Annotated in this window: 208 protein-coding genes, 4 tRNA genes, 3 rRNA genes, 5 pseudogenes and 1 riboswitch (2 of these 221 only partly in view); of the genes and pseudogenes, 150 read left to right on the top strand and 70 right to left on the bottom strand. The window is 71.1% G+C overall.

The window, feature by feature from the left end:
* Positions 1-126, top strand: the 3' end of a protein-coding gene (gene cobA, locus O7597_RS04625) for a uroporphyrinogen-III C-methyltransferase (RefSeq protein ID WP_281582102.1). Its footprint begins 1,131 nt before the window's first position; 126 of the gene's 1,257 nt are visible here — the last part of the coding sequence; its start codon lies off the left edge, out of view; its stop codon occupies positions 124-126.
* Positions 127-434: 308 nt separating this feature from the next.
* On the opposite strand, the gene O7597_RS04620 is transcribed toward cobA, so the two are convergent.
* The 3 genes from O7597_RS04620 to O7597_RS04610 form a co-directional block, all read right to left on the bottom strand.
* Positions 435-1,022 (bottom strand): hypothetical protein, encoded by a 588-nt coding sequence (locus O7597_RS04620; protein ID WP_281582101.1) that lies wholly within the window; start codon positions 1,020-1,022, stop codon positions 435-437.
* 752 nt (positions 1,023-1,774) lie between these two features.
* On the bottom strand, positions 1,775-4,336 hold the full coding sequence (gene otsB / locus O7597_RS04615) for a trehalose-phosphatase (RefSeq protein ID WP_269738696.1): 2,562 nt from the start codon (positions 4,334-4,336) through the stop codon (positions 1,775-1,777).
* A gap of 41 nt (positions 4,337-4,377) precedes the next feature.
* Entirely contained in the window at positions 4,378-5,778 is a 1,401-nt protein-coding gene (locus O7597_RS04610) for a trehalose-6-phosphate synthase (RefSeq protein WP_119579773.1), read from the bottom strand.
* Positions 5,779-6,120: 342 nt separating this feature from the next.
* On the opposite strand from O7597_RS04610, the gene ettA reads away from it, so the two are divergent.
* The 4 genes from ettA to O7597_RS04590 all read left to right on the top strand — a co-directional run bounded on the left by ettA (position 6,121) and on the right by O7597_RS04590 (position 9,647).
* A complete protein-coding gene (ettA, locus tag O7597_RS04605; RefSeq protein ID WP_269737875.1) occupies positions 6,121-7,797 on the top strand; it encodes an energy-dependent translational throttle protein EttA in 1,677 nt (558 codons plus the stop codon).
* Between the two features lie 14 nt (positions 7,798-7,811).
* Positions 7,812-8,255 (top strand): thioesterase family protein, encoded by a 444-nt coding sequence (locus O7597_RS04600; protein WP_269737874.1) that lies wholly within the window; start codon positions 7,812-7,814, stop codon positions 8,253-8,255.
* A complete protein-coding gene (locus tag O7597_RS04595; RefSeq protein ID WP_269737873.1) occupies positions 8,252-8,932 on the top strand; it encodes a hypothetical protein in 681 nt (226 codons plus the stop codon). Before O7597_RS04600 ends, O7597_RS04595 begins: the two co-directional genes overlap by 4 nt.
* Positions 8,933-9,062: 130 nt before the next feature.
* Positions 9,063-9,647 carry a YbjN domain-containing protein gene (locus tag O7597_RS04590; protein WP_164447459.1) on the top strand — a complete coding sequence of 195 codons (585 nt, stop codon included), beginning with the start codon at positions 9,063-9,065 and terminating at the stop codon, positions 9,645-9,647.
* Positions 9,648-9,689: 42 nt separating this feature from the next.
* Here O7597_RS04590 and O7597_RS04585 read toward each other — a convergent pair whose 3' ends face one another.
* The 3 genes from O7597_RS04585 to O7597_RS04575 form a co-directional block, all read right to left on the bottom strand.
* Positions 9,690-10,118: a globin gene (locus O7597_RS04585; protein WP_269737872.1), complete on the bottom strand. Its 429-nt coding sequence runs from the start codon at positions 10,116-10,118 to the stop codon at positions 9,690-9,692.
* A 63-nt stretch (positions 10,119-10,181) separates the two neighbouring features.
* Positions 10,182-11,561, bottom strand: coding sequence for an MFS transporter (locus tag O7597_RS04580; RefSeq protein ID WP_269737871.1), 1,380 nt, complete (start codon positions 11,559-11,561; stop codon positions 10,182-10,184).
* A gap of 223 nt (positions 11,562-11,784) precedes the next feature.
* Complete coding sequence (locus tag O7597_RS04575) at positions 11,785-12,837, bottom strand: mechanosensitive ion channel family protein (RefSeq protein WP_269737870.1); 1,053 nt, start codon at positions 12,835-12,837, stop codon at positions 11,785-11,787.
* A 250-nt stretch (positions 12,838-13,087) separates the two neighbouring features.
* On the opposite strand from O7597_RS04575, the gene O7597_RS04570 reads away from it, so the two are divergent.
* Positions 13,088-13,621 (top strand): HNH endonuclease, encoded by a 534-nt coding sequence (locus O7597_RS04570; protein WP_164447455.1) that lies wholly within the window; start codon positions 13,088-13,090, stop codon positions 13,619-13,621.
* Between the two features lie 190 nt (positions 13,622-13,811).
* On the opposite strand, the gene O7597_RS04565 is transcribed toward O7597_RS04570, so the two are convergent.
* From O7597_RS04565 to O7597_RS04555, 3 genes are all read right to left on the bottom strand, one after another.
* A complete protein-coding gene (locus O7597_RS04565; protein ID WP_269737869.1) occupies positions 13,812-14,645 on the bottom strand; it encodes a class F sortase in 834 nt (277 codons plus the stop codon).
* Positions 14,646-14,657: 12 nt separating this feature from the next.
* Positions 14,658-15,203, bottom strand: coding sequence for a hypothetical protein (locus O7597_RS04560; RefSeq protein ID WP_269737868.1), 546 nt, complete (start codon positions 15,201-15,203; stop codon positions 14,658-14,660).
* 73 nt (positions 15,204-15,276) lie between these two features.
* Positions 15,277-15,756: an Lrp/AsnC family transcriptional regulator gene (locus O7597_RS04555; protein ID WP_269737867.1), complete on the bottom strand. Its 480-nt coding sequence runs from the start codon at positions 15,754-15,756 to the stop codon at positions 15,277-15,279.
* 148 nt (positions 15,757-15,904) lie between these two features.
* On the opposite strand from O7597_RS04555, the gene O7597_RS04550 reads away from it, so the two are divergent.
* From O7597_RS04550 to O7597_RS04475, 16 genes are all read left to right on the top strand, one after another.
* Positions 15,905-16,798 (top strand): tryptophan 2,3-dioxygenase family protein, encoded by an 894-nt coding sequence (locus O7597_RS04550; protein ID WP_269737866.1) that lies wholly within the window; start codon positions 15,905-15,907, stop codon positions 16,796-16,798.
* 16 nt (positions 16,799-16,814) lie between these two features.
* Positions 16,815-18,098, top strand: coding sequence for a kynureninase (gene kynU, locus O7597_RS04545; protein WP_269737865.1), 1,284 nt, complete (start codon positions 16,815-16,817; stop codon positions 18,096-18,098).
* Positions 18,095-19,426, top strand: a complete 1,332-nt coding sequence (locus O7597_RS04540) for an NAD(P)/FAD-dependent oxidoreductase (protein ID WP_269737864.1) — start codon at positions 18,095-18,097, stop codon at positions 19,424-19,426. Before kynU ends, O7597_RS04540 begins: the two co-directional genes overlap by 4 nt.
* Before the next feature lie 20 nt (positions 19,427-19,446).
* A complete protein-coding gene (locus O7597_RS04535; protein ID WP_281583185.1) occupies positions 19,447-20,928 on the top strand; it encodes a 2-hydroxymuconic semialdehyde dehydrogenase in 1,482 nt (493 codons plus the stop codon).
* A complete protein-coding gene (locus tag O7597_RS04530; protein ID WP_269737863.1) occupies positions 20,925-21,719 on the top strand; it encodes a fumarylacetoacetate hydrolase family protein in 795 nt (264 codons plus the stop codon). Before O7597_RS04535 ends, O7597_RS04530 begins: the two co-directional genes overlap by 4 nt.
* Complete coding sequence (locus tag O7597_RS04525) at positions 21,716-22,642, top strand: acetaldehyde dehydrogenase (acetylating) (RefSeq protein ID WP_281582100.1); 927 nt, start codon at positions 21,716-21,718, stop codon at positions 22,640-22,642. Before O7597_RS04530 ends, O7597_RS04525 begins: the two co-directional genes overlap by 4 nt.
* Before the next feature lie 55 nt (positions 22,643-22,697).
* On the top strand, positions 22,698-23,753 hold the full coding sequence (gene dmpG, locus O7597_RS04520) for a 4-hydroxy-2-oxovalerate aldolase (RefSeq protein WP_269737861.1): 1,056 nt from the start codon (positions 22,698-22,700) through the stop codon (positions 23,751-23,753).
* Positions 23,750-24,523, top strand: a complete 774-nt coding sequence (locus O7597_RS04515; RefSeq protein WP_281582099.1) for a fumarylacetoacetate hydrolase family protein — start codon at positions 23,750-23,752, stop codon at positions 24,521-24,523. Before dmpG ends, O7597_RS04515 begins: the two co-directional genes overlap by 4 nt.
* 282 nt (positions 24,524-24,805) lie before the next feature.
* A complete protein-coding gene (locus tag O7597_RS04510; RefSeq protein WP_281582098.1) occupies positions 24,806-25,234 on the top strand; it encodes a RidA family protein in 429 nt (142 codons plus the stop codon).
* Complete coding sequence (locus tag O7597_RS04505; protein ID WP_269737858.1) at positions 25,231-25,755, top strand: 3-hydroxyanthranilate 3,4-dioxygenase; 525 nt, start codon at positions 25,231-25,233, stop codon at positions 25,753-25,755. The genes O7597_RS04510 and O7597_RS04505 overlap by 4 nt, the downstream gene beginning before the upstream one ends.
* Positions 25,755-26,783 carry an amidohydrolase family protein gene (locus O7597_RS04500; protein ID WP_281582097.1) on the top strand — a complete coding sequence of 343 codons (1,029 nt, stop codon included), beginning with the start codon at positions 25,755-25,757 and terminating at the stop codon, positions 26,781-26,783. Before O7597_RS04505 ends, O7597_RS04500 begins: the two co-directional genes overlap by 1 nt.
* Positions 26,784-26,811: 28 nt before the next feature.
* Positions 26,812-27,030: a type II toxin-antitoxin system VapB family antitoxin gene (locus tag O7597_RS04495; protein ID WP_269737856.1), complete on the top strand. Its 219-nt coding sequence runs from the start codon at positions 26,812-26,814 to the stop codon at positions 27,028-27,030.
* Positions 27,027-27,455, top strand: a complete 429-nt coding sequence (locus O7597_RS04490; protein ID WP_269737855.1) for a PIN domain-containing protein — start codon at positions 27,027-27,029, stop codon at positions 27,453-27,455. The genes O7597_RS04495 and O7597_RS04490 overlap by 4 nt, the downstream gene beginning before the upstream one ends.
* Before the next feature lie 57 nt (positions 27,456-27,512).
* A complete protein-coding gene (locus O7597_RS04485; RefSeq protein WP_269737854.1) occupies positions 27,513-28,976 on the top strand; it encodes an amidase in 1,464 nt (487 codons plus the stop codon).
* Between the two features lie 70 nt (positions 28,977-29,046).
* A complete protein-coding gene (locus tag O7597_RS04480; protein ID WP_281583184.1) occupies positions 29,047-29,331 on the top strand; it encodes a hypothetical protein in 285 nt (94 codons plus the stop codon).
* Complete coding sequence (locus O7597_RS04475; protein ID WP_281582096.1) at positions 29,318-29,731, top strand: DUF5130 family protein; 414 nt, start codon at positions 29,318-29,320, stop codon at positions 29,729-29,731. The genes O7597_RS04480 and O7597_RS04475 overlap by 14 nt, the downstream gene beginning before the upstream one ends.
* A gap of 59 nt (positions 29,732-29,790) precedes the next feature.
* Here the strand turns inward: O7597_RS04475 and O7597_RS04470 are convergent, their stop codons facing one another.
* Both O7597_RS04470 and pepN (O7597_RS04465) read right to left on the bottom strand, forming a co-directional pair.
* On the bottom strand, positions 29,791-30,354 hold the full coding sequence (locus O7597_RS04470) for a Uma2 family endonuclease (RefSeq protein ID WP_281582095.1): 564 nt from the start codon (positions 30,352-30,354) through the stop codon (positions 29,791-29,793).
* A 78-nt stretch (positions 30,355-30,432) separates the two neighbouring features.
* On the bottom strand, positions 30,433-32,982 hold the full coding sequence (gene pepN, locus O7597_RS04465) for an aminopeptidase N (protein WP_281582094.1): 2,550 nt from the start codon (positions 32,980-32,982) through the stop codon (positions 30,433-30,435).
* A 216-nt stretch (positions 32,983-33,198) separates the two neighbouring features.
* On the opposite strand from pepN (O7597_RS04465), the gene O7597_RS04460 reads away from it, so the two are divergent.
* The 4 genes from O7597_RS04460 (at position 33,199) to O7597_RS04445 (ending at position 36,176) form a co-directional block, all read left to right on the top strand.
* On the top strand, positions 33,199-33,822 hold the full coding sequence (locus tag O7597_RS04460; protein ID WP_281582093.1) for a disulfide bond formation protein DsbA: 624 nt from the start codon (positions 33,199-33,201) through the stop codon (positions 33,820-33,822).
* Between the two features lie 169 nt (positions 33,823-33,991).
* Positions 33,992-34,330 (top strand): hypothetical protein, encoded by a 339-nt coding sequence (locus O7597_RS04455; protein ID WP_281582092.1) that lies wholly within the window; start codon positions 33,992-33,994, stop codon positions 34,328-34,330.
* Positions 34,331-34,442: 112 nt separating this feature from the next.
* Positions 34,443-35,639 carry a DUF1015 family protein gene (locus tag O7597_RS04450; RefSeq protein ID WP_269737850.1) on the top strand — a complete coding sequence of 399 codons (1,197 nt, stop codon included), beginning with the start codon at positions 34,443-34,445 and terminating at the stop codon, positions 35,637-35,639.
* 69 nt (positions 35,640-35,708) lie between these two features.
* Entirely contained in the window at positions 35,709-36,176 is a 468-nt protein-coding gene (locus tag O7597_RS04445) for a ribose-5-phosphate isomerase (protein WP_269737849.1), read from the top strand.
* Positions 36,177-36,242: 66 nt separating this feature from the next.
* On the opposite strand, the gene O7597_RS04440 is transcribed toward O7597_RS04445, so the two are convergent.
* Both O7597_RS04440 and O7597_RS04435 read right to left on the bottom strand, forming a co-directional pair.
* Positions 36,243-36,569 carry a hypothetical protein gene (locus O7597_RS04440; protein WP_348650789.1) on the bottom strand — a complete coding sequence of 109 codons (327 nt, stop codon included), beginning with the start codon at positions 36,567-36,569 and terminating at the stop codon, positions 36,243-36,245.
* A gap of 28 nt (positions 36,570-36,597) precedes the next feature.
* The gene (locus O7597_RS04435; protein WP_281582091.1) at positions 36,598-37,827 is read right to left on the bottom strand and encodes a GNAT family N-acetyltransferase; all 1,230 of its coding nucleotides are present in this window, start codon (positions 37,825-37,827) and stop codon (positions 36,598-36,600) included.
* A gap of 110 nt (positions 37,828-37,937) precedes the next feature.
* Between O7597_RS04435 and O7597_RS04430 the strand changes: the two genes are divergently transcribed.
* The 3 genes from O7597_RS04430 to O7597_RS04420 all read left to right on the top strand — a co-directional run bounded on the left by O7597_RS04430 (position 37,938) and on the right by O7597_RS04420 (position 40,171).
* Positions 37,938-38,477, top strand: a complete 540-nt coding sequence (locus O7597_RS04430; RefSeq protein ID WP_281582090.1) for a hypothetical protein — start codon at positions 37,938-37,940, stop codon at positions 38,475-38,477.
* A gap of 309 nt (positions 38,478-38,786) precedes the next feature.
* A complete protein-coding gene (locus O7597_RS04425; RefSeq protein WP_281583183.1) occupies positions 38,787-39,116 on the top strand; it encodes a PadR family transcriptional regulator in 330 nt (109 codons plus the stop codon).
* A complete protein-coding gene (locus O7597_RS04420) occupies positions 39,113-40,171 on the top strand; it encodes a hypothetical protein (RefSeq protein ID WP_281582089.1) in 1,059 nt (352 codons plus the stop codon). Before O7597_RS04425 ends, O7597_RS04420 begins: the two co-directional genes overlap by 4 nt.
* A 25-nt stretch (positions 40,172-40,196) precedes the next feature.
* Here O7597_RS04420 and O7597_RS04415 read toward each other — a convergent pair whose 3' ends face one another.
* Both O7597_RS04415 and O7597_RS04410 read right to left on the bottom strand, forming a co-directional pair.
* Positions 40,197-40,832 carry a response regulator transcription factor gene (locus O7597_RS04415; protein ID WP_269737845.1) on the bottom strand — a complete coding sequence of 212 codons (636 nt, stop codon included), beginning with the start codon at positions 40,830-40,832 and terminating at the stop codon, positions 40,197-40,199.
* Positions 40,784-42,064, bottom strand: a complete 1,281-nt coding sequence (locus O7597_RS04410) for a sensor histidine kinase (protein ID WP_281582088.1) — start codon at positions 42,062-42,064, stop codon at positions 40,784-40,786. The genes O7597_RS04415 and O7597_RS04410 overlap by 49 nt, the downstream gene beginning before the upstream one ends.
* Before the next feature lie 137 nt (positions 42,065-42,201).
* Here O7597_RS04410 and O7597_RS04405 point away from each other — a divergent pair, with 137 nt between their 5' ends.
* A complete protein-coding gene (locus O7597_RS04405; protein ID WP_281582087.1) occupies positions 42,202-43,236 on the top strand; it encodes an acyl-CoA desaturase in 1,035 nt (344 codons plus the stop codon).
* 172 nt (positions 43,237-43,408) lie between these two features.
* On the opposite strand, the gene O7597_RS04400 is transcribed toward O7597_RS04405, so the two are convergent.
* Entirely contained in the window at positions 43,409-43,690 is a 282-nt protein-coding gene (locus tag O7597_RS04400) for a hypothetical protein (RefSeq protein ID WP_269737841.1), read from the bottom strand.
* A gap of 31 nt (positions 43,691-43,721) precedes the next feature.
* Positions 43,722-44,294, bottom strand: coding sequence for a hypothetical protein (locus O7597_RS04395; protein ID WP_281582086.1), 573 nt, complete (start codon positions 44,292-44,294; stop codon positions 43,722-43,724).
* A 303-nt stretch (positions 44,295-44,597) separates the two neighbouring features.
* On the opposite strand from O7597_RS04395, the gene O7597_RS04390 reads away from it, so the two are divergent.
* The 3 genes from O7597_RS04390 to O7597_RS04380 all read left to right on the top strand — a co-directional run bounded on the left by O7597_RS04390 (position 44,598) and on the right by O7597_RS04380 (position 46,404).
* The gene (locus tag O7597_RS04390) at positions 44,598-44,957 is read left to right on the top strand and encodes a hypothetical protein (RefSeq protein ID WP_281582085.1); all 360 of its coding nucleotides are present in this window, start codon (positions 44,598-44,600) and stop codon (positions 44,955-44,957) included.
* A gap of 300 nt (positions 44,958-45,257) precedes the next feature.
* Entirely contained in the window at positions 45,258-45,638 is a 381-nt protein-coding gene (locus O7597_RS04385; protein ID WP_281582084.1) for a VOC family protein, read from the top strand.
* Between the two features lie 196 nt (positions 45,639-45,834).
* The gene (locus O7597_RS04380) at positions 45,835-46,404 is read left to right on the top strand and encodes a hypothetical protein (protein ID WP_281582083.1); all 570 of its coding nucleotides are present in this window, start codon (positions 45,835-45,837) and stop codon (positions 46,402-46,404) included.
* Between the two features lie 271 nt (positions 46,405-46,675).
* Here the strand turns inward: O7597_RS04380 and O7597_RS04375 are convergent.
* Positions 46,676-46,749, bottom strand: a tRNA-Gly gene (locus tag O7597_RS04375).
* A 289-nt stretch (positions 46,750-47,038) separates the two neighbouring features.
* On the opposite strand from O7597_RS04375, the gene O7597_RS04370 reads away from it, so the two are divergent.
* From O7597_RS04370 to O7597_RS04345, 6 genes are all read left to right on the top strand, one after another.
* Positions 47,039-47,112: transfer RNA gene (locus tag O7597_RS04370), tRNA-Pro, on the top strand.
* A gap of 157 nt (positions 47,113-47,269) precedes the next feature.
* Positions 47,270-48,616: a trigger factor gene (gene tig / locus O7597_RS04365; RefSeq protein ID WP_269737836.1), complete on the top strand. Its 1,347-nt coding sequence runs from the start codon at positions 47,270-47,272 to the stop codon at positions 48,614-48,616.
* Positions 48,617-48,786: 170 nt separating this feature from the next.
* A complete protein-coding gene (locus tag O7597_RS04360; RefSeq protein WP_099850373.1) occupies positions 48,787-49,428 on the top strand; it encodes an ATP-dependent Clp protease proteolytic subunit in 642 nt (213 codons plus the stop codon).
* Positions 49,429-49,442: 14 nt separating this feature from the next.
* Positions 49,443-50,105: an ATP-dependent Clp protease proteolytic subunit gene (locus O7597_RS04355; RefSeq protein ID WP_093411492.1), complete on the top strand. Its 663-nt coding sequence runs from the start codon at positions 49,443-49,445 to the stop codon at positions 50,103-50,105.
* A 207-nt stretch (positions 50,106-50,312) separates the two neighbouring features.
* The gene (clpX, locus tag O7597_RS04350; RefSeq protein WP_269737835.1) at positions 50,313-51,608 is read left to right on the top strand and encodes an ATP-dependent Clp protease ATP-binding subunit ClpX; all 1,296 of its coding nucleotides are present in this window, start codon (positions 50,313-50,315) and stop codon (positions 51,606-51,608) included.
* A 63-nt stretch (positions 51,609-51,671) separates the two neighbouring features.
* Positions 51,672-52,469 carry a carbon-nitrogen hydrolase family protein gene (locus O7597_RS04345; RefSeq protein ID WP_281582082.1) on the top strand — a complete coding sequence of 266 codons (798 nt, stop codon included), beginning with the start codon at positions 51,672-51,674 and terminating at the stop codon, positions 52,467-52,469.
* A gap of 4 nt (positions 52,470-52,473) precedes the next feature.
* Here O7597_RS04345 and O7597_RS04340 read toward each other — a convergent pair whose 3' ends face one another.
* Positions 52,474-52,701 (bottom strand): hypothetical protein, encoded by a 228-nt coding sequence (locus O7597_RS04340; protein ID WP_093411487.1) that lies wholly within the window; start codon positions 52,699-52,701, stop codon positions 52,474-52,476.
* Between the two features lie 712 nt (positions 52,702-53,413).
* Between O7597_RS04340 and O7597_RS04335 the strand changes: the two genes are divergently transcribed.
* From O7597_RS04335 to rrf, 3 genes are all read left to right on the top strand, one after another.
* Positions 53,414-54,928, top strand: a 16S ribosomal RNA gene (locus O7597_RS04335).
* A 377-nt stretch (positions 54,929-55,305) separates the two neighbouring features.
* Positions 55,306-58,415, top strand: a 23S ribosomal RNA gene (locus tag O7597_RS04330).
* 99 nt (positions 58,416-58,514) lie between these two features.
* A 5S ribosomal RNA gene (gene rrf / locus O7597_RS04325) occupies positions 58,515-58,631 on the top strand.
* The 16S, 23S and 5S rRNA genes sit together here, the layout of an rRNA operon.
* Before the next feature lie 135 nt (positions 58,632-58,766).
* Here rrf and O7597_RS04320 read toward each other — a convergent pair.
* Positions 58,767-59,453, bottom strand: a complete 687-nt coding sequence (locus O7597_RS04320; protein WP_281582081.1) for a hypothetical protein — start codon at positions 59,451-59,453, stop codon at positions 58,767-58,769.
* Between the two features lie 69 nt (positions 59,454-59,522).
* On the opposite strand from O7597_RS04320, the gene O7597_RS04315 reads away from it, so the two are divergent.
* The 3 genes from O7597_RS04315 (at position 59,523) to O7597_RS04305 (ending at position 63,957) form a co-directional block, all read left to right on the top strand.
* Complete coding sequence (locus O7597_RS04315; RefSeq protein ID WP_281582080.1) at positions 59,523-62,141, top strand: valine--tRNA ligase; 2,619 nt, start codon at positions 59,523-59,525, stop codon at positions 62,139-62,141.
* A 182-nt stretch (positions 62,142-62,323) separates the two neighbouring features.
* Positions 62,324-63,595: a folylpolyglutamate synthase/dihydrofolate synthase family protein gene (locus tag O7597_RS04310; protein ID WP_281583182.1), complete on the top strand. Its 1,272-nt coding sequence runs from the start codon at positions 62,324-62,326 to the stop codon at positions 63,593-63,595.
* Complete coding sequence (locus O7597_RS04305; protein WP_281582079.1) at positions 63,592-63,957, top strand: DUF4233 domain-containing protein; 366 nt, start codon at positions 63,592-63,594, stop codon at positions 63,955-63,957. The genes O7597_RS04310 and O7597_RS04305 overlap by 4 nt, the downstream gene beginning before the upstream one ends.
* Positions 63,958-64,005: 48 nt before the next feature.
* Here O7597_RS04305 and O7597_RS04300 read toward each other — a convergent pair whose 3' ends face one another.
* A complete protein-coding gene (locus tag O7597_RS04300; RefSeq protein ID WP_269737829.1) occupies positions 64,006-65,490 on the bottom strand; it encodes a VOC family protein in 1,485 nt (494 codons plus the stop codon).
* A gap of 141 nt (positions 65,491-65,631) precedes the next feature.
* On the opposite strand from O7597_RS04300, the gene ndk reads away from it, so the two are divergent.
* Complete coding sequence (ndk, locus tag O7597_RS04295) at positions 65,632-66,057, top strand: nucleoside-diphosphate kinase (protein WP_269737828.1); 426 nt, start codon at positions 65,632-65,634, stop codon at positions 66,055-66,057.
* A 14-nt stretch (positions 66,058-66,071) separates the two neighbouring features.
* Here the strand turns inward: ndk and sigJ are convergent, their stop codons facing one another.
* Entirely contained in the window at positions 66,072-66,950 is an 879-nt protein-coding gene (gene sigJ / locus O7597_RS04290; protein ID WP_281582078.1) for an RNA polymerase sigma factor SigJ, read from the bottom strand.
* Positions 66,947-67,387, bottom strand: a complete 441-nt coding sequence (locus O7597_RS04285) for a carboxymuconolactone decarboxylase family protein (RefSeq protein WP_281582077.1) — start codon at positions 67,385-67,387, stop codon at positions 66,947-66,949. The genes sigJ and O7597_RS04285 overlap by 4 nt, the downstream gene beginning before the upstream one ends.
* Before the next feature lie 484 nt (positions 67,388-67,871).
* Here O7597_RS04285 and ileS point away from each other — a divergent pair, with 484 nt between their 5' ends.
* Both ileS and O7597_RS04275 read left to right on the top strand, forming a co-directional pair.
* Positions 67,872-71,027: an isoleucine--tRNA ligase gene (gene ileS / locus O7597_RS04280; protein ID WP_281582076.1), complete on the top strand. Its 3,156-nt coding sequence runs from the start codon at positions 67,872-67,874 to the stop codon at positions 71,025-71,027.
* A 140-nt stretch (positions 71,028-71,167) separates the two neighbouring features.
* The gene (locus tag O7597_RS04275) at positions 71,168-71,866 is read left to right on the top strand and encodes a lysophospholipid acyltransferase family protein (RefSeq protein WP_269737824.1); all 699 of its coding nucleotides are present in this window, start codon (positions 71,168-71,170) and stop codon (positions 71,864-71,866) included.
* 51 nt (positions 71,867-71,917) lie between these two features.
* Here O7597_RS04275 and O7597_RS04270 read toward each other — a convergent pair whose 3' ends face one another.
* Complete coding sequence (locus O7597_RS04270; RefSeq protein ID WP_281582075.1) at positions 71,918-73,297, bottom strand: hypothetical protein; 1,380 nt, start codon at positions 73,295-73,297, stop codon at positions 71,918-71,920.
* Between the two features lie 148 nt (positions 73,298-73,445).
* Between O7597_RS04270 and O7597_RS04265 the strand changes: the two genes are divergently transcribed.
* From O7597_RS04265 to O7597_RS04225, 9 genes are all read left to right on the top strand, one after another.
* Positions 73,446-74,117 carry a TMEM175 family protein gene (locus tag O7597_RS04265; protein ID WP_281582074.1) on the top strand — a complete coding sequence of 224 codons (672 nt, stop codon included), beginning with the start codon at positions 73,446-73,448 and terminating at the stop codon, positions 74,115-74,117.
* A gap of 60 nt (positions 74,118-74,177) precedes the next feature.
* Entirely contained in the window at positions 74,178-76,163 is a 1,986-nt protein-coding gene (locus O7597_RS04260; RefSeq protein WP_281582073.1) for a TIGR03960 family B12-binding radical SAM protein, read from the top strand.
* A gap of 97 nt (positions 76,164-76,260) precedes the next feature.
* The gene (locus tag O7597_RS04255; RefSeq protein ID WP_269738691.1) at positions 76,261-76,980 is read left to right on the top strand and encodes a TIGR03936 family radical SAM-associated protein; all 720 of its coding nucleotides are present in this window, start codon (positions 76,261-76,263) and stop codon (positions 76,978-76,980) included.
* 130 nt (positions 76,981-77,110) lie between these two features.
* On the top strand, positions 77,111-80,167 hold the full coding sequence (locus tag O7597_RS04250; RefSeq protein ID WP_281582072.1) for an Rne/Rng family ribonuclease: 3,057 nt from the start codon (positions 77,111-77,113) through the stop codon (positions 80,165-80,167).
* A 197-nt stretch (positions 80,168-80,364) separates the two neighbouring features.
* Positions 80,365-80,880: a hypothetical protein gene (locus O7597_RS04245; RefSeq protein ID WP_281582071.1), complete on the top strand. Its 516-nt coding sequence runs from the start codon at positions 80,365-80,367 to the stop codon at positions 80,878-80,880.
* Positions 80,881-81,047: 167 nt separating this feature from the next.
* The gene (rplU, locus tag O7597_RS04240; protein WP_093407572.1) at positions 81,048-81,362 is read left to right on the top strand and encodes a 50S ribosomal protein L21; all 315 of its coding nucleotides are present in this window, start codon (positions 81,048-81,050) and stop codon (positions 81,360-81,362) included.
* 11 nt (positions 81,363-81,373) lie between these two features.
* Positions 81,374-81,628, top strand: a complete 255-nt coding sequence (gene rpmA / locus O7597_RS04235; RefSeq protein WP_091197044.1) for a 50S ribosomal protein L27 — start codon at positions 81,374-81,376, stop codon at positions 81,626-81,628.
* 90 nt (positions 81,629-81,718) lie between these two features.
* Positions 81,719-83,170: a GTPase ObgE gene (gene obgE / locus O7597_RS04230; RefSeq protein ID WP_281582070.1), complete on the top strand. Its 1,452-nt coding sequence runs from the start codon at positions 81,719-81,721 to the stop codon at positions 83,168-83,170.
* Between the two features lie 70 nt (positions 83,171-83,240).
* Complete coding sequence (locus tag O7597_RS04225) at positions 83,241-83,678, top strand: GNAT family N-acetyltransferase (protein ID WP_281582069.1); 438 nt, start codon at positions 83,241-83,243, stop codon at positions 83,676-83,678.
* A gap of 53 nt (positions 83,679-83,731) precedes the next feature.
* On the opposite strand, the gene O7597_RS04220 is transcribed toward O7597_RS04225, so the two are convergent.
* Complete coding sequence (locus O7597_RS04220) at positions 83,732-84,211, bottom strand: DUF4383 domain-containing protein (protein WP_269737813.1); 480 nt, start codon at positions 84,209-84,211, stop codon at positions 83,732-83,734.
* 240 nt (positions 84,212-84,451) lie between these two features.
* Here O7597_RS04220 and O7597_RS04215 point away from each other — a divergent pair, with 240 nt between their 5' ends.
* The 5 genes from O7597_RS04215 (at position 84,452) to O7597_RS04195 (ending at position 88,345) form a co-directional block, all read left to right on the top strand.
* Positions 84,452-85,210, top strand: a complete 759-nt coding sequence (locus tag O7597_RS04215) for a hypothetical protein (RefSeq protein ID WP_281582068.1) — start codon at positions 84,452-84,454, stop codon at positions 85,208-85,210.
* Between the two features lie 31 nt (positions 85,211-85,241).
* Complete coding sequence (locus O7597_RS04210) at positions 85,242-85,697, top strand: phage holin family protein (protein ID WP_281582067.1); 456 nt, start codon at positions 85,242-85,244, stop codon at positions 85,695-85,697.
* Positions 85,694-86,344: a DUF3618 domain-containing protein gene (locus O7597_RS04205; protein ID WP_281582066.1), complete on the top strand. Its 651-nt coding sequence runs from the start codon at positions 85,694-85,696 to the stop codon at positions 86,342-86,344. Before O7597_RS04210 ends, O7597_RS04205 begins: the two co-directional genes overlap by 4 nt.
* Positions 86,345-86,540: 196 nt before the next feature.
* Entirely contained in the window at positions 86,541-87,176 is a 636-nt protein-coding gene (locus O7597_RS04200; protein ID WP_281582065.1) for a cyclase, read from the top strand.
* Complete coding sequence (locus O7597_RS04195; protein ID WP_281582064.1) at positions 87,173-88,345, top strand: zinc-dependent alcohol dehydrogenase; 1,173 nt, start codon at positions 87,173-87,175, stop codon at positions 88,343-88,345. Before O7597_RS04200 ends, O7597_RS04195 begins: the two co-directional genes overlap by 4 nt.
* Positions 88,346-88,407: 62 nt before the next feature.
* Here O7597_RS04195 and O7597_RS04190 read toward each other — a convergent pair whose 3' ends face one another.
* Positions 88,408-89,652 (bottom strand): cytochrome P450, encoded by a 1,245-nt coding sequence (locus O7597_RS04190; RefSeq protein WP_281582063.1) that lies wholly within the window; start codon positions 89,650-89,652, stop codon positions 88,408-88,410.
* Between the two features lie 264 nt (positions 89,653-89,916).
* Between O7597_RS04190 and O7597_RS04185 the strand changes: the two genes are divergently transcribed.
* The gene (locus O7597_RS04185; RefSeq protein WP_269737806.1) at positions 89,917-90,297 is read left to right on the top strand and encodes a hypothetical protein; all 381 of its coding nucleotides are present in this window, start codon (positions 89,917-89,919) and stop codon (positions 90,295-90,297) included.
* A 54-nt stretch (positions 90,298-90,351) separates the two neighbouring features.
* Here the strand turns inward: O7597_RS04185 and O7597_RS04180 are convergent, their stop codons facing one another.
* Complete coding sequence (locus O7597_RS04180; protein WP_093407559.1) at positions 90,352-90,570, bottom strand: DUF397 domain-containing protein; 219 nt, start codon at positions 90,568-90,570, stop codon at positions 90,352-90,354.
* 68 nt (positions 90,571-90,638) lie between these two features.
* Between O7597_RS04180 and pepN (O7597_RS04175) the strand changes: the two genes are divergently transcribed.
* The 10 genes from pepN (O7597_RS04175) (at position 90,639) to O7597_RS04130 (ending at position 102,290) form a co-directional block, all read left to right on the top strand.
* Entirely contained in the window at positions 90,639-93,152 is a 2,514-nt protein-coding gene (gene pepN, locus O7597_RS04175) for an aminopeptidase N (RefSeq protein ID WP_281582062.1), read from the top strand.
* Positions 93,153-93,224: 72 nt separating this feature from the next.
* Complete coding sequence (gene nadD / locus O7597_RS04170; RefSeq protein ID WP_269737804.1) at positions 93,225-93,821, top strand: nicotinate-nucleotide adenylyltransferase; 597 nt, start codon at positions 93,225-93,227, stop codon at positions 93,819-93,821.
* Between the two features lie 99 nt (positions 93,822-93,920).
* Complete coding sequence (gene rsfS / locus O7597_RS04165; protein WP_269737803.1) at positions 93,921-94,325, top strand: ribosome silencing factor; 405 nt, start codon at positions 93,921-93,923, stop codon at positions 94,323-94,325.
* Positions 94,322-94,987: a histidine phosphatase family protein gene (locus O7597_RS04160; RefSeq protein WP_281582061.1), complete on the top strand. Its 666-nt coding sequence runs from the start codon at positions 94,322-94,324 to the stop codon at positions 94,985-94,987. The genes rsfS and O7597_RS04160 overlap by 4 nt, the downstream gene beginning before the upstream one ends.
* Positions 94,988-95,035: 48 nt before the next feature.
* Positions 95,036-95,923, top strand: coding sequence for a DegV family protein (locus O7597_RS04155; protein WP_281582060.1), 888 nt, complete (start codon positions 95,036-95,038; stop codon positions 95,921-95,923).
* A gap of 115 nt (positions 95,924-96,038) precedes the next feature.
* Positions 96,039-96,812, top strand: coding sequence for an SDR family oxidoreductase (locus tag O7597_RS04150; protein ID WP_281582059.1), 774 nt, complete (start codon positions 96,039-96,041; stop codon positions 96,810-96,812).
* Between the two features lie 256 nt (positions 96,813-97,068).
* Positions 97,069-98,190, top strand: a complete 1,122-nt coding sequence (locus O7597_RS31715; protein ID WP_348650788.1) for a helix-hairpin-helix domain-containing protein — start codon at positions 97,069-97,071, stop codon at positions 98,188-98,190.
* Between the two features lie 47 nt (positions 98,191-98,237).
* Positions 98,238-100,610, top strand: a complete 2,373-nt coding sequence (locus O7597_RS04140; protein WP_281582058.1) for a ComEC/Rec2 family competence protein — start codon at positions 98,238-98,240, stop codon at positions 100,608-100,610.
* Positions 100,611-100,731: 121 nt separating this feature from the next.
* Complete coding sequence (holA, locus tag O7597_RS04135) at positions 100,732-101,712, top strand: DNA polymerase III subunit delta (protein ID WP_269737800.1); 981 nt, start codon at positions 100,732-100,734, stop codon at positions 101,710-101,712.
* A complete protein-coding gene (locus O7597_RS04130) occupies positions 101,709-102,290 on the top strand; it encodes a hypothetical protein (protein WP_281582057.1) in 582 nt (193 codons plus the stop codon). Before holA ends, O7597_RS04130 begins: the two co-directional genes overlap by 4 nt.
* A gap of 100 nt (positions 102,291-102,390) precedes the next feature.
* Here O7597_RS04130 and rpsT read toward each other — a convergent pair whose 3' ends face one another.
* Together rpsT and O7597_RS04120 are read right to left on the bottom strand one after the other, a co-directional pair.
* A complete protein-coding gene (rpsT, locus tag O7597_RS04125) occupies positions 102,391-102,657 on the bottom strand; it encodes a 30S ribosomal protein S20 (protein ID WP_164449404.1) in 267 nt (88 codons plus the stop codon).
* A 128-nt stretch (positions 102,658-102,785) separates the two neighbouring features.
* On the bottom strand, positions 102,786-103,772 hold the full coding sequence (locus O7597_RS04120; protein WP_269737798.1) for a phosphotransferase: 987 nt from the start codon (positions 103,770-103,772) through the stop codon (positions 102,786-102,788).
* 87 nt (positions 103,773-103,859) lie between these two features.
* Between O7597_RS04120 and O7597_RS04115 the strand changes: the two genes are divergently transcribed.
* The 4 genes from O7597_RS04115 to O7597_RS04100 all read left to right on the top strand — a co-directional run bounded on the left by O7597_RS04115 (position 103,860) and on the right by O7597_RS04100 (position 107,646).
* A complete protein-coding gene (locus O7597_RS04115) occupies positions 103,860-104,393 on the top strand; it encodes a DUF4240 domain-containing protein (protein ID WP_281582056.1) in 534 nt (177 codons plus the stop codon).
* A 94-nt stretch (positions 104,394-104,487) separates the two neighbouring features.
* The gene (lepA, locus tag O7597_RS04110; RefSeq protein WP_281582055.1) at positions 104,488-106,362 is read left to right on the top strand and encodes a translation elongation factor 4; all 1,875 of its coding nucleotides are present in this window, start codon (positions 104,488-104,490) and stop codon (positions 106,360-106,362) included.
* A 214-nt stretch (positions 106,363-106,576) separates the two neighbouring features.
* Positions 106,577-106,864 carry a GlsB/YeaQ/YmgE family stress response membrane protein gene (locus O7597_RS04105; RefSeq protein WP_093407532.1) on the top strand — a complete coding sequence of 96 codons (288 nt, stop codon included), beginning with the start codon at positions 106,577-106,579 and terminating at the stop codon, positions 106,862-106,864.
* A 137-nt stretch (positions 106,865-107,001) separates the two neighbouring features.
* Positions 107,002-107,646, top strand: a complete 645-nt coding sequence (locus O7597_RS04100; RefSeq protein WP_281582054.1) for an MOSC domain-containing protein — start codon at positions 107,002-107,004, stop codon at positions 107,644-107,646.
* A gap of 87 nt (positions 107,647-107,733) precedes the next feature.
* Here O7597_RS04100 and O7597_RS04095 read toward each other — a convergent pair whose 3' ends face one another.
* The 3 genes from O7597_RS04095 to O7597_RS04085 form a co-directional block, all read right to left on the bottom strand.
* A complete protein-coding gene (locus tag O7597_RS04095; RefSeq protein WP_281582053.1) occupies positions 107,734-108,639 on the bottom strand; it encodes a phytanoyl-CoA dioxygenase family protein in 906 nt (301 codons plus the stop codon).
* Between the two features lie 218 nt (positions 108,640-108,857).
* Positions 108,858-109,817: a hypothetical protein gene (locus tag O7597_RS04090; protein WP_269738690.1), complete on the bottom strand. Its 960-nt coding sequence runs from the start codon at positions 109,815-109,817 to the stop codon at positions 108,858-108,860.
* A gap of 118 nt (positions 109,818-109,935) precedes the next feature.
* The gene (locus tag O7597_RS04085; protein ID WP_281582052.1) at positions 109,936-110,724 is read right to left on the bottom strand and encodes an enoyl-CoA hydratase-related protein; all 789 of its coding nucleotides are present in this window, start codon (positions 110,722-110,724) and stop codon (positions 109,936-109,938) included.
* A gap of 20 nt (positions 110,725-110,744) precedes the next feature.
* On the opposite strand from O7597_RS04085, the gene hemW reads away from it, so the two are divergent.
* Positions 110,745-111,968 (top strand): radical SAM family heme chaperone HemW, encoded by a 1,224-nt coding sequence (gene hemW / locus O7597_RS04080; RefSeq protein ID WP_281582051.1) that lies wholly within the window; start codon positions 110,745-110,747, stop codon positions 111,966-111,968.
* A 27-nt stretch (positions 111,969-111,995) separates the two neighbouring features.
* On the opposite strand, the gene O7597_RS04075 is transcribed toward hemW, so the two are convergent.
* Complete coding sequence (locus O7597_RS04075; RefSeq protein WP_281582050.1) at positions 111,996-112,571, bottom strand: DUF4870 domain-containing protein; 576 nt, start codon at positions 112,569-112,571, stop codon at positions 111,996-111,998.
* Positions 112,572-112,781: 210 nt separating this feature from the next.
* On the opposite strand from O7597_RS04075, the gene hrcA reads away from it, so the two are divergent.
* The 13 genes and pseudogenes from hrcA to O7597_RS04010 all read left to right on the top strand — a co-directional run bounded on the left by hrcA (position 112,782) and on the right by O7597_RS04010 (position 124,306).
* On the top strand, positions 112,782-113,804 hold the full coding sequence (gene hrcA, locus O7597_RS04070; RefSeq protein ID WP_269737790.1) for a heat-inducible transcriptional repressor HrcA: 1,023 nt from the start codon (positions 112,782-112,784) through the stop codon (positions 113,802-113,804).
* Positions 113,805-113,877: 73 nt separating this feature from the next.
* Complete coding sequence (dnaJ, locus tag O7597_RS04065; protein WP_269737789.1) at positions 113,878-115,023, top strand: molecular chaperone DnaJ; 1,146 nt, start codon at positions 113,878-113,880, stop codon at positions 115,021-115,023.
* A 1-nt stretch (position 115,024) separates the two neighbouring features.
* Entirely contained in the window at positions 115,025-115,759 is a 735-nt protein-coding gene (locus O7597_RS04060; RefSeq protein WP_281582049.1) for a 16S rRNA (uracil(1498)-N(3))-methyltransferase, read from the top strand.
* A 45-nt stretch (positions 115,760-115,804) separates the two neighbouring features.
* Entirely contained in the window at positions 115,805-116,164 is a 360-nt protein-coding gene (locus tag O7597_RS04055) for a histidine triad nucleotide-binding protein (protein ID WP_281582048.1), read from the top strand.
* A complete protein-coding gene (locus O7597_RS04050; RefSeq protein ID WP_269737787.1) occupies positions 116,161-117,549 on the top strand; it encodes a serine hydrolase domain-containing protein in 1,389 nt (462 codons plus the stop codon). Before O7597_RS04055 ends, O7597_RS04050 begins: the two co-directional genes overlap by 4 nt.
* Positions 117,550-117,732: 183 nt before the next feature.
* Positions 117,733-118,428 (top strand): annotated as a pseudogene (locus O7597_RS04045) (PhoH family protein); the annotation flags it as partial.
* Positions 118,417-119,232 (top strand): annotated as a pseudogene (locus O7597_RS04040) (LAGLIDADG family homing endonuclease); the annotation flags it as partial. The pseudogenes O7597_RS04045 and O7597_RS04040, both read left to right, overlap by 12 nt.
* Before the next feature lie 267 nt (positions 119,233-119,499).
* Positions 119,500-119,856: pseudogene (locus O7597_RS04035) on the top strand (PhoH family protein); the annotation flags it as partial.
* A gap of 15 nt (positions 119,857-119,871) precedes the next feature.
* Entirely contained in the window at positions 119,872-120,345 is a 474-nt protein-coding gene (gene ybeY, locus O7597_RS04030) for an rRNA maturation RNase YbeY (protein ID WP_203996152.1), read from the top strand.
* Entirely contained in the window at positions 120,321-121,727 is a 1,407-nt protein-coding gene (locus tag O7597_RS04025) for a hemolysin family protein (protein ID WP_269738689.1), read from the top strand. Before ybeY ends, O7597_RS04025 begins: the two co-directional genes overlap by 25 nt.
* Positions 121,720-122,097 carry a cytidine deaminase gene (locus tag O7597_RS04020; protein ID WP_269737786.1) on the top strand — a complete coding sequence of 126 codons (378 nt, stop codon included), beginning with the start codon at positions 121,720-121,722 and terminating at the stop codon, positions 122,095-122,097. The genes O7597_RS04025 and O7597_RS04020 overlap by 8 nt, the downstream gene beginning before the upstream one ends.
* Before the next feature lie 22 nt (positions 122,098-122,119).
* Positions 122,120-123,007, top strand: a complete 888-nt coding sequence (gene era, locus O7597_RS04015; RefSeq protein ID WP_281582047.1) for a GTPase Era — start codon at positions 122,120-122,122, stop codon at positions 123,005-123,007.
* 171 nt (positions 123,008-123,178) lie between these two features.
* Positions 123,179-124,306 (top strand): acyltransferase, encoded by a 1,128-nt coding sequence (locus O7597_RS04010; RefSeq protein WP_281582046.1) that lies wholly within the window; start codon positions 123,179-123,181, stop codon positions 124,304-124,306.
* On the opposite strand, the gene O7597_RS04005 is transcribed toward O7597_RS04010, so the two are convergent.
* The gene (locus tag O7597_RS04005; RefSeq protein ID WP_281582045.1) at positions 124,293-125,156 is read right to left on the bottom strand and encodes a DUF4097 family beta strand repeat-containing protein; all 864 of its coding nucleotides are present in this window, start codon (positions 125,154-125,156) and stop codon (positions 124,293-124,295) included. The genes O7597_RS04010 and O7597_RS04005 overlap by 14 nt on opposite strands.
* Before the next feature lie 127 nt (positions 125,157-125,283).
* Here O7597_RS04005 and recO point away from each other — a divergent pair, with 127 nt between their 5' ends.
* From recO to O7597_RS03990, 3 genes are all read left to right on the top strand, one after another.
* Positions 125,284-126,168 (top strand): DNA repair protein RecO, encoded by an 885-nt coding sequence (recO, locus tag O7597_RS04000; RefSeq protein ID WP_281582044.1) that lies wholly within the window; start codon positions 125,284-125,286, stop codon positions 126,166-126,168.
* A 32-nt stretch (positions 126,169-126,200) separates the two neighbouring features.
* Positions 126,201-126,977, top strand: coding sequence for an isoprenyl transferase (locus O7597_RS03995; protein ID WP_281583181.1), 777 nt, complete (start codon positions 126,201-126,203; stop codon positions 126,975-126,977).
* A 113-nt stretch (positions 126,978-127,090) separates the two neighbouring features.
* A complete protein-coding gene (locus O7597_RS03990) occupies positions 127,091-127,276 on the top strand; it encodes a hypothetical protein (protein ID WP_269737781.1) in 186 nt (61 codons plus the stop codon).
* 100 nt (positions 127,277-127,376) lie between these two features.
* On the opposite strand, the gene gndA is transcribed toward O7597_RS03990, so the two are convergent.
* Positions 127,377-128,822 carry an NADP-dependent phosphogluconate dehydrogenase gene (gene gndA / locus O7597_RS03985; RefSeq protein WP_281582043.1) on the bottom strand — a complete coding sequence of 482 codons (1,446 nt, stop codon included), beginning with the start codon at positions 128,820-128,822 and terminating at the stop codon, positions 127,377-127,379.
* Between the two features lie 401 nt (positions 128,823-129,223).
* Between gndA and O7597_RS03980 the strand changes: the two genes are divergently transcribed.
* Complete coding sequence (locus O7597_RS03980) at positions 129,224-129,451, top strand: hypothetical protein (RefSeq protein ID WP_269737779.1); 228 nt, start codon at positions 129,224-129,226, stop codon at positions 129,449-129,451.
* A 150-nt stretch (positions 129,452-129,601) separates the two neighbouring features.
* On the opposite strand, the gene O7597_RS03975 is transcribed toward O7597_RS03980, so the two are convergent.
* From O7597_RS03975 to O7597_RS03965, 3 genes are all read right to left on the bottom strand, one after another.
* Positions 129,602-130,402: an energy-coupling factor transporter transmembrane component T gene (locus O7597_RS03975; protein WP_281582042.1), complete on the bottom strand. Its 801-nt coding sequence runs from the start codon at positions 130,400-130,402 to the stop codon at positions 129,602-129,604.
* The gene (locus O7597_RS03970) at positions 130,399-131,838 is read right to left on the bottom strand and encodes an ABC transporter ATP-binding protein (RefSeq protein WP_269737777.1); all 1,440 of its coding nucleotides are present in this window, start codon (positions 131,836-131,838) and stop codon (positions 130,399-130,401) included. The genes O7597_RS03975 and O7597_RS03970 overlap by 4 nt, the downstream gene beginning before the upstream one ends.
* 102 nt (positions 131,839-131,940) lie before the next feature.
* Entirely contained in the window at positions 131,941-132,531 is a 591-nt protein-coding gene (locus O7597_RS03965) for an ECF transporter S component (RefSeq protein ID WP_269737776.1), read from the bottom strand.
* A gap of 72 nt (positions 132,532-132,603) precedes the next feature.
* A riboswitch (TPP riboswitch) is annotated at positions 132,604-132,709 on the bottom strand.
* 332 nt (positions 132,710-133,041) lie between these two features.
* On the opposite strand from O7597_RS03965, the gene O7597_RS03960 reads away from it, so the two are divergent.
* The 5 genes from O7597_RS03960 (at position 133,042) to O7597_RS03940 (ending at position 138,473) form a co-directional block, all read left to right on the top strand.
* The gene (locus tag O7597_RS03960) at positions 133,042-133,983 is read left to right on the top strand and encodes a permease (protein WP_269738687.1); all 942 of its coding nucleotides are present in this window, start codon (positions 133,042-133,044) and stop codon (positions 133,981-133,983) included.
* The gene (locus tag O7597_RS03955; RefSeq protein WP_281582041.1) at positions 133,980-134,831 is read left to right on the top strand and encodes a TIGR03943 family protein; all 852 of its coding nucleotides are present in this window, start codon (positions 133,980-133,982) and stop codon (positions 134,829-134,831) included. The genes O7597_RS03960 and O7597_RS03955 overlap by 4 nt, the downstream gene beginning before the upstream one ends.
* A gap of 77 nt (positions 134,832-134,908) precedes the next feature.
* Positions 134,909-135,739: an alpha/beta fold hydrolase gene (locus O7597_RS03950; RefSeq protein ID WP_281582040.1), complete on the top strand. Its 831-nt coding sequence runs from the start codon at positions 134,909-134,911 to the stop codon at positions 135,737-135,739.
* Positions 135,740-135,847: 108 nt separating this feature from the next.
* Positions 135,848-136,348: a DUF6328 family protein gene (locus O7597_RS03945; RefSeq protein WP_269737773.1), complete on the top strand. Its 501-nt coding sequence runs from the start codon at positions 135,848-135,850 to the stop codon at positions 136,346-136,348.
* A gap of 214 nt (positions 136,349-136,562) precedes the next feature.
* A complete protein-coding gene (locus O7597_RS03940) occupies positions 136,563-138,473 on the top strand; it encodes an acyl-CoA dehydrogenase family protein (protein ID WP_269738686.1) in 1,911 nt (636 codons plus the stop codon).
* 164 nt (positions 138,474-138,637) lie between these two features.
* Here O7597_RS03940 and O7597_RS03935 read toward each other — a convergent pair whose 3' ends face one another.
* The 7 genes from O7597_RS03935 to O7597_RS03905 form a co-directional block, all read right to left on the bottom strand.
* Entirely contained in the window at positions 138,638-139,249 is a 612-nt protein-coding gene (locus tag O7597_RS03935; protein WP_281582039.1) for a hypothetical protein, read from the bottom strand.
* A gap of 116 nt (positions 139,250-139,365) precedes the next feature.
* Complete coding sequence (locus tag O7597_RS03930; RefSeq protein WP_269737771.1) at positions 139,366-139,764, bottom strand: transcriptional repressor; 399 nt, start codon at positions 139,762-139,764, stop codon at positions 139,366-139,368.
* A 67-nt stretch (positions 139,765-139,831) separates the two neighbouring features.
* A complete protein-coding gene (locus tag O7597_RS03925; RefSeq protein ID WP_093407467.1) occupies positions 139,832-140,131 on the bottom strand; it encodes a metalloregulator ArsR/SmtB family transcription factor in 300 nt (99 codons plus the stop codon).
* Between the two features lie 37 nt (positions 140,132-140,168).
* Positions 140,169-141,038: a metal ABC transporter permease gene (locus O7597_RS03920; RefSeq protein ID WP_269737770.1), complete on the bottom strand. Its 870-nt coding sequence runs from the start codon at positions 141,036-141,038 to the stop codon at positions 140,169-140,171.
* Positions 141,035-141,799 carry an ABC transporter ATP-binding protein gene (locus O7597_RS03915; protein WP_269737769.1) on the bottom strand — a complete coding sequence of 255 codons (765 nt, stop codon included), beginning with the start codon at positions 141,797-141,799 and terminating at the stop codon, positions 141,035-141,037. Before O7597_RS03915 ends, O7597_RS03920 begins: the two co-directional genes overlap by 4 nt.
* Positions 141,796-142,773, bottom strand: coding sequence for a metal ABC transporter substrate-binding protein (locus O7597_RS03910; RefSeq protein WP_281582038.1), 978 nt, complete (start codon positions 142,771-142,773; stop codon positions 141,796-141,798). The genes O7597_RS03915 and O7597_RS03910 overlap by 4 nt, the downstream gene beginning before the upstream one ends.
* Before the next feature lie 54 nt (positions 142,774-142,827).
* Entirely contained in the window at positions 142,828-143,085 is a 258-nt protein-coding gene (locus O7597_RS03905) for a hypothetical protein (protein WP_269737767.1), read from the bottom strand.
* 29 nt (positions 143,086-143,114) lie between these two features.
* Here O7597_RS03905 and O7597_RS03900 point away from each other — a divergent pair, with 29 nt between their 5' ends.
* From O7597_RS03900 to dusB, 5 genes are all read left to right on the top strand, one after another.
* Positions 143,115-143,456, top strand: a complete 342-nt coding sequence (locus tag O7597_RS03900) for an antibiotic biosynthesis monooxygenase (protein ID WP_269737766.1) — start codon at positions 143,115-143,117, stop codon at positions 143,454-143,456.
* A gap of 238 nt (positions 143,457-143,694) precedes the next feature.
* Positions 143,695-144,192, top strand: a complete 498-nt coding sequence (locus O7597_RS03895) for a hypothetical protein (RefSeq protein WP_269738685.1) — start codon at positions 143,695-143,697, stop codon at positions 144,190-144,192.
* 112 nt (positions 144,193-144,304) lie between these two features.
* Entirely contained in the window at positions 144,305-145,684 is a 1,380-nt protein-coding gene (locus O7597_RS03890; protein WP_269737765.1) for a glycine--tRNA ligase, read from the top strand.
* Positions 145,685-145,807: 123 nt separating this feature from the next.
* Positions 145,808-146,659, top strand: a complete 852-nt coding sequence (locus tag O7597_RS03885; RefSeq protein WP_269737764.1) for a hypothetical protein — start codon at positions 145,808-145,810, stop codon at positions 146,657-146,659.
* Between the two features lie 54 nt (positions 146,660-146,713).
* A complete protein-coding gene (gene dusB / locus O7597_RS03880) occupies positions 146,714-147,862 on the top strand; it encodes a tRNA dihydrouridine synthase DusB (protein WP_269738684.1) in 1,149 nt (382 codons plus the stop codon).
* Between the two features lie 18 nt (positions 147,863-147,880).
* Here the strand turns inward: dusB and O7597_RS03875 are convergent, their stop codons facing one another.
* From O7597_RS03875 to O7597_RS03835, 9 genes are all read right to left on the bottom strand, one after another.
* Positions 147,881-148,648, bottom strand: coding sequence for a GntR family transcriptional regulator (locus O7597_RS03875; protein WP_269737763.1), 768 nt, complete (start codon positions 148,646-148,648; stop codon positions 147,881-147,883).
* Positions 148,649-148,726: 78 nt separating this feature from the next.
* Positions 148,727-149,431, bottom strand: a complete 705-nt coding sequence (gene deoC, locus O7597_RS03870; RefSeq protein WP_269737762.1) for a deoxyribose-phosphate aldolase — start codon at positions 149,429-149,431, stop codon at positions 148,727-148,729.
* Between the two features lie 40 nt (positions 149,432-149,471).
* Entirely contained in the window at positions 149,472-149,927 is a 456-nt protein-coding gene (gene rbsD, locus O7597_RS03865) for a D-ribose pyranase (protein ID WP_269737761.1), read from the bottom strand.
* Positions 149,924-151,468, bottom strand: a complete 1,545-nt coding sequence (locus O7597_RS03860; RefSeq protein ID WP_269737760.1) for a sugar ABC transporter ATP-binding protein — start codon at positions 151,466-151,468, stop codon at positions 149,924-149,926. Before O7597_RS03860 ends, rbsD begins: the two co-directional genes overlap by 4 nt.
* 3 nt (positions 151,469-151,471) lie before the next feature.
* Positions 151,472-152,491, bottom strand: a complete 1,020-nt coding sequence (locus O7597_RS03855) for a substrate-binding domain-containing protein (protein ID WP_281582037.1) — start codon at positions 152,489-152,491, stop codon at positions 151,472-151,474.
* A gap of 67 nt (positions 152,492-152,558) precedes the next feature.
* Complete coding sequence (locus O7597_RS03850) at positions 152,559-153,584, bottom strand: ABC transporter permease (protein ID WP_269737758.1); 1,026 nt, start codon at positions 153,582-153,584, stop codon at positions 152,559-152,561.
* A 5-nt stretch (positions 153,585-153,589) separates the two neighbouring features.
* A complete protein-coding gene (locus tag O7597_RS03845; protein WP_269737757.1) occupies positions 153,590-154,501 on the bottom strand; it encodes a ribokinase in 912 nt (303 codons plus the stop codon).
* A 608-nt stretch (positions 154,502-155,109) separates the two neighbouring features.
* Positions 155,110-155,766, bottom strand: a complete 657-nt coding sequence (locus O7597_RS03840) for a C39 family peptidase (protein WP_281582036.1) — start codon at positions 155,764-155,766, stop codon at positions 155,110-155,112.
* 528 nt (positions 155,767-156,294) lie between these two features.
* Positions 156,295-156,960 (bottom strand): DUF998 domain-containing protein, encoded by a 666-nt coding sequence (locus O7597_RS03835; RefSeq protein WP_269737755.1) that lies wholly within the window; start codon positions 156,958-156,960, stop codon positions 156,295-156,297.
* A gap of 116 nt (positions 156,961-157,076) precedes the next feature.
* On the opposite strand from O7597_RS03835, the gene O7597_RS03830 reads away from it, so the two are divergent.
* Positions 157,077-157,781 carry a TetR/AcrR family transcriptional regulator gene (locus O7597_RS03830; protein WP_269737754.1) on the top strand — a complete coding sequence of 235 codons (705 nt, stop codon included), beginning with the start codon at positions 157,077-157,079 and terminating at the stop codon, positions 157,779-157,781.
* On the opposite strand, the gene O7597_RS03825 is transcribed toward O7597_RS03830, so the two are convergent.
* Entirely contained in the window at positions 157,726-159,522 is a 1,797-nt protein-coding gene (locus O7597_RS03825) for a beta-N-acetylhexosaminidase (RefSeq protein WP_281583180.1), read from the bottom strand. The genes O7597_RS03830 and O7597_RS03825 overlap by 56 nt on opposite strands.
* Positions 159,523-159,994: 472 nt before the next feature.
* Here O7597_RS03825 and ppdK point away from each other — a divergent pair, with 472 nt between their 5' ends.
* Positions 159,995-162,757: a pyruvate, phosphate dikinase gene (gene ppdK, locus O7597_RS03820; protein ID WP_281582035.1), complete on the top strand. Its 2,763-nt coding sequence runs from the start codon at positions 159,995-159,997 to the stop codon at positions 162,755-162,757.
* Positions 162,758-162,968: 211 nt separating this feature from the next.
* Here the strand turns inward: ppdK and O7597_RS03815 are convergent, their stop codons facing one another.
* The gene (locus tag O7597_RS03815; RefSeq protein ID WP_269737752.1) at positions 162,969-163,469 is read right to left on the bottom strand and encodes a roadblock/LC7 domain-containing protein; all 501 of its coding nucleotides are present in this window, start codon (positions 163,467-163,469) and stop codon (positions 162,969-162,971) included.
* 290 nt (positions 163,470-163,759) lie between these two features.
* On the opposite strand from O7597_RS03815, the gene O7597_RS03810 reads away from it, so the two are divergent.
* From O7597_RS03810 to O7597_RS03765, 10 genes are all read left to right on the top strand, one after another.
* Positions 163,760-164,113 (top strand): VOC family protein, encoded by a 354-nt coding sequence (locus O7597_RS03810; RefSeq protein ID WP_164449447.1) that lies wholly within the window; start codon positions 163,760-163,762, stop codon positions 164,111-164,113.
* Positions 164,110-165,351 carry a deoxyguanosinetriphosphate triphosphohydrolase gene (locus tag O7597_RS03805; RefSeq protein WP_269737751.1) on the top strand — a complete coding sequence of 414 codons (1,242 nt, stop codon included), beginning with the start codon at positions 164,110-164,112 and terminating at the stop codon, positions 165,349-165,351. The genes O7597_RS03810 and O7597_RS03805 overlap by 4 nt, the downstream gene beginning before the upstream one ends.
* A gap of 53 nt (positions 165,352-165,404) precedes the next feature.
* Positions 165,405-166,250 (top strand): siderophore-interacting protein, encoded by an 846-nt coding sequence (locus O7597_RS03800; protein WP_269737750.1) that lies wholly within the window; start codon positions 165,405-165,407, stop codon positions 166,248-166,250.
* Positions 166,251-166,382: 132 nt separating this feature from the next.
* On the top strand, positions 166,383-168,032 hold the full coding sequence (locus tag O7597_RS03795; protein WP_269737749.1) for a BCCT family transporter: 1,650 nt from the start codon (positions 166,383-166,385) through the stop codon (positions 168,030-168,032).
* A 178-nt stretch (positions 168,033-168,210) separates the two neighbouring features.
* Positions 168,211-170,076 carry a DNA primase gene (dnaG, locus tag O7597_RS03790; protein ID WP_269737748.1) on the top strand — a complete coding sequence of 622 codons (1,866 nt, stop codon included), beginning with the start codon at positions 168,211-168,213 and terminating at the stop codon, positions 170,074-170,076.
* Between the two features lie 2 nt (positions 170,077-170,078).
* Positions 170,079-170,615: a hypothetical protein gene (locus tag O7597_RS03785; RefSeq protein ID WP_269737747.1), complete on the top strand. Its 537-nt coding sequence runs from the start codon at positions 170,079-170,081 to the stop codon at positions 170,613-170,615.
* A 47-nt stretch (positions 170,616-170,662) separates the two neighbouring features.
* Positions 170,663-171,595: an ABC transporter ATP-binding protein gene (locus tag O7597_RS03780; protein ID WP_269737746.1), complete on the top strand. Its 933-nt coding sequence runs from the start codon at positions 170,663-170,665 to the stop codon at positions 171,593-171,595.
* A 1-nt stretch (position 171,596) separates the two neighbouring features.
* Entirely contained in the window at positions 171,597-172,412 is an 816-nt protein-coding gene (locus tag O7597_RS03775) for an ABC transporter permease (protein WP_269737745.1), read from the top strand.
* A gap of 9 nt (positions 172,413-172,421) precedes the next feature.
* The gene (locus tag O7597_RS03770) at positions 172,422-173,231 is read left to right on the top strand and encodes an ABC transporter permease (RefSeq protein ID WP_281582034.1); all 810 of its coding nucleotides are present in this window, start codon (positions 172,422-172,424) and stop codon (positions 173,229-173,231) included.
* A gap of 413 nt (positions 173,232-173,644) precedes the next feature.
* Entirely contained in the window at positions 173,645-174,604 is a 960-nt protein-coding gene (locus tag O7597_RS03765; protein WP_281582033.1) for a hypothetical protein, read from the top strand.
* 116 nt (positions 174,605-174,720) lie between these two features.
* Here O7597_RS03765 and O7597_RS03760 read toward each other — a convergent pair whose 3' ends face one another.
* From O7597_RS03760 to O7597_RS03740, 5 genes are all read right to left on the bottom strand, one after another.
* Entirely contained in the window at positions 174,721-175,689 is a 969-nt protein-coding gene (locus O7597_RS03760) for a TAXI family TRAP transporter solute-binding subunit (protein WP_281582032.1), read from the bottom strand.
* Complete coding sequence (locus tag O7597_RS03755; RefSeq protein ID WP_269737738.1) at positions 175,686-176,108, bottom strand: roadblock/LC7 domain-containing protein; 423 nt, start codon at positions 176,106-176,108, stop codon at positions 175,686-175,688. Before O7597_RS03755 ends, O7597_RS03760 begins: the two co-directional genes overlap by 4 nt.
* Complete coding sequence (locus O7597_RS03750) at positions 176,109-178,526, bottom strand: nitrate- and nitrite sensing domain-containing protein (RefSeq protein ID WP_269737737.1); 2,418 nt, start codon at positions 178,524-178,526, stop codon at positions 176,109-176,111.
* A gap of 62 nt (positions 178,527-178,588) precedes the next feature.
* Positions 178,589-179,608: a TAXI family TRAP transporter solute-binding subunit gene (locus O7597_RS03745; RefSeq protein ID WP_269737736.1), complete on the bottom strand. Its 1,020-nt coding sequence runs from the start codon at positions 179,606-179,608 to the stop codon at positions 178,589-178,591.
* 17 nt (positions 179,609-179,625) lie between these two features.
* Entirely contained in the window at positions 179,626-181,644 is a 2,019-nt protein-coding gene (locus O7597_RS03740; RefSeq protein ID WP_281583179.1) for a TRAP transporter fused permease subunit, read from the bottom strand.
* Positions 181,645-182,432: 788 nt separating this feature from the next.
* Between O7597_RS03740 and O7597_RS03735 the strand changes: the two genes are divergently transcribed.
* The 17 genes and pseudogenes from O7597_RS03735 (at position 182,433) to O7597_RS03655 (ending at position 204,943) form a co-directional block, all read left to right on the top strand.
* A complete protein-coding gene (locus tag O7597_RS03735; protein WP_281582031.1) occupies positions 182,433-183,554 on the top strand; it encodes a YihY/virulence factor BrkB family protein in 1,122 nt (373 codons plus the stop codon).
* A gap of 183 nt (positions 183,555-183,737) precedes the next feature.
* Entirely contained in the window at positions 183,738-184,916 is a 1,179-nt protein-coding gene (locus tag O7597_RS03730) for an ROK family transcriptional regulator (protein ID WP_269737733.1), read from the top strand.
* Positions 184,913-186,487, top strand: coding sequence for a sugar ABC transporter ATP-binding protein (locus tag O7597_RS03725; RefSeq protein WP_281582030.1), 1,575 nt, complete (start codon positions 184,913-184,915; stop codon positions 186,485-186,487). The genes O7597_RS03730 and O7597_RS03725 overlap by 4 nt, the downstream gene beginning before the upstream one ends.
* Positions 186,484-187,602, top strand: coding sequence for an ABC transporter permease (locus O7597_RS03720; protein ID WP_281582029.1), 1,119 nt, complete (start codon positions 186,484-186,486; stop codon positions 187,600-187,602). Before O7597_RS03725 ends, O7597_RS03720 begins: the two co-directional genes overlap by 4 nt.
* Before the next feature lie 90 nt (positions 187,603-187,692).
* The gene (locus tag O7597_RS03715) at positions 187,693-188,745 is read left to right on the top strand and encodes a substrate-binding domain-containing protein (RefSeq protein WP_281582028.1); all 1,053 of its coding nucleotides are present in this window, start codon (positions 187,693-187,695) and stop codon (positions 188,743-188,745) included.
* 21 nt (positions 188,746-188,766) lie between these two features.
* Positions 188,767-189,975 carry a Gfo/Idh/MocA family oxidoreductase gene (locus tag O7597_RS03710; protein ID WP_281582027.1) on the top strand — a complete coding sequence of 403 codons (1,209 nt, stop codon included), beginning with the start codon at positions 188,767-188,769 and terminating at the stop codon, positions 189,973-189,975.
* A gap of 501 nt (positions 189,976-190,476) precedes the next feature.
* Positions 190,477-191,637, top strand: a complete 1,161-nt coding sequence (locus O7597_RS03705) for an inositol-3-phosphate synthase (protein WP_281582026.1) — start codon at positions 190,477-190,479, stop codon at positions 191,635-191,637.
* Positions 191,621-192,598 (top strand): SCO3242 family prenyltransferase, encoded by a 978-nt coding sequence (locus tag O7597_RS03700; RefSeq protein WP_281582025.1) that lies wholly within the window; start codon positions 191,621-191,623, stop codon positions 192,596-192,598. Before O7597_RS03705 ends, O7597_RS03700 begins: the two co-directional genes overlap by 17 nt.
* Positions 192,595-193,530: a sugar phosphate isomerase/epimerase family protein gene (locus tag O7597_RS03695; RefSeq protein ID WP_281582024.1), complete on the top strand. Its 936-nt coding sequence runs from the start codon at positions 192,595-192,597 to the stop codon at positions 193,528-193,530. The genes O7597_RS03700 and O7597_RS03695 overlap by 4 nt, the downstream gene beginning before the upstream one ends.
* Positions 193,531-193,600: 70 nt before the next feature.
* Positions 193,601-194,218, top strand: a complete 618-nt coding sequence (locus O7597_RS03690) for an EboA domain-containing protein (RefSeq protein WP_281582023.1) — start codon at positions 193,601-193,603, stop codon at positions 194,216-194,218.
* Complete coding sequence (locus tag O7597_RS03685) at positions 194,218-195,066, top strand: TatD family hydrolase (protein WP_281582022.1); 849 nt, start codon at positions 194,218-194,220, stop codon at positions 195,064-195,066. Before O7597_RS03690 ends, O7597_RS03685 begins: the two co-directional genes overlap by 1 nt.
* Positions 195,066-196,340, top strand: coding sequence for a metabolite traffic protein EboE (gene eboE / locus O7597_RS03680; RefSeq protein ID WP_281582021.1), 1,275 nt, complete (start codon positions 195,066-195,068; stop codon positions 196,338-196,340). Before O7597_RS03685 ends, eboE begins: the two co-directional genes overlap by 1 nt.
* Positions 196,337-197,725, top strand: coding sequence for a nucleotide pyrophosphatase/phosphodiesterase family protein (locus O7597_RS03675; protein WP_281582020.1), 1,389 nt, complete (start codon positions 196,337-196,339; stop codon positions 197,723-197,725). The genes eboE and O7597_RS03675 overlap by 4 nt, the downstream gene beginning before the upstream one ends.
* Positions 197,722-198,789 (top strand): polyprenyl synthetase family protein, encoded by a 1,068-nt coding sequence (locus O7597_RS03670; RefSeq protein WP_281582019.1) that lies wholly within the window; start codon positions 197,722-197,724, stop codon positions 198,787-198,789. Before O7597_RS03675 ends, O7597_RS03670 begins: the two co-directional genes overlap by 4 nt.
* A 252-nt stretch (positions 198,790-199,041) precedes the next feature.
* Positions 199,042-201,883 (top strand): annotated as a pseudogene (locus O7597_RS03665) (PQQ-dependent sugar dehydrogenase).
* An 80-nt stretch (positions 201,884-201,963) separates the two neighbouring features.
* Entirely contained in the window at positions 201,964-203,685 is a 1,722-nt protein-coding gene (locus tag O7597_RS03660) for a ThuA domain-containing protein (RefSeq protein WP_281582018.1), read from the top strand.
* Positions 203,686-203,935: 250 nt separating this feature from the next.
* Positions 203,936-204,943 carry a sugar phosphate isomerase/epimerase family protein gene (locus O7597_RS03655; RefSeq protein ID WP_269737718.1) on the top strand — a complete coding sequence of 336 codons (1,008 nt, stop codon included), beginning with the start codon at positions 203,936-203,938 and terminating at the stop codon, positions 204,941-204,943.
* Between the two features lie 37 nt (positions 204,944-204,980).
* On the opposite strand, the gene O7597_RS03650 is transcribed toward O7597_RS03655, so the two are convergent.
* Positions 204,981-206,159: an ROK family transcriptional regulator gene (locus O7597_RS03650; RefSeq protein WP_281582017.1), complete on the bottom strand. Its 1,179-nt coding sequence runs from the start codon at positions 206,157-206,159 to the stop codon at positions 204,981-204,983.
* Positions 206,160-206,332: 173 nt separating this feature from the next.
* A complete protein-coding gene (locus tag O7597_RS03645; RefSeq protein WP_269737716.1) occupies positions 206,333-206,716 on the bottom strand; it encodes a hypothetical protein in 384 nt (127 codons plus the stop codon).
* Between the two features lie 276 nt (positions 206,717-206,992).
* Between O7597_RS03645 and O7597_RS03640 the strand changes: the two genes are divergently transcribed.
* The 6 genes from O7597_RS03640 to O7597_RS03615 all read left to right on the top strand — a co-directional run bounded on the left by O7597_RS03640 (position 206,993) and on the right by O7597_RS03615 (position 211,841).
* Positions 206,993-207,065, top strand: a tRNA-Asn gene (locus O7597_RS03640).
* Positions 207,066-207,200: 135 nt separating this feature from the next.
* Positions 207,201-208,436, top strand: coding sequence for an NAD(P)/FAD-dependent oxidoreductase (locus O7597_RS03635; RefSeq protein ID WP_281582016.1), 1,236 nt, complete (start codon positions 207,201-207,203; stop codon positions 208,434-208,436).
* Positions 208,437-208,482: 46 nt separating this feature from the next.
* Entirely contained in the window at positions 208,483-209,433 is a 951-nt protein-coding gene (locus O7597_RS03630; RefSeq protein ID WP_269737714.1) for a hypothetical protein, read from the top strand.
* Positions 209,430-211,127 (top strand): insulinase family protein, encoded by a 1,698-nt coding sequence (locus O7597_RS03625; RefSeq protein ID WP_269737713.1) that lies wholly within the window; start codon positions 209,430-209,432, stop codon positions 211,125-211,127. The genes O7597_RS03630 and O7597_RS03625 overlap by 4 nt, the downstream gene beginning before the upstream one ends.
* Before the next feature lie 120 nt (positions 211,128-211,247).
* A tRNA-Ile gene (locus O7597_RS03620) sits at positions 211,248-211,321 on the top strand.
* Positions 211,322-211,358: 37 nt separating this feature from the next.
* The gene (locus O7597_RS03615) at positions 211,359-211,841 is read left to right on the top strand and encodes a hypothetical protein (protein WP_281582015.1); all 483 of its coding nucleotides are present in this window, start codon (positions 211,359-211,361) and stop codon (positions 211,839-211,841) included.
* A gap of 9 nt (positions 211,842-211,850) precedes the next feature.
* On the opposite strand, the pseudogene O7597_RS03610 reads toward O7597_RS03615, so the two are convergent.
* The 6 genes and pseudogenes from O7597_RS03610 to O7597_RS03585 all read right to left on the bottom strand — a co-directional run.
* Positions 211,851-212,927, bottom strand: a pseudogene (locus O7597_RS03610) (recombinase family protein); the annotation flags it as partial.
* A gap of 966 nt (positions 212,928-213,893) precedes the next feature.
* The gene (locus O7597_RS03605) at positions 213,894-214,838 is read right to left on the bottom strand and encodes a replication-relaxation family protein (protein ID WP_281582014.1); all 945 of its coding nucleotides are present in this window, start codon (positions 214,836-214,838) and stop codon (positions 213,894-213,896) included.
* 436 nt (positions 214,839-215,274) lie between these two features.
* Complete coding sequence (locus O7597_RS03600) at positions 215,275-216,072, bottom strand: DUF2637 domain-containing protein (protein WP_281583178.1); 798 nt, start codon at positions 216,070-216,072, stop codon at positions 215,275-215,277.
* 910 nt (positions 216,073-216,982) lie between these two features.
* Positions 216,983-217,996, bottom strand: a complete 1,014-nt coding sequence (locus O7597_RS03595) for a hypothetical protein (protein WP_281582013.1) — start codon at positions 217,994-217,996, stop codon at positions 216,983-216,985.
* 212 nt (positions 217,997-218,208) lie between these two features.
* Positions 218,209-218,688, bottom strand: a complete 480-nt coding sequence (locus tag O7597_RS03590; RefSeq protein ID WP_281582012.1) for a GNAT family N-acetyltransferase — start codon at positions 218,686-218,688, stop codon at positions 218,209-218,211.
* A complete protein-coding gene (locus O7597_RS03585) occupies positions 218,685-220,448 on the bottom strand; it encodes an orotidine 5'-phosphate decarboxylase / HUMPS family protein (protein ID WP_281582011.1) in 1,764 nt (587 codons plus the stop codon). The genes O7597_RS03590 and O7597_RS03585 overlap by 4 nt, the downstream gene beginning before the upstream one ends.
* A 74-nt stretch (positions 220,449-220,522) precedes the next feature.
* On the opposite strand from O7597_RS03585, the gene O7597_RS03580 reads away from it, so the two are divergent.
* A complete protein-coding gene (locus O7597_RS03580; protein WP_281580406.1) occupies positions 220,523-221,641 on the top strand; it encodes an IS630 family transposase in 1,119 nt (372 codons plus the stop codon).
* 23 nt (positions 221,642-221,664) lie between these two features.
* On the opposite strand, the gene O7597_RS03575 is transcribed toward O7597_RS03580, so the two are convergent.
* Entirely contained in the window at positions 221,665-222,867 is a 1,203-nt protein-coding gene (locus tag O7597_RS03575; RefSeq protein WP_281582010.1) for a hypothetical protein, read from the bottom strand.
* 242 nt (positions 222,868-223,109) lie between these two features.
* Between O7597_RS03575 and O7597_RS03570 the strand changes: the two genes are divergently transcribed.
* From O7597_RS03570 to O7597_RS03530, 9 genes are all read left to right on the top strand, one after another.
* Positions 223,110-224,390, top strand: coding sequence for an IS701 family transposase (locus O7597_RS03570; RefSeq protein WP_281581661.1), 1,281 nt, complete (start codon positions 223,110-223,112; stop codon positions 224,388-224,390).
* 154 nt (positions 224,391-224,544) lie between these two features.
* Entirely contained in the window at positions 224,545-224,952 is a 408-nt protein-coding gene (locus O7597_RS03565) for a hypothetical protein (RefSeq protein WP_281582009.1), read from the top strand.
* 197 nt (positions 224,953-225,149) lie between these two features.
* Entirely contained in the window at positions 225,150-226,175 is a 1,026-nt protein-coding gene (locus tag O7597_RS03560) for an acetamidase/formamidase family protein (RefSeq protein ID WP_281582008.1), read from the top strand.
* The gene (locus O7597_RS03555; protein WP_281582007.1) at positions 226,165-227,025 is read left to right on the top strand and encodes an SAM-dependent methyltransferase; all 861 of its coding nucleotides are present in this window, start codon (positions 226,165-226,167) and stop codon (positions 227,023-227,025) included. The genes O7597_RS03560 and O7597_RS03555 overlap by 11 nt, the downstream gene beginning before the upstream one ends.
* Positions 227,022-227,705, top strand: a complete 684-nt coding sequence (locus O7597_RS03550) for a GPP34 family phosphoprotein (RefSeq protein WP_281582006.1) — start codon at positions 227,022-227,024, stop codon at positions 227,703-227,705. Before O7597_RS03555 ends, O7597_RS03550 begins: the two co-directional genes overlap by 4 nt.
* Positions 227,706-227,721: 16 nt before the next feature.
* On the top strand, positions 227,722-228,660 hold the full coding sequence (locus tag O7597_RS03545; RefSeq protein WP_281582005.1) for a class I SAM-dependent methyltransferase: 939 nt from the start codon (positions 227,722-227,724) through the stop codon (positions 228,658-228,660).
* Positions 228,657-229,598: a hypothetical protein gene (locus tag O7597_RS03540; RefSeq protein ID WP_281582004.1), complete on the top strand. Its 942-nt coding sequence runs from the start codon at positions 228,657-228,659 to the stop codon at positions 229,596-229,598. Before O7597_RS03545 ends, O7597_RS03540 begins: the two co-directional genes overlap by 4 nt.
* Positions 229,595-230,167 carry a hypothetical protein gene (locus O7597_RS03535; RefSeq protein ID WP_281582003.1) on the top strand — a complete coding sequence of 191 codons (573 nt, stop codon included), beginning with the start codon at positions 229,595-229,597 and terminating at the stop codon, positions 230,165-230,167. Before O7597_RS03540 ends, O7597_RS03535 begins: the two co-directional genes overlap by 4 nt.
* Positions 230,164-230,686, top strand: partial view of an NUDIX domain-containing protein gene (locus O7597_RS03530; RefSeq protein WP_281582002.1) — the 5' portion only. The gene runs 698 nt beyond the window's last position; 523 of the gene's 1,221 nt are visible here — the first part of the coding sequence; its start codon is at positions 230,164-230,166; its stop codon lies off the right edge, out of view. The genes O7597_RS03535 and O7597_RS03530 overlap by 4 nt, the downstream gene beginning before the upstream one ends.

Here is a 230,686-nt window from a genome sequence, read left to right as displayed (position 1 = left end):
CAGCGGATCGTCCGCTGCACGCTCGGCGAGGTGGCCGAGGCGGTGACCGCTGCGGGGTTGCGTCCGCCGGCGGTGGTCGTGGTCGGTGACGTGGTCGAGGCACTGGGGGCGGCCGGGCTGGACTGAGCGTTTGCTCTGGGTTTCCGACTTGTTGGGTGGTTGCGGTGGGGCTGGGGGCGACCGTGCCCGGCTTCGGGCGGTCAGGCTTGATCCCTGCGCCGGGCACGGTCGCCCCCAGCCTGACCTGGTTGGCCTCCGCCCGGGTGTGGGCCCTTGAGTCGGCCCGGGCGGGTTCGCTGTTTGCTGTTGCTGATCTGGCTGCGGTGAGTTCGATCGTTGGCGTGCAGACGCCGCTGGCCGGCACCCGGGTTCGGGTGCCGGCCAGCGGCTTTCTGCTCCCCCTGTGGAGGAATGTCTTCGGTTGTCAGCTGGGGTCAGCTGGTCCAGTGCTGGGCGACGAGGTCGGCGGCCTGCTGTTCCCACTGGGCGTAGTGGTCGGGGTAGGCCGAGACCTGCACGGTCTGCGCGGCCTGGGTCAGCGGCATGTCCTGCCAGCCGTCGACCTGCTTCAAACCCTTGAGGAACGCCAGGGTGGAGTACTCGGGGTCGGTGATCTGCTCCACCGTGCCCCACCCGCTGGACGGGCGCTGCTGGAACAGGCCCTGCGAGTCGTGGTCGTTGCGGTCACCCAGGTGACCCAGGTTCTCCAGCTTCGACTCCTGCAACGCGGTCGCGATCGACACCACGGCGGCACGCTCGTCCATGCCGGCCTTCTTCGTCGCCGCGATGATCGCCTTGACGTTGTCGATCTGCTCGTCGTTCAGGTCGACGTGCGACTGGCCGGTGGGGGTGCCGTGCGGCAGCAGCTTGCTGGTGTCGGGCTTGTCGGCCTGCACCGCCGCGACCGGGGCGGTGGTGACCGGGGTGATGTCGGCGTGGGCGGCCACCGGGCCGGCGAACAGACCACCGGTGAAGGCCAGACCCGCGATACCCAACACGCTCTTACGCAGCATCGTGTTCATCACAAAGCTCCATTCGGGGGTCGACGCACACCCACACCAAGGGGGATCGGTCAGGCGCACGCAAGCACCAGAAAGGCGCTCAAAGAAAGGGGGAAAGTCCTCCGGCACGCGGGGCGTATCCGCCGCTTCGCATCGCCGGGACCATGTCCAACGACCACCGGCCCGCCATCATTCCCCGGGGACCCACACCCATCGGGGCGGGCGGTGTCCTCCACGGTCGTTCGGGGATGTCCAACGACCACCGGCCCGCCACCATTCCCCGGCGGCCCGCACCCACCGGGGCGGGCGGTGTCTTCCTCGGCCGTTCACCCGTACACAACGCCCCCGGGGCCCGCACCCATTCCACCCCGAGCCACGCCCGGAACCCGACACCCACCCCAAACCCGACAACCGCCACCCACAACCCGCAATCTTGGTCCGACAACGCCCCCCAAGGGGCACAATCGCACCAAGATCCACACCAAACGCTGGCCCCTCCCGCACGACAAGGAAGGATGCGGGCTCGCATCCGCCGCGCCCGCCGCACCGGCCCTGGGGTCAAGCCCGACCGCCCAAAACCGGCGTAGCACCCAAACCCCCCGGGCGGCGCCCCACACCCCAAAGGCACCCACAGCGTTGACCATGAGGTTAGCGGCAGTTTTGGAGATCATAAACGCCGCCAACCTCATGATCAACAGGGAAACCGGGGGGTGAGGTGTGCGTGGAGGCGGCCGGAGACGAGGGTCTCCGGCCGCTTGGGTGTGGGCGATTTGTTACTGCTTGAGCATGTTGTCGAGGAGCAGGGCGCAGCGGACCACGCCGAGGTGGCTGTACGCCTGCGGGTGGTTGCCCAGGCCGCGCTCGGCCAGCGGGTCGTACTGCTCGGGCAGCAGGCCGGTCGGACCCGCCGTGTCGATCATCTGCAGGAACAGTTCCTCGGCGTCGGTCCGCCGGCCGGTGCGCAGGTACGCCTCGATCAGCCAGGCCGTGCAGATGTGGAAGCCGCCCTCGCGACCGGGCAGCCCGTCGTCCCAGTGGTAGCGGTAGACGACCGGGCCGCTGCGCAGATCCGCCTCGATCTTCAACACGGTGGAGAGGAAGCGGGGATCGTCACCGGCCAGCAGTCCGGAGATCCCGATCCACAGCGACGAGGCGTCCATGTCCTCGTCGCCGTACGCGACGCTGTACGCCTCGGCGTGCTCGTGCCAGCCGTACTCCAGCACGTTGGCGCCGATCCGGTCGCGCAGTTCCACCCACTCCGGGCGGTCCTCGCCGCCGTGCTGACGCATCACGTGCAGCGCCCGGTCGACGGTCATCCAGCACATGACCTTCGAGAAGACGTGGTGCCGGGGTGGTAGTCGGGCCTCCCAGATGCCGTGATCCGGCTCGTGCCAGCGCCGGCGGACCGCCTCGACCATGTTCTCCAGCACCCGCCACTCCTCGGCGCGTACCGAGCCGCGCACGTCGGCGGTGGCGGCGATCAGGTCGGCGATCGGGCCGAAGACGTCGAGCTGGAGCTGGTGGTTGGCGAGGTTGCCGACGCGTACCGGGCGGGATCCGGCGTAGCCGGGCAGGGTGTCGATGACCGCCTCGGCACCCAGCTCGAAGCCGTCGACCGTGTAGAGCGGGTGCAGCCGTTCGGGGTGCCCACCGGTGCGCTCCACACAGCCGTCCACCCAGCGCAGGTACGCCTCGGCCTCGGTGATCGAGCCCAGGTCGACCAGGGCCCGGGCGGTCATCGCCGCGTCCCGCAGCCAGCAGTAGCGGTAGTCCCAGTTGCGTACTCCGCCCAGTTCCTCGGGCAGCGAGGTGGTCGCCGCCGCCAGGATCGAGCCGGTGGCCTCGTGACAGAGGGCGCGCAGGGTCAGGGCGCTGCGGGCGACCAGGTCCCGGGCGGTGGTCGGCAGCCGCAGCGAGGCCACCCAGTCCTTCCAGGGACGCTCGGCGGCGGCCTGCCGCTCGTGGATCGGTAGCCGGTGGTGTTCCAGGCTGTGCGTACCGAAACGCAGCTCCAGCACCACCTGGCCGCCGAGCGCGGCGAGGTCGACCACCGCCTTGGCGGTCTCGTACCCGCCGTCGTTGCCGACCTCCCACTGCACGCCGGGGGAGTAGAGCGCCACCGGCTCGTTGGAGCCGAGCACCAGCAGGCCGTCGCCGAGCGGCTGAAGCTGCACCGCCACCTGGCCGAACTCCGGCCGGGGTGCGAACTCGATCCGGACCCGGCCGGTGCCGGTCAGCACCCGGATCAGGGTCGAATCGCCAGAGATGATCGCCGGGCCGTCCGGCGTCGCCTTGGGATCCGGCTTGTCCAGCCAGTCGGTGACGGTGAGCCCGGACCAGCGGGTCTCCACGGTCATCGTGCCCGACCGGTAGCGCTGGCCCAGCGGAATGCCGCCCCGCTCCGGTGCGACGCTGAAGTGCCCGGCCGGACTGCCACCGACCAGATCCGCGAAGATCGCCGCCGAGTCGGGCTTGGGGTTGCACAGCCAGCTCACCTTGGCGTCCGGCGTGAGCAGTGCGACCGTCCGACCGTTGGCCAGCATCGAGTGCCGCTCGATCGGCACCGCCCGCTCACCGAACAACCAGTGCCGTCGGGTCTCCAGCAACAACCCCAGCGCCCGGGCGGCCTCGATCGGCTCGGCCACCCGGTAACCGGCCTTCGTCTCACCCGGGCCGATCTTGATGCCGACGTCCGGGCCGTGCAGGTTGCCGAAGGCGTTCTCGTCGGTCACGTCGTCGCCGATGAAGAGCACCGCACTGGCCGAGAGCTGGGTGCGCAGCTGGTCGACGGCGGTGCCCTTGTGGGTGGCCACGACGGAGAGCTCGATGACCTCCTTGCCCTGGGTGACGGTGACGTCTGGCCAGGTCGCGGGGCCGTTGCGGACCGCGTCGATGGCGGCGGCGGCGACCTGGGGAGCCACCCCCCGGGTGTGTACGGCGACACTTGCCGGCTTGCGTTCCAGCCGGACACCGGGGTGGGCCGCGGCGATGTCCCGCAGGGCGTCGCGCAGCCGGGCCCGGACGGCGATCAGTTCGGGGGAGAGCCGTTCGACGAAGCCGATGTCGAATTCGGAGCCGTGACTGCCGACCAGATGGACCTCGCTCGGCAGCCGGGAGAGGGCGGCCAGGTCGCGCAGCGCGCGGCCGGAGACGACCGCCACGGTGGTCTGCGGCAGCGCCGCCAAGGCCCGCACCGCCGCCACCGACTCCGGCAACGGTACGGCCTTGCTGGGGTCTTCCACGATCGGCGCGAGCGTGCCGTCGTAGTCGCAGGCGACCAGGAGCTGGGGTACCCGGGCGATGCGCCCGATGGCGGAGCGCAGTTCCGGATCCATCGGGCCCGCGACGGGCGTGCTGTTCTCGTTGGACGCCGCGTTCACGCTGCCTCCATGTCGGGCACACCGAGTTCGGTGAGGAAGGACTTCGCCCAGTGCCCCACGTCGTGGGTGCGCAGATGGCGTTGCATTGTCCGCATACGGCGACGAGCCTCCGGCTTCTCCACATGCACGGCCCGTAGCAGAGCGTCCTTGACCGCGTCTGGGTCGTGCGGGTTGCACAGGAACGCCTGACGCAGCTCGGTGGCGGCGCCGGCGAACTCACTGAGTACGAGTGCGCCCCCGTGGTCCGCCCTTGATGCGACGTACTCCTTGGCCACCAGGTTCATTCCGTCTCGCAGCGGAGTGACCATCATCACGTCGGCGGCGGCGTACATCGCAGCCAGTTCGGTCCGACTGTACGACTGATGCAGATAATGCACCGCCGGCACACCAACCCGGCCGAATTCGCCATTAATCCGACCAACCTCGCGCTCAACCTTGACGCGAAGTGCCTGGTAGTGCTCCACCCGCTCGCGGCTCGGTGTGGCAACCTGCACCATAACCGCGTCGGGGACTGTCAACTTTCCGTCAGCCAGCAACTCGCGGAACGCCTTGAGGCGCAGCTCGATGCCCTTGGTGTAGTCGAGCCGGTCGACGCCGAGAATGATCGTCCTGGGATTGCCCAGCTCCTCGCGGATCTCCTTGGCCCGCGCCTGGATCGCCGGGTCGGCGGCTAACCGTTCCATCTCCTTGGTGTCGATGGAGATGGGGAACGCGCCGGCCTTGACCTGGCGGCCGTCCACCTGGATCATCTGGCCCTCGTACCGCAGCCCCAACAGGTGCCGGGCGAGTCGGACGAAGTTCTGCGCGGCGAGCCGCTGCTGGAACCCGACCAGGTCGGCGCCGAGCAGGCCGCGCAGGATCTCGGTGCGGAACGGCATCTGCATGAACAGCTCGATCGGCGGGAACGGGATGTGCAGGAAGAAGCCGATCCGCAGGTCGGGGCGCAGCTCCCGGAGCATCGCCGGCACCAGTTGGAGCTGGTAGTCCTGGACCCAGACCGTGGCCCCCTCGGCGGCGACCTCCGCCGCGGCCTCCGCGAACCGGGCGTTGACCAGGCGGTACGCCTCGCGCCAGCGGCGCTTGTAGGCGGGTGTCTCGACGGCGTCGTGGTAGAGCGGCCAGATCGTGGCGTTGGACTGCCCCTCGTAGTAGCGCTCCAGCTCCTCGGCGCTCAGTGGCACCGGGTGCAGCCGGATGCCCTCCAGGTCGAACGGCTCGGGGGCCGCGCCGGTGCCGCCTGCCCAGCCGACCCAGGTGCCCTGGTGCTCGGCGAGAACGGGATGCAGCGCGGTGACCAGCCCGCCGGGGCTGCGTCGCCACTGCCGTCCCTCGGGTGTGCTCACCTCGTCGACCGGCAGTCGGTTCGCCACTACGACAAAGGAGCTACGGACGGTCACGATCGGCCACCTCCGGGTGCTGACGGGTCCACCGCGATGAGCGTACTGAGCGTAGCTGCGGTGTCTGTTCCCCTGTGCCGGACTCACCTACCCGTGCCGAACTCGGCGAACCCTGGACGTGATCATGTTTACAGGTGCGCTCCCGCCGCCGGTGGTCGGGGCGCTGGCCGGACCCGCTGGACACCGTCTGGCGGGGCGATGTGGGCGCGGTCCGGCGTACCTGTCAGGATTGACGACGGCGTGCGTGCGGCCGGCTGCCGGCCGACGGCGGCGGACAGCGGCCCTGGCCCGCGCCCGTGGCACGCGAAATCGGCGATCGACAGCGACGGAGGAGCCCGCACCGTGGCCCAGTTCATCTACGTCCTGGACAAGGCGCGCAAGGCGCACGGCGACAAGGTCGTGCTCGACAACGTGACGCTGAACTTCCTGCCGGGCGCCAAGATCGGGGTGGTCGGTCCGAACGGCGCCGGTAAGTCCAGCCTGCTCAAGATCATGGCGGGCTGGGACCAGCCGAGCAACGGCGAGGCCCGGCTGATGCCCGGCTTCACCGTGGGAATGCTCGCGCAGGAGCCGCCGCTCAACGACGCCAAGACCGTCCTCGGCAACGTCGAGGAGGCGGTGGCGGAGACGAAGGTCAAGCTGGAGCGGTTCAACAAGATCGCCGAGCAGATGGCCACCGACTACTCCGACGAGCTGATGGAGGAGATGGGCCGGCTCCAGGAAGAGCTGGACCACGCCGACGCCTGGGACATCGACTCCAAGCTCGAACTCGCCATGGACGCGCTGCGGTGCCCGCCGCCGGACGCCGACGTGACCCAGCTCTCCGGCGGTGAGCGCCGTCGGGTCGCGCTGTGCAAGCTGCTGCTGGAGGCGCCCGACCTGCTGCTGCTCGACGAGCCCACCAACCACCTGGACGCCGAGAGCGTGCAGTGGCTGGAGCAGCACCTGGCCAAGTACGCCGGCACGGTCGTCGCCATCACCCACGACCGCTACTTCCTGGACAACGTGGCCAACTGGATCCTGGAGCTGGACCGCGGCCGGGCCTACCCGTACGAGGGCAACTACTCCACCTACCTCGAAAAGAAGGCCGCCCGGCTGGCGGTCGAGGGTCGCCGCGACGCCAAGATGAAGAAGCGCCTGGCCGACGAACTGGACTGGGTGCGCTCGAACGCCAAGGCTCGGCAGACCAAGTCCAAGGCCCGACTCGACCGGTACGACGAGATGGCCGCCGAGGCGGAGAAGACCCGCAAGCTGGACTTCGAGGAGATCCAGATCCCGCCGGGCCCCCGCCTGGGCAACACGGTCATCGAGGCGAACGGCCTGACCAAGGGCTTCGGCGACCGGCTGCTGATCGACAACCTCTCCTTCTCGCTGCCCCGCAACGGCATCGTCGGCATCATCGGGCCGAACGGCGTCGGCAAGACCACCCTGTTCAAGACCATCGTCGGGCTGGAGGAGCCGACCGGCGGCCGGGTCCGGGTCGGCGAGACGGTGTCGCTGTCCTACGTCGACCAGAACCGTCAGGGCCTCGACGGGGACAAGACCGTCTGGGAGGTCGTCTCCGACGGGCTGGACCACCTCATGGTGGGCAAGGTCGAAATGCCCTCGCGGGCGTACATCGCGGCGTTCGGCTTCAAGGGCCCCGACCAGCAGAAGCCGACGAAGGTGCTCTCCGGCGGCGAGCGCAACCGGCTCAACCTGGCGCTGACGCTGAAGATCGGCGGCAACGTCATCCTGCTGGACGAGCCGACCAACGACCTGGATGTGGAGACCCTGTCCAGCCTGGAGAACGCGTTGCTGGAGTTTCCCGGCTGCGCCGTGGTGATCTCCCACGACCGGATGTTCCTGGACCGGGTCGCCACGCACATCCTGGCCTGGGAGGGCGACGACGAGGACCCGGCGAAGTGGTTCTGGTTCGAGGGCAACTTCGAGGCGTACGAGAAGAACAAGGTCGACCGGCTCGGCGCCGAGGCGGCCCGTCCGCACCGGGTGACGTACCGCAAGCTGACCCGGGACTGACCGGGCGATCCGTCGTGGCTGACCGGTTCGTCTACCGCTGCACCCTGCGCTGGTCCGACCTGGACGCGTACGGCCACGTCAACAACGCCCGCTTTCTCACCCTGTACGAGGAGGCCCGGGTGGCGTTGATGTTCGTCGGTGCCCGGGCGTACGGGGTGGACTCGTTCGCCGAGGGCGTGGTCATCCGCCGGCACGAGGTCGACTACCTGCGGCCGGTGGACTACGCCCTCGACCGGGCCACCGTCGAGACCGCGCCCACCGTCCGGATCGAGCTGTGGGTGGAGCAGTTGCGGGCCGCTTCCTTCACCGTCGGCTACGAGATGTACGACGGCGAGCTGCTCATCAGTCGGGCCCGCTCGGTGCTGGTGCCGTTCGACCTGGCCCGGCAGGTACCCCGGCGGCTGAGCGAGCCGGAGCGGACGTTCCTGCTCGGCTACGCGGCGCAGGTGGTGCCATGAGCACCGGACACGGCATCGTCGACAGCGCCGACGCCGGGGCGTTCCTGGCCCGGCTGGTCCGGTTGGAGCGCGCCGCCCTGGTCCGGCTGAGGCCGGCCGCTGCCGGCGCGCGTACCGCCCTCTGGGCGCGGCTGCCGTGGGAGGTACTGGCCGTGCGCACGGTGGCTGGGGCGTGCCCGGCTGACGTGACCGTCGCCGCCGGGCAGTTGCTCGCCGAACTCGCGGCCGGCGGCGCGGACCTGCCGGCCCGGCACGACGCGCAGTGGCGGTGGGCCCTGCCGCCGGCCGTCAGTCGTCGGGTCGAGACGCTGCCGGGCGGGGAACTGCGCCGGCTGGCCGAGGCGGCGGCGGGCACCCTGCGCGCGGCGGCCGAGCACGGCGTCGGTGGCCGGGCGGTGGGGCAGCGGGTGCTGCGCGACGCCCTGCTGGACCACGTGGCGGTGGTGGTCACCCCCGACGACCAGCCTGACCGTCCGGTGGAGGTGACTCAGCGGATGGTCCAGGGTCTGGTTCGCATGGGTTTCCTCGCCGCCTCGGAGGACTCGTCAGACGCTGACGGCGTGCAGGTGCGGGCGGCTGGCCGATGGGTCGGACTGGTGGGACCGTACGGAGCCATCTGGTCGCAGAAGGCCACGGATCTTGTCGTACGGCCATCCGTGACTCATCCGAACGGCTGACCGCTACCCATCCTTCCGGTTTGGTGCTGGCGTTGGGGGGGTGCTTCGTTCCGGCTGTCCGGGTACCGTCCATCCTCGGATCCACCCACTGTAGGCGACCGGATCCGCTGGGGAGTGAGGTGCGCGAGCGATGCCGTGGTGGTCATGGCGTCCAGGTCCCGCCAGTGGCGGTGACCCGGAAACTCGAAGCAGGATCATGGTGGAAGGTACCGTCCGGGTCGGCCCGCCGGCGCCCCGCCAACCGGGCGACGACTGCCCGGCTGCGGAGCGTCCGTTGATCGCCGACATGCCAGCCACCGTCGAACAGGTCACCCTGCGCCGGATCTGCGACGCGCTGGACCTGCTCGACGTGCGTTACCTGGCCGACGGCGACGGCAACCTGCTGGCCATGTGGGAGCGGCACGCGGTGCTGGTCACCCTCGAGGGGCCGGAGGACGAGATCCTCGTGCTGCGGGCCCGGCCACACGCGACCGTGCCGCCGGACTGGGCGGACCGGGCCTACCGGGTGGTCAACGAGTGGAACCACACCAGACGCTTCTGCAAGGCGTACGTGGGTGATCCCACCGAACGTGGGCAGCTGCCGATCTACGCCGAGTTGCAGGTGCCGCTCGCGGCCGGTGCCCACGACGCGCTGCTGGTCGAGTTGCTCGACTGCGGTGCCGCGGTGGCCACCAGCTTCGTCGACTGGCTGCACGACGAGGGCGCCCTGCTCTGACCGGGGCGACGTCGTCAGACCGGTCGGGTGGTACGACGGCGGTCAGCCGTGTGCCGCCGGGTCCGACATGTCGTTGACCATGAAGTACGCCGACCGCTCCAGGTAGTTCCACAGTTCCGCGGCGAGCGCCGGAGGCAGGTCGAGGTGGTCGACCGCCCGGCGCATGTGACCCAGCCAGGCGTCGCGTTCGGCGGCACTGATCCGGAACGGGGCGTGGCGCATCCGCAGCCGGGGGTGGCCCCGCTGCGTCGAGTAGGTGTTCGGGCCACCCCAGTACTGCATGAGAAACAGCCGCATCCGGTCGGCGGCCGGGCCCAGATCCTCCTCCGGATACATCGGGCGCAGCAGCGGATCGGCGGCGATGCCGGCGTAGAACTCCTCGACCAGCCTGCGGAACGTGGGCTCACCGCCGACGGCGTCGAAGAAGGTGACCGCCTCGCCGTGGCCTTCGGACTCACCTGCGGGATTCACCGTTCCATCCTGCCAGGCCCGCCCCGGCGCCCGCCCGGCCGGCACCGGGTGAACGAGAGTGGCTCAGGTCACCGCGTGCCGTGGCCGGCCCGGCCCCACGTGCCCCGGACCGGGATCGTCGGAGGAGCCGTCCTGCGGCCCGCGGGCGGGGCCCATGGTCCCGTCGGTCGCGGTGGAGGCGGCCCGGGCGGTCTCGACGGAGGCGGCCACGGTCTGCTGGTCGGGCCAGCGCAGGGCGACGAGCGACATCAACATCACCCCGGCCAGGCTCCACAACCCCACCACCAGCGGGATCGGAAACCGCTCGGCGAGCAGCCCGGTCACCAGTACGGCCGCGCCCTGGATGACCTGCACGCCCGTCGCCATGACACCGAACGCCCGAGCCCGGAAGCCGTCCGGCAGGGCCTGGACGAAGAGCCCGTTGGCCGTCGGGAGCAGCCCGGCGACCGCGAAGCCGCAGAGGGCGGCGAGCAGCGCCACCACGATCGGCGGCGGATCCAGCAACGAGGGCACCAGCGCCAGCGGGGCAATCACGGCCAACGGCCGGAGCAGCAGCAGTCGCCGGGCCGGTGCGACGGCACGACCGATGATCAGACCACCGAGGATGAAGCCGGCGGGGGTGGCCGCCATGATCACCGCCTGCGCCAGTCCCGGGTCCATGTTCTCCCCGGCGTGTTCGTTGGCCCAGGCCGCCGCCAGCCCCTCGGGCACGATGGAGAAGAGCATGGCACTGAAGACCAGGACGGCGATCGCCCGCAGCACCGGTGTCTGGAAGACCATCCGGAACCCCGCGGCGGTCTCCCGGAGCAGGTGACTACGGTGAGCGCTGCTCATCGCCGGTGGCCGGTCCCGCACCCCGAGCCGGACGAGCAGGGCCGACAGCGCGAACGCACCCGCGTTCATCAGCAGCGCGGCGGTGGGGCTCACCGTCGCGACGGCAGCGCCGAGCAGGTAGCCGACCACCTGGGCGGCCTGTCCCACGCTGCCGTTGACGGACAGTCCGACGACGAGCCGGTCTCCGGGCAGGATCAACGGCAGCAGTGCCGAGCGTGCGGCCTGGCTCGGCGGATTCGCCAGCGTGGTCGCGAACAGTAGCGCCAGGATCACTGGCACCGGCATCCCCGGGACGGCGACGAGCAGCATCAGCGCCATCCGGACGAGGTCGCAGACCACCATCACCTGACGGAACCGGTGCCGCTCGGCGATCGTGGCCAACAACGGACCGCCGACCAGCCAGGGCAGGTAGCTCACCGCGAAGGCGGCCGCCGACAGCGCCACGGACTCGGTTTCCCGATAGACCAGGAGGGTGACGGCCGCGCGGGCGACGTAGTCACCGAGCCAGGTCAGCGTGCTGGCCGCGAAGACGGCCCGATACTCACGCTGGGCGAAAACCTCCCGGAAGGTGGCCGGCCCTTCCGGAGAAGGTCGCTCGTCGGACACCATCGCCTCCATCGTCCCGGTGTCTGGCCACTCGTGATGGCGGCCCGGGACCATCGTCAGGTCTGCAGATCAGCGAGGACGTGACACCGCTCGGTAAGCGTGTGCACCGGATTCTGCCCGATCGTCTGACAACTGGCTAGGGCGAACGGTTGGTTGGTCGCATCTCCGACTGAACGAACGGACGATACCCGAGGGGGTCGGTCGGACGCGACCCCCGCCGGTCGGCTCAGGTTGCGCCGCCCTGACCGGTCTCGGGGTCCGTTCGAGTAGGTAGACCGGGGTAGAGGCGGCCCGCCGCGATCCTCGCCGTGATACCCGAGTTCTCCAGCGCCTCGGCGAGTCGGCGACGCAGCTCGCGGGCCACACTGAACTGACCGTCGGCGGTGGTCTTCACCACCGTACGGATCACCGTGCCCTCCACCGTGACCTGCTCGACGCCCAGCACCTCCGGCGGCTCGACGATCGACGGGGCCAGCTCCGGGTCCACCGCGATCGAGGCGGCGGCGGTACGCAGCACGGCCGTCGCCTCCTCGGTGCCGGCGAAACCGATTGGCAGGTCGACCACCACCAACGCCCACCCCTGGCTCTTGTTACCCACCCGGACGATCTCGCCGTTGCGGATGTACCAGAGCACTCCTCGGGCGTCCCGGACGGTGGTGACCCGTAGTCCGACCGCCTCGACCACGCCGGAGGCCTCGCCGAGATCGACGTTGTCGCCCACCCCGTACTGATCCTCGATCAGCATGAACAACCCGGCGATCAGGTCCTTGACCAGGCTCTGCGCGCCGAAACCGAGCGCGACGCCGGCAATGCCCGCGCTGGCGAGCAGCGGTGCCAGGTCGAAGCTGAACTCCTTGAGCACCATCAGCAGGGCGATGCCGAAGATGAACGCGGTGGTCAGGCTCCGCAGCACCGAGCCGATCGCCTCGGCGCGCTGCCGGCGACGCTCCGGGACGAACTCGCCCGGCTCGGTGGCGGCGGTCGGGATGCGCTCGCGCAGCGGGCGGAGCATGGTCGGCACCCCGGCGTCGCTGGTGGTGCGCACCAGGCGGCGGATCGTGCGGTGCACCAGCCACCGGGCGGCCAACGCCAGCAGCAGGATCATGATGATCCGTAGTGGCTTCACGAGGATCCAGAAGCTGCCCTCGGCGAACCACACCGAGTCGGTCCAGTTAAAGACGATCTTGCACAGGGCCTCGTCCAGGCATTCCGGACTGGGCGTCTCGACCGGCTCCGGGCGGGACGGGGCGGGGGTGGGGCTGAGGCTGCTGACGGTCACCCTGTTTTCGTACCGCAACCGACGGGCGGCCCCGCCGTCGACCCACCGGTCGGTGCCGCCCGGCCGGTCGGGCGGGCGGAGGGAAAGCACCGGCCGTACCCAGGATTAGTACGTGCATTCCCGGGTCCGATCAGGGACGATTGGCGCAGCGGACGTCGGTGATCCGGCCGGCGTCGACGTGGTGTGGGGCTGTGCCCGACGCCGGTCGGCGGTGGCGAGTGGTAAGCCGCTTGACCGGAAGGGTGACGCGATGCCTGACATACGACCCACGGTGGGCTCCGGCGCGCTGGTCCTCAACGCCACCTACGAGCCGCTGTGTGTCGTGTCGGTACGTCGGGCCGCGATTCTCGTGCTCTCGGCCAAGGCGGTCTGTGTCGCCGACGGTGAGGGCATCCTGCACAGTGCCCGCAGTGCGCTGCCGGTGCCCTCGGTCGTCCGGCTCACCCGGTTCGTCCGGGTGCCCTACCGCACCCACGTGGGCCTGTCCCGGCGGGCGATCTTCGCCCGGGACGGCTGGCGGTGCGCCTACTGCCGTGGGCCGGCGGAGACCATCGACCACGTCTTCCCCCGTAGCCGCGGCGGCCGGCACGCCTGGGAGAACGTGGTCGCCGCCTGCGCCAGGTGCAACCACACAAAAGGCGACAAGACCCCTGCCGAGCTGGGCTGGCGACTGCACTCGTTGCCGACCGCCCCGAAGGGGATCGCCTGGCGCGTGCTCGGCCACCGCGCCCCCGACCCGCGCTGGGCCGACTGGCTGGACCTCCGCGAACCCGAAGCCGCCTGACCCAACGAACACGCGCCGCCTGCGACCGGCCTGCCCACTCAGATCTCCCACCAGCCTGCGCGGACGACACTCTGCGCTGCCAGGCGGCGAGTACGCCGAACAGGTTTTCGGGGGAGCCCGACCCGCGCAGGGATCAAGCCTGACCGCCCGGAGCGGGTCGGGCTCCCCCGAAAACCCCCAACAGCAACACCTAACGAGCCTCGACCAGCGAAGCGAACACCACGACGTTGTCCGCGTACCCCGTCTCCCCGCCGACCCACCGCCCCCCACACGTGATCAACCGCAGCTGCGGACGGCTGAAGTCACCGAACACGTCGTCCGTGGGTAGTCGTTCCTTGCCGAACCGATCGACCCGGTCCACCTCGAAGATCGCCACCGAGCCGTCCGAGCGGGCGACCTCGACGCGGTCGCCGGCGCGCAACTGGGGCAGCTGGTGGAAGACGGCCGGTCCGGTGGTGGTGTCGACGTGCCCCACGATGACGGCCGGGCCGTACTGGCCGGGGGTGGGCCCCTGGTCGTACCAGCCGGCCTCCTGGGCCCGCTCGGCCGGCGGCGCGGCGATGCTGCCGTCGGGCGCGATGCCCACGTTGTGCACCGGAGCGGCCAGGTCGATCTTGTTGATCTCGATGCCGACCGGCTCGCTCGCGGCCAGCAGCGGAAACTTCCTGGGCGGCGGCGCCAGCCCGGCGATGAACCGGTCCGGTAGCACGCTCAGCCCGGTCATCCGCTCGACGCCGAGCATCGCGATGATCAGCAGCATCAGCGAGCCGATCACCAGCACCGGTAGTCCCGGACCGGAGTGACCGGAACGTCCGGTCCCCACCGCCCGGGTGGGGCGTCGCCTGGGCGGTAGCGGTGCCGCCGCGGGATCGGGCGTGGCGACGCTCGCCGAACCGACCTGCGCGGCGACCCGGACCAGCCGGCCGGCCGCGGCGACCGTTCGCCGCCAGGCACGTCGGCCCCGACGGCCGGTACGGCGTGGACCGGGGCCCGGTTCCGGCGCGGGTACGCGGAAGCCCGCCATGGTGACGGTGGGTCAGGAACCGGCCCGGCGCCGGCTGCTGAACAGGCCGAAGACCACCGCCGCGGTCACCGTGGCGACGCCACCGAGCAGCAGCATCGACCCGGTGCCCCGGTCGGCCGTACCGCCACCGCCGGTGGCCGGTCCCTTGGTGGGCTGGTCCATGTTCAGCACGGTCAGGGTGGTGCTGGCGGTCCGGCCGTTGTCGCAGCGCAGGTGCACCGGATAGTCGCCGGCCGCCTTGTTGCCGGGCACGGTGACCGAGGCGGTGAGGAAGCCGTTGTCCGGCCGGAGGTACACCCGGTCGAACGCGTCCGAGGTCACCTCGGCCTGACGGTCGTTGGCGTTGTCGCAACTGGCCCGGATGCTCACCCGGGAACCGGCCTGGACGCTGTTCGGCGTCACCTCGACGAAGGTGTTCTCCCCCGCTCTGGCGGGTGCGGTGCCGGGCAGCAGCAGCCCGGCCAGGGCGAACGCCGCGATCAGGACGAACGCCCCGAACAGTCGGGCGATGGTCGACGGGGCGTGCTGGACGCCTCCGTACTGTCGCAGACCTCGCATGATCCTCCCTCCCGGCACCGGCGTACCGGTTCCTGCTGGGGCGACCCGCGTGGCTTTCCCTCTGCTCCGGTGGCTAACCCGGCTCCCGGCGACGGGGACGGCCGTCAGGAGGGGTCCCCTCCGTCGCGGTGACCGGCTGCCAGGCGAGCGGGGTGGAGAGCACCATCGTGCTCGACGGCTGGCCGTAGGGGGCGAGGCGGTCGATGACCGCCTCGAAGTCTCCGATCGAGCCGGCCGCGACCTTCAACACACTGCACGCGTCCCCGGTGATCCGGTGGATCTCCAGGATCTCCGGCCATCGCGCGACCTCGGGATCGTGCAGGATGCACCGGGCGCCGTAACAGGACATCCGGATCAGCGCGACCACGGTGCGACCGGCCCGGGCCAGGTCGACGTGGGCGTGGTACCCGCTGATCACGCCGGTCTCCTCCAACCGACGGACCCGCTCGGCGACCGCCGGTGGGGACAGGTGCACCCGCCGGGACAGCTCGCTGAAGGACAACCGCGCGTCGGCCTGCAACTCGCGGAGCAGGGCCCAGTCCATCTCGTCCATGCCGGCGACCTTACGTCCGGCAGGTCATTGCCGGCGAGCGGCTTCCGTTCCTTAGGTCGACCACCGAAAGCGCCGTTGAACAGGCATTCCATCTGGCCAACCGCACGGGAGATCATGACTGGACGAGCGAGCCGGGAGGAGCGGACGCATGGAGCAGACGGAGCTGCGGCCCCGGACGGAGGTGCGTCCGGTCACCGCACGGCAGCGGGTGGCGCGCGCCGCCCGCAACGGCGGCGAACCGACCCTGGAGTTCGCCGAGCGGGTGCCGTACGACGCGTACGTGCAGGCCAGCACGCTGCATCGGCTGCAACAGCCGCTCAGCACCGACCCGGGCGAGATGTCGTTCCTGATGGTCAGCCAGATCATGGAGTTGTACTTCGGCCTGACCTGTCACGAACTACGGGAGACGTCCCGGCTGCTGCGCGCCGACCGGGTGTGGGAGGCGTTGGCGCCGCTGCGCCGCGCCGCGCTGCACCTGGAAGGGCTCAACGCGGCCTGGCGGGGACTGCGCTGGATGACCCCGGCCGACTTCAACCGCTTCCGCAACCTGCTCGGCGAGGGGTCGGGCTTCCAGTCGGCGATGTACCGCCACCTGGAGTTCCTGCTCGGGCTGCGCGACCCGGCACTCATCCGCCCGTTCCGGCGGCAGACCGAGGTGCACGCCGAGCTCACCGACGCCCTGGCCACCCCGAGCGTCTGGGACGAGGTGGTCGCCCTGCTCGCCCGGCACGGTCACGACCTGCCGGCGGACCTGCTGGAGCGGGACGTGGCCACCGAACACGAGACGCACCCCGCCGTCGAGGCGGCCTGGGTGCGGATCTACGCCGATGCCGGGCCCGACAACCACCTGCGGATGCTCGGCGAGGCGCTGACCGAGGTGGCCGAGCAGTTCGGCGACTGGCGGCACCACCACATCAAGGCGGTGCAGCGGACGATGGGCGCCAAGGTGGGCAGCGGCGGCTCCGCCGGTCTGGCGTGGCTGCAACGCAGCATGGCCCGGGTGGTCTTCCCCGAACTGTGGTCGGCCCGGACGGCGATGTGAGGCGGTTGTGACGACGATGAGCAACGACACCGAGGCCGAAGCGCTCCGCCTCGACGCGGCCGAACCGGGGCACCGGCACCTGTTCCACGTGCCGCCGGCCGACGGTGGGCGTTATCCGGAGGCCGCCTACCTGGCAGGCAACTCGCTCGGCCTGCAACCGAGGGCCACCCGCGACGAACTCCTGGCCGACCTGGACGCCTGGCGCCGGCTCGGCGTGGAGGGGCATCTGGCCGCCGAACGGCCCTGGCTGCCGTACCACGAGCTGCTGACGGCGCCGGCCGCCCGACTGGTTGGCGCCCTGCCCACGGAGACCGTGGTGATGAACTCGCTGACGGTCAACCTGCACCTGCTGATGGTCAGCTTCTACCGGCCGGCAGGCGAGCGGACCCGGATCGTCATCGAGGACAGCGCCTTCCCGTCGGACAGCTACGCGGTGCGCAGCCAGGCACGCTTCCACGGCCTCGACCCCGACACCACGGTCGTCCGGCTCACGCCGCGCCCCGGTGAGGACACCCTGCGCACCGAGGACGTCACCGGGTACCTGGCGGCCGAGGGCCACACCGTGGCGCTGGTCCTGCTCGGTGGCGTCAACTACCTCACCGGCGAGCTGATGGACATCCCGGCGATCACCGCGGCGGCCCGGGCCGCCGGCGCGGTCGTCGGGTGGGACCTGGCCCACGCGGCGGGCAACGTACCGCTGTCGCTGCACGACTGGGACGTCGACTTCGCCGCCTGGTGCTCGTACAAGTACCTCAACTCGGGGCCTGGCGCGCTGGCCGGGGTCTTCGTCCACGAGCGGCACCACGGCGACGCGACGCTGCCCCGTTTCGAGGGCTGGTGGAGCACGGCGGCGGCGACCCGGTTCCAGATGGCTCCGGTCAGTCGACCGCCGGCCACCGTGGAGGCGTGGCAGATCTCCAACCCGCCGATCTTCGCGATGGGGCCGGTCCGCACCTCGCTGGAACTGTTCGACTCGGTCGGCATGCCGGCGCTGCGGGCGCGCAGCCTGCGGCTCACCGGCTACCTCGAGCGGCTGCTGGACGAGGTCACCGCCGACCGGCCCCTGCGGGTGATCACCCCACGTGAGCCGCGCCGGCGCGGATGCCAGCTTTCGGTACGCATCGGCACGGGCAGCGCCAACGAGCTGACCGAACGGCTGCGCCACGAGCACGGGGTGATCGCCGACGCCCGGGAGCCGGACGTGGTCAGGTTCGCCCCGGTGCCGCTGTACTCGACGTATCACGACTGCTGGCGGGTTGCCGAGGCGTTGCGCGCGACGGTTTCGGGGGTGGCCCGGTGACCGGAGAGGGCGACGAGATCGCGGTGGTGGGCGCCGGGCTGGCCGGTTGCCTGCTGGCCTGCTTCCTGGCCCGCCGGGGCCATCCGGTGGCGCTCTACGAGCGACGCCCGGACCCGCGCGGCGGCACCCCCGAGCGGGGCCGGTCGATCAACCTGGCGCTCTCCGAACGAGGGCTCGACGCGCTGCGCCGCATCGGACTGGCCGAACAGGTGATGACGGACGCCCTGCCGATGCGCGGCCGGATGATCCATCCGGTCGGCGGGCCGACCGGATTCCAGTCGTACAGCGTCTCCGGCGACCGGGCGATCAACTCGATCAGCCGGGGTGCGTTGAACAACGCCCTGCTGGCGGCCGCCGCCAAGCTGCCGGGGGTGCGGATCGCCTTCGAGCACCGGCTGGTCGGGCTCGACCCGGCGACCGGCACCATGACCTTCCAGACGCCGCAGGGTCCGGTGACCGAGGGCGCGCGGGTGGTGCTCGGCACCGACGGTGCCGGCTCGGCGGTACGCGGGCAGCTGCTCGCCCACGGCCTGGTCACCGAGAGCGTCGACTTCCTCGACTACGGCTACAAGGAACTGACGATCCCGCCGCTGGACGGCGACTTCGCCCTCGACCCGGGTGCGCTGCACATCTGGCCGCGCGGCACCTCGATGATGATCGCGCTGCCCAACCCGGACCGCTCGTTCACCTGCACCCTGTTCTGGCCCACCCATGGCACCGCGAGCTTCGCCTCGCTGGGCAGCCCGGCGGCGATCGAGCGGCACTTCGCGCAGCACTATCCGGACCTGCCGCCGATCGCCCCGAACCTGGTCGACGACTACCAGCACAACCCGGTCGGCGTGCTCGGCACGGTGCGGTGCGACCCGTGGCAGGTCGACGGCCGGGTCGCCCTGCTCGGCGACGCGGCGCACGCCATCGTGCCGTTCTACGGCCAGGGCGCGAACTGCGCCTTCGAGGACGTGGTGGAGCTGGACCGCTGCCTCGACGAGTGTGCCGGGGACTGGGCTGCGGCGCTGCCGCTGTTTCAGCACCGCCGGCAGGACAACGCCGAGGCGATCGCCCGGATGGCGCTGGCCAACTTCGTGGAGATGCGCGACAAGGTCGCCTCCCCGGTCTTCCGGGCCCGCAAGCAGGTCGAGCACGCCCTGGAGCGGGCGCTGCCCGGCCGGTACGTCTCCCAGTACGAGCTGGTGTCCTTCTCCACCGTCCCGTACGCGCAGGTGCGCCGTCGGGTCCGCCGGCAGTACCAGGTGGTCGGCCTGGCGGCGGCCGGTCTGGCGGCGGTGGTCGGCGCGGCGGTGGCGCTCGGGTTCAGGAGGCGCGGATGACGCTCTGGGATCCCCGGCTGATGGCCGGGCGGGCACCGGACGGCCCCGGACTGCTGAGGAACTTCGTCGGCGGCGAGTTCGTCGACGCCGGAAACCGGTTCACCAAACGCAGCCCGGTGACCGGCGAACCGGTCTTCGAGGTGGTCGAGGCGGACCGGTCCACGGTGGACGACGCGGTGTCGGCGGCCCGGGCGGCGTTGCGGGGCCCGTGGGGCCGGGCGGGGGAGCGGGAACGCGCCGAGGTGCTGCGCCGGATCGCCGCCGAACTGGAGCGTCGTTTCGACGACCTGGTGGCCGCCGAGGTCGCCGACACCGGCAAGTCCATCTCGCAGGCCCGCAACCTGGACATCCCGCGCGGCGCGGCGAACTTCCGGGCCTTCGCGGAGATCGTGGCGACCGCGCCGACCGAGTCGTTCACCACGGTCAGCCCGACCGGTGGTCGGGCGCTCAACTACGCGGTGCGCAAGCCGGTCGGCGTGGTCGCGGTCATCGTGCCGTGGAACCTGCCGCTGCTGCTGCTCACCTGGAAGGTCGCCCCCGCTCTGGCCTGCGGCAACGCGGTGGTGGTCAAGCCGAGCGAGGAGACGCCGGCGTCGGCCACGCTGCTCGCCGAGGTGATGGCGGCGGCCGGGGTGCCCGATGGCGTGTTCAACCTGGTGCACGGCTTCGGGCCCGGTTCGGCCGGCGAGTTCCTCACCCGCCATCGGGACGTCGACGCGATCACCTTCACCGGCGAGTCGGCCACCGGCGGCGCCATCATGCGGGCCGCCGCCGACGGGGTGAAGGCGGTCAGTTTCGAGTTGGGTGGCAAGAACGCCGGACTGGTCTTCGCCGACGCGGATCTGGACGCGGCGGTGGCCGGTTCGGTCCGGTCGAGCTTCACCAACGGCGGTCAGGTGTGCCTCTGCACCGAACGGATCTACGTGCAGCGGCCGGTGTTCGAGGAGTTCACCGCGCGGCTGGCCGAGCGCGCCGGCGAGCTGGCGTACGGGTGGCCGGGCGACGAGGCGACGGTGAACATGCCGCTGATCTCGCACGGCCACCGGGACAAGGTGCTCGGGCACTACGACCTGGCGCGGGCCGAGGGCGCCCGGGTGCTCGCCGGCGGCGGGGTGCCCCGGTTCGGCGACGCCCGCGACGGTGGCGCGTACGTGCAGCCGACGGTGCTGACCGGCCTCGGCCCGGACGCGCGGACGAACCGCGAGGAGATCTTCGGGCCGGTGGTGCACGTGGCCCCGTTCGACGACGAGGATGAGGCGTACGCCCTGGCCAACGGCACGGAGTACGGTCTGGCGGCGACGGTCTGGACCCGCGACGTGGGCCGGGCGCACCGGGCCGGTGCCCGGTTGGACGCCGGCATCGTCTGGGTCAACACGTGGTTCCTGCGTGACCTGCGGACCCCGTTCGGCGGGGTGAAGGCCTCGGGCATCGGTCGGGAGGGCGGCGTGCACTCGCTGAATTTCTACTCGGAGCTGACGAACGTCTGCGTGGAGCTGTCATGAACGACGTCGAGTTGGCGGCGCGGGAACTGGCTGAGGCCCGAGCCGGCGGCAAGCCGTGTCCGCCGTTGCGTGGGCGGCTGCTGCCGGAGGGGGACGTCCAGGCCGCGTACCGGGTGCAGCAGCGCCAGGTGGGCGAGTGGTTGGCGTCCGGGCAGCGCCGGGTGGGCGCGAAGATCGGGTTGACCTCCCGGGCGGTCCAGGAGAGCTTCGGGGTGTACGAGCCGGACTTCGGGGTGCTCACCGACGCGATGGCGGTGCCCGACGGTGCCGAGGTGGCGATCGGTCGCCTCCGGCAACCCCGGGTGGAGGCGGAGGTCGCCTTCGTGCTCGGTGCCGACCTGCCCGACGACCGGGTCACCACCGCCGACCTGCTGCGCGCCGTCGACCACCTGCTGCCGGCCATCGAGATCGTCGACTCGCGGGTCGCCGGTTGGGACATCTCCATCGTGGACACGGTGGCCGACAACGCCTCCAGTGGTCTGTTCGTGCTCGGCACCACGCCCCGTCGGCCGGCCGAGGTCGACCTGCGGCTGTGCGGGATGGTCCTGGAACACGCCGGAGAGCCGGTGTCGGTGGGGGCCGGGGCGGCCTGCCTGGGCAATCCGTGGCACGCGCTGGCCTGGCTGGCGGGCACCACGGCCCGCGCCGGTGATCCACTCCGCGCCGGTGACGTGGTGCTCTCCGGCGCGCTCGGCCCGATGGTGGCGGTGACCCCGGGTGCGGCGTACGAGGCCCGCATTTCCGGTCTCGGCTCGGTGCGGACCTGTTTCACCAAGGAGGTGCACGGATGACGGGTGTGGCGGTGATCGGGTCGGGCAACATCGGCACCGATCTGATGATCAAAGTGATGCGGCTGTCGGACTCGCTGCGGATGGTGGCGGTGGCCGGTATCGACCCGGCCTCCGACGGGCTGGCCCGGGCCCGGCGGCTCGGCGTGGCGACCACCGCGCAGGGTGTCGAGGGACTTGTCGCGATGCCCGAGTTCGCCGACGTGGCACTGGTCTTCGACGCCACCTCGGCGGGCGCGCACCGGCACCACGACGCCGTGCTGCGCGCGCACGGGCGGACGGTGATCGACCTGACCCCGGCGGCGATCGGCCCGTACGTCGTGCCACCGGTCAACCTCGAGGAGCACCTGGGCGAGACCAACCTGAACATGGTCACCTGCGGCGGGCAGGCGACCGTGCCGATCGTCGCCGCGGTACGGCGGGTGACCCCGGTCGCGTACGGGGAGATCGTCGCGTCGATCGCCTCGCGGTCGGCCGGCCCGGGCACCCGGGCCAACATCGACGAGTTCACCGAGACCACGGCCCGGGCGATCGAGGTGGTCGGCGGCGCCGAGCGGGGCAAGGCGATCATCGTGCTGAACCCGGCCGACCCGCCGCTGCTGATGCGCGACACCGTCTACTGCCTCTGCCCGGATGCCGACGCCGACCGCGCCGCCATCGCCGCCTCCGTCGGCGACATGGTGGCCAGCGTGCAGGAGTACGTGCCCGGCTACCGGCTCAAGCAGGACGTGCAGTTCGACCGCGTCGACACCTTCGTGCCGTCGTTGGGACGGCAGCTCACCGGGTTGCAGGTCTCGGTCTTCCTGGAGGTTTCCGGCGCCGGGCACTATCTGCCCGCGTACGCCGGGAACCTGGACATCATGACCTCGGCCGCGCTGCGCACCGCGCAGCGGCTGGTCGCCCTGCGGAAGGAGGTTGTCGGGTGAGCGCGAGGAGTGCAGCGCAGCGGAGCCCCGCAGTCGCGAACGAAGGCAGGCTCGGATGACCGAGTTGTACATCCAGGACGTGACGTTGCGCGACGGCATGCACGCCATCGCCCACCGTTACACCGTCGACCAGGTCCGCACCATCGCCGCCGCACTGGACGCTGCCGGGGTCGCCGCGATCGAGGTGGCCCACGGTGACGGTCTCGCCGGGTCCAGCGTCAACTACGGCCACGGCGCGGCCAGCGACGCCGACTGGATCGCGGCGGCGGCCGAGGTGATGACGAGGGCGAAGCTGACGACCCTGCTGCTGCCCGGCATCGGCACCATCGCCGATCTGAAGGCCGCCCGGTCGCTCGGCGTGACGAGCGTGCGGATCGCCACCCACTGCACGGAGGCGGACATCTCCGCCCAGCACATCTCCTGGGCTCGGGAGAACGGCATGGACGTGGCCGGTTTCCTGATGATGTCGCACATGAACGACCCGGCCGGGCTGGCCGCCCAGGCGAAGCTGATGGAGTCGTACGGGGCGCACTGCGTCTACGTCACCGACTCGGGCGGCCGGCTGCTGATGTCCGACGTGGCGCAGCGCGTCGACGCGTACCGGCAGGTCCTCGAACCGAGCACGCAGATTGGTATCCACGCCCACCACAACCTCTCCCTCGGGGTGGCCAACAGCGTGATCGCCGTCGAACACGGCCGGGTCGCCGGCGACGGCCCGCCCGGGTCGCCGGCCGGCCGGACGGTGCGGGTGGACGCCTCCCTCGCCGGCATGGGTGCCGGCGCCGGCAACGCGCCGCTGGAGGTCTTCGTCGCGGTCGCGGAACTGCACGGTTGGCGGCACGGCTGCGACGTCTTCGCGCTGATGGACGCCGCCGACGACATCGTCCGCCCGTTGCAGGACCGGCCCGTCCAGGTCGACCGGGAGACCCTCTCCCTGGGGTACGCGGGGGTCTACTCCAGCTTCCTGCGCCACGCCGAACGGGCCTCGGCGCGCTACGGCGTGGATGTCCGGTCGATCCTGGTGGAACTGGGCCGACGCCGGATGGTCGGCGGCCAGGAAGACATGATCGTCGACGTGGCGCTGGACCTGGCCGGCAAGGAGAACTCATGATCGGGCCGGATATCGCGGGGATCGCCGAGACGCTCGGTACGGCCGCCGACACGGCCACCGCGACCGCGCAGCTCGCCGCCGAGACCGGGCTGGACGTCGACGCCGCGTACGCGGTGCAGACCGCGCTGGTGCAGCGCCGGCTGGATCGGGGGGAGCGGCTGGTCGGGTTGAAGATGGGGCTGACCAGCAAGGCGAAGATGGCCCAGGTCGGGGTGGACGAGGTGATCTGGGGTCGGCTCACCGACACCATGCGGATCCCCGACGGCGGCACGGTCGACGTGGCCGCGTTCATCCATCCTCGGGTCGAGCCGGAGGTGGCGTTTCTGCTGGACCGGCTGCCCGAGCCCGGCGAGCCGGTCGGTGACTTCACCGACGCGGTGCGGGCGGTCGCTCCGGCGATCGAGTTGATCGACTCCCGGTACGCGAACTTCACCTTCTCCCTGCCGGACGTCATCGCCGACAACACGTCGGCCGGCGCGTTCGTGATCGGGCCGTGGTCGCCGGTGCCGGACGGGCTGGACAACCTGGGCGTGCTGTTGGAGATCGACGGACGGTTGGCCCAGGTCGGCTCGACGGCGGCCATCCTCGGCGACCCGCGACGGGCGCTGGACGAGGGCATCCGGCTGGCGGGGCGGCACGGGGTGCGGTTGCGTTCGGGCTGGGTCTTCCTGGCCGGCGCGGCGACGGCTGCTGTTCCGTTGCGTGCTGGGGCTCATGTGCGGGCGGTTGTCGAGAAGCTCGGTACGGCTTCGTTGCGGAGTGCGTCGTGATTGGTCCGGGTGTTGGGGTTCCGGGCAGCCCGACCGGCTCCGGGCGGTCAGGCTTGATCCCTGCGCCGGTCGGGCTGCCCGGAACCCCGACGTGGCCGGGCTTCGCGCGCCGGTGCCAGGTGGGGTGAATCTGGTGTGGGCGGTGCCGGTGTCGGGTGGAATCGGTCTGGTGTGGGCGGTGCCGGCGTCGGGTGAACTCGGTCTGGAGTGGGTGGTGTCGGTGCCGGTTGGGATGGGGGTCTGAGGTGGTTGCTGCTCGCGTGGTGGTGCGAAGTGGTTGCCATGACTGACGGGGCTCGGGTGGTGGCCGGGAAGGCGGTGCCTCGGGGGGCTTTTCCGCATGTGAAGGTGGCCGGCGGGTTCGTCTTCGTGTCGGGGACGTCGTCGCGGCGGGCCGACAACACGTTCGCGGGCGTGTCGGTGGACGAGTTCGGCACGACCGACCTGGACATCCGGGCGCAGACGCGGGCGGTGATCGGGAACATCGCGGATCTGCTCCGGTCGGTCGGCGCGGAGCTGACCGACCTGGTCCAGGTCACCAGCTATCTGGTCAACATGAACGACTTCGGTGGATACAACGAGGTGTGGGCGGAGTTCTTCGACGCGACCGGACCGACCCGGACGACGGTCGCCGTGCACCAGTTGCCGCATCCGCACCTGCTGATCGAGATGCAGGCCGTCGCCCTGCTCCCAGAAGGAGGCCAGTCATGAGTGAGATCGCCGAGCCGTTCAGCTTCCCCGGCTGGATTGCCGAGCACCAGCACCTGCTGAAGCCGCCGGTGGGCAACAAGGAGATGCTGCCCGGCTCCGAGGACTTCATCGTGATGGTGGTCGGTGGACCGAACCAGCGCACCGACTTCCACGTCGACCCGTACGAGGAGTTCTTCTACCAGGTCAAGGGCAACATGCACATCAACCTGATGCTGCCGGAAGGCCCGCGTACGGTGCATGTGCGCGAGGGCCAGATGTGGATGCTGCCCCGGAACACGCCGCACTCGCCGCAGCGACCGGAGGCCGGCTCGATCGGGATGGTGATCGAGCGGGTACGCGAGGAGGGAACGCTGGAGAAGTTCCAGTGGTACTGCCCCGAGTGCTCCCACCGGGTGCACGAGGTCGAGTTGCAGGTCCGGGACATCGCTGCCGACCTGCCGCCGGTCTTCGCCGCGTTCTACGCCGACGAGTCGGCGCGTACCTGCGACAACTGCGGCACCCTGCACCCGGGCAAGGGCTGATGGCGGCTCCGGTGCCGTCGGTGTCTCCGGTGGTGGACGTGCACACGCACGTCGTACCGAAGGGTTGGCCGGACCTGGCCGTGGCGTGCGGCGGGTCCGGCTGGCCATGGCTGCGGATCGACTCGGAGCGCGCCGCCATGATCATGGTCGGCGAGACGCCGTTCCGCCCGGTCGGCGCCGAGTGCTGGGACGCCGACACCCGGCTGGCCGACATGACGGCCGACGGGGTCGACGTGCAGGTGGTCTCGCCCACCCCGGTCTTCTTCTGCTACGACCGCCCGGCCGACCAGGCGGTGAAGGTGGCCCGGATCTTCAACGACCTGACCCTGGAGGTCACCGCCGCGGGCGGGGGCCGGCTGCTGCCGTTCTGCCAGGTGCCCTTGCAGGACCCGGACGCGGCCTGCGCCGAGGTGGACCGCTGCCTCGCGGCCGGCCACATAGGTGTGGAGATCGGCAACCACGTCGGCGAGCGGGACCTGGACGACGCCGGCATCGTGACCTTCCTGACCCACTGCGCCGAGGTCGGTGCGCCGGTCTTCGTCCACCCGTGGGACATGGCCGGCGGTCCCCGACTGGACCGTTGGATGGCCCGGTGGCTCACCGGCATGCCCGCCGAGACCCACCTGTCGGTGCTGGCGATGATCCTCGGCGGGGTGTTCGACCGGGTGCCGGAGACGTTGCGGATCTGCTTCGCCCACGGCGGCGGCAGCTTCCCGTTCTGGCTGGGGCGCGCCGACAACGCCTGGCACCGCCGTGGCGACCTGGTACGCGGTGCCTCCGCCGCCCCGCCCAGCTCCTACATCGACCGGTTCCTCGTCGACTCGGTGGTCTTCTCGACTCCGGCGCTGCGGCTCCTCGTGGACACCATGGGCGCCGATCGGGTGTTGGTGGGCAGCGACTATCCGTACCCCCTGGGTGAGCGCCCGGCCGGTGCGGTGGTCCGCCAGGCCGACTTCCTCACCGACGCCCAGCGCAGCGACCTGCTCTCCACCAACGCCCTCCGTTTCCTCGGTCGTGACGGTATATAAAGACGGGTTAATCGTATACACTTGGCTGGTGAAGACGGTTATTGATCTCGATGATGACCTGCTCGAACGAGCCCGCCGCGAACTGGGCACCAAGAGCAAGAAGGACACCATTCACGCCGCACTCCGGATGGTTGCCGAGCGCAGCGAGCGGATGGAGGCGATCCGGGAGTTGCTCTCCATCGATCGGGACTGGACCGGTTTGCTGGAGGATGACAAGACGCCCGGCGACAAGTGGGACGCGGCATGACCCCTCCGCCCGGCCTGTACCTGATCGACACCTCGGCCTGGGGCCGCCTTCGTCAGCCGATGGTCGGAAAGCGGATCCTGGCGCTGCTCGAGGAGCGACTGGCCGCGACCTGCCTTCCGTTGGACCTGGAGGACGGGCGTAGCGCCCGCGACTTCAGGAACGCGATGACGGTACGCGCCCGGCGCGCGGAGCTGATGATCGACCTTCCGATCACCACGGCCGTGGCGACGAGAGCGCGAGACCTGCAACTCGCGTTGACCGCCCAGGGACACCACCGGGCAGCGAGTCCGGTGGATCTCATGGTAGCGGCCTCTGCCGCTGAGTACGGGGCCACCGTTCTCCACTATGACCGGGACTTCGACCTGTTGGCGGAAGTGGGCGGTCCCCGTTCGGAGTGGGTGTCCCCACCGGGCACCCTGTCCTGAGGCCGTGACGCTCGTGTCGAGGCGGCGACGAGTGGCCTGAGCGGGCAGGATGGCGGCATGGCCGAGCCGCACGACCTGACCGCGCTGGAACAGGCCGCCGCGCTCGCCCGTGGCGAGCTGTCCAGCGTGGAGCTCGTCGAGCACCACCTGCGGCGGGTCGACGCGCTCGGTGACACGGTCGGTGCCTTCGTCACCGTCACCGCGGAGTTGGCGCGCGAAGCCGCCCGCGCCGCCGACGCGACTCCGGTCGATCGGCGCGGGCCACTGCACGGGGTACCGACCGCGATCAAGGATCTGACCCTGACCGCGGGCGTCCGCACCACGTTCGGCTCCGCCGCCTTCGCGGACTTCGTACCGCCTGTCGACGCCGACGTGGTGCGCTTCATGCGGGCTGCCGGGCTGGTCAGTCTCGGCAAGACCACCACCTCCGAGCTGGGCTGCTCGCTGTACTCCGAGACTTCGGTGGCACCACCGGCCCGCAACCCGTGGCAGCTGGCGTACACCGCCGGCGGTTCCAGCGGCGGCGCGGCCGCGGCCGTGGCGGCGGGCCTGGTGCCGGTGGCGCAGGGTTCGGACGGCGGCGGTTCGGTGCGGATCCCCGCGTCGCTGTGCGGCCTGATCGGCTACAAGCCCAGTCGCGGCCTGGTCTCCGGCGGCCCACTCGGTTTCGGCGCCTTCGGCCTGCCGACCAACGGTCCGCTCGGTCGGACCGTCACCGATGTGGCCGCGTTGCTGGACGTGCTGGCCGAGCCGGTGCCCGGCGAGCCGTATCTACCGCCGCCACCGCCGGCGGGCGGCTATCTCGCCGCCGCTCGGACCGCCGAGCCCGGCCCGCTACGGATCGGCCGGTTCACCACCCCGATGCTCGCCGACGAGCCGGTCCACCCGGACTGCGTCGCCGCGGTGGACCGGGCCGCCGCGCTGCTCGCCGCCGCCGGGCACGAGGTCGTCGAGGTGCCGGCGCCGCTCGGTCCGCAGGTCTGGCCGCTGTTCGAGATCGTCTGGTACGTCCTCGCGCTCGCCCCGGTGCCGCCGCAACGGGAGTCCGAGCTGCTGCCGCTGACCCGCTTCCTGCGGGCCCGGGCCGCCGGGATCTCCGCCGGTACGCTCACCGCGACCCTCGGCGAGATCCAGGCCCAGGTACGCCTCGGTGCCCGCCGTACCGCCGGTTGCGACCTGCTGCTCTGTCCCACCCTGGCGGCCCCGCAGGCACCGCTCGGCTGGTTCAACCAGGGGCGCACCCCGGCGGAGGATTTCGACCGGCAACGTCGCTTCTCGCCGTACTGTGCGGTCTTCAACGTCACCGGCCAACCGTCGGTTTCGCTGCCGGTCGGCGTGACCGCCGAGGGACTGCCGGTCGGCGTGCTGCTCACCGGCCGCTACGGCGACGACGCGAGGCTGATCGCCACCGCTGCGCAACTGGAGGCCTCCAGTGGCGGATGGGATCGGCACCCCGCAGTCTGGCGGAGCGTCGGCTCCGCTAACGTGAATGACAGCGGAGTCGGGAGGTCACCCCGGTGATCTGCCACCCGACCCGATCGAAGATCTCTCTTTCCGCCTGGGGGCGTTGGGATTGTCTGTAACCGACACGTTGCTGGTCTTCGTCGGCATCCCGGCAGCCATCGTGCTGGTGATCGCCGGCCTCGTCTACGCGGGCAGCCAGGGCGGTGGTGGCGGTGCCAAGCGTTACCGGCCGGGCCGGCCGTTCACCTTCACGCCGGTGTGGTTCCTCGGTCGCCCCGAGGAACTGGCCGACTCCGCGGGCACCGCGCTGTCGGCGGGGGCACAGGCGCCCGCGCTGACCAGCCGCACGCAGGAACAGGCCGGCGTCGAGGCGCCGGCCGCTGGAACCGGAGGCGCAAGTGACCGTTGGTGAGAAGCAGCACGCGGCCGGGACGGAGAACCCGCCCGACGTGCTCGACGGGCCGTTCTCGACCCGCCAGCTGCTGCGCATCGACGAGGCGCTGCGGGTGGCCGACCGGACGACCGGTCTGGTCTTCTCCGTCTTCGTCGGCGGCCTCGACGAGCCGGTCCGGGAACACGCCGAGCGGCTGCACCGGCAGCTCGCCGAGCCCGACCGGTCGGTGCTTATCGCGATCTCACCGAACCAGCGTCAGCTGGAGATCGTCACCGGCCGGTACGCCCGCAAGCGCGTACCGGACACGTACGCCAAGATCGCCGCCCTGTCGATGGTGGCCGCGTTCGGCGGCGGTGATCTCGCCGGCGGCATCATCCAGGGCCTCGACCAGCTCTCCCGCTACGCGGGCAAGGCCTGACCACTGCCGTACGCGCGAGCCCGGTCCCCGCGGGGGACCGGGCTCGCGTCGTGAACGTCTCAGCGGGGCCAGGCGGCAGGGTCCAGCCGCATCGGCCACGGTTCGGTCACCTCGACCGGATCGTCCGGCCCGACCGTGCCGAGAAGGTTGTAGTGGACACCCTTGACCAACTCGTAGCGGTACACCACAGGGCCGAAATCACCGCGTTCGACCCGCCAGTAGAACGGGATGCCCGCCTCGGCGTAGAGCGCGGGTTTGGTGAACCGGTCGTGGCGCCGGCTGCTGGGCGACTCGATCTCCACGACGAGTGCGACGTGTGCCGGATCCGCCCACATGCCGTCAGGCGGCGCGCCCGGCTTGAGGACCGTGATATCCGGAATCAGGTTGCCGCCCGGGGCGCGGACTCCGGCCTCGCGAATGATCATCCACTCCGTTGGTGCCGACGCACGGATAGCCGACCGGATCTCGTCCGCCAGCCAGTGGTGTCCATAGCCGGCTGGTGGGGTCACGTGCAGGCTCCCGTCGATGATCTCGTAGCGATTTCCGTCGTCCGGCAGATCGGCGAGATCCTGCTCCCGCCAGCCGCGTTCCGGTGGGCGCCACTCGTACGTCGGTTGTGCCATCACGTCCACCTCCCTAGGCCACGATAACGGCCCGGGAGCATCGTGTGCTCACGACGCTCCCGGGCCGGTGGAACGCGGTCAGGCCGTCCGGGCGTCCCGGGCCTGGGCGGCGAGCGCGCGGACCACGCCGTCGCGGCCCTCGGCGACCAGCCGCCGCAACGGCCCGGGGTGACCCTCCTGTGCCAGCCAGGCGTCGGTGGCCTCGACGGTGTCGTCCTGCACCAGGTACGCCGGGTACATGAGCATGGCGAACTCCTGCGCCGGCTCGCTGTCCCGGGTCGCCCAGACCTGCCCGACCGTGGCGAAGAACCGGTCCCGGTACGGCGTGATCAGCTCCACCTGGGTGGGGTGGCTGAAGCCCTGCAACAGCGCCCGGTGCCGCCAGTTCGGCAGCGCCTCGGGGCCGGTCAGCTGCGCCCAGACGGCGGCCTTGTTCGCCTCGGTCGGCACCAGTGCGTGCGCGTACGCGGCCTCCCGCTCACCGCTGGAGGTCTTGTCCCGGGACAGCTCCGTCTCGATCTCCGACGCTCCGGCCACGCCGTTGGCCACCAGCGCCTGCAACACGCTCCACCGCAGCTCGGTGTCGATGGTCAGCCCCGTGGTCACCTGGGTGCCCTCCAACCAGCCGCGCAGCACGGCCAGGTCCTCGCCGGAGCGGGCCGCGGAGACGTACGCCCGGGCCCAGGCCAGCTGGAAACCGCTGCCCGGCTCGGCCGCCGCGAGTGCGGTCTTCGCGGTACGGGCCAGGTCCGCCCAGCCGGTCGGGGCCCAGGCCGGGTCGGCGTAGAAGGTGAGCGCGCTGCTGACCTGGCGCAGCGTCGCGGTGACCAGGTTGATGTCCGTCTCCGCCGGCAGCCCGGCCAGCACCAGGGCGACGTAGTCGCGGGTGGCCAGTTCGGCGTCGCGGGTCATGTCCCAGGCGGCGGTCCAGCACAGCGCCCGCGCCAGCGACGAGTCGAGACCGGCGATGTGCTGGACCACCGTCGCCATGGACCGCTCGTCCAGCCGCAGCTTGGTGTAGCTCAGGTCGTCGTCGTTGAGCAGCAGCACGTCGGCCGCGGGCACACCGGTGAGGTCGGTGAGTTCGGTCAGCTCGCCGTCGACGTCGACCTCGTACCGCTCGCGGCGCACCAACCGACCGTCGGTGAGGTCGTAGAGCCCCACCCCGATCCGGTGGGTACGCAGGGTCGGGTAGCCCTCCGGCGCCTCCTGACGGACCGCCACCCGCTGGTACGTGCCGTCCGCGTCGATGGTCAGCTCCGGGCGTAGCGTGTTGACCTGGGCGGTCTCCAGCCACTGGGAGGCGAAGGCGGTCAACTTGCGACCGGAGGCGGTCTCCAGCTCGGACAGCAGGTCGTCGAAGGTGGCGTTGCCCCAGGCGTGCCGGTCGAAGTAGGCGCGCAGACCGGCCAGGAAGGACTCCTCGCCCACGTAGGCGACCAGCTGCTTGAGCACGCTGGCGCCCTTGGCGTACGTGATGCCGTCGAAGTTGACCTCGACGGCCTCCAGGTCGGGCATCTCGCAGTAGACCGGGTGGGTGGAGGAGAGCTGGTCCTGCCGGTAGCCCCAGTTCTTCCGGATGGACAGGAAGGTCGTCCACGCCTCGGTGAACCGGGTGGCGTGCGTGTTGCACCAGTGGCTGGCCCACTCGGCGAACGACTCGTTCAGCCACAGGTCGTTCCACCAGCGCATGGTGACCAGGTTGCCGAACCACATGTGCGCCAGCTCGTGCAGGACGGTGTTGGCCCGCTGCTCGTACTCGAAGTCGGTCACCTGCGAGCGGAACAGGTAGTGCGACTCGGCGTGGGTCACGCAGCCGAAGTTCTCCATCGCCCCGGCGTTGAAGTCCGGCACCCAGAGCTGGTCGTACTTGGGCAGCGGGTAGCGCACCCCGAACTGCTCGTGGAAGAAGTCGAAGCCCTGCGTGGTGACCAGGTTCAGGTCGTCGGAGTCCAGGTACTGCGCCATGCTCGCCCGACAGAAGTAGCCCAGGTCGATGCCGTCGTGGGTGTACCTGACCTCGTGGTACGGCCCGGCGCACAGCGCGGTGATGTAGGTGCTCATCCGGGCGGAGGTGGCGAAGTGCACCGTCTTGTGGCCCTCGCCGGCCGCCTCCTCCCGCTCCACCGGCATGTTGGAGACCACCTTCCAGTGCTCCGGAACGGTGGCGTGCCAGGTGTAGACGCTCTTCAGGTCGGGCTGGTCGAAGCAGGCGAAGACCCGCTGCGCGTCGGCCGTCTCGAACTGGCTGTAGAGGTAGGTCTCACCGTCGACCGGGTCGACGGTCCGATGCAGCCCCTGCCCGGAGTTGGAGAACGCGAAGTCCGCGTCGACGACGAGCGTGTTCTCGCTGGCCAGCCCGGTCAGCGTGAGGCCCTTTTCGGCGGTGAAGTCGGCCAGGTCGACCGGAGTGCCGTTGAGCGTCGCCGAGCGTACCGAGTCGGCCGCCACCTCGATGAACGTGCCGGCTCCCGGCTCGGCGCAGCGGAACCGCACCTCGGTGGTCGACCGGAAGGTACGACCGTCGGCGGCGTGAACAGCGCTGGACAGATCCAGACTGATGTCGTACCCGGTCACGTCGAGCAGGCGGGCCCGCTCGGTCGCCTCGACCTGTGTCAGGTTGCGCACTCCCGGCACTGTTCGTCTCCATCCCACTCTCGCCGTCCGTCACGGCCGCACGGTCCGTCGACCGCTCGTGACGGCCGGTCCGGGCCTGAGTCTTCCATGTACGGGTATGCGGTGGTGGTTGAGGTCACGGGTCGATCCTCGCGGGATCGCGGATGGTCGAGGAAAGATCGGAGGTACGCCGGTGAGTCGGCGTCACCATCGCGAAGGGATCTCGTCGTGAACGAGCGCGCCAGCGTAGACATGTGGTTCGACCCGATCTGTCCGTGGGCGTGGCTCACGTCCAGATGGCTGCTGGAGGTGGAGCGGGTCCGCCCCGTCGACGTCCGCTTCCACGTGATGAGCCTGTCGGTGCTCAACGAGGGTCGGGAACTGCCCGACGACTACCAGGAGCTGATGCGCAACGGGTGGGGACCGGTGCGGGTCTGCGTCGCCGTGCAACAGCGCCACGGCGCCGACGCCGTACGGGCGCTCTACACGGCCCTGGGTACGCGGATCCACCTCGGCAAGGAGCCGCTCGGACCGGACCTCTACGTCGCCGCCCTGACCGACGCCGGACTCGACCCGGCGCTGGCCGAGGCGGCCGGCGACAGCGACCTCGACCCGCCGCTTCGGGCCAGCCACGAGGCCGGTATGCGGCCGGTCGGCACCGACGTCGGCACCCCGGTCATCCACGCCCCCGGCCCCGACGGTCGGCAGGTCGCCTTCTTCGGGCCGGTGGTCACCCCGGCGCCCAAGGGCGAGGCCGCGGGTCGGCTCTGGGACGGTGTCCTGCTGGTCGCCGGTACCCCCGGCTTCTTCGAACTCAAGCGCAGCCGCGACCTCGACCCCATCTTCGACTGAACCGCACCCGAGCCGCACGTCGTCGACGCACCGGTTCCGGCAGGGCGGTAGTCCTGACGCCGCCGGTCCGAGGCCCGGCAGCCGCACCGCTGCCGGGCCCGGCGTCACCGGTGCGGTCGCGGACTCGTTTGTCCGGATGTCCGCAGCCCACCGCTCGTGGAGGTGCCTGGTGGCCAAGCATCGTGCTCCGATCGGCGACCGCTGGAGTCGGGAGGAGGGCGGCGGTGGGGGTGTGCTCGGGCCGGCGGCGGGCCGGACCGCGCCGACCTCGGGGAACGGCCGGGCCGGCGGGTGGTCCGCTCCCCGGCAGGATCGCAGCCCGAACGCGGCCGGCGGGTTCGGGCGCGACGGTGCGGTGGGCGTCGCCTCGGTTCCCGCCACCTCGCGGTTGACCCCTCCCGGTCGCGACATCCGCAATCAGGGACCACGACCGGCCCCGACGCGTCGTCCCGCGTTGGTGCCGGCGCCGACCGGCCGGCACCGACGCTCGGCGGAGGCGGAGTGCTGACGACGGACCCCGCCACACCTGAAGCGTCAGGCCGGTGACCCTGCTTTCATCTGGTGGGCTCGGGGCGGGTCCGGCGGCGGCACCCGACGCGCCGCCGGTAGCGTCAACGGTCATGACGGTCGTGCACCCGATCTCCCGCGCCTGGATCACCACCGGTGGTACCGGCGCCCAGAACTACGACGAGTTCGCCGACGACGCGGAGATCACCGCGATCATCGAGGCGAATCCGCACAGCGCCCTCGGCATCGAGATGCCCCACAAGGCCCCGGAGAGCCTCGGCAGGTCCTTCGCCGACGCCCTGCCGGACGCGGTGAGCCGGCTCGCGGAGGCGAAGGCCGACGGCAGCTACACCCCGGCCGAACAGGTGGTGGTGCTGTACCGGATCAGCGCGCCGGGTGAGGAGTCGGCCTACGGGCTGTTCGCCATGGTCGACACCGACCAGATCTCCACCCGGGCCGACGAACCCGGCCTGGTCATCCGCAACGAGGACGTCTTCATCGCGAAGGTGCGGGAACGGGTCGCGCTGGCCGAGGCGTTGGGGCACCTGCTCTCACCCGTACTGCTGCTGCAGACCGGGCGCGGCGACGAGCTGCACGCCGCCCTCGCGGCGGCCACCGACACCGCCGGGGCGCCCGCCGCCACCGACACCGACCAGGCCGGACGCACCCACGCCATCTGGTTGGTCGGTCCGGGCCCGCAGCAGGACGAGCTGACCGCCCTGGCCGGTGGTGGCGAGTTGGTCGTCGCCGACGGCAACCACCGCAGCCTGGCCGCGCAGACCGGCGGGATGCCCCGGTTCCTGGCGGTCGTCACCACCCCGGCGTCGGTTGCCATCCAGCCGTACAACCGCCTGGTCAGCGAGCTGACCACCACGCACGAGGAGCTGCTGGAGCGGTTGACCGCGGCCGGGGCGCGGATCACCCCGGTCGACGGCCCGGCCGAGGTCCCCACCACCGGCGGCACCGTCGTGCTCCAGCTTCCCGATCAGGCGTACGCGGTGACGCTGCCACACACCGGCGACGGTCGTCTGGAGAACCTCGACCACGCTCTGGTCGAGCGGCTGCTGTTGCGCGACGCCCTCGGCCTGGATCCGGGCGACAAGCGGATCACCTACGTCGGCGGTGACTACCCGGCGAGCTGGCTCACCGGTGAGGTGCGCTCCGGTCGGGCCGAACTGGCCATCCTCATCGCGCCGGTGACCGTCGACGACTTCGTCGCGGTGAACCTGGCCCGGGAGAAGATGCCCCGCAAGAGCACCTGGTTCACCCCGAAGGCGCGCGGCGGCCTGGTGGTCGCCGAACTGGCCTGATCCGGTGCCCGTCCCACGGGGCACCGCCCCGGCGCCGCCTCGTGGGACGGGCCTGACAGACTGCCCGGTATGCGCGTCTACCTGGGATCCGATCACGCCGGTTTCGAGTTGAAGGTGCACCTGGCCAACCACCTCGCCAAGCAGGGGTACGAGGTGGTCGACATCGGCCCGCACGCCTACGACCCGGAGGACGACTACCCGGCCTTCTGCCTGCACGCCGGCACCCGCGTGGTGGCCGACCCGGGCAGCCTGGGTGTGGTCATCGGTGGCTCGGGCAACGGCGAGCAGATCGCCTCGAACAAGGTGGCGGGGGTGCGGGCGGCGCTGGCGTGGAACGTCGAGACCGCCCAGCTCGGTCGGCAGCACAACGACGCCAACGTGGTCGCCGTCGGTGCCCGCCAGCACACCCTCGACGAGGCCACCGCCATCGTCGAGGCGTTCCTGACCACGTCCTTCTCGGGCAGTGACCGGCATGCTCGGCGCATCGCCCAGGTCGCCGAGTACGAGCGCAGCCGGCAGCTGCCCGACCTGCCCTGATCCGCGACCCTTCGGACCGTCTCTCCTGGTCCGGGGTCGGGACACCCGAACCCGGACCAGGACGGGTCAGCGGCGGGGCAGTTCCTCGCGCGGGGTCCAGTTACGGCGGACGATGACGACCCGGTCCGCCGCCGCGGCGAGATCCTCGTCGGTGGGCCGGGCGGCGTCCCGCGCCCGCATCGCCGCGGTCACGCTGACCTGTGACGAACCAGAGCCGACGAGCCCGCGCAGCCCTCGCTCGCCTTCTTCGGAAGCGCCGTTGCGTCGCCCACGCGACGTCTCGCCGCCGTCGTGCACCCCCGCCGTGCTGGCCGCCGCAGCACCGTCGACTCCACCGCCGGTGCCGCCGTGCTGCCGGTGCCGCCGTCGCCGCCGTTCCCCGCCATCTGCCACCCCCCGACCGTACCCCCATCGCCGGCGGTCAGAAGATCTCCATGGCGGAGGGGGCTCGGTGCCAGGTGAAGGCGGGACCGGCGGCGGTGAGCGCGCCGGGGCGCAGCTCGCGGAGCCGACCGGCGTCGGCCAGCGCGGTCGGGTTCACGCCGCCGAGGTACAGCTCGCCGAGGCAGCGTACGTCGCAGGCCAGGTCGGCCGGTCCGGTCGCCGGTGTGCAGGTCGCCTCGGCCGGCCCGCCACGCAGCCGCCACCGGCCGGTGTTCTCCGGCAGCAGGTCGTCGGTCACCTCGATGACCACGTCGACGTCGGTGGCGTAGCGCCGGGCGGCGAGCGCGGCCGGCACGTCCACCACCCGTACCCACAGCGCGTCGACCAGCCGGCAGTTGAGCCGGCGCGGTTCGTTCAGCAGTCGCAGCAGCGGCTCGTCCACCGCCGCCCGCATCCACGCCAGCCGTCGGGTCAGGTCGAGCGAGAGCAACATCCGCCAGATCGCCAGGTACCCCGCCGGGCTGCTCGCCACCACCTCGTCGACCGTGGTGAGACTGTTGGGGCCGCCGTCGTCCCACTCCGCCTTGGTGCGGAACAGCCCGTAGCCGTCGACACCGTCCGGTCCCTCGTGCAGCACCACCCGCCGCTCGGTGCCGCCACCACGGTGCGCCTGCGGGTCGACGAGCACGTATCGCCACCACCGGTCGTCGCGCGCCGACCAGCCGGGGCGATCGGCGCGTACCCGCTCGTACACCCGGGCCAGGTCGGCCTGGCGGTCGGTCGGCCGGTCCAGGCGCAGCCGGCCCTCGCCCGGCGTCGGTGCCGGTAGCCGCAGTTCGGCGGTCTCGCCGGAGACGTGGTACCGCTGGGAGGCCAGACCGTAGCCGAAGCGCGGATAGATCCGACCCTCGCTGGCCCAGAGCACCGCGACCGGCTCCCGGCGACTGTCGTAGATCTGACGCAGTTGGCGGTGCATCATCGCGGTGAGCAGGCCCCGTCGACGGTGGGTGGGCGCGACCCCGACCATGCTGACGTGTGCGGCGGCCAGGTCACCACCGGGCACGCCGAGCGTCCGGGTGAACGCGATGGCGGTGGCGACCAGGTCGGACCCGTCGCGGATCTGCAGGGCGCGTTCCGGTTCGAAGATCGGACGTTCGACCTCCTGGGCCTCGCTGTCGACCGGGTGGTGGAACAGGGAACCGAGGAACCCGTTCATCTCGTCGAAGTCGGCGTTGGTGGTCTCGATCGGCAGAGTGGAGGTGGTCACCGCTCGTGTCTAGCCGATCGGTGTGGGTACGGCGACCGATTTGCGGGCTGGCTACCCTCGAAGTCTCCAGCGGCGTCCGGGGGCGCCGTCGGTGAAGGGGAGGGAACGACATGGCCGAGCAGACGCAACCGTGGGCGGAGCGGACCGTCGAGGTGCCACCGCAGCCCGGTGGCGGGGTGCCGCCGCAGCGCGACCCGTACCGCCGGGGCGTGGCCCAGGTCGGCGCCCGCGCGCCGCGTACCGAGCCGTTCCCGACGGTGGAGCACGCGCCGACCGGCACCGGCTGGCCGGGCGAACCGGTGCCGCGCCAGCCGTTGAGCTGGCACGTGGCCCGACTCAAGCGTGGCGGCGAGTGGAGCTTCGCCGGGGCCCTGTTCGCGTTCGTCTGCTGGGGGATCTGGGCGATCTCCGGCGGCGGCGACCTCGTCGGACCGATCGTGATCTTCGTGTTGAGCCTGCTGGTGGCGGCCGGGTTGTTCACCCTGGCCCGGCTGCTCGGCCGGGTGGTGCTGGAACGGCAGTTGGGTCGGGTACGACGCACCGCCCGGGGCGCGCACCTGGTCACGGCGGTCTTCCTGACCGGCCTCGGTGTCGCGTTCCTGCAGCAGACTCAGTGGATCATGGACACCTGGAACTGGCTGACCAACTAGGGCGTCGCCCGGCCGGGGCGTGAACTCGCCCCCGGTCGCCGGGCGGACCGGACCAGCGGCCGGCCCGCCCGGGAGTGGCCGCGTGGCACCGCGACCGAGGTCGTCACTCCACCAGGACGGCGGCCTGCTTACCCCACCCGGCGCGATTCATCCCCGCCGGTGCGGTCCTCCGTGACCGCCCTCCGGCGTCGGAGCAGCCTGGTGCCCATCCCGGCCACCCGGGCGGTCGCCCCGCCCACTGTCGTGTCGCTAGCGTGCTGGCCAAGATATAGTGCCGGACACTATATTGGCCCGATGAGTTCCGGGCGGATGACCGAGCCGACGTTCTTCGTTCTCACCGCGCTGCTCGACGGCCCACGGCACGGTTACGGCATCGTCGCCGAGGCGACGGAGCTGTCGCAGGGCCGGGTGCGGCTGAAGATCGGGTCACTGTACGGCGCGCTGGACCGGCTCGTCGGTGGCGGCCTGATCGAGCTGGACCGCGAGGAGGCCTGGCAGGGCCGGCTGCGCCGGTACTACCGGCTGACCGAACGGGGACGCCACGCCCTCGACGCGGAGGCCCGCCGGCTGGCCGCCGACGCCCGGCTCGCCTCGACCCGGCTACGCCGACAGAACCCGATCGAAGGGACGTCCACATGAGCCGGCTGGAGGAACGCTACCGCCGGGTGCTGCGGCTGCTGCCCCCCGGATACCGGCGGCAGTGGGAGGACGACATGGTCGCCGCCTTCCTGGAAACCATGCAGACCGGCGACCCCGAGACCGATGAGTACCTCGCGGACCACGGCCGCCCGAGCCTGGCGGAGATGACCAGCATCCTGTCGCTCGCCGTCCGGTTACGGATCGGCGGGCCCGACGCGCCGCCGCGGCCGTACGCGTGGGGGCAGGCGGTTCGCCTGGCGGTGCTGGCCGGAGTGCTGACCCAGGCGACCATGGCCACCGTCGGTCTCGCCGTCACGCTGTGGCTCACCGGCGCGCTGAGCTGGTTGCCCGTCCCCACGTCCGAATGGGCTCCCGTGTCACCCATCAGCGGTTGGCAGGCCACCTTGCACGTCGCCGGGTACGCCTGGCTGCCGGCCTTCCTCGCCCTGGTCCTCGGGCACCCGCGAGTGGCCCAGGCCGTCGCCGCGATCGCCATCGTGCCGCAGGCCGTCACCGTCGCCGTCGAGCAGGCCAGCGGCCCCGCCCCGCTGACCGTGTCGGCGTGGTTGATGCTGCTCATCGAGCTTCTCCTGCTGGTCGCGATGTCGGCCGTGCACCGCGACGGTGCACCGGTGGCACGACGACGCTGGCTGCTCGCTCTACCGGTGGGCATCCTGGCGGTTCCCGTACCGCTGTTCGTCGCGCAGGCCAGCATGCCGGCGCTGCGGCTGCTGGACTGGCCGGGCCTGTGCTGTGTGCTGGTCGTCGTCGCGATCGCGGTCCACCTGGGCGTACGGGCGTTCCGCCCACCGTCTCGCACCCTGCCCTGGTCGCTGGCACTCGTCATACTCGCCGCGACCGCACTCGTCCAGCGCACCGCGACCCTGCCCGACCTCGTCGGCCAGACGCAGCGCACGGCACTGCTGACCATCGCCTCCGCGCAGGTCCTCGCCGTCCTGGCAGTCGGTGTGCCGCTCGCCGTCCTGGCCTTCCGGGTGCTGCGCCAACTGCCCCCGGTGTCGGCTGCCACGCACCCACAGCACACCGCTGACTGATCGAAGCCGGTACGCGCGCCGCGTCTCAGGCGTTGAGGTACGCCAGCACGGCCAGCACCCGGCGGTTGTGGTCGTCGGAGGGCGGCATGTCCAGCTTGGTGAGGATGTTGTTGATGTGCTTGCTCACCGCCTTCTCGGTGATGCGGAGCTTGGCGGCGATCGCCGCGTTGGAGCGACCCTCGGCCATCTCGCCGAGCACCTCCCGTTCGCGGACCGTGAGAACCGCCAACGGCTCGCGGCGGGCGAGCAGCTGCGAGATCACCTCAGGGTCCATCGCGCTGCCGCCCGCGGCGACGCGGCGGACGGCGTCGACGAACTCGCCGACGTTGGAGACCCGGTCCTTGAGCAGGTAGCCGACGCCGCCCTGGGGAGTGCTGAGCAGTTCCCGGGCGTACAGGGGCTCGACGTGCTGGGAGAGCACGAGGATCGGCAGCCCCGGGATCCGGGTGCGGGCGGCGATCGCGGCCTGCAGGCCCTCGTCGGTGAACGTCGGTGGGAGACGGACGTCGACCACCGCCACCTCGGGCTTGTGGGTCACCAGGGCGGGTAGCAGGGCCGGGCCGTTGTCGACGGACGCGACGACGTCGAAGTCGAAGGCCTGCAGGATCCGGGTCAGTCCGTCGCGAAGGAGTGCGTGGTCCTCGGCGATGACAGCGCGCACGGCAGCTCCATGGTGACGACGGTGGGCCCGCCGGGCGGGCTCGACAGCGCCATCGTGCCATCGAAGGCGGCGAGGCGACGCTCGATACCGCGCAGGCCGGTGCCGGCGGCGGAGTCGGCGCCGCCGGCACCGTCGTCGGTCACCACCATCGTCAGCCGTCCCCCGGCGTGGCGCAGCGACACCCACGCGTGCTGCGCGCGACTGTGCCGGACCACGTTCGTCAGCGTCTCGGCCAGGGCGAAGTACGCCGCCGACTCGACCGGAGTGTCGAGCCGGCCGCGAAGCTCGGCGTCGACCGCGATCGGCACGGGCAGGCTGAGCGCCAGCGCCCGCACCGCGCCCTCCAGACCACGCTCCGCCAGTACGGGTGGGTGGATGCCGCGTACCAGGTGCCGCAGCTCGACAAGCGCCGTGCCGCTCGACTCGCGCGCCTCGGCGAGCAGCTCGTGCGCCGCGGCCGGATCCCGGTCGATCAGTTCGTCGGCGAGGCCGATCATCATGCCCAGCGAGACCAGTCGGGCCTGGACGCCGTCGTGCAGGTCGCGTTCGATGCGGCGCAGCTCGGCGGCCTGAGCGTCCACCGCGTCGGCGCGGGTCACGGTCAGCTGGGTGACCCGCAGCCGGAGTTCGGCGGCCCTGGTCGGCGCGAGGAGGAGCCGGTCGAAGAAGGCGTCGACGCGCCGCAACCACGGCGCCGACCACAGGCCGACGGCCAGGATCGCCGCACCCTGCGGAACGCAGAGCAGCGCCTCGCCCACGCTGTCGACCGACCAGACGGTGCCGTAGCCGTACCAGTCGGTGCCGAGCCAGATCCACACCGGCGTGAGCGTCAGCCCCGCCAGCCCGTACAACGGTACGGCCAGTGTGATCGCGCCGAGGACGATCCCGACGAGGGCGCCCGGCACCAGCCAGGCCAGATCCCGCCAGGTGGCCGGGTCGGTGACGACCCACCGGAAACGACGCCACCCGCCGGGCACGCTCCGCTCCGGAGGCGGCTGGTACGGGCGCGCCACCGGCACGCCGGCCCGGGCGGCCAGCCGCCGCTCAAGATCGGCACGTCTCCTGACCAGCCTCGTCGTCCAGGGCACCAGCGCCATGCCGAGGAAGGGCACCGGCACCAGCACCAACGCGACAACCGACAGGACGAGCAGCGGGACGTTCGTGAGCGACAGACCGATCGCGGCCAACCCGGCGCCCATCGACCGCAGCCCCCGGCGGACCCACGGGGCCATCCGTTCACCAGCTCCGGCCACGTCCACAGGTCACATTCTGCCCACGGCGGCCGCCGTTCGTCGGTGGTGCCAGCACCCCCACGACAGCGGGAGACAGCGCTCCTGACGGCGCGGATCGGGGACGGTTCGCTGGAGTCATGACGACCACGACGACCGGCAGCGACTTCGCCGCGCTCGCCCGCCGGATCACCGCAGCGGGACTGATGCGGCGCCGGCCCGCCTACTACCTCGTCCGCCTGGGGACCGTCGCGCTCATGTACGTCGGCGGTTGGACGGCGTTCCTCGTCATCGGCTCCTCCTGGTGGCAGATGCTCACGGCGGTCTTCCTCGCCGTCACGTTCGCCCAGGTGGCCCTCGTGGCACACGACCTGGCCCACCGTCAGGTCTTCCGCACCAGACGACCCAGCGAACTCGCCGGGCTGCTCGCCGGGAACCTCGGCGTCGGCATGAGCTACGGCTGGTGGATGGACAAGCACACCCGCCACCACACCAACCCCAACCACGACGACCTCGACCCGGACGTGGCCCCCGAGGTGCTCGTCTGGGCCGCCGAGACGGCGGCCGGCCGGCGGGGCCTGAAAGGCTTCATCACCCGACACCAGGCCGCGCTGTTCTTCCCGCTGCTGACGCTGCTGGCGGTCAGCCTCAAGGTGTCCAGCGTCAAGGCCCTGCGCGACGGCACGGTGCGGCGCCGAGGCGGGGAGAGCGCCCTGCTGGTGCTGCACGCCGTCGGCTACCTCGCGACGCTGCTGGTGGTTCTCACGCCGCTCCAGGCCGTCGCCTTCCTGCTGCTGCACCAGGCCCTGTTCGGTGTCTACCTGGGCCTGACGTTCGCCCCCAACCACAAGGGCATGCCGCACCCGACCGGCACCGAGGACTTCCTGCGCAAGCAGGTGCTCACCTCCCGCAACGTGCGCGGCAACTGGCTCACCGACGTGGCGCTCGGCGGCCTGAACCACCAGATCGAACACCACCTGTTCCCCGGCATGCCCACCCCCAACCTGCGCCGGGCCCAGCCCATCGTGCAGGCATACTGCGCCGAGATCGGCGTCGCCTACGAACAGACCGGTCTCCTCGACTCCTACCGTCAGGCGCTACGACACCTGCACGAGGTCGGCGCCCCCGCCCGCGCGGAACATGCCGCACGTCGTGCCTCGGCGCGGCGTGGATAGTCCGAGCGATGTTGTTCGAGCCGGTGTCGACGGAACTGTCCTTCCGGCACGACGGCGACGAGTTGGTCGGTGACCTGGTTCGGTTGCAGCGCCGGCTCTGCTTCCGGTGACGGTGCCGGCTCCGCCGTTGGTGTCGTTGCGGCTCTGTCGTTGTCGTCGTTGCCGGAGGCTGTCACTCCGCCAGGTAGCCGGTGGCGGGGTCGATCTCGGCGAGGAACTCGCGGATCGCCGTCTCCATCTCGGCCAGGCTCATCACCGAACCGTCGGACCGGGACAGCCCGAAACCGTACTCGTGCGGCCCGCTGAGCCAGTCGAAGTCGTACGTGCCTGGTGCGTCCGCCCGGGCCCACACCCGGAAGTCCTGCCCGTCGACCGTCACCAGGATCGGATCACCCTGCTCCTGACCGGGCCGTAGCCACTCGGGCTGCGAACCCGGCTCCGGTGCACCGGACAAGACCACTCCAGACGCTCGTGGACGGTCGGGATCAGCGACCGCGCGCCAACTGTTCGACCTGGGCGAAGCTGACGACGCGGTCACACTCATCATCGGTCAGCTTGTTGATCAGGGCCTTCCCGGCCTGCGCCTGCCGGGTGGTGGGCAGCGCACCGGCAACCAGGTCCGGCAGCGTCAGCTCATAGCCCACCCGGGCCCTGGCCGAATAACGATGACGGGTACGCGTCACCGCGCTCGCCACCCGCAAGGCATGCTCGTTGCCTGGCGGCACGTGCCGACGGTCCACCTCCCGGGCACCGAAGCGCATCCGGTGATGGAACTCGCACGTCTCGCACGCGGCCGGCCCCTGGGCCAGTCGTGATCCGCACGTCGGACAGCTCAACCGGTCGAGCGCACCGTCGACGGTCCGCCAGTCGTAGGCCGCCGGATCTTCGGCCACCAGCCAGGCCAACTCGACCGCCTCGGCGGAATCGGGCTCGACCTCGAAAGCGAGCAGAAGATGTTCCCACGCCCGACGGATCTCCGCCTCTATCTCCGCGACCACGCGAGCCAGCAGCGCGCTACGCCAGGCGCGGGAGTCACCGGTCGGCCCGTCGGCAGTCACGGAGGCAATCGTGACAGCACCACGCGTACGGGGGCGCCCGTATTTCTCTGATCGCGGGACAGCGACAGTACGCCGCGTCTGCCACGCTGACGGCTGACTGGCCCTTGCTGTTCCGGCTTGGGGCGGACAGGCGCAACAGGGGGACAGGACATGTCGGAGCACCCGGCCCCACCACGGTCGGTGCCGGCCGAGCCTCGCCTGGCGAATCCACACCGCCTCGCGGTGGGGCAGATGGTCGTGGTGGGTGCGGCAGCTGCCCTGTTTCTGAGAGGTATTACCGATGGCGGGTGGCTCCTGCTCGTAATGTTCGTTGGGCTGCACGCCGTGCTGCTGGTCGGTGCGGTGGCGCTGCTGTCGATCACCTACCTGCTCGGCACGCTGACCCGCCACGGTTCGCGGCTGACCGAAAGTCCCGGTGGCCGGTGCGGCTGGATCCTGCTCATCTGGGCCGGCGGAGCCGCACTGGTCCGCTACGGCCGGGGGAACCTTGGTCAACTGGGCTTCGACCCACACCGGCATTCCGAGGTCGGCCACTGGCTCCTGGGCCTGGGAGTGGCGCTCGTGGTGGGCGTCTTCAGCCGATCACGACCCATCCGAGCCGGCTCGGTCGCGCTGATCGCGCTGTTCGTGGTGGTCACCGCCGCACTGCGAGCCGCCGACTGAACGAGCGGGACCGCGACCGCCTCGGCGACGGACCGCTGTCGGACCCTCCGCTGCCATCCGGTCGCCCCGGTGTCGGGCGGGCATGCCGCGGCAGATCGTTCGTCGCCGGGCAGTGGCCGGCCTGCTGTGGAATTGGTCGGGTCGGCGTGTTCCTCGGTCCCAGACCACGCGAGCGCCTGAACCCGGAGCCCACTCGCCCCGCCCCCGGTACGATCGCGAGCTTGCACGCACTGCGGGAAGCCCACGAGATCCACGTGCCGCCGCCCCGACAGTGCCCATGCTTGAGAGTAGGTTTCGTCAATGGCATGCCGAATCGGTGAGCTCGTGCTCAAGTGCCGCGACCCCGAGGTGCTGGCGCGGTTCTGGTGCGAGGTCCTTGACTTCGTGGAACTCGATCGTGAGGAGGAGGTCTACATCGAGATAGGGCCGCGCGAAGGTTTCGGCGGCCCGCAGCCGACGATCTTCCTCATCCGCGACGACGAGCCGCGGAACGGACATGCCCGACTGCACATAGACGTCAACCCCACGGACCGCGATCAGGACATCGAGCTCGAACGCCTCCTGGCCGCCGGAGCCGTACTCGCCGACATCGGTCAGCCCGCGGGTGCGTCCTGGCACGTCCTCGCCGATCCGGAAGGCAACGAGTTCTGCCTGCTCAGGCGCCGCCTCGACCCACTCTGACGGCTGTCGTGCTCATGCGGTCGTGAGGCCCGAAACGCCTGCGGGCGGAGGTCGGCCCGGAGGCGCTCGTACCCGTCACGCGCCACCATCTTGGCCGACGTCGGCGGATGGCCTCGGCTGTACAGGTGGCTGCACGGCCGGGCGACGCGCCGGTGCGGAGTGACCCTAAGCTCACGCCCATGTCGGAGAGCATGCCGTGATCGACTTGGACGAGCAGAATCACCGGCAGGCGGAGTCAGGCACCATCTCCGGCCGGCACATCGCCAGGCGGAAAATGGTCCTGCGCCTCGTCGCTGCGTTCGTGGTCGGCGTTGTGCTTGGCGGCTTCGGTGTCAGCGAGCTGCGCGACTCGCGTGATCAGCGAGAGCGCAGCGCTGCGGTCGCACTCGTGGCCTTACCTCGATCGGCCGACTTCGGAGGCTCGTCCGCCCAGGGATCGATCCAACTGTCTGGGCAGTTGACGTTGATCAACGCCGGCCCCGCGCCGATCACGGTTCGGGGAGTTCAGGCAGAGAGGCCCGGCGCCGCGGTACGCGGCACGGGACAACCCCGGCTGTTACCCCCCGGCGGCACCGGTCAGCTCCTGGTCGAGCTGCGTTTCGAGTGCTCGATCGCCTTCCAGCCAGAGCCCTTGTCGCTACGGCTTTCGGTTGAGACGGAAGACGGGCAGGTCAGAGAGGTCACCCACCCCGTCGCTCTCGTAGGGAGCGACTGGGAGCGCGATGCCAAAAGCATGTGCGACCCGCACACCACCACGACGAGCTAACGCATACCAGCACACCGCACCGCAGCCTCTGGCGAACACTCGCGAGCTGACGCAGCGGATGGGGGCACGTGAGCATACGGGCGGCGTTGATCTATCAGCACGCGACCAGCGGCGGGACCGGGAGATCGCCTCGGCCATGGACCGGCGGATCGCCCGGCAGACCCGAGGCAAAGACGGCCAGAGCAGCTGTTGGCCCGCAAGATTGAAGCGGGGGAGTGGCCGTTCGACCCAGGATCGAGGGATACGGCCTCCGACCTGGGCCAGACGCAGTTGGAGCGGGCGACGGGAATCGAACCCGCACCGTCAGTTTGGAAGACTGAAGCTCTGCCATTGAGCTACGCCCGCGTACACCCGTCAGGACCGGGTGCGCCCGACAGCCTACCCAATACCCGCGGCGGCCGCGCGGCCGTATCCCGGTGTCGCGTCGCATAGATCCACGCAACTTCCTGTGTGTTGTCCCCTCGGGCTGCCCGGGAGACCACAACATCCGCGAAACTGCACCAGCCTGCCGCCTGCCGCCTGCCGCCTGCCGCCTGCCGCCCGCCGCGCGGTGTCCGGTTCGTCCTCGTTCGGCGCGTTGGGTGACGCCCCGGCAACCGGTTGTCGGAGGGACGGCATAGACTGCTCGTCGCCACGGGGTGTGGCGCAGCTTGGTAGCGCACTCGCTTTGGGAGCGAGGGGCCGTGGGTTCAAATCCCGCCACCCCGACTGCCGTAAGCACCAGACGGCGGCACCCGGACGACCGGCGGGCGGGGCAGGCCCGCCGCCGGCCCCGGGCGCTGCTGGTCCGGCGTGCCGGCTCGCCTACACTCGATGGGCCGAAAGTGCGCCCAGAATCAACCGAGATCCGTCAAGGAGTACGCCTGTGAAGAGCACCGTCGAGACTCTGAGCCCGACGCGCGTGCGGCTCGCCATCGAGGTGCCGTTCGTCGAGCTCGAGCCGAGCCTCAAGAAGGCGTACCGGGAGATCGGCCAGCAGATCCAGATCCCCGGCTTCCGCAAGGGGAAGGTGCCGCCGGCGATCATCGACCAGCGGGTCGGCCGGGGCGCCGTGCTCAACGAGGCGGTGCAGGAGGCGATCCCGCAGAACATCCTCGCCGCGGTCCGTGAGCACGACCTGAAGACTCTTGGCCGTCCCGAGGTCGACATCACCGAGTTCAACGACGGCGACTCGCTCAACTTCACCGCCGAGGTGGATGTCCGGCCGGAGATCACCGTGCCCGACCTGGCCTCGATCGAGGTCACCGTCGACGAGTTGCAGATCGACGACAGCGAGATCGATGAGCAGGTCAACGGCCTGCGTGAGCGATTCGCCACCCTGAAGACCGTCGAGCGTGCCGCGGCCGAGGGCGACTACGTCCAGATCGACCTGCGGGCCACCGTCGACGGTGAGGAGGTGCCCGGCGGCTCGGCCAGCAACATCTCGCACGAGGTGGGCAGCAAGCAGCTCCTGCCGGGCCTGGACGAGGCGGTCGTCGGCCTCTCCGCCGGGGAGGACACCACCTTCACCACCCAGCTCGTGGGCGGCGACTTCGCCGGTCGTGACGCCGAGGTGCTGGTGACCGTGCGGACGGTCAAGGAGAAGGAGCTGCCGGAGCTGAACGACGAGTTCGCTCAGCTCGCCAGCGAGTTCGACACCATCGAGGAGCTGCGGGCGGATCTGCGTGAGCGGGTTACCCGGGGCAAGCGGGTCGAGCAGATCTACGCCGCCCGCGACAAGGCCCTGGAGCAGCTCGTCGAGGCCGCCGCGGTGCCGGCTCCCGAAGGCGTGATCCGCGACGAGGTGGAGAGCCGCAAGGAGGCGATGGCCGACCAGCTGGAGCGCATCGGCGCCTCGATGGAGGACTACCTCGCCGCCGAGGAGAAGACCGAGGAGCAGATCGACGCCGAGCTGACCGACGCCGCCACCCAGGGCGTCAAGGTCCAGCTGCTGCTGGACACCCTCGCCGACGCCGAGGACGTGCAGGTCTCCGACGACGAGTTCGGTCACGAGATCGTCCACCGGGCCCAGCGTGCCGGCATGGCCCCCCAGCAGTACTACGACCAGCTCGTCCGCTCCGGCACCGCTGGCGCGGTCTACGGCGACGTCCGGCGGGGCAAGGCGCTGGCCGCGGTGATGGAGCGCATCACGATCAAGGACTCGGCCGGCAACGTGGTGACCATGGACGCGCTGCGTGAGGCGAGCGAGCAGGAGCACTCGCACGAGCACTGATCGCCGGGTCGGGCCACCGTCCGCCGGTCGCGGTGGGTGGTGGCCCAATCCCTTTTCCGGGTACGCCTCCGGCCTGCTGCGCTGAGAGCGAACAGTGCCCGGACCGGGAGTCCGGCGCCCGGCCGAGCGGTTAGTGTCGGACACGACGGTACGGAGAGCGAAGGGCTGCCATGACCGACATGCACATCCCAGCGAAGCCGCTACGGGCGATCGAAGCCCGCGGCGGTGACACCATTGGCAACCTCGACGACTCGGTCTACAACCGGTTGCTCAAGGAGCGGATCGTCTTCCTGGGCAGCGAGGTGACCGACCAGGTCGCCAACCGCATCTGCGCGCAGCTGCTGCTGCTCGCCGCGGAGGACCCGGACCGCGACATCAACCTCTGGATCAACTCGCCCGGTGGCTCGGTCTACTCCGGCATGGCCATCTACGACACGATGCAGTTCATCGACAACGATGTGTCGACCGTGGCGATGGGCATGGCCGCGTCCATGGGCCAGCTGCTGCTCTGCGCGGGCACGAAGGGCAAGCGTTACGCCCTCCCGCACGCCCGGATCATGATGCACCAGCCCTCCGGCGGGATGGGCGGCACCGCCGCCGACATCGCGATCCAGGCCGAGCAGATGCTGTACACCAAGCGGATGTTCCAGGAGCGCGTCGCCTTCCACACCGGTCAGCAGCCGGCGCAGATCGAGGCGGATTCGGACCGGGACCGCTGGTTCACCGCCCAGGAGGCCGTCGACTACGGCTTCATCGACAAGGTGATCACGGGAGCCGCCCAGGTTCCCGAGGGCGCCGGGACCCTGAGCTGATCGAGGAGCAGACGATGACCGACCTGAGCCTGCCGCCCCAGTTCGCGGCCGTGCACAACCGCTATGTTCTGCCGTCGTTCGTCGAGCGCACGTCGTACGGGGTCAAGGAGTCCAACCCGTACAACAAGCTCTTCGAGGACCGCATCATCTTCCTCGGCGTGCAGGTGGACGACGCGTCGGCCAACGACGTGATGGCCCAGCTGCTCACCCTGGAGGGGACGGACCCCGACCGGGACATCATCATGTACATCAACTCGCCGGGTGGCTCGTTCACCGCGATGACGGCGATCTACGACACCATGCAGTACGTCCGGCCGGACATCTCGACGGTCTGCCTCGGCCAGGCCGCCTCGGCCGCCGCGGTGCTGCTCTCGGCGGGCACGCCGGGCAAGCGGATGGCCCTGCCGAACTCGCGCATCATCATCCACCAGCCGGCCACCGAGGGCGGCTACGGGCAGGGGTCGGACATCGAGATCCAGGCCAAGGAGATCCTGCGGATGCGTACGCAGCTGGAGGAGATGCTCTCCCGCCACTGCAACCGTCCGGTCGACCTGGTCCGCAAGGACATCGACCGCGACAAGATCATGACGGCTGAGGAGGCCCGCGAGTACGGGCTGGTCGACACGATCCTCACCAGTCGTAAGAAGGGTCTGCTGGCCGCGAACGCGGCCAGCTGACCCTTATCGGGTCAGAGGTCGGTCGGGCTCGTTGCCGACCGACCTCTGACACACCCGTTTTGGGGGTCGGAGAAACCTCCGGCAGCGGGTAACGTCGGTTCCGTACCGCTTCGCCGGGCGACCGGCGGGTGGGAGTAAGACGGGCGGAGCGTCAGCGTCCGCAGGTCGTGGCCGGAGCTCCGGCCGATGAGTGCAGGGAGAACGTAGGTGGCACGGATCGGTGACGGCGGCGACCTACTGAAATGCTCCTTCTGCGGGAAGTCGCAGAAGCAGGTCAAGAAGCTCATCGCGGGCCCAGGGGTCTACATCTGCGACGAGTGCATCGATCTCTGCAACGAGATCATCGAAGAGGAGCTGGCCGAGTCCGGCGAGGTGAAGTGGGAAGAGCTTCCCAAGCCGATGGAGATCTGCCAGTTCCTCGACAACTACGTCGTGGGGCAGGAGGGGGCCAAGAAGGCGCTCGCCGTCGCGGTCTACAACCACTACAAGCGGATCCAGGCCGAGGCGGCCGGCGCTCCGGGCTCCGGTACCGACGGAGTGGAGCTGGCCAAGTCGAACATCCTGCTGCTGGGTCCGACCGGGTGTGGCAAGACCCACCTGGCACAGACCCTGGCCCGGATGTTGAACGTGCCTTTCGCGATCGCCGACGCCACCGCCCTCACCGAGGCCGGCTACGTCGGCGAGGACGTGGAGAACATCCTCCTCAAGCTGATCCAGGCGGCGGACTACGACATCAAGCGGGCCGAGACCGGCATCATCTACATCGACGAGGTCGACAAGATCGCCCGTAAGTCGGAGAACCCGTCGATCACCCGTGACGTCTCCGGTGAGGGTGTCCAGCAGGCGCTGTTGAAGATGCTCGAGGGCACCGTCGCGAACGTGCCCCCGCAGGGCGGTCGTAAGCACCCCCACCAGGAGTTCATTCAGATCGACACCACGAACGTGCTGTTCATCTGCGGTGGGGCTTTCGCCGGCCTGGATCAGATCATCGAGGCCCGGACGGGGCACGGCGGCACCGGCTTCGGCGCCCGGCTCCGCGCCGTCTCGGACCGCTCCACCGACGACATCTTCAGCCAGGTGATGCCGGAGGACATGCTCAAGTTCGGGTTGATCCCCGAGTTCATCGGCCGGCTGCCGGTGATCACGAGTGTCCGGAGCCTGGACCGCACCGCGCTGGTGCGGATCCTCACCGAGCCGCGCAACGCCCTGGTCCGGCAGTACCAGCGCCTGTTCGAGCTGGACGGCGTCGAGCTTGAGTTCGAGCGACCGGCCCTCGAAGCAATCGCCGACCAGGCGATGCTGCGGGGCACCGGCGCCCGCGGGCTGCGCGCCATCATGGAGGAGGTCCTGCTCTCCGTGATGTACGAGGTGCCCAGCAACCCCGACGCCGCCCGGGTGCTCATCACCCGTGAGGCGGTGCTGGAGAACGTCAACCCGACGATCGTTCCGCGCGAGTTCACGGGTCGCCGCGCCCGCCGCGAGCGCGAGGAGAAGTCCGCCTGATCCCGGCTGGGCCCGGGACCGCAGACTGTGTCCGGCCGCCCGCTCACCCGTACGCTGGCAGCCATGCGTGTCGCCGTCTGCCAGCTCAACTCCCGGCATGACCGAGAGGCGAATCTCGCCGCCGCGGAGAGCCTGATCGACCGTGCGGCCGAGGCCGGCGCGGACCTGGTGCTGCTGCCGGAGTACGTCGACTATCTCGGCCCAGGTGCCGGAATGCCGGCGCCGGAGTCCGTGGACGGCCGGGTGGGTAGCTTCTTCGCCGCCGCCGCGCGTCGGCGCGGGGTCTGGCTGATCGCCGGCTCCTTCCACGAGGTCGGCCCCGATCCGGACCGTACCTGGAACACCACCCTGGTCTTCGACCGTTCCGGCACGCTCGCCGCCGCCTACCGCAAGATCCACCTGTACGACGTGGAGATTCCTGGTCGCGTCTCCTATCGGGAGTCCGCGACGGTCGCCCCCGGGGACCAGCCGGTCGTGGTTGATGTCGAGGGGCTTCGGGTGGGTCTGACCATCTGCTATGACCTGCGCTTCCCGGAGCTCTACCGACAGCTGGCCACCGTCGGCGGCGCCCAGCTGCTGGTGGTGCCGGCGGCCTTCATGATGCACACCGGCAGGGACCACTGGGAGGTGCTGCTGCGGGCCCGCGCGATCGAGAACCAGTGCTTCGTCGCGGCGGCCGGACAGACCGGCGACCACGAACCCGGCCGCACCTGCTACGGGCGGAGCATGGTGGTCGATCCGTGGGGGACGGTGTTGTCCCAGGTGCCCGACGGCCCCGGGCTCGCGGTGACCGACATCGACCTGGGTTGCCTGGAGCGGATCCGCGCCGAGTTGCCGAGTCTGGCGAACCGTCGGCTCTGACGCCCTAGCCCTGAAGCAACACACCCACGAGTGCGAAGCCGGCGATGGCGGCGGCGGTGATCAGGAGGGCGGTACTCATCCGGGACGGGCCACGTCGGGCCAGGCGGCCGATCGAGACGAGGACCGCGAAGAGTACGAACGCTCCGATGAGCAGCTGCCATATCGGTAAGAGGAGGCCGAGCAGCGCGTCCTCGGCGAGGACCGGGCTTACGGGCCGGGACACGTCATCCATGCCAGACACTCTGGCACGCCGGAACCCATGGTGGTCGTCGGCGCGAAGACTCTGAGCGAGAACCGTGTCCGTACTCGGCTCGGCCTCGGTCTCCCGCGCCGCACGTCAGGCCGACCGCAGGGCACGTCCGTCCGCGCAACACGCGTCGGACGCGAGCAGCGCATCGATGGAAGCTGATTTGCCTTCTCTCGGGCGTCCGCGTAACTTTCTCTCTGCACGCGGGAGGCCGGGGCAAACCGGCCGAGAACAGGCGCCAGCTACGCGAACGAGCAGATCGACGCGACGCTGAGGCCGGGTGGTGCGGAGCGACTCTGCGAGATGGAGTTGCGATCGCGAAGCCGACCGGGTAGTGTTCTGGAGCCGGCAGGAGCCGGGCGGGTCATCTTCAGTGGTGATCGGCCGGTCTGCGGTCCTCCACGACAGTCCGTACCGCCGAGAGGCGGGCGGTGGCGTGGGCCTGAGCTAAGTTCCAGAAGCCCGATCTTCGGGTTGACTTGGACGCGCGGCTCGGATAGTTTGGAGCGGTTGCCCCAAACGCGGTTTCACCGGGTGAAGCCGAGTTTGGTGTGTGGTTGTTCTTTGAGAACTCAACAGGGTGCTTGATAAGCCAGTGCCAAGTTTTGTTTGATTCCCGGGCTGGCCAGTTTTTCTGGTTGGTTTGGATTCCTTTGGCAACAATTTGGTTTGTTGCTGGGATGGATTTTCCAGGTTTTTGTTGGAGAGTTTGATCCTGGCTCAGGACGAACGCTGGCGGCGTGCTTAACACATGCAAGTCGAGCGGAAAGGCCCTTCGGGGTACTCGAGCGGCGAACGGGTGAGTAACACGTGAGCAACCTGCCCTAGGCTTTGGGATAACCCCGGGAAACCGGGGCTAATACCGAATATTCACTTGCGGACGCATGTTTGTGGGTGGAAAGTTTTTCGGCTTGGGATGGGCTCGCGGCCTATCAGCTTGTTGGTGGGGTGATGGCCTACCAAGGCGACGACGGGTAGCCGGCCTGAGAGGGCGACCGGCCACACTGGGACTGAGACACGGCCCAGACTCCTACGGGAGGCAGCAGTGGGGAATATTGCACAATGGGCGGAAGCCTGATGCAGCGACGCCGCGTGAGGGATGACGGCCTTCGGGTTGTAAACCTCTTTCAGCAGGGACGAAGCGCAAGTGACGGTACCTGCAGAAGAAGCGCCGGCCAACTACGTGCCAGCAGCCGCGGTAAGACGTAGGGCGCGAGCGTTGTCCGGATTTATTGGGCGTAAAGAGCTCGTAGGCGGCTTGTCGCGTCGACTGTGAAAACCCGTGGCTCAACTGCGGGCCTGCAGTCGATACGGGCAGGCTAGAGTTCGGTAGGGGAGACTGGAATTCCTGGTGTAGCGGTGAAATGCGCAGATATCAGGAGGAACACCGGTGGCGAAGGCGGGTCTCTGGGCCGATACTGACGCTGAGGAGCGAAAGCGTGGGGAGCGAACAGGATTAGATACCCTGGTAGTCCACGCTGTAAACGTTGGGCGCTAGGTGTGGGGGGCCTCTCCGGTTCTCTGTGCCGCAGCTAACGCATTAAGCGCCCCGCCTGGGGAGTACGGCCGCAAGGCTAAAACTCAAAGGAATTGACGGGGGCCCGCACAAGCGGCGGAGCATGCGGATTAATTCGATGCAACGCGAAGAACCTTACCTGGGTTTGACATCGCCGGAAATCTCACAGAGATGTGGGGTCCTTCGGGGCCGGTGACAGGTGGTGCATGGCTGTCGTCAGCTCGTGTCGTGAGATGTTGGGTTAAGTCCCGCAACGAGCGCAACCCTCGTCCCATGTTGCCAGCAATTCGGTTGGGGACTCATGGGAGACTGCCGGGGTCAACTCGGAGGAAGGTGGGGATGACGTCAAGTCATCATGCCCCTTATGTCCAGGGCTTCACGCATGCTACAATGGCCGGTACAATGGGCTGCGATACCGTGAGGTGGAGCGAATCCCAAAAAGCCGGTCTCAGTTCGGATCGGGGTCTGCAACTCGACCCCGTGAAGTCGGAGTCGCTAGTAATCGCAGATCAGCAACGCTGCGGTGAATACGTTCCCGGGCCTTGTACACACCGCCCGTCACGTCACGAAAGTCGGCAACACCCGAAGCCGGTGGCCCAACCCTTGTGGAGGGAGCCGTCGAAGGTGGGGCTGGCGATTGGGACGAAGTCGTAACAAGGTAGCCGTACCGGAAGGTGCGGCTGGATCACCTCCTTTCTAAGGAGCACCATCCCGCGAAGGTGGGTATGGAGCCCGCGCTGTCCGAGTGTGATGGTGGGGTGCTCATTGGCGGAGACACTGGTGAGTCGGTGCCGGCAACGGCCGAAATTTTCTCTTAGTACAGCCACTGTTGGTGGTGGGAACGGGTTTTCGGTGCGGCTGGTGGTTGGCGTAGAGCACCCTGTTGGGTCCTGAAGGAACAACCCGTGTGGTTGGTCTTTCAGAGCCGTGGACGGATCCTTGGTGGGGTTTGTCAGGCGCCAGGCATGGCCTGGTCTCGCATACCGCCGGCGGTGGTCGGGTCTGGTGTGGGGCTTGTGGGTTGTGGGTTGGTTGTTTGTTGAGAATTGCACAGTGGACGCGAGCATCTTTGTGGTCAAGTTGTCAAGGGCGGACGGTGGATGCCTTGGCACCAGGAGCCGATGAAGGACGTGGGAGGCCGCGATAGGCCTGGGGGAGCTGTCAACCGAGCTGTGATCCCAGGGTGTCCGAATGGGGTAACCCGGCATCAGTCATGTGATGTCACCTGCACCTGAACTCATAGGGTGTGTGGAGGGAACGCGGGGAAGTGAAACATCTCAGTACCCGTAGGAAGAGAAAACAATAGTGATTCCGTGAGTAGTGGCGAGCGAAAGCGGATTGAGGCTAAACCGGTTGCGTGTGATACCTGTCAGGGGTTGCGTGGTCGGGGTTGTGGGACCCTGCTACACGAGCTGACACTCGTGTGAGGAGTGATAAAGCCAGTTGTTAGCTGAATGGTCTGGAAAGGCTGACCGTAGACGGTGATAGTCCGGTAGGTTAAAGCAGCTGGTCTTCTGTGGGTGTTCCCGAGTAGCGGCGGACTCCTGAAATCTGCCGTGAATCTGCCAGGACCACCTGGTAAGCCTAAATACTTCCTGGTGACCGATAGCGGACGAGTACCGTGAGGGAATGGTGAAAAGTACCCCGGGAGGGGAGTGAAATAGTACCTGAAACCGTTCGCCTACAATCCGTCGGAGCCTTGCGGGGTGACGGCGTGCCTTTTGAAGAATGAGCCTGCGAGTTAGTGGCATGTGGCGAGGTTAACCCGTGTGGGGGAGCCGTAGCGAAAGCGAGTCTGAAGAGGGCGTTTGAGTCGCATGTTCTAGACCCGAAGCGGAGTGATCTAGCCATGGGCAGGCTGAAGCGCGGGTAAGACCGTGTGGAGGGCCGAACCCACCAACGTTGAAAAGTTGGGGGATGACCTGTGGTTAGGGGTGAAAGGCCAATCAAACTCCGTGATAGCTGGTTCTCCCCGAAATGCATTTAGGTGCAGCGTCGTGTGTTTCTTGCCGGAGGTAGAGCACTGGATGGTCTAGGGGGCCTACAAGCTTACCGAAATCAGCCAAACTCCGAATGCCGGTAAGTGAGAGCGCGGCAGTGAGACTGCGGGGGATAAGCTTCGTAGTCGAGAGGGAAACAGCCCAGATCACCAGCTAAGGCCCCTAAGCGTGTGCTAAGTGGAAAAGGATGTGGGGTCGCATAGACAACCAGGAGGTTGGCTTAGAAGCAGCCACCCTTTAAAGAGTGCGTAATAGCTCACTGGTCAAGTGGTTCCGCGCCGACAATGTAGCGGGGCTCAAGCACACCGCCGAAGCTGTGGCACTCACACAATGACTTCGCATCACTCTTCGGGGTGGTGTGCAGGTGTGTGGGTGGGTAGGGGAGCGTCGTGCCGGGGGTGAAGCAGCCGAGTGATCGAGTTGTGGACGCGGCACGAGTGAGAATGCAGGCATGAGTAGCGAAAGAAGGGTGAGAAACCCTTCCGCCGGATGACCAAGGGTTCCAGGGCCAGGTTAATCCGCCCTGGGTGAGTCGGGACCTAAGGCGAGGCCGAGAGGCGTAGTCGATGGACAACGGGTTGATATTCCCGTACCCGCGAAGGAGCGTCCCTGACGAACCTCGTTGTGCTAACCACCCGAACCAGCCGAGACCTTCGGGTCGAGGTTGGGGAGCGTGGGAACCTGGCGGGTAGTAGTCAAGCGATGGGGTGACGCAGGAAGGTAGCTGAGCCCGGCCGGTGGTTGTGCCGGGGTAAGCGTGTAGACCGCATCATAGGCAAATCCGTGGTGCATGAAGGTTGAGACGTGATGCCGAGCCGATTCAGGTGAAGTCAGTGATCCTATGCTGCCGAGAAAAGCCTCTAGCGAGTTTCGAGCGGCCCGTACCCCAAACCGACACAGGTGGTCAGGTAGAGAATACCGAGGCGATCGGGCGAACTGTGGTTAAGGAACTCGGCAAATTGCCCCCGTAACTTAGGGAGAAGGGGGGCCGGAGACGTGAAGCCCCGCGCGGGTGGAGCGTTGTATGGCCGCAGAGAGCAGGGGGAAGCGACTGTTTACTAAAAACACAGGTCCATGCGAAGAAGTAATTCGATGTATATGGACTGACGCCTGCCCGGTGCTGGAACGTTAAGGGGACCTGTTAGCTCTTCGGGGCGAAGCGGAGAACTTAAGCGCCAGTAAACGGCGGTGGTAACTATAACCATCCTAAGGTAGCGAAATTCCTTGTCGGGTAAGTTCCGACCTGCACGAATGGCGTAACGACTTCCCCACTGTCTCAACCACAGGCCCGGCGAAATTGCAGTACGAGTAAAGATGCTCGTTACGCGCGGCAGGACGGAAAGACCCCGGGACCTTTACTATAGCTTGACATTGGTATTTGAGTCGGCTTGTGTAGGATAGGTGGGAGCCGGTGAAGCTCATACGCCAGTATGGGTGGAGGCAATCTTGAAATACCACTCTGGTTGATTCGGGTATCTAACTTCGGACCGTTATCCGGTTCAGGGACAGTGTCTGGTGGGTAGTTTAACTGGGGCGGTTGCCTCCTAAAGGGTAACGGAGGCGCCCAAAGGTTCCCTCAGCCTGGTTGGCAATCAGGTGTTGAGTGCAAGTGCACAAGGGAGCTTGACTGTGAGACTGACGGGTCGAGCAGGGACGAAAGTCGGGACTAGTGATCCGGCACTTGCGTGTGGAAGCGGTGTCGCTCAACGGATAAAAGGTACCCCGGGGATAACAGGCTGATCTTCCCCAAGAGTCCATATCGACGGGATGGTTTGGCACCTCGATGTCGGCTCGTCGCATCCTGGGGCTGTAGCAGGTCCCAAGGGTTGGGCTGTTCGCCCATTAAAGCGGTACGCGAGCTGGGTTTAGAACGTCGTGAGACAGTTCGGTCCCTATCCGCCGTGCGCGTAGGATACTTGAGAAGGGCTGTCCCTAGTACGAGAGGACCGGGACGGACGAACCTCTGGTGTGCCAGTTGTCCCGCCAGGGGCACGGCTGGTTAGCTACGTTCGGAAGGGATAACCGCTGAAAGCATCTAAGCGGGAAGCCTGCTTCAAGATGAGGTATCCCACCACCTTCGGGTGGGTAAGGCCCCCAGCTAGACGACTGGGTTGATAGGCCGGAAATGTAAGCCCGGTAACGGGTTCAGTTGACCGGTACTAATAGGCCGAGGACTTGACTACAACGATCGCTCGCGTCCACTGTGTAACTCACAACAAACAAACACACACCCCTGACACGATAGTGTCAGCGAACGGTGTTGTTTGACATGTTGATAAGGTTACGGCGGTCATGGCGGAGGGGAAACGCCCGGTCACATTCCGAACCCGGAAGCTAAGCCCTCCAGCGCCGATGGTACTGCACCCGGGAGGGTGTGGGAGAGTAGGACACCGCCGGACACACTTCCGTTCAGGGCCACCCACCAAGGGTGGCCCTGAACGCGTTTCAGGAGCATCGCGGTGCGCGCCACGGTTCCGGGACGGATCAAGGTCCGGGTAGGCCGACCGGCAGCGCCGCAACTGGATCGGGCGCGGTCAGGCGCGGGTCTGCATGCCTTCCCGGAGCTGCCGAAGCAGGCCGGCGGATTCGTCGACCGAACGGCCGGGGAACATCGCCAGCACCACGCTGCCGTGGTCGGCCCAGCCGCAGACCGCGAAATCGCCGCCTTCGCCGCCGGTGCTGCCACACTTCATCACGCCGCCCAGCCGACCAGGCGACACGCCGCGGAGTCCGGTAACGGCTGCGGTCTCGTCGGCCATCAGCTCGAACAGACTCTCCAGATCCCGCTCCGGCTGCCACAGCAGGGTCGTCCCCCCGAAGATCAGTACGGATCTCCGGGCATCGGCCGGATCCTGGTAGACCGCACCGAAGCTGCTGTCCAGCTCGATGTCGGCGGCCAGCCCGCTGCGCAGGTAGTCGGCCGTGCTGGCGGCCCGGTCGCTGCTGTCCAGCCGAAGCCCGGCGACCTGCTCGGGCTGGGCGAGCCGGGCGTCCTTCTGCTGGACGATCCGCCATCCCCACGACCCCAGCGCGCCGACACCCACCAGTGCGACGATCGCGAGTACCACCACCACGGTCAGGCGCCGTCGCCGGGCGGGTACGTCGGGCCGGTCGGCGCCGGCTGCCGGCTCGCGGTCGCCCAGCTCGATCGGCTCGTCGGTCAGGTCGACCGGCGAACCGCCCTCGTCGAGGTGGCGGGCGCTGAGATGTGCGTCGGACATAGCCGACACCGTACGCGAACGACAGGTGGCGCACGTCGGGTCCGTCGAAGCGCTCCGTAGACTTTCAGGGTGACCGAGAGACTGGATGCCCGACGCCCCGACGCCCCGACCCTCGCCGGCCAGTACCAGCCGGGTGAGGTAGAGCAGCGGCGGTACGAGCAGTGGGTAGCCGACGGTCGATTCCGGGCCGCCGCGGACAGTGACCGGGAGCCCTTCACCATCGTCATCCCGCCGCCGAACGTCACCGGATCGCTGCACATGGGTCACGCGTTGGACCACACCGTGCAGGACGCCCTGGTGCGGCGCAAGCGGATGCAGGGTTACGAGGCGCTCTGGCTGCCGGGCATGGACCATGCCGGCATCGCCACCCAGAACGTGGTCGAGCGGCAGCTCGCCGCGCAGGGGCTGTCCCGTCACGACCTGGGCCGGGAGAAGTTCGTCGAGCGGGTGTGGGAGTGGAAGGCCTCCTCCGGCGGCGCGATCCTCGGCCAGATGCGCCGGCTCGGCGATTCGGTCGACTGGGACCGGGAACGCTTCACCATGGACGAGGGCCTGTCCCGCGCCGTCCAGACGATGTTCAAGAAGCTGTACGACGACGGCCTGATCTACCGGGCGAACCGGATCATCAACTGGTGTCCGCGCTGCCTGACCGCCCTGTCCGACATCGAGGTCGAGCACACCGACGACGACGGCGAACTGGTGTCGATCCGCTACAGCGACGAGGTGGTGGTGGCCACCACCCGGGCGGAGACGATGCTCGGTGACACGGCGGTCGCCGTGCATCCGGACGACGAGCGGTACCGCCACCTGATCGGCACCGAGGTCGACCTGCCGCTGACCGGGCGGCGCATCCCGATCGTGGGCGACGCGCACGTGGACCCGTCGTTCGGCACCGGCATGGTGAAGGTGACCCCGGCGCACGACCCGAACGACTTCGAGATCGGGCAGCGGCACGACCTGCCCACCCTGACGATCATGGACGAGCGGGGGGTGATCACCGCGCCCGGCCCGTTCGAAGGGCTGGACCGGTTCGAGGCCCGGCCGGCGATCGTGGCCGCGCTGCGCGCCGAGGGACGCGTCGTCGCCGAGAAGCGGCCGTACGTGCACGCCGTCGGCCACTGCTCCCGGTGCCGCACCACCGTCGAGCCTCGGCTGTCGTTGCAGTGGTTCGTCAACACCTCGCCGCTGGCCAAGGCGGCCGGCGACGCGGTACGCGACGGCCGGGTGCGCATCGAGCCGGCGGAGCTGGCCAAGCGCTACTTCGCCTGGGTCGACAACATGCACGACTGGTGCATCTCCCGGCAGCTCTGGTGGGGCCACCGGATCCCGGTCTGGTACGGCCCGGCCGGCGAGGTGGTCTGCGTCGGCCCCGATGAACAACCACCGACCGGTGCGGGCTGGCACCAGGACGAGGACGTGCTGGACACCTGGTTCTCCAGCGGGCTCTGGCCGTTCTCCACGCTGGGCTGGCCGGAGCAGACCCCGGAGCTGGCGAAGTTCTACCCGACAAGCGTGCTGGTCACCGGGTACGACATCCTGTTCTTCTGGGTCGCCCGGATGATGATGTTCGGCCTGTACGCGATGGACGGCCGGCAGCCGTTCGACGTGATCGCCCTGCACGGGATGGTCCGCGACGAGCACGGCAAGAAGATGTCCAAGTCGTTCGGCAACGTGGTCGACCCGCTGGACTGGATCGACCGGTACGGCGCCGACGCCACCCGGTTCACCCTGGCCCGGGGCGCCAACCCCGGCGGTGACGTGCCGGTCAGCGAGGAGTGGTGCCAGGGCTCGCGCAACTTCTGCAACAAGCTCTGGAACGCCACCCGGTTCGCGTTGATCAACGGTGCCCACACCAGCGGTCCGATGCCGGCCGCCGACACGTTGTCGACGATCGACAGGTGGATCCTGTCCCGGTTGGCCCACGTCACCGCCGAGGTCGACGAGCAGTTCGAGGCGTACGAGTTCGCCAAGGTCTGCGACCTGCTGTACCACTTCGCCTGGGACGACGTCTGCGACTGGTACGTGGAGCTGAGCAAGCCGGTGCTGGCCGGCGGTGGCGAACCGGCCGAGGTCAGCCGCCGGGTTCTCGGCCACGTGCTGGACCAGCTGCTGCGGCTGCTGCACCCGGTGATCCCGTTCGTCACGGAGGAGCTGTGGACGGCACTCACCGGCGGCGAGACGGTGCTGACGGCGGCTTGGCCCACGGCCGACCGGGCGCTGGTCGACGACGCGGCCGAGACGGAGGTGGCCACCCTTCAACGGGTGGTGACCGAGGTCCGTCGGTTCCGCTCCGACCAGGGTCTGCGCCCGACCCAGCGGGTCGCGGCCCGACTGGACGGGCTGTCCGGTGCCGGTGTGTCGGCGCACGAGCCGTTGATCCGGTCGCTGGCCCGCCTGGATCCGGCCGGCGACGATTTCCAGGCCAGTGCGACGCTGGCCATGCCGGGCGAGGTCAGTGTCGCGTTGGACACCCGGGGCTCGATCGACGTTGCCGCCGAGCGGGCCCGGTTGACCAAGGACCGCGCGGCGGCGGAGAAGGAGGCGGGACAGGCCCGGGCGAAGCTGGGCAACCCGGCGTTCGTCGGTAAGGCCCCCGAGCACGTCGTTTCCAAGATCCGCGAACGGTTGGCGGTGGCCGAGGCCGACCTGGCCCGCATCGACGCCGCACTGGAGGCGCTTTCCTCGTGACCGACCCTGTCGACCGCACCGCACCTGTCCGTGCCGAAAGCGCGGATGCCGCAGCCACCGAACTGACCGACCGCGCCCGTACCGGTGACCGGGCTGGTGCGGGCGGTGAGCGCGCCGGCCGGGCGGAGCGGGCCGCCTTCGCGCAGGTGGAGGCCGAGCTGGCCGGGCGCGGCTTCACCCGGATGGTCTTCGAGCTGGACCGCATCTCGTCCCTGCTGGATCTGCTGGGCAGCCCGCAGCGGGCCTACCCGTCGATCCACCTGACCGGGACCAACGGCAAGACCTCCACGGCCCGGATGATCGACTCGCTGTTGCGGGCCTTCGGGCTGCACACCGGGCGGTACACCAGCCCGCATCTGGAAACGGTGCGGGAGCGGATCAGCCTCGACGGCGAACCGGTGGACGAGGCCCGGTTCACCGCCGTGTACCAGGAGGTGAAGCCGCTCGCCGAACTGGTCGACGACCGTTCGGCCGAGCCGCTCACCTACTTCGACATGACCACGGCGCTGGCCTTCGCCACCTTCGCCGACGCGCCGGTGGACGTGGCCGTGGTCGAGGTGGGTCTCGGCGGTGCCGAGGACGCCACGAACGTCATCCAGGCGGGGGTGTGCGTCCTGACCCCGGTCGGGCTCGACCACACCGAGTGGCTCGGTGACACGCTCCAGGACATCGCGGTGGCCAAGGCCGGCATCATCCACCCCGGTGCCACGGTGATCTGCGCCGCCCAGGAGGAGGAGGCCGCCCGGCCGATCCTGCAACGCTGCGCGGAGGTGGGCGCGACCGTGGCCCGGGAGGGCTCGGAGTTCGGCGTACTGCGCCGAGCCGTGGCGGTCGGTGGCCAGGTGCTCACCCTGCAAGGCCTGGGCGGGGTGTACGAGGAGGTCTTCGTCCCGCTGCACGGTGCCCACCAGGCGCAGAACGCGGCGGTGGCGCTGGCGGCCGTCGAGGCGTTCCTCGGTGCGGGCGCCCGCCGGCAGCTCGACGTGGAGGCGGTGCGGGAAGGTTTCGCCGCCGCCAGCTCCCCGGGGCGGTTGGAGCGGGTGCGTTCCGCGCCGACGATCCTGCTCGACGGGGCACACAACCCGCAGGGCATGGCGGCGACGGTCACCGCGTTGCAGGAGGAGTTCGCGTTCAGCAAGCTGGTCGCCGTCGTGGGTACCCTCGCCGACAAGGACGCCGCCGCCATGTTGGAGCTGCTGGAGCCGGTGGTCGACCAACTCGTGGTGACGCGGAACAGCTCACCCCGGGCGCTGCCGGTGAAGGAGCTGGCGGCGCTGGCCGCGGAGGTGTTCGGCCCGGATCGGGTCGAGGTGGCCGAGGAGATGCCGGACGCCATCGAGGCGGCGGTGGCGCTGGCCGAGGAGGACGTGCCGGGCGAGCTGGCCGGCGTCGGGGTGCTCATCACCGGTTCCGTGGTGACCGTGGCCGATGCCCGTCGGCTGCTGAAGCGATGACCGGCGACGGCGACGGCCAGCCCCGCCGATCGGGCCTGCGCGATCCGCAGCGGGCGGTACGCGGGCTCGGTGCGGCCGCGCTCGCCCTGGAGGCGCTGGTGCTGCTGCTGGCGATCCAGCCGATCCGGGCGGTCGGTGCTGATCTCGGTGGCGCGGCGATCGCCGTGGTCGTGACGCTGGCCGTGGTCGCCGCCTTGCTCGCCGGCATGATGCGTCGGCCGTGGGCCTGGCATGCCGGCACCGTGTTGCAGGGACTGCTGCTGCTGTCCGGCCTGCTGCACTGGTCCCTGTTCGTGCTGGGCGTGATGTTCGCGCTGGTGTGGGCGTACGCGCTGCACGTGCGTCGGGTGATCCTGGGCTGAGGGCGACCGGGGCGGGCGCGTCAGACCACGGCGGCCCCGGGGACTCGGTCACGCCTCGGCGAGTTCCCGCCACTGGGTCAGCGCGATGCCGTGCCCGTCGGGGTCGCGGAACGCCGCCGCCCACACCTCCAGCTTGCTGCCACGGTTGACCACCCGGGGCGGGTAGGTGAACCGGACGCCGGACTCGCGCAGCCGCTGGTACGCCGACTGGATGTCGTCCACGTCCAGGTTGACGTGGACCAGCCGGCGACTGATCGGCTGGGCCCCGGTCACCTCGCGGAGCACCAGGCGGGTCGTCCCCGAGGAGAGCACCGCGTTGGCGGCACCCCGGTCGACCTCGGTGAACCCGAGCCGGTCCCGGTAGAACTCCAGGGAGCGGGACAACTCGGTGACCAGCAGGGTGATGCCCACCCCACTGATCGGGGCCGCCAGGTCGGCGGCGTCCGGGTCGAAGCCGAAGATCGCCTCGTCCAGTTCCCCCGCGTCGACCGCGCCCGTCCGGTCGGCAGCCGGCTGCGGGTGGCCGCTTGCCGGCGGGCGGTTCGCGGTGACCACCGGACCCGGTTCCGGGTCGTCGAGCGGCAGGTCGAGCGGGTCGAGCGGATCCATCGGGTCGGTCAGGCCGGCGGCCGGGCCGGTCGGCGGCTGCGTGGCTCGCCCCGAGGCCCCCGGATCGGCCACCTGGTCGGCAGGTTCGTCCCCGGCGGAGGTCGCCGCGGTGCTGAGGGGTTCCTCGGCCGGTCGTGGCTCGGTGAACCGTTCCTCGGCCGGTGTCCGTGGGGCGGGCGTGGCACGGCGGGGCAGCCGATGCTCGTCGGAGCGTTCCACCACGGTCCCCTCCAGCACGACCGGCCGGCCCGGCCGCTGGCGTACCCGCACCGTCTCGTGGTGCTCCACGTGCTCGACGGTCTCGACGACGGCGTCGTGCGGTCGGCTGTCCGACGGACCACCGAACGGGCCGTCGGGTGGCTCGCCCGAGGGGTCGTGGAAGTCGTCCTCCGGCGTCCGGCCGGCCCAGGGCGGCGCCTCCTGCCCGATCAGCACCTCGTCCGGCGGCGCCGTGGCGAACTCGGGGGGCAGGTCGGCGGTGCTGCCGGCCTCGGTGTGGGTGAGCACCTCGTCCCAGAGCACGCGGACGTGTCGCGGGTCGTCCAACGCCACCCGGATCGGCAGGGTCTGCCCCAGCGACGGCCACTTCGACACCGGAACCCGCGGCTCGATGATCTTCTTCGAGCGGGGTGGCAGCCCGGGAGCGTCGATCACCAGTTGGAGTTCGCAGCGACCGAACGCGTACTGGGTCGGTGGCTCGGAGGCGCTGTGCACGTGGCCGGCGCCGACGACCCAGGTGCGACCGCCACCGCGCACGGTGGCCAGCGCGATCGCCAGGGCGAGCAGGGCGACACCGAGCGCGACGATCGCCCAGCTGGTCATGCCCAGGCCGAAGAGGATGACGAAGGTGGCCACGGTGCCCAGCACCGCGGCGATCAACTTGCGTACCGGTGCGATGGGTCGGTTGCCGCCACCATTCGCCACAGTGGACCTCCCGGGGGTCAGGGCCAGGCTAGGCCGGATCGGGGGCCGGGGGAAGGCCGGCCACCGCGCCGGCGCCGGGACCGGGTCGCTAGGCTGACCGTACCCAGCCTGACCGGCTTCCGCTCTGAGGAGGAACCCAGCGTGTCCAGCAGCAGCCCGGACGACCGCACGCTCGTCCTGATCAAGCCCGACGCGGTGCGCCGAGGACTGGTGGGCGAGATCATCTCCCGGTTCGAGCGCAAGGGGCTGCGGATCGACGCCATGGTGTCCCGGACGATGGACGCCGCGCTGGCCGACGAGCACTACGCCGAGCACGTCGACAAGGCGTTCTACCCGCCGCTGAAGGCGTTCATGACCGGTGGCCCGCTGGTCGCTCTGGTGCTCTCCGGCGACCAGGTGATCGAGGTGGTACGGGGCCTGATCGGGGCCACCGACGGGCGAAAGGCCGCTGCCGGCACCATCCGTGGTGACCTGTCCCTGTCCAACCGGGAGAACCTGGTGCACGCCTCCGACTCGGCCGACAGCGCCAAGCGCGAGCTGGCGCTCTGGTTCCCCGAGCTGGGCTGAGCCAGCAGGTCGGCTCAGGCCGCCCAGGGCAGCTTGTCCGGGTTGGCCACCAGGAAGACGTCGGTGATCCGGCCGGCGGCCGTGCCGAGGGTGACCGCGTACGCGTCACCGGCCGCGGTGGTCACCACGGCGGCCGGCTGGCCGTTGAGTTCCGTGCGCCGCACCGCGAGCGGCCAGCCCTTCGCCCGGATGCCCAGCAGGAACCGGATCACCCGGTCGGCGCCGGTGATCGGGTTGCGGGCGGCCCGTACCCGACCGCCGCCGTCGCTCCACGCGGTCGCGTCCGCGGCGACCAGGTCGGTGAGCGCGGCCAGGTCACCCTCGGTCGCGGCGGCGACGAACGCCTCCAGCAGCCGCTCCTGCTCGGCCCGGTCGGCGGTGAACCGGCGCTTGTCGCGCCCGATCCGCACGCTCGCCCGGTGGTGCAACTGACGGCAGTCCTCGGCGGAGCGGTCCAGCAGCTCGGCGATCTCCGCGTAGGGCAGCTCGAAGGCGGTGTGCAGCACGTAGACGGCGCGCTCCGGCGGGGTGAGCCGTTCCAGCAGGTGCAGCAGCGCGGTGGAGAGCGAGTCGCGCAGCTCGGCACGCTCCAACGGCCCGAACGGCGACGGCGCGGTCGGCACCGGCTCCGGCAACCACGACCCGACGTACGTCTCGCGGGCGGCCTGCCGGGCCCGCAGCCGGTCCATCGACAGGTGGGTCACCACCCGGGACAGGTAGCGTCGCGGCTCGCTCACCTCGGCGCGGTCGACCCGCACCCAGCGCAGGTACGCCTCCTGGAGGACGTCCTCGGCGTCGTGGCGGCTACCCAGTAACCGGTAGGCCAGCCCGAGCAGCATCGGCCGGTGCGCGTCGAGCGCACCGGCCGCCTGCGCCGCGTCGACCGGACTCACACGTCCGTCGGCAGATCGTTGCGGAAGGTCACCGCGATCCGGTTCCACACGTTGATTGTGGCAATGGCCAGAACCAGGTCGGCGAGGGCCTTCTCCGACCAGACCTTCGACGCGGCGTCCCAGACGTCGTCGGGTACGCCGTGCTCGCCCAGCTTCGTGACCGCGTCGGTCAACGCGAGCGCGGCGCGTTCCCGCTCGTCGAAGAAGGGCGCCTCCCGCCAGGCGGCCACCGCGAACAGTCGCCGGCTCGACTCGCCGGCGCCGAGCGCCTCCCGGCTGTGCATGTCGACGCAGTACGCGCAGCCGTTCAGCATCGACGCGCGCAGTTTCACCAGTTCCAGCACGGTGTGCTCGACGTTGGCCCGGACGTACTTCTCCAGCCCCAGCACGGCGCCGAAGGCCTCCGGCGCCACCTCGGCCACGTTGATCCGCTGCATGACAACCTCCCCGACAGTTCGTCTGACACCCCCTCGACGGATCGCCGACCCTCCCGCGTGACCACCGGCCCGTGTGACCCCGCTCATGCGCCCGCCGCCCGCACCCGTCTCCGACCTGACCGCAGCGGCGATCATGAAGTTGTTGTCGCGACACGCCGCGGCTGGCCGACAACAACTTCATGATCGGCGCGAGCTGGGGTGGGGGTTATTGGGGAGGAGGGCACGGGGTGGGGTGGGTATCATGGGTGGATAGGGCGATGATCCGGCTATCACCGGGGAGCTTCCGGAAGAACGGCCGGGTGACCGGCTCAGTAGAACCGGACGGGGCGGCCCGTTATCGCCGGCCTAACGAGCGGGCGGTCGATCCTGACCGTCAAGCGGGGTGGTACCGCGGGCTTGGCCCGGCGCGCCGGTGACGGCGTACCGGCAGGGCTCGTCCTCGCAGACCCACGACAGTGAGCGTCAGCGAGGAGAGCGACCGGCGATGGCCTATCCGTTGCACGACCCGACCGCCGGCGGCGTACCGGCGAGCCCGGACCTGCCCGCGGTCGAGCGCCGGGTCCTGGAGCACTGGACGGCCGACAAGACCTTCGAGGCGTCCGTGGACGCCCGCCCGGCCGGCGACGACGGGAAGAACGAGTACGTCTTCTACGACGGCCCGCCGTTCGCCAACGGCCTGCCCCACTACGGCCACCTGTTCACCGGCTACGTCAAGGACGTGGTGCCGCGTTACCAGACGATGCGTGGCCGGCGGGTGGAGCGGCGCTTCGGCTGGGACTGCCACGGCCTGCCCGCCGAGGTGGTCGCCGAGAAGCAGCTCGGCATCACCAGCAAGGCGGAGATCCTCGACCTCGGCGTGGCCCGCTTCAACGACGCGTGCCGCAGCTCGGTGCTGGAGTTCACCCAGGACTGGGAGCGCTACGTCACCCGCCAGGCCCGCTGGGTCGACTTCACCAACGACTACAAGACCCTCGACCTGGACTACATGGAAAGCGTCATGTGGGCCTTCAAGACCCTGCACGACAAGGGCCTGGTCTACGAGGGTTTCCGGGTGCTGGCGTACTGCTGGCGGTGCGAGACGCCACTGTCGAACACCGAGACCCGGATGGACGACGTCTACCGCGACCGGCACGACCCGACGCTGTCGGTGTGGTTCGAGCTGACCCCCGACGACTCGGCGCCGGAACTGCTCCGGGGGCCGGTGCGGCTGGGTGTCTGGACAACCACGCCGTGGACCCTGCCGTCGAACCTGGCGCTCGCCGTCGGTCCGGACATCGAGTACGCGGTGCTGGAGCGCGACGGCGTCCACCACCTGGTGGGCGCGGCTCGGCTCGGCGCGTACGCCACGGAACTCGACGGGTACCAGCAGGTCGGCACGGTGCGCGGCGCGGACCTGGTCGGTCGCCGCTACACCCCGCTGTTCGACTTCCTGGTCGCCCACGCGGGTGACAACGCGTACCAGGTGCTCGGCGCGGACTTCGTGACCACCGAGGACGGCACCGGGATCGTGCACCTGGCCCCCGCCTTCGGTGAGGACGACCAGAACGTCTGCAACGCGGCCGGCATCCCGACCATCGTCACGGTGGACGATCACACCCGGTTCACCGCGCTGGTCCCGCCCTTCGAGGGCGAGCAGGTCTTCGACGTCAACAAGCCGGTGATCCGTCAGCTCAAGGAGCGGGGGGTGGTGCTCAAGCAGGACACCTACACCCACTCGTACCCGCACTGCTGGCGCTGCGACACGCCGCTGGTCTACAAGGCGGTGTCGTCCTGGTTCGTGGCGGTGACCACGTTCAAGGACCGGATGGTCGAGCTGAACCAGCAGATCAACTGGACGCCGGGGCACATCAAGGACGGCTCGTTCGGCAAGTGGCTGGCCAACGCCCGGGACTGGTCGATCAGCCGCAACCGGTTCTGGGGCTCGCCGATCCCGGTGTGGAAGTCCGACGACCCGAACCATCCCCGGGTCGACGTGTACGGGTCGCTGGCCGAGATCGAGCGCGACTTCGGCGTACGCCTGACGGACCTGCACCGGCCGGCGGTGGACGACCTGGTCCGGCCCAACCCGGACGATCCGACCGGGCGCTCGATGATGCGGCGGGTGCCGGAGGTGCTGGACTGCTGGTTCGAGTCCGGCTCGATGCCCTTCGCCCAGGTGCACTACCCGTTCGAGAACGCCGACTGGTTCGAGCACCACTACCCGGGCGACTTCATCGTGGAGTACATCGGGCAGACCCGCGGCTGGTTCTACACCATGCACGTGCTGGCCACCGCGCTGTTCGACCGGCCGGCGTTCCGCAACTGCATCAGCCACGGCATCCTGCTCGGCTCCGACGGGCGCAAGATGTCCAAGAGCCTGCGCAACTACCCGGACGTCTACCACGTCTTCGACGCGTACGGCTCGGACGCCATGCGCTGGATGCTGATGTCCTCGCCGGTGCTGCGGGGCGGGGACATGCCGGTCACCGAGTCGAGCGTGCGTGACGCCGTGCGGCAGGTGCTGCTGCCGTTGTGGAACGTCTGGTACTTCTTCTCGCTCTACGCCAACGCCGACTCGTACCGGGCGAGGCGGCGGACCGACTCGACGCACCTGCTCGACCGGTACGTGCTGGCGAAGACGAACGAGCTGGTGTCGACGGTCGGCGCGCAGATGGACGCGTACGACATCTCGGGGGCCTGCGCCACCGTCCGGTCCTACCTGGACGCGCTGACCAACTGGTACGTGCGTCGTTCCCGGGACCGGTTCTGGGCGGGCGACGCAGACGCCTTCGACACGCTGTGGACCGTGCTGGAGACACTCTGCCGGGTGGTGGCGCCGCTGGCGCCGCTCACCGCCGAGGAGATCTGGCGCGGGCTGACCGGCGAGCGGTCGGTGCACCTGACCGACTGGCCGGTGGCCGAGGAGTTCCCGGCCGACCACGAGCTGGTCGCCGCGATGGACGCGGTGCGGGCGGTGGCCTCCGCGACGCTGTCGCTGCGCAAGACGAAGGGGCTGCGGGTACGGCTGCCGCTGGCGAAGCTGACCGTGGCCAGTCCGGCGGCCGGGCAACTGCGGCCGTTCGCCGACCTGATCGCCGACGAGGTCAACGTGAAGGAGGTCGACGTCACCGACGAGGTGTCGGCGTACTGCCAGCAGGTGTTGACGGTGGTGCCGCGGGCGCTCGGGCCCCGGGTCGGCAAGCAGGTGCAGCAGGTGATCAAGGCGGTCAAGGCGGGGGAGTGGGAGCTGGTCGACGGTGCCCCGGTGGCCGCCGGCGTCACCCTGGACGAGGGCGAGTACGAGCTGCGCCTGGTCGCCGCCGACGCCGAGCACTCGGCACCGCTGCCCGGCGGCGAGGGGGTGGTGGTGCTGGACACCACGGTCACCGCCGAACTTGCCGCCGAGGGGCTGGCCCGGGACTTCGTCCGGATGGTGCAGCAGGCGCGCCGGGACGCCGACCTCGACGTGTCCGATCGGATCGTGGTGTCGGCGTCGGGTTCCGACGAGGTCCGGGCGGCGGTGGCCGGGTACCGCGACTTCGTGGTCCGGGAGGTGTTGGCCGACAGCGTCGACTTCGCCGACGGGATCGACGGGATCGACGGCTTCGCCGGTGAGGTCGGCGAGGGCGTGCCCGTGACCGTGGTGGTCCGTCGGGTCTGAGTTGCCCGAAAGGGGGCCCTTCCGGCCGGGAGGGGCCCCCGCACCCAGCCAGCGGACGGGCCCGACCTCACGCATGCCGTCGTGCGGCGGTCCGCTACGGTGACACCGCCTCTTACCTCACTCGATCCGCCGGAGGACCAGTGCCGCTGCTCTACACCATCGGCAAGCTCACCGTGGGGCCCGCGATGCGGCTGGCGTTCCGTCCGACGGTGGAGGGGCTGGAGCACATCCCGGAGCAGGGCGGCGCGATCTTCGCCGGCAACCACCTGTCGGTGGCCGACGAGCTGTTCCTCGGCACGGTGGTGCCCCGGCACCTGGCGTTCTGGGCCAAGTCCGAGTACTTCACCGGCACCGGCGTCAAGGGCCGCTTCTCCAAGTTCGTCCTCACCGGTCTCGGCGCGATCCCGGTGGAGCGGGCCGGCGGCCGTGCCGCGCTGGCCGCGTTCGACGCAGCCATCCCGGCACTCAAGGGCGGTGACCTGGTGGTGGTGTACCCGGAGGGCACCCGTTCGCCGGACGGGCGACTGTACCGGGGACGTACCGGGGCGGTCCGGCTCGCCATCGCGGCCGGCGTGCCGATCATCCCGGTGGGCATGATCGGCACCGAGAAGGTGCAGCCGATCGGTGCCCGGGTGCCGCGTCCCTTCACCGGAAAGATCACCATCAGGTTCGGCAAGCCGCTCGACTTCACCGGCCGCTCGGACGACCGGCTGTCGCTGCGACAGTTGACCGACGAGATGATGGGTGAGATCCAGAAGCTCACCGGCCAGGAGTACGTGCCGCGCTACGCGCCGCCGCGGGCCCATCCGCCGGTCAGCGGAGAGACCGACGCCGGCTGAGCCGCGTGCCGCCCGTTGACGCATGGCTGGGCGGGTGGCCGGCGGCCTCGGTCAACCGTCGGTGGTGACGATCTGGTCCCGTAGGGTGCCCAGCAGCCGGGAGCTGTCCTCCACGGAGAGCCCGGTGAAGACACCCGTGGTGATGCTGCCGTGGTCGGCCGAGGTGCACACCACCGCACCGACACCATCGGTGCGGCCCACGGCGCAACGCTCGTGGCGGCCCCGGACACCGGTCTCCATGATCTGCTTCTCGCCGAGTGCGTACTGGTCTTTGAGTCGCTCGATCTCGGCGTCGGCGTCCGCCGACGGGGTGAACCGGAAGCCGGTGCCGCCGAAGACGGTCACCCGCTTGCCGTTGCTGGTGTGGTAGATCCCGGCGAAGGTGTCCTCGGCGAGCCAGTGCGACTGGCGCATCTGGGTCTCCAACTGCCGCGCGTCGCGGGTGCTGCGTGGGTCCTCGCGCAGCCGCAGGTCGGCCACCTGCTGGGGCAACGCGGCCTTGGCCGGGTACTGGCTGGCCATCGGCACCCCGTAGTAGGCCGGACAGCCGCAGCAGCAGGCCAGGGTCAGCAGCAGCAACCAGGGCCAACGGCGACGCTTGCGGACCGGGACCGGGACGTACCCCGCGGGCGGCCGCCAGCCGGGCGGTGGCGCCACAGGTGCGGCCTTCCGCTTGCCCCGCCGACCACGCGGCGGTGGTGGCGCCGGTGGGCCGGCCGGAACGGGCGGGTATGGGCCGGGCGGCGTCGGCTGCTGCTGCGGCCCGACCCTGGGCGGGGGCTGGTGCTGCGGCGGGGGCTGGTGCTGTGGCGCTGGCAGGGGCGGCGGAACCGGCGAGACCGGTGCCGGGGGTCCGGAGTACGGCCGGGTCGGCGGTGGGCTCGGGTAGGACAGCGTCGGCGGCAGGGCGGGAAAATCGGTCGAGGGGAGATCCCAGCCGCTCGTGTCGACGCCGGCCCACGGATCGACCGGCGTCTGGTGCTCCGGCTGCGGCACCGGGGGCGCCGGCGGTGGGGTGGGTTCGGCCGACTCGCCCCAGCCCCGTCGGCGCGGTGTCGCCGGCGGTACCGGTGCCGAGCCGCTCCAGCGCGGGGTCGCCGTCTCCGGCGCGGACTCGGGCAGCACGCGGGTGCCCTGCGGACCGACCGGCGGTGCCGGCGGTACGAGGGGCTGCCCGTCGTCCTGGTCGGCGTCGGCGGGTGGGCCGACCCGGGTGGGTGCCGCCACGTCGGCGGGCGGGCCCGCCTCGGTGGGTGTCACGTCGGCGGGCTCGGTGTCGGCCGGCTTGGTCTCGGCCGAGCCGGCCGACTGGCCGTCGGCCGCTGCGGGGTCGTCGGGCAGTGCGTGGGTGACCGCCGGCTCCCCGTCCCGGTGTTGATCCGGACGGCTCCCGTCGACCGGCCGGTCGGCTCCCGGCTGCGGCTCCGGCATCGCGGCAATCTCCTCTCGCGCCGGTCCGAGGTTAGTACCGGTGTGCCACCGGGACCGACCCGGGATGACGGGACGGCTGATCCGAGCGGATTCGCCGACAGGCACCGTTCACCGATGGTGGTCGGATGGACACCCTTAGTCTCGGCCTATGTCCGAATCGGAGACGAAGCCCGGTACGTCACCGGTGAGCGGTATCGGCCGGATGACGGGCTTCAGTGACGGGGTCTTCGCCATCGTGATCACCCTGCTGGTGATCGAGCTGCAGGTGCCCGAACACCAGCCGGGCGAGCTGCTGCCCGCACTGCTCGAACAGGCTTCGGTCTACCTGGCCTTCCTGCTCTCGTTCGGGTACGTCGGCGTGATCTGGCTCAACCACCACAGCGTGCTGCGCCTGATCCGGGCGACCACGATCGGCCTCAACTGGATCAACCTGTGGCTGCTGCTCGGCATCGTGATCATTCCGTTTCCGACAATGGTGCTGGCCGACGCCTTCGCCCATGCGGGCACCGATGGTGACCGGCGGGTCGCCGTGCTGCTCTACGCGCTCGCGGCGGCCTCGATGTCCGCACCGTGGCTGGCCTTCTTCGGTTATCTGCGTCGTCATCCGTCGCTGCTCGGCCAGGGGGTCGACGAGGACTATGTGTCCGCCCAGCGGATCCGTCCGGTGGTCGGCATGGCGCTCTACCTCATCACCGGGGCGCTGGGCTGGTTCGTCAGCCCGGTTCTCGGGCTCCTCGGCATCGGCGTCATGATCGTCTTTCATTCGCTGACCAGCGGGGGCCTGCGATTCCGGCGGTCGCGGCGGCGAACGCCGGCCTGACCGGTCGCACCAGCCCTGTCGGCGCGGACGCCGGGGAGACACCGCGTACCCTTGGGCATCATGAGCGTCCCGTCCACCACTTCGCGTCCCGTGGCGGCCAACTCCGTGTGGCCCCGCCTGGAGCCGCTGCTGCCCCAGGTGACCAAGCCCATCCAGTACGTCGGCGGTGAGCTGGGCGCGGTGGTCAAGGAGTGGGACGCGGCGACCGTGCGGTGGGCGCTGATGTACCCGGACGCGTACGAGGTGGGGCTGCCCAACCAGGGTGTGCAGATCCTCTACGAGGTGCTCAACGAGCTGCCGGACACCCTCGCCGAGCGCACCTACGCGGTCTGGCCGGACCTGGAGAAGCTGATGCGCGCCCACGGCGTGCCGCAGTTCACCGTCGACGCCCACCGTCCGGTCCGCGACTTCGACCTGTTCGGCGTCTCGTTCGCCACCGAGCTGGGCTACACCAACCTGCTCGCCGCGATCGACCTGGCCGGCATCCCGTTGCTCGCCGCCGACCGCACCGACGCCGACCCGGTGATCGTGGCCGGTGGGCACGCCGCGTTCAACCCCGAGCCCATTGCCGACTTCGTCGACGCCGCCGTGCTCGGCGACGGCGAGGAGGCGGTCCTGGAGATCACCGGCATCGTCCGGGAGTGGAAGGCCGAGGGCTGCCCGGGCGGCCGGGACGAGCTGCTGCTGCGGCTGGCCCGTACCGAGAGCGTCTACGTGCCGCGCTTCTACGACGTGGACTACCTGCCGGACGGCCGGATCCAGCGGGTCGTGCCGAACCGGGCGGACGTGCCGTTCCGGGTGCACAAGCGCACCACGATGGACCTGGACGCCTGGCCGTACCCGAAGAAGCCGCTCGTGCCGCTGGCCGAGACGGTGCACGAGCGGTACGCGGTGGAGATCTTCCGGGGCTGCACCCGGGGTTGCCGGTTCTGCCAGGCCGGCATGATCACCCGTCCGGTGCGGGAGCGTTCGATCACCACGGTCGGGCAGATGGTGCAGCAGGGGCTGGAGTTCTCCGGCTTTCACGAGGTGGGGCTGTTGTCGCTGTCGTCGGCCGACCACTCCGAGATCGGCGACATGTGCTCCGGCCTGGCCGAGCAGTACCAGGGCACCAACGTCTCGCTCTCGTTGCCGTCGACCCGGGTGGACGCCTTCAACATCGAGCTGGCCCAGCAGTTGTCCCGCAACGGCCGGCGGACCGGCCTGACCTTCGCCCCGGAGGGCGGGTCGGAGCGGATCCGCAAGGTCATCAACAAGATGGTGTCCAAGGACGACCTGATCCGTACGGTGGTCACCGCGTACACCAACGGCTGGCGTCAGGTGAAGCTCTACTTCATGTGCGGTCTGCCCACCGAGACGGACGCCGACGTCCTGGAGATCGCCGACATGGCGCACGAGGTGATCCGGGCCGGGCGCGCCGCGACCGGCTCCAAGGACATCCGGTGCACCGTCTCCATCGGCGGGTTCGTGCCCAAGCCGCACACCCCGTTCCAGTGGGCGGCCATGCAGCGACCCGAGGTCATCGATCACCGGCTCCGGCTGCTCAAGCAGGCCATCAACGCCGACCGCTCGCTCGGGCGCGCCATCGGGTACCGCTACCACGACGGTGAGCCCTCGCTGATCGAGGGCCTGCTGTCCCGGGGTGACCGTCGGGTCGGCGCGGTGATCCGCCGGGTCTGGGAGAACGGCGGGCGGTTCGACGGCTGGAGCGAACACTTCTCGTACCAGCGCTGGGTGGACGCGGCGGCTGAGGTACTGCCCGGTTTCGGGGTGGACCTCGACTGGTACACCACCCGGGAGCGCGACGAGCTGGAGGTCCTGCCCTGGGACCACCTGGACTCGGGCCTGGACAAGGACTGGCTCTGGCAGGACTGGCAGGACGCGCTCGGCGAGTACGAGCAGGACGACTGCCGGTGGACGCCCTGCTTCGACTGCGGCGTCTGCCCGGCGATGGACACCGAGATCCAGATCGGCCCGACCGGCCGGAAGCTGCTCCCGTTGACCCCGGTCAACGGCTTGAAGCTGTCCGCCGGCGCCCAGCAGTAGTCCGGCGCACGGGTGGGGCCCGACACCGAGGAGCACGACGATCAGTAGGAAACCACAGCCCGAGGGCGGCCAGGCACCGGTCGTCCAGCGCGTCCGGATCCGGTACGCCAAGCGTGGCCCGCTGCGGTTCACCTCGCACCGGGACTTCGCCCGCGCCTTCGAGCGGGCGCTGCGCCGGGCCGGCGTACCGGTCGCCTTCTCCCAGGGTTTCACTCCGCACCCGAAGATCTCGTACGCCAGCGCGGCACCGACCGGGGTGGCCAGCGAGGCGGAGTACCTGGAGATCGGCCTGCGGGAGCCGGTCGATCCGGAGCAGCTGCGGATGGCGCTGGACGCGGCGCTCTCGCCCGGCCTCGACGTGCTCGACGCCGTGGTGGCCAGCGGTGCCAGCCTGCCCGACCGGATCGAGGCGTCCCGCTGGCGGATCGAGCTACCGCAGGTGGATCCCGACGTGCTGGCCAAGGCTGTGGCCGTCTTCACCGCCGCCGACGAGGTGCTGGTCGAGCGGATGACCAAGCAGGGACGGCGCACCTTCGACGCCCGGGCCGCAGTCGTCGACATCGATGTGATCGCCGCTTCGGCGACGCCTTCCGGGGACCCGGTCGTACCGTGTGCGATACTCGAACTGGTCGTGCGGCAGGTCACCCCGTCCGTGCGGCCCGATGACGTCCTTTCCGGCTTCCGCGTGGTGGCCGGCCTGGAGCCGCCGGTGGCCCCGAAGGTGATCCGGCTGGCTCAGGGCACGCTGACCGCGCAGGGCGCGATCGTGGACCCGCTGGACGCGGACCGCGACGGGGCAACCATCGGCGGGCGCTGACCGACGGTCGGCGTCCAGGCAGGCAGACTTCGCCGGCGCGCACCCCGTGCGCCCGGGGAAACACCTTTTGCGGCAACCCTGCGTGGCAGCGCTCACCCGCGCCCGGGGAAGCCAGAACTGGAGAACGTCCATGCTCGAGAACGAGCCCGAGGGCAGCGAACGGGCCGGCATCAACCCGGCCGACGAGACCGCCGAGAACAGCACGGCGGAGGTGACCGGCGCGATCCCGCCGCAGGACGCGGCCGAACCCGAACCGGTCGCCGACCCGCCGGAGGAGGTCCCCGGTGCCCTGAGCGGCACCGCCGACCTGGGTGGCGTCGCCGACCTGGCTGGCGCGCCGAACGCCGAGCCGGCCCCCCGCCGCCGGACGACCCGCCGCCGGGCCACCTCGGTCAGCCGGCCCGAGCAGACCGACGCACCGGTCGACGCGTCCGGTGCGGCGACCGTAGGCAGCGGCGAAGCACCCCAGGCCGAGGTCTTCGCCCCGGTCTCCGGTGACCTCGACCCGGCCGCGAAGACGCCGCGCCGCCGACGCAAGGCGACCACCGGGCAGAAGGCCGTGGAGGAGCCGTTGGCCGCGGCCGAGGCGGAGGCCGCCGACAGTGACGTGGTGCCGCCGGTCAAGGTGACCCGTACCCGGCGCCGGAAGTCCACGACCGCGCCCGCCGAGGCCGTGACCGAGCCGCCCGCCCAGGCCGAGCCGACACCGCCGCCCACCGACGCCGATCTCGCGCCGGCGGCCGGCACCGACTTCGGCTCCGCCGCGTTGCCCACCGAGGGTGCCGCCGAGCCGGCACAGCCGGCCGAGACCACCGAACCGGTGGCTGCTGTCGAACCTGACGCCGCTGCCCAGACGACGGCGCCGGCCGAGCCCGAGGGCCGGTCCCGCCGTCGCAAGGCTGCCCTCACCGCGCCGACGGTGCTGTTCATGGCACCGGAAGAGGTGATCGCCGCCCGCGCTGCCGCCGCCCAGACCGCCGAGGAGGAAGCCGCCGAGGAACCGGCCGAGCCGTCGCGGCGGCGTCGCCGGGGCCGGCGGGAGGCCGAGCCGACGGTGGTGACCGAGCCCGAGGAGGAACCCTCCGCCGCGGCCGAGGAGGTCGCCGAGGAGGAGGACGACGAGGAGACCGCGAGCGGCCGGCGTCGCCGCCGACGCGGTCGCCGGGGCCGGGGCCGGGGCAAGGGTGGCGCCGAGGACGGCGAGGACGCCGAGGAGGGCGCGGCCGAGGAGACCGTCCAGGCCGAGACGGACGAGTCCGAGTCCGAGTCCGAGTCCGAGGAGGGCGACGAGGTCGAGGGCGACGGGATGACCCGCCGACGTCGACGGCGGCGTCGGCGGGGGGCCGGCGACACCGACGGCACCGACGACGACGGTGTGCCCACCGTGGTCAAGATCAGGGAGCCGCGCCGAACGGTCGACGAGGTGCAGGGTGTCTCCGGCTCGACCCGGCTGGAGGCCAAGCGGCAGCGCCGCCGGGACGGCCGCGAGCAGCGCCGGACCCGCCCGCCGATCCTCAGCGAGTCGGAGTTCCTGGCCCGCCGTGAGGCGGTCGACCGGGTCATGGCGGTGCGCCAGCGCGGCGACCGGACCCAGATCGCCGTGCTCGAGGACGGCGTCCTGGTCGAGCACTACGTCACCCGCAGTTCCGCCGGGACCATGGCCGGCAACGTCTACCTCGGCAAGGTGCAGAACGTGCTGCCGAGCATGGAGGCGGCGTTCGTCGACATCGGCCGAGGACGCAACGCGGTCCTGTACGCCGGCGAGGTCAACTGGGACACCACCGGCCTGGAGGGCAGGGCCCGCTCGATCGAGCAGGCCCTCAGGTCCGGTGACTCGGTGCTGGTGCAGGTCACCAAGGATCCGATCGGGCACAAGGGGGCCCGGTTGACCAGCCACGTCGCGCTCTCCGGCCGGCACCTGGTCTACGTGCCCGGTGGCAACGCCTCCGGGATCAGCCGCAAGCTGCCGGACACCGAACGTAAGCGACTGCGTGATGTGCTGAAGAAGCTCGTGCCCGACGGCGCCGGAGTGATCGTCCGGACCGCGGCCGAGGGCGCCAGCGAGGACGAGCTGGCCCGGGACGTCAAGCGCCTCCAGGCGCAGTGGGAGGACATCCAGGCGAAGGCCGCCGAGGGCGGTGCGCCGGTGCTTCTCTACCAGGAGCCCGATCTCGTGATCCGGGTGGTCCGCGACCTGTTCAACGAGGACTTCCGCGAGCTGGTCATGGAGGGCGACGAGGCGTACGACATGGTCGAGTCGTACCTGTCGCACGTGTCGCCTGACCTGGTCGCGCGGTTGCGGCGGCACGTCGGCACCACGGACGTGTTCGCCGAGTACCGCATCGACGAGCAGATCCTCAAGGGCCTCGACCGCAAGGTCTTCCTGCCCTCCGGCGGCCATCTGGTGATCGACCGGACCGAGGCGATGACGGTGGTCGACGTGAACACCGGCAAGTACACCGGTGCCGGGGGCAACCTGGAGGAGACGGTCACCCGCAACAACCTGGAGGCGGCCGAGGAGATCGTCCGGCAGCTGCGGCTGCGGGACATCGGCGGAATCGTGGTGATCGACTTCATCGACATGGTGCTGGAGTCGAACCGGGAACTCGTGCTGCGTCGGCTGACCGAGTGCCTGGGCCGCGACCGTACCAAGCACCAGGTCACCGAGATCACGTCGCTCGGTCTGGTACAGATGACCCGCAAGCGGATCGGTGCCGGGCTGCTGGAGGCGTTCAGCGAGACCTGCGAATGCTGCAAGGGTCGGGGCCTGGTGATCCACACCGAACCGGTGCCGGAGAAGACGCGCTCCGGCGGTGGGGACAAGGTCAAGGCGGTCGCCTCGGCGGGTGCCCCGGCGGCCGAGCAGACGACTGGTTCGTCCCGGCGCCGAGCGCGTAAGGGTGCCGCCGCGGCGGAGCGGACCGTGGTGGAGGTCACCGAGACGGAGACCACGAGCACCGCTGACGCCGACTACCACGACACCATGGGATACGACCTGTCGCGGTACGAGACGGACACTCCGGCCGCGCCGGACGTCGCCGACAGCCAGCAGGGTGAGTCGGCCCGGCTCGCCGCCCCGGACGACCCGGACGCGCTCGGCGAGACCGACGAGGACGACGGTGGCGAGGGCGGTACCGGTCGGCGTCGTTCCCGTCGTGGCGGTGCGCGTCGCCGTACCCGGCCCTGACGGTGGCCGGTAGGGGCAGCTTCGCCCGGTGACGGGCGCCCGACGCTCGACGAGCCCCGCCCGGTGGTGATGTCCGCCGGGCGGGGCGTCCCGTATCGTCGATGAGCGGCCGCCCGGCCGGTCCGGGCCTGGCCGGCCCCGTCGGGTGCCCCGGCACTTGGCGGGTCGAGTCGACCCGGCCGCCGAAGGAGGAGTCGATGCGCCGACCGCTCGCCGTCACCGTGGCCGCCGCCGCGCTGCTCGTCGGCACCGCCTGCTCGGCCGAGCGCGGCGACCCGGCCGAACCGCCCGCCCCGACCTCGACGCGCGTCGAGGTCACCGCCGGCCCGGCGACGCCCACCCCGGAGCAGCCGGTGGCGACGCCCGCTCCGGGGGCGGCGGGCGGGAACGCCCCGCAGGTCTGCGCCGCCGCCCAAGAGGCGAGCGGTGCGGCGGGCAAGAAGTACGTGGAGAACCTCGCCGCGATGGTCACGGCGACCGGCGCGGGTGACACCGCTGACGCGCAGGCGGCCGGCCGGCGGGCCGAGGCGGCCCTGTCGGACTGGGAGAAGGCGCTCAGAGCGCAGGCGGCCCGGGCCGACGACCGGCAGCTCAAGAACCTGCTGACGGAGCTGTCGACCGAGGTCGGCCGGCTCGGCACGGACATCGAGGCGCTCGAGGGCGCTTCGCTCGACCGGTTGCAGCAGCGCCTCGACCAGCTCTGCGCCCGCTGACCGGCCCGGCCCGGTTTGGGTCCCGGCCAGAGGATGGCGTACGCTAGCCTGCGGCGCACTTTGGTGTGCCGAGTTCCCGCGTGCCCGCGCCGCCGTGCTTCTGCTGCCCGGCGAGCCGCCGTGGGGACGGCCAGTCAGCAGCCTCAACGACAGGGAGTCCGCCTCCGATGTACGCGATCGTCAAGACCGGCGGCAAGCAGTACAAGGTCGCCGAGGGCGACGTGATCGAGGTCGAGAAGCTCACCGGTGCCCCCGGTGACGCGGTGAAGCTCGCCGCGGTGCTCCTCGTCGACGGTGACGACCTGGTGACCGACGCGGCGAAGCTCGCTCAGGTCGAGGTGTCCGGCGAGATCGCCGCGCACACCAAGGGCCCGAAGATCCGGATCCACAAGTTCAAGAACAAGACCGGCTACCACAAGCGCCAGGGTCACCGCCAGCCGTTGACCCAGGTCAAGGTGACCGGCATCTCCAGCGGGAAGTAGGTCGTCCTCCAATGGCTCACAAAAAGGGTGCGTCCAGCTCGCGTAACGGTCGTGACTCCGCGGCTCAGCGACTCGGCGTGAAGCGCTTCGGTGGTCAGGTCGTCAGCGCGGGTGAGATCCTCATCCGTCAGCGTGGCACCAAGTTCCACCCCGGTGACCTGGTCGGCCGCGGCGGAGACGACACGCTCTTCGCGCTGGCCGCCGGTGCGGTCCAGTTCGGCACCCGGCGCGGTCGCAAGACCGTGAGCATCGTGCCGCAGCAGTAGCTGTCCGGCGTAAGCGGGCCGTGGACCTGATGTCCCGGCCCGCTTCGCCTTTTCTCGCGCGGGGCCGGGCCCCGCTGGAAGGATGACGTCGTGACGACGTTCGTTGACCGGGTCGTCCTGCATCTGCAGGCCGGCGACGGCGGGCACGGCTGTGTCTCGATCCACCGGGAGAAGTTCAAGCCGTTCGGCGGCCCGGACGGAGGCAACGGCGGGCACGGCGGCAGCGTCTCCCTGGTGGTCGACCCGCAGGTGCACACGCTGCTCGACTTCCATTTCCGACCGCACGTCAAGGCGGAGAACGGCCGGGGCGGCGCGGGCTCGAACCGGGACGGCGGTAACGGTGCCGACCTGGTGCTCAAGGTGCCCGACGGCACGGTCGTGCAGACCAGCGACGGCACCGTGCTGGCCGACATGGTCGGCGCCGGCACCACCTTCGAGGTGGCCCGGGGCGGTCGCGGTGGCCGGGGCAACGCCTCGCTGGCCAACGCGCGCCGTAAGGCGCCCGGCTTCGCCGAGTTGGGTGAGCCGGGCGAGCAACTTGACGTGGTGCTGGAGCTGAAGAGCGTCGCCGACGTCGGGCTGGTGGGTTTCCCGTCGGCCGGGAAGTCGTCGCTCATCTCGGTCATCTCCGCCGCCAAACCCAAGATCGCCGACTACCCGTTCACCACGCTGGTGCCGAACCTCGGCGTCGTCCGGCTCGACAACCACACGTTCACCGTCGCCGACGTGCCCGGGCTGATCCCGGGCGCGGCCACCGGCAAGGGGTTGGGGCTGGAGTTCCTCCGGCATGTCGAGCGCTGTGCGGTGCTGGTGCACGTCATCGACACCGCCACCCTGGAGCCGGGGCGGGACCCGCTGGCCGACATCGACACCATCGAGGCGGAGCTGGCCGAGTACGGCGGGTTGGCCGACCGGCCCCGGCTGGTCGCGCTGAACAAGGTCGACGTGCCGGACGGCCGCGACCTCGCCGAGATCGTCCGACCCGATCTGGAAGCGCGTGGTCTGCGGGTCTTCGAGGTCTCCGCGGCCACCCGCGAGGGGCTCAAGGAGCTCATGTACGCGATGGCGGAACTGGTCGAACAGTCGCGGGCGGCGGCACCGCCGGCCGAACCGACGCGGATCGTGATCCGGCCGAAGGCGGTCGACGACGCCGGCTTCACCATCGAGGCCGAGGACGACGGCTCGTACACCGTGCGCGGTGTCCGTCCGCAGCGCTGGGTGCGCCAGACGAACTTCGACAACGACGAGGCGGTCGGCTACCTCGCCGACCGGCTCGCCCGGCTCGGCGTCGAGGAGCAGTTGGCCAAGGCGGGTGCCCAACCCGGTGACCTGGTTCGGATCGGCGACCGGGAGTTCGACTGGCAACCCACCCTCTACGCCGGTGCCGAGTTCGTCCCGGGTGCCCGGGGCCGTGACGTCCGGCTGGAGGAGAAGCCCACCCGGGCCAGCGCGGCGGAGCGGCTGGCGGCCCGTAAGGCGCGCCGGCAGCGACCCGCCGACGAGGTCGAGCCGGCCCCAGCCGACGGGAACGACGCCGAATAGCTCGATGCGCTCCGAAATGGGGACGACTGCTGGAAACCCTCGCGAAATGTCGTCGCCCTAGCGTGGGGTGATGCTTATCGAGTCCCGCCCGCTGACGGATCCGGAGGTCGCCGCACTCGCCACGGCCCGGCAGCGCGAACTGAGTGAGGCCGCCGGGCGGGACGTCGGGACGCGCGGGGACACCTGCTGGTTGACGGTCGTGATCGCCGGCCGCGCGGTGGCGTGCGGCGGGATGCGGGTGTGCGACGAGGACACCGGCGAGCTGGAGCAGTTGTACGTGCGTCCGGCCTACCGACGCCGCGGCATCGCCCGCCAACTGGTCGCCGCGCTGGAGGAGTTGGCGTACCAGCGGGGATGTTCGATGGTGCGGGTGGAGGCCGGTCCGCACCGTCCGGCGGCGGCGCTCTTCCGGGCCTGCGGTTACGAGCCGATCTCCGCTGCCGGTGCGCCCGGTGACGGCGGGCCGTATCGGGAGTGCTTCGCCAAGCGGCTGCCGGTGCCGGCCTGAGACCGAGGCCCCCGGCCGGGTCCGAGGCTGCTGGTGGCCTCGGCGGTGCGGCGTCAGGGACGGTCGAACGGGCGGTCGAGACGGCCGCCGCTGCCGCCTGCCGGTGCCGACAGCAGCAGCCCGAGCAGCAGCATGCCGAGGCCGAGCCCCAGGTGCAGCCAGTTGTCCGCGTCGTTGAGCGGGATGACGTTCGCCGCGCTGTCCTCGCCGACCGCCAGCCCGTAGATCCACAACCCGAGATAGAGCGCGCCACCCGCGACAAGGTAGAGGCGGGCACCGGCCACACCGCGGGCCAGTAGCAGCCCGGCCACGGCGAAGCCGAGGTGCAACAGGTTGTGCAGGACCGATACCTGGAAGAGCCCGAGGAGCCGGGCACCGGAGTGGTGCCCGGCGAAGGTCATGTCGCCGTAGTCGGTGGTGATACCGGGTACGAACCCGAGCACCCCGAGCAGCAGGAACACTCCCGCCACGACCAGGGCGGCGAGCTGTACCCGGGTACGCGGGGCGCGGCCACCCGCTGACCGACGCGCCATCGATGTCACCTCCGTGGATCCGCGAGAGCCCCCGCAACGGTCTGGCAGCTCGACGCGACACTCCGTGAGGTGACGTTGGTCCCGCCGATCCTTCATCTTGTTGCCCGCGCCGGGCGATCCGCAGGGAAATGCCCGATCGGGCATGGGTGGCCGATCGCAGGGTAGGTCAATCAGCGGCAGCGGCGACATCGTCCGCCGCACCCCCAACACCCGCGACGATCCCGCAGCGGAAGGGACATCATGACCTACGATCTGTCATCGACCCCCAGGACCCACGAGCCCGATTCGCCGAACGGCGGCGGCGTCCGCGAACAGGCCCACCAGATGGGCTCGGAGGCGGCGCACGCGGGTTCGGCGGTCGCCGAGACCGCCCGCGAACAGGGTCGGGAGGTCGGCCGGGAGGCCGCCCGCCAGGCCCGGGACCTGTACGGCGAGGCCCGGACGCAACTCGCCGGCCAGGCTGGTGAGCAGCAGCGGCGCGCGGCCGGCGGGCTGCGCTCGCTGGCCGACGAGATGCGTTCGATGGCCGACAACGGTGGCCAGGCCGGCCCGGTGAGCGAGCTCGCCCGACAGGCCTCCGACCGGGTGCACGGTGTGGCCGGTTGGCTGGAGCAGCGCGAGCCCGGCGACCTGCTCACCGAGGTACGCGACTACGCGCGCCGCAACCCCGGCACCTTCCTGGTCGGTGCGGCCCTGCTCGGCGCGGTGGCCGGCCGGCTGACCCGCAACCTCTCCGCGAGTGGCGACGACCGCCCCGCCAGCCCCGCCACGGAAGACCTGTACGGCGATCCCGACCGGACGGTGGCCTTGCCGACGCAGGCCCCGCCGTCGGCCGGCTCGACGGGTGTGCCCGCTGGAGGAAACCGCGACCCCCGCACCCAGCCCACCGACCTCCAGCCGGTCGACGAGGGGTACTCCGGCACGGGCACACCGCTGCCCCCGGTGGAGCGGACCGATCCACTGCCGGGCGTGCCGTCGAGCGGGACCACCCGGCCGTGAGGACCCGAGTCATCCGAAGGGAGGCGGCGCGATGACGACGCCGACACAGAGTTCCGCAGCGGATGCCCGCGACCATCATCCGCCCTCGGCGGAGGAGATCCGGGGTAGCTCGATCGGGGAGCTGATGCGCCAGGTCACCAGCGACCTGTCGACGCTCATGCGGCAGGAGGTGGAGCTGGCAAAGGCCGAGATCCGTCAGGAGGGGAAGAAGGCGGGCAAGGCCGCCGGCCTGTTCGGCGGTGCCGGCTTCGGCGCGTACATGGTCGCCCTGTTCCTGTCCCTGGCCCTGTGGGGCGGCCTGTCCAATGTGATGGACGCCGGCTGGGCAGGGTTGATCGTGGCCGTCATCTGGGCGGCGATCGCGGCGCTTCTCTACACGATGGGCCGACGGAACGCGGAGCGCATCCGTGGGCTCAAGCAGACCAACGACAGCGTGCAGCGCATCCCCGACGCGCTCAAGCCACACCCGGAGGGAGTGACCCGATGAGCACCGACCCCGTGCAGATCCGCCGGGAGATCGAAGCCACCCGCGACAACCTGAGTTCCGATGTGGACGCCCTGGCGTACAAGGTCAGCCCGGGCCGCATCGTCGACGATCGTAAGCAGCGGGTCCGTACCACGCTGCGGAATGTGAGGGACAGGGTAATGGGAACCGCATCCGACCTGGGCCATCAGACCAGCCATGGCGCCCACGCGGCCGGCGATCGGGCCGCCGCGACGGCCTCCGCGGTGGGCGACGCGGCGCACTCGGCCGCCTCGGCCGTCGGCGACGCGGCACACCGCGCCCCGCAGGCCGTCAGGCGCAGGTCCGAGGGGAACCCGCTGGCCGCCGGCCTCATCGCCTTCGGCGTCGGCATGCTCGTCTCCTCGCTCATCCCGCCGACCCAGCGGGAGCAGCAACTGGCCGCCCAGGCCCGGAACAAGGCCGGCGAGCGCGGCTCGGCGGTGACCGACAAGCTCAGCCGGGTGGCGAGCGAGATGAAGGAGGAGCTGCGCGAGCCGGCGCAGCAGGCCGCCGAGTCGGTCAAGGCCACCGCACAGGACGCCGCGCAGGCGGTGACCGACGACACCCGGTCCGCGGCCCACGACCTGAAGGACCAGGCGCAGCACTCCCGGGACCAGGTGCGTTCCTGACCGGTCGACGAACCCAGCCGCCGTTGGCGGCGGTCCGTGCTGCGCGTGGGCCCTGAGACGGGCGATGGATGTGAGGGCTCCTCCTCGGGCGATCCGACCGGAGGAGCCCTTGCTTTTTGCCCCGTTTCACGGTCTCCGTGCCGGGTAGCGGCCACTATGGCGGCCGGGCGCCGGACGTCCGGGCGGAGGAGGCGTGATGAGAGGCAACGCGACGAGGCTGGCTCTGGTGGGTGCCGCGACCGTGACCGCAGTCGGCGTCGGCCGGGCGGTGACCCGCCGACGGCGTCGGCACCGGCCCCATCGGGAGGATGGCTGGTACGTGGTCCGGCGTGCGGTGACGGTCGACCGGCCGGTAGCGGCGGTGATCGGTTTCTGGACCGAGCGGCAGCGGCTCGACCGGGCCCTGGCGGAGTGGGCGGCCCTGGAGCAGATCGACGGGAACCGCTGGCGGTGCGTGTCGCGTGATCCCGACACCGGCGACACCGAGTGGCGCGCCGAGATCACCGTCACCGGTCCCGGCCGGCTGCGCTGGCAGGTCACCGGCGGGCCGGAGCAGCAGGGCACGGTCGAACTGGTGCCCGCACCACAGGGTCGGGGCACGGAGATCCGCGCGGAGCTGAGATACCGCTCCGGCCCACTGCGCCGCGCCCTGGGGCTGGCCGCCGGTGACGAGCCGGACCTACGACTGCGCGACACGCTGCGCCGGGTCAAGTCGCTGATCGAGTGCGGTCAGCTCATCGACACCCGGCGGGATCCGTCCGGACGCAGTAGGGCACAGCGACGAAGCACCGATGAGATTCGGCAGCGGCTGACGACGGGAGGACGGGCGTGAAGGCGCTGTGCTGGGAGGGGATCGGCAAGCTCAAGGTACGCGACGTGGCGGAGCCACGGGTGCGCGCCGACGGCGACATCATCGTCCGGGTTCGGGCCAGCAGCGTCTGCGGTTCGGACCTGCATCTGATCAACGGGTTCATCCCGGCGATGCGGGAGGGTGACATCCTGGGCCACGAGTTCACCGGCGAGGTGGTCGAGATCGGGCCCGGGGTACGGCGGTTGGCCGTCGGCGACCGGGTGGTGGTCGGCTCGGTGGTGGCCTGCGGTGGCTGCTGGTACTGCCGGACCGAGCAGTACTCGCTGTGCGACAACTCGAACCCGCAGCCGGTCTTCGCGGAGAAGTTGTGGGGTCACTCGCCGGCCGGCATCCTCGGGTACTCACACGCCGCCGGGGGCTACTCCGGCAGCCACGCGGAGTACGTACGGGTGCCGTTCGGCGACGTCGGGGCGTTCAAGGTGCCCGACGGGGTACCGGACGACGCGGTGGTCTTCGCCTCCGACGCCATGCCCACCGGTTGGATGGCGGCCGACTTCTGCGGCCTGACCGGCGGTGAGGTGGTCGCGGTGTGGGGTGCCGGTGGAGTGGGACAGATGGCCGCCCGGGCGGCGCAGCTGCTCGGCGCGGAACGGGTCATCATGGTCGACCGGCTGCCGGAGCGGCTGGCGGTGGCCGCCGACCGGCTGGGCGTGGAGACGGTCAACTACGCCGACACCGACGTGCTCGAGGCGCTGCGCGAGATGACCTCCGGTCGCGGACCGGACGCCTGTATCGACGCGGTCGGCATGGAGTCCCACGACGTCGGCCCGGTGTACGCGTACGACAAGGCGAAGCAGACCGCCCGCTTGCAGACCGACCGGCCGACGTCCGTCCGGCAGGCCATCATGGCGGCCCGCAAGGGTGGCACGGTCAGCATCGTCGGCGTCTACGCCGGCCTGGTGGACAAGTTTCCGCTGGGCGCGGCGATGAACAAGGCCCTGGTGCTGCGGATGGGGCAGATGCATGCCCAGCGCTACATCCCGATGCTGCTCGACCGACTCGCCGCCGGTGAGATCGACCCCGGTTACCTGGCCACCCATCCGCTCCCGCTGGCGCAGGGGGCACGCGGCTACGAGATGTTCGAGAAGAAGGAGGACGGCTGCCTGCGTACGGTGCTGCATCCAGCCTGATCCGGCCGGGCCGCCGGTTTCCCCGGTGGCCCGGTCCCTGCCGGTGGTCGCTGGGCGGGGGCTCAGCCGGTGTGCCGTACGGCGGTGATCACGAAGCCGCTGGCCGGCAGCGCCGGCATGCGGCTCAGGTCCACCGCGAGGTCCTGCGGCGGTACGTCGTAGCGGATGACCTCGGTCAGCAGCGTGACCGCCCGCTTCATCAGCTCGATCGTGATCCACTCTCCGGCACAGCGGTGCCCGGCGACATGGTCTCCGCCGCCCTGCGGTACCAGCGTGAACGGGTCACCCGGCCAACCGGCGAAGCGCTCCGGCCGGAACCGCTCCGGCTCCGGCCACACCTCGGGATGATGATCGGTGCCGTAGAGATCCAGCAGCACCCGTCGGCCGTGCGGGAAGTGGTACCCCCGCCAGTCGAAGTCCCGCCGGACCCGGGCCGCGGCCACCGGGAAGAACGGGTAGTAGCGGCGTACCTCCTGCACGAACTGCCCCGCCTCGGCGTCGTCGCGTACCCGTTGCCGCCAGGCGGGATGGTCGTGCAGCGCCAGCGCGGCGAAGACCACGAACCGGGCCACCGCGACGGTCGGGCGGAGCACGTTGAGCAACTCCACCGCGGCGATGCGGCGCGGCAACCGGTCTCCCTCGCCGTCGCGGTGCTCCGCGATCACCCGCAGGGCAGTGCCGTCGGGCGGCGACAGCTTCCCGTGGCGTACCTGTTCGACGAGGTCAGCGCCCCAGTACTCAGCGCGGTAGCGGCCCAGCCGACCACGCCAGTGCCGGGGACCGATCGCCGCGGCGCTGTCAATCATGGCCTGCAGGTCGGCGGTCCGCCGGTCCAGCTCGCCGCCGCTCAGCGGCACCCCCGCCCAGGCGCAGACCGCCCGGGTCAGCATCGACGCGACCTCGGTGTGCAGCGTCACCGTGCCGGACAGTTCCCAGGCGGGCAACCGGGCCTGCCACTCGTCGGCGAAGAGCTGCCCGAGTCGCCGGACCGCGGCCGGGCTCATGAGCGACATGAACATGGCCTTGCGGTCGTGGTGGGCGTCGCCGTCGAGCCCCTGGACGCCGCCCCGGCCGGTGAGCGTGCGCTGACCGCGAGCCGGCATGGCACCCTCGCGCACGAACCGGTCGGCGTCGTAGAAGAGCTCGGCGGCGGCCCGGCCGCGTAGGCAGATCGTCGGTTCCAGCAGCAGCCTGGTCTGGAATATGTCGGTGCCGTACCGGTCGCACCGCTGCCCGACGAACCGGTAGCCGGCCCGCAGGAAGGCCAGGGTGCTGTCCGGAGCGCGGTCCGTCGGAATGGTCGCCATCGGATTCCCTGTTGCCGGGGCGCGGCCGTCGCCGACCGGCCGTCCAATCGTCGCAGAGTGCGTACCTACCCAGGTCACGGGCGATGAACCGTGCAGCCGGGCGGCGGTGTCGTCGGGCCGGTCGCTGGCCCCTCCCAGGGCCGGGGAATCCTGGTTCGCTGAGTTCGGCGGCGTCGTCGACCTGGCCGGTGGTCAACCGGCCGCCGGGCCGAGGTGTCGATGCGTCGTCGGCCAGGCGGTTCGGCGTGCCACGGGGAGGATGGAATGCGGGACAACCGTGCGACGTACTGGCGTCGGTGGAAGGCCGGGAGGCCCGGCGGGGACCGGCCGCCGCTGGTGGCGCCGTCCCGACCCCCACGTCCCGACCGCCATTTCACCGTGCATCTCGGCTTCACCGCCGCCGATCTCGTCACCGCTCGCGAGGTGGCGGTCGGGTACGCCGAGGCGTTGAGTGTGCTCCGGCCCGAGCTGGCGATCGGTGCCTCCGCGCTGTCACCGGCCGATGCCTGGCAGCGTGCCGAGCGGCTGTTCTGCGGGGCCCTCGGGCCGGACTCCGAACGGTGTGTCGATGTCGCCGGCCACGCCGGTTTCCATCACGCGCCCGGCCCCGGTGGCCTCGGTTGGGGCGACGGTGACCGTGGTTAGCGCGGAGTCCAGGAACGCCCGGCCGGACGGACATTCCTGGACCCGCCGGCGCACTCAGTCCAGGTCGAACTCGCCGTCCTGGGCGCCCGCGACGAAGGCGTCCCACTCGGCCTGGGTGAACACCAGCACCGGGCCGTCCGGCTCGGCGGAGTTGCGCATGCCGATCAGATCGTCGACGAAGGCGACCTCCACCGCGGCCTCCGAGGTGTCGCCCTCGGCCCGCTGCCAGACCGCCCGGGAGAGGTCGAAGTCACCCTTGGGGTGCGCTGTCATGGTCCCGTCCTCCAGTACCAGGGGAAATGGGGAAGCCGGTTCGTTCCCTCATCGGGCAGGATAAGCGGATGCCGAGCCTGAGCCGTGCAGAGGCGACCGCGCGTGGCGCGTCGATCACCGTCGAGTCCTACCAGGTGGACCTCGACCTGACCGGGGGCGGTGAGCAGTTCCGGTCCCACGTCACGATCAGGTTCCGGGCCACCGGCACCGACACCTTCGTCGAGGTCAAGCCGGCGCACCTGCGCGCCGTACGCCTCAACGACACCGACCTCGATCCCGCGACGCTCGACGACAACCGGCTGGCGCTGACCGGCCTGGCGGCGCAAAACACGCTGGTCGTCGAGGCCGAGATGGCGTACACGAACACCGGCGAGGGGATGCACCGCTTCGTCGACCCCGCCGACGGCGAGACCTACCTCTACGTGATGTCGTTCCTGGACGACGTGCAGCGGGTCTTCGCCGCCTTCGACCAGCCGGACCTGAAGGCGCCGGTCACGTTGTCGGTGACCGCGCCGGAGCACTGGACGGTGGCGGCCAACGCGGAACTGGCGGCCAACCCCGAGCCGGGTCGGTGGGAGTTCGCCCCCACCCTGCCGATCGCCACGTACTTCTTCACCCTGATCGCCGGTCCCTGGCACGTCCGCCGGGACACCCACGACGGGATTCCGCTCGGGGTGTACTGCCGGCGCTCCCTCGCCGAGCATCTCGACGCCGACGCGGCGGAGATCCTCACCGTCACGAAGCAGTGTCTCGACCGGTTTCATGAGCTGTTCGACGAGCGCTATCCGTTCGGCAAGTACGACCAGGCGTTCGTGCCCGAGTTCAACGCGGGTGCCATGGAGAATCCCGGCCTGGTCACCCTCCGCGACGACTACGTGTTCCGCTCGGCGGTCACCGACAGCGAGCGCGAGCTGCGGGCCACCACGATCGCCCACGAGATGGCGCACATGTGGTTCGGCGACCTGGTCACCATGCGTTGGTGGGACGATCTGTGGTTGAACGAGTCGTTCGCGGAGTACCTCGGCACCCGGGTCACGGCCGAGGCGACCCGGTTCGACCGGGCGTGGACGACGTTCGCGCTGCGCCGCAAGGCGTGGGGATACGCCGCTGACCAGCGCCCCTCCACCCATCCGGTGGCACCCGAGCGGGTGATCGACGCCGCGGAGGGGCTGCTCAACTTCGACGGCATCTCGTACGCCAAGGGGGCCAGCGTGCTGCGGCAGCTGGTGGCGTGGCTCGGTGACGAGGCCTTCCTGGCCGGCCTCAACGACCACTTCGCCCGGCACCGCTTCGGCAACGCCACCCTCGCCGACCTGCTCGAGAGCCTGGCCGCCAGCAGTGGCCGGGAGCTGACCGACTGGGCGGAGTCCTGGCTGCGGACCGCGCAGGTGAACACGCTGCGGGCCGAGGTGACGGTGGACGCCGAGGGCCGGTACGACGAGGTCGTGATCACGCAGACCGCGCCGCCGACGCATCCGGTGCTGCGCCCGCACCGCATCGGCGTAGGCCGGTACGCCGTGGACGGCACCGCCGAGCGGTTCGAGGTCGACCTCGATCCCAAGGCCGACGACGGCCGTACCCGGCTCGACGGGTTGGCCGGGGAGCCGGCGGCAGCGGTTCTGCTACCCAACGACGGCGACCTCACCTTCGCCAAGATCCGCCTTGACGCCGGGTCGGCCGACGCGGTGCCACTGCTGCTGCCCCGCCTGACCGACCCGCTGACCCGCGCCCTGCTCTGGGGCGAGGCGCTGGACGCGGCGACCGACGGGGGACGGCCGGTCACCGGTCTGGTCGACCTCATCGTCGCGGCGTTGCCCACCGAGACGGAAGTGATCATCGTCGAGGACGTGCTGGCGATGAGTCGCTCGCTCGTCGATCGCTATCTCGACCCGCTGGCGCGACAGTCCGCCCTGGCCCGGATCGCCGAGTCCTGCCGGCGGTTGCTGGACGACGCCGCGCCGGGAGAGTCGTTGCAACTCGCTGCCGCCCGGGGGCTGATCGCCGCGAGCACCGACGCGGAGTTGCTCACCGGTTGGCTCGCCGGCCGGGCCGTCCCCGCCGGGCTGGCCGTCGACACCGAGCTGCGGTGGACGCTGCTGGGCCGGTTGGTGGTCCTCGGTGCCGCCGGTGCGGCCGAGATCGCGGCCGAGGCGGCGGCCGACCCGAGCGCCACCGGTGCCGAACGCGCCGCCCGGTGCCGGGCGGCCCTGCCCGAGCCCGCCGCCAAGCAGGCCGCGTGGGAGATCATCGTGTCGAACACGGAGCTGTCGAACCGGCTGGTCGAGGCGACGGCGGAGGGCTTCTGGCAGCCCGAGCAGGCCGACCTCACCAGCGCCTACGTGGCCAGCTACTTCGCCGACATGCCGGCCGCCGCGCGGCTGCGTACGCCCTGGGTCGCCGACGAGGTCGCCAAGCTGGCCTTCCCCCGCCACGCGGTGTCCCAACCCACCCGGGAGGCGGCCGCGGCGCTGCTGGCCCGCGACGACCTCACGCCGGGGCTGCGTCGGGTGGTCACCGACGCCGACGACGACCTGCGCCGCGCCCTGGTGGCGCGCACGGCGGTGGCCGCCACGACCGCGTGACCACCGGAGCCGGGCCGGGCGTGGAGCGTCGGCCCGGCCCGGCTCCGCCCGGGCACGCCCTAGGATCATGGAGTGGAGGAAGACATCCGGCGGATCGGCATCATGGGCGGGACGTTCGATCCGATCCATCACGGGCACCTCGTGGCCGCGAGCGAGGTGGCGGACCGGTTCGGTCTCGACGAAGTGATCTTCGTGCCCACCGGGCAGCCGTGGCAGAAGGCCGACGTGCCGGTCAGCTCGGCCGAGGACCGCTACCTGATGACCGTGATCGCCACCGCGTCCAACCCACGGTTCCAGGTCAGCCGGGTCGACATCGACCGGGGTGGGCCCACCTACACCGTCGACACCCTCCGTGACCTGCGCTCCCAGTACGGGACCAAGGCGCAGCTGTTCTTCATCACCGGCGCGGACGCCCTGGAGCGCATCCTGAGCTGGAAGGACCTCGACGAGATCTTCGAGCTGGCCCACTTCATCGGGGTCACCCGGCCGGGTTTCGCGCTGACCGCCGCGCACCTGCCCGCCGACACGGTCAGTCTGGTGCAGGTCCCGGCCATGGCCATCTCGTCCACCGATTGCCGGGCGCGGGTCGCCCGGGGCGAACCGGTCTGGTATCTGGTGCCCGATGGTGTGGTGCAGTACATCGCGAAACGGCGACTGTACCGGGAGTGATTTGACCGTTTCACCCCTCTTTCCGGCTGAAACTGGTGAGTCGGGAATCCGGGCCGTGTGAGAGGCTGGAGGCATCGCACGGTTGATCGAAGGAGAACGGTGACAGTTTCCGAACGCGCTCACCAGCTGGCGATCGTCGCCGCCCAGGCCGCGGCCGACAAGAAGGCTCAGGACATCGTCATCATCGACGTGGGTGACCAACTCGCCATCACCGACGCGTTCCTGCTCGCCGCGGCCCCGAACGAACGCCAGGTGCTGGCCATCGTCGATGCCATCGAGGAAGCCCTGCTCGACCTGCCGGAGAAGGCGAAGCCGGTGCGGCGGGAGGGCGAACGCGGCGGTCGCTGGGTGCTGCTCGACTACGTCGACGTCGTGGTGCACGTGCAGCACACCGAGGAACGCGAGTTCTACGCCCTGGACCGGCTCTGGAAGGACTGCCCGACGATCCCGTTCGTCGACCGGGATCTCGCCCCGGCCGAGGCCTCCGCCGGATCGGGCGAGTGACCAGGCTGATCATCTGGCGGCACGGCAACACCGACTGGAACGCCGCCAGCAGGGTGCAGGGGCAGACCGACGTACCGCTGAACGATCTCGGCCGGGAACAGGCACGCAGGGCAGCGCCGCTGCTGGCCGCGCTACGGCCGGACGCCCTGGTCGCCAGCGACCTGAGTCGCGCCGCGGACACCGCCGCAGCGCTGTCCGCGCTGACCGGTCTGCCGGTGCGCTCCGACGCCCGACTGCGGGAGCGGCACTTCGGCCGCTGGCAGGGACTGCTACTGACCGAGGTGGCGGAGCGTTTCCCGGCGGAGTACACCCGCTGGCGGGCCGGGGACCCAGACCCGGGAGCGGACGTCGAACCGCTGGACGAGCTGGGCAAACGCATCGGCACCGCGTTGCAGGAGGCAGCCGACCAACTGCCCGGGGGCACCGTGGTGATCGCCACCCACGGCGGCGCCGCCCGGCAGGGCTGCGGCCACCTGCTCGGCTGGGAGCACGCCGTGCTGCGCGCCGTCGGCTCGCTGCGCAACTGTCACTGGACGGAGCTGCGCCACGACGTGGAACGCGGCTGGCACCTGCGCGCCCACAACGTCGGCCCGATGGACGTGCCCGCCACCGGAACCGGAACCGGCGCGGCGGTCGTGCCGGTCTCCGCCGAACCGGTCTGAGCGGACGCGGTCCGGCCGTCGCCCAGCTTGATCCGCTACGGTGCCCGCATGCCAGTCGCGGTCGTCACCGACTCCACCGCCTACCTGCCACCCGAGCTGGTGCGGGAGCACCGGCTGACCGTGGTGCCGCTGACCGTGGTGTTGGCCGGCGTCGAAGGGCTGGAGGGGGTCGAGACCTTCCCCGCGGACGCCACCCGGGCGCTTCGCGCGCGGCGGGTGTCGGTGAGCACCTCCCGCGCGTCGCCCGAGCAGTTCTCCCGCACCTACCGGGAGCTGCTGGCGGCCGGAGCGGAGGGCGTCGTCTCGGTGCACCTGTCGGCCGGGCTCTCCGGCACGGTCGAGGCCGCCGAACTGGCCGCCGCCGACCTGGGCGACCGGGTCAGCGTGATCGACAGCCGCTCCTGCGGGATGGGTCTCGGCTTCCCGGCGATCGCGGCGGCCCGGGCCGCCGCGCGGGGCGCCGACCTGGCCGGCGTACGCGCCGCGGCGGCAGCGGCCGTCGGGCGAACCAGTATCCACTTCTACGTCGACACGCTGGAGTTCCTCCGGCGGGGCGGACGGATCAACGCGGCCGAGGCGTTGCTCGGCACCGCACTGTCGGTCAAGCCCATCCTGCACATGCCCGAGGGACGCATCGTGCTGCGGGACAAGGTCCGCACCGCCAGTCGGGGCATGGCGCGGCTGGTGGACCTCGCCGTCGAGGCGGCCGGCGACGGGCCGGTGGACCTGGCCGTACACCACCTCGACGCGCCGCAGCGGGCCGAGCAGCTCGTCGACACGCTCACCGCCCGGCTCGGTGACCGGCTGCGCGACACCTACGTCTCCGAGGCCGGTGCCGCCGTGGCGGTGCACGTCGGTCCCGGTCTCGCCTGCGTGGTGATCCATCGTGCGTCGGAGCATCCGGCGGCGGACCCTCCTGGACGTCAGGGGCACTGACTGGCCACCCAGCCGGCGCTCGACGCCGGCGGGCGAACCGGCGCGCCCCGCTTCGCCGCTTGTGGCTTCGGTGGGCGAGGATCGACCCAGGGGCCGGGCTGGGGAGGTGGGACGGATGTCCTGTGTGGTGACCGGTGGGGGACGCGGGGTCGGGCGGGGCATCGTGGAGAGCCTGCTCGCCCATGGCTGGACGGTGGTGGTGGTCGAGCGCGATCCGGGTGCACTGTCCTGGGTGACGGGGCACGCCCGGGCCGACCACCTCGCGGCGGTGGTCGGTGACGCCGGTGACGAGGGCGTCGCCGGGCGGGCCGCCGACCTGGCGGAGCGTTTCGACCCGCTCAGCGGATGGGTGAACAACGCGGCCGTGTTCCGCGACGCCTCGGTGCACGACGCGCCGGTCGGCGAGATCGTCGATCTGATCACCCGTAACCTGCGTCCCGCCGTGGTCGGTGCCGCCACCGCGGTCCGCCGCTTCCTCGCCGCCGGCACCGCAGGTGCCGTGGTCAACGTCTCGTCCCACCAGGCGAGCCGACCGGTGCCGGGCTGCCTGCCGTACGCCACAGCCAAGGCGGCGCTGGAGGGGCTGACCCGGGCGCTGGCCGTCGAGTACGGCCGGCACGGCATCCGAGCCAACGCGGTCGCGCTCGGCTCGGTGGCCACCGAACGACACGAGGCGTTCCTCGCCGAGTCCCAACCGGACCAGGCGCGGCGGATCGAGGCAAGGCTGGCCCGGCTGCACCCGGCGGGCCGGATCGGGCAGCCGCAGGACGTGGCGGAGGCGGTCGCGTACCTGCTCTCGCCGGCGGCGGGCTTCGTCAACGGGGTGACCCTGCCGGTCGACGGCGGGCGCGCCGTCCTCGGTCTGGACCCGCAGGCGCGCACGGACTGACCCGAGCGTGTCGGGACCGGCCACGCACCTGGCGGTCCGCCCTGGTGGCGGCCGCGAGGGTTTGGTTGTCGGCGACGTGGACCGAGGTTCGGTCACCTGCCGGGTCCGGGATCGTCGGGCGATCCCGCGTACCGCCAAGGCGGCGGTCGTAGCAGATCCGATGCATGATCAGGGCACTGTCCACAGAGCCTCGCGCTGTCCACAGGTCGACCGGCTCGGCGCGCCTGGCGGTGCCTCGCCGCCCTAGCCTCGCGCCGTGTCGAGGGACGAGGACGAGGAGATGGCGGTCCGGCGGCGACTGTGGCACCTGATGCCCGGCGCGCTGGACCGGCCGGCGGACGACGCGGTACCGCCGTGGCCGGGAGACGACCGGACGCCGGCCCTCGCCGGGTGGCCTCCGTCCATCGGGCGGCCACCGCCTACTGACCTGCCTCCGTCCGTGGGGCGGCCACCGGATGTCGACCTGCCTCCGTCCGTCGGGCGGCCACCGCTCGCCGGGGCTGCCGGCGGGCTGCCGCCGCCGGTGACGCGATGGCCTACCGTGCTGCTGCCGATCCAGACCGCCGACCGGGCCGGTGACACGGGTCCGGTCGGCGGCGGGCCGGTTTGGACCGGCGGGCCGACCCGGACCGGTGGCCCCGATCGGACCGGTGGTCCGGTTGGGGTCAGCGACGAGGCACCGGTCGACGTCGGACGAGGGCGGACGGTCGACGAGGCGCCGCCCAGCCCGCTTCCGGGGCCGAGTGCCTTCGATCCGGGGCGGCGGGGAGTGCGGGCGCTCGCGGCCGTCGCCGTGCTCGTGGTGCTCGCCGCGGGCGTCTGGACCTGGCGGTCCCGTCCTCAGGTGGAGCCGGTGGTCGCCGAGACCGGCACCGCCGGGACACCGGCTCCCTCCGTCGAGGCCGGCCACGAGCCGGGCGGGCCGACGGCGGGTTCGACCGGTGAGCTGGTGGTCGCCGTCGCCGGTAAGGTCCGCCGGCCCGGGTTGGTGCGGTTGGCAGCCGGCGCGCGGGTGGCCGACGCCCTCGACGCAGCCGGAGGCGCGTTGCCGGGGGTGGACGTGGCGATGCTGAACCCGGCCCGCAAGATCAGCGACGGCGAGCTGATCCTGGTCGGCGTCCCGGCGCCCTCGGGCGCGGTGGGTCCGGGAGCCGGCCCGCTCCCGGGTGCCGGACCCGGCGCGGGTGGGCGGGTCAACTTGAACACCGCGACCTCGGCGCAGCTCGAAACGCTGCCCGGGGTGGGTCCGGTGCTCGCCCAGCGGATCATCGAGTACCGCGATCAGCACGGCGGCTTCCGGTCCGTCGGCGACCTGCGTCAGGTGACCGGGATCGGTGACGCCCGGTACGAGCAACTCAAGGACCTGGTGACGGTGTGAGGGCGTCGCCCGCTCCGATCGGCATGTCGGCCGGAACCTCCGGAGTCGTGACCGGTGGGGGAGCACCCGATCTCCGCACGGCGGGGCTGGCGGTGGCGGCCTGGCTCACCGCGTTGGCGGGGCTGCATCTCGATGCCCGCCGGACGCTGCTGCTCGCCGCCGTCGCGGCAGGTCTCGCCGGTGCGGTGACCCTGCACCTGCTCGGTTTCGCCGGGCGACCCGGCCCGACCGTGCGTCGCCACGGCTGGGTGGTGGTGGCGATCCTGATCGGCGTGATCTGTGGCGGGGCGGCCACCTCGGCGCGGCTGACCGTACGGGACGCGGGCCCGCTGCGTGCCCTGGTCGACGAACGGGCCCGGGTCACCGCCGAGCTGGTCGTCCGGGACGACCCCCGGCCGGTGCGCGGCGGCATCGTGGGTCGTCCACCGACCCTGCTGGTGCCGGCCAGGCTGGTGGCCCTGACCGGGCCGCAGGGCCAGCGGATCGCCGTACCGGCGCGGGTACTGGTGCTCGCCGATGATCCGGCCTGGCGCGGGCTGTTGCCCGGGCAACGGCTCACCACCGACGGGCGGCTGGCCGAGCCGCGCGGCGGCGACCTCACCGGTGCGGTCCTGATGGCCGTGGGCGCACCGGTGCGACTGGGTGCTCCCTCGGCGTTGCAACGCGCGGCCGGTCGGCTCCGCGCCGGCCTCCAGCAGGCGTGCGCACCGCTGCAGGACGAGCCGGGCGGCCTGTTGCCCGGCCTCGTCGTCGGGGACACCAGCCGGCTGCCCGACGCGGTGGCGGAGGACTTCCGCGCCACCGGGATGACGCACCTGAACGCGGTGTCCGGATCGAATGTCGCGATCGTCGTGGGGGCGGTGCTGTTGCTGGCCCGCTGGGCCCGAGCCGGTCCGGCGCTGGCCGTCGGTCTCTGCGGGCTGGCTCTGGTGGGCTTCGTCATCCTGGTCCGGCCGTCGCCGAGCGTGGTACGCGCCGCCACCATGGGCGCGATCGGGCTCGCCGCGCTGGCGGCCGGTCGCCCCCGGGCGGCGGTGCCCGCGTTGGCTGCCGCCGTCGCGGTGCTGGTGGTGGTGGACCCGGATCTGGCCGGTGATCCCGGCTTCGCGCTGTCCGTACTGGCCACCGGCGGTCTGCTGCTGCTCGCGCCGAGTTGGCGGGACGGTCTGCGCCGGCGGGGCGTACCGCCGGGGGTGGCCGAGGCGCTCGCGGTGCCGGCCGCCGCACAACTCGCCTGTGCGCCGGTGGTCGCCGGCCTGACCGGCACGGTCAGCCTGGTCGCGGTGCCGGCGAACCTGCTCGCGGTGCCGGCGATCGCGCCCGCGACGGTGCTCGGCGTGGCGGCGGCGACGCTCTCGCCGATCTGGCCCGGCGGCGCCGAGTTGCTCGCCTGGCTGGCGCACTGGCCGGCGTGGTGGCTGGTGCTGGTCGCCCGGTACGGCGCGCGGCTGCCGGCGGGCAACCTGCCCTGGCCGGGCGGGGTGTCCGGGGCGCTGCTGCTGACGGTGCTGACCGTGGCGTTGCTGGTCGCCGCCCGGCGCCCGGTGGTGCGCCGTCTGGTGGCGGTCTGCGCCGTCGCGGTCGTGCTGGGCGCGCTGCCGGTGCGGGTGGTCGCGCCCGGCTGGCCGCCGGACGGTTGGGTCGTCACGGCCTGTGCGGTGGGTCAGGGCGACACGGTGCTGCTGCCGGTGGCGGCCGGGCGTGCGGTCGTGGTCGACGCCGGTCCGGATCCGGCGGCGGCGGACGCCTGCCTGCGTCGGCTCGGTGTGCGCCGGGTGTCGCTGCTGGTCGTCAGCCATTTCCACGTGGACCACACCGGCGGGGTGGCCGGGATCTTCCGGGACCGGCGGGTGGACACGGTGCTGGTTCCGCAGTGGCCGGAACCGGCGGCCGGCCGGGACCTGGTGCGCGGCACCGCCGCGACACACGGTACGCCGGTCGTCGCCGCAGAGCCGGGTTGGCGCTACCGGGCCGGCGCGGTCGACCTGGCCGTGCTCGGGCCGCCGTACCCGATGCGCGGAACCCGTTCGGATCCGAACAACAACTCCCTGGTGCTGCTCGCCACCGTCGACCGGGTGCGGATCCTGCTGACCGGCGACGCCGAGGTGGAGGAACAGCGGGCGCTGCGGGAACGGCTGCCGCCGGACGGGCTGCGGGCGGACGTGCTAAAGGTCGCCCACCACGGCAGCGCGTACCAGGATCCGGCCTTTCTGGACGCGGTGCGGCCGGCGGTGGCGGTGGTGCCGGTCGGTACGGGGAACAGCTACGGCCACCCGAACGGGGCGGTGCTGGCCCGGCTGGCCCGGGGCGGTGCCCGGGTGCTGCGTACCGACGTCGGCGGTGACGTGGCGGTGGTGCGGTCGCCCCGAGGGCTGGCGGTGGTGAGCGCCGGCGTCGACCGGATTCGTCCACCACGATGAATCGACAACTATTTACGGCATAAAGCAGGAGATAAGCTCTATGTCTGGATTTGCGCTGAGTGCGGGGTTCACCGGCCGAGTCTGGACGAGCAGAGTGGACCGACCGGCCGAGCGTGCGAATATGGGCGGCGTGACCGCCGCCAGTGCCGCTCCTATTGTGCTCGTCCTCGGCGACGAGGAGCTGCTCGCCACGCGCGCGGTGTCCGAAACCGTGGCCGCCGCCCGGGCCGCCGACTCCGGTGTCGACGTGCGCGAGTACCAGGCCGGCCAGCTCACCGTCGGCGAGATCGACGAGATGCTCAGCCCGTCGCTGTTCGGCGGGCGTCGGGTGCTGGTGCTGCGGTCCGGTCAGGACGCCCGTAAGGACCTGGTCGCCGCCCTGCTGGCGTACGCCAAGAACCCCGACCCCGAGGTGCAGCTCGTGGTGACGCATCTCGGTGCCGCGAAGGGCAAGGCGTTCGCCGACGGTCTGAAGTCGGCCGGTGCCCGGGTGGTGCCCGCCGTGAAGCTGAAGGGCCACCGCGATCGGGTGGCCTTCGTCCGCGACGAGTTCCGCCGGGCCGGCGGGCGGTGCACGGACGACGCCGCCGAGGCGCTGCTCGCCGCGGTCGGTAACGACCTGCGCGAACTCGCGGCGGCCTGCTCGCAGCTGATCGCCGACACCGACGGCCGGATCGGTGCCGACACGGTGGCGCGTTACTACCGGGGGCGGGTGGAGGTGAGCGGCTTCACGGTGGCGGACGCCACGATGGTCGGTGACCTGCCGGGCGCGCTTGAGGCGCTGCGCTGGGCGTTGCACGTGGGGGTGGATCCGGTGCCGATCGCCGACGCCCTCGCCGACGGCATCCGTACGGTCGCCCGGGTCGCCTCGGCCGGCCGGGGCAGCCCGTACCAACTCGCCAGCAGCCTGGGCATGCCGCCCTGGAAGGTGGAACGGGCCCAACGGCAGGCCCGTGGCTGGACCCCGGACGGTCTGGTCCTGGCCATGCGGGCGGCGGCGGAGTGCAACGCGGCGGTCAAGGGCGGTTCCGACGACCGGGCGTACGCGCTGGAGAAGGCGGTCTTCTCGGTGGCGGCCGCCCGGCGGGGCGGCACGAGGTGAGCGGAGCCCTCCGTGGCTCGTGGGCCACGATCCCGGCCGAGGAGGAGCGGTACCGTCCGTTCTACGCGCGGGCGCTCGGCCTGCGGTTCGTCAACCCGGGCGGGGTGCTCTGCTTCATCTTCTTCGAGGGGGCGATCGCGCTGGCGGCGCTGCTCGCGCTCGCGGAACTGGTGACCTGGTGGGCGGTGCTCGTGCTACCCGCCACGGTGGCCGTGATGGTCAAGCTCAACGATCTGGTGGCCGCCGCGGTGGTGCGCTCCGCCGCGGCCGTACCCGAGCAGGAACGCGACCGGTTCCGTCAACAGATGGAGCCGGTGGTGGGCCGTGCCCGGGTCGACTGGCTGCGGCACAGCGTGCCCGGCGTCGTGGTGCGGACCGAGCCGACGGAGGTGGAGCACCCCGGCGCGGCACGGCGGCGGCCGCCTGCCCTCGGCAGCCGGCCCGACCGGTCCACGGACGGCGCGGGTGGAACCGCGCACGACGCGCGCCGCGGTGCCGAGGAAGCGGGCCGGAGCCGGCCGGCGGCGGATCGGGATGGGACCGGGCCTCGACCGGGCACCACCGAGCCCGGATCCTGAACCGGGCGACCGGTCGGACTTCGACGCGAGCACGACCGGTGGGCGGACGTGCGGAAGCCCCGAGGCATCGCCTCGGGGCTCCGTCAGGACTGGCGCTAACTCAGGAGGCGAGCGACGCGACGCGCTTGGCGATCGCGGACTTGCGGTTCGCGGCCTGGTTGCCGTGGATGACGCCCTTGCTGGCCGCCTTGTCCAGCTTGCGCGAGGCATCCTGCATGAGGGCGGTGGCCTTCTCGACGTCACCGGCCTCAGCGGCCTCGTTGAACTTCCGGATGGCGGTCTTCAGCGACGACTTGACCGACTTGTTACGCAGCCGGCGCTTCTCGTTCTGCCGGTTGCGCTTGATCTGGGACTTGATGTTCGCCACGCGACAGCCTCGTCTTGATAGCTCGGGTTGGTCAGCTTGTGCGCGCGACGAGCATGCGTCATCGCTGCGCGAAGAGCCAGGTTACCAGGTCGGCTCGAACAGGCCAAAACAGCCTCCCGCGGGTGGGGTCAGGTCCAGGCGCGGCGGTGGGAGAGCCAGGCGAGGGCCTGTTCGCCGGTCCAGCGGTGGTGGGCGGGCAAGTGAAGCGACGCGGTGGGTGGTGCCGATGTCGTGGCGGTGAGGTGGTAGCCGGCCAGGGCGGCGAGCGCGACATCCAGGGCGTCGTCGGGTGCGTCGGCGGCGGCCGGGTGGGCGGCGAAGAGCGCGTCGACGTCCAGCCCGGTGGCGTATCCGGTGATCAGCAGGGTGACCAGGTCGAACCAGGCCGGCCCGTGACACAGCCACGACCAGTCGCAGAACCAGGCCGCACCGGCGGTGTCGACGAGCACGTTGTCGACCCGCAGGTCGCCGTGGGTCAGCCCGGTCGCGGCGGCGGCGTACCCGGGCAGGCGCGACTCCAGCGCCACCAGCTCGGCCAGCCGTCCCCGGGCCGGGGCCGGCAGCGGCGGTACCGGTTCCCGGCCGGCGTCGACCTCGTCCCACCAGAGGATGTCCTCGCGGGCCAGGTCGGCGAGGTGGGGCAGGCCGAGGGCGGTCAACTCGTCCGGAGGATCGGCGAGCGCCTCGGCGACGCCGGTGAACGCGGCGAGGGTGGCGGTCAGTTCGACCTGGTTCCAGGGCAGCCGGGGGGTGTGACCGTCGACGGCATCGAGGCACAGGACGAACCAGCCCGCCTCCCACAGCGTCCAGCGGAGGCGGGGCACCGGCAGCCCGGCCGGCAGCCGGCTCAGGATCGCGGCCTCCCGGGCGTACCAGTCGACCAGGTGCGGTTGCTCGGCGTGCGGCGCGGCCTTGACGAAGGCGCGGTGCCCGTCGGCGGCGCGCAGCAGCGCGGCGAAGCCGCGGGTGAAGCCGGCACCGGCGGTCCGGGCCTGGACCACCGGGGCGCCCAGCCGGGTGGCCACCGCGGCCCGCACCCGCGCCGGCAGGTCCGACCAGGCGGGTCGCTGGGCGGTGGCGTGGTACGGCACGGCGGGCGGGGACGGAACGCTCACTCGACCATGCTGCCCGGTGACCGGTCGGGCGGCGACCTCCCGCGCGGATCCGGGCACCCGGGGCGGCGTCTGCCAGACTGGCGGGCCATGAGGACCGACGACTTCTGGCAGTTGATCGACCGCGCCCGCACCGGCAGGGGAGAGCCGGACGCCGTCGCCGCCCGGGCCGTCGCGCTGCTCGCCGCCCGCGACCCCGAGGAGATCGTCGGGTACGCCCACCACCAGCAACGGGTCCTCGCCGCGTCCTACCGGGTCGATCTCTGGGGCGCCGCCTACCTGATCAACGGCGGTGCCTCCGACGACGGCTTCGAGTACTTCCGGGGTTGGCTGATGACCCAGGGACGGGAGGTGTTCGCCCGGGCGGTCGCCGACCCGGACTCGCTGGCCGAGCTGCCACAGATCCGGTCCGCCTCGCTCAGCGGCGAGGAGTTCGAGTGCGCGGACATGCTCGCGGTGCCGTGGGACGCGTACCGCAGAGCCACCGCGAGCGACCTGCCGGGGGAGCGCGAGGCGATCCGGCAACCCGACCTGAACGACTTCTGGGACTTCGACGACGAGGAGGAGGCCCGCCGCCGACTGCCCCGGCTCGCCACCCTCTTCGTCGAGCCGCCGCAGGAGTGACGGACGCCCGGCCGACGCCCGCCGGGGACGTGGGAGCATAGAGGGGGCCGGCGCGTGCCGGCCCGCTCACGTCAGCCGACCAGAACGGACCGCTGTGCCACCGACGCTCGATCCCGGCGCGAACGCTCCTGGTGCCACCGACCCGGCGCGGATCAGGAACTTCTGCATCATCGCCCACATCGACCACGGAAAGTCGACCCTGGCCGACCGGATGTTGCAGCTCACCGGCGTGGTCGACCCGCGGCAGATGCGCGCGCAGTACCTCGACCGGATGGACATCGAGCGCGAGCGCGGCATCACCATCAAGAGCCAGGCGGTCCGGATGCCGTGGACCATCGCCGAGGGCGAGCGGGCCGGCGAGCAGGCCGTGCTCAACATGATCGACACGCCTGGTCACGTCGACTTCACCTACGAGGTGTCCCGGTCGCTGGCGGCCTGTGAGGGCGCGATCCTGCTTGTCGACGCGGCCCAGGGCATCGAGGCGCAGACGCTGGCGAACCTCTACCTCGCGCTCGAGAACGACCTGCACATCATCCCGGTGCTCAACAAGATCGACCTGCCGGCCGCCCAGCCGGAGAAGTACGCCGAGGAACTGGCCCACCTGATCGGCGGCGACCCGGCGGACTGCATCAGGGTCTCCGGCAAGACCGGCGAGGGCGTGCCGTACCTGCTCGACGAGATCGTCCGGCAGTTCACCCCGCCGGTCGGTGACGCCGAGGCCCCGGCCCGCGCCATGATCTTCGACTCGGTCTACGACGTCTACCGGGGCGTGGTCACCTACGTGCGGGTGATCGACGGGCGGATCGGCGCCCGGGACCGGATCAAGATGATGTCCACCGGCGCCACCCACGAGCTGCTGGAGATCGGGGTCATCTCGCCGGAGATGGTCAAGGCGGACGCGCTCGGCGTCGGTGAGGTCGGCTACCTGATCACCGGGGTGAAGGACGTCCGGCAGTCCCGGGTCGGTGACACGGTCACCATCAACGGCCGGCCGGCCACCGAGGCGCTCGGCGGCTACAAGGATCCGAAGCCGATGGTCTACTCGGGCCTGTATCCGATCGACGGGTCGGACTACCCGGCGCTGCGGGACGCACTGGACAAGCTCAAGCTCAACGACGCCGCGTTGACCTACGAGCCGGAGACCTCCGGTGCGCTCGGCTTCGGGTTCCGCTGCGGCTTCCTCGGCCTGCTGCACCTGGAGATCATCCGGGAGCGGCTGGAGCGGGAGTTCAACCTCGACCTGATCTCGACCGCGCCGAACGTGGTCTACCGGGCCATCCAGGAGGACGGCGACGAGGTCGTGGTCACCAACCCCAGCGAGTACCCGACCGGCAAGATCGCCGAGGTGTACGAGCCGACGGTGCGGGCCACGGTGCTCACCCCCAACGACTACGTCGGCGCGGTGATGGAGCTGTGTCAGGGCCGGCGCGGCAGCCTGCTGGGCATGGACTACCTCTCCGCCGACCGGGTGGAACTGCGCTACACGCTGCCCCTCGCCGAGATCATCTTCGACTTCTTCGACCAGTTGAAGAGCCGTACCAAGGGCTACGCGTCGTTGGACTACGAGCCCTCCGGCGAGCAGGCGTCCGACCTGGTCAAGGTCGACATCCTGCTGCACGGCGAGCCGGTGGACGCGTTCAGCGCGATCGTGCACAAGGAGAAGGCGTACGCCTACGGCACCACCATCGCGGCGAAGCTGCGCAACCTCATCCCGCGCCAGCAGTTCGAGGTGCCGATCCAGGCGGCCATCGGCAGCCGGGTGATCGCCCGGGAGACGATCCGCGCCATCCGCAAGGACGTGCTCGCCAAGTGCTACGGCGGCGACATCAGCCGTAAGCGCAAGCTGCTGGAGAAGCAGAAGGAGGGCAAGAAGCGGATGAAGATGGTGGGCCGGGTGGAGGTGCCGCAGGAGGCGTTCATCGCCGCGCTCTCCTCCGACTCCGACGGCAAGGGCAGCGGAAAGAAGTGATCGTGCGGCTGCGTACCTAGGCGCAGCCGTCCCCACGGGCGCCCGGCCACCTCGGCCGGGCGCCCGTTCGCGCGTGGGCCGGTGACGCGATCTTTCGGGGTGGTCGCGACCTCTCGGCCAGAAAAGCCGGTTTGGGATCTTCGTGGGTCGGGCATTAGGCGGTCACGACAGGAACACCACAAACGTTGAACGTCTTTCGTGAAGGAGAGCGATCATGGAGCTCACCGTCTGGGGCATCATCACCGCCCTGATCGTTGGTCTGATCGTCGGTGCGCTTGGCCGACTGGTGGTACCGGGCCGTCAGAACATGCCGATCTGGCTGCACATGCTCATCGGTGTCGGTGCCGCGCTGCTCGGCACCGTGATCGCCCGCGCGTCCGGCTTCGCCGAGACCGCCGGCATCGACTGGCGGGAGCTGATGCTCCAGGTGCTGCTGGCCGCCGTCGCCGTCGCGCTGGTCGCCGGGGTGGGCCGCAACCGCCGGGGTGTCACCCACCGGTAACCGCTGAACCTGTCGAAAGGCGCCCGACCGCCGAGGTCGGGCGCCTTTCGCATGCGTCGTCCGGAGGCGGATCGACCTGAGGCGTCCGCCGGTGGGCGAGGGCGGCGCGCCGGGGCCGTTCCCCGTAGAATGTGATCATGACGGGCAGGGTGGCATCGGTGAACGTCGGGATCGTGACCCAGGCGGCGTGGGCCGGTGCGGCGAGCGGACGCAGCGGCATCGACAAGCGGCCGGCCGACGCGCCGGTGCTGTTCCGCGTCGACGGCGTGGCCGGCGACTTCATCGGCGAGCGGGCCCACCACGGTGGCCCGGACCAGGCCGTCTACGCGTACGCGGAGGAGGACGCGGCCTGGTGGGAGGCCGACCTCGGGCGGACCATCCGCCCCGGTGGCTTCGGCGAGAACCTCACCACGTACGCGGTCGACGTGACCGGTGCCGTGATCGGCGAGCAGTGGGCCGTCGGCGAGGCGCTGCTCCAGGTGACCATGCCGCGCACGCCGTGCCGGACCTTCGCCGGCTTCTGGGGCGTACCGGATCTGATCAAGCGGTTCACCGCGCGGGCGACCCCCGGTGCGTACCTGCGGGTGCTCCGCGAGGGCGCGGTGGGTGCCGGCGATCCGATCGAGATCGTGCACCGGCCGGCACACGGGGTGACCCTCGGCGAGGTGTTCCGCGCGCTCAGCCTGGAGCCGTCGTTGCTGCCCAGGCTGCTGGCGGCCGACGACCTGCCCGAGCCGATCCGGGAGAAGGCGCGTCGCCGGGTCGGCGAGCCGGCCGGCTGATCGACGGCCGGGTCCGTGCCGAGATGACACGACAGGCCCCGGGACCACGTCCAGGCGTGGCCACGGGGCCTGTCGTCACTCCTCCGGTCAGCGGAGCCAGGGGATGTTGCGGTTGAGCAGACCGCGCTGCTTGAGTTCCTTGCGCAGCGGGATCTCGTCGTCGATGTAGCCGTCCCAGTTGATGCCCCAGTAGTTGGCCGTGTGGGTGCCCTCACCGAGCAGCTGGCGCTGCACCGGCGTGCGGTTGCGGTACCACTCGCCGTCCTTGTCGGGGTGCAGCTCGTCCAGCGGGCGGATCCACCGGTAGGTGTAACCGACGAACAGCATCTTGCGGGTGATGTTCGACAGGTTCGTCGACCGGGAGTGCCACTGGCGGCGGTCGAAGATGAAGGCGTCGCCCGGGTTGGCGGTGATCTCGACGGTGCCCTCCGGGTCCGGGTTGTGCACGCTCAGGTCCGTCGGGCGGGGCAGCGAGTTCCACAGGTGGCTGCCGGGGATCACCTTCGTCGCGCCCCGGCCCTTCTCCGACAGGTCGGAGAGCACGTAGGCGACCTTCAGCGAGAACATCGGCCGCGGCAGGTTCGGGTCCATCGTCTCCGGGTCGGAGTTCTGCCGGTACCCGTCCTGGTGCCAACCCCAGTACGGCTTCTCGGGCTCCAACGCCGGCGGCGTCACGTCGAGGTGGTTGTGGTGGGTGTAGATGTTCCAGCCTGCCAGGCCCCACATGTAGGGAAACGCGATCGGGTGGGTGAGCAGCTCGCCGAAGAGCTCGTCCCGCTCAAGGAAACCCAGCAGGTGCAGGGTGCCGTCCTTGGTGGTGTTGCCCTTGGCCTTCTCCTCCTCGTACACCCGGTCGACCGCGGCCTCGAGAGCGGCTCGGTGATCCTCGGTCAGGACGTTTCGCAGCAGGAGAAAGCCCTGCTCGTGGAACTCCTTGCGGTCGACGTCACTGATCGGTTCGTAGCCGGTCCGGTCGCCGTAGTCGAACGCCACGTCGTACCCCTCCCCAAGAGGTGAAACCATTTCTGGCACAGGCCGCCGATCGTAACGCGCGTCCGGACGGCCCGTGGGGCACCCCGTGACCTTTCCACAGGCATGGCGACTGATGGCGGTTGTTCGACTACCGCACGTCACCCAACGTGGCAAGACCGGGCCTTATGTGGTTAATTGCCGGTTTTTGCGGTGACTGCGGGTAAGGAGATCGGGGTCGCTCAGACGTCGGCGTGGACCTCGGCGAGGACCTCCGCGTCGCCCCGGTCGCTGTCCGGCAACCGCTTCCAGTCACCGCGCTTGGCGGTCCACTCCCGGCCGTCGTAGGTCACCCGCTTCACCCCGTGCTCCTTCGCGTGGGAGACCAGCCAGTGCGTGTACCGCCAGCCGGCCCGCACGCCCTCGGCCGAGGTCGTCAGGCTGCCGGCGGGGCTCCGCTCGACGTCGTTGACGCTCACCTTCAGCAGGGTCGGGTTGCCGTAGCTGTCGACGGCGGAGCTGAAGTAGCCCCGGCCCGCCCGCCGGTCGTCGCCGGAGCGGAGGGCCACCAGACCCCAGTCGAGCGACAGTCCCTCGGTCAGCGCGGCGATGGCGGCGGCACCGCGCAGCACCGGATCACCGCCCACCGCGCAGCTGACCGCTGTGCTGGCGTGACCGAGCAGCGCCCGGGTGAGCACCTGCGACTCGTCGGCCCACTTCTCGTACGCCTCCGGAAACGCCGAACGCTGCACCTTCTGCGCCGCGTCGGTGACCCGCATGTCCTCCCAGCCGCGCACCTTCTTCAGCGCCGCGTAGAACTTGCCCGCCGCGTACCGGGGGTCGCGGATCTGGGTCGGTGTGCCCCACCCCTGGCTCGGTCGCTGCTGGAACAGCCCCACGGAGTCGCGGTCGCCACCGGTCAGGTTGCGCAGCCCGGACTCCTGGTACGCGGTGGCGAGCGCCACCACCACCGCCCGCTCGGGCATCTCACGCTGCACGCCGATCGCCGCGATGGTCGCCGCGTTCGCCATCTGCTGCGAGTCGAGCGTCACCTCGCCGTCGGCCTGCACCGTGCAGGCCCGGCCGGCCAGCGGCAGCCGTAGCCCGTCACCGGCCTGCCTCAGCACCACGATCATCCCGATCGCGGCGATCAGGACGAGGACCACGAAGCCCGTCGCGACAGCCCGAGATCGCACCCGCACCTCCTGTGTCAAGGTCCGCCAAGCGTACGTCCCGCATCGACCCGTACGTGTCGTCCGACCGGTTCCGCCCCCGCGCGGCACCCACGTGCAACCCGAGGTTCCCCGTCCCGGCCGTACCTCACCTACCGAGTTCCGCCACCCAGCGCGGTGCCCGCTTCTCCCGGAACGCGGTGACCCCCTCGACCCCGTCGGCCGACAGGAAGTACCCGGTGGACAACTCGGCCAGCTCGGCCAGCTCGGCGCGCAGGTCGACGGCGGGCGGACGGCGCAGCAGTCGCTTCGCCCCGGCCAGCGCCGCCGGGGCCCCACGGACCAGCGACTCGCAGTACCGCCGCACCGTGGCGTCCAGTTCCTCGGCCGGCACCGCGGCGGTGACCAGGCCGATCTCGGCGGCCCGCCGGCCGTCGAAGGTGTCGCCGGTCAGGTACAGCTCGGCTGCCGCCCGCGTCGTCAGGTGGGGCAGCACCGTCGCGGAGATCACCGCGGGGATCACCCCGATCCGCACCTCGGTGAAGGCGAACGTGGCCTCGGCCGCGCAGACCGCCAGGTCGGCCGCCGCGATCAGGCCCAGGCCGCCGGCCCGCGCCGGGCCGGCGACCCTGGCCAGCACCGGCTTCGGACACTCCCGGACCGCCGCGAGCACGTCACCCAGCATCCCGGCGGGCACCGTGCCGCTGGCGTACGCCGCCGCGGTCTCCTTCAGGTCGGCTCCGGAGCAGAAGACCGGCCCGGTGTGGTCGAGCACGATCACCCGGACCGCGTCGTCGGCGACCGCGGCGGCCAGCCCCGCCAGCAGTTCGGTCATCAACGGGGTGGAGAGCGCGTTGCGGTTGTGCGGACTGTCCAGGGTGAGCGTGGTCACCCCGTGGGCCGTGGCGACCCGCACGAGCGCGTCGGGAGAGGTCATGCCAGGGCACACTAGTGGCCATGCCCGGCGTCCTTCCAGCAGGCGAGCCCGTCCCGGCCGACGGGTCGCTGCCCGCGTCCGCCCGCGCGTCCGTGGGCGCCCGGGGTTTCGGGGTCTACGTGCACGTGCCCTTCTGCGCGAGCCGGTGCGGCTACTGCGACTTCAACACGTACACCGCCGACGAGCTGGGCGGCGGAGCGAGCCGGGAGGGCTACGCCGACACCGTGCTGGCGGAGCTGGCCCTCGCCGCCCGGGTACTCAAGGACGCTCCGCCGCCCCGGGTGGAGACGGTTTTCGTCGGCGGCGGCACCCCCACCCTGCTCCCCGCCGACGACCTGGCCCGCATCCTGGACGCGATCGACCGGACCTGGGGGCTGGCCGCCGACGCGGAGGTGACCACCGAGGCGAATCCGGAGTCGGTGACGCCGACCTCGCTGAAGGAGCTGCGCGCGGCCGGGTACACCCGGATCTCGCTGGGCATGCAGTCGGCCGCGCCCGGGGTGCTCGCCGTGCTGGACCGCCGGCACAGCGCCGGCCGGGCCCCCGCCGCCGCCCTGGAGGCCCGCGACGCGGGCTTCGACCACGTCAATCTCGACCTGATCTACGGCACGCCGGGGGAGCGGGCCGAGGACTTCGCCGCCTCACTGGACCAGGTGGTGGCCGCCGGCGTGGACCACGTCAGCGCGTACGCCCTGATCGTCGAGGACGGCACCCGACTTGCCGCCCGGATGCGCCGGGGCGAGCTGCCGTACCCGGACGAGGACGTGGCGGCGGACCGGTACCTGGCCGCCGAGGCCACCCTCGGCGCGGCCGGCTTCTCCTGGTACGAGGTCTCCAACTGGGCCCGCACGCCGCAGGCACGCTGCCGGCACAACCTGCTCTACTGGACCGGCGGGGACTGGTGGGGCCTCGGGCCGGGGGCGCACAGCCACGTCGGCGGGGTGCGCTGGTGGAACGTCAAACATCCCGGCGCGTACGCGCAACGCCTCGCCGCCGGGGCGTCTCCCGGGCAGGCCCGGGAGGTGCTCACCGGCGACGAGGCGCACATGGAGGACGTCATGCTCCGCTCGCGACTGGCCGGCGGCCTGCCGCTCGACGTGTTGACCGACGCCGGCCGGGCCGGCGCGGCGCGGGCGCTGGCCGCCGGGTTGCTCGCCGAGCCCGCCCACGCCGCCGGCCGCGCCGTGCTCACCCTGCGCGGCCGGCTGCTCGCCGACGCCGTGGTCCGCGACCTGCTGCCCTGACCCCCGTCATCAGACCGGTCGGCGCGGTCAGCGCTTCACGAAGGCGTACGTCATCGGGTACTGGTAGAGCACACCCTCGTTGGCCTTGACCCCGCCGATGATCCCGAAGATCAGCGGCACGATCGCGACGATGATCGGCACGAAGAACAGGATGCCGCAGGTGATGGTGGCGAGCACCCAGCTCAGCACCCCGGCGACCGCCCAGGTGAGCTGGAAGTTCAACGCGGCCACCGAGTGCGCCCGGGCGATCGGGGACTGCTGCCCGCGAACCATCATCGCGATCAGCGGCGCCACCCAGCCGAAGAGCCCGCCGCCGACGACCACGCCGAGCGGGCCGCCGAAGTGTGCGATCAGCACCCAGGTCTTGTCCTCGTTGTTGGCGTAGCCACCGCCGGGAGCGCCGTAGCCCCCGGTCGGGTAGCCGACACCGGGTGCTCCCGGCGGCGGGTAACCGCCGGGTGGGGGGTAGCCGGCCGGCGGCGGCTGGTCGCCGGTGGGGGGTGGATAGCCGCCGGGCGGGGGATAGCCGCCCTGGCCAGGCGAACCGGACAGTGGTGTCGTGGGTTCGTCGCCGGAGTCCGGGGGACGAGGTGGTTCAGTCATGGAGGCCACGGTAGGTGCCAGCGGCAACGGCGCACCAGAGCGACACCGGCGAGTGTCAACCCGCCGATCGGCTCGATGAGGAAGGTGCTGACTTGATCATCGCGTGGACGGGGGTGCCGACGTAGACTGGCACTCGCTACAGTCGAGTGCCAGAGTGTTCCTCTGGCGGCCGTGACGCCGCGAGCTGACCTGCGACAGGAGGTGGCAAGGATGGGTCTGGACGACCGGAAGCTCGCCGTGCTCCGCGCGATCGTCGAGGACTACGTCGCCACCCAGGAGCCGGTCGGCAGCAAGTCGCTCGTCGAGCGGCACCAGCTCGGCGTTTCGCCGGCCACCGTTCGCAACGACATGGCCGTGCTGGAGGAGGAGGGCTACATCCGCCAGCCGCACACCAGCGCGGGGCGGGTGCCCACCGACCGTGGCTACCGCCTCTTCGTCGACCGGTTGAGCCGGGTCAAGCCGCTCAGTCCGGCCGAACGCCGGGCGATCGAGCGCTTCCTGGCCGGCGCCGTCGATCTCGACGACGTGGTGCACCGCACGGTGCGGCTGCTGGCGCAGCTCACCCGGCAGGTCGCCGTCGTGCAGTACCCGAGCCTGGCCCGGTCCCGGGTGCGTCACCTGGAACTGGTGCCGATCTCCACCACCCGGCTGATGCTGGTGATGATCGCCGACACCGGCCGGGTCGAGCAGCGGCTGGTCGAGCTGCCCGCACCGGTCCCCGCCGACGACGTGCTGGACCTGCGCCGGCTGGTGAACGAGAAACTGGTGGGCGTCCGCCTGTCGGAGACCCCGCCGCTGGTGCAGACCCTCATCGACGACTGCGCGCCGCACCTGCGCCCGGCGATGACCACCCTGTCCACGGTGCTGCTGGAGACCCTGGTCGAGCGGCACGAGGAGCGGCTGGCCCTGGCCGGCACCGCCAACCTCGCCCGGGGCGGCCTGCTCGACTTCCAGGGCTCGCTGCGTCCGATCCTCGAAGCACTTGAGGAGGAGGTCGTGCTGCTCAAGCTCATCGGCGAGGTGGAGCCGAGCACCCTGCGGGTGCGCATCGGCGACGAGAACGAGTACGACAACCTGCGGGCGGCCTCCGTGGTCAGCACCGGGTACGGCCCGGGCGCGACCATCGTCGGGGGGATGGGCGTGCTCGGACCGACCCGGATGGACTACCCCGGAACCATCGCCACGGTGAGGGCCGTGGCACGCTACGTGGGCGAGCTGCTGGCCCAGAACTGACAAGTCAGGGCCGACGGCAGGCTGCCGCCGCCGAACGGCGTAACTCGAGACGAACACGAGGACACGGAACGCAGTGGCCAGGGACTACTACGGCATTCTCGGCGTGAGCAAGGGTGCCTCCGATGACGAGATCAAGCGCGCCTATCGCAAGCTGGCGCGCCAGTTCCATCCGGACGTGAATCCGGACCCGGAGGCACAGGAGAAGTTCAAGGACATCAACGCCGCGTACGAGGTCCTCTCGGACGATCGGAAACGGCAGATCGTCGACCTGGGCGGGGACCCGCTGGCACCCGGCGGGGGCGGGCCCGGCGGTCCGGGCGGCCCCGGCGGGGCCGGACCCTTCGTCGGCTTCCAGGACATCATGGACGCGTTCTTCGGCGGCGCCACCGGCGCCGGACGCGGCCCGCGTCCGCGTACCCGCCCCGGTGCCGACGCGATCCTGCGACTGGAGCTGGACCTTCAGGAGACGGCCTTCGGCGTCGAGGCGCCGATCACCGTCGACACCGCCGTGCTCTGCACCACCTGCTCCGGCGCCGGCACCGCCGCCGGCACCCACCTGGCCACCTGCGAGGCGTGCGGCGGGCGGGGCGAGGTGCAGTCGGTGCAGCGCACCTTCCTCGGCCAGGTGGTCTCCGCCCGGCCCTGCACCGTCTGCCAGGGCTACGGCACCACCATCCCGCAGCCCTGCCCGACCTGCGCCGGTGACGGCCGGGTGCGCACCCGCCGGTCGCTGACCGTCAAGATCCCCGCCGGGGTGGAGGACGGCATGCGGATCCGCCTGGCCCAGCAGGGCGAGGTCGGCCCGGGCGGCGGCACCGCCGGTGACCTCTACGTGGAGATCCACGAACGGCCGCACGACGTGTTCTCCCGCAAGGGCGACGACCTGCACTGCCGGGTCACCGTGCCGATGACCGCCGCCGCGCTCGGCACCCGGCTGACCATCAAGACGCTCGACAGCGAGGAACCGGTCGACGTCAAGCCGGGCACCCAGCCGGGCAGCACCCTGCGACTGCGGGCCCGGGGCGTACCGCACCTGCGTGGCACCGGGCGGGGCGATCTCTACGTCCACCTGGACGTGCGGACCCCCACCAAGCTCGACGCCGACCAGGAGCGGATGCTGCGCGAGTTCGCCAAGACCCGCGGCGAGGAGGTCGCCGAGCTGACCAAGCAGGGTGGCTTCTTCTCCCGGATGCGCGACGCCTTCAACGGCCACGCCTGACGTGTCCGCGCCGCTGTTCCTGGTCGAGTCGCTGCCCACCGCCGCCTCGATGGTGCTGGACGGTCCGGAGGGCCACCACGCCGCCACCGTGCAGCGGCTGCGCGTCGGTGAGCAGGTGCTGCTCGCCGACGGTCGGGGCGGCACGGCCACCGCCGTGGTCACCGCCGTCGGCCGGGGCACCCTCGACCTCGACGTGACCGACCGGGGGTACGTCGACGCGGCGAACCCCCGGCTGGTGGTGGTCCAGGGCATCGCCAAGGGCGACCGGGGCGAGCTGGCCGTGCAGGCGATGACCGAGGCGGGCGTGGACGAGATAGTCCCCTGGGCGGCGGGCCGCTCGGTGGTGCAGTGGCGCGGCGACCGGGGCGTACGGGCCCGGGACAGGTGGCTCGCCACCACCCGGGAGGCGACGAAGCAGGCCCGTCGGGCGTGGCTGCCGGTGGTGGCCGGCGCGCCGGACGAGAGCACCGCGTCGGTGACGCGCCGGATCGCCGGGGCGGCCGCCGGGTACGTGCTGCACGAGGAGGCGACCGACCGGCTCACCACCGTCGAGCTACCCGACCACGGCGAGATCGTGCTGGTGGTGGGCCCGGAGGGCGGCATCACCCCGGCCGAGCTGTCCGCCTTCCAGGAAGCCGGGGCCCGCCCGGTGCGGCTCGGCCCGTCGGTGCTGCGCACCTCCACCGCGGGCGTGGCCGCCCTGGCGGTCCTCGCCACCCGCCTGCTGCGCTGGTGAGCGGCGCGGCGACGGCGCCGAGGATTTCTTCCTTACACTGCCCGGATGGAAAGCGACTGTCTGTTCTGCCGCATCGTCGCCGGCGAGATTCCGGCCACCGTCGTCCGCGAGACGCCCACCACGCTCGCCTTCCGCGACATCGACCCGAAGGCGCCGGTGCACGTGCTCGTCGTGCCCAAGGAGCACTACGCGGACGTGGCCACCCTCGGTCAGGGTGATCCGGCGCTGGCCGGCGAGGTGCTGGCCACGGCCGCCGCGGTGGCCGAGGACGAGGGCCTGCTCGGCGACGGGTTCCGGTTGATGTTCAACACCGGGGCGTACGGCGGCCAGGAGGTCTTCCACGTGCACGCGCACGTGCTCGGCGGCGCCCCGCTCGGCCCGATGCTGGCCCGGAGCCTCGGATGACCTCCGCCGCCGGCGACACCTCCGCCGCCGGTCGGCTGGAGCGGATGGTGCGGCAGGTCCAGGCGCAGGCCCGGGTGCCGGCGGTCTCGGCAGCGGTACACCGCGCCGACCGACCACTGTGGACGTGCACCGCCGGCGGCACCGGGAACGACACGGCGCTGGACGAGCAGACCCGGTTCCGGATCGGCTCGGTGACCAAGACCTTCACCGCCGTGCTGGTCATGCAGTGCCGCGACGACGGGCTGCTCGACCTCGACGACCCGCTGCGGCGGCACCTCGACCTGCCGGCACACGGCGAGTTGACCGTACGCCGGCTGCTGTCGCACACCGCCGGCCTGCAACGGGAACCGTACGGCGACGTCTGGGACACGCTGCGCGCACCGGACACCGACCAACTGATCACCGAGTTGGCCCGGGCCGAGCGGGTGCTGCCGACCGGACGCCGCTACCACTACTCGAATCTCGGCATGGCGCTGCTCGGCCACCTGGTCGGTCAGCTGCGTGGCGGCAGTTGGGCGGAGGTGCTGACCGAGCGGGTGCTGACCCCGCTCGGGCTCACCGCCACCACGGCCGCGCCGGGGCCACGTGCCGCGACCGGGTTCCTGGTCGACGCGTACTCCGACGAGGCGCATCCGGAGCCGCCCACCGACTTCGGCGCGGTGGGTCCGGCCGCGCAGCTGTGGAGCACGGCGACCGACATGGCCCGCTGGGCCGCCTTCCTGGCCGACCCGGCGGCGTTGGACGCCGCGGGCCGGGTGCTCGCGGCGACCACGCTCGACGAGATGCGCTGGCCGGTGACGGTCACCGACGAGGCGGTGTGGGCCGGCGGGTTCGGTCTCGGCCTGATCCTGGTGCCGCAGGGGGAGCGGGTCGTGCACGTCGGGCACGACGGCGCGATGCCCGGCTTCCTCGCCGGGGCGTACGGCCGCCGGGGCGGCGAGGGCACGCCCGGGGCGTTCGGCGCCGCCGTGCTGGGCTCCTCCGGCACCGCGGTCGAGCTGCTGGAACTGCCGCACCGGCTGCTCGCCGCCGCGGTCGAGCACGATCCGGCCGACATCGACCCGTGGCGGCCGGGTGATCCGGCGCCGCCCGACCTGCGCGGGCTGCTCGGCCGCTGGTGGGGCGAGGGCTTCGAGTACGTCTTCTCGTGGCACGAGGGGGCCCTGCGGGCCCGTGGTGCCGGTGACCCGCCGGGGAAGCCGCCAGCGGTGTTCGCCCCGGTGCCGGGCCAGCCCGACGTGCTGCGTACCGTCTCCGGCCGGGAGAACGGCGAGTTGCTCCGGCTCACCCGGGACTCCGCTGGCGTGGTGGTCCGGATGCACTGGGCGACCTACCGGTTCACCCGCCGCCAGGAGACCTTCGACGGCTTCGACTTCCGCGGCTGACCGGGCGGCTCACCCGGGCTGAATGCCCTGTTTCGCCCGTTCCGGCCGGCGCGTCGAAGCGGTGGAAATGGGCAGCGTGTCCGCGCCGTTGACCCGATACGATGGTGGCAACGTCCGCACGCCGTGCCACGGGCCCGGCATCGAGATCGAGAGCAGGTGGCGCAGGGCCCTCGGGCCCGACCTATGACCGGCACCCCACCTCCCGGCCCGCCCCGGGTGCAGACCAGGATCACGGTCCCCGATTCGAAGATCATGGTCAACCTGCTCGGCGCGGGTGACGAGATCCTGCGACTGGTCGAGCGCTCGGTGAACAGTGACGTGCACGTGCGTGGCAACGAGATCACCATCACCGGCGCTCCCGCCGACAACGCCCTCGCCGAGCGGCTCTTCAGTGAGCTGCTCGAACTCATCGAGAAAGGCGAGACCCTGACCACCGATGCCGTCCGGCGTACCGTCGGCATGCTCGAACAGGGTGGCACGGAGCGGCCTGCCGAGGTCCTGACCCTCAACATCCTGTCCCGGCGGGGGCGCACCATCCGTCCCAAGACGCTGGGGCAGAAGCGCTACGTCGACGCGATCGACGGGCACACCATCGTCTTCGGCATCGGCCCGGCGGGCACCGGCAAGACCTACCTCGCCATGGCCAAGGCGGTGCAGTCGTTGCAGGCCAAGCAGATCAACCGGATCATCCTGACCCGGCCGGCGGTCGAAGCGGGAGAGCGACTCGGGTTCCTGCCCGGCACGCTCAACGAGAAGATCGACCCCTACCTGCGCCCGCTCTACGACGCCCTGCACGACATGCTCGACCCGGAGACCATCCCGAAGCTGATGGCCGCCGGCACGATCGAGGTCGCCCCCCTGGCATACATGAGGGGTCGGGCGCAGCCGTACGACGCCCGGGTACTGACGCCGGAAGGCTTCAAGCGGTTCGGCTCACTCCAGGTCGGCGACCTGGTGATCGGCTCGAACGGCATGCCGACCCCGGTGATCGGGATCTACCCGCAAGGGCCCAAGCAGGTCTACCGGGTGACCACGCAGGACGGGGCCTCCACCCTGTGCTGCGGTGAGCACCTCTGGACGGTCGCCACGCCCGAGGACAAGCGGCGCGGTCGGCGACGCACGCTGGAGACCCAGGAGATGATCGGGCAGGAGCGGCGGGGGTACATCCGCCGTTACGAACTGCCGGTGGTGGCTCCGGTCCAGCTGGAGCCGCAGGACGTTCCGCTCGATCCGTACGTCCTCGGCCTGCTGCTCGGTGACAGGTCGATCTCGTGCCGCACGACGCCGGGGTTCACCACGGCGGACCCTGAACTCGCTCGGGCGATCGAGGACAACCTGGTCGACATCGAGCTGCACCGCAAGAGCGACTACGACTATGTGCTCCGGCACACCAAGGGGCACCGAGGCGGGGTGGTCGTCGCTAACCCGGTGACTGTCGCACTCCGTGAGCTGGGTCTGGCCGGCACGAAGTCGGGCACCAAGTTCGTGCCGTCCGTCTATCTCCAGAACAGCGTCGATGTCCGACTGGCCGTTCTGCAGGGGCTGCTGGACACCGACGGCGGGCCGGTCGTCCAGGCGGGACGTACCTGCCGGGTGCAGTACTCGACGACCTCGCCCCGACTGCGTGACGATGTCGTCCACCTGGTCCAGTCACTCGGTGGCGTGGCGACGTGGCGCGTTCGAGTGGCGGAGGGCCGCACGCCCGGCCTGGCGAACGGCCGACCGGTCGCGTACCGGTCGGACGCCTACGTCGTGGAGATCCGCTTGCCGGAGGGCGTAGCGCCGTTCCGGCTCTCGCGTAAGCGCCAGCGGTACGAGGAGTGCGGCGGCGACCGCCCGATGCGTTTCATCGACTCGGTCGTCCCCGCAGGTGTCCAGGAGACGATGTGCATCCAGGTGGCCGCGGAGGATTCGCTGTATGTCACCGATGACTTCCTGGTCACGCACAACACGCTCAACGACGCGTTCATCATTCTCGACGAGGCGCAGAACACCACGCCCGAGCAGATGAAGATGTTCCTCACCCGGCTCGGCTTCGGCTCCAAGATCGTGGTGACCGGCGACGTCACCCAGGTCGACCTGCCCGGCGGGACGACGAGCGGGCTGCGGGTCGTCCGGGACATCCTGGAAGGTGTCGAGGACGTGCACTTCGCGCAGTTGTCCAGCGCGGACGTGGTCCGTCATCGACTGGTCGGTGAGATCGTCGACGCGTACGCGCGGTGGGACGCCGAGAACCAGCAGGCACAGGGCGTGCACGCGGTGTCCGGGCGGAGCGCCCAGGGCAACCGCGGCGGCCGGCGCCGCTAGACCGAGGGAAGACAGTTGTCCATCGAGATCGCCAACGAGTCCGGTGCCGAGGTCGACACCGACGCCGTGCTCGCCGTCGCCCGGCACGCGCTCGACGAGATGGGGGTCAACCCGCTCGCCGAGCTGTCCGTGTTGCTGGTGGACGTGGACTACATGACCGAGCTGAACCATCGCTGGATGGGTGGCGACGGTCCGACCGACGTGCTGGCCTTCCCCATGGACGAGGGCAGCGTCGACCACGGGCCGGGTGAGAGCGCCGCCGCCGGTGGTGAGCCGGCGCTGCTCGGCGACATCGTGCTCTGCCCGGAGGTGGCCGCGAAGCAGGCCGCGACCGCCGGGCACCGCACCGCCGACGAGTTGCACCTGCTCACCGTGCACGGTGTGCTGCACCTGCTCGGCTACGACCACGCGGAACCGGAGGAGGAGCGGGAGATGTTCGGGCTCCAGGCCCGGTTGCTGGCGAGCTGGCGGTCGGCCCGCTCCCGGTGATGGACACAGCGCTGGCCGCGTCCGCCACCGGCCTACCCGACCTGCAACTGCTCGTGTTCGCTGCCGGGCTGGTGGTGCTCGCCGGCCTGATCGCGATGACCGAGGCCGCCCTGGCCGCGGTCTCGCCGGCCCGGGCGGCGGAACTGGCCCGCGAGGGGATCCGGGGTGCGCGCACCCTCCAGACGGTCGCCGGTGACGTGGTCCGGCACCTCAATCTGCTGCTGTTGCTCCGGCTGCTCGCCGAACTGACCGCCACCACGCTGGTGGCGCTGGTGGCGGTGGACACCTTCGGTGCGGGCTGGCGGGCGGCGCTGGTCACCGCCGGGGCGATGACCGTGGTCAGCTTCGTCGTGGTCGGCGTCGGTCCGCGCACCATCGGCCGGCAGCACGCGTACGCGGTGGGCCGCGCGGCGGCCCCGTTGGTGCGCTGGCTGGGCCGGGTGCTCAACCCGCTGGCGTCCCTGCTGATCCTGATCGGTAACGCGGTCACCCCGGGCCGTGGCTTCCGGGAGGGGCCGTTCGCCACCCAGGTCGAGCTGCGGGAGCTGGTCGACCTGGCCGAGCAGCGGGGCGTGGTGGAGCACGGCGAGCGGCAGATGATCCATTCGGTCTTCGCGCTCGGTGACACCATCGCCCGCGAGGTGATGGTGCCGCGTACCGAGATGGTGTGGATCGAGTCGGGCAAGAATCTGTCCCAGGCGCTGGCGCTGTTCCTGCGCTCCGGCTTCTCCCGGATCCCGGTGATCGGCGAGAGCGTCGACGACGTGCTCGGCATCCTCTACCTCAAGGACCTGATCCGGCGTACCCAGGGCGGGGCCGCCGAGGATCATCAGCTGCCGGTGGCCGAGCTGATGCGGCCGGCGACCTTCGTGCCGGAGTCCAAGCCCGTCGACGACCTGCTGTCGGAGATGCAGGCCGCCCGCAACCACCTGGTCATCGTGGTCGACGAGTACGGCGGCACCGGCGGCCTGGTCACCATCGAGGACATCCTCGAGGAGATCGTCGGCGAGATCACCGACGAGTACGACGTCGAGCGCCCGCCGGTCGAGCAGTTGCCCGACGGCGCGGTGCGGGTCACCGCCCGGCTGCCGGTCGAGGATCTCGGCGAGCTGTTCGACACCGAGCTGCCGCACGACGAGGTGGAGACCGTGGGTGGGCTGCTCGCCCAGGCCCTGGGGCGGGTGCCGATTCCGGGGGCGCAGGTCGAGGTGGCCGGTCTGCGGCTGGTCGCCGAAGGCACCACCGGTCGCCGTAACCGGATCGACACCGTGCTGGTGCGCCGGGTGGAGCCGACCGACACGCAGCACGACCCGGGTGGGACGCCGACCGTGGCCCGCTCCGACACCGACCGATCCGAGGAGAGGCAGCCCGCCGATGCCTGAGTCACCCGCCGTACCAGCCGCCCGGTCCAGTGGCACCGAACTGAGCGCCGAGGACGCCAAGCTGGTCGTCCTCGCCCGGGGGGCCCGAGGACGGGTGGGCGCGGTGGAGGGCGCCGCGGTCCGGGACCAGGACGGCCGGACGTACGCGGCGGCCAGCGTGTCGCTGCCCTCGCTGACCATCACCGCACTGCAACTGGCGGTCGCCTCGGCGGCCGCGGCAGGTGCCACCCGGCTGGAGGCCGCGGTGGTGGTGACCGAGGCGTCCACGCTGGACGGGGCCGGCTACGCGGCGGTGCGTGACCTGGCCGCCGACGCCCCGGTGCACCTGGCCGGGCCGGACGGCACGGTGCTCGGCACGGTGACCGAGTGAGCGGGCGCGGCGGAGTGCGGGCATGAGCGAGCGCTCCTATCGGGCGGGGTTCGCGTGTTTCGTCGGCCGGCCCAACGCCGGCAAGTCCACGTTGACCAACGCCATCGTCGGGCAGAAGATCGCGATCACGTCGAACAAGCCGCAGACCACCCGGCACGTGATCCGGGCGGTGCTGCACCGACCCGATTCGCAGCTCGTGCTGGTAGACACCCCGGGGCTGCACCGTCCCCGCACCCTGCTGGGCGAGCGGCTCAACGATCTGGTGCGGCAGACCTGGAGCGAGGTCGACGTGATCGGCCTCTGCATTCCGGCCGACGAGCCGATCGGCCGGGGCGACCGGTTCATCACCGGCGAGTTGGCCGAGCTGAAGGCGATCGTGCTGGCGGTGGTCACCAAGACCGATCTGGTCGATCGTAAGCGGCTGGCCGAGCAGCTGCTGGCCGTCAGTGAGTTGGGGGATTTCGCGGAGGTCGTGCCGGTCAGCGCGGTCTCCGGGCACCAGGTCGACACCCTGGTGGGGGTGATGACCCGCTATCTGCCCGAGTCGCCGCAGCTGTACCCGGACGACATGCTCACCGACGACCCGGAGCAGGTGCTGGTGGCGGAGCTGATCCGGGAGGCCGCGCTGGAGGGCGTCCGGGACGAGTTGCCGCACTCGATCGCCGTGGTGGTGGAGGAGATGCTCCCGGAGGGTCGGCTGACGAAGATCTACGCCGACGTGTACGTGGAGCGGCCGAGTCAGAAGGCGATCGTCATCGGGCATCGGGGTGCGCGGCTCAAGGGGGTCGGCACCGCCGCGCGACGGCAGATCGAGGAGCTCCTGGGTACGAAGGTCTACCTCGATCTGCACGTACGCGTGGCCAAGGATTGGCAGCGGGACCCGAAGCAGTTGCGCAAGCTCGGGTTCTGAGCCGATCCGGCGGTACCGCGGAATCGGGCGAACGGCCTCGGATCGTGTGATCGGCATCGGTCAGGCATATGCGAATTTTCACGATCCCGGTGGGTCTCTGGCTGTTTTGTCGGCGGGCGGCGGAGGGTAGGTAGGCAACCGCCTCCGCGCCCCCGACACAGATGCAGGCTGATGCGAAACAGATACCTGGACCTGCTGCGCGCTCTGGCCATCCTGCGGGTGGTCGTCTACCACGTCACCGGCTGGGGATCGCTGACGCTGGTGTTCCCGGCGATGTCGGTGATGTTCGCGCTCGCCGGTTCGTTGATGGCCGCGTCCCTGACGGCGTCCGGACCGACGGCGGTCGGCCGGCGACTGCGGCGGCTGCTGCCGTCGCTGTGGGTGGTCGCGGTGATCTTCGTGCCGGCGATGCTGCTCACCGGGCTGCCGCTCACCCCGGGTGTGCTGCTGTGGTTGTTCCCGGTGGCCGATCCGCCGGCGAACTACTGGGGCGCGCTGGCGCTGAGCCCGATCTGGTACCTGCGTGACTACCTGTGGTTCGTGCTCGCCTCCCCGGTCGCGCTGTGGCTGTTCCGCCGGTTCCCGCTACCCACCCTGCTCGCCCCGTACTGCCTGCTGCTGGTCATCGAGCTGGGCATCTACCAGAACCCGCCGGTCGTGCTGCGCCATTTCGGGCTCTACTTCGGGGCGTGGCTGCTGGGTTTCGCCCACCAGTGCGGGATGCTGGGCCGCCTGAGCGCCTGGATTCTGGTGCCGACCGCGCTGACGCTGGCGGCGGTGGGCGGCGCGTGGATCCTGACCCACCAGGGTCCGCGCGGCTACGACCTCAACGACATTCCGCTCGGCAACGCGCTCTGGTCGGCCGCGTTCATCCTGGTGGCCCTGGGCCGGGCACCGGCGACCGCCGCCTGGGTGGACCGGAACGCGCTGGTGGGCCGGGCGGTCACCGTGCTGAACCGGCGGGCCCTGACCGTCTACCTGTGGCACATGGCGTTCGTGGTCGCACTCACCCCGCTGGTCGACGTGGTCGGCTGGTCGCATCAGGATCTGCTGGGCCTGGCGGTCCGGGTGGTCCTGGTCTTCCTGCTGGTCGGCCTGGTGACGGCGGTGGTGGGATGGGTCGAGGATGTCGCGGCGCGACGCCCGCCGGAGCTGGTGCCCGGTGGCCGACGCCCGGCGTCACGCCCCGTCCGCCGGCACGCGGAGTCCCGCGCCGACGAGGATCACGAGGCGGGTGCCGGGCCGCCGGTCCCGGTTCCGCGACAGCGCGGCCGGGACGGGGACGTCATCGCACGGTGACGGTGATGTTGCCGCTGCCGGTGCGCAGGTCGAGCACCGACGCGGCGGACGGGTCGTGCGTCACACCCAGGTCGGTGCGGCCGGAGCCGACCCTCGATCGGACCTGGTACCCGCCCTTCGGCACGGTCAGCTCGACGTTGCCGCTCGACGCGTGCGCCCGCACGGAGGCCGGCTTGTCCAGTTCGAGGGTGACGTTGCCGGACTTGGCCTCCGCGTCCACGCTGCCGCCGAGCCGGCTTGCCGTCACATTTCCGGAGGAGGCCCGCACCACGACGGGGGCGCTCACGTCGTACACCTCGACGTTGCCCGAGCCGGTCTCCACCCGTACCGCGTCGGTCGCCGCGGCCACCCGCACGTCGCCGGAGCCGACCTTGAGATCCACCTGGCCGACCCGGCTCAGGTCGACGTCACCGGAGCCGGTCTCACCTCGTACGCTCACCCCCTCGCCGACCGTCACCTCGTAGGAGACGCTGCACCGGGGGCCGCAGGAGGTGTCCAGCACCAGCTCGGCGCCCCTGATCTCGTACGTCGCCTCCGGCTGGGCACCCTGGTAGCGCACCACGCGCTTGACGCGTACCCCGTCCGCCGCGCCGTCGGCGCGGACCACCACGTCGCCGGCACCGGGCAGCACCTGGATCGCGGTGATCGGAGCGGACTCGGTGGTGTCGAAGTCCAGCCGCCGGTACGACAGGTTGTCGCACCCGACCAGGACGATGAGGGCGGTGGTCGCGGCGACCGCGATGGCGCTCCGGCGTCCGGCGCGCCCCCGCCGCGCGGTGGATCGGCGCACTGCGGTGGGCCGATCGGCGGCGGTGGGCCGGGGGACGGCGCTGGTCCGGTACGAAGCCATGCCGAGCACGCTACGACCGGTGCGACCGGCCGCGCATCCGGGTTCGTCGGCACGGCGACCCCGAGCGGACCCTGAATTCCGGACCCGGGGTCGGACCTGATTTCGAGCCGGAGGGGAGAATGGCGCGATGGCCGGGTACCGCCGACAGCTCTACCGCGACGACGCGGTGGTGCTGCGTGTGCAGAAGCTCGGCGAGTCCGACCGGATCATCACTCTGCTCACCCGGCGGCACGGCCGGCTCCGCGCGGTCGCCCGGGGGGTGCGCCGGACCACGTCGAAGTTCGGCGCCCGGCTGGAGCCCTTCGGGCACGTCGACCTGCAACTGGCCGGAGACCCCAAGGGGGAGCACGGCAGTTCGCTGCACACCGTCAGCCAGGTCGAGGGGATCGACCTGTACGGCAAGCGGTTCCTGGGCGACTATCCCCGCTACACCGCGGCCAGCGCGATCGCCGAGACCGCCGAGCGCCTCACCCCGGTCGAGCGGGAACCGTCGTTGCGCCTGTTCCAGCTCACCCTGGGCGCGCTGCGCGCTCTCGCCGACGGCGAGCACGCCACCACGCTGGTGCTCGACGCGTACCTGCTGCGCGGGATGGCGCTGGCGGGCTGGGCACCGGCGTTGACCGCCTGTGCGGTCTGCGGCACCCCCGGCCGGCACCGGGCGTTCTCGGTGCCGGCCGGGGGAGCGGTCTGCCCGGACTGTCGACCACCGGGAGCCGCCCATCCGGCCCCGGCCACCATCGACCTGATGTCGGCGCTCACCGTCGGTGACTGGCGGGTCGCCGATGCGACCGAGAACGGGGTACGCCGGGAGTGCAGCGGCCTGGTCGCCGCGCACCTGCAGTGGCACCTGGAACGCGCGCTACGCTCGCTGCCGCTGGTGGACCGGGGTGGGCTGCCGGCGGCACCCGGCGCGCGGCGATCGAGCGGCGACGCCGGCACGGTCGCCCCCGCCGGTGCAGTGCTGCCGCCCGACCGGGCGTCACAGGACGTGAGCAGGGAGAAGACCGAGTGATCCGATCGTCGAGGGCCGGGCGGCGCAAGCCGGTGCCGCCGACACCGCACCCGTCGGGAGCCCGACCGCCGGCGTTGCCGTCCGAGGCGGTGCCCCGTCACGTCGCCGTGGTGATGGACGGCAACGGTCGGTGGGCCAAGGAGCGCGGCCTGCCCCGCACCAAGGGCCACGAGGCGGGGGAGTTCTCCCTCTTCGACACCGTCGAGGGCGCCATCGAGCTGGGTATCCCGTACCTGTCGGCGTACGCCTTCTCGACGGAGAACTGGCGCCGCTCGCCGGACGAGGTGCGGTTCCTGATGGGCTTCAACCGGGACGTCATCCGCCGCCGCCGGGATCAACTGGTCGACCTCGGGGTGCGGGTGGTGTGGTCCGGTCGGGCCGGACGGCTGTGGAAGAGCGTCATCGGCGAGTTGCAGACCGCCGAGGAGATGTCCCGCGGCAACTCGACGCTGACCCTGCAGTTCTGCGTGAACTACGGCGGGCAGGCGGAGATCGCCGACGCGGCCGCCGCGATCGCCCGGGACGTGGCCGCCGGCCGGCTCGATCCGGCCAAGGTCACCGAGAAGACGGTCGGGCGGTACCTCTACCACCCCGAGGTGCCCGAGGTGGACCTGTTCCTGCGGCCCTCCGGCGAGCAGCGGACCTCGAACTTCCTGCTCTGGCAGAGCGCCTACGCCGAGCTGATCTTCCTGGACACGCTCTGGCCCGACTTCGACCGCCGCCACCTGTGGTACGCCTGCGAGCTGTACGCCCAGCGTGACCGCCGGTTCGGTGGCGCGCTGCCCAATCCCGTGGCCCCGGCCACCTGAGGTCCGTGGCCCCGACCACCTCGTCGCCGGGTGGTTCCGGCCACCCGGGCGCATAGCGGGTGGCCACGCTGGGTATGACCGCTGGCAGCAGCCACTGACGGAGGTGAACCCATATGATCCGCAAGCGCATCGGGCAGTGGGCGGTGATGGCCATCGCGGTACCGGTCGCCGCCGCCGGAGCCCGGAAGCTGAGCCACACGCTGGAGTCTCGACGTGGCCCCAACCGGGCCACCCGCCTGCTCAACAAGGGCGCCGACCTGATCCGCCCCCGGCAGGCCAAGCGCCGCCGCTTCTTCTGACGCGACCGGCGCGACCGGTAGCCCCGCGATACGGCATCTCGCGGTATCCCGTCGAGGGATACCGCGAGATGCGGTGTAACGGGAGATGCCGGCGTCGAGGTCAGGCCTCGACCTCGGCGCGGTCGGGGGTGGCCCAGAGGGTGTGGAAGGAGCCGTCCCGGTCGATTCGGCGATAGGTGTGGGCGCCGAAGTTGTCGCGCAGCCCCTGGATCAGTGCGGCCGGCAGCCGGTCCGCCCGCAGCGCGTCGAAGTAGGCGAGCGACGAGGCGAACGCGGGCGCCGGCACACCCGCCCGGGCCGCCTCGGCCACCACTCGTCGCCAACTCGGCACACCGTCGCGCACGGTGTCGGCGAACCACGGTGCCACCAGCAGAGTCGGCAGCTCCGGCTGCTCGTCGTACGCCTGCCTGATCCGGTCCAGGAACCGGGCCCGGATGATGCAGCCGCCGCGCCAGATCGTCGCCGTGCCGCCCAGGTCGATGCCCCAGTCGTACTCGGCGCTGCCGGCACGGATCTGGTCGAAGCCCTGGGCGTACGCGACGATCTTCGAGGCCAGCAGCGCCCGGCGTACGTCCTCGATGAACGCCTCGCGGTCGCTGACCTGCCACTTCTCGCCGCTGCCGGTGAAGGCCCGCTGCGCGGCCTCGCGCTGGCCGACGTGCCCGGACAGCGAGCGGGCGAAGGTGGCCTCGGCGATGCCGGTGATCGGAATGCCCAGATCGAGGGCGATCTGGACGGTCCAGCGGCCGGTGCCCTTCTGCTCGGCCCGATCCTGCACCACGTCCACGAACGCCTGCCCGGTGGCGGCGTCGGTGTGCGCCAGCACGTCGGCGGTGATCTCGATCAGGAACGACTCCAGCTCACCGGAGTTCCACTCCCGGAAGATCTGCGCGATCTCCGCCGGCTCCGCCCCCAACCCGGCCCGCAGCAGGTCGTACGCCTCGGCGATGAGCTGCATGTCGGCGTACTCGATGCCGTTGTGGACCATCTTGACGAAGTGCCCGGCGCCGTCCGGCCCGACGTGCTGGCAGCAGGGCACGCCGTCGACCTGCGCGGCGATCTTCTCGAAGATCGGTCCGAGTTTGCGGTACGACTCGGCCGAGCCGCCCGGCATGATGCTCGGCCCCCACAGCGCGCCCTCCTCGCCACCGGATACACCGGTGCCGACGAAGTGCAGGCTGTGCGCCCGCAGCGCCTCCTCGCGGCGGCGGGTGTCGGCGAAGTGCGCGTTGCCGCAGTCGATGATGATGTCGCCCGCCTCCAGCAGCGGCACCAACTCGTCGATCACCGCGTCGGTGGGCCCGCCCGCCTTGACCATGATGATCACCGCGCGGGGCCGCTCCAGCGCGGCGACGAAGTCCGCCAGGGACTCCGTCGGGACGAAGGTGCCCTCGTCGCCGTGCTCCGCCACCAGCGACCGGGTCCGTTCCGGCGAGCGGTTGTGCAACGCCACGGTGAACCCGTTGCGGGCCAGGTTGCGGGCCAGGTTGCGGCCCATCACCGCCAGCCCGGTCACACCGATCTGCGCCGTAGCCCGATCCGCCATCCTCGTCGCCACCTTCCGCCGTCTGCCTGTAGTGCTGCGACGGTATCGCGGCACCCGGGCGCCGTGCGCCGTCCCCCCACCGCTGGTCATCAGGTGGTCGCGTAGCGCACCACGACCCCCGCGCGGAGCGGTGACGTTAATTCGGCTGCGCCGACCTCGCCTGGGCGATAACGTGCGGGCATGCGCTACTGACGCCCTCTTTCCCGAGCCGGGTTCGCCGCTGTCGTGCCGCGACCCGTGCGCTCCCGGGCGTCCGCGTGTGTCCATCCGCCATCGGCGATGGCGTCCTTCGTGGCCGGTCCCGGGCAGCAGTCCGAACCGTCCCCGACCGCCCAGGTGGCGGTCCTCACGACGCGGCCGACCGACCGGCCACCGGTCGCCGGCCGAGCGAGGAGGCACAGATGCCCGCCAAGCGCAGCTCCCGTAAATCCCGTCCCGACCGCCACTCGGCGGAACTCGCCGCCGTCACGCCGGCGAACCTGGACGACGTCGCGATCGCGCCGGTTCCCACCCTGCCGACCGGGCGGCCCGCCGCCCCCAAGGCGGGGCCACCGGCCACCGGTACCACCGGTGTCGGACGCGGCCAGCGGACCGGCCAGGTCCGCCGCTACGCCTTCCGGCGTAGCTGACGGGCCGGCGCGAGGGCCGGGTGCGCGTCGGTGAGCGCACCCGGCCCGTCGCCTGCCCGCGTCGCGGCGCTGAGGTCGGCCGGTGGCAGGTCGGGAACGGACAGTCGAGCGCCGGGGGCGCTTCGATCCGGTCGGGGATGCGGTGGCGCGTCAGCCGATCAGCGGGCGGAAGGTGCCGAGCGCCACGCTGACGGCCAGCGCGGCCCCGGCGGTCGCCGTCGCGCCGACCACGAGCAGCCAGTCGGCCGCCACGAAACGCTGGCGGCGGGCGACCGTGCGCGGTACGCCACTGTCGAAGCCTCGGGCGTCCATCGCCACGGCGAGCCGGGTGCCCCGCCGGATCGCCCCGACCAGCAGCGTGAACGCTGTCGAGACGAACAGCCGCAGCCGGGCCACCGGGTCGCGCCCCGCCTCGACTCCGCGCGCCCGGCGCGCAACGGTGATCATCTGCCACTCCTGGCCGAGCAGCGGCACCAACCGGAACGCCGCCAGTGCCCCGATGGCGAACCGGGCCGGCACCCTGGCGTTCTGCACAAGTGCGTCGGCCAGGTCGGTCGGGTCGGTGGTGGCGAAGACGATCACGCCGGGCAGCGCCACCGCGAACAGCCGCAGCACCAGACCGAGGGCGGTGATCAGTACGCCCGAGGTCACCACGATCGGCCCCGCGTCGAGCAGTACGCGGCCCGACCGGTCGGCGGCGAAGAGCACGAGCGTGACCAGGATGCCGCCCGCGGCGGCCAGCAGTGGCCAGGCACGTCGGGCCAGCAGCCCGGGGTGCACCCCGAACAGCGGCAGCACCGCCAGCTCCACCGCGATCGCGATGGCCGGGGTGACCGGGTCCAGCGTGGTCATCAGCGGAAACGCGAAGAGCATCGCCGCCGCCAGCTTGGCCACCGGATTGCGCCGGGCCAACGGCGCGCCCGGCCGGGCGATCGGCTCCAGGGTGATCATCGCGGCACCGGGTCGGCGTCGGGCGGCGTGAGGGTGAGCGTACGGTCGGCCAGCGCGGCCACGAACTCGGCGTCGTGGGTGACGGCGACCAGGCCGTGGCCGGCGTCGCGCAGGTCGGCGAGGAGGTCCACGAGTTCCCGCCAGGTGCGCCGGTCCTGGCCGAAGGTGGGTTCGTCGCAGATCAGCAGGCGGGGCGCGGTGGCCAGGGCGGTCGCCACACTCAGCCGCCGCGCCTCGCCACCGGAGAGGGTGTACGGGTTGGCGGCGGCGAGTCGGTCCAGCCGCAACCGATCCAGCAACTGCGCCACCCGGTCGTGGACCGTCGGCTCGGGCACCCCGGTCCGCCTCGGCCCCAGGGCCAGTTCGTCGAAGACCGTGCCGGTGACGAACTGGTGCTCGGGATTCTGGAACACCGACCCGATCCGGCGGGTCAGTGCCGGTGCCCGCCACCGGTGCGGCGCGGTCAGCGCGTACACACCGGCCAGTTCCGGGCTCGCCACCAGCCGCCCGGTGCCGGGCCGGAGGAGTCCACCGAGCAGCAGCGCCAGGGTGGACTTCCCGGCGCCGTTGCGACCGAGCACGGCGAGCGCCTCACCGGCGCGTACGGTCAGGTCGGTGGGGGACAGCCGGGGCGGCTGGCCGAGCCGTTCGGCGGTGAGCAGCACCTCACCCGCCGGACCCGCGGCCCGGCGCGGCGGGATCGTGCGGCCGGGCACCCAGACTCCCGCTGCGGCGAGGGCGTCGCCGTGCGCGGCGAAGACCGCCTCCGGCGGGCCGTCGGCGCGGATCCCGCCGCCGGGTTCGAGCACCACCACCCGGTCGACCAGGGGTAGCGCCTCGGCCACCCGGTGTTCGACCAGGATCAGGCTGGTGTCGGCGTCCACCGCCCGGCCGAGCGCGGCGCGGATCAGGGCGGCACCGGACGGGTCGAGGTTGGCGGTGGGTTCGTCCAGCAGCAGCAGACCGGGACGCAGCGCCAGCACGCCGGCCAGGGCGAGGCGCTGCTGTTCACCGCCGGAGAGCGCCGCGGTGGGTCGGTCCCGGTGGTACGGGAAGCCGACCCGGCGCAGCGCCTCGTCGACCCGGTCCCAGATCTGTCCGGTCGGCACGCCCCGGTTCTCCAGCCCGAACGCCACGTCGTCACCGCTGCGAGCCATGACGAGCTGGGACTGCGGATCCTGGAAGACGATGCCGACCCCGTCGCGGGCCTCGCCGACCGGCCGGCCGTCGATCTCGATGGTGCCCTCGTGCTCCCCGGAGTCCTCGGGCAGCAGCCCGGCCAGCGCCGCCAGCAGGGTGCTCTTACCGGCCCCCGACGCCCCGAGCAGCAGCACCTTCTCACCGCGCTCCACCCGCAGATCGACCCCACGCACCGCCCAGCCACGCCTCCCGGCATGCCGCCATCCGAACCCCCGCACCCACACCCCCGCGCCCATCCCTCCCACCCCTCCTTCCTCCCTGTCGATCATGAGGTTGACGGTTGCTGTGGAGACCGAAGTTGCCGCTGACCTCATGATCAACGTGGCCGGGTTCCGAGGTCAGACGAGGGGGCGTTCGCGGGCGGCGGGGAAGCGGTCGAGGACGCCGGTGCGGGTGAGGGCACGGGTGAGGGCGTGGGCGCCGGCACCGGCGATCACGGTGGCGCTGACGACGGTGAGCGCGGCGTAGGGCAGGCGGTAGGTGGCGATGTCGCGTTCGGCGTTCCAGTAGACGAAGTCGAAGATCGCCGCGCTCAGGCCGGTCAGCGCGCCGGCCAGCAGGGCGGCCGGCAGCCGGTACGAGCGGTACCGGAAGGCGGCGAAGGCCAGCTCGGCGCCGAGGCCCTGCATCAGTCCCTGCAACAGGACGATGGTGCCCCACTGGCTACCGAGCAGGGCCGAGATGACCGCCGCCAGCAACTCGCAGTACAGCGAGGCGCCGGGCTTGCGGATGACGAGGCCGCCGAGGACGGCCGGCACCAGCCAGACACCGTAGATGAGCGTCTGTGCCGGCGGGAAGAAGCTGAAGGCGCCCTCGGTGGCGCTCCACACCACGCCCCAGGCCCAGAAGATGACGCCGAAGGCGACCGCGATGACCGACGCCACCACGATGTCGATGGTGCGCCAGCGGTTGCTGTCAGTTGTCTGCACGATGATTGCTCCCAGTCCGGATGCGAACCAGGCAAGACGCACGCTCCGCCCGGCGGCGCCGGACGGTGGCGGGCTGGAGGTGGACCGAACTCCCTGCGCTGGCATTACCCAGATCAGGTACGGAGGGTCTGCGGGCGGACCCGCACTCTCAGCGCTGTGCGCTCCCCTGTCGGAGGTGTTGTCTGTCCCGCCGACGCTAACACCATGGAAGATCCACCGGCAATGTGATCCACCCAGGTCACGACGGGTGTTCGCGTCCGGCTGGTCCGGTCGGCCGGGGACGCGGCTGCGGCCGACCGAATCTGTGACATCCATCGACGTCATCCGCGCCGGACGGTAATCTCAGTCCGCCGATCCGCCACGGCCGAAGGGTGACGGGTGACCACAGACACTGACCGGGCCGTCCCGGGCGAACCGGGCGGTCGGGCCTCGGCCGGGGGCGTCGACACCGGAACCCGCACCCCGGAGCCCGCCGCTGGCGAGCCGCCCCGGCGCTGGCTCGGCGACCGGATCGGCTCGGTGGAGGTCCTGGCGGCGCTGCTGATCCTCCTGATCATCTTTCGGGAGCCGATCGCCGCCGCCCTGGACGATCCCCGCATCCAGACCTGGACCACTGTCTTCGTCTCGATCATGGTGCAGGCGGTGCCGTTCCTGGTCTTCGGCGTGCTGCTCTCCGCGGTGATCGCGGTGTTCGTACCCCGATCCTTCTGGGCGAGGGCGCTGCCCCGGCACCCGGCACTGGCGGTACCGGCGGCCAGCGCGGCCGGGGTGGTGCTGCCGGGCTGCGAGTGCGGCTCGGTGCCGATCGCCGGGTCACTGATCCGGCGCGGTGTCACGCCGGCCGCCGCGCTGGCGTTCCTGCTCGCCGCCCCGGCCGTCAACCCGATCGTGCTCACCGCCACCGCGGTGGCCTTCCCGAACAACCCCGAGATGGTGCTCGCCCGGGGCGTCGCCAGCCTGATCGTCGCCATGATCATGGGTTGGCTCTGGCTGCGGCTCGGGCGTACCGAATGGATCAGGATGCCGCGTCGTCCGGAACTGGACGACGCGTCCCGGGGCCGGGCCTTCTGGGCCGCGGTACGCCACGACGTGACGCACGCCGGTGGTTTCCTGGTGCTCGGCGCGATGGCCGCCGCCAGCATCAACGTGCTGGTGCCGGAGCGGTGGTTGCAGACCCTGGCCGACAACGCGTGGTTGTCGATCCTGGCGCTGGCGTTGCTCGCCGTGCTGCTCTCGCTCTGCTCGGAGGCCGACGCCTTCGTCGCGGCCTCGCTGTCCCAGTTCTCGCTCACGTCCCGACTGGTCTTCCTGGTGGTGGGGCCGATGGTCGATCTCAAGCTGATCTCGATGCAGGCCGGTGTGTTCGGTCGACGCTTCGCCTTCCGGTTCGCACCGACCACCTTCGTGGTGGCCCTGCTTGTCGCCGCCGGCGCCGGGGCGGTGCTGCTGTGAACCGGCAGGCGCAGGCGGTGATCCTGCTGCTGCTCGGCGGTGCGGTGATCCGGGCCAGCGTCACCGACCTCTACCTGCGCTACGTCAAGGAAGGGCTGCGCCCCTTCCTGATCGCCGCCGGCCTGCTGCTGGTCGCCGGGGCGATCATGACCCTCTGGTACGAGCTGCGCCCCGCGGCCCCCCGCGCGCTGGCCCCGGCCGGCGAACCCGGCGGCGCTCCCGCCGGTGGCGACGGTGCCGCTGTCGGCGGCAGTGTCCCGGCCGGCGGCAGCGTCGACGTCCCGGACGTCGACGCTGGCGGTCCGGCGAGCGGGCCTGCCGACGGGCACGACGGGCACGGGCATGCCCATCACGAGCCACGGGTCGGTTGGCTGCTGATCCTGCCCGTGCTCGGCCTGCTGCTGGTCGCCCCGCCGGCCCTCGGCTCGTACGCGGCGGGCCAGGCCGGCACCGCGCTGAGCAGCCAACAGCAGTCGGACTACCCGCCGTTGCCGGAGGGCGACCCGGTGCAGGTCAGCGTCCTGGACTACGCCTCGCGGGCGCTGTTCGACCGAGGCACGTCGATCGGCGACCGGCGGGTGCAGCTCACCGGCTTCATCGTCACCGGCGCGGACGGCCAGCCGATCCTGGCCCGGATGGTGCTGTCCTGCTGCGCCGCCGACGGCCGCCCGGTCAAGCTCGGGTTGACCGGCGACGTACCGGCCGGGCTGCCCGAGGACAGCTGGGTGGAGGTGATCGGCCGTTACAGCGACCGGCTCGGCCGGGACCCGGTGAACGACGCCGAGATCCCCTACCTGGAGGTCGAGTCCTGGCGGCAGGTGCCCGTCCCCAAGCGCCCGTACGACTAACCACGCGCCACCCCCTGCGGGCCCCCTGCGGGCGCCGCTCGTCTGGCGCGGTCCCGGGTGCTCGGTAGGCTGCCGGGATGCGTATCGAGGCCCGGGGTCTGCGGTTCGACGTCGCCACCGGCGGTCCGGAGCAGGGCGAACCGGTGCTGCTGCTGCACGGTTTTCCGCAGCACTCGGGCGAGTGGGACGGGGTGCTGCCGGCCCTGCACGCCGCCGGTCTGCGCAGCTACGCGCTCGACCAGCGGGGCTACTCGCCGCAGGCCCGGCCCGCCGAGGTCGAGGCGTACCGGCTGGGGGAGCTTGTCGCCGACGCGGTGGCGGTGCTGGACGCCCTCGGGGTGCCCGCCGCGCACGTGGTCGGGCACGACTGGGGCGCGGTCGTCGCGTGGGCACTGGCGGCCACCCATCCGGACCGGGTGCGCACGCTGACCGCCGTCTCCGTGCCACATCCGGCCGCCATGGCGTACGCGCTGGTGAACGATCCGCAACAGAAGGCACGCTCGGCGTACATGCTGCTGTTCCGGCAGCCGGGGGTGGCCGAGAAGACGTTGTTGTCGCTCGGCGCGGTCGGGTTGCGCCGGCTGCTGCGCGGCGTCGGCGACGCGGCACGGGTGGCGGCGTACGCCGATCCGATGCGCGAACCGGGCGCGTTGACCGCCGCCTTGAACTGGTACCGGGCGATGTCGAAGGCGGATCTGGCGGCGACCGGCCCGGTGTCGGTGCCCACCACGTTCGTCTGGAGCGACGGGGACGTGGCCATCGGGCGGGTGGCCGCGCAGGCGTGCGCCGCTCACGTGACCGGGGACCTCCGATTCGTCGAACTGGCCGGGGTCACCCACTGGATCCCCGACGAGGCACCGACGCCGTTGGCCGAGGCGATCCTGGCCCGGGTGCGCCCGGCGGTTTGAGTGGGCGGAGAGCGGGCACGGGGATCCTGAGCGGGTTTCGGTTCGCACCGCGTGGGGCATCAGCGTGACCGCCGGCGGCTGGCCGGCGGAGTCTCCCGGAGGTCCGCGGTGTCAAAGGAAACCGAGAAGCAGCGGTGGCAGCGCAACTTTGCCGACCTGTTGCAGGAATTGCGGGTCGCGCAGACCGGCGTGCAGATCCTGTTCGCCTTCCTGCTGACCCTGCCGTTCAGCGCCGGCTTCGACGACACCACCCAGTTTCAGCGGGACGTCTACATCGTCGCGCTGCTGGCCGCCGCCGGCGCCACCGCGATGATCATTTCCCCGGTGGCCTTCCACCGGGCGCTGTTCCGGCAGGGACGCAAGCCGGAACTGGTGCGCTTCGCCCACCGGATGGCCAGCGGCGGTCTCGCCTTCATGCTGATCGCGATGGTGAGTTCGGTGCTGTTGATCACCGACTTCGTGCTCGCTCGACCGATCGCCTTCGTGCTCAGTGCCGTCGCCGGCCTGTGGTTCCTGACCCTGTGGATGATCCTGCCGTTCGCCCGGCGTAACTGGGGTGAGGACGACATCGACGACGACGAGGACCCGAGCGGCCTGAACCAGGGCTGAGCCCGGCCACTGCCGCGGATATCCGTGGCTACCATTGGGTAACGAACACGGGTAGCCTGCTGAGCAGGCGGAACAGTCCGACTGTCCGGATCGAGCCCGGGGGTTTGCCGTGGCCATCGCCGAGAACCACCGTCCGTCAGCCACCGACAGCCGTAACGCCGACCCGTCGCCGGATACCGCGCGCCGGGCGTCCACTCCGGACGCGGCCGGTCAGGTGTCCGAGAAGGAGGCGCGTCAGGTCGCCGAGGCGGCCCGGCAGACCACCTGGGACCGGCCCAGCTTCGGCAAGGAACTCTTCCTGGGGCGGCTGCGGCTCGACCTGATCGACCCGTGGCCGCGGCCGGATCCGGAGGAACAGGCCCGCGCCGAGGAGTTCCTCGGCCGGCTCCGCGACTACGTCGCCGCCGAGGTGGACGGCGCGGCGATCGAACGCGACGCGCGGATCCCCGACGAGGTGTTCCAGGGGCTGGCCCGGCTGGGTGCCTTCGGGATGAAGATCGGTCGGGAGTACGGCGGGCTGGGCCTGAGCAACCTGCACTACTGCCGGGCGTTGATGCTGGCCGGCTCGGTCAGCCCGGCGATCGGCGCACTGCTGTCGGCGCACCAGTCGATCGGTGTGCCACAGCCGTTGAAGATGTTCGGCAGCGAGGAGCAGAAGCGCCGTTTCCTGCCCCGACTGGCCGCCGGGGAGGTCTCCGCGTTCCTGCTCACCGAGCCGGATGTGGGCTCCGACCCGGCCCGCCTGGCGACCACCGCCGAACCGACGCCCGACGGCACCGGCTACCGGATCAACGGCGTGAAGTTGTGGGCCACGAACGGCACCGTGGCCACCCAGCTCGTGGTGATGGCCCGGGTGCCGAAGGGCGAGGGGCGTCGTGGCGGCATCACCGCCTTCGTGGTCGACGGTGACGCCGAGGGCATCACCGTCGAGCGGCGCAACGCCTTCCTCGGCCTGCGTGGACTGGAGAACAGCCTCACCCGCTTCCACGACGTCTTCGTACCGAAGGAGAACGTCATCGGTGGCGAGGGCAAGGGGCTGCGGATCGCCCTGAGCACGCTGACCACGGGCCGGTTGTCGCTGCCGGCGATGTGCGTCGGCGCCGGCAAGTGGGCGTTGAACGTGGCCCGGGAGTGGTCGGCGGAGCGGGTCCAGTGGGGCCGGCCGGTGGGTGAGCACGAGGCGGTCGCCCAGAAGCTCTCCTTCATCGCCGCGACCACGTACGGCATGGAGACCATGCTCGACCTCTGCTGCCTGCTCGCCGACGACGACCGCAACGACATCCGGATCGAGGCGGCGCTGGTCAAGCTGTACGCCAGCGAGATGGCCTGGCGGATCGCCGACGAACTGGTCCAGATCCGCGGCGGCCGAGGGTACGAGACGGCCGACTCGCTCACCGCCCGGGGCGAACGTCCGGCTGCGGTCGAGCAGATGCTCCGCGACCTGCGGATCAACCGGATCTTCGAGGGCTCGACGGAGATCATGCACCTGCTCATCGCGCGCGAGGCGGTGGACGCGCACCTCTCGGTGGCGGGCGACATCATCGATCCCGACGCCGGGCTCGCCCGCAAGGCGAAGGCCGGTGCCCGGGCGGGTGCGTTCTACGCGCGGTGGCTGCCGACCCTCGCGGTCGGCAAGGGGCAGCAGCCCACCGGGTACGGCGAGTTCGGCCCGCTCGCCGGTCACTTGCGGCACGTGGAGCGCGCCAGTCGGAAGCTGGCCCGGTCCACCTTCTACGCGATGTCCCGCTGGCAGGGGAAGATGGAGCGCAAGCAGGCGTTCCTCGGCCGGGTGGTGGACATCGGCGCGGAACTGTTCGCGATGAGCGCGGTCTGCGTGCGCGCCCGCGCCGAGCGCGACACCCGGCCGGAGAACGTGGAACTGGCCGACCTGTTCTGCCGGCAGGCCAAGGTCCGGGTCGACGCCCTGTTCACCGCCCTGTGGGAGAACACCGACTCGATCGACGTGACCGCCGCCAAGCGCATCCTGGCCGGCCGCTACGCGGCCCTGGAGGACGGCGTCGTCACCCCGCCCACCGACCTGCCCTGGGTGGCCCCCTGGACCCCCGGCCCCTCCACCGTCACCGACGACGCCCGCCGCCGCCTCCCCCCACCCCCCACCCCCTGACCACCCCCCACCCCCTGACCACCCCCCGCCCCGCCCCGCCTTCAGCCGCCGCCTCGTCGTCGGGGTCGATCATGAAGTTGTTGTCGCGACACGCCGATATCGATGACAACAACTTCATGATCGACGGGTGGGGTGGGTGGATGGGTGGGAGGGGTGGGGAGGGTTCAGGGGGCTTGGGGGTCGCGGAGGCCGAGGCGGCGGAGTTCGAGGGCGGCCAGTGCGTTGACGGTGGTGTCGTCGCCGCGTCGCCACGCCTCGGCGACGTCGGGGGCGATCCGGGTTAGCTTGCGCAGCGGCTGGCCGGCCAGCGCGCGCAGGGCCAGCAGATCCCGGCCGGCGGGCGCGGCGGCCAGCGTCGCCGCCGAGCTCGCCCGGCGCATCCAACGCACCCGCAGCGGCAGCCAGCCGAACACCACGAGTCCGAGCGGCACGATCAGCAGGCCGACGGCCAGCGCCAGCGCCAACTGGTCGACCAGTTCCTGCTGGTCGCGGCCGGCCTCGGCCAGCGAGCGGGCGGCACCGGCCGCCCGCTCGAAGGGTGCGGTCAGCTCGTCGCCGACCAGCGGCACCCGGCCGACCTTGCCGCCGGCCTCGGCGAGATTGTCGGCGAGTCCGCCGCCCGCCCCCTCCAGCTTCTGTCCGGGTACGGCAAGTCTCTGCACCAGGTCGTGCAGCCACAGTGCGCCCCGGATCGTCGCGTACACCCAGGCGACGACGAGCAGGTCGGTGAGCAGCTGTCGTAGCGCGGTCGGGAAACGATCAGCGTAGATCTTCACGCCGGACAGCCTGCCACGTGCCCCGCCCCCCGGCACCCCGACAACCGCCCGTCAGAGCAGCATCTGTCCCGACCGGAAGTGCAAGACGGCGGGCGGCGGGCGGTGGGTGGGGTTGGTCAGCGGGCGCAGGTGGGGCAGGTGCCGAAGATCTCCAGGGTGTGGCTGACGTCGGTGAAACCGTGCTGTGCGGCGACGCGATCGGCCCAGGCCTCCACGGTCGGGCCGGCGACCTCGACGGTACGCCCACAGGCTCGACAGACCAGGTGATGGTGGTGCCCCTCGCTGCACCGGCGGTACAGGTGCTCACCGCCCGGCGGGCGCATCACGTCGATCTCGCCCGCGTCGGCCAGCCCCTGCAGCGTCCGGTAGACCGTGGTCAACCCGACCCGCTCGCCGCGATCACGCAGCATCGCGTGCAGCTCCTGGGCGCTGTGGAAGCCCTCCGTCTCGGCCAGCAGGGCACTCACCGCCGAACGCTGACGAGTGTTGCGAACCGCCGTACCACTGTCGCTCATGACGCCACTCCGCTTCGCTGCGTGCCGTCATGAGGCACCTCCGCACTGAGCCTGATGATTCGCTCGCTCATGATCCCTCCCCGGCGTGGCTGACCGCGTCCGCCACGATGTGCGCGACGTGCTCGTCGACCAGGGTGTAGGCGATCTCCCGCCCGCGCCGGGAACCCCGGACCACGCCCGCCCCACGAAGCACCCGCAGGTGCTGGGAAACCAGCGGCTGAGCCACCCCGAGCTTGTCCACCAGCTCGTGCACGCAGCGCTCACCGCCGGCCAGCTCGCTGACGATCGCCAGCCGGATCGGTGCCGAGAGGGCGCGCAGCAACTCGCTGGCACCCTCGTACGCGTCATAGCCGGATCCGCTGGTCACCCTGCAACGGTAACCAATACCGGTGCACCGCTCAGGATCAGGACCCGCCGAGCACCACCTCGTGGGGCTCCGGAGCCGGCGTGGGCTGGGGCCGGGTCCGCCGGAGCCGGCGCCAACCGGCGGCCAGCAGGGTGACCGTCACGAACGAGGCGATCGCGAGCACCACCACCGAGGCGCCGGGCGCGGTGTCGGCGAGCGCCGCCATCCAGATGCCCGCCCCGCCGGCGAACAGACCCAGTGCCATCGCCGCCGCCATGGTGCTGCGGAACCCTCGGGTGACCTGCTGCGCGGTGGCCACCGGGACGACCATCAGCGCGCTGATCAGCAGTACGCCGACCGCGCGCATGGCGATCGTCACCGTGATCGCCGTGGTGATCGCGAGCAGCAGGTTGAGCGTGCGTACCGGCAGGCCGGAGACGCGGGCGTACTCCTCGTCGTGGCAGACGGCGAACAGCGCCGGCCGCAGCCCGATCATCGCGATCAGCACCGCCGCACCGAGCACCGCGATGGTGGCGACGTCCCCCCGGGACGCCGTGCTCAACGCCCCGAACAGGTACGCGTTGAGGTTGGAGCTGGTGCTGTCGGAGAGCCCGACCAGCACCACCCCGCCGGCGATGCCGCCGTAGAAGAGCAGCGCGAGGGCCAGGTCGCCGGAGGTCCGGCCGCGCTCGCGGATCAGCTCGATGGCGATCGCGCCGATGGTGGCCGCGATCACTGCCATGATCACGGGGGAGGTCTGGAAGAGCAGACCGGCACCGACCCCGGTCAGCGCGACGTGCCCGATGCCGTCACCGATCAGCGCCAGCCGCCGCTGCACCAGGTAGATGCCGAGCGCGGGCGCGGTCAGCCCGATGATCAGAGCGCTGACCAGCGCAAGCTGCATGTACTCGTACTGGAAGAGGCTCATCGTGCGCTCCACAGCCCGGCGGGCTCCTCGGGACCGTGCGGATGCACGTGGTCGTGGTCGGGCGCGGCGTGGTGCCCGGCCGGCTCCGGCACGGCGCCGTCGTGCGCCACGAACCCCTGGTGTACGACGATCGCCCGGCCGATCACCGGGCGCAGCGGACCCAGCTCGTGGGCGACGAGCAGGACGGTGCCTCCGCCGACGGTGAAGTCGTGCAGCGCACCGGCGAACGCCTCCTGGCTGGCCGCGTCCACGCCGGCTGTCGGCTCGTCGAGGATCAGCAGTTCGGGCCGCCCGGCCAGGGCCCGGGCGATGAGTGTGCGCTGCTGCTGCCCGCCGGAGAGGGTGCTGACCGGGTCCTTCGCCCGGTCAGCCAGGCCGACGGCGCGCAGCGCCTCGGCGACGGCCTCCCGGTCGGCGCGTCCGGGTGGACGCAGGACTCCCCGGCGGGCCAGCCGTCCGGCGGCGACCACCTCGGCGACGGTGGCCGGCACGCCGCTGCCCGCGCCGAGGCGCTGGGGGACGTACCCGACGCGGTGCCACTCGCGGAACCGGCGGACCGGTCGGCCGAAGAGGGTCACTGTGCCGGCGCTCAGCGGGACGAGCCCGAGGATGGCGCGGATCAGGGTGGACTTGCCGGAGCCGTTGGCGCCGAGAACCGCGACCACCTCACCGGCGGTCACGGTGAGCGAAACGTCACGAAGCACGGGGCGGCCGTCGTAGCCGACCACCCCGTGCGTGACGGTGATGACGTCAGGTGTCACGAGCAGCTCAACGCCGTCCTCAGGGTTTGCAGGTTGGTACGCATCACCGAAAGGTAGTCCCCGTCGCCCTCGGCTGACAGGCCCTCGATCGGATCCAGCACGGCGGTCTGGGCGCCGACCTCGCGGGCGATGGTCTCGGCCACCTTCGGGCTGACCAGCGTCTCGAAGAAGATCGTGGTGGCCTGGTGTTCCCGGGCCTCCTCGGTGACCGCGGCCAGTCGCTGCGGGGACGGCTCGTCTTCCGGGGTGAGCCCGGTGATGCCGATCTGCTCCAGCTGGTACTTCTGCGCCAGGTAGCCGAACGCGGTGTGGCTGACCACGATCTCCCGGCGCTGGCAGGTCTTCAGCCCCTCGGCGAACTCCGTGTCCAGCTTCTCCAGCTCGGTACGCAGGGTGGCCGCCCGCGCGGTGTAGTCACCGGCCCGGTCCGGGTCGACCGTGCCGAGCCGCTCGGCGAGCTTGTCACCGATGGTGGCCAGTCGGGTCGGGTCGAGCCAGACGTGCGGGTCCTTGGCCCCCTCGGACGTCTCCTCGGCGTGCTCCTCGCCTTCGGCGTGCTCCTCGCCCTCGTGGTCGTGGTCGTGGCCACCGGCGGTGGCGTCCAGCAGGGGCTCCACGGTCGCCACGTCGAAGGCGCGGTCACCGGCCTGCTGCTCGACCGCCTCGTCCACGGCGGGCTGGAAGCCGTGCAGGAACAGGACCAGCTCCGCCTCGCTGATCTGGCCGACCTGGCCCGGGTTCAGCTCCAGGTCGTGCGGCTCCGCACCGGGGCGGGCCAGGCTGGTCACGGCCACGGCGTCGCCGCCGATCCGCTCGGCGAGGAACTGCAACGGGTAGAAACCGGCCACCACGTCGACCCGCTGCGGGTCGGCGCCGGCCGGGCTGTCGTCGTTCGAACAGGCGGTGACGCCGGTCAGGGCGAGCAGGGCGGCCGTGGCGGTGGCCAGGGCGCGCGGGGCGGAGCGGAAGGTCATGTCCTCGACTTTCCGCGACAACGACAATGATTGTCAAAAACGCATGATTGCATGTCAGAGCAGCTTCACCAGGCCGGCGGTGACCAGCAGGGTCAGCACGATCAGCCGGATCGCCCGGGTCTGCGGCGTCTGCACCGACCAGGTGGTCACCAGCAGGGCCGCCAGCGCGCCGGCCAGCAGCAGCGTCAACAGCCCACCGATCACGCCCGGGGCGAAGAACGCGACGAGCGCGAGGACGAGGGTGACCAGGAACACCGTCGTCGGGTTGGTCCGGGCCAGTCGGGCGGCGATCCCAGGCTGCGTACGCTGCATCCCACAGACTCTACGAGGAGGAGGAGCCGGTGCTGGTGACCAACCGGTTCGTGGTCGACGAAGACGTCGCCGACGCGTTCGCCGCCCGAGCCCACGCGGCCCTCGCGGCGCTGGCCGCGCGGCCCGGCTACCAGCGCGGACAACTGGTCCGGGCGCTGGACGACCCCCGTCACTGGTGCCTGGTCACCGAGTGGGAGTCGGTGGGCACCTACCGCCGCGCCCTCGGCGGATTCGATGTGAAGATCACGGCGGTGCCGCTGCTCGCCGAGAGTCTCGACGAGCCCTCCGCGTACGAGCCGTTGGCGACCGCCGTGCCGGGCGGGGACGTGGTCACGGTGGCCAGCGACCGGGCTGCGGGTCCTTACCGCTGAGTCGCCGGGCACTACGCTGGCTTCCATGACCGCTCCCGGACCGGCAGCCCCACCACCAGACCCTTCGCTGCCCGGCACCGATGCGCCGCCGCCCGCCGGCCAACAGCAACCCGACCCGACGTCGCCCGGTCCCGAACCGGGCCCGGCGGCGCCACCGCCCAGCCCGACGTCACCCGGTTCGCCGCCGGCCCACCAGGTGCCCGGCCCGCCGGCCGCTGGTCAGCTACCGCCCGGTCCGCTGCCGTCCAGCCCGGAGCAGGGGGCGCCGGTGCCGCCGCCCGGGCCCGGGGTGGCGCCGCCGTTCGCGGCGCCGCCGACCGAGGGAGGTCGGTCCCGGCTCTGGCTCGGTCTCGGCGCGGGAGCGCTGGCCCTGCTGCTCTGTTGCGGCGGTGGCGGCACGGCGGTCGTCGGCCTGCTGGTCAGTGGGGTGCAGGCGATCGAGGAGCAGGGCCGCACGGTCTCCGGCGACTACTACCGGGCGCTCTCCGACGGTGACTACGGCCGGGCGTACGACCAACTCTGCGAGGACGCCCGGCGGCGCGAGTCCCGGCAGGAGTTCGAACGCCGCTCCGCCGCCGAACCGCAGATCTCCTCCTACCGGGTCGGTGAGGTGGACACCACCACGCTCACCGTGCCGGTGGAGGTGACCTACCGTGGCGGCGGCCAGGAACGCCAGCAGGTCGTGCTCGCCCAGGATCCGCAGACCGGCGGCATGGAGGTCTGCGGAGTCAACTGACCGGCCGCAGGTAATGTGCTGGGTTCGGGACCGCACCGGTCGTACCGTGGTCCCGAACCGTCCCCGCCGACCGTGACGTCCCCGCCGACCGCCAGTCGGCGTAGGAGGAAAAATGCCAGCCGACCGTATCGACGCCGTCGTCAGCCTCGCCAAGCGCCGAGGCTTCGTCTTCCCCTCCAGCGAGATCTACGGGGGCACCCGGTCGGCCTGGGACTACGGTCCGCTCGGCGTGGAGCTCAAGGAGAACGTGCGCCGGCAGTGGTGGAAGACCATGGTCCAGCAGCGCGACGACGTGGTGGGTCTGGACTCCGCGGTGATCCTCGCCCGCGACGTGTGGGCCGCCTCCGGGCACCTGGAGGCCTTCGTCGACCCGCTGACCGAGTGCCAGTCCTGCCACAAGCGGTTCCGCGCCGACCATCTCGAGGAGGCGTACGAGGCCAAGCACGGCCGTCCGCCGACCTCGCTGGCCGAGTTGAACTGCCCCAACTGCGGTAACAAGGGCACCTTCACCGAGCCCCGGATGTTCAACGGCCTGATGAAGACCTACCTCGGCCCGGTGGAGAGCGACGAGGGCCTGCACTACCTGCGGCCGGAGACCGCCCAGGGCATCTTCGTCAACTACCGCAACGTGGAGACGGTCGCCCGCAAGAAGCCGCCGTTCGGCATCGCGCAGACCGGCAAGTCGTTCCGCAACGAGATCACCCCGGGCAACTTCATCTTCCGTACCCGCGAGTTCGAGCAGATGGAGATGGAGTTCTTCGTCGAGCCGGGCAGCGACGAGCAGTGGCACGAGTACTGGCTGGCCGAGCGCTGGAACTGGTACCTCGACCTCGGCCTGTCGGAGAACAACCTGCGCTTCTACGAGCACCCCAAGGAGAAGCTCTCGCACTACTCGAAGCGCACCGTCGACATCGAGTACCGGTTCCAGTTCGGCGGCACCGAGTTCGCCGAGTTGGAGGGCATCGCCAACCGCACCGACTTCGACCTGTCCACGCACAGCAAGCACTCCGGCGTCGACCTGTCGTACTTCGACCAGTCCAAGGGCGAGCGGTGGATCCCCTACGTGATCGAACCGGCCGCCGGCCTCACCCGCGCGGTGCTGGCCTTCCTGCTCGAGGCGTACGACGAGGACGAGGCGCCGAACACCAAGGGTGGCGTCGACAAGCGCACCGTGATGCGTTTCGACCCGCGACTGGCCCCGGTCAAGGTGGCGGTGCTGCCGCTGTCACGTAACGAGGCGCTCTCGCCGAAGGCGAAGCAGCTCGCCGCCGACCTGCGCAAGCGCTGGGTGGTCGAGTTCGACGACTCGCAGGCCATCGGTCGCCGCTACCGCCGGCAGGACGAGATCGGCACCCCGTTCTGCGTCACCGTCGACTTCGACACGCTCGACGACAACGCGGTGACGGTACGGAACCGGGACACCATGACCCAGGAACGGATCGGCCTCGACCAGGTCGAGCGCTACCTGATCGACCACCTGCCCGGCTGCTGATCCCGGGCTCGCCCCGGTGAGTGCGGTCCGGACCGCACTCACCGGGTCATGCGACTGGCATCCATGGCCAATGATGTCTCCAGGGCGGGCAGAGCCGCACGGAGACGACGAAGGGCCGACGACGTGGAGCCGGAAGCACGCGAGGAGATCTTCGAACGGGCGCGGGAGTACTCCACCCAGCCGGCGCGCTGGCCGCAGGCGGACGCGCTCTGGCCGCGGGTCATCGAGGCGTACCGGCAGGCCGTCGCGGGCAGCCGGGTCGACCGGCACGATCAACGCCAGCTGGCCCGGGCCCTGTGGCGGTACGGCATGCTGTCGACCGCACTGGGCCGCCACGAACGGGCGAAGGAGGCGGGCCACGAGGCCATCGTCCTGTTCGCGGAGATCCATCAGGCGGTGGCGGCGGAGCATCCCGATCCGACCCAGCCGCGGCGGGACGAGGCGCTGGCCGAGCTGATCACCGCGTTCGTGGACTCCGGCGAGTCGGCGTTCGTGGCCGGCAGCCCCGGTCCGCGGCTGCAGTTGCTGGAGAAGGCGATCGAGATCGGTCTGCACACCGCCGGTCCGCCGCCTGGCGCGGGGCCGCGCACCCGCGCGGCGATGGCCACCGCCTACCACAACTACGCGAACGCCCTGCTGCACCGCCATCAGGAGCAGGGTGCGGCGTCCGATGCCCAGGAGGCGGCGCTGGCCGCCTCCCGGGCGACGGAGCTGCGTCTGAAGGCGCTCGACCCGCATCAGCCGATCACCATCTGGGAGCTGGCCAGCACCTACTCGATCTACGCGCCGGCGCTGCTGATGATCGGCGACGTCGAGCGCGCCCGGTTGGTGGTCGAGCAGGGCAGCCAGCTGGCCGATCTGCTCGGCGTGACCGGCATGGAGATCCGGCACAAACTAGCGGCGACGGCGGAGCTTCTTCGGAGTGCCTCGGAGCCGGACCGCGGCGGTCGCCGGTGGCCGTGGCGGCGGGGCTGACCACGGCCTGCGTACCCTTGAGCGGTGGAAACCGCCCTCCGTCCCGCCACCGACCTGCCGCCGCTGGCCATCGGGCCGCACCAGGTGTGGCCGCCGGTGGTGCTCGCCCCGATGGCCGGCATCACGAACGTCGGCTTCCGGCAGCTCTGCCGGGAGCAGGGCGGCGGCATCTACGTCTGCGAGATGATCACGACGGTCGCCCTGGTCGAGCGGAACCCGAAGACGCTCCGGATGATCGCGTTCGGAGCGGACGAGCGCCCGCGCAGCCTCCAGCTCTACGGCACCGACCCGGAGACCACCGCCGCCGCCGTCCGGATCGTGGTCGAGCGGAATCTGGCCGATCACGTCGACCTCAACTTCGGCTGCCCGGTGCCGAAGGTGACCCGACGCGGTGGCGGCGCGGCGCTGCCCTGGCGGCGGCGGCTCTTCGCCCGCCTGGTGCGGGCCGCGGTGGCCGCCGCGTCACCCGCCGGGGTGCCGGTCACGGTCAAGATGCGCAAGGGCATCGACGACGACCACCTGACGTACGTCGAGGCGGGGCTGGCCGCCCAGGAGGCCGGCGTCGCCGCGGTCGCCCTGCACGGGCGTACGGCCGCGCAGCGGTACTCGGGCACCGCCGACTGGGACGCCATCGCCACCCTCAAGCAGGCCCTCGACGTGCCGGTGCTCGGCAACGGCGACATCTGGGAGGCCGACGACGCGCTGCGGATGGTGGCGCACACCGGCGTCGACGGTGTGGTCATCGGCCGTGGCTGCCTCGGTCGGCCGTGGCTCTTCGCCGACCTGGAGGCGGCGTTCAACGGCTCGCCGCAGCGGCGGCTGCCCACCCTCGGCGAGGTGGCGGTGACCATGCGCCGGCACGCCGAGCTGCTGGTCGAGCAGTTCACCGCCGGTGCCCGCAACCCGGCCCGGGGTGAGCGGGACGGCTGCACCGACTTTCGCAAGCACGTCGCCTGGTACCTCAAGGGCTTCCCGGTCGGCAGCGAGCTGCGCCGCTCCCTGGCGATGATCGACAGCCTGGCCCAGCTCGACGACCTGCTCGGCAAGCTGGACCCGGCGGTGCCGTTCCCGGTGGAGACGCTGGGCCAGCCGCGCGGTCGCACCAATTCACCGGGCAAGGTCTTCCTGCCCGACGGCTGGCTGGCCAGCCGCGACGACGACACCGTTCCCGAGGGCGCGGAGCTGGACGACTCCGGCGGCTGACCCCGGCTGCCCGGCCCGTCAGCGGCGGGAGAGCAGCGAGGTGACGCGCATCCGCTCGCTGTGGATCCACACGTCCGAGTACTCGATCGGCCGGCCGTCGTCGAGATAGGTGATCTGTTCGAGGTAGAGCAGCGGAAAGTTCTCCGGTACCTCAAGCGCCGCCGCGGTCCGACCGGACGCGGCCGTCGCGGTGAAGGTACGCCGGCCGGTGCTGATCTTGAGCCCGTAGTCGTTCTCCAGCAACCCGAACAGGGAGCGGTCGGCCAGGTCGGCGTGCTCCAGGCCGGGTGCCAGGTCCACGCGTACGTAGTTGACCAGCCAGGCGACCGGACCTGCGGTGATGGACCTCAGTCGGGCCAACCGCAGCACCGACTGGCCTGGTCGAAGGTCGAGCAGCGCCGCGACCGGCGATGGCGCGGGCATGACCTCCCGGGAGATCACCTGCGTGGTGACGGTGACTCCCTGCCGCGCGAAGTCCTCGGACAGGGTGGTCAGCTTCTGGGCGATCGACGGTTCGATCGCGGTGGAGGTGACGAAGGTGCCGCGACCGCGTACCTGCACCAGCAAGCCGTCGCGGATCAGCGTGGACAGCGCCCGACGCAGGGTGCCACGGGAAATGCCGAGTTCGGTCGCCAACTCCGGCTCGCTGCGTAGCCGGTAGTGCGGTGGCCACTCGGCGGACAGGATCCGGGCTCGGATCTGCTCCGACACCTGGGCGTGCAGGGGCACCGGCGCGTCCCGGTCGAGCCGCTCGGACGCCCCGGCCGCATGCAACTGGTCGGACATGTCACCTTCCACCCTGGGGGCCGTCGCCCCCCGACGCCAACCGTGGTGCGGTCGCTCGGGCCGAGGGGCGACGGCGGCTCAGTAGCTCGTCGTCTGATCGTCGGTCGCGTCGGTGACGATAGCTACCCCGGCGCTGGTGCCGAGCAGCACCGCACCCGCCCGCAGCAGCGCGACCGCCTGATCGAACGACTTGATGGATCCGGACGCCTTGACCGTCACGCCCTGCGGGGCCCGTGCCACCAGGTAGGCGATGCTGTCCGGGTTGGCCACCTCCACGGCTCCGCTGCTGGCGTTCTTGAGCACCGCCGCACCGGCCTCCACGGCCAGGTCCACGGCGACGTCCCGTTCGGCCGGGGTGAGCAACGGCAGTTCGAGCATCACCTTGATCGGCACCCCGGCGGCGCGGACCACGCCCGCGATGTCGTCGCGGAACGCGTCGTACCGCCCGCTCTTCAGCCAGCCGATCTGAACCCCGATGTCGATCTGGGTGGCGCCGGCCCGTACCAGGCTCTCCGCCTCGGCGGCCTTGCCGGCGCTGGTGGTCACCCCGACGGAGGGAAAGTCCAGGGCTGAGGCGACCTCTATACCGGTGCCGCGTAGCACCTCGGCGACCTCCGGCACCCACGAGCCGGGGACCATCGCGGCGTTGAAGCCGTACCGGGCGGCCTCCTCCGCGTGGGCCACGATCCGGTCGCGGGTGACGCCGACCTCGATGAGAGTGTGTTGGATGTACGGGGCCAACGCGGCGGGGGCGACGGTGTCGGCCAGGATGGCAGTGCTCACGATCTTCTCCAATGTGGTACTCGTGGCGCGGGGCGCGCCGCTACATCCGGTCCCGGTAGTAGTCGGGCACGATGATTCCGGGCTCGTCGAACCAGCGCGGCACGTCCACGCCACAGATGAGGCCGACGTTGCCCCACGGGTTGAAGGCCCCGGTCCGGACGATCGCCTTGGCCTGTCCGGCCAGCTCACCGAGCATCTCGGCATGCTGACGGGTGCTCAGCGGCACGCCCGGGAAGCGTTGCCCCAGCCAGTCCGCGAGCGGCTTGTTGTGGGTGGTGACGTCCTCGGCGACGACCACGCCCTCCACGATGATCTCGTCGGCGATCAGGTCGAGCACGGTGGTGAGCGAGGGCAGGTCCTCGGCGATGGCCAGGTCGACGCGGTGGGCGGTACGCGGGATGGGAAAACCGGCGTCGACCACCAGCAGCAGGTCGGTGTGGCCGAGCGTGGCCAGCACCCCGGACAGTTCGGCGTTGAGTACGCCCGTACGTTTCATGTCGTCTCCTTCATGGTGTGCGCGCCGGTGGCCAGCGCCATGACCTTCTCCTCGGTGGCCTCGGCGGCGGGCAGGACGCCGACCACGCGGCCGGCGGCCATGACGGCGATCCGGTCGCTGACGGTCAGCAGTTCCGGCAGGTCGGACGAGGAGACGAGGATGGCGACACCGTCCTCGGCCAGCGTCCGGAAGAGCCGGTAGATCTCCGCCTTCGCGCCGACGTCGACGCCCCGGGTGGGCTCGTCCAGCAGCATCAGGCGGGGATCGATCGACAACCAGCGGGCCAGCAGTGCCTTCTGCTGGTTGCCGCCGGAGAGCTGGGTGATGCCCTGGGTCACGGTCGAGGTCTTGACCCGTAGCTCGCGGGAACGCGCCTGGGCGTCGTCGCGCAGGGCCCGCCGCCGCAGCAGACCGAACCGCTGGCGGCGGCGCAACGTCAGGGCGTTGACGTTGTCGGCCACACTCATCGTCGGCAGGATCCCCTGCTGGCGCCGCTCGCCGGGCAGGTACGCGACCTGCGCGGCGATGGCATCGCGAGGCGACCGGGCGGCGAACGGCTGTCCGTCCAGCGCCAGTTCGCCGTCGTCGACCGGGTCGGCACCGAAGACTCCCCGCAGCAACTCGACGCGGCCACTGTCGGGCAACCCGGCTACGCCCACCACTTCGCCGGGCGCGACATCCAGGTCGACTGCGGTGTAACCGGCACCGGAGACGCCGCGCAGGCGCAGCCGTGGCGCAGTCGCGGTGACGGGCGCTGCGGGCTCGTGCCGACCGAACTCTCCGGCGAGTTCGCGGCCCACCATCGCGGCCACCACCTGATCCGGAGTGACCTCGGCGGTCGGCCACTGCGCCACGTGCCGCCCGTCGCGCAGCACGTGGATGTGCTGCGACAGGGCGAACACCTCGGGCATCCGGTGCGAGACGTAGAGCATCGTCACGCCGTCGGCCCGCAGCGAAGCGATCACCTCGAACAGCCGCTCGGACTCGGCGGGGGAGAGGATCGAGGTCGGCTCGTCGAGGATGACCAGCCGTGCCTGCCGGGCGAGCGACCGGGCGACGACCACCAACTGCTGGGTGGCGGCGTCCAGCCGCCCCACGGTGCGGCGGGGGTCCACCCGTACGCCGAGACGCGCCAGCAGGGCGGCGGCCTGCTCGTCCATCCGGCGCGGGTTCGGGAAGAGCCGGGAGCCGGGCTCGACACCGAGCATGATGTTCTCGGCGACCGTCCGGTCCGGTGCGAGGGCGAGTTCCTGCGGCACCAGGGCCACCCGGTGCCGACTGAGCAGGGTGGCCGGATCGAACCGACGGACCTCGTCGCCGTCCACCCGCACCGTGCCGGTGGTGGGGCTGTCCAGCCCGGCCAGGATCTTCATCAGCGTCGACTTGCCGGCGCCGTTCTCGCCCATGACGGCGGTGAGGCTGCCGGCCGGCACGGCCAGGGAGACATCCTGGAGAGCGCGGACCGGACCGAAGTGCCGCGAAAGGCCGGTCACCTCGACGGCGGGGGTCGGCGGGGCGGCGATCGTGGCCGGGCTGGTCATGGCTCAGCCCTCCACCGGCACCGAGGCGACGTTCTCGGGGGTGACCACCAGCGCACCGGTGTCCACGTCGCTGATCTCGGTGCCGTTCTTCAGGTAATCGACGAGCAGCTTGACGGCCTGGTAGCCCTGCTCCGCCGGGCCCTGGCTGATGGTCAGGTCGACCACACCGGCCTTGAGGTACTCGACGGTCTGCGGCTGCACGTCGAAGCCCACCGAGTGGATCTTTCCGGCGTTGCCGGACTGCTCCAGCCACTTCGCCCCGGCGGTGAAGCTGCAGCAGTCGAGGGAGACCAGCGCGATGGCGTCCTTCTGCGCGGCCATCGTCGACTCGATCGTGTTGTACGCCGCGCTCGGCTCGTTACCGGTGTTCACCGGGCCGACGATCTCGATGCCGGAGCCCTTCAGCCCGGACTCGAAGCCGGAGAAGCGGTCGTTCGACCAACCGGCGCCGGAGTCGACGGAGACCACCACGACCTTGCCGGTCTCGCCGTCGAGCACGCCGAGCAGTTCCTTGGCCAGGGACTCACCGGAGGCGACCAGATCCTGGCCGACGAAGCCCATCTGCTTGGACTCCGGGTTGTTCGTGTTGAACGAGATGATCGGAATGCCCGCGTCGTACGCCTGGGCGATGACCGGCTTCAGCGCGTCGTTGCTGGCCGATGAGACCGCCAGACCGTGGATCTGCTTCTGGTTGATCAGAGTTTGCAGCTCGGCGACCTGGTCGGCGGCACTGCCACCGGTGGGTCCGATCATCTGCGCGTCGACGCCCAACTCCTTGGCGGCCCGCTCCATGCCCTCCCGGATCGGCACCGCGAAGGCCAGGGACGGGTCGTGGTAGCTGAGCCGGATCTTGAGCTGGTCGCCCTGCTCGACGGCTTCGGAGATGTAGTCGGCGAGCTGGAACTCGCCGCTGCCGGTGGAGTCGTCGTTGGCGGAGGTGACCGCGCCGCAGGCCGCGCTGGCCACGAGGGTCAGACCGAGGGTCGCGGCGACCGCGGCCCGGCGGGCAAGGGTGAGTCTCATCGGGGTGGCTCCTTTGGGGTGGGATCGGATGGTGCGTAGCGCGCCCGGCTGTCGGGCGGACGCCGGGTCAGCGTCGTCCGGAGCGTTTGCGCAGCCAGGTGTCGGCCGCCACGGCGAGGATGATCACCGCGCCGGTCGCGACGGTCTGCCAGAACGAGGAGATGCCGCGCAGGTTGAGGATGTTCTGCAGGACGCCGATGAACGCCACGCCGATGACGGTGCCGAGCATGGTGCCGGAGCCGCCGAACAGCGCCGCGCCACCGATGATCACGGCGGAGATGGCCACGAGTTCCATCCCGGTACCGGTGACGCCCTGCACGTAGGACAGGAAGGACAGGCCGAGCACGCCCGCGAGGCCGGCGAGGGTGCCCGAGATGGTGAAGGCGATGATCTTCACGCGGCCGGTGTTGATACCGCAGAGCCGGGCGGCTTCGGCGCTGCCACCGACCGCGTACGTGTTGAAGCCGTACCGGGAGCGGGACAGCACGATCGCGCCGAGCACGGCGACCAGCGCGAAGATGACCAGTTGCATGGGGAGGAGGCCGAACAGCTCGCCCTGACCGAGCAGGTTGAACTCGGCGACGTTCGGGTCGCTGCTGGACAGTGAGATCGGCGAACCGCCGCTGAGCAGCAGGGTGACTCCCCGGTACACGCTCAGGGTGCCGAGGGTGACGATGAAGGACGGGATTCCGAAGCCCACGGTCATCAGGCCGTTGAGCATGCCGGCGACCGCACCGGCGGCCACCCCGCCGAGGGCCGCGAGCGGCCACGCGATGTCCGAGGTCATCAGCAGGCCGGCGACGACGGCACCGAGCCCGTAGATCGAGCCGACGGAGAGGTCGATCTCCGCGTTGATGATGACGAAGGTGACCCCGATCGCCATGATGCCGATCTGGGCGATCTGCTGTCCGACGGTCAGGAAGTTGTCGGTGCCCAGGAAGCCCGGGGCGAGCGTGCTGCCCAAAGCGAACAGCACGACCAGGGCGAGGAACGTGCTCGCCTCGCGGGCGTGCAGGAACCGCCGTAGGGGCGACGGGCTGTGGGGGGCGGCGGACACTTCCGGCGGTGCCGCCTGCGCGGTCATCTGGGCCATCTCTCTCATCTCCTCAACAGGGCCGCGACATCGTCCGGGCCGGGCAGGGCGGGTATGACCTCGGCGATCCCGACGGCGTGGGTGCCGGCCGCGGCGGCGTACCGGACCGCCTCGATGAGGTCGTCACCCCGGGTCAGGGCGACAGCGAGCGCTGCGGTGAAGGCGTCGCCAGCACCTGTGGTGTCGACGACCCGCGGTGCGGTGACCGGCGCGACCCGGGTCTGGTGCCCGCCGGAGTCCACGAGGGCGCCGTCGGCACCGAGGGTCAGTACGACGGTGCCGGAGTAGCGGGCCCGCAATAGTTCGACGACGTCTCCGGCGCTGGCGACGTCGGTCGGGTCCAGGCCGGTGAGCACGCGTGCCTCGCTCGCGTTGGGGGTGAGCACGTCGATCCACTCCCACGCCTCATCGGGCAGTGCCACGGCCGGGGCCGGATTGAGCAGCGTGCGGACCCCGTGAGCGCGGGCGGTACGCAGCGCGGCGAGCGCGACCGGCAGCGGGATCTCCAGGCTGACGACGACCAGGTCGGCTTCGGCGATGCGGTCGGTGAAGCGGTCGACGTCGGCCGGGGTGAGCTCGTCGAGGGCGCCCGGCGCGATGGCGATCCGGTTCTCGCCCCCGTCGTCCACGAGGATGAAGCCGACCATGGTGGCCGCGTCGGTGGTGCGGACCGCGCTGGCGTCCACCCCCTCGTCGTGCCACAGGCGGCGTGCCGCGTCACCGAACTGGTCCCGACCGATCGCGGTCAGGAAGCTCACCTCGGCACCGAGGCGTGCCGCGGCCACGGCCTGATTCGACCCCTTGCCGCCGTGCCCGGAAGCGAAGCGGCCGCCGGAAAGGGTCTCGCCAGCGACCGGTGCCCGCGGCACCCGCATGGTGAGCCCGGCACCGTAACTGCCAACAACCGCAATCTTCATGCTCGCCTCTTGTCTATGGACAACCATGTACAACTTGCGGCGACGCTACGTCGGGCCACCACCAGGTGTCAACACCTGCGAGGCACTTGCGGGTAACGGATCCGAAACCCTGACCCTCGCCTGACCTGCGCCTAGGCCCAGTTCTGCCGATCATCACCGGGCTGCGGCGGGGCCGGGCGGCGACCTGCCGCGTGTCGGTTCGTCCCGGGTACGACGCCGGTTCCGACGCGCGGGCGGCGCGGGTGATCCGGACGGCGCGGCGCGTGGCGGGACGGCGCGGCGCGTGGCGGCGCGGCGGTTCCGGCGCGGATGACCTGAGGTCTGTCGATGGCCTCCGACTCGCCGGAGGGCCATCACACCCGAGCCCGTGGTGCCTGCGCGCCGTGGTGCCTGCGCGCCGTCGTCTTCCCGCGCCGTCGTGCCTGCGTGCCGTCGTGCCCGCGGGCGGAGGCACCAACTTCGGGGATGTCGCTGCCTGGCTGCGGCTTCAGGCAGCGACATCCCCGAAGTTGTCGCATTCGCGGTGCGGTGCGGTGGTGGGAACCGGGGGTGGAGACGGTGAAGGGCCGACCCCGGGTGGGGTCGGCCCTTCGTGGTTGTTTGGTTGGTCAGGAGGTGGCGCTGTAGCCGCGGGTGGCGATCCAGTCGGCCAGTGCGTCGATGCTCATCCGGTAGGAGGCCTGGGTGGGGTCGGCGGAGTCGGCGATGGTGACGGTGTCGCCGCCGTCGCGGTAGCCGACGACGCTGATGTAGTGGCCGCCTTCGAAGCTGTGGGTGGTGCCGTCGGTGTCGGTGGCGGTGCCGGCGATGTTGGCGACCACGGCGCGGCCGTCGTCGATGGTGGTGACGATGTCGTCGCGCAGCTTGTCGGTCTGCTTGTCGTCGGCCTTGGGGGTGGTGATCTCGACCGAGCGGTAGACGTCCTTGCCGGTCTCCTTGTTCAGGACGGGGGTGATGTCGTTGATGGAGTTGGTGCCGGCCTCGGTGGTGCGCATTTCCTTGGCCATGGTGTCGACGTCGATGTTCTTGCCCTGCACGCTCAGGGCGTTGCGGGCGGCGGCGGGGCCGCAGTAGTAGAAGTTGGGCTGGGCTTCGTAGCGGACGCCGAGTTCGCGTTCGCCGGCGGGCTTGCGGTCGGCCTGCACGGCGCTCGCCTGGACACCCGGGGTGGCGTGGGCGGCGACGGCGGGGCCGGCGATGCCTCCGGCGGTGGCGGCGGCAGCGGCGATGGTCAGGGCGGTCTTGCGCAGGATGGTGGTAGCCATGATTCGCACCTTTCGGTCGGGGGTGCGCGCGGCGGTGCCCGCGATGGGGGTGCGGGTGGGCCGTGCGGAAAGGGGAGAACGCTTGCTACGCGCTGGGTTCGGCGGGTCGGTGCCCGGGAGATGGTGTAACGCCGGGTCGACCGGGCTCATTTCGCAGGCTGGCGGCCCGGGGGATGTAACGCCCTTTTGGCCGGGGGTCATTCCGGGGGATTGCGGCCCGGGGGATGTAACGCCGGGTGGGCCGGGTGCATTCCGGGACCTCGCGGGGAGGCCGGCTGCCCTGGCGGTGTTCTGGGGGATGTAACGCCCGACGGTGGGGGGTCATTCCGACCCGCCGGGGGTGGCGCTCGGGGGGCGCTCGTGGTTACGCCATGTACAACCACCGGACCGGGCCCCCGATTCCGCCGGCCGGGTGGCCCCGGTCACTGCGGATTCGGACAATCGACGGCATCGCACCATCGAGGTGGCGGCGCGTCGGGAAGCCGAGGTCCCGCAGGGTGCGAGCTGCGCGGACGACCGGTGCGGAGGTCAGGGGCGGGTCAGCAGTCGGGCGCTGGCGACGCCGAGCCAGGCGATTCCGGCATACACCGCGATCCGCTCGAAAAGCCCACCCGGTGCGCCGGTGACCAGGCCGGCATGGTCGAGGGTGACGAGCGTGGCGCAGGTCAGGAAGGCGACCGGCACCAGCGCCGCGACGCCGCGTCCCAGCTCCCGCCAGCGGGCCGTCGCGCTGCCTGCGTCGAGATCCCGGCCCAGCCGCCAGGCGGCCACGGCCAGCGCGACGACGACGGCCAGTCCAGCGAGGTCGTGGAGCCCGCCGTGCCAGGTTTGCTGCCCGCTGACACCCGGTGGGTAGCCGAGGCCCGGGTCGATCGGAAATGCGGCGGCAGCCAGCAGGGCCAGCCCGGCCAGTGCGACCGGTCGCCAGGTTGCTCCACGCGGCGTCGCGATGACCGGTTTCGCCCGATCCCGCAGCCCGAGCGCGACGGCGACGATCAGCAGGCCGACGGCGACGAGCTTGACCGTGCCGAGCCAGCCCCGTTCACCCAACGACAGATGGCTGATCCAGTGTCGGGTGAGCTGGTAGCCGGGACGGGTCGCCCCGTCGGTCAGGTCCAGGCCGATCAGCAAGGCCGGCGCGAGGATGGCGGCGGTGGCAGCGCCACGGGTGATGGAGTCCTGCTTCGGCACCATGCGAACGATGTTCGCACGCTGCGAACGGTGTTCGCAAGATGGGCCCGGTGGTCTCGACTAGTCTGTGGCCGTCCCGCCGGGGTCGGTCGGCTACCGGAACGTGCGGAGGGAGCCGGATGATCGACAGCGGTGCGGGGTCCCCGGGCGGGCGGCGTCGTGCCGCCCGGTCGAAGCCCGCGCTGACCCGGCAGGCGATCGTCGCGGTGGCGCTCGACCTGGTCGACCGGGCCGGCGTGGACGCGGTGACCATGCGCAGCGTCGCCGACGCGCTCGGCACCGGGCCGGCCTCGATCTACCGGCACGTCAGCGGCAAGGACGAACTCCTCGAACTCGTGCTCGACCGGGTGTTGACGGAGGTCGTCGTGCCACCGCCCGACCCGGATGACTGGCGCGAGTCACTCGTCGCGCTGGCCCGCGAGGTGCGCCGGGTGCTGCTGGCGCACCACGACATCGCCGCGGTGGCCATGTCGGGTCCGCCGGTCGGCGACAGTTCGGCCCGCATCGCCGAAGCGCTGCTGGCGATCCTTCGCCCGGCCGGTTTTCCGGACGAGGTCTGTGCGTGGACGGTCGACCGGCTTTCGCTCTACGTGACCGCGGACGCCCTCGACACCGCCCGGCAGCGCGTCGCGGGTCAGGGCGGCCCGGAGGCGGCACGACGGCGCTGGGCACAGGTCGCGCAGTACTACCACGACCTGCCCGCCGACCGTTTCCCGCACACCGTCGCGCTGCGCGACGCACTGTTCGCCGCCGGACCGGTGGACCGCTTCACCCTCGGTCTGGAACTGATCCTGGACGGACTGGCGGCTCGTCGCGGCCGCTGACCGACGGCTGCTCGGCCTGATCGGCGCCGGGTGACGGGCTACGCGGGGCGGGCACCGGCGTCGCCGGCCAGGGCAGTTCGGCGGACCGGTGGTACGTGATGCCCGCGGTGGCCCAGCGGGGGCCGTGCCCCGCGAGTCGCCGCCGGAACGAGTCCCAGTCGTGCGTCGAGCGGGGGGACCAGCCAAGCTCGGCGATGGCGGGCAGCCGGGGAAACAGCATGTACTCGATTTCGGCGAGGGTGGTCACCGACTCGGTCCACAGCGGCGCCTCGACGCCGAGCACCGCCTCGGCCGGTACGTCCGCCAGGTGGGTGGCCGGGTCCCAGTCGTACGCCCGGCGTACGTCGATCAGCCCGGCCCAGTCGTGCCCGATCGGGGTGTTCGGGGCGTACTTCATGTCGAGGTACGCGTGGTTGCCGGGGGAGAGGACCAGTCGAGCGCCCCGGCGGACCGCCTCGGCGGTCACCGGATCCTCGCCGGTCGTGCCCCACCATTGCAGGATCCGCCCGTCGCGGTGGGGGGCCGGGGCGATCTGGTGCCAGCCGATCACGTCCCGGCCCAGGCCGGCAACGATGCGTTGCGTCCGGTCGACGAAGCCGGCGTACACCTCGGCGGGCACCTTGAACGCCTCGTCGCCGCCGATGTGCAGCCACCGGCCGGGGGTGAGCGCGGCGATCTCGCCGAGTACGTCGGCGACGAAGTCGTAGGTGCGCTCGCTGGCTGGATCGACGTAGCTGAAGCCGACCTCGGTGCCGGTGTACGGCGCCGGCGCGGCCCGGTCGGGGGCCAGCTCGCCGTACGCGGTCAACGCGGCGTTCGTGTGACCGGGCAGGTCGACCTCGGGGATCACGGTGATGTGCCGCTCGGCGGCGTACCCGACGATCCGTTGGTAGTCGGCCCGGGTGTAGTACCCGCCAGGGGCGTCACCGACCGCACCGGCCCCCCCGACGGTGGCGAGCCGGGGCCAGGAGTCGATCGCGATCCGCCAGCCCTGGTCGTCGGTGAGGTGCAGGTGCAGCCGGTTGAGCTTGTACCGGGCCAGGTGGTCGATCACCCGCAGCACGTCGGTGACGCCGAAGAAGTGCCGGGCCACGTCGAGCATCGCGCCCCGGTGCGGATAGCGGGGACGGTCGAGGATCGACCCGCCGGGCAGCACCCAGCGTTCGGTGACCGGGGTGGCGCTCTCGACGGCGGCCGGCAGCAGCTGCCGCAGCGTCTGCACCCCGTGGGCGAGACCGGCGGCGGTGCCGGCGGCGATGCGTACGCCGTCGGTGCTGATGTCGAGCCGGTAGCCCTCCGCGCCCAGGGCGATTTCGTCGGTCAGGACGAGGGCGATGCCGCCGGCCGGGACGGGCGCGGTGGTGTCGGTCACCGGCAGCGGGTATCCGGTGGCCGGGCGCAACAGCGCGGCGAGCTGCCGGGCGACGGCCACGGCGGCCGGGTCGGCGCTGACCCTGATCACCGCGTCGACGGCGAGCAGGTAGTCGGCCGCGGCGTCCGGCTCGACCCGTTCGGGTGCGGGCACCACGTCGCCGAGCCGGTTCGGTGCCGGCGGCCCGAGCAGCGTCGCGGCCTCGCGCTCCGCCGCCCGGGCCAACTCCTCGGCGGTGCGCCCGGCAGCCCGAGCCGCGTCGTCGGCACCCGCGGCGGTCTCGGCCGCCGCGTTCACCGGTACGGCGGTCTGCGCCTCGGCGTTCGTCCGCGCGGCGGTCTCGGCCTCGGCGTTCGTCCGGGCGGCGATCTGGGGCCCGGCGTTCGTCCGGGCGGCGATCCCGCCACCTGCGCTGGTCCGGTCCGCTGCGGCGGTCTCCCGCTGCGGGGCGGGCGCCGCCTCGGTGGTGACCTCGGCGGGGCGGGTGGGGTCGAGTGGTTCCGGTGCGGTGCTGGACGGGGTGGACACGAGAACTCCCGAGGGGGGTGTATTCGCGGCGGTTGTGGCAATGGTGCGAGGTGGTCACAGAGCGTGCCGTCTAGCGTACGGGGAGGCCGGCAATTGCGTGAATGTGCGCGTGGAACCGTTCCCAAAAACTGTCACGAACGCGAACAGTCGTGATTGCTGTGCCTATTGTCACCGAATGCTCCCGGGCCACGCGTTGTTCGCTTAGCCTTCGCCCACCGATCGGCACGACTCCCCGGATTACCAGCCAGTGGATCCGGGGTATCAGAAAACTGAACCTTCGTTAAGTGTCAATCCGGGCGCGTGGGAGGCTCTGGTGGCAGCGCAAGAGACGGTTGAGCACAAGTACGTCTACGACTTCGCCGAGGGCAACAAGGATCTCAAGGACCTCCTCGGCGGCAAGGGAGCGAACCTGGCCGAGATGACGAATCTCGGCCTGCCGGTGCCGCCCGGCTTCACCATCACCACCGAGGCATGCCAGGCGTACCTCGGCACCGGTACGGAACCGGCCGGACTCGCCGACCAGATCACCGCGCACCTGACGGCGCTGGAGCGCGAGATGGGCCGGCGGCTGGGCGACCCGGACGACCCGCTGCTGGTCTCGGTGCGCTCCGGGGCGAAGTTCTCGATGCCCGGAATGATGGAGACCGTGCTCAACGTCGGTCTCAACGACCGCAGCGTCGAGGGGCTGGCCCGGCAGGCCGGCGGCTCGACCGACCAGCCCGCTTCCGGTGGCTCGACCGATCAGGCCGCCTCCGGTGGCGCGGACCGGTTCGCCTGGGACTCCTACCGGCGGCTGATCCAGATGTTCGGCAAGACCGTCTGCGACGTGCCGGGCGAGGAGTTCGAGCACGCGCTCGACGAGGCCAAGCGCGCCAAGGGCACCGACCTGGACCTGGACCTGGACGCGGACGACCTGCGCGGGCTGGTCGACGCGTACAAGAAGATCTTCACCAAGCACACCGGACGGGAGTTCCCGCAGGAGCCGCGGGAGCAGCTGGACCTGGCGGTCCGCGCGGTGTTCGACTCGTGGAACGCCGAGCGGGCGGTGGTCTACCGCCGGCAGGAGCGCATTCCGGCCGACCTCGGCACCGCCGTCAACGTGGTGGCGATGGTCTTCGGCAACCTCGGTCCCGACTCCGGCACCGGCGTCGCCTTCACCCGCGACCCGGCCAGCGGCGCCCAGGGCATCTACGGCGACTACCTGGCCAACGCGCAGGGCGAGGACGTCGTCGCCGGCATCCGCAACACCGTGCCGTTGCAGGAACTGGAGCGGATCGACAAGGACTCCTACGACGAGCTGCTCGACTACATGGCCCGGCTGGAGCGGCACTACCGCGACCTGTGCGACATCGAGTTCACCATCGAGCGCGGCAAGCTGTGGATGCTCCAGACCCGGGTCGGCAAGCGCACCGCCGCCGCCGCGTTCGTCATCGCCGGCCAGCTGGTCGACGAGGGCCTGATCGACCTCGACGAGGCCCTGCACCGGGTCAACGGCGGGCAACTGGCCCAGTTGATGTTCCCGCGCTTCCAGCTCGACCACGACTTCCAGCCGGTCGCCACCGGGATCGGCGCGTCACCGGGCGCGGCGGTCGGCAAGGTGGTCTTCACCTCGGCCCGCGCGGTCGAGCTGGCCGCCGAGGGCGAGGCCGTCATCCTGGTCCGCCGGGAGACCAACCCCGACGACCTGAACGGCATGATCGCCGCCCGGGGCATCCTCACCTCGCGGGGTGGCAAGACCAGCCACGCCGCCGTGGTGGCCCGGGGGATGGGCAAGACCTGCGTCTCCGGCGCCGACGAACTGGACATCGACGTGCCGAAGCGGCGGTTCGTCGTGGCCGGGCGCACGGTCACCGAGGGCGACGTCGTCTCCATCGACGGCACCACCGGCAAGGTGTACCTGGGTGAGGTGCCGGTCAGCCCGTCGGAGGTGGTGCGCTACTTCGAGGGCGAACTCGACCCGGCGAGCACGGACGACGCCCTGGTCAAGGCGGTGCACCGGATCATGTCGCACGCCGACGCCAGCCGGCGCCTGGCGGTGCGTACCAATGCCGACACCGCCGCCGACGCGGCCCGGGCCCGGCGCTTCGGGGCCGAGGGCATCGGGCTGTGCCGCACCGAGCACATGTTCCTCGGCGACCGCCGCGAGCTGGTCGAACGACTGATTTTGGCCCGCGACCCGGCCGAGCGGGAGGAGGCGCTCGCCGCGTTGCTGCCGTTGCAGCGGGCCGATTTCGTGGAGATCCTCCGGGAGATGAACGGCCTGCCGGTCACCGTCCGGCTGATCGACCCGCCGCTGCACGAGTTCCTGCCGCCGCTGGAGCAGCTCGCCGTCAACGTGGCGGTCGCCCAGGAACGCGGCGAGGACGTCGCCAAGGAGGAGGCGCTGCTCGCGGCGGTACGCCGGATGCACGAGGAGAACCCGATGCTCGGGCTGCGCGGCGTACGCCTGGGCCTGGTCATCCCCGGCCTGTTCGCGATGCAGGTCCGGGCGATCACCGAGGCGGCCGTGGAGTGCACCCGCCAGGGCGTCCCCGCCTGCCCGGAGATCATGGTCCCGCTGGTCGGCGCGGTGCAGGAACTGGAGACGGTACGCGCCGAGGCCGAGCGGATCATCGCCGAGGTGGTCGGTGGCAGTGACGTCGACGTGCTGATCGGCACGATGATCGAGGTGCCTCGGGCGGCGTTGACCGCCGGGCAGATCGCCGAGGCGGCCGAGTTCTTCTCCTTCGGCACCAACGACCTGACCCAGATGGGTTGGGGTTTCTCCCGCGACGACGTGGAGGGGGCGTTCTTCTGGCGTTACCTGGAGCTGGGCATCTTCGGCATCTCACCGTTCGAGTCCATCGACGCCGACGGCATCGGCCGGCTGGTCCGCATCGCCGCCGAGGAGGGGCGGGCGGCCCGCCCGGGCCTCAAGCTCGGCGTCTGCGGAGAGCACGGCGGTGATCCCGACTCGGTGCACTTCTTCCACTCCGTCGGGTTGGACTACGTCTCCTGCTCGCCGTTCCGGGTGCCGGTGGCGCGGCTGGAGGCCGGCCGGGCCGCCATCGTCACCACCGGCTCCGACAGTCGCTGACCACACGGCTCGCCCCGCCCCGGGGCGAGCCCATACCCGCCGTGCCGCGATGCGTTGCACCGTGAGGCGAGCAACATCGGGGAGATTGCTGTGTCGAGCGACCGTGAGACAGCAATATCCCCGATGTTGCTGCACGGCGGCACGGCGGCACGGCGCACGGCGCACGGCGGCACGGTGCATGACGGGGCGGTGCGCCAGCGGCATCGAGCGGTCAGATCGGGGGGCGGCGCCAGGTGACGGACTGGGCGCGGCGGGGGCGCTGGTTCGGCAGCGTGGCCATCGGGGTGCGCGCCGCCAGCGGGGCGTGCGGATCCGCCTGGTGGGGCAGCAGTGTCGGCTGGCGGCAGGCGGCCAGGGCGGGACCGGTACGCCGGACCACCCCACGGGCCTCTTCGCGCAGCGCCGCCAGATCCGCTCCCGGTGCGGTGACCAGGGTCAGCAGGGCGTCCCGCCCGGCCGGGTAGGTGACCACGCAACCGGCCGCGGTGTGCACCACGGACTCGTGGAACTCGCCCTGCCGGACGGTGGCCGCCATCCGGTGCCCGAGGCCGAAGCTGGCCGCGGCCAGCGCCGCCAGGTGAGTGGCGTCGGTCGTGGGCAGGTCGCTGGAGATTAGCAGGCCGTCCGTGCCGGCGAGCACCGTGCCGGAGACCTCGGGACGGCGTCGGCGCAGCCCGCGCAGCTCGGTGCCCATCATCGTTTCCGCGTTCACGATCGTGTCTCTCCCACCGGTCGTGTCTCGCCGCAACAGGTGACGTTCCGCAGTGGCGACGCTACCCGTGGACGTCGATGAGTGCGATCCCGTCACCGATGGCAATCGGACGGCAACTCTCGTCTGATCGGAGGATGTGGACCCGCCGGGGGCAGGTCGTCGGCGCGCCGAACCGGGCCCCCGGGCGTAACCTGACTTCGCCCGTGGACCGTCGTTTCGCGAAGGGGTGGCCGGATGGGATCCCGTACCGAGTTGTCAGAGGCTGTCGGTGTCGCGGTGGCGGTGTCCGGATGACCGCCGTCTGGGAGAGCCTGACCGTCGACGCCCGTGATCCGGGTCGGCTGGCCCGCTGGTGGGCCGAGGCGCTCGGGTACCAGGTGGTCGAGGAGCGGCCGGACGAGGTGGAGATCCGGCAGAGCGCGGATCGGCTGCCGGGCATCGTCTTCGTACCCGTGACCGGGGCCAAGGCCGGCAAGAACCGGCTGCACCTCGACCTGCGGCCGACCGACCGGGAGGCCGAGGTGGAGCGGCTCGTCGACATGGGCGCCCGGCACGTCGACATCGGTCAGGACGGCGACGACTGGACGGTGCTGGCCGACCCGGAGGGCAACGAGTTCTGCGTGTTGCGGCAGCGTGGGGATTGACTGCCGCGTCCGGTGAGCCGGACGCGGCGCGTCGGGTCGCGGAGCCGGTCAAGGATCCGGAGCACGGCCGGTCCCCGTACGAGCGGGATCGGGCCCGAGTGCTGCACTCCGCGGCGTTCCGCCGGCTGGCCGCGAAGACCCAGGTGCACACGGCCGGCACCGACGACTTCCTGCGTACCCGGCTGACCCACTCGCTGGAGGTGGCCCAGATCGCCCGGGAGATGGGCGCCCGGCTGGGCTGTGATCCGGACGTGGTGGACACCGCCGGGCTGGCCCACGACCTCGGGCACCCGCCGTTCGGACACAACGGCGAGGGCGCGCTCGACGAACTGGCCGCCGACTGCGGTGGGTTCGAGGGCAACGCCCAGACGCTGCGGGTGCTGACCCGGTTGGAGGCGAAGGTGTACGCCCCGGACGGCACGTCCGCCGGGCTGAACCTGACCCGTGCCGCGCTGGACGCGGTGAGCAAGTACCCGTGGACCCGCCGACCCGGCCAACGCAAGTTCGGGGTGTACGCCGACGACCTGCCCGCCTTCGCCTGGCTGCGGCAGGGCTGCCCGAGCGGTGCGCGGCGGTGCCTGGAGGCGCAGGTGATGGACTGGGCCGACGACGTGGCGTACTCGGTGCACGACGTCGAGGACGGTATTCACGGCGGTTACCTCACGCTGGAGCCGTTGCTCGCCGACCCGGACGAGCGGGCCGCGCTCTGCGAAGACGTCGCCGCCGTCTACTCGACCGAGTCGCCCGACTACCTCGAGGAGACGCTGACCGGACTGCTCACCGACCCGGTGCTCGCCCCGTTGGCCGGCTACGACGGCAGCCACCGGGCCCAGGCCGCGCTCAAGGCCACCACCAGCGTGCTGACCGGTCGGTTCGTGGCGACCGCCGTGGCCGCCACCACCGAACGCTTCGGCCCGGGACCACACCGACGGTACGCGGCCGACCTGGTCGTACCCCGGCCGTTGCGGGCCCGGTGCGCGCTGCTCAAGGGCATCGCCCTGCGCTACGTGATGCGTCGGCCCGGTGCCCAGGGCCGCTACCGGCGGCAGCGGGAGATCATCGCCGAGCTGGTGGCAACCCTGACCGCGCGGGCACCGGAAGCGCTCGATCCGGTCTTCGCTCCGCTGTGGCGGGCGGCGGCCGACGACGAAGGTCGACGGCGGGTGGTGATCGACCAGGTGGCCTCACTGACCGATCCCGCCGCCGTGGCCTGGCACGACCGTCTGATCAGAAGCTGACATCGTGGCCCCGGGGCTGACCGGTGCGCCGTGAGTGAGGTTAGCCTAACCGAATGACGGATCGCCCGAAGAAGGTCACCTCCGCCCGCGTACTGCGCACCTGGCGGCCCACTCCGCACGTGGTCCGACTGGTACTCGGCGGGGAGGAACTGGCCGGCCTGCCGGTCGGCGAGTACACCGACCACTACATCAAGATCGTCTTTCCGGTGGCCGGGGTCGACCACCCGCGCCCGATCGACCTCGCCGCCATCCGTCGCGACCTGCCGCGCGAGCAGTGGCCCCGGCTGCGCGCGTACACGGTCCGCGCCTGGGACGCGGTGGCCGGGGAGATGACCGTCGACGTGGTGCACCACGGCGACGAGGGGCTGGCCGGCCCGTGGGCGGCCGCGCTGCGCCCCGGCGACGAGGTGCTGTTCGTCGGCCCGGGCGGGGCGTACGCGCCGAGCCCGGCGGCGGACTGGCACCTGCTGGTCGGCGACGAGAGCGCCCTGCCGGCGATCGCCGCCGCCCTCGCCCGGCTGCCCGTCGGTGCGCCCGCGCACGTGTTCGTCGAGGTCGACGGCCCGGCCGACGAGCAGCCGCTGCCCAGCCCCGGCGCGGTGCGGCTGACCTGGCTGCACCGGGGCGTACGCCCGGTGGGCGAGGCGTTGGTGGCGGCGGTGCGCGAGCTGGAGTTCCCGCTCGGCACGGTGCACGCCTTCGTGCACGGTGAAGCGTCGTTCGTCCGCCAGTTGCGTCGGTTGCTGCGGGTGGAACGGTCGGTTCCCCGCGAGTGGCTGTCCATCTCCGGCTACTGGCGCAAGGGCCTGGACGACGAGGGCTGGCGGGCCACCAAGGCCGACTGGAACCGCCAGGTCGAGGCCGACGAACAACCCCGTCTTCCCGTGCCGCTCGGTTGACCTTGCGCTCGATTACCGGCAAGGTGGCACCCCAACGCGCCCCTGAACGGCCGAAAGTCGGCCCTCAGGGTGCGATTAGCCGGAATGTCGGAGCACGACGGCAGGGGAACGGGAGGATGGTCAGGGGTGACCATGAGCGAGCAGGTAGACGAGAAGACCGCCGAACCGGGCGGTAAGGGCGGCGCGATCGACCCGATCGTGCTCGGCCTGGGCGTCGGCGGGGTGCTCGCCGTGGTGCTCTGGGGGGCGCTGGCCCGTGACTCGCTGGCGAGCGTCGGCGAATCGGGTCTGGCCTGGGTGATCGACACGTTCGGCTGGTTCTTCGTGGTGGCGGCCAACGCCTTCCTGGTGCTGGCGGTGGTGCTGGCGCTGTCCCGGTTCGGCCGGATCCGGCTCGGCCGGGACGACGACGAGCCGGAGTTCAGCACGCTGGCCTGGATCGCCATGATGTTCAGCGCCGGCATGGGCATCGGCCTGGTCTTCTTCGCCGTGGCCGAGCCCATCCAGCACTACGCCACACCGCCACCGGCGACCGGCGTCGCGCCGCAGACCGGGCAGGCGGCGTCGGCGGCCATGCAGTTCACCCTCTTCCACTGGACCCTGCACCCGTGGGCGATCTACGCGGTGGTGGCGCTGGCCCTGGCGTACTCGACGTTCCGTCGGGGCCGGCAGAACCGGATCTCGGCGGCGTTCCGGCCGCTCATCGGCGACCGCGCCGACGGCGCCGTCGGCCAGGTCATCGACCTGCTGGCCGTCTTCGCCACCGTCTTCGGCTCCGCCACCAGCCTCGGGCTCGGCGCCCTCCAGGTCGCCGCCGGCCTGGACCTGGTCGCCGGAGTGCCGGACAGCACCGCGGTGGAACTTGTGGTGATCGGGGCACTGACGCTGGCCTTCGTCATCTCCGCCTTCACCGGCCTGCACCGGGGCATCAAGTGGCTGTCCACCACGAACGTGGTGCTGGCCGTGGCGCTGATGCTCTTCGTCTTCGTGGTCGGGCCGACCATCTACACCCTTGAGGTGCTGCCCGCCTCGATCGGCGACTACCTGAGCAACCTCGTCTTCATGTCCACCCGGACCGGGGCGTTCTCCGACCCGGCCTGGCTGGGCGGCTGGACCATCTTCTACTGGGCGTGGTGGATCTCCTGGGCGCCGTTCGTCGGCACCTTCATCGCCCGCATCTCCCGGGGCCGAAGCGTGCGGCACTTCCTGATCGGGGTGCTCCTGGTGCCCAGCGGCGCCAGCGCCGTCTGGTTCGCGATCATGGGTGGCAGCGCGCTGCGCGTGCAGGCCACCGGGGTACGTGACCTGGTCGCCGACGCCTCCGCCAGCAGCGAGCAGGCCCTGTTCGGTCTGCTCGACGCGCTGCCGCTGGCGGCGCTGACCAGCGTGCTGGCCATGGTGCTCATCGCGCTGTACTTCGTCACCAGCGCCGACTCCGCCTCGCTGGTGCTCGGTTCGCTGACCTCCCGGGGTGCGCTGCGCCCGCACCGGGTGGTCGTGGTCAGCTGGGGAATCCTGATCGGCGCGGTCGCCGCCGTGCTGCTGCTCGTCGGTGGACTTGACGCGCTGCAACAGGCCACCATCATGGTGGCGTTGCCGTTCGTGGTGGTGATGCTCGGGCTGGCCGTGGCCCTGGTCAAGGACATGGCCCGCGATCCACTGCTGGCCGCCCCGGCGCGTACCCGCCCGCACGGCCTGGCCGACGCGGTGCGCGCCGCCCGGTCGTACGAGGAGGAGGACCCGCCGCCGGTACGCCGCTACCTGCGTCGCCGTCCTCGCTGACCGTCCCGCCCGCCCGCCGCGCCGTTCCGCCTCCGCGCCGGAACGGCGCGGCGTCGGTGTTCGCGCCCCGGCGCCGATGGTGTCGGCAAGGGTGCGTCCGCTGTCGGAGACGTCACCAAGGGGCCCTTCCGTGCGACGTGGGCGGGCAGGGCAGGATGTAGGTCGAGGAGGTGGCGGCATGGCGGGGCGGATCCGGGACGAGGACATCGCGCTGGTCCGCGAGCGTACGTCCATCGCCGAGATCATCTCCGACACCGTGACGCTCAAGTCGGCCGGCGGCGGCAACCTCAAGGGGCTCTGCCCGTTCCACGACGAGAAGAGCCCGTCGTTCAACGTCTCGCCCGCCCGCAACGTCTGGTACTGCTTCGGCTGCGGCGCCGGTGGCGACGCCATCAAGTTCCTGATGGACGCCGAGCACCTCAGCTTCGTCGAGGCGGTGGAGCGGCTCGCCGCCCGCGCCGGCCTGCAGTTGCGGTACGTGGAGGACGACCGTTCCGCACCCCGACCGAACCGCCCGCAGCAGGGCCAGCGGCAGCGGTTGGTCGCCGCGCACGCCGCCGCCGTCGAGTTCTACAGCGCGCAGTTGGCCACCGCCGGCGCGCGTCCCGCCCGGGAGTTCCTGGCCGAGCGCGGCTTCGACCGGGCCGCCGCGCAGCGGTACGGCTGCGGCTTCGCCCCCGAGGGATGGGACCTGCTCACCAGGCACCTGCGTCAGCGTGGCTTCAGCCACGACGAACTGGTCACCGCCGGGCTGTCCCGCCCGGCCCGCTCAGGCAGCCTCATCGACCGGTTCCGCCGCCGGTTGCTCTGGCCGATCCGGGACCTGACCGGCGACGTGATCGGCTTCGGTGCCCGCAAACTGTTCGCCGACGACGACGGCCCGAAGTACCTGAACACCCCCGAGACGCCGATCTACAAGAAGTCCCACGTGCTCTACGGCATCGACCAGGCGAAACGGGAGATCGCCAAGCAGGGGCGGGTGGTGGTGGTCGAGGGCTACACCGACGTGATGGCCTGCCACCTGGCCGGCGTACCGACCGCCGTGGCGACCTGCGGCACCGCCTTCGGTGCCGACCACATCGGCGTGCTGCGCCGGCTGCTGCTGGACACCGACGCCGTCGCAGGCGAGATCATCTTCACCTTCGACGGGGACGCGGCCGGGCAGAAGGCCGCGCTGCGCGCCTTCGACGACGACCAGCGTTTCGTCGGGCGTACCTTCATCGCGGTCAGCCCCGACAACATGGACCCGTGCGAGCTGCGACTGGCAAAGGGCGACCTGGCCGTACGCGACCTGGTCGCCCGCCGCGAGCCACTCGTCGACTTCGCGCTGCGGCACGTGATCAGCCGGTACGACCTGGACACCGTCGACGGTCGGGTCGAGGCGATGCGGCGGGCCGCGCCCCTGGTGGCGAAGCTCAAGGACCGGGAGAAGCGCCCGGAGTACGTCCGCAAGCTCGCCGGTGACCTCGGCATGGAGATCGAGCCGGTGCAGCGGGCGGTGCTGACCGCCGCCTCGGGACGACCGGCGGACGGTCCGCCCGCCCGGGTCGCCCGGGTCGAGCCCAGCGTGGACAGCCCACAGTCGATGGTGGAGCGGGAGGCGTTGAAGCTGGCCCTCCAGGTGCCGGTGCTGGCCGGGCCGATGTTCGACGCGGTCGAGGCCACCGACTACCGGCACCCGGTGCACGTGGCCGTCCGGGCGGCGGTCGCCGCGGCCGGCGGGGTCGCCTCGGCCGCCGGCGGCGCGGTGTGGATCGAGGCGGTACGCGACGCCTGCGACGATCTCGCCGCCCAGGCCCTGGTCGGTGAGCTGGCCGTGGAACCGCTGCGGATCGACGGCGAGCCGGACCCCCGCTACGTCTCGATCACCATGGCCCGGTTGCAGTGGGGATCGGTCACCGCACGGATCCGGGAGCTGAAGTCCCGGATCCAGCGGATCAATCCGGTGAACAACAAGGACGAGTACTTCGCCGCCTTCGGTGAGCTGCTCTCGCTGGAGCAGCACGCCCGTGCCCTGCGCGAGCAGGCGGCGGGAGGGTTGTAGGGATGCCACTGTTCCGCCGCCGGCCGAAACTGCCACCGGCCGACCGGCCACCGCTGGAGCGCGACGAGCGGGTGCTGGCCTGGGCCGCCGCCGGCAACGGCGAGGGCGACGGGGTGGTGGTCGCCACCAACCTCGGGCTCTGGCTGCCCGGCCGGGGGCACCGGATCGGCTGGCACGACGTCGTCAAGGCCGTGTGGTCGGGCCGGGAGCTGACCGTCACCCCGGGCGAGCGGGTCGCCGAACGGGACGGCTACCTGGTGGTCGCCGAGCTGCCGGCCGAGCGGTACCTGCTGCTCGATCCGGGTGACCTGCCGCACCAGGTGCGCACCCGGGTCACCCGCTCGGTCGCGTACACCCAGCACCACGCCCTGCCCGGCGGATCCGGCCGCGTGGTCGGTCGTCGGGTGCCCGGCAGCGACGGCCTGACCTGGATGGTCCACTACGACCCCGGCACCCCCACGGACGCCGCCGACGTCCTCGCCGAGACCGACCGCCTGGTCGCCGCCGCCCGCACCGCCACCACCCCCGCCGACCTCTGACGGTTAATCCGTTGGGAAGTGTCGGACCGGGTGTCTAGGGTCCGGGAGTGACCACGGGGCGACCACTCATTCAGGCACAGGGGCTGGTGAAGCGGTTCGGCGACTTCACCGCCGTCGACGGCATCGACGTGGAGGTCCGCGCCGGTGAGGCGTTCGGCTTCCTGGGGCCCAACGGCGCCGGCAAGTCGTCCACCATGCGGATGGTCGGCTGCACCTCGCCGCCCAGCGGCGGGAAACTGCGCATCCTGGGCATGGATCCGGTGCGCGACGGGCCGGCCATCCGCGCTCGGCTCGGCGTCTGTCCGCAGCTGGACAACCTCGACCCGGAGCTGACCGTCCGGGAGAACCTGACCACCTACGCCCGCTATTTCGGCATCCCACGCCGGGTGGCCCGGGCCCGGGCCACCGAGCTGCTCGACTTCGTGCAGCTCGGCGACCGGGCGGACAGCAAGGTCGAGCCGCTCTCCGGTGGCATGAAGCGGCGGCTCACCATCGCCCGCGCGCTGGTGAACGAACCGGACATCGTGCTGCTCGACGAGCCGACCACCGGTCTCGACCCGCAGGCCCGGCACCTGGTCTGGGAACGGCTGTTCCGGCTCAAGCAGCAGGGCGTCACGCTGGTGCTCACCACGCACTACATGGACGAGGCCGAGCAGCTCTGCGACCGGCTGGTGGTGATGGACGGCGGCCGGATCGTCGCCGAGGGGTCGCCGCGCGCGCTCATCGAGCGGCACGCCACCCGCGAGGTGGTCGAGCTGCGGTTCGCCGCCGATTCGCAGGAGGCGTTCGCCGGCAAGCTGGACGCGCTGGGGGAGCGCGTCGAGGTGCTGCCCGACCGGATCCTGGTCTACGTGCCCGACGGGGACGCGGCGGTGGCCGAGGTCGCCGCGCTCGGTCTGCACCCGGCCAACGTGCTGGTCAGGCGCAGCAGCCTGGAGGACGTCTTCCTGCACCTCACCGGCCGCACCCTCGTCGACTGACATGCTGGAAGGGGCTGCCGTGACGGCACAACCGACCCGGGACCGACGCGCCCTGCCGCGGGTGCCGGCGCTGCGGGTTCTCGAATACCACCTGGTGGGTTACCGGCGCACCTGGCGGGCTGGCGCCTTCTCGTCCTTCCTGCTGCCCACGCTCACCGTGCTCGGGTTCGGGCTGGGCGTCGGGTCCTACATCGACCAGGGTGTCGGCGGCGTCTCCTACCTGGAGTGGATCGTCGGCGGGCTGCTCGCGTCGACGGCGTTGCAGGTGGCGATCGCCGAGTCGACGTGGCCGGTGTTCGGCAACCTCCAGTGGCAGAAGATCTACTTTGGCCAGCGTTCGTCGCCGCTGCGGGTGGGCGACATCCTCGCCGGCCACCTGGGGTTCGTGCTGTTCCGGGTGCTGACCTCCGTCATCGCGTTCCTCCTGGTGACCGGCGTGCTGGGGGCCCTGCGGTCGCCGTGGGCGGTGCTGACGGTGCCGGTGGCGGCGCTGCTCGCGCTGGCCGTCGCCGCGCCGACCTTCGCGTACGCGGCATCGGTCGACTCGGACAGCTGGCTCGCCATGCTGTTCCGCTTCGCGGTGATCCCGATGACCCTGTTCGCCGGGGTGTTCTTCCCGGTCGAGTCGCTGCCGCTGGCGCTGCGCTGGCTGGCCTACGCCACGCCGCTCTGGCACGCCGTGGACCTGTGCCGGGCGGCGGTGCTCGGCGTCGCACCGTACTGGTCGGTCGCCGGCCACCTGGCTTACCTGGCCGTCTGGGCGGCCGGGGGATGGCTGCTCGCCCGCCGCGTCCTCACCCGCCGGCTCGTCGTCTAGGAGAAGGTCATGGTCGCTCTGGTGCTGCCCCGGCTGGTCGACGTCTCGGCCGCCTCGCGCCGGTCCGCGTCGGTCACCGAGCGGAACGTCGCCGCCCTCCGGTCCGTCTACTGGTTGCTGCTCATCTCCGGTTTCGTCGAGCCGCTGCTCTACCTGCTGTCCATCGGCGTCGGGGTGGGTGCGCTGATCGGCGACCTGACGCTGCCCGGCGGGGCGGTCGTCACGTACGCGGCCTTCGTCGCCCCGGCCATGCTCGCCTCCTCGGCGATGACCGGCGCGCTGGCGGAGACCACCTTCAACTTTTTCGGGAAGATGAAGTACATGAAGCTGTACGACGGGGTGATCGCCACCCCGGTGCAGCCGTTCGAGATCGCCCTCGGCGAGCTGGCCTGGGCGATGCTGCGGGGCAGCGCGTACTCGGCCGCGTTCCTCGTGGTGATGGTGGTGATGGACCTGACCGTGCCCGCCCGCGCGCTCGCCGCGTTCCCGGCGGCGGTGCTCGTCGGTTTCGCCTTCGGCGCGCTCGGCATGGCGATCTCCACGTTCATGCGCAGCTGGCAGGATTTCGACCTGATGAGCTCGGCGCAGTTCATCCTGTTCCTGTTCTCCGGCACCTTCGTGCCCGCCGAGGCGTACCCGACGGTGCTGCGGTGGCTGGTCGAGGTGACTCCGCTCTACCGGGCGGTGCACCTGATCCGTGCGCTGACCGTCGACACCGGCGGCTGGAGCTGGACGCTTGACGTGCTCTATCTGCTCGCGGTGCTGGCAGCCGGCCTGCTGATCGCCGCCCGCCGGATGGGCCGCCTGCTCTACAAGTAGCTGACGCTCCTGCCGGCCCGCTTGGCGGTGCGCCCTGTGGGCGGTGCGTGCTGTGGGCGGTGCGTGCTGTGGGCGGTGCGTGCTGTGGGCGGTGCGTGCTGTGGGCGGTGCGTGCTGTGGGCGGTGCGTGCTGTGGGCGGTGCGTGCTGTGGGCGGTGCGTGCTGTGGGCGGTGCGTGCTGTGGGCGCGGGGCGGCTCATGGGCGTGTGGCCTCGGGAGCGGTGCGGCTTGTGGGCGCGGGGCCTGTGGGGCGACGCGGGAAGCGGGAAGTGTGGCACTCCAGGCACCCTCCGGTCGGCGTGTCGAGCGCAAGAACTGCCACGCTTTCGGCACCGCACCGCACCGCACCGCACCCTGTGGAATCTGTCCAAGATCTGGTGGTTCTGAAGATGGCGGGGGGCCACGGTCGGTGGATGGTTCCTGATGACGCGGCTGGGGCGCTGGAGTGGTTGGCCTTCGAGCAGGCCGGGGTGCTCACCAGTGCCCAGGCCCGTACCGTGCTGACCGACGGGACCGTGCGCGGGCTGGTGCGTTCCGGGCGGTGGCGGGCGATCAGTCGCGGGCTGCTGCTGACCGGCAACGGCCGGTTGACCGGGGATCAGCAGTTGTGGGTGGCGGTGCTCGCCGCCGGAGCGGGTGCGGTCCTCGCGGGTGCCACGGCAGCCATCGCGGCGGGCGTACGCGGTCTGCGGCCCGAGCCCCTGCACGTGCTCGTGCCGGCGTCCCGTCGGGTCGGGCGGACCATCCTGCGTCAGTTGCCGATCGACATGACCGCAGTAGTGGTGCACCGGACATCGATCCTGCCTGCCGAGCATCTCCAGGTCGCCCGTCCGCCGCGGACGACCACCGCGCGGGCACTTGTCGACGCGGCCAGTTGGGCGCCTTCGCCACGGGTGGCGCAGGAGACGCTCGCAGCTGGCTGCCAGCAGCGGCGGGTGTTGCCGGAGGAACTGGCCGCGGTGCTGGACGTGCTGCCCCGCGCGTCTCGACGGATGTTGATCCGGCAGACCATCGACGACATCGCCGGTGGCGCTCAGGCGTTGAGCGAGATCGACTTCGTCCGGCTCTGTCGTCGGGCCGGTCTGCCCCGACCCGATTTGCAACAGCGACGGACCGACGCGGCGGGCCGGACGCGCTGGTTGGACGCGTACTGGCGGGAGCGGGGTGTGCACGCGGAGATCGACGGCGCGCACCACATGGACGTACGCCAGTGGACGGCCGACATGCGCCGACAGAACGACGTCTGGACCGCCGGGGAGCGCATTCTCCGCTTCCCCGCGTGGCTGGTCCGAGCCCACCCGGAACAGGTCGCCGACACCGTCCGCCGCGCCCTCCTGGCCGCCGGCTGGCAACCCGGCGCCACAAACCGCTGAGATCTTGGAAAGTTCCCGTTCGGACCTAACGGGAAATTTCCAAGATCTCGGGAGCGGGGAGCGGGGAGTGGGGAGCGGGGAGCGGGGAGCGGGGAGTGGGCTCCGTGGTGAGTGGGTCAGCCGCCCTGGTAGTAGCGGGCGGCGCCGGGGTGCAGGGAGATGGGGTCGGTGGTGGCGGCGGACTCGCGGTCGAAGTTGCGGGCCTCGGGGTGCGCCACGGCCAGGTCGGCCTGGTAGGTGAAGAGCAGGCGGGTCAGGTCATACGCCAGGTCGTCGGGCATCTCCGCGCTGACCAGGATCACGTTGGCGACCGTGACGGTGGGTGTGCCCGACGGGGTGTCGTAGGCGTCGCCGGGCAGTTCGGCGGTGGTGTAGACCGAGCCGTGCGTGGTGCTGAGCGGCTCGATCAGGTCGGCGACCGGCAGCAGCCGGAACCGGCCCGGTGCGCCGGTGAGCAGGTCGGCGATGCCCGGCGTGGGCAGCCCGCCGGAGAAGAACATCGCGTCGAGGGTGCCGCTGCGCATCCGGGCCACCGTCTCCGGCAACGACAGGCGGGCCCGGCGTACGTCCCGTTCCGGGTCGAGGCCGGCGGCGGTGAGCAGCCGACCGGCGATGACGTCGGTGCCGGATTTCGGCGAACCGGTGGAGACACGTTTGCCGCGCAGTCCCGCGAGGTCGGCGATCTGCGCGTCGGCGCGGACGATCACGTGGGTGTAGTTGCTGTAGACCCGGGCCAGTGCCCGGACCGGCTGCGGGCGTCCGTCGAAGGCGCCACGGCCGGCGGTGGCGTCCGCCGCTGTGTCGGCGAGGCTGAAGGCGATCTCCATGTCGCCGTCGACCAGCCGGGTGATGTTCTCGACGGAGGCCCCGGTCGGTTCCGCCCGCGCCTCGTAGCCGGGCAGATGGCGGCTGATCACATCGGCGTAGCCGCCGCCGAGCTGGTAGTAGACCCCGGTGGTGTTGCCGGTGGCGAGGAAGATGCGCCCGTCGTGCCACGGCCGAACCTCCGGGGTGCGCTCCGCACCGCAGGCGGTGACCAGCGCGACCGCCAGCAGCATCGCCACCCACCGCCGCCCCCGGTTCACGCCGGCACCCCGCCGGGGTGGTCCGCCCAGGTCCGGGCCGCCGGTTCGAGCGCCTCGGCGACCCGCTGGACCAGCGTCGCCGTCTCGTAACCGATCTGGCCCAGGTCGCACCCGGCGGCGGCGAGCACGCCGAGCAGGGCGCGGTCACCGACGGCCATCACCAGCAGTACGCCGCCGTCCATGTCCACGATCTGCTGTCGGACCCGGCCGGCGGACATCAGCCGGGCGGCACCGACGGTCAGGCTGGCCAGGCCACTGATCACGGCGGCGAGCTGGTCCGCCTGGTCGGTCGAGAGGTGCGGCGAGGCCGCCAGCCGCAGCCCGTCCCCGGAGACGGCGAGGGCGTGCGACACGTCCGGTACCTGCTCGGCGAAGTTCGCCAGGAGCCAGTCGAGGCCGGGGCTGCCGTTGGGCGTCATCTAGGGTCTCCCGTTCGTCTGCTGGTTGCGTCGCATCGCGTGGGCCACCCCGGCGGAGAGGGCGGACAGCCGGGCCCGTACCACCTCGGGGTCGAGCAGGTCCGGCGCGGCCTGCGGCGGCGGCATGTCGTGCAGTTCGGACTGAAGGCCGCCGCCGCGTACCCGCCGGGGCAGGCCGGCCGCGGTCGGTTCCTCGCGACGAGCGCCGCCGGGCCGCCGGGCCGGGGTGCCGTTGGCCGACGCGGGCGGACCGGCCGGCGCGACGCCGACGGGCTGAACCGGCGGCCGGTAGTGCGGTTGACCGGGCTGCTCGGGCGACCAGGCCGCCGCGCCGCTGCCCACCACCGGCAGCGTCATCGTCGGGGCCCGGTGCACGTCTAACCGGTCCGTTGCCGCGCCGACCTCGGCGGGAGCGCCCCGGTGCCGGAACCAGGCGCCGACGGCCGGAGCGGCCGGACGACCGACGGGGTTCGGGCGGCCGGTGAGCTGCTCCATCCTGGTCAGCAGCGACTCCGGCACGTCCACCTGGGCCACCGTCCCGGCACCGGCGCTGTGCAGCCGCACCAGGATGCCGTGCCGGGCGGCCAGGTGGGCGACCACGTGCAGGCCCATGCTGCCGGCCGCCGCGCTGGACAATGCGGCCGGGGCGCGCAGCCGCTCGTTGATCTCGGCCAGCCGGTTCTCGCCGATGCCGATGCCCTGGTCGTGTACGCGCAGCGTCAGCCCGTCGACGGTGCGTCGACCGTCCACATGCACGGGCGTGTGCGGCGGGGAGTACGAGGTGGCGTTCTCCAGCAGCTCGGCCAGCAGGTGCACCAGGTTGCCGACCGCCGAACCGTGCACCCCGGCGGTGGGCACGTCGATCTCGACCCGGGCGTACTCCTCGATCTCGGAGGCGGCGCCGCGCACGACGTCGGCCACCAGGTGCGGGCCGTCCTGTGCGCGTCCCGGTTCACCACCGGCCAGGACCAGCAGGTTCTCTCCGTTGCGCCGCATCCGGGCGGCGAGGTGGTCGAGGGCGAAGAGCCGGGCCAACGCGTCCGGATCGGTCTCCTCCTGCTCGAACTCGTCGAGCAGCCGCAGCTGTCGGGTGATCAGGGTACGGATCCGCCGGGCCAGCGCCTCGACCATCCGGGTCACGTCCATCCGCAGCTCGGCCTGGGCACCGGCGAGCCGCAGCGCGGCCCGGTTGACGGTGTCGAACGCCTCGGCCACCTGGGCGATCTCGTCGCGCCCGCGGCTGATTCCCGCGGTGAGCTGCGAGGCGGTGCCCTCGGCCGGGGCGCTGTCACCGGCCGCGATGGCGGTGATCCGCTCGGGCAGCTCCCGGTGTGCCATGGTCAGCGCCGCCACCCGGAGCCGGCGCAACCGACGGCTGGTACGGACCGCCAGCAGCGCGGCGGCGGTCAGCGAGACCAGCGCCAGGCCGGTGGTGGCTCCGCCGGTGACCAGCGCCCGTTGCCGGGCGGCCGTGGCCAACTCGGCGGCACGCCGGTCCAACTCGTCGGAGAGTTCCCGGCCGAGCAGGTTGAACCGGCGGATGGCACCGCTCTGGGCGACGTACCAGGCGTCGCCGTCGGCGGCCAGCGCGGCCGGCTCGGTGTCGGCGTTCAACGCACTGTCGCGCATCCGCCGCGCGGTGGAGACGTCGCTGCCGGCGATCAGTCGGGTGTACGCGTCGGCGGCACGTTCCCCGGCGATCCGGGAGAACTCGGCCTGCCGCTGCTCCTGCGCGCCGCGTAGCCGGCCCAGCCGGACGAGTTCGCCCTCGACCAGCTCACCTCGCACGAAGATGGCCCGGAGCAGGTCACGTTCCAGCGATGCGAGGTGCTCCTGGGCCGCGACCGCCGCCACCTCGCGGGCACGGTTGGCCAGCTCGGGGTCGCGTAGCTGGGCGGGCAGCGCGTCGGCGACGGCGAGCAGCGACTCCACGAGCGCCACGTAGCTCGCGTCGGCATTGTCGGTGGTGAGCGCGGCGATCCGGGCCTCGTCGAGCTGGTCGAGGTGTTCGGTCACGCCGTCGAGGTCGCGGCCGAGGTCCGGCGCGGCGCGGCGGGCGTCGGAGCTGGCGCTCTGGTAGCGCTCGCCGGCCTCGTCGACCCGGCGTCGCTGGGCGTCGACCAGCTGGCGGCCGGAGGTTCCGCCGCGCTGGCGCAGCGCCGCCGACTCGCCGAGTTCCCGTTCCAGCTCGTGCACGAGTGAGACGGTGGCGGTGGCGGTACCGGCCAGCACCCGGGCCCGTTCGGCGTCGGTGGAGGCGGCCAGGGCGTCACCGGTCTGGATGGCCCCCAGCACGAGCAGGCCGGCGGTGGCGATCAGGATCGGAGCGAGCAGCTGGGTACGCACCGACCAGAGTCGGCCGGTGTGGCCGGACGGACGGTTGTGCCGGCGTACGCGGGCCAGCGAGGACAGCGGCACGGGGTTCTCCCGAGGTAGGGGCGGCCGGGCCGGAGGGGAGGCGCCGGCCCGGCCGCCGTCGGTCAGCTCGCGCCGAGGTCCTGCAACGCCTTGGCCGCGCCCCGGTGCAGACCGACCGGGTCGGTCTTGCGGGCGGAGTCCAGGGCGATGCCCTTGGCAGCGGGATTGGCCTGGGCCAGCGCGTCCTTCTTCTCGAACACGGTCCGGGTGATGGCGCAGGCCACGTTGGCGTCGAGGTCCTTGCGGACGAGCAGCACATTCGGGACCACGATGGTCGGGGTGTCCGCCGACGTGGCGTACACGTCCTTGCCGATCGTGCCGGCCTGGTACGCGGGGTTCAGTTCGCTCATCTTGGGCAGCAACGGCGTGACGTCGATGAACTTCACCTCGTCGCCGGCGGTGGTGAACAGGTCGGTGACGCCGCCGGTGGGCAGGCCGCCGGACCAGAAGAAGCCGTCGACGGTGCCGTCCTTGACGCCCTCCACGGTCTTGGTGAGGTCGAGCCGCTGGGCCTGGACGTCCGTGGCCGGGTTCAGGCCGGCGGCCTCCAGCAACCGGTTCGCGATGACCTCGGTGCCGGACTTGGGGGAGCCGGTCGAGATCTTCTTGCCGCGCATGTCGGCCACCGAGTTGATTCCCGCGTCGGCCCGGACGACCACCTGGGTGTAGTTGTCGTAGATCCGCGCCAGCGCCTCGACCGGCTGCGGTGCGCTGAAGCTGTCCTTGCCCTCCACCGCGTTGACGGCGGTGTCGAACAGCGAGAAGGCCACGTCGTACTGGCCACCGACGAGCTGTTCGATGTTCTGGACCGATGCTCCGGTCTCGGCCGCGGTGCCGGTCAACCGGCCGCCGGTGCTGTCGGACAACTGCCCGGCCAGGGCGTTGCCGACCACGTAGTAGACGCCGGTGGCGTTGCCGGTGGCGATGCCCACCCGGGTGTTCTCGGCCACCTCGCAGGTGACGGCGCTCGCGGCGTCGTCCGTGGCCGCGGCGCCCTGGCGGCCACCGCAACCGGCGGCGCCGGCGGCGACGAGGGTGAGGGCCCCCACCCCCGCCACGAGCCGCGCGTTGATCCGTCCCACACTGTCTCCTTCCTTGTTCATGCCGGTGATCCGGCTCGCGTCCCACCGGAGGGGCCGGCGGATCCGCGACGTACGAACACGCCCACCGTCATGACGCCGGCCAGCACGGCACCGATCACGACGGGCACGGGTTGCAACCAGAGCAGCGTCAGGCCGGCGGCCACGCCGACCACCCGTTCCGGCGCGCCCGCCGGGCCGACGCCGGGCAGCCAGCCGCCGGCCGCGACGGCCAGCACCGCGACACCGAGGGCCGTCACGACGGTGGCGACGAGGATCTGCCGGGGCCCGCCGATGCCGAGCAGACCGAGGCCGGTCGGGGTGACGACGAACGCCAGCGGGATCAGGTACGCCGGCAGCGCGTACCGCAGGGTGTGCCACATGGTCGGCACCAACCGCCCGCCGGTGACCGCGGCGGCGGCGACGGCGGCGAGCGCGGTGGGCGGTGACACCTCGGACAGCACCGCGAAGTAGAAGACGAACATGGCGGCCGCGGGCGCGCCGACTCCGAGGTCGAGCAGGGCCGGTCCGATGATCACCCAGCCGATCACGAACGACGCGGTCACCGGTACCGCCAGGCCGAGCAGGCTGAGCGCGACGGCGGCGAGCAGCGCGGTCAGCGCGAGTACCACGGCCGGCTCGGAGCTGATCGCGCTCGCGGCGCCGACCAGCAGCGCGGCGGCCTGCGGACCGAGACCGGTCTTGGTGGTGGTGGCGGTGATGACGCCGGCCGCCGCGCAGACGACGGTGACCGCGAGGACTCCGCGTACGCCGGTGGAGAGGGCGGCGACCAGCCGGGCCGGGGTGAGCCGGTGCGTCCGGTCCAGGAAGGACAGGGCGACCGCGAGGAGGGTGGCCAGCACCACGGCCCGGGTGGCCGAGAGCCCGGCGGCGAGCAGCCCGACGATGGCGAACAGGGAGGCGAAGTGGTACCCGGAACGGGCCAGCAGCCGCCAGGCGGAACCGGCCGCGAGGGTTGCCGGACGCACTCCGGAGCGACGCGCGTCGATCTCCACGGATAGCACGATGCCGAGGTAGTAGAGGATGGTCGGCACCATCGCCCAGCCGAGCACCTGGAGGTAGGACACCCCGAGGTACTCGGCGATGATGAAGGCCGCCGCGCCGAGCGTCGGCGGGGACAGGATGGCGCCCACGCCGGCGGCGGCGAGCATCCCGCCGGCCCGTTCCGCCGGGTACCCGGAGCGACGCAGGATCGGCCAGGTGACCGCGCCGATGCTGACGGTGGTGGCCGCCCCGGAGCCGGAGACGGTGCCGAGCAGGAACCCGGAGGCCACCGCCGTACGACCGGCGGCGGTGCGCGAACGCCGGAACGCCGCGGCGGAGAGGTTCACGAAGAACCGCCCGGCGCCGGAGAGGTCGAGCACCGCCCCGTAGATGGTGAACAGCACGATGTACGTGGCGGCCACGTCCAGCGGGGTGCCGTAGAAGCCGCTGTCGGAGTTGTAGAAGGCGTCGACCAGTTGCCCGAAGTCCAGCCCGGCGTGCGCCACCGCCCAGGTCTGCGGCAGCAGGCCGCCGTAGTAGCCGTAGCCGAGGAAGACCAGACACACGGCGGGCAGGACCCAGCCGGTGGTGCGCCGGCAACCCTCCAGCAGCAGGAGCAGCAGGACGGTGCCCATCGCCACGTCCAGGCCGACCAGCAGCCCCTGCCGGTCGAGGAAGGCGTCGTAGCCGCCGCCACCGCCGGCCAGGGCGACCGGCAGCACCGGGTACAGGCAGCCGGCCAGCGCCGCGACGGCCAGCAGCCAGTCGACGCGGCTGGGCCCGGACCGGTCGGTCGAGGTCGCGTCGGGAGTCGACGCCGCCGGCCGCCGACCCGCGAGCACCGCCCGCAGCCGGCGCGGCAGCCGCAGGCCGGCCGGGTAGGCGAGGAAGACCAGCGGGAGTACGCCGGCCAGGAAGAAGATCAGGTAGTACTTGCTGCCCTGCGCCAGTGGCCGGAACACCTGCCAGAGCGCGAGCAGGCCGATCGCCAGGGTGGCCGCGGTCAGGGCGAGGGCGACCGGCCCGGTCAACATCCGACCCGGCTTCTCGTCATCGAATCGGCCGGCGAGTTCGGTCGGACCGATCGGGGCCGGATCGGTCCGCAGGGCGGTCGCCGCCGCCTCCGCCACTCGGCTGTGCCCGCCGTGATGCTGAGGTCCGGAATCTTCGGTGAATCGGATAGCCGACACGAGGGGGGACGATACGCGAATTGACTCCGCGTTGGGGACATTGTCGGCCATCGCTTCGCTGAGTGACTTCACATTCTTTCGCGCTGACCAAGAGGAAACAATTAAGAATAGTGTTCATGATCGGCCCGGACGCGCCGATGGAGGCGGTGCGGGGCCGTGAACAGAGTGGCGATGATGTCCGGTTTGCCGCATTGAAGACCCTCAAGAAAGGGTTGGGCGGGGTCGAAAGATCTATTGGGATGATTACGCTCCGTGCATAGAACTACGGTCGGTGTCGGCTCGAACCGTCTGGGTCGCGCCGTGGTGGGCGGCCTTCGGGGGTCGGTCGGCGTGCGTCCGGAGCGCCTCGCCGGGCTGTCGGGCGATCTCCGGCGGGCGCTGACCACCATTTCCGCAGTGATCGCATTCGCCCCCGCTCCCGCCAACGGGAAGCGAGTGCGGTGCATTTCCCGCGAGTGAGATCGCGGTTCCGGGCCGACTGTTCGACCCTCGCCCGGCGGCCTCGGGCTGGCCGAGGCGACCAGCCCGACGGTCGACCTGCCGCGGGTGCCGGGTTCGGGTGGGTTACTTCCCGTCGGTGGCTGGGCATGTGTCCTGGACGATCACCGCGAGCGGAGCAGAGGGGAGGGGCGATGGCCTCCGAGGAGTCTTCCCGTCCAGACCGGCGTGACCCCGGGTCCGACCCCGTCCCCGAGGTGCGGCGCGACGAGTCGGGTGCCGAGCGCGCCCCCGAGGCGCGGCGGGAGTCGGATGCGGACGGCCCCTCGCCGGAACGTCCGGAGTCGGACGCCGACCCTGGCACGCCCGAACACCCGGGCCGGCTGTCGGGTGGCGAGTGGGTGGCGGCGCTGCGCCGGACGGTGCGCGAGTTCGGCGACGACGGCCTGACCGACTGGGCCGCCGCGCTCACTTACTACGGCGTGCTCTCCATCTTCCCGGGCCTGCTGGTGCTGGTCTCGCTGCTGGGCCTGCTGGGCCCGTCGGCCACCCGGACGGTACGCGACACCGTCGCGGAGTCGGTGCCCGAGCAGAACATCCGCCAGATCCTCGACGCCGCCATCGAACAGGCCTCGCAGAACGGCGGGTTGGCCGGTGTGACCGCGATCGTCGGTCTGCTCGCCGCCTTCTGGTCGGCCTCCGGCTACGTCGCCGCCTTCATGCGCGCCTCCAACGCGATCTACGACGTGCCGGAGGGGCGGCCGATCTGGAAGACCCTGCCGATCCGGGTGGGGGTGACCGCGGTGATCGGCGTGCTGCTGCTGGCCAGTGCGGTGATCGTGGTCTTCACCGGCCGCTTCGCCGAGGAGGTCGGCGCCGCCCTCGGGGTGGGGCGTACGGCCGTGACGGTGTGGGACATCGCCAAGTGGCCGGTGCTGCTGGTCCTGGTCAGCCTGATGTTCGCCATTCTCTACTGGGCGTCGCCGAACGCCCGCCAGGGCGGCTTCCGCTGGGTGAGTCCCGGTGGGCTGCTGGCGGTGCTGATCTGGCTGTCGGTCTCCGGCCTGTTCGCCTTCTACGTCGGCAACTTCGGCTCGTACAACAAGACCTACGGCGCGCTCGCCGGGGTGATCATCTTCCTGGTCTGGCTCTGGCTGAGCAACATCGCGATCCTGCTCGGCGCGGAACTCGATGCCGAGTTGGCCCGGGCGCGAGCGATCAGCGGCGGCCTCCGACCGGTCGATCGAGAGCCCTACGTCGAGCTGCGCGACGACCGCAAGCTGCGCTCGAAGGGTGGTGAATCGCCTTCCCAGTGACCTTTCGGGCGCATCCCCACCTAACTAGTCGCTCTCTCACGCCGAAACTTTTGCTAGATCAGGCAAAAGTTGACGTCAGAATGCCCTAAGGTCTGGACAGCGCACGCCGAAGCCTCCTACTGTGTCGGGCACCACACATCGGCAGATCGTCGATGTGCACACCCCGGTGGGAGAGGTGAGCCCGTGCCCAACGCCGACCCCCTGCACGTCCGGCTGTTGCGGTTGTTGCGCGACGAGGGAGCGCTGTCGCGGGCCGAACTCGCCGACCGGTTGGAGATGCCCCGACCCCGACTGCTCGCCGAGCTGGAGCGGCTGGTCGCCCTCGGCTACGTGGCGGAGGCGGGCAAGGCGGCCTCCCGGGGCGGGCGGCGGTCGACGCTTGTCGAGTTGAGTCCGGAGCTGCGCTTCGCGGCCGTCGACCTGGGCGCCAGCTCGATCGACGTCGAGGTCGTCAACGGCCGACTGGAGCCGGTCGCGGCGTACGCGGAGGCGGCCGACATCCGCTCCGGCCCCAAGGCGACCCTCCAGCGCGTCAACGAGCTGCTGCACAAGGCCCGGGTGGACGGTGTCTACGAGCGACTCGACGCGGTCGGCATCGGCGTACCCGGCCCGGTCAGCTTCCGTGACGGAGTGCCGGTCTCGCCGCCGATCATGCCCGGCTGGGACCGCTTCCCCGTCCGCGAGCTGCTCACCCGCGAGCACGGCTGCCCGGCGGTGGTCGACAACGACGTGAACATCATGGCCATCGGCGAGCGGCACGGCGGGGTGGCCCACTCGGTCGACGACTTCCTCTTCGTCAAGATCGGCACGGGTGTCGGCTGCGGGATCTACCTCAGCGGCGACGTCTACCGGGGCACCGACGGGTGTGCCGGCGACATCGGCCACATCCAGGTCGATCCGCAGGGTCCGATCTGCTCCTGCGGCAACGCCGGCTGCCTGGAGGCGCTCTTCAGCGGCGCGGCCCTGGCCAAGGACGCCGTCGCCGCCGCGCGTGCCGGTACCTCACCCGCCCTGGCCGAACGGCTGGAGGTCAACGGTGACGTCACCGCGCTCGACGTCGCCGCCGGGGCCCTCGAAGGGGACGTGACCTGCATCCAGCTCATCCGCGAGGGCGGCCGACGGGTCGGCGGCGTGCTCGCCGGACTGGTCAGCTTCACCAACCCCTCGATGATCGTGATCGGCGGCGGGCTCGCCCAGCTCGGGCACATCCTGCTCGCCGAGATCCGCAGCGTCGTGTACCGCCGGTCGCTGCCGCTGGCCACCGGCAACCTGCCGGTGGTGCTCTCCGAACTCGGCCCACGGGCCGGCGTGGCCGGCGCCGCGGTGCTCGCCAGCGACCTGGCCTTCGGGGAGGCGGCATGACCGGGCACGAGGCCGTGAGCGGGACCGGCGGCGCGCCGGTCGAGACGACCACCGGCGAGGTGGTGCTACGCCTGACCGACGTGGTCAAGACCTTCCCGGGCGTACGCGCCCTGGACGGGGTGCAACTCGAGGTACGCGCGGGCGAGGTGCACTGCCTGCTCGGGCAGAACGGTGCCGGCAAGTCCACCCTGATCAAGGTGCTCGCCGGGGTGCACCGGCCGGACTCCGGTCACGTCGAGTGGTGCGGCGGACGGGTCGCCTTCGCCAACCCGCAGGCCGCGATGCGCGCCGGGATCGCCACCATCTACCAGGAACTCGACCTGGTCGGGGACCTGTCGGTGGCGGAGAACGTCTTCCTGGGGCACGAGCCCCGCCGGCTCGGCTTCATCCGCCGGGGCCACATGGCCGGCCGTACCCGCGAGATCCTCGGCCGGCTCGGTCACGCCGAGATCCCACCGGGTCGGATGGTGCGGGCCCTGCCGTCGGCCGGTAAGCAGGTGGTCAGCATGGCCCGGGCACTGTCCCACGAGGCCCGGCTGATCATCATGGACGAGCCGAGCGCGGTGCTCGCCCACGACGAGGTGGAGAACCTCTTCCGGATCATCCGCGAGCTGACCGCGCAGGGCATCGCGGTCATCTACATCTCCCACCGGCTGGAGGAGATCCGCGAGATCGGCGACCGGGTGACCGTACTCAAGGACGGCCGGACCACCGCGGCGAACCTGCCGGCCCAGGAGACCCCGACCAGTGACCTGGTCTCCCGAATGACCGGCCGCGACATCGAGTACGTCTTCCCGGACCGCCCCGCCGAAACCGTGGTCGGCGACGAACTGCTCCAGGTCGACGGGTTGACCCGTACCGGCGAGTTCGCCGACGTGTCACTCACCGTCCGGGCGGGAGAGATCGTCGGCATCGCGGGCCTGGTCGGCTCGGGCCGCTCCGAACTACTGGAGACGATCTACGGTGCGCGGGCGGCCGAGGCCGGTTCGGTGCGGATGGCCGGCCGGGCACTGCGGCCCGGCAGCGTCGGCGCGGCGGTCAAAGCCGGCATGGGCATGGCTCCCGAGGAGCGCAAGAGCCAGGCGCTGCTGCTCGGTGAGCCGATCTACCGCAACGTCACCCTCGCCACCTTCGCTCGCTACGCCCGCTTCGGGTTCACCGACATGGGTCGGGAGCGGACGGAGGCCGACCGGATCGCCGAGAGCCTGGAGATGCGCCCGCGCGACGTCCGCCGGGCGGTACGCACGCTCTCCGGCGGCAACCAGCAGAAGGTGGTGGTCGGTCGCTGGTTGCTCGGCGACACGAAGCTGCTGCTGCTCGACGAGCCCACCCGGGGGGTGGACGTCGGTGCCCGGGCCGAGCTGTACCAGGTGATCCGCCAGCTCGCCGCCCAGGGCGTCGGTGTGCTGCTGGTCTCCAGCGAGGTGCCCGAGGTGCTCGGCCTGGCCGACCGGGTGCTGGTGATGCGGGAAGGGCGGGTCGTCCGGACCGCCCCCGCCGACGAACTCGACGAACCCACGGTGCTCGACCTCGTCATGGCGGGGTCCCTGACGGAAGGCGCAGCGGCATGACCGATAGTCCGCCCACGACCAAGCTGCCGGCGCAGTCGCCGCCGGTGGACCCGGCCGAGACCGAGGCGGCGGGGCACGCCACGCCGACCGCCACGGCGGGCCCCACCGGCGGCCTCTCCTGGTGGCACGGTGACGGCGGTGAGGGCGCCAAGCGGAATCTCGCCCTGATCGGGGTGCTGTTGGCACTCTTCGTGATCGGTGCGGCCACCCGCTCGGACCTGTACTCCAACCCGGACTGGGTCTGGGCGAACATGCTCAGCATCCTCAAGCTCGCCTCGGTGGTCGGCGTGGTCACCGTCGGGATGACCTTCGTGATCATCGGGGGTGGCATCGACCTCTCGGTCGGCGCGATCGTGGCGCTGGCCGGGGTCTGGTGCACCACGGTGGCGACCCAGAGCTTCGGCGCCGGCGGAATGATCTTCACCGCGATCATCGTCGGGGTGGCGGTCGGCCTGGTCAACGGGACACTCATCGCGTACGGGCGGCTGGTGCCGTTCATCGCGACGCTGGCCATGCTGGTCGCCGCACGCGGACTGGCCGCCGAGATCTCCCAGAAGCAGACGCAGATCTCGCAGAACAGCACCATCAACGGCATCGCCAGTACCGATCTGCTCGGCATTCCGCTGCTGGTCTACATCCTGGCCGCCGTGGTGGCCGCGGGCTGGGTGCTGCTGAACCGCACCACCTTCGGCCGGCGCACGGTCGCCGTCGGCGGCAACCCGGAGGCCGCCCGACTGGCCGGCATCAACGTCAAGCTGCACACCCTGCTGCTGTACGCGCTGTCCGGCCTGTGCTGCGGCATCGCCGCCATCATGCTCACCGCGCAGGCCACCTCGGCCCAGGCGGCGATGGCGAACCTCTACGAGCTGGACGCGATCGCCGCCGTGATCATCGGTGGCACGCTGCTCAGCGGCGGGCGGGGCACCATCGTCGGCTCCCTGCTCGGTGTGATCATCTTCGCCACCATCACCAACCTCTTCGCCATCAACGGTCTCTCCACCGAGGCACAGAACATGGTCAAGGGCGGCATCATCGTCGCCGCCGTCCTGATCCAGCAGATCCAGTTCGGCAGTCTCTCCCAGTTCTTCCGTCGTAACCGGCTCACCACGAGCTGACCATCGCTGCATCCGGGCCACCCGCGCAACCGACGGTGGCCGGGCCTCGTACACCCGAAATCACCACCAGTGAATAACCAGGAGGTCGTCATGACCCAGCACAGTCGCGACATGTCGCGGCGCCGGCTGCTCTTCGGCGGGGCGGCCGTCGGCGCCGGCGTACTGCTCGCCGGTTGTACCAGCAACGAGCAGTCACCGACCGAGGCGCAGACCAAGGCGGCCGACGGCAACGCCAACGCCGAGCCCGGCAAGCAGGTGACCATCGGCTTCTCCGCGCCGGCCGCCGACCACGGCTGGATCGCCGCGATCACCAACAACGCCAAGTCGCAGGCCGCCGCGTACTCCGACGTGGAGTTCAAGACGGTCGAGGCCGGTGCGGACGCGGCGGCCCAGCGGGCCGCGCTGTCCACCCTGATCTCGCAGAAGCCCGACGTGATCGTGCTGCTGCCGCACGACGGCAAGGAGCTGAACTCGTTCGGGCTGGAGGCGATGGCGGCCGGCATCCCGGTGGTCAACCTGGACCGGGCCTTCCCCGACGCGAAGGCGTACCGCCTGCAGATCAAGGGCGACAACTACGGCATGGGCGTCTCGGCGGCCACCTTCATCGTCGAGCAGCTCAAGGCCAAGGGCGTGAGCAACCCGGTGATCGCCGAGATCGCCGGAATGGACGAGCTGGAGCTGACCCAGGAGCGCACCCAGGGCTTCAACGACACCCTGGCCCAGCACGGCCTGAAGGTGAAGAACCGCCGGGCGGCACGGTTCACCGCGGACTCCGGTCAGCAGGAGGCGAGCCAGCTGTTGCAGGCGGAGCCGAAGATCGACGCGATCTGGAACCACGACGACGACCAGGGCATCGGCGTGCTGGCCGCGATCAGCCAGGCCAGCCGCAACGAGTTCTTCATGGTCGGCGGCGCCGGCTCGAAGAAGGCGATGGAAGACATCCTGGCCGACAACACGGTGCTGAAGGCCACGGTGACCTACAGCCCGTCGATGGCGTCCTCGGCGATCTCGCTGGCCCGCCTCATCGGCCAGGGTCGGGGAATGTCCGACCTGGTGGAACTCCAGGTTCCCAAGGAGATTGTCCTCGCCTCCGAAACGATCACCAAGGAGAACGCGAGCGACTACCTCAAGCTCGGGTTCTGACACAACGGGGGGAGACCCACCTTGTCCACGACAAACAACGAACTGCGGGTCGGCATGGTCGGCTACGCGTTCATGGGCGCCGCGCACTCGCAGGCGTGGCGGACCGTGAACCGGGTGTACGACCTGCCGGCGCGGGCCCGGATGGCGCTCATCTGCGGCCGGGACTCCGCGAAGGTGGCCGAGGCCGCCGACCGGCTCGGCTGGCAGGAGCACACCACGGACTGGCGGGAACTGGTGAACCGCCCGGACATCGACGTGGTCGACATCTGCACACCGGGTGACAGCCACGCCGAGATCGCGTTGGCCGCGCTCGCCGCGGGCAAGCACGTGCTGTGCGAGAAGCCACTTGCCAACACGGTCGCCGAGGCGCGGGAGATGGCCGCCGCGGCAGCCACCGCCCGGGCCGGCGGAGCGCGGTCGATGTGCGGCTTCAACTACCGACGGGTGCCCGCGGTGGCGCTGATGCGCCAGCTCATCGCCGACGGGCGGCTCGGCGAGATCCGGCACGTCCGGGCCACCTACCTGCAGGACTGGATCGTGGACCCGCAGTTCCCCCTGGTCTGGCGGCTCCGCAAGGAGGTGTCGGGCTCCGGTGCGCTGGGTGACATCGGCGCGCACATCATCGACCTGACCCAGTACGTCACCGGACAGCTGATCAGCGGGGTCAGCGCGGTGACCGAGACCTTCGTCAAGGAGCGGCCGTTGCCGGCCGAGTCGAGCGGGCTGGCGGCGCAGGCCGACGGGGCCGGGGCCGCCACCGGCCCGGTCACCGTCGACGACGCGGCGATCTTCGTGGCCCGGCTGGACGGCGGGGCACTCGCCACGTACGAGGCGACCCGGTTCGCCACCGGACGCAAGAACGCGCTCCGCGTGGAGATCAACGGGTCGCTGGGCAGTGTCGCCTTCGACCTGGAACGCCTCAACGAGCTGGAGTTCCTCGACGCCACCCGGCCCGCCGCCGAGCAGGGGTTCAGCCGGATCCTGGTGACCGAGGCCGAGCACCCGTACCTGTCGGCCTGGTGGCCGCCGGGGCACATCATCGGGTACGAGCACTCCTTCACCCACCAGATGCGCGACTTCATCGAGGCGGTGGCGACCGGCACCGACCCGTCGCCCTCGTTCGCCGAGGCGTTGCAGGTGCAACTGGTGCTGGACGCGGTGACCCGTTCGGCCGAACTGGGCTCGTCCTGGGCCGCAGTGGAGCCGTCACTGGCGCCGGTCGCCGCCTGAACCACCTCCGGAGCCGACCGGCGAGGGCCGGCCACGGTTGCGCCCCGTGGCCGGTACGGGTCGGGTCCGGAGGTCGTGCCCCGGGCGACCGGCGGCACGAGCAATGCGGTTCCTCCGGTGCGGCCGGACCGGGATTCCCCGGCAGCACCGGAGGGCCGCCGCCCATCGAGCGGTGCACCGAACGTCCACCTGGAGACTCCCGCCGCCAGGCGGACCGCGTCCGACGAGTCGTCCGGTCGGGACATCGTCGTCCCGACCGGGCCGGATGCGGGGGAGGCAGGGGCGAGACGCCGACTGTCCCTGCCTGCCAGCCCCGTCCGTCCGACCCATCCGGTACGCCGGCCCGGCGTCGTCGCCGCCGACCTCGACGCCGGCCGGCGAGTCGCACCGGAGCGGGCGGCGGACGGGGCGCATCGGCATAACCCGTATCTTTTTCGGCTTTTCCCTGATATCAAGGTTCAATCGATGCATGTCGGTTTCCTGGGCACCGGAAGGAGCGCTATGCGTACAGGTGTCTGGCTGGTGGGGGCGCGTGGCTCGGTCGCGACCACCAGCATCGTCGGGGCGCTCGCGCTGCGTGCCGGGCTGACCGGGCCGACCGGCTGCGTCACCGAACTGCCCGGGGTCAGCACCCCCGCCCTACCGGGCTTCGCCGACCTGGTCTTCGGCGGCCACGACGTGGTCGCCACGCCGATCGCCAAGCGCGCCGAGGCGCTCGCTGACGCCGGTGTGCTGCCGGCCCGCCTGGTTGCCGCGCTGCCCGAGGAACTGGCCGCCGTGGAACGCGAGCTACGCCCCGCTCCCACCGGCGGAACCCAGGCCGACCGGGCCACCGCGATCGTCCGCGACCTCACCGCCTTCCGCCAGCGACACGAACTGGCCCGGGTGGTGATGGTGAACGTCGCCGCCACCGAACCGACTCCGCCGGCACATCCCGGGCACGCCGATCCGGACGCGCTGCGCGACGCCCTCGGCGGGCCGGACGAGGTGCTGCCACCCAGCTCGCTGTACGCGTACGCGGCCGTCACGGCGGACTGCCCCTACGTCGACTTCACCCCGTCGACCGGGCTGCGGCTGCCGGCGCTGACCGCACTGGCCGAGCGCCACGGCGTGCCGTACGCCGGCCACGACGGCAAGACCGGCGAGACCCTGCTCAAGTCGGTGCTCGCCCCGATGTTCGCGATGCGCCACCTCGCCGTCCGGTCCTGGTCCGGGCTCAACCTGCTCGGCGGTGGTGACGGCGCCACCCTGGCCGATCCCGACGCCAACGCCGCGAAGGTGCGCAGCAAACAACGGGTGCTCGGCGAGACGCTCGGCTACCTGCCGCAGGGCGACACCCGGATCGGTTACGTCGAGGAACTCGGTGACTTCAAGACCGCCTGGGATCTGATCACCTTCGCCGGTTTCCTGGGCACCGGGATGCGGCTGGAGTTCACCTGGCACGGCTGCGACTCGGCGCTGGCCGCCCCGCTCGTGCTCGACCTGGCCCGGCTCACCGGCGCCGCGCACGCCGCCGGCCGTACCGGTCCGCTCGACGACCTGGCCTTCTTCTTCAAGGACCCGCTCGGCACCGTGACCCACTCGCTGGCCGACCAGTGGACCCGGCTGTGCGCGTTCGCGGACAGCCTCGACGCCGGAGACACCGATGCCGCGCGTGGCTGACCTGGCCGAGCTGGTCCGTGCCCCGGCCGCGCTCTCCGTGCCCGGTGACGTGGTCGCCGGTGCCGCCGCGGCCGGCGCCCTCGGTCCGCGTACCCCCGCCCTCGCCGCCGCGTCGGTGCTGCTGTACTGGGCCGGCATGGCCGCCAACGACTGGGCCGACCGCGAGCTGGACGCCGTGGAACGCCCCGAGCGGCCGATACCGAGCGGCCGGGTCAGCCCCGGCCTCGCGGTCGGCCTGGCCACCGGTCTGACCGTCGCCGGTGTCGGGCTCGCCGCCGCGGCCGGCGGCCGGCGGGCCACCGCCGTCGCGTTACCGCTGGCGGCCGCCGTGTGGGGGTACGACCTCGCGGCCAAGAACACCGCCGCCGGTCCCGCGGTGATGGCCACCTGCCGGGGGCTGGACGTGCTGCTGGGCGCCGCCGGGGGCCGGACGGCGCGGGCCCTGCCGGCGGCGGTCACCGTCGCCGCGCACACCTGGACCGTCACCGCGCTGTCCCGCCGGGAGGTCAGCGGCACCGACCGGGCCCTGCCGCTGCGCACCCTCGCCGGCACCGCCCTGGTCGCCGCGAGCGCCGCGCTCCCGCCCGACCGCCGGCTAACCGCGAGCGTCTTCCGGGCCGATGGCCCGGCGAGGTCCGGCCGACGCGCCCCTGTCGTCCGCACCGACGGTGAGCGAACCGGCGACGTCGAAAACGGTCGGCGTGTTCTCGGTGCCGCGGCGGTGGCGCTGCCCGCCGTTCTCGCCGTCTGGTACGCCGTCCGCTACGGCACCGCGCAGGCCCGGGTGGTGGCCCAGCCCGCCGCCGCACGGGTCCGTTCGGCGGTCGGCGCCGGCATCACCGGCCTGCCGGCCCTGCAGGGGGCGCTGACCGCCCGCGCCGGGTCCGGACTGCTCGGACTGGCGGTGGCGGCAGCCGCGCCGCTGGGCCGGCGGCTGGCCCGCAAGGTGTCACCGACATGACGGCCGCCGGCACCGACACGTCCGCCGACGAACTGCGCTTCGGGTACGGGACCAACGGTTTCGCCAACCACCGCCTCGACGACGCGCTCGCGGTCATCGCCGACCTCGGCTATTCCGGTGTCGCGCTCACCCTGGACCACGATCACCTCGACCCGTTCGCGCCGGGACTGGCGGTGCGCGTCGACGCCGTCGCTCGCCGGCTCGCCGACCTCAACCTCGGTCTGGTGATCGAGACCGGTGCGCGGTTCCTGCTGGACCCCTGGCACAAGCACGCCCCGACGCTGCTGCACGACGACCCCACGCGCCGGATCGAGTTCCTGCGCCGGGCAGTGGCGATCGGCGCCGATCTCGGCGCCGAGACGGTCTCGTTCTGGGCCGGTGTCCGGCCGGACACGGTCACCCCGACGGTGGCCTGGGACCGCCTGGTCGCCGGCTGCGCGGCCGTCGTCGAGGCGGCCGAAGCCGTCGGGGTGACGCTGGGGTTCGAACCGGAACCGGGCATGCTGGTCGAGGACATCGCCGACTGGCGTCGGCTGCACGCCGCCCTCGGCTCACCGGCCCGCCTCGGCATCACCCTCGACATCGGACACTGCCGGTGCCTGGAGCCGCGGCCGGTACCCGACTGTGTCCGTGACGTGGCTGCACACCTGGTCAACGTGCAGATCGACGACATGCGGCGCGGGGTGCACGAACACCTGGAGTTCGGCGCGGGTGAGATCGACTTCCCGCCGGTGCTGGCCGCGCTGCGCGAGATCGGCTACCGGGGCCTGGTGGCGGTCGAGCTGCCCCGACACTCGCACGCCGCACCCACCGTCGCGGCCCACTCGCTGGAGTTCCTGCGCGCCGCCGCCTCGCCGCAGGCCCTTTGCTCTGCTTCAACCGGCGCACCACCAGGCATCCGCAACCCGAACGACGACCGACGCGTGGAGTGAAGCAGAGCACAGGACGCACGCGGTAGCACCGCCACGGCCGTCGACGGCGGCGGACGAGGGAGGAGACGCGATGACAGCGGACGAGCTGCGGGTGGCCCTGCGGGGCGTACCCGATCCGGACTGGTTGGCCACGGCCCTGGACCGCGTCGCGGCCGAGCCCACCGCCATCGCGCGGTTCTTCCCGGCGGCCGGCCGTCGCTGCGGCCGACACGACCTGCCCGACCTGCCCGGTTGGACCGCCGACGAGGCGGCCCGGGCCCTGCTGCTGGCCAGCCTGCCCGCCGACCATGCCGAGCAGGCCGAGGCGCTCTACCGCACCGGGGACGCCGCCGAGAAGCGGGCCGTGCTCAAGGCGTTGCCGATGTTGCCGATCGGCGCGGCCGGTACGCCGCTGCTGCACGACGCGATCCGCGCCAACGACACCCGGTTGGTCGCCGCGGCCCTCGGCCCGTACGCCCGCCACCTCGACCCGCCGGCCTGGCGACAGGCCGTGCTCAAGTGCGTCTTCACCGGTGTGCCGTTGGCGGCGGTGGCCGACCTCGACGCGCGCGCGGACGGGGAACTGGCGGAGATGCTCGCGGCCCTGGCCGCCGAGCGCCGGGCCGCCGGCCGGAGCATGCCCGCTGACGCCACCGAACTGTTGGACCGGCTCACCGCCGCCAGCCAGCCCCAGCCCAGGGAGGTGTGATGCGGATCTTCGACCCGCACATCCACATGACGTCGCGCACCACCGACGACTACGAGCGGATGGCCGCCGCCGGCGTGCGGGCGGTGGTGGAGCCGGCGTTCTGGCTGGGCCAGCCGCGTACGAACGTCGGCTCGTTCACCGACTACTTCGACTCGTTGGTCGGGTGGGAGCCGTTCCGGGCCGGGCAGTTCGGGATCCGCCATCACGCCACGATCGCGTTGAACCCGAAGGAGGCCAACGACCCGCGCTGCCGGCCGGTGCTCGACGAGCTGCCCCGCTACCTGGAGAAGGACGCCGTGGTGGCGGTCGGCGAGATCGGTTACGACTCGATGACGCCCGAGGAGGACGACGCCTTCGCCGCGCAGCTCGCCCTGGCCGTGGCGCACGACCTGCCGGCGATGGTGCACACCCCGCACCGGGACAAGGCCCGGGGTGTGGAGCGCAGCCTGGCGGTGGTCGCCGAGTCCGGCATCGCGCCGCAGCGGGTGGTGCTCGACCACCTCAACGAGACGACCGTGAAACTGGTCCGGGACACCGGCTGCTGGCTCGGGTTCTCCATCTATCCGGACACCAAGATGTCGCCGCCGCGCATGGTCGAGCTGCTCAAGGCGTACGGCACCGAACGGATGCTGGTCAACTCGGCCGCCGACTGGGGGCGCTCCGACCCGCTGCTCACCCGGGCCACCGGCGAGGCGATGCTCGGTGCCGGTTTCACCGACGACGACGTCGACCGGGTGCTGTGGCGCAACCCGGTCGAGTTCTACGGGCAGTCCGGACGACTCGACCTGAGCGACGACCGCGCGGAGCCGACCTTCGCCGGCAACTCGATCCTGCGCGGCGGCAGCTGATGCGGCTGCGGCATCCCGGCGGGGCCACCGTCCACCTCGGGTACTGCACGAACGTGCACCCCGCCGAGGATCTCGCCGGCATCGTCGCCCAACTGGACCGCTACGCGGTACCGGTCCGCGAGACGCTCGGCGCCGACCCGCTCGGCCTGGGCCTGTGGCTGGCCGCCCCGGTGGCCGCCGAACTGGCCGCCGATCCGGCCGCCCGTCGCCGGTTGCGCACCGAGTTGACCGTACGCGGGCTGGAGGTGGTCACCCTCAACGGCTTCCCGTACGCGGCCTTCCAGGCTCCGGTGGTCAAGGGGGCGGTGTACCGGCCGGACTGGACCACGGACGACCGGCTCGGGTACACCCTCGACCTGGCCCGGGTGCTTGCCGACCTGCTGCCCGACGACGCCGTCCGCGGCTCGGTCTCCACCCTGCCGCTGGCCTGGCGGGCGCCGTGGGACCGCAGCCACGCGGAGGCCGCCCGTCGCCGACTCGACCAGCTCGCCAGCGGACTCGCCGCCGTCGAGCGGGAGACCGGCCGGCCGGTGCGGGTCGGTTTCGAGCCGGAGCCCGGCTGCGTGGTGGAGAGCACCCCGCAGGCGGTCGCCGCGTTGTCCGGAATGGACACCGACCGGCTCGGGATCTGCCTGGACCTGGCCCACCTCGCCTGCGCCTGGGAGGAGCCGGCCGCCGCCCTGGAGCGGCTGGCCGTCGCCGGCCTGCCGGTGGTCAAGGTGCAGGTGTCCGCCGCGCTGGAGGCGACCGACCCGGCCGGTGACGCCGCCGCCCTGCGCCGCTGGGTCGAGCCGCGTTTCCTGCACCAGACCCGCTCCGCCGGCTGCGCCACCGCGACCGGCAGCGCATCGACGGCCGCGATCGGTGCCCTGCCGGCCGCCGGCAACGGGGCCGCACCCACCGCCGGCCCGGGGCTCGCCGATCCGGCGGATCCGGGCTGGGCGGCCGACGATCTCGATGTCGCCCTGGCCGCCGCGCTGCCCGGACCGTGGCGGGTGCACTACCACGTGCCGCTGCACGCCCCACCGGAACCACCGCTGGGCTCGACCCTGCCGGTGCTGCGCGCCGCGCTGGCCGCGCTCTTCACCGGTCCCGACGCCGGGTGCGACCACCTCGATGTCGAGACGTACACCTGGGGGGTGCTGCCGGCCGCGCGTCGGCCGCGCACCGACGCGGAACTGGCCGCCGGGATCGCGGCCGAACTGGCCTTCACCCGGGACGAGTTGGTCGCCCTCGGGCTGACCCCGCAGTCGCGAAAGGCGGTAAGAGCATGAGTCGCCAACTGGTGGTGCTCGACGTGGTGGGGCTGACGCCCCGACTGCTGGCACACATGCCCCGGCTGCGCGCGGTCGCCGACACCGGCTTCCGCGCCGAGTTGGGCACCGTGCTGCCGGCGGTCACCTGCTCGGTGCAGTCGACGTTCCTCACCGGCGCCCTGCCCGCCGAGCACGGCATCGTCGGCAACGGCTGGTACTTCCGGGATCTCGGCGAGGTGCTGCTCTGGCGGCAGCACAACGCGCTCGTCGGCGGGGAGAAGCTGTGGCAGGCCGCCCGCCGCGCCCGGCCCGGCTACACGGTGGCGAACGTCTGCTGGTGGTACGCGATGGGCGCGGACGTGGACTGGACGGTCACGCCGCGACCGGTCTACCACGCCGACGGTCGCAAGGAACCGGACTGCTACACCGACCCGCCGCAGCTGCACGACGTGCTCACCGAGCGGCTCGGCACCTTCCCGCTGTTCACCTACTGGGGGCCGGGCGCGGGCCTGCCGTCGTCGCGCTGGATCTGCCGGGCGGCCGAGCAGATCCTCACCGGGTACTCGCCCGACCTGACCCTGGTGTACGTGCCGCACCTGGACTACGACCTGCAACGCTTCGGCCCGGCCTCGCCCCGGTCGGCCGCCGCGGCGGCGGAGCTGGACGGCGTGCTCGCGCCGCTGCTGGACGCCGCGCAGGCCCGCGACGCGACGGTGGTGGTGCTGTCGGAGTACGGCATCACCGAGGTGTCCCGGCCGGTGGACGTCAACCGGCTGCTGCGCGCCGAGGGGCTGCTGCGGGTGCACACCCAGGTGGGCATGGAGTACCTCGACCCGTGGACCTCCCGGGCCTTCGCGGTCGCCGACCACCAGATCGCCCACGTGTACGTGCGTGACCCGGCCGACGTGCCGGCGGTGGCGAAGCTCTGCGCCGGGCTGCCCGGGGTGGCCGAGGTGCTCGACGCCGACGGCAAGGCGGCACACGGGTTGGACCATCCGCGCTCCGGTGAGCTGGTGCTGGTGGCCGAGCCGGACGCCTGGTTCACGTACTACTACTGGCTCGACGACGCGCGGGCGCCCGACTTCGCCCGGCTGGTGGAGATCCACCGCAAGCCGGGGTACGACCCGGCGGAGCTGTTCTTCGACCCGGCCGGACCCGGTGCGGCGAAGCGCCGGGCCGCCACCGCGCTGGCTCGCAAGAAGCTCGGGCTGCGGTACCTGATGAACGTGGTCGGGTTGGATGCCGGCGCCCGGGCGGTCCGGGGCTCACACGGCCGGCTGCCCGCCGATCCGGCCGACGGGCCGGTGCTGCTCTGCTCCGACGCGTCGGTGGCCCGGGACCGGATAGCCGCCACGGAGGTGAAGGGGCTGCTGCTGGAGCTGGCCGGAACGGAGGGGCGGTGACGGTCGCCGCGGCACCTGTCGATTCCGCCGGGTTGCGGGCCCGCTTCGACGCCGAGCTGACCGCCTTCCTCGACCGGCAGGATCCGGACTGGCCGGACGGCGCGCCACGGGGCGTCTTCACCACGTTGCGCCGGTTCGTGCTGGTCGGCGGCAAGCGCCTGCGACCACTGTTCTGCTACTGGGGCTGGCGCGGCGCGGGCGGCCCGGACGGTACGCCGATCGTGGCGGCCGCCGCCGCGCTTGAGCTGTTCCACGCCTTCGCGCTCATCCACGACGACATCCTGGACGGCAGCGACCGTCGCCGGGGCGAGCCGTCGGTGCACCGGATCTTCGCCGACCTGCATGCCCGGTCGTCGTGGCGGGGCGACCCCGAGGCGTACGGGCGCAACACCGCCCTGCTCTGCGGTGACCTCTGCGCCGCCTGGTCGGACCAGATGTTCCACGAGTGCGGGCTCAGCCCCGACCAGGTGCACCAGGGGTACGCCATGTTCGCGCTGATGCGTACCGAGGTGATCGCGGGGGAGTACCTCGACCTGGTGTCCGGGGTGGGCGACGGATCGGTGGCCAGCGCGCTCACGGTGATCCGGATGAAGGCGGCCCGCTACACGGTCACCCGGCCGTTGCAGATCGGCGCCGCGCTGGCGGGTGCGCCCGTCGAGCTGGTGGACGCGCTGGCCGAGTTCGGCGACCCGCTCGGGGACGCCTTCCAGCTCCGCGACGACGTGCTGGGGGTCTTCGGTGACCCGGCGGTCACCGGCAAGTCCGTACTGGACGATCTGCGCGAGGGCAAGCCGACGGTGATGATGGCGCTGGCCCGCGACGCCGCCGACCGGGTGCAGGGTGCCCGGCTGCGCGAGCTGTTCGGCAATCCCGACCTGGACGCCGACGGCGCCGCCGAGCTGCGCGAGATCATCGAGTGCACCGGGGCCCGCCGGAAGATCGAGCAGATGATCCAGGTCCGCGCCGAGGCCGGGTTGGCGGCGCTGGAACACACCGAGGTCTCCGCGGAGGGTCGGACCGCCCTGATGGAGCTGGCCGCCCAGGCCATCGACCGCCAGCGCTGAGCGCCACCGCGGCAACGCGGCGCCGGGCGGCTTTTGACCGAACTGACGAAAGTCTGTATCCGGCAGGCAGAAGATATAGACACATCGACGAATGACGCTTAGTGTCGTCGCTAGCACCGAAATGTTTCGTCGAGGTGAACCGGCGGCGCGGGACCCCCCTCGGCACCCCCCGCTACGGCATCCGGCGCGACGGCGCGCGCCCCGCCCTGGCAGAAGCACTCGTCAGGAAGGGACAGCACTGCGATGTCCACCATGCGCACCACCCGCCACCCCGCACGGTGGTCCACCAGCGCTTCGGCGCTGCTCCTGGTCGTCACAGTCGGCACCGTCGCCATCGCCGGCCCGACCCCGGCCCGCGCCCACCCCATCGTCGCCAGCGACTTCCAGCAGGTCACCCTCGCCAAGGGCGTGGCCGAGGTCGGCGAACCGATGACCCTCGCGGTGCTGCCGGACCGCTCGGTCCTGCACACCGCCCGCAACGGCACCCTGCGCCGCACCGACGCGGCCGGCACCACGACGGTGATCGGCACCGTCCCGGTCTACACCCACGACGAGGAGGGCTTGCAGGGCATCGGCGTCGACCCGAACTTCGCCAGCAACCGGCACATCTTCCTCTACTACGCGCCGCCACTGTCCACCCCGAGCGGGGACGCCCCGGCCACCGCCAGCGACTTCTCCGCCTGGCAGGGGGTCAACCGACTCTCCCGGTTCACCCTCAACGCCGACTTCACGCTGAACCAGTCCAGCAAGGTCGACGTCCTCGACGTGCCCGCCGACCGGGGCATGTGCTGCCACGTCGGCGGCGACATCGACTTCGACGCGGCGGGCAACCTCTACCTGTCCACCGGCGACGACACCAACCCGTTCGACTCGGGCGGCTACTCGCCGCTGGACGAGCGCACCAACCGCAACCCGGCGTACGACGCGCAACGCAGCGCCGCCAACAGCAACGACCTGCGCGGCAAGATCCTGCGGATCAAGGTCAACGCCAACGGCTCCTACTCGATCCCGGCCGGCAACATGTTCGCCCCCGGCACCGCCCGGACCCGCCCCGAGATCTACGCGATGGGCTTCCGCAACCCGTTCCGGATGAGCGTCGACAAGGCGACCGGCGTCGTCTACGTCGGCGACTACGGTCCGGACGCGGGTTCCACCTCCGCCCGCGGGCCCAGCGGACAGGTCGAGTTCAACCGGGTCACCGGCCCCGGCTTCTACGGCTGGCCGTACTGCACCGGCACCAACACCAGCAACGAGACGTACGCCGAGTGGAACTTCGCCAACGGCACCGCCGGTCCGAAGTACAACTGCACCGGCGGCGCGACGAACAACTCGTTCCGCAACACCGGCCTGACCACCCTGCCGGCCGCCAAGCCGTCCTGGATCCGCTATGCCGGTGACGCCGGCAGTCCGCCGGAGTTCGGCGGCGGCTCCGAGTCGCCGAGTGGTGGCCCGGTCTACCGCTACAACGCGGCGTCGACGTCGACCACCAAGTGGCCGCAGAGCTTCGACGGGCTCTTCTTCGCCGGTGAGTTCGGCCGAGGCTGGATCAAGCCGATCCACGTCAACAGCGACGGCTCGGTGGGCGCCATCGACGCGTCGTTCCCGTGGAACGGCAAGCAGGTCATGGACATGGCATTCGGCCCCGACGGTGCCCTCTACGTGCTGGACTACGGCACCGGCTACTTCAACGGCGACGCCAACTCGGCGCTCTACCGTTACGACTACGTCGCCGGAGGCAACCGGGCACCCACGGCGGTCGCCTCGGCGAACCGGACCTCCGGGGTCGCCCCGTTGAGCGTGAACTTCTCCTCGGCCGGGTCGTCGGACCCGGAGGGCGGGGCGTTGACCTACTCGTGGGCGTTCGGCGACGGCACCACCTCCACGGCGGCCAACCCGAGCAAGACCTACACCACCAACGGCAGCTACACCGCCACCCTGACCGTCCGCGACCCGCAGGGCGCCACCGGCACCGCCAGCGTGCAGATCCGGGTCGGCAACACCGCGCCGACGGTCACCATCAACGGCCCGGTCAACGGATCGCTGTTCTCCTTCGGCGACACCGTGCCGTTCAGCATCACGGTGACCGACCCGGAGGACGGCACCATCGACTGCACCAAGGTCAAGATGACCTACGTGCTGGGCCACGACAGCCACGGCCACCAGATCACCTCGCGCAACGGCTGCTCAGGCTCGATCACGATCCCGGTGGACGGGGAGCACGACTACGCGGCGAACATCTTCGCCATCTTCGACGCCGAGTACACCGATGCCGGCGGGCTCACCACGCACACCCAGCACACCCTCCAGCCCCGCAGCCGGCAGGCCGAGCACTACAAGACCTCCTCCGGCATCGCCACCTTCGACAAGGCGGCCGCCGAGGGCGGCAAGACCGTCGGCAACATCAACAACGGCGACTGGATCGCGTTCGAGCCGTACCGGATCAACAACGTGACGTCGTTCAGCGCCCGGGTCTCCTCGGCCGGCTCCGGCGGCACCCTCCAGGTACGCGCCGGCTCGGCCACCGGCACCGTGCTCGGCTCGGCCACCGTCCCGGTCACCGGCGCCTGGGACACCTTCACCACGGTCAACGGCACCATCAGCAACCCGCCGTCCGGCACCACCACGCTCTACCTGACCTTCGCCGGCACCGGGACCGGCTCGCTCTACGACCTGGACTCGTTCACCTTCACCACCGGCAGCGGTGGCACGGGCGGAAACCGGTCCGATCGTCGGCCTGGGCGGTAAGTGCCTGGATGTGCGCAACGCGGCGACGGCCGACGGTACGCAGATCCAGATCTACACCTGCAACGGTACGGCCGCGCAGACGTGGACGGTGACGCCGAACTCGACGATCCGGGCCTTCGGCAAGTGCCTGGACGTCGACGGTGCCGGCTCGGCGGACGGCACGAAGATCCAGTTGTGGACCTGCAACGGCAGTGGTGCCCAGAACTGGTCGGCGCAGTCCAACGGCACGTTGCGTAACCCGAGTTCGGGCAAGTGCCTGGACGTGTCGAGCAACAGTTCCGCCGACGGGCAGGCCGTGCACCTGTGGACCTGCCACACCAACGCCAACCAGCGCTGGACCCTGCCCTGATCAGAGGAGGGGCCCCTGGTCGACGCCTAGGGTAGAAAACAGGGGCCCCTCCTGACACCACCAATCGTTGGGAGAGCGACATGCGCAGACTCCTCCGAACCACCGTCGGCCTGGCCACCGCCGCCCTCGCCGTACTCGCCTGCACCACCCCGGCCACCCCGGCCAGCGCCGCCGACGCCCCGTACGACGTGCTGGTCTTCTCCAAGACGGCCGGCTTCCGGCACGACTCCATCGCGGTGGGCACCCAGACCATCCGCGACCTGGGCGCGGCGAACAGCTTCACCGTCACCGCGACCGAGGACGCCGGCGTCTTCACCACCGGCAACCTCGCCCAGTACGAAGCGGTGATCTTCCTCAACACCACCGGCGACGTGCTCAACAACAGCCAGCAGAGCGCCTTCGAGTCGTACATCGGCGCCGGTGGCGGCTACGTCGGCGTGCACTCCGCCGCCGACACCGAGTACGGCTGGTCCTTCTACGGCAACCTGGTCGGCGCGTACTTCCGCTCCCACCCGGCCATCCAGCAGGCCACCGTCCGGGTGGAGAACCGGGCCCACGCGGCCACCGCCCACCTGCCGCAGAACTGGGTCCGTACCGACGAGTGGTACGACTTCCAGAGCAACCCCCGCGCCAACGCGCGGGTGCTGGCGAACCTCAACGAGTCGACGTACTCGGGCGGGGTGATGGGCGCCGACCACCCGATCGCCTGGTGCAAGACGTACAACGGCGGTCGGTCCTTCTACACCGGCGGCGGCCACACCCAGGCGTCGTACGCCGAACCGGCGTTCCGGGCGCACCTGCTCGGCGGCATCCGGTACGCGGCCGGCCGCACCAAGGCCGACTGCCGGCCGGAGACCGGCTACACCACCCTCTACAACGGCTCGACCAGCGGCTGGTCCCAGGCCGGTCCGGGCAGCTTCAGCAACTCCGACGCCACGCTGACCTCGGTCGGCGGGATGGGGCTGTTCTGGCACAGCGCCAAGCAGTTCACCAACTACTCGCTGAAGCTCGACTGGCGGGTGGCCGGTGACGACAACTCCGGGGTCTTCATCGGCTTCCCACCGTCGAGCGACCCGAACTCCGCCATCAACAACGGCTACGAGGTGCAGATCGACCCCACCGACGCCGCCGATCGCACCACCGGCGCGGTCTACGGCTTCAAGTCCGCCGACCTCGCCGCCCGGGACGCCGCGCTCAACCCGGCGGGGGAGTGGAACACCTACGAGCTGCTGGTGGAGGGGGAGCGTCTCCAGGTCTTCCTGAACGGCGCGAAGATCAACGACTTCACCAACACCGACCCGGTCCGGTCGCTGGCCGGGCACATCGGCATCCAGAACCACGGCACCGGCGACGACGTGTCCTTCCGTAACATCCGGATCAAGGAACTCGGCGGCACGAACCCGCCGCCGGGCGGTGACGTCCGCACCGGCCGGATCACCGGGTTGGCCGGCAAGTGTCTGGATGTGCGTAACGCGGGTACGGCCGACGGTACGCAGATCCAGATCTACACCTGCAACGGTTCGGCGGCGCAGACGTGGACGGTGACGCCGAACTCGACGATCCGGGCGTTGGGCAAGTGCCTGGACGTCAACGGTGCCGGCTCCGCGGACGGCACGAAGATCCAGCTCTGGACCTGCAACGGCAGCGGTGCGCAGAACTGGTCGGCGCAGTCCAACGGCACGTTGCGGAACCCGAACTCGGGGAAGTGCCTGGACGTGTCGAGCAACAGTTCCGCCGACGGGCAGGCCGTGCACCTGTGGACCTGCCACACCGGCGCCAACCAGCGCTGGGTGCTGCCGTGACCGGGTAGCTTCACCGCCCCGGTGCGACGGTCACCCCGTCGCACCGGGGCTCTTTCGTACCGCCCGCGACCCGCCTAGAGTGAGAGACGGCGACCGCGAGGTGGCCGGTGAGTCGACGGGAGGCGCAACCCGTCGGCCCCAGGCGCGAACGCGTCCACCGGCGCACCGTCGAGGCCGTCACCCTTCCGGTCATCCCTCGCCCCGGTCCCGCAGGAAACGGAATCCCCAACACGACAGGGGAAAAGGACACATGGCGCGACCGATCACGCTGTTCACCGGCCAGTGGGCCGACCTTCCGTTCGACGAGGTGTGCCGGCTCGCCGCCGAGTGGGGCTACGACGGCCTGGAGATCGCCTGCTGGGGCGACCACTTCGAGGTCGACAAGGCCATGGCCGACGACTCGTACGTCGAACGCAAGCGGGAGACGCTCGCCAAGCACAACCTCCAGGTCTTCACGATCTCCAACCACCTGGTCGGCCAGGCGGTCTGCGACCACCCGATCGACGAGCGGCACCAGGGCATCCTGCCCGCCCGGATCTGGGGCGACGGTGAGCCCGAGGGGGTACGCCAGCGGGCGGCGGAGGAGATCAAGGACACCGCCCGCGCGGCGGCGAAGCTCGGCGTGGACACCGTCGTCGGCTTCACCGGCTCGTCGATCTGGCACACCCTGGCGATGTTCCCGCCGGTGCCGCCGGAGATGATCGAACGCGGCTACCAGGACTTCGCCGACCGGTGGAACCCGATCCTCGATGTCTTCGACGAGGTCGGGGTGCGTTTCGCCCACGAGGTGCACCCCAGTGAGATCGCGTACGACTACTGGACGACGAAGCGGACCCTGGAGGCGATCGGCAACCGGCCCGCGTTCGGGTTGAACTGGGACCCGTCGCACTTCGTCTGGCAGGAACTCGACCCGGTCAACTTCATCTTCGACTTCGCCGACCGGATCTACCACGTCGACTGCAAGGACGCCAAGGTGCGTACCGGTGACGGCCGTCGCGGCCGGCTGGCCTCGCACCTGCCCTGGGCGGACCTGCGCCGAGGCTGGGACTTCGTCTCCACCGGCCACGGTGACGTGCCGTGGGAGGACTGCTTCCGGGCGCTGAACGCCATCGGCTACTCCGGCCCGATCTCCATCGAGTGGGAGGACGCCGGGATGGACCGGCTGGTCGGCGCACCCGAGGCGCTCCAGTTCGTCCGCCGGCTCGCCTTCGACGCGCCGTCGGCCGCCTTCGACGCGGCCTTCAGCAGCAAGGACTGAACGCCTCCGGGGGCCGGCCCGCAGCCGGCCCCCGTGGTCAACCGGCGCTGAAGACGTGCTCGCTGGCCAGGTACGCCGCGCCCACCACGGCGGCCCGACCCGCCAGGTCGGACAGGACGATCGGCATGGTGCCGGTGGCCAGCGGCGCCGACCGTCGGTAGACCACGCCACGGATCTCGGAGAGCAGCAGGTGGCCGAGCCCGTCCGGTGCGCCGCCGATCACCACCATGCCGGGGTTGAAGAAGCTGACCAGGCCCACCAGCACCCGACCGAGCCGACGGGCGGCGTCGCGGACGAGGAGCTGGGTGGCCGGATCCCCGGCGGTGGCGGCCGCGACCACGTCCGCGACGGTGAGCGAGCCCGTCTCGGCGACGCGCGCGGCCAGCACCGGGGAGCGGTCCGACCGGGCCACGGCCAGCGCCGCCCGGACCAACCCGACTTCGCCGCAGTACGCCTCGAGACAACCGGTCTCCCCACAGGCGCAGGGCGGCCCTTCCTCGCCGAGCGGTAGGTGCGCGATGTCGCCCGCGCTACTGGTCGCGCCCCGGTAGAGCGATCCGCCGAGCACCAGCCCGCAGCCGAGCGCGGTACCGAGCTTCACGTAGAGGAAGTCCTCGACGGTACGGCCGATGCCGGCGTGCCGCTCGCCGAGAGCGAGCACGTTCGCGTCGTTGTCGACGAGCACCGGGCAGCCCAGTTCGGCGGCGAAGGCGTCCCGGACCGGAAAGCGCTGCCACCGAGGCAGGACGGCCGGTGCGGTGGAGGTGCCGCCGTCGACCGGCCCGGGAAGGGCGACACCGACCCCGGTGAGTTCGGTGACGCCCAGCTCGGCGCGGAGCTTGTCGACCAGCTCGATGGCCCGGCCGATCACCGGCTCCGGCCCGTCGCGTACGTCCGCGACCTCGCTGGTCTCGGTCAGCACGTTCAGCTCGCCGTCGGTGACGGCGACGGTGACCCGGTCGGTGGCGACCACCACGCTGGCGAAGCGCACGCCGCCGGAGAGGCGCAGCAACGACGACCGGCGCCCGCCCCGGGACGCCGCCGGCCCGGCGGTTTCGACGAGCCCGCGGGCGACGAGCCCGTCCAGTTCGGTGGTGAGGGCCGTCCGGGACAGGCGCAGCAGGTCACCCAGCTCCACCCGGGACCGGGGGCCCTCGTCCCGCAGCAGCCGGACCAACCGTGCCTGCTGCGGATTCTCCGGCCGGACCAGGGCCATCTCGACCACCTCCGGACGAAGTGTTCCACGCCGGTGTTTCGGACCAGTGGCCAACCGAAGCCGACAGCGTCAACGCCTGGCCGCGTCGGTTGGCCGCCGGGCGGGCGTACGGACGGGCCCGGTCACCGAGGTCGGTGGCCGGGCCCGTCCGAGGTACTCAGAGCGTGTGCCGCTCAGAGCGTGCTGCCGTTGGCTCCGGTACCGGTCGGCTTGGTGCGGGGGGTGGTGGACGTCGAAGCGGAGCTCGACGTGCCGGAACCCGACTTGCTGCCGGCCGTGGCCGGCGTACCGGCGAACGTGTCGTCGGCCGGGGTGAGCGCTTCCTTGCCGTTGGAGTTCAACTTCTCGCCCAGCTTGGAGTTGCCGAGCTTGTCCTTGCCCTCGTGGTAGAGGCGGTTCGCCTGGGCCTGCGCGACCCCGGCCGCCTCCTGGACGGTCGGGTGGTCGAGCACCTTGCGGCCCCGGACCACCAGCTCCTCGTACTTCTCCCGGCCGGCACGGGCGCCCAGGACGAACCCTGCAGCCAGCCCGCCAAGGAACATGATCTTTCCGCGCATGGCGGCTCCTTTCGTACCTGACGCGCCGTCGTCCCGCTCCCGGGAGGCCCGGTGGCGGGACTGATCGATTCGCGCCTGCGTCCTGTCGTCGGCAGCTAACTACCCATCCTGCTCTCCGCTCATACCTCCTTGTGCCAGGATGACGATTTGTCTGGTAAACGGCCACCGGCCGGCTCGGTGATGGCCGATGAACCCCCTGGACCAACACCCCCCGACGTCCTGTACTCTTGTGCCCGGCGCGCGGTGCGGAGCGATCCGCTCCGGGCGTTGTTGCGGTCCCCCGTAGCTCAATTGGCAGAGCAGCCGGCTGTTAACCGGCAGGTTTTTGGTTCGAGTCCAAACGGGGGAGCTTCACTGCTCACCAGGACGCCCACCGGCCCGAACCGGTGGGCGTCGGTCGTTCCGTCGGCCGGACCCAGCCGACCGGGGTCACCCCGGATCTTCGCGAGGCGGCACCAGGCCGACCGGTCTACGCTGGTACCCGATGTCCACTGACACCGACGTGGTGATCGTGGGCGGCGGTCTCGCCGGCCTCGCCGCGGCTCGCCGCCTGCACCGCGCCGGGGTGCCCTGGCGGCTGGTCGAGGCCACCGACCGGCTCGGTGGTCGGGTCGCCACCGACGCCGTCGACGGATTCCTGCTCGATCGTGGATTCCAGGTCCTCAACACCGCCTACCCCCGGGTGGGCGCGCTGCTCGACGTGGACGCTCTCGACCTCGGCTACTTCGTCCCGGGAGTGCTGGTACGCAAGGGCGGTCAGCTGCGGCGACTGGTCAACCCGTTGCGCGAGCCCGCCGGTGGTCCGGGCACCGCTCTGGCCCCCGTCGGCTCCCTGCCCGACCGGCTGCGCTTCGCCGCTCTCGCCGCGAGCTACGCCACGCTGCCCCCCGAACGTCTGCTCGCCCGGCCCGAGACCACCGCCGAGGCGGCGCTGCGCCGCGCGGGCCTCTCCCACGCGATCATCGAGGACCTGCTCCGTCCGTTCCTCTCCGGCGTGCTGCTCGACCGGGAACTGGCCACCTCCAGCCACGTCCTGGCGATGGTGCTGCGCTCGTTCGCCCGGGGCCGGGTCGGCCTGCCCGCCGACGGCATGGCGGCGCTGCCCCGGGCCGTCGCCGCGCCGCTGCCGACCGGGCTGCTGGAGCTGAACACCGCCGTCGCCGAGGTGGCACCGGGTCGCGTCCGGACCACCGCCGGCGAGTTGCGCTGCCGGGCCGTCATCGTCGCCGCCGACCCGCCCGCCGCCACCCGGCTGCTGGACCTGCCCCCGGTGCGCATGCACGCATACACCACCTTCTACCACGCGGCCGCCGAGCCACCGTTGGACGAGCCGATCCTGCTCCTCGACGGCGACCGCCGCGAGATGATCGCCAACACGGTCGTGGTCAGCCACGCCGTGCCCGGCTACGCGCCCACCGGCCGGCACCTGATCGCCACCTCCGTGGTCGGGCCGTCGGTACCGACCGAGCCGGCCGTGCGGCTGGAACTGACCCGGCTGTACGGGCGGCCCACCGCCGACTGGGCGCACCTGACCACGGTCAAGATCCCCGCCGCGCTGCCCGCCGCGCCGCCGCCACAGGGCCGGCTACGAAAGCCGGTGGGGCTGGGAAACGGACTGTTCGTCGCCGGTGACCACCGCGACAGCCCATCCATCCAGGGGGCACTCGCCAGCGGCTGGCGCACCGCCGGAGCCGCCCTGCGGCACCTGCGCCAGCACTGAGAATTCGGGGTCACCGACGCGAAGATGATCACCTATGATCCTCGCCATGCCCGCACCCCTCCCGCCGCCGGTTCTCGACGCCGCGGCGGCGTACCCCCAGGTGGCCGCCGCCCGTGGCGCGCTGGCCGCCGGTGACTGGCCGGCGCTGCGCGCCCTCGTCGACGCCCAGGACGCTTACGGTCGGACGGTCCTCGTGGGCGAGGTCGGTGACACACCGGACGCCGAGCCGCTCCTGCGGAAGGCACTCGCCGAGCGACCGGACGACCCGGTGGCCGCGGCCATGCTGGGGGCACACCTGATCCACGCCGGATGGCGGATCCGGACGGCCAGCCGGGCGCAGGACGTCAGCCGGGAACAGTTCGCCCAGTTCTTCGATCATCTGCGTCGGGCCGAGCAGATCCTCATCGAGGCCACCGCCCGTCACCCGCAGGATGCGGCAGCCTGGACCCAGCGGGTCACCAGCGCCCGCGGCCTGCAACTCGGCCAGGCCGAGGCCCGGCGCCGCTACGACCGGCTCGCCGCCGCGCACCCGCACCACCTGCCGGCACAGGGTTCCCTGTTGCAGCAGTTCTGTCCCAAGTGGAGCGGCACCTGGGACAAGACGCACGCCTTCGCCCGTGAGTGCGCCGACGCCGCGCCGGCCGGCGCGCCCAACGCCGTCCTCATCGTCGAGGCGCACCTGGAACAGGCTCTCGACCACGGCAACCTGTCCGCCGCCGGTGAGTTCCTCCGCGGACAGCGGGTACGCGCCGAGATCCACGACGCGGCCCAACGCTCCGTCTGGCACCGCGAGTTCCGCCACGGCTGGGGCTGGGTCCAGGTACGCAGCACCTTCGCCCTCGCCTTCTGCCTCATGCAGGAGTGGACACCGGCGGCGCAGCAGTTCGCCGCCCTCGGACACCTCGGTGACGAGTCGATGTTCGGCTACTTCGGCGACGCGGTGCGGCAGTTCCAGCGGTTCCGCGACAAGGCGTACGCGAAGGGCGGCCGGCCGTGATCCAACACCTGGAAACCGACGGGGTGCCGACCCTGCTCGCCCCCACCGGCGGGTCGATGCGCGCCGGGCTGACCTTCCGGGTCGGCACCGCCGACGAGACGCTGGCCCGCCACGGCATCACCCACCTGCTCGAACACCTCGTCCTCGCGCCGCTGGGCAGCGCCGACTACCACTTCAACGGCGCCACCGGACCAGTCTTCACCACCTTCCACATGCAGGGCTCGGCGGCGGACATCGCCACCTTCCTGACCTCCGTCTGCGCCAACCTCACCGACCTGCCCACCGCCCGGCTGGAGGTGGAGAAGGACATCCTGCGCACCGAGTGGAGCAGCCGGGGAGGTTCGGCGATCGACGACATCCCGTTGTGGCGTCACGGTGCCCGCGACCACGGGCTCAGCAGCTACCCGGAATGGGGGCTGAGCGGGCTCACCGCCGAGGAACTGCGCCAGTGGGCCGCACGCTGGTTCACCCGGGAGAACGCGGTGCTGTGGATCGCCGGTGACCGGGTGCCCGAAGGGTTGCGGCTGGACCTGCCCACCGGCACCCGGCAGCCGGTGCCGGCCGCCTCGTCGGCGCTGCCGACCACCCCGGCGTACTTCGTGCACGGCTCGCGGGCGGTGGTGCTCGACGCCGTGGTGCGGCGTCGGGCCGCCGCTACCGTCTTCGCCGAGGTGCTGGAGCGCGAGCTGTTCCGGGCGCTGCGCCAGGACGCCGGGCTCTCCTACACCATCAACACCGGCTACGAACCGCGCGGCGACGGGCACGCCCACCTGCGGGCCCTCGCCGACGCCCTCGCCGAGAAGCAGGACGCGGTCGTCGGCGGGTTCATCGACGTGCTGGCCAAGCTGCGGATCGGACGGATCGAGCAGAGCGACCTGGACGCCGCGGTGGCCAAGCGGGTCGACATGTACGCCACCGCGGAGTTCGACGCCGCGCGGCTGCCCGCGTACGCCTTCAACCTGCTCACCGGCGAACCGAACCACACGATCGACGAGCACCTCGCCGAACTCAAGGCGGTCACCGTCACGGACCTGCACGAGGTCGCCCAGGAGGCGTACGCTTCCGCACTGCTGATGGTGCCGGACGGAACCCGCGCCGACTGGGCGGGCCTCACCGCCGCGCCCACCTCGTCGGAGTCGGCCGTGTCAGGCACCACCTACCACGCCCGTGACGACGACGGTCGGCTGCTCGTCGGCACCGAGGGGGTCAGCCACGTCGGTGCCGGCGGCACCCTCACCGTCCGGTACGCCGACTGCGCCGCGATGCTCGCCTGGCCCGACGGCGCCCGGCAACTCATCGGCCACGACGCGATCGTGCTGCACATCGAGCCGACCCTGTTCGACACGCATCCGGCGGCGATGAGCGTCATCGACAGCGGGGTGCCGATCGACCGGCAGATCACCATGCCGCCCCGCGACCCGGAGAACATCCCGCAACCGCGTGCCCTCCGCGAGGCCCGTGCGTACCTGGCCCGGCCGAAGCGGGCCGGGTGGGAGATCCTGCTGATGGTGCTCAGCGGCCTCGCCACGCTTGTGGTGGGTGGGTTCACCCTGCTGCTCACCATCGGCATGTTCATCAGCCCCACCGCCGAGGAGGACGTCGCCGTACTGTGGGGTGCGGTCGTGATCGGCTGGCTGCTCGCTGTTATCCTCGCGTTGCCCATCGTGCTGCTGAGGCGAAGGGGACGCCGGTGAGGGAAGGCCGTCGACGCTGAATCCCTTCCGAGCGGTCCGGTCCGTTCGGACCGCACCGCAATGTCGGGAAGGTGCGTTGGCCGGTGATCGACCGGGCGGGATAAGATCCGCCCCGGTACCGGGGCGGTAGCTCAGCCGGTTAGAGCAGGGGACTCATAATCCCTCGGTCGCGGGTTCGAGTCCCGCCCGCCCCACCGACCGCACCATTGTGCGAACCGGTGGTTGTTCATCGTGAGTGCCCCCGTCCGGGTTAGGCGGGGGCATCGTCGTGTCGGTGGGGATCTTGAAGACGGGTACGACGCCCTGGTCGGTGATCTGGACTTCGGCGATGAGAGTCTCGATGGCGGCCTTGCGTTCGGTGGTCGTGCCGCTGGCCATGATCGTGGTGAGGTGCTCGCGAATCCGGGTGATGGTGGCGGGCGGCAGGGGCGCGGGTTGGGCGGCGAGGTCGACTTCGAGTTCGGCGTGGCGCGTGTGGAGTTGAGCCAGACGCTGGCGGAGTTCGCGGATGCGAGGCCCGGCGGTGGCGTCGTCCATGGTGCCGTTTTCGAAGGCGGTGTGGTATTGGCTGATGGCTGCCTCGGTGGTGGTGATCTGATGGGCGGTCGCGCCGAGTTCGGCGCGTCGGTCGTCGCTGGTGGTGTCGCGTTGGGCGTGAGCGCGTTCGATCATGGCGGCCAGGACGGGTTCGGCGGTGGCATAGAAGTCGTGTAGGGCTTGAAGGACGAGTTGGTCGAGGTCGTCGGCGGGAAGTCTGGGCGCGGTGCAGGTGGCGTGTTTGCCGTATCGGGTACGGGTGAAGCAGGTGTAGTAGCGGTAGCGGCGGGTGCGGCCGTTGGCGGAGGTGCCGATGTAGCGCTGTCCGCAGTGGGGGCAGGTGAGTAGGCCGGTGAGGTAGTAGTCGGAGTCGGACATAGCGCGTTGGGTTTGGGTGTCTCCTCGGGCGTTGGCGATGTCTTGGGCGCGTTGGAAGGTAGCCCGGTCGATGAGGGGGTCGTGGGCGTCGGGGACGTAGACGTCGCGGTAGGCGATGTCGCCGACGTAGGCGGGGTTGTCGAGGATCCGGTTGATGGTGTGTCCGGACCACTTCTTCCCGGTGCGGTTGGGGACTCCGCGTTCGTTGAGGATGGTGGCGATGGCGCGGGTTCCGTGCCGGTCGCGGGTGTAGAGACGGAAGATGTCGCGGAGGATGGGTGCTTCGTCGGGGTGGGGGACGAGGCGGTGGTCGGGGTCGAGTTGGTAGCCGTAGGGGCGGGTGCCGCCGGCCCATTTGCCTTTGCTGGCTTTCGCGGTCATGCCACTTTTCACTCGGTCGATGATGATGTTGCGTTCGAATTCTGCGAAGACGGCGAGGAGTTGGAGCATCATGCGGCCGAAGGGTCCGCCGGTGTCGACGGGTTCGGTGGCGGATGAGAATCGGACGTTGGATGCTTCGAGGATGGTGATGAGGTCGAGTAGGTCGGCGACGCTGCGGCTGAATCGGTCGAGTCGGTAGACGAGCAGGACGTCGTAGAGGCCGGCTTTCGCGGCGTGGAGTGCTTTCTTGAGGCCTGGGCGTTCGGTGGTGGCACCGGAGGCGTCGTCTTCGTATTCGGCGACGATCGTCCAGCCGGGCTGAGAGGCGACGTACTTTTCGAGGGCGGCGCGTTGGGCGTCGAGGGAGAAGGGTTGGTGTTCGTCGTCGGTGGAGCGGCGGATGTAGACGCAGACTCGACGAGGGCCGGTCGGCTGCTCGGCGGTGGTCGGGTGGGCGCGTCGGCCGCGTCGCCTCGGCGGGATGAGGGGTGGCGTGTCGAGCATTGTGGCAGGTCGTCCTTCGAGGTCAGAGGCTCCGGAGTGCTGGCGGCCGGAGTCGGCCGCCAGCGAGTTGTCCGGGTTGGCTGGTCTACGGCGTGAGGTGAGGGTGGTCGTCGAGGAAGTGGTTGAGTAGGACGGCGAGGGCTTCGGCGGCGTTATCGAGTTCGTCGGTGGTCATGGGTACGGTGTCGATCCGCGCGATAACCATCGGGATCGGCTGTTCCATTTTGCTAGCGCGGTTGGGTATTGCACCACCGTTTGTTGTGGTGGTACCGGGATGCGGATCGTCAGGATACCTCCGGACGGCGTTTTCGTGGTGGGGCGTTTTCGCCACTGTCCTCCGAAAAGCATGCGAATCTTCTGGTGTTGGAGTCCTTCTCTCATGGGGTGTCCTTTCCGTGCGAAATCAACAAGCATTAGCGTTTCCGGGATGCGATGACTTGACCTTTCGGCAGTGGTGAGGGTCGATTGTGTCCGTGCCGTCGGCCGGGTGGTCAGGCGGCCGACCAAGTGCCCCTTCCGAGGAAAGGCCTGCCGTGCTTCGCGAACGACTCAGCTGCCTGGCTGTCATCCCTGACGATGTGACCGATCCGCTGCTGTGGCGGTTGGCCTTCGACGTCGTTGCCGCTCATCAGCCGGGCTCGCGGGGAGACTGCCGGAACTTGCAGTGCGTCGGGCAGCGGGGCGTGTGCGCTGCCGCCCGCAACGCCCGCCGCGCGATGAGCCTCGCTTGCGCGAGCCGACCGGCGCCTCCTCGACCGGGGCTAGTGGTGAGGGGTCGTGCTTCCGTGCCCGCCCGGCTGCGGAGTTCCTCCTTCAGTTGGTTCACCCGGCCGACGTCGACGCCGCTGCGGTTGACGAAGTCGCTGGCAGCCGCCTGACAGCTGCGGTGGATGCACGGTGCCCATCGGTGGGACGGTCCGCGCTGTTCGGCGGCGTGTGGGCCGCACACCCCCGCTTTCTGGGCCGTCAGGGTGCCTGCCCGTGCTTGCTGGTCGGCGTGGGGGTTGGGAATTGGGTGTCGTGGTGGGTGTCGGTGTAGGGCAGGTCGACCAGCCGCATCCGGCCGGCGGTGCCGATGCCCTGGAGTTGCCAGACCGGTTCGGCGGGGCTGGCGTTGAGGGCGGTGCGCATTTCGGCGGTGGTGGTGGCGATGACCGTTTCCAGGTCGGGGACGTCGGCGAGGCGGTGGTGCAGGTTCGTCTCGCGGCGGGCGGAGGGTAGGTGGAACAGCACGGGCCACGCCCAGGTGCTCATCGCGTACAGCCGCTCGTACTTTGCGATCTTCTCGGTGAGGACGTCGAGGCACTCGCGGCCCGTGTCGTACTCGAGGAAGAAGGGCACGGACCGTCCGCGCTCGGTCCACACCCCGGCCCCGTCGGGGCGGGGCAGTCCTTTCGGTCCGTGGACCATCATCTGCGGGTTGCCGCCCCTGCGGTAGAACGCGCCGGGCTCGTGGAAGGCGGAGGCGGGCTGCCAGCGGTCCAGGACCGTGTGCGGGTGGGTGCGGGCGTGGGCGGCGAGGTCGATGAAGAACTGGTTGCCGCCGAGCAGGTGTGGCAGGTCCCGGCGCGAGGTGAGGGACTGTTTACGGCGGCGGGCCTGGTCTCGGCGTGGTGGTCCGAGTCCGCGTTGGGCGTGGACGTGGTCGTAGCCGAGCTGGTCCAGGACGTAGTGGTACGGGTAGGAGCCGCCGTCTGGTCGGTTGGGTCGGAACCGGTCCACCGCCCCGAGACTGGTGAGGCGCAGGAGGCGGCGTTGGGCGAAGTCCAGGGAAGGGAACAGGGCAGCGGCGACCTGGTCGGTGGTCAGGACGCCGTGGTCGTAGAGCCAGCCGAGGAGGCGGTCGTCGCGGCCGGTGATGCTGGCCTGCATCCGTAGCAGCGGATCCGGAGCCGGTAGGCGTTTACGCATACGCGCCCCCAGGGGGGAGACCCCCAGGATGAGGGTCTGTCTGGAGCCGGACCGCAGCAGTGGAAGCGGGGCTGACCTGGGCTGTGAGTCGGGGCGGGGGGTCGGTTCGGGGGTCGGTGTCAAGACCGACGGTCACACGGCGATCGACACCGACCGCCGCACGGCCGGTAACACCGGACCCGTGGCCTCGGTGGTGCGAGAAAACGCGCGACGTGGACCGGCCGTGTCGCCGGCCGAGATAGTGAACATTGAGCTGGGTGAACACGTGCATGCTCCTTGATCGGAAAGTGTTTGGATGGTGCACCTCGGTCGTACCGGAGAGACGGACGGCGGGTGCACGCTCGTCGGATCGGGCCAGGTTCTGTCAGACATGGACTTCCTGACAGAACCGCCGACCGGGCCGTGAAGGGCATCGACTGACAGAACTCGCGTTCTGTCACGCGACATCTGCTGGGGACAGATCCGGCGAGAGCTGTCGGGGCGGGCTGGTCTCGGCGCGCAGGACACGCACGAGTGCCGAGGCGGTGGCGTTGGACAGTTGGTGCCCGTCAGCGCGTAGCTGTCGCGCGAGGGCCTTACGGGACAACGGTGTCCCCTGGGCCGCGAGGGCACGGGCGGCGGTCCGGGCGACCGGGACCAACGCCGCGATCTCCGGCCCACAGTCCCGGACCCCCGCGTGGCTGTTGCGACTGTCCGGGACCGTCGACTGCCCGTCCAGGGCGGTGGCGGTGACCGCTGGGGTGGAGTCCGGGACCGCGGCCGTGTCGGCGTGGACCGGCGCAGCCGGTCCGGGGACCGTCTCGGCGGCGTCCGGGACCGTGGCACCGGTGCCGGAAACTGGCCCGGACCCGACCCGCCCGGACCGGCTGTCCGGGGCGGACGGGGCTATCCGGTGGAGCGGGGCAGGATCAGCACGACCGAGGGCGATCTTCACCATCGCCAGGAAGCCGAGCGCCGGCAACGCGGCGGCGATCCAGCCGATCACCGACGGTTCTGCCCCGACCACCTGAGCCGCCAGAGACAGGAACACCGCCACCGTCAGCACCGTCGCCGGGAACGCGACACTCTTGCCCAGCCGCCGGTTGCGGCGCAGTTCCAAGCCCGCCGCGATCGACGTCAACTCGAGCACGACCGCGTCCGCCCACGCCAGCCAGCCCGGCTGCCCGTGCGCGGCGGCCACGTCATGGACGTGACGGAAGGACGCCGCGCCCGCCGCACCACCGATCAACAGCATGATCAGCACTTGGACCCGATCTTCCAGCCGCTCCCGCCCCGACCGCGCCTCGCCGGACGGGCCATACGGTCGATGCTCAGGTCTCGCCAACGGCCCACCACCCGTCGACAGGCAGCCCATGCACCGCCCCAACCAGGACGGCCAGGCCAGCGCGGACCGAAACCGCGAGCTCGACGGACACCGCCGCCGGCCCCACCAAATTGATGTTGAATGAAGTCACTGATTGCTCCATGAATGGTCGTAGGGTTTCGAAGTACGGCGAATGAAGGCCGCCCGGACGACCGTCTGCGATCACGCTTCCGGGCAGGCTTGTTCCTGCCGGATCACGCCTGGCCGGGCGGACCTCATTCACAAGCAGAGGTCGTAGAGCCACTGTGGACGAATCAACCAACAAGCCAAACTCTGCGCAAGGACAGCCAAAAGGGGCACGATGCGTCACGTCGCCTCACATGGCAAACCATGCTCAGCAACGGACACGGACAGGGGCCAGCAGAGCCGCAGAGGGGGCAGAGGTCACCAGCAGCGCCCACGTAGAGCGCCGGAGGTGAACCGGCGGCTCAACTCGCCGACAGCCGAACCTTCATGTGGGTCCTCCCATCTCTCCACGCCCCCGACATCGCCGGCACGAACAACAGCAGGCACCCCAACTCCGGGAATGCCTGCCTCTCATCGTGGACCGCGCTAACCGGCGGTACGAGAACGTACAACCAGTACGCCCCGGCAACACCCATCGAGTCAACCGCGATTTCGCGGGGCAACCCGCCTGACCTGAGCCCTCAGTCCGGTTGAATCCGGGACTCCGGCCTCCAGTGCCTCTGCGTCCACACCGCCACTGCAAAATTTCCTTGCCGTTCGTCCATCTCTTGGGACGAGCGTCTCATCAATCCAGATGAGAGGGCGGGGGTGGCCTTCAGGCCCAGAAGAGGATGTCGCCGCGGACCTGTTGCTCGCTGAGAGGCTGGCGGGTCGGGCTTGAGGCGCCGTCGAGGCTCGTGGTGTACCAGCCAGTGGAGTCATGGATCGCTACCCGTTGGCGATCGGGAGCGATCAGGACCGTTGGTCGGGAAGCCTTACTCGCCGGTGCCACCTGCTTGACCGTCACGGTGCCAGCAGACACGTCGACCGCGGCCAGGGCGACGCTGCCGTAGTGCTGGCGCGAGCTATCGCGCGAGGATGTGCACAAGAACTCATCCTTGTTGACCTGCGTCTTGCAGTCGTACCAGATAGCGCCGCTGATCAAGTCACTGCCCGGCTTGATCCCGGTGACGATGAGGCTGGTGACCGTATCACCGCGGACGTAGACCCGTACGTCGGACTCGTCCAAGCCAGCAACACGGAACTTTTTCTCTTGCTCAAGGCTGCCCGCACCGTCCTCCCTCGGAGCCACCGCCGGCTGGTCCGGGTCAACGGACATGACTCGACCAGGCTCGGACCGCGTGGCGCCGACCCTGACTCGGACCCGCCCGGCCTCGCCAAAAGTTGGGTTGTCAAAGCACTGCTTACCCTCACCGAAGTCCTGCGGCGGCTGCCAACGTCCGGACGAGACATAGACGCCATTGGTCAGCTCGGCTACCTGCAACTCGCAATTGCTGATGTAGGCCAGCCGGTTCATCGTGGTGTCGAACGCCTCCCGACGGCTGACCACGGCTTCGCCCGGTGCCACTGCGGTGGCGAGCAGGTTGCCTGTAGCGATGTCGTATACCTGCAAGCTCTTGGTGCCCGTGGAGAAGTCGTCCTTCGAGAACACGATCCCCGACGGCAGACCGGCCGCGCCCGTCGGCTCGATCGCCGCGTCGTCACCCCCCTGTGCACGACTGCTCGTGGGCTGTGCCGAGGATCCGCCGCACCCGCTCAGCAGCAACGCTGCAAAAGCACACACCACCGCGATCCGCCGCACGAAAACCCTCCTCAGGTCGGAGACCAAGCGGTGATCCTAAGTCACATCGCTGCAATCTGTAGCCCCTTGACTCCTGAGCGGTGATCAATCGAGCAGTGAGGTCGACAGTCGTGCCTGATGCGCGACGATCCGGACCGGGCCCGCACCGACGGCGGCGGCGGGATCCTCGATTCGGAGTAGCCTCCCGTTCAATCCGATGCCTCCTGCGGCCAGGTTCGCAGCTCCGGCCGGCACTGAGATCATGGTTCGATCCGGCGTTCGTACACCGCGCGGTGTTTCCCAGGCCCTTTGTAGTCGTGGATCACCGATACTCCGTGCTCGACGGCGTCGCCGGAGACGTTGGTGAAGCCCAGGGCGAGCCAGGCCCGGTGTGCGGCCTGGTTGTCGGGTTCCGAGGTGAGGAAGAGGCGCTGGCATCCCCAGAGGGAGCCTTGGCGGTGGACGTCTTCGATCAGCGCTCGTGTGATCCCTGCACGTCGGTGGCTCGGGTGGGTCATTACGTCCTGGAGGTAGATCTCGGACGGGTCGATCTGGCTTCGGAAGGCGATCACACTGCCGACGACCTGCCCGGCGACGATGGCGACCGGGCAGGTGTTCGCGAACATCGTGGCGTACAGCCAGTAGTCCGATGAGCCCCGCAGCCTGATGTACGGCTCTCCGAGCGCCAACAGCTTCTCGAGGTCGGAAATCCGGTCGACCGTGAGCGGGGTGATGATCATCGGTGTTGCCCTTCGGTGAGCTTGATCGATGCGGTGAGGTCACGTGCGGCGGTGGTCGGGTCCAGGGAGTCAGTGACTCCGCGGCCGATGACGAGGATGTCCCATGAGTGTCTTCGGCCGGCTTCGACGTCGGTGGGTTCGAAGCCGCCGGATACCGCGATCGGCAGCTTGGTCCACGACCTGATGAGTTGTGCCTGGTCGAGGGGGTGGAAGCCGGCCACGCCCAGGTCGATGTTCGTGGTGATGGCAAAGCCGTCGATGCCCGTGCGTTCCATGTCCTGGACCCAACCCTGGGTCAGCCGCCCCTCGGGCACGTCGATGACGACGGGGACCGCGAGACGTTTGCTCGCTTCGACGGCTGCGGACACACTGGCGATGCTGGCGGGTCCGATGAGGAGTACGACGTCGGCTCCGGCCTCGGCGGCGAGAACGACCTGGTCGCGCCCCCAGTCTGCGGACATCATCTCGGCCACGACCCACGTGCCAGGAGCTTGTTGCTTGATGGCGCTGATAGCCTGGATACCGACGCTCTTGATGAGGGGGTCGCCGATCTCGATGAACTGCACACCGGCGGTGGCGGCGGCCTGCGCGACGCGGATGGCGTAGTCGACGTCGCGAACATCGAGTGCGACTTGGAGTGCGCGTCCGTCTCGGAGCCGACGGAAGGTTTCTTTGCTGATGCCTACCGTCGTGTTCGTGCCCGCGCTTTCTCCGCCGAGCAGGCTGGCTTCGGTCCGAACGAGCCAGTCGGTCGAGGCGACGCCCTCGCTGACCAAGGCGGTTTGAACGTCTGCGGGTAGCCGTAGGGCGCCGGTGCGGATCTCTCGGAGCAGGCCGAACAGGGCACCGCGAGCGGAGTCGTCGTCTTGAAACGGTCGTCTGCCGGATTTGAGTAGGAGCCGCTGAGCGGCGACTCGGACGTTCCTAGGGCCATGTCGCCACGCGTCCTGCTTCCTGGTCACCAGGTCGGCGGCCGAGTGGTCGTGCCCGGCACGGGTGGCGAGCCCTTGGAGGAGGCGCTCGCGGACGTGCCAGTTCCGGTCTTCGAGGAGTGTGGCGAGCAGGTGCTCCGTGTCGGGCGCGTTGGAGCGGCCGACGGCGTCGGCGACGGCGGCGCGGACCTTGTAGTCGCGGTCCGTTACCAACGCTTCCAGGATCATGGTCGTCGTGTGTGGTGGGATGGCGCGCCCGGCTTGGATTCCCTCGGCGACGGCTGCGCGGGCTCGCCAGTCGGGGTGGGCGAGGAGCGCCTTCAGCTCTTGGGACCGGCCGTCGTCGGTGGCGATGAAGACGTAGAAGTGTCGGGCGAGGAACACCGCGTCTTCTACCGTCTCGAGTTGCGCGAGTCGGACGAAGTCGTGGATGGCCGCGATGGGTAGCTGCGTCTCGACGCACGCCACGATGTCGTCCCAGACTGCCGGGCCGAAGCGGCGCAGTACCCGCAGCATCCATCGCGGGTACTCCGCGCCGAGGGCTGTGGTGGCTGCGCTGGCGTGCAGGAGGGCCCTGGCGAGTGGCAGGCCGTTGTCGTGTAGGCACCGGGAGGCGCACACGCGCAGCACCTCTGCTGTGGCGAAGGCTGGGGTGTCGCCGGTGAGTTCGAGCATCAACGGCAGCGTTTCGGTGATGCTGACCGACGGTGACTGGGCGACGGCGGCCAGCAGCTCCGGCGACGTGGCATCCAAGCCCTGGAGGGCGAATTCCAGGACGCCTCGCAGGTCGGCTGATGTGCTGGTGCGAGCGGCTAGTGCCGTGACCACGAACGTTCACGGTGTTGGTTGACACGCCGCGCGGCCTGTCGGGCGGGCGGCGTTGTGCGGGTCAGGCTGTGGCGGTGGCAGATCTTGTACGCGTGCGGCGGCTGAGTGACCAGGAAGGTCAGCAGCTGCTCAGAATCACCCGCCGGGGAACCGGTTCTCCGATCCGACTACGGCGGGCGATGGTCGTGCTCGCCTCGGCCGGTGGGAACACGGTGCCGGCGATCGCCCGCTTGGTCCAAGCCGATGAGGACACGATCCGGCAGATCATTCACCGGTTCAACGAGATGGGGATGGCCAGCCTGGACCCTCAGTGGGCGGGTGGCCGTCCCCGCCAGATCAGTAGCGACGAAGAGCAGTTCATCGTCGAGACGGCCAACACCCGCCCCGAGAAGCTGGGGCGGCCGTTCACCCGGTGGAGCATCCGCAAGCTCGCCGACCACCTGCGCCTGCATGCCACCCGCCGGGTCCGGATCGGGCGGGAACGGTTGCGGCAGATCCTGCGCCGGCACCGGATCACCTTCCAGCGGACCAAGACGTGGAAGGAGTCCACCGACCCGCAGCGCGATGCCAAACTCGCCCGGATCGAGTACGTCAGCACCCACTTCCCACAACGGGTGTTCGCCTTCGACGAGTTCGGACCCCTCGTGATCCGCCCCCAGCCCGGCGCCGGGTGGGCACCCGCAGGCCATCCGCACCGGCTGCCCGCGAACTACCACAAGCTGCACGGCGTCCGGCAGTTCCACGGCTGCTACTCCGTCGGCGACGACCAGCTCTGGGGTGTCGTCCGGCGCCGCAAGAGCGCCGCGAACACCCTGGCCGCACTCACGTCGATCCGCGCCGCCCGCCCGGACGGGGCACCGATCTACGTCATCCTGGACAACCTGTCCGCGCACAAAGGCCGCAAGATCCGGGCATGGGCGGCCCGCAACAAGGTCGAGCTCTGCTTCACCCCGACCTACGCCTCCTGGGCCAACCCGATCGAAGCCCAGTTCGGGCCGCTACGCACCTTCGTCATCGCCGGCTCCAACCACCCGAACCACCCGGCGCTGACTCGAAAGCTGCAGACCTACCTGCGCTGGCGCAACGCCAACGCCCGCCACCCCGACGTCCTGGCCGCCCAACGCCGCGAACGAGCCCGCATCCGCAGCGAACGCCAACAACGCTGGGGCCAACCCGCCGCCCTCGCAGCCTGACCCAACACCGCGAACCTTCGTGGTCAAGGCACTAGGTCGTTGAGGAACTCGATGGTGGTGGTCGAGCGGCCGTGGGTCTCGATGAGCCGGGCGAGCCACCGCGCGAAAAGGTACTCACGAATGACGTCGTGATGGAACGCCAGAGCACCGGTCGGTCCGGGTCGTACGAGCCCCGCGACCGAGGACGCGCTGAGGTGATTGTCATGTCCCGGGCCGTCATCGAGCGCCGGGAGTAGGGGATGGGGCCAGGCCGCGGCGAGCTGCCGGCGCGCGAGAGTCGTCAGGTCTGCGGTAGTGCATTCGACATCAAGTCCTGCCGCTTTCAAGATCGAGGCGACGCAGAACTCCACGAGCCGGTAGGCATCGGTGTGCCCGAGTGGCTCGGTCGACTTGGCGGCACGGATGAGGCTCATGTACAGCGGCAGGCGGACCAAGTTGCGAATCTTCGCCGGCAGCGCGTCGAACGAAGGCTCGCTCTCGGACCGCTGGGCGTTCCATACCTGCCGGGCGGTGCCAGCGTCCCATCGCTCCAGCCGCAGCGACGCGCCGACACCGCGGTCCTGACCGGGCATGACCGCCGCCGACAGAACGGGGTAGGGCGCGAGCTCGATCTCCGGCGGCGTGCGCAGTACGAGGAGGAATCGCAGGTTCCCTGACAGCACCTGCCGCAGCGCGCCGTCGAGTTGGCGGCAGACCTTGTCCACCACGGCGCGGGGCTGCGGACTGTCGATGACGACGAGCAGCGGCCTGGACAGGCTCTGGCTCTCACCTTCCAAGGTCAGTAAGGGATCCTCCCCGGCCGGCAGGGAGCCGTAGCGGAGGATCTCGCGCGCCAGGCCGATGTCCTCAGTCCATGAGTCCGCCGTCAGCAGCTGTACATCGCCTCCGGAAGCCTGCGCCGCCAGATGGCGGGTGAAGCTGGTCTTGCCACCGCCAGGCGGGCCGGTGAGCAGGTAGACGCGGGCGGTCGAGGCGAGAAAGTCCGCGACCAGACGCTGGACGTCAGCCGGCGGCACGTAGACGAGGTCGTCGGGCTGCTGGCCACCGAGCGCGGCGAGAATGGCGGTGGTCCGTTCACTGGAACGGGCACCGAGGTCCTGTCTTGTCTGCTGAAAGCCCTCGGCGGCAGCCCGCGGCTGGCTTGGCACAGCAACGGCTGACGCCTTGAGGACCTGGGTGAATCGCTGCTTGGCCTCGCGGCCGGTCCACCGCCGTACCGTCTCCACTGGTATCCCCCAGGGCCGTGCACTCAGCGTCATTGTCGCAGTCGGCAGCGTAGTAGACGACAGCCGGCGCAGACGAGCTGAAACTAGGACAACACTAGTACGGCAGCCGCCGTTTGAGATCTTGCTGGTCAGGTGGGGTGGACGCGAGACGGCCACCGCGTGATCGTCTGTGCGTTGTGGACACAACATCAGATCGGGCGGTGGCCGCGTGCCACAGCGTAGCCGTTGTCGGATGGGAACGTGTGCTGGCCGGGGTGCTCGGGTGCTTCGCGGGCCGGTTCGGGCGGGTCGAGCCGCGACGTGCGGCCCGACAGTTCGTGACCGGGCTGCTGTCCGATTGTGAGGTCAAGACGTGTTGGCAGTTGGCGGAGCAGGCCGGACACGCCCGGCCGGACGCCATGCAGCGCCTGTTGTACCGGGCGGTGTGGGACGCCGACGCCGTCCGCGACGACCTGCGCGATCTGGTCGCCGGCCGGTTCGGTGACCCGGATGCGGTCCTGATCCCGGACGAGACGGGGGACCTGAAGAAGGGCACTCACACGGTCGGGGTGCAGCGGCAGTACACGGGCACGGCCGGCCGGATCGAGAACAGCCAGGTAGGGGTCTTCCTCGCCTATGCCAGTGCGCACGGGCACACCCTGATCGACCGACGCGTGTACCTGCCGGTGTCATGGACCGACGACCGCGATAGGTGCCGGGCCGCCGGTGTGCCTGACGAGATCGGCTTCGCGACCCGGTCGGAACTGGCCGCTGACATGATCACCGCCGCCCTCGACGCCGGTGTTCCAGCAGGGTGGGCCGCTGCGGACGAGGCCTACGGCAACAGCACTGCCTTCCGCGCCCACCTGCGCGGACACGGGCTCGGCTACGTCCTCGCGGTCTCCCGCAATCACCTGATCCCGCTCGACGGCGGCAAGACCCGCGTCCGGGCCGACCGGATCGCCGCCGACCTACCCGCCACGGCGTGGCAACGCCGCTCAGCTGGCGCCGGGTCCAAGGGTCCACGCTTCTACGACTGGGCGTGGCTCGACGACGTGTGCACCGACGCCGACCCCGACGACGACGGCCGGCACAGCCTCCTCATCCGCCGTAACACCACCACCGGCGAGCTGGCCTTCTACCGCTGCTGGACCCCGCGACCGACCAGCCTCGCCCAACTTGTTCGGGTCGCGGGCATCCGATGGACGGTCGAGGAAAGCTTCCAGGCCGCCAAGGGCCAGGTCGGTCTGGACCAGCACCAGGTCCGCCGCTGGGACTCCTGGCACCGGTTCACCACCCTCACATTGGCCGCCCTCGCCGTCCTGGCGATCTGCGCCGCCGACGCCGCCCACAACGACCCGACCGACACCGGACAGATCAAGCTCACCGTCAACGAGACCCGCCGCCTGATCAACGCCCACATCATCCGCCCGCTCCACGACCTCGCCCACCGTCTGCGCTGGTCACAACGGCGACGCCGGCATCAAGCCCAAGCCCGGCGATCCCACTACACACGCCGCCTCAACCTCGAACTACAGCCATGATCCCAAACGGCGGCTGCCGTACTAGGACGTTCACGCATCGTCAGGGCCGGATCGGACCCGCAGGCTGGTTGCACAGATAACCACGGTGGTGGATCGGGCGTTCGGACCACGCCACCGCTGTGACCAGCCCTCGCATTACGGGGAGCGCTGATGGGTGGAGGTGCATGTGGCCATGGACGTGCGCAGCAACGACGTGCACGCCCGTGCTCGGCGTGCCGGCTCCGGCTCCGGCTCCGGAGGTGAGCGGACGACGCGGCTGGGCCTGCCCACCTCGGCGGCGTACACCCTCGATGGTCTGCTGTGCTGCCGCAGTTGCGGCATCTCCCTGCAGCCCGGCCTGATGCTCGGTCGGCGTGCTTACCGTGGGCCCTGCGGTTGCCGGTTGACGGCCGTGGACGCCGAGGACATCGAGCAGCTCGTCCTGAAAGCGGTGGCCGGGCCGGCACCGGGCCTGGTGGCGGACGCCTCGCCCGAGGACATCAGGCGAATCTTCCGCCGCTTGTTCGTCACCGTCCGGGTCGGTGGCTGCGCGCAGGACCTGTCCATCACCTGGCGCACCTGACGCCGAACCAGTAGCTCTCCACGCGCTCGTCCATCAATCCGCAGCAGGCAACCAGAGGAACTCCGATCAACGCCGGAGTCGATGACGACAGGAAGGAATGGAAACGGTATGAGCATCAGGCAGACAGCGCCTTCGCCGGGAATCGACGTGGCGCGGGTCCCTTCGCGGTCCGGGCTGATGAAGGGACGGGAGGCAGCATGACCAACGTCGTCACCTACCGGCCGGCCCCTGGGGAGTTGCGCTACACCTTCGGTGGTCACCCGGCGGTACTGGAGATCGAGCCGGGCAGCCTGCTGGTCACCAGGACCGAGGACTGCTACGGCGGTGCCGTACGCACGGTAAATGATTTGCCGTCGCAGGTGTGTCAGGCGTTCAACCCGGTCACCGGCCCCTTCCACGTGGTCGGCGCGGAACCGGGGGACACTCTCGCGCTGCATTTCGCGGCCATCACCCCGGCCCGCGACTGGGGCGTGTCCGCCACCTTCCCGCATTTCGGGGCGCTGACCGGCACCCGCAGCACGGCCATGCTGCACCCGCCGTTGGATGAGCGGGTGTGGCGCTACACCATCGACACCGCCGCCGACACCGTGATCTTCCACGCCAGCCGCTCCGACCACAGCATCGTCATGCCACTCGAACCGATGCTCGGCACCGTCGGCGTGGCCCCGGCCGGCGGCGAAGCCCGCTCCACCCTCGTGCCCGACGCACACGGCGGGAACCTCGACACTCCGGAGATCCACCTCGGCACCACCGTCTACCTCGGCGTCAACGTCCCCGGCGCGCTGTTCGCCCTCGGCGACGGCCACGCCCGTCAGGGGCAGGGGGAGGCGTGTGGTGTTGCGGTGGAGACCGCCATGAACGTCAGCGTCGTCGTCGACCTGATCAAGGGCGTGCCGACCCCATGGCCGCGTATCGAGACCGACTATCGGATCATCTCGATCGGCGCGGCCCGTCCGCTGGAGGACGCCTACCGCATCAGCCAGCACGACCTGGTGATTTGGACCGCGCACCTGACCGGCCTGGAGATCCTCGACGCCTACCAGGTCGTCTCGCAGGCCGGTCGAGCCGCGCCCGGCAACGTCTGCGATCCGCTGTACACCATGCACGCCGCCCTCAACAAAGCCGTCCTGGCCGGCGCGAACCCGTACGGCGGAGTGCATCAGCGGTTGCGTCGCATCGCCGAGGCCCAGATCAAGCAACCAGGAAAAGAGCATGGGAACTGAGGCGTTGAGCTGGGCGCCCGCCGAGCTCGACCTGACTCGTCCGAATGCCGCCCGCATTTACGACTACTTTCTCGGCGGCAGCCACAACTTCGCTGCTGACCGCCGGGCTGCGGACGCCGTCCTCGCCGTCGCGCCGCATGTCGCAGACGCGGCCCGCGCCAACCGCGCGTTTCTCCGCCGTGCCGTCCATTACGCGCTCCAACAGGGCATTCACCAGTTCCTCGACCTCGGATCGGGGATTCCGACCGTGGGCAACGTGCACGACATCGCCCACCACGTCAACGCCGATGCTCGGGTGCTGTACGTCGATGTCGAGCCGGTAGCCGTCGCGCACGCCAGGGCGCTGCTCGGTGACCACCCGTTCGTTGACGTCATCCAGGCCGACATCTGTTTCCCGGACTTCATCCTCCGAAATCCCGCGACACAGCGGCTGATTGACCTCACCCGCCCCGTGGCCGTCCTGTTCGTATCGGTCCTGCACTTCATCCCGGGCGACGTCGACGCCATCGTGGAACCATTTCGCGCCGCGATGAGCCCTGGCAGCGCCCTCGTCATCTCCCACGCGACCTCCGGCACGGCCACCGCCGAAACCGACGAGGTGCAGCGGCTGTACCAGCGCACACCCACCCCACTTCAACTGCGTGCCGCTGCCGAGATCGAGGCACTGTTCGGCGACTTCGCCATGCTGCCCGCCAGCCGATCTGTCGTACCCGCCACCGGCACAGCACTCGTCCCTGTCGCCCAGTGGCGCCCTGATGCTGACGACCAAGTGGCGGGCAGTCCCGCGTCTGCCAGCCCTTTCCTCGCCGGCTTCCTCGGGGGCGTCGGCATCAAAGGAGCCGGCCGATGACCGTTCCTCGACTGCCGCTGCCCCTGCGTGACGAGCTGTTCCTGCTCGGCCATGACGACGACAACGCTCAGCCGTACATCGACCGGCAGGCGCTGGCGCTCGGCCTGGCCGGCGCGGTCCTGATCGACCTTTTCATGGCCGGGCGGATCGTCCTTACCTCGAACGATGACTCCCACCCGGCTGGCGAGCAGTGGTTACGACTGCGCAGCTATCAGCCGGTAGGCGATCTGATCGCCGACAGCGCCATCGGCTACATCCGTCACGGTCATGCGAACCCACCGGTGAGAGAGTTCCTCCTCGGCTTCGCTGACGACCTGTACGAGCGCGCCCGAGCGGGCCTCGTCGCCGCCGGGATCCTGCGGCAGACCACCCGCCGACGCCTGGGCGGCCTCGTACATACCGACACCTACCTCCTGACGGACAGCAGATGGTCGATCGTGGCCCGGACCCGCCTGCGATACGTGGCGGAGGGCCGGGAGCAGCCCGACAGCCACACCGGCGCCCTCGCCGGTCTAGTTGCCGCCCTGGGTCTGACCACCTACCTCCACCTCGATGAGGACGTCGATGCCCTGGCGGCGTACCTCGCTGCCATCGCCCGCGAGCACCACCAATCGGTACAGGCAATCACCGCCGCCGTCGATACCGCCATCGGTGACCTCACTACCACCACCTACCGCTAGCCGTAGGAGATCCCGGATGTCCACACCGCTCCGCAAGGCCGTACCAGACGAACAGACCCGCTCGAACCTTCAGGAGGAAGACTCGCCCGCGTCGAGCGCTGCCACGTTTCCTGATGGCCCCACAGCCGGGAGGAAGCGCGACCCAAAGGGCAACGATCTTGATTCGCGCTACGACGAGGTCGGCTACGGCGACATGATCCGAGCGCTCAACACGGTGCACTATGCGGGCGAGACGGCCTTCTACGGCACGGCGTCGCTCCGCCCATGCGAGGAAACACTGTTCGCCCGGTACGGACACGGAAGTCGGATCCTCGACGTCGGCTGCGGAGCGGGCCGGGTAACGCGAGCCGTCACCACCTTGGGCGGCAACATCACAGGCGTCGACGTCAACGGGGCGGCCCTGGGCGCGGCACGCGCATCGACTCCGCTGGCGACGTACGTCCATGCCAGCATGGCGGACCTTCCGTTCCCGGACGGCAACTTCGACCAGGTGTGGTGCCTACGGTTCTCGTTCAACGCCCTGCCAACCGTCGCCGAGCGGCAGGCGGCTCTCCGCGAGTTCTGGCGTGTGTGCGCACCTGGCGGGACCGTCATCGTCGAGGCGTTCAACTGGTACTTCCCCGGACGGTTCGGCCTGCTGCGGTTGGCCAATCGGCTGGACTCGGCAGCACGGCATCTGAAGTGGCTCGGCCAAGGGCGGCACGGCTCGTTGCCGCTGCCGCCGCGCGACATCATCTACCTGGCCAACAAAGCGTCCGGCGCGGCACCCGGCTACGCGCACCTGACCACCGTGGAGGAACTACGCCACTTGGTACGCGACGTCGGGCTCGCCGAGCACATGCAGGTGACCGACGAGGCGGGACTGATGGACGGAAGCCTGTCGCCGGTCCGTAACCGTCACCGCGGTTACTCGTCCTGGCTGCTGCTGAGCAAGCCCACAGGGTGTGCGCCATGAGGGTTCTGGAGTTCGGTGACCGGCGCCTTCACCTCGACGCGACAGCGGTGCGCCAACCGCACCTACAGCGATTCATCGACCGGATCAGTATCGATGGCGTACCGACGCCCGTTCGGTATCAGATGCGCATCGTCGAGGGAGAGCAGGCGGAACTACTGGTCGATGAGCAGACAGGCAGCGTGTCGCTCGTTGTTCCCAGCATGACGATGGTGTCCCCAACGGTCCTGGAGATTGCGATCTTGCAGGCTGGGGCGCGGTGCCTGGCCCTGCTGGGCACCGCCGACCGGCGTGTGCTGCTGCACGGCAGCGCCGTGACCGGCACCAACGATGGTCGGGCTGTCGCGGTCCTCGACGGCGGACTCGGGCAGGGCAAGACATCGCTGGCGTTGGGCCTGGCAAAGGCCGGCTGCGCCCTGCTCGTCGATGAGTTCACCTTCGTCACCTGTGACCGCGAGAAGATGGTCGTCGCCCCGGCACCACGGTTGCCCTGGCACGTACGCGCCGACATGGCCCCCTACCTGGCACCCGAACACCCCGACCACCGTCTCCTCTTCCCAGACCAGCTGGCACCAGTCGATACGGCCAAGACCGCGGCGAGCCTGGCGCTCATCGTCTTGCCGGACAACGGGATCCCCGCCGGCAAGCTGGAACAGATCGACCCCGCCCAGGCCGGCATCCTGCTGACCAGCGCGGTCACCGATCACGTCGCGAAACTGATTGACCCCAGCCTCGATCACGTCGGCATCTTCGATGATTCGAGCCAAGTCCGGTTCGCGTCTGGTTCCCCACTGCTGAACCGCAGAACGCAACTATGCACGCCGCCTCGCACTGTGCTCGACAGGTTGTCCCGTCTACCGACCTTCCGAGTCGGTATCGGGTCGCCTGCCGATATTGCCGCCAGCGTCGAGGCGGTCAAACATGCCATGGAGGCGCTGTGACAGCCCTGACTGCGCGGCGCGGGCTGATTCTGCTGGCCGGCACCAGCGAGAGCGGCAAGTCGACCGCCGGCATCCACCTGGCACAGCGCGGCGCACAACGGATCAAGATCCGTACGATCCTGCTGGCATTGACCTCCGGCACAGAGGTGCGGCACGAGGGAGTCTCCACCCGTGAAGGCTTCGATACGGACGAGTTCCTTTCGTCCCTCCACGAGCACGCCCGCACCGGGGCGGCCGGCATGGCCGTGGTGGAGAGCTTCATCGACGCCGAACTCGCCCACGCGACGAAGGCATCCTGGCCCGGTCCCGCCGCCATCGTCTTCATCACGGCAGCCGAGCCGCTACGCGTGAATCGCCTGGCTGCGGCCACCAACATCGACCACCCTGCGGCCCACGCTCTCATCAAGGCCAAAGACGCTCGGAAGCGAGTGACCGAGCAACTGCCCCGCTGGCGGCAGATCGCCGACCATTGGATCGACAACCGCCACGACCTCGCCCACTTCACGGCGACGCTGGACGACGTCTACACCGCGACCTGCCCTTCCATCACGAGGACGGAACACTCATGACACGGCTGTACTCCTCCGCTGGCGCGATCGTCGTCTCCTCGGACCTGCACCGTCCGCGGATGCTGCTGTTGGAGCAGATTCGCACCACCGGTGAGCGCCAGGTAGTCGCCCCGAAAGGGCGCATCGAGCCGGGCGAGTCGCCGCTGATCGCCGCCGCCCGGGAAGTATCGGAAGAGGCCGGGCTGCACGACATGCGCTACGTCGCCTACCTCGGACAGGAGGCATATCGCTTCACCGACCACGATGGCACTCCAGCGCGGAAGACCGTCGACTGGTTCCTATTCGCGGCCACCGATACGACCGCCACCGCCAGGCAGAGCGAAGGGTTCGTCGCCGCCCAATGGCACGACTTACCCGACGCGCTGACCGCCGCGAGCCACGCCAGCTTCCACAAGTACGTCCGACGGGCCGACGAGATCATCGCCTGGCGCCGCAGCGGCCCGCTCGACTACAGCGAGGCCCTCAGCCAAGCTGTGTGGGGCTTCAGCCGCCAGGCCAACGCCCTGCTCGCCAAGCATC

This window comes from Verrucosispora sp. WMMC514 (assembly GCF_027497295.1).
Classification (GTDB): Bacteria; Actinomycetota; Actinomycetes; order Mycobacteriales; family Micromonosporaceae; genus Micromonospora; species Micromonospora palythoicola.
Note: the sequence above shows the minus strand (reverse complement) of the source record. Positions and strands in the feature narration are given on the sequence as shown.

Excerpts from the sequence above, each read along its gene's own strand:
- O7597_RS04390 (WP_281582085.1), top strand. The coding sequence starts at position 44,598 with ATGTTCGTTGGGCTGCACGCCGTGCTGCTGGTCGGTGCGGTGGCGCTG.
- O7597_RS03645 (WP_269737716.1), bottom strand. The coding sequence starts at position 206,716 with ATGCGCGGAAAGATCATGTTCCTTGGCGGGCTGGCTGCAGGGTTCGTC.
- dmpG (WP_269737861.1), top strand. The coding sequence starts at position 22,698 with ATGACCGAGTTGTACATCCAGGACGTGACGTTGCGCGACGGCATGCAC.
- O7597_RS03650 (WP_281582017.1), bottom strand. The coding sequence starts at position 206,159 with ATGGCCCTGGTCCGGCCGGAGAATCCGCAGCAGGCACGGTTGGTCCGG.
- O7597_RS03765 (WP_281582033.1), top strand. The coding sequence starts at position 173,645 with ATGGTTCCTGATGACGCGGCTGGGGCGCTGGAGTGGTTGGCCTTCGAG.
- O7597_RS04360 (WP_099850373.1), top strand. The coding sequence starts at position 48,787 with ATGACCGACATGCACATCCCAGCGAAGCCGCTACGGGCGATCGAAGCC.
- O7597_RS04115 (WP_281582056.1), top strand. The coding sequence starts at position 103,860 with ATGAGGACCGACGACTTCTGGCAGTTGATCGACCGCGCCCGCACCGGC.
- holA (WP_269737800.1), top strand. The coding sequence starts at position 100,732 with ATGGGCGGCGTGACCGCCGCCAGTGCCGCTCCTATTGTGCTCGTCCTC.
- O7597_RS04265 (WP_281582074.1), top strand. The coding sequence starts at position 73,446 with ATGTCCGAATCGGAGACGAAGCCCGGTACGTCACCGGTGAGCGGTATC.
- O7597_RS03905 (WP_269737767.1), bottom strand. The coding sequence starts at position 143,085 with ATGCAGCGTACGCAGCCTGGGATCGCCGCCCGACTGGCCCGGACCAAC.
- eboE (WP_281582021.1), top strand. The coding sequence starts at position 195,066 with ATGCGGCTGCGGCATCCCGGCGGGGCCACCGTCCACCTCGGGTACTGC.
- O7597_RS04405 (WP_281582087.1), top strand. The coding sequence starts at position 42,202 with ATGACGACCACGACGACCGGCAGCGACTTCGCCGCGCTCGCCCGCCGG.
- O7597_RS03785 (WP_269737747.1), top strand. The coding sequence starts at position 170,079 with ATGCCACTGTTCCGCCGCCGGCCGAAACTGCCACCGGCCGACCGGCCA.
- O7597_RS04320 (WP_281582081.1), bottom strand. The coding sequence starts at position 59,453 with ATGTCCGACGCACATCTCAGCGCCCGCCACCTCGACGAGGGCGGTTCG.
- O7597_RS03860 (WP_269737760.1), bottom strand. The coding sequence starts at position 151,468 with ATGACCAGCCCGGCCACGATCGCCGCCCCGCCGACCCCCGCCGTCGAG.
- O7597_RS04310 (WP_281583182.1), top strand. The coding sequence starts at position 62,324 with ATGGTCTTCGAGCTGGACCGCATCTCGTCCCTGCTGGATCTGCTGGGC.
- O7597_RS04050 (WP_269737787.1), top strand. The coding sequence starts at position 116,161 with ATGACCTCCGCCGCCGGCGACACCTCCGCCGCCGGTCGGCTGGAGCGG.
- O7597_RS03850 (WP_269737758.1), bottom strand. The coding sequence starts at position 153,584 with ATGGCCCAGATGACCGCGCAGGCGGCACCGCCGGAAGTGTCCGCCGCC.
- O7597_RS04470 (WP_281582095.1), bottom strand. The coding sequence starts at position 30,354 with ATGGCACAACCGACGTACGAGTGGCGCCCACCGGAACGCGGCTGGCGG.
- O7597_RS04270 (WP_281582075.1), bottom strand. The coding sequence starts at position 73,297 with ATGCCGGAGCCGCAGCCGGGAGCCGACCGGCCGGTCGACGGGAGCCGT.
- O7597_RS03975 (WP_281582042.1), bottom strand. The coding sequence starts at position 130,402 with ATGATCACCCTGGAGCCGATCGCCCGGCCGGGCGCGCCGTTGGCCCGG.
- O7597_RS04155 (WP_281582060.1), top strand. The coding sequence starts at position 95,036 with ATGCCAGTCGCGGTCGTCACCGACTCCACCGCCTACCTGCCACCCGAG.
- O7597_RS03540 (WP_281582004.1), top strand. The coding sequence starts at position 228,657 with ATGAGGGTTCTGGAGTTCGGTGACCGGCGCCTTCACCTCGACGCGACA.
- O7597_RS04590 (WP_164447459.1), top strand. The coding sequence starts at position 9,063 with ATGCCGTGGTGGTCATGGCGTCCAGGTCCCGCCAGTGGCGGTGACCCG.
- O7597_RS04385 (WP_281582084.1), top strand. The coding sequence starts at position 45,258 with ATGGCATGCCGAATCGGTGAGCTCGTGCTCAAGTGCCGCGACCCCGAG.
- O7597_RS03970 (WP_269737777.1), bottom strand. The coding sequence starts at position 131,838 with ATGGGCGCGGGGGTGTGGGTGCGGGGGTTCGGATGGCGGCATGCCGGG.
- O7597_RS04490 (WP_269737855.1), top strand. The coding sequence starts at position 27,027 with ATGACCCCTCCGCCCGGCCTGTACCTGATCGACACCTCGGCCTGGGGC.
- O7597_RS04430 (WP_281582090.1), top strand. The coding sequence starts at position 37,938 with ATGGCCGAGCAGACGCAACCGTGGGCGGAGCGGACCGTCGAGGTGCCA.
- O7597_RS04010 (WP_281582046.1), top strand. The coding sequence starts at position 123,179 with ATGCGAAACAGATACCTGGACCTGCTGCGCGCTCTGGCCATCCTGCGG.
- O7597_RS03830 (WP_269737754.1), top strand. The coding sequence starts at position 157,077 with ATGATCGACAGCGGTGCGGGGTCCCCGGGCGGGCGGCGTCGTGCCGCC.
- O7597_RS03550 (WP_281582006.1), top strand. The coding sequence starts at position 227,022 with ATGACCGTTCCTCGACTGCCGCTGCCCCTGCGTGACGAGCTGTTCCTG.
- dnaG (WP_269737748.1), top strand. The coding sequence starts at position 168,211 with ATGGCGGGGCGGATCCGGGACGAGGACATCGCGCTGGTCCGCGAGCGT.
- O7597_RS03855 (WP_281582037.1), bottom strand. The coding sequence starts at position 152,491 with ATGAGACTCACCCTTGCCCGCCGGGCCGCGGTCGCCGCGACCCTCGGT.
- O7597_RS04185 (WP_269737806.1), top strand. The coding sequence starts at position 89,917 with ATGCGGGACAACCGTGCGACGTACTGGCGTCGGTGGAAGGCCGGGAGG.
- O7597_RS03655 (WP_269737718.1), top strand. The coding sequence starts at position 203,936 with ATGGCGCGACCGATCACGCTGTTCACCGGCCAGTGGGCCGACCTTCCG.
- O7597_RS04245 (WP_281582071.1), top strand. The coding sequence starts at position 80,365 with ATGCGCCGACCGCTCGCCGTCACCGTGGCCGCCGCCGCGCTGCTCGTC.
- O7597_RS04345 (WP_281582082.1), top strand. The coding sequence starts at position 51,672 with ATGCGTGTCGCCGTCTGCCAGCTCAACTCCCGGCATGACCGAGAGGCG.
- kynU (WP_269737865.1), top strand. The coding sequence starts at position 16,815 with ATGAGCAACGACACCGAGGCCGAAGCGCTCCGCCTCGACGCGGCCGAA.
- gndA (WP_281582043.1), bottom strand. The coding sequence starts at position 128,822 with ATGGCGGATCGGGCTACGGCGCAGATCGGTGTGACCGGGCTGGCGGTG.
- O7597_RS03755 (WP_269737738.1), bottom strand. The coding sequence starts at position 176,108 with ATGACGCCCAACGGCAGCCCCGGCCTCGACTGGCTCCTGGCGAACTTC.
- O7597_RS03675 (WP_281582020.1), top strand. The coding sequence starts at position 196,337 with ATGAGTCGCCAACTGGTGGTGCTCGACGTGGTGGGGCTGACGCCCCGA.
- O7597_RS04580 (WP_269737871.1), bottom strand. The coding sequence starts at position 11,561 with ATGGTGTCCGACGAGCGACCTTCTCCGGAAGGGCCGGCCACCTTCCGG.
- O7597_RS04500 (WP_281582097.1), top strand. The coding sequence starts at position 25,755 with ATGGCGGCTCCGGTGCCGTCGGTGTCTCCGGTGGTGGACGTGCACACG.
- O7597_RS03990 (WP_269737781.1), top strand. The coding sequence starts at position 127,091 with ATGATCCGCAAGCGCATCGGGCAGTGGGCGGTGATGGCCATCGCGGTA.
- O7597_RS04555 (WP_269737867.1), bottom strand. The coding sequence starts at position 15,756 with ATGGACGAGATGGACTGGGCCCTGCTCCGCGAGTTGCAGGCCGACGCG.
- rplU (WP_093407572.1), top strand. The coding sequence starts at position 81,048 with ATGTACGCGATCGTCAAGACCGGCGGCAAGCAGTACAAGGTCGCCGAG.
- O7597_RS04510 (WP_281582098.1), top strand. The coding sequence starts at position 24,806 with ATGACTGACGGGGCTCGGGTGGTGGCCGGGAAGGCGGTGCCTCGGGGG.
- otsB (WP_269738696.1), bottom strand. The coding sequence starts at position 4,336 with ATGGATCCGGAACTGCGCTCCGCCATCGGGCGCATCGCCCGGGTACCC.
- O7597_RS04515 (WP_281582099.1), top strand. The coding sequence starts at position 23,750 with ATGATCGGGCCGGATATCGCGGGGATCGCCGAGACGCTCGGTACGGCC.
- O7597_RS04410 (WP_281582088.1), bottom strand. The coding sequence starts at position 42,064 with ATGGCCCCGTGGGTCCGCCGGGGGCTGCGGTCGATGGGCGCCGGGTTG.
- O7597_RS03810 (WP_164449447.1), top strand. The coding sequence starts at position 163,760 with ATGACCGCCGTCTGGGAGAGCCTGACCGTCGACGCCCGTGATCCGGGT.
- O7597_RS04220 (WP_269737813.1), bottom strand. The coding sequence starts at position 84,211 with ATGGCGCGTCGGTCAGCGGGTGGCCGCGCCCCGCGTACCCGGGTACAG.
- O7597_RS03715 (WP_281582028.1), top strand. The coding sequence starts at position 187,693 with ATGACCCAGCACAGTCGCGACATGTCGCGGCGCCGGCTGCTCTTCGGC.
- O7597_RS03545 (WP_281582005.1), top strand. The coding sequence starts at position 227,722 with ATGTCCACACCGCTCCGCAAGGCCGTACCAGACGAACAGACCCGCTCG.
- O7597_RS04200 (WP_281582065.1), top strand. The coding sequence starts at position 86,541 with ATGAGAGGCAACGCGACGAGGCTGGCTCTGGTGGGTGCCGCGACCGTG.
- O7597_RS04550 (WP_269737866.1), top strand. The coding sequence starts at position 15,905 with ATGGAGCAGACGGAGCTGCGGCCCCGGACGGAGGTGCGTCCGGTCACC.
- O7597_RS03890 (WP_269737765.1), top strand. The coding sequence starts at position 144,305 with ATGCCAGCCGACCGTATCGACGCCGTCGTCAGCCTCGCCAAGCGCCGA.
- O7597_RS04505 (WP_269737858.1), top strand. The coding sequence starts at position 25,231 with ATGAGTGAGATCGCCGAGCCGTTCAGCTTCCCCGGCTGGATTGCCGAG.
- O7597_RS04285 (WP_281582077.1), bottom strand. The coding sequence starts at position 67,387 with ATGCAGCGGATCAACGTGGCCGAGGTGGCGCCGGAGGCCTTCGGCGCC.
- O7597_RS04355 (WP_093411492.1), top strand. The coding sequence starts at position 49,443 with ATGACCGACCTGAGCCTGCCGCCCCAGTTCGCGGCCGTGCACAACCGC.
- O7597_RS03910 (WP_281582038.1), bottom strand. The coding sequence starts at position 142,773 with ATGACCTTCCGCTCCGCCCCGCGCGCCCTGGCCACCGCCACGGCCGCC.
- O7597_RS04570 (WP_164447455.1), top strand. The coding sequence starts at position 13,088 with ATGCCTGACATACGACCCACGGTGGGCTCCGGCGCGCTGGTCCTCAAC.
- O7597_RS03635 (WP_281582016.1), top strand. The coding sequence starts at position 207,201 with ATGTCCACTGACACCGACGTGGTGATCGTGGGCGGCGGTCTCGCCGGC.
- ileS (WP_281582076.1), top strand. The coding sequence starts at position 67,872 with ATGGCCTATCCGTTGCACGACCCGACCGCCGGCGGCGTACCGGCGAGC.
- O7597_RS04340 (WP_093411487.1), bottom strand. The coding sequence starts at position 52,701 with ATGGATGACGTGTCCCGGCCCGTAAGCCCGGTCCTCGCCGAGGACGCG.
- O7597_RS04105 (WP_093407532.1), top strand. The coding sequence starts at position 106,577 with ATGGAGCTCACCGTCTGGGGCATCATCACCGCCCTGATCGTTGGTCTG.
- O7597_RS04250 (WP_281582072.1), top strand. The coding sequence starts at position 77,111 with ATGCTCGAGAACGAGCCCGAGGGCAGCGAACGGGCCGGCATCAACCCG.
- O7597_RS04445 (WP_269737849.1), top strand. The coding sequence starts at position 35,709 with ATGCGCGTCTACCTGGGATCCGATCACGCCGGTTTCGAGTTGAAGGTG.
- O7597_RS03845 (WP_269737757.1), bottom strand. The coding sequence starts at position 154,501 with ATGAAGATTGCGGTTGTTGGCAGTTACGGTGCCGGGCTCACCATGCGG.
- recO (WP_281582044.1), top strand. The coding sequence starts at position 125,284 with ATGGCCGGGTACCGCCGACAGCTCTACCGCGACGACGCGGTGGTGCTG.
- O7597_RS03685 (WP_281582022.1), top strand. The coding sequence starts at position 194,218 with ATGCGGATCTTCGACCCGCACATCCACATGACGTCGCGCACCACCGAC.
- O7597_RS03590 (WP_281582012.1), bottom strand. The coding sequence starts at position 218,688 with ATGATCATCACCCCGCTCACGGTCGACCGGATTTCCGACCTCGAGAAG.
- O7597_RS03875 (WP_269737763.1), bottom strand. The coding sequence starts at position 148,648 with ATGTCCGACCAGTTGCATGCGGCCGGGGCGTCCGAGCGGCTCGACCGG.
- O7597_RS03920 (WP_269737770.1), bottom strand. The coding sequence starts at position 141,038 with ATGAGCCTCTTCCAGTACGAGTACATGCAGCTTGCGCTGGTCAGCGCT.
- O7597_RS03720 (WP_281582029.1), top strand. The coding sequence starts at position 186,484 with ATGACCGATAGTCCGCCCACGACCAAGCTGCCGGCGCAGTCGCCGCCG.
- O7597_RS03980 (WP_269737779.1), top strand. The coding sequence starts at position 129,224 with ATGCCCGCCAAGCGCAGCTCCCGTAAATCCCGTCCCGACCGCCACTCG.
- O7597_RS03600 (WP_281583178.1), bottom strand. The coding sequence starts at position 216,072 with ATGCTGTTGATCGGTGGTGCGGCGGGCGCGGCGTCCTTCCGTCACGTC.
- O7597_RS03775 (WP_269737745.1), top strand. The coding sequence starts at position 171,597 with ATGCTGGAAGGGGCTGCCGTGACGGCACAACCGACCCGGGACCGACGC.
- O7597_RS04425 (WP_281583183.1), top strand. The coding sequence starts at position 38,787 with ATGACCGAGCCGACGTTCTTCGTTCTCACCGCGCTGCTCGACGGCCCA.
- O7597_RS04075 (WP_281582050.1), bottom strand. The coding sequence starts at position 112,571 with ATGACTGAACCACCTCGTCCCCCGGACTCCGGCGACGAACCCACGACA.
- O7597_RS03770 (WP_281582034.1), top strand. The coding sequence starts at position 172,422 with ATGGTCGCTCTGGTGCTGCCCCGGCTGGTCGACGTCTCGGCCGCCTCG.
- O7597_RS04420 (WP_281582089.1), top strand. The coding sequence starts at position 39,113 with ATGAGCCGGCTGGAGGAACGCTACCGCCGGGTGCTGCGGCTGCTGCCC.
- pepN (WP_281582062.1), top strand. The coding sequence starts at position 90,639 with ATGCCGAGCCTGAGCCGTGCAGAGGCGACCGCGCGTGGCGCGTCGATC.
- O7597_RS04305 (WP_281582079.1), top strand. The coding sequence starts at position 63,592 with ATGACCGGCGACGGCGACGGCCAGCCCCGCCGATCGGGCCTGCGCGAT.
- O7597_RS04450 (WP_269737850.1), top strand. The coding sequence starts at position 34,443 with ATGACGGTCGTGCACCCGATCTCCCGCGCCTGGATCACCACCGGTGGT.
- O7597_RS04530 (WP_269737863.1), top strand. The coding sequence starts at position 20,925 with ATGAACGACGTCGAGTTGGCGGCGCGGGAACTGGCTGAGGCCCGAGCC.
- rpmA (WP_091197044.1), top strand. The coding sequence starts at position 81,374 with ATGGCTCACAAAAAGGGTGCGTCCAGCTCGCGTAACGGTCGTGACTCC.
- O7597_RS03695 (WP_281582024.1), top strand. The coding sequence starts at position 192,595 with ATGACGGCCGCCGGCACCGACACGTCCGCCGACGAACTGCGCTTCGGG.
- O7597_RS04205 (WP_281582066.1), top strand. The coding sequence starts at position 85,694 with ATGAGCACCGACCCCGTGCAGATCCGCCGGGAGATCGAAGCCACCCGC.
- O7597_RS04100 (WP_281582054.1), top strand. The coding sequence starts at position 107,002 with ATGACGGGCAGGGTGGCATCGGTGAACGTCGGGATCGTGACCCAGGCG.
- O7597_RS03735 (WP_281582031.1), top strand. The coding sequence starts at position 182,433 with ATGGCCTCCGAGGAGTCTTCCCGTCCAGACCGGCGTGACCCCGGGTCC.
- O7597_RS04210 (WP_281582067.1), top strand. The coding sequence starts at position 85,242 with ATGACGACGCCGACACAGAGTTCCGCAGCGGATGCCCGCGACCATCAT.
- O7597_RS03630 (WP_269737714.1), top strand. The coding sequence starts at position 208,483 with ATGCCCGCACCCCTCCCGCCGCCGGTTCTCGACGCCGCGGCGGCGTAC.
- O7597_RS04150 (WP_281582059.1), top strand. The coding sequence starts at position 96,039 with ATGTCCTGTGTGGTGACCGGTGGGGGACGCGGGGTCGGGCGGGGCATC.
- O7597_RS03555 (WP_281582007.1), top strand. The coding sequence starts at position 226,165 with ATGGGAACTGAGGCGTTGAGCTGGGCGCCCGCCGAGCTCGACCTGACT.
- O7597_RS04595 (WP_269737873.1), top strand. The coding sequence starts at position 8,252 with ATGAGCACCGGACACGGCATCGTCGACAGCGCCGACGCCGGGGCGTTC.
- O7597_RS03835 (WP_269737755.1), bottom strand. The coding sequence starts at position 156,960 with ATGGTGCCGAAGCAGGACTCCATCACCCGTGGCGCTGCCACCGCCGCC.
- O7597_RS03560 (WP_281582008.1), top strand. The coding sequence starts at position 225,150 with ATGACCAACGTCGTCACCTACCGGCCGGCCCCTGGGGAGTTGCGCTAC.
- rbsD (WP_269737761.1), bottom strand. The coding sequence starts at position 149,927 with ATGAAACGTACGGGCGTACTCAACGCCGAACTGTCCGGGGTGCTGGCC.
- O7597_RS04535 (WP_281583185.1), top strand. The coding sequence starts at position 19,447 with ATGGCCGGGCGGGCACCGGACGGCCCCGGACTGCTGAGGAACTTCGTC.
- O7597_RS03690 (WP_281582023.1), top strand. The coding sequence starts at position 193,601 with ATGACAGCGGACGAGCTGCGGGTGGCCCTGCGGGGCGTACCCGATCCG.
- O7597_RS03930 (WP_269737771.1), bottom strand. The coding sequence starts at position 139,764 with ATGAGCGACAGTGGTACGGCGGTTCGCAACACTCGTCAGCGTTCGGCG.
- O7597_RS03700 (WP_281582025.1), top strand. The coding sequence starts at position 191,621 with ATGCCGCGCGTGGCTGACCTGGCCGAGCTGGTCCGTGCCCCGGCCGCG.
- O7597_RS03605 (WP_281582014.1), bottom strand. The coding sequence starts at position 214,838 with ATGCGTAAACGCCTACCGGCTCCGGATCCGCTGCTACGGATGCAGGCC.
- O7597_RS04260 (WP_281582073.1), top strand. The coding sequence starts at position 74,178 with ATGAGCGTCCCGTCCACCACTTCGCGTCCCGTGGCGGCCAACTCCGTG.
- O7597_RS04620 (WP_281582101.1), bottom strand. The coding sequence starts at position 1,022 with ATGAACACGATGCTGCGTAAGAGCGTGTTGGGTATCGCGGGTCTGGCC.
- O7597_RS03840 (WP_281582036.1), bottom strand. The coding sequence starts at position 155,766 with ATGGCTACCACCATCCTGCGCAAGACCGCCCTGACCATCGCCGCTGCC.
- O7597_RS04225 (WP_281582069.1), top strand. The coding sequence starts at position 83,241 with ATGCTTATCGAGTCCCGCCCGCTGACGGATCCGGAGGTCGCCGCACTC.
- O7597_RS04560 (WP_269737868.1), bottom strand. The coding sequence starts at position 15,203 with ATGCGAGGTCTGCGACAGTACGGAGGCGTCCAGCACGCCCCGTCGACC.
- O7597_RS04085 (WP_281582052.1), bottom strand. The coding sequence starts at position 110,724 with ATGACCTCTCCCGACGCGCTCGTGCGGGTCGCCACGGCCCACGGGGTG.
- O7597_RS03795 (WP_269737749.1), top strand. The coding sequence starts at position 166,383 with ATGAGCGAGCAGGTAGACGAGAAGACCGCCGAACCGGGCGGTAAGGGC.
- O7597_RS04020 (WP_269737786.1), top strand. The coding sequence starts at position 121,720 with ATGCCTGAGTCACCCGCCGTACCAGCCGCCCGGTCCAGTGGCACCGAA.
- O7597_RS04565 (WP_269737869.1), bottom strand. The coding sequence starts at position 14,645 with ATGGCGGGCTTCCGCGTACCCGCGCCGGAACCGGGCCCCGGTCCACGC.
- O7597_RS04055 (WP_281582048.1), top strand. The coding sequence starts at position 115,805 with ATGGAAAGCGACTGTCTGTTCTGCCGCATCGTCGCCGGCGAGATTCCG.
- O7597_RS04180 (WP_093407559.1), bottom strand. The coding sequence starts at position 90,570 with ATGACAGCGCACCCCAAGGGTGACTTCGACCTCTCCCGGGCGGTCTGG.
- O7597_RS03800 (WP_269737750.1), top strand. The coding sequence starts at position 165,405 with ATGACGGATCGCCCGAAGAAGGTCACCTCCGCCCGCGTACTGCGCACC.
- O7597_RS04190 (WP_281582063.1), bottom strand. The coding sequence starts at position 89,652 with ATGGCGACCATTCCGACGGACCGCGCTCCGGACAGCACCCTGGCCTTC.
- O7597_RS04005 (WP_281582045.1), bottom strand. The coding sequence starts at position 125,156 with ATGGCTTCGTACCGGACCAGCGCCGTCCCCCGGCCCACCGCCGCCGAT.
- hrcA (WP_269737790.1), top strand. The coding sequence starts at position 112,782 with ATGGGTCTGGACGACCGGAAGCTCGCCGTGCTCCGCGCGATCGTCGAG.
- hemW (WP_281582051.1), top strand. The coding sequence starts at position 110,745 with ATGCCCGGCGTCCTTCCAGCAGGCGAGCCCGTCCCGGCCGACGGGTCG.
- O7597_RS03725 (WP_281582030.1), top strand. The coding sequence starts at position 184,913 with ATGACCGGGCACGAGGCCGTGAGCGGGACCGGCGGCGCGCCGGTCGAG.
- O7597_RS03705 (WP_281582026.1), top strand. The coding sequence starts at position 190,477 with ATGCGTACAGGTGTCTGGCTGGTGGGGGCGCGTGGCTCGGTCGCGACC.
- O7597_RS03740 (WP_281583179.1), bottom strand. The coding sequence starts at position 181,644 with ATGTTGACCGGGCCGGTCGCCCTCGCCCTGACCGCGGCCACCCTGGCG.
- O7597_RS04215 (WP_281582068.1), top strand. The coding sequence starts at position 84,452 with ATGACCTACGATCTGTCATCGACCCCCAGGACCCACGAGCCCGATTCG.
- O7597_RS03950 (WP_281582040.1), top strand. The coding sequence starts at position 134,909 with ATGCGTATCGAGGCCCGGGGTCTGCGGTTCGACGTCGCCACCGGCGGT.
- era (WP_281582047.1), top strand. The coding sequence starts at position 122,120 with ATGAGCGAGCGCTCCTATCGGGCGGGGTTCGCGTGTTTCGTCGGCCGG.
- O7597_RS03660 (WP_281582018.1), top strand. The coding sequence starts at position 201,964 with ATGCGCAGACTCCTCCGAACCACCGTCGGCCTGGCCACCGCCGCCCTC.
- O7597_RS04525 (WP_281582100.1), top strand. The coding sequence starts at position 21,716 with ATGACGGGTGTGGCGGTGATCGGGTCGGGCAACATCGGCACCGATCTG.
- O7597_RS04485 (WP_269737854.1), top strand. The coding sequence starts at position 27,513 with ATGGCCGAGCCGCACGACCTGACCGCGCTGGAACAGGCCGCCGCGCTC.